136 protein-coding genes, 2 pseudogenes and 1 riboswitch are annotated in these 180,355 nt (G+C 69.1%); of the genes and pseudogenes, 72 read left to right on the top strand and 66 right to left on the bottom strand.

The features are described from left to right. Window positions 1–157 precede the first annotated feature (157 nt). Window positions 158–2,044 (bottom strand): GMC family oxidoreductase, encoded by a 1,887-nt coding sequence (locus ACH4S7_RS34285; RefSeq protein ID WP_398525305.1) that lies wholly within the window; start codon window positions 2,042–2,044, stop codon window positions 158–160. A 315-nt stretch (window positions 2,045–2,359) separates the two neighbouring features. Here ACH4S7_RS34285 and ACH4S7_RS34280 point away from each other — a divergent pair, with 315 nt between their 5' ends. The 3 genes from ACH4S7_RS34280 (at window position 2,360) to ACH4S7_RS34270 (ending at window position 5,218) form a co-directional block, all read left to right on the top strand. Next, window positions 2,360–3,397, top strand: a complete 1,038-nt coding sequence (locus ACH4S7_RS34280) for a methyltransferase (RefSeq protein ID WP_398525304.1) — start codon at window positions 2,360–2,362, stop codon at window positions 3,395–3,397. Between the two features lie 350 nt (window positions 3,398–3,747). Continuing rightward, entirely contained in the window at window positions 3,748–4,200 is a 453-nt protein-coding gene (locus tag ACH4S7_RS34275) for a VOC family protein (protein WP_398525303.1), read from the top strand. Window positions 4,201–4,333: 133 nt separating this feature from the next. After that, complete coding sequence (locus ACH4S7_RS34270) at window positions 4,334–5,218, top strand: hypothetical protein (protein ID WP_398525302.1); 885 nt, start codon at window positions 4,334–4,336, stop codon at window positions 5,216–5,218. Between the two features lie 238 nt (window positions 5,219–5,456). On the opposite strand, the gene ACH4S7_RS34265 is transcribed toward ACH4S7_RS34270, so the two are convergent. Next, entirely contained in the window at window positions 5,457–6,191 is a 735-nt protein-coding gene (locus ACH4S7_RS34265) for a S1 family peptidase (RefSeq protein ID WP_398525301.1), read from the bottom strand. A gap of 313 nt (window positions 6,192–6,504) precedes the next feature. Beyond that, on the bottom strand, window positions 6,505–7,725 hold the full coding sequence (locus tag ACH4S7_RS34260; protein WP_398525300.1) for a phosphatidylserine/phosphatidylglycerophosphate/cardiolipin synthase family protein: 1,221 nt from the start codon (window positions 7,723–7,725) through the stop codon (window positions 6,505–6,507). Window positions 7,726–8,087: 362 nt separating this feature from the next. On the opposite strand from ACH4S7_RS34260, the gene ACH4S7_RS34255 reads away from it, so the two are divergent. After that, window positions 8,088–8,588: a hypothetical protein gene (locus tag ACH4S7_RS34255; RefSeq protein WP_398525299.1), complete on the top strand. Its 501-nt coding sequence runs from the start codon at window positions 8,088–8,090 to the stop codon at window positions 8,586–8,588. A gap of 241 nt (window positions 8,589–8,829) precedes the next feature. Here ACH4S7_RS34255 and ACH4S7_RS34250 read toward each other — a convergent pair whose 3' ends face one another. Next, window positions 8,830–9,306, bottom strand: coding sequence for a VOC family protein (locus ACH4S7_RS34250; protein ID WP_398525298.1), 477 nt, complete (start codon window positions 9,304–9,306; stop codon window positions 8,830–8,832). A 548-nt stretch (window positions 9,307–9,854) separates the two neighbouring features. On the opposite strand from ACH4S7_RS34250, the gene ACH4S7_RS34245 reads away from it, so the two are divergent. The 5 genes from ACH4S7_RS34245 (at window position 9,855) to ACH4S7_RS34225 (ending at window position 19,634) form a co-directional block, all read left to right on the top strand. After that, a complete protein-coding gene (locus tag ACH4S7_RS34245; protein WP_398525297.1) occupies window positions 9,855–11,186 on the top strand; it encodes a hemolysin family protein in 1,332 nt (443 codons plus the stop codon). Next, window positions 11,183–12,202: a hemolysin family protein gene (locus tag ACH4S7_RS34240; RefSeq protein WP_398525296.1), complete on the top strand. Its 1,020-nt coding sequence runs from the start codon at window positions 11,183–11,185 to the stop codon at window positions 12,200–12,202. The genes ACH4S7_RS34245 and ACH4S7_RS34240 overlap by 4 nt, the downstream gene beginning before the upstream one ends. Window positions 12,203–12,336: 134 nt before the next feature. Beyond that, the gene (locus ACH4S7_RS34235) at window positions 12,337–12,642 is read left to right on the top strand and encodes a hypothetical protein (protein WP_398525295.1); all 306 of its coding nucleotides are present in this window, start codon (window positions 12,337–12,339) and stop codon (window positions 12,640–12,642) included. Between the two features lie 431 nt (window positions 12,643–13,073). Further along, a complete protein-coding gene (locus ACH4S7_RS34230; protein ID WP_398525294.1) occupies window positions 13,074–19,193 on the top strand; it encodes a DNRLRE domain-containing protein in 6,120 nt (2,039 codons plus the stop codon). A 111-nt stretch (window positions 19,194–19,304) separates the two neighbouring features. Next, a complete protein-coding gene (locus ACH4S7_RS34225; RefSeq protein WP_398525293.1) occupies window positions 19,305–19,634 on the top strand; it encodes a hypothetical protein in 330 nt (109 codons plus the stop codon). A gap of 99 nt (window positions 19,635–19,733) precedes the next feature. Here ACH4S7_RS34225 and ACH4S7_RS34220 read toward each other — a convergent pair whose 3' ends face one another. Further along, the gene (locus ACH4S7_RS34220) at window positions 19,734–20,438 is read right to left on the bottom strand and encodes a TetR/AcrR family transcriptional regulator (RefSeq protein ID WP_398525292.1); all 705 of its coding nucleotides are present in this window, start codon (window positions 20,436–20,438) and stop codon (window positions 19,734–19,736) included. A gap of 162 nt (window positions 20,439–20,600) precedes the next feature. On the opposite strand from ACH4S7_RS34220, the gene ACH4S7_RS34215 reads away from it, so the two are divergent. Continuing rightward, window positions 20,601–21,824 (top strand): saccharopine dehydrogenase family protein, encoded by a 1,224-nt coding sequence (locus tag ACH4S7_RS34215; RefSeq protein ID WP_398525291.1) that lies wholly within the window; start codon window positions 20,601–20,603, stop codon window positions 21,822–21,824. A gap of 88 nt (window positions 21,825–21,912) precedes the next feature. On the opposite strand, the gene ACH4S7_RS34210 is transcribed toward ACH4S7_RS34215, so the two are convergent. Next, window positions 21,913–22,620, bottom strand: coding sequence for a TetR/AcrR family transcriptional regulator (locus ACH4S7_RS34210; RefSeq protein ID WP_398525290.1), 708 nt, complete (start codon window positions 22,618–22,620; stop codon window positions 21,913–21,915). Window positions 22,621–22,714: 94 nt separating this feature from the next. On the opposite strand from ACH4S7_RS34210, the gene ACH4S7_RS34205 reads away from it, so the two are divergent. From ACH4S7_RS34205 to ACH4S7_RS34165, 9 genes are all read left to right on the top strand, one after another. After that, window positions 22,715–24,553, top strand: coding sequence for an amidohydrolase (locus tag ACH4S7_RS34205; protein WP_398525289.1), 1,839 nt, complete (start codon window positions 22,715–22,717; stop codon window positions 24,551–24,553). Then, window positions 24,550–25,533 carry a PDR/VanB family oxidoreductase gene (locus tag ACH4S7_RS34200; protein WP_398525288.1) on the top strand — a complete coding sequence of 328 codons (984 nt, stop codon included), beginning with the start codon at window positions 24,550–24,552 and terminating at the stop codon, window positions 25,531–25,533. Before ACH4S7_RS34205 ends, ACH4S7_RS34200 begins: the two co-directional genes overlap by 4 nt. Continuing rightward, entirely contained in the window at window positions 25,530–26,168 is a 639-nt protein-coding gene (locus ACH4S7_RS34195; RefSeq protein ID WP_398525287.1) for an MSMEG_1061 family FMN-dependent PPOX-type flavoprotein, read from the top strand. The genes ACH4S7_RS34200 and ACH4S7_RS34195 overlap by 4 nt, the downstream gene beginning before the upstream one ends. Window positions 26,169–26,287: 119 nt before the next feature. Next, window positions 26,288–27,985, top strand: a complete 1,698-nt coding sequence (locus ACH4S7_RS34190) for a CocE/NonD family hydrolase (RefSeq protein ID WP_398525286.1) — start codon at window positions 26,288–26,290, stop codon at window positions 27,983–27,985. Beyond that, window positions 27,982–29,628 (top strand): ABC transporter substrate-binding protein, encoded by a 1,647-nt coding sequence (locus tag ACH4S7_RS34185; RefSeq protein ID WP_398525285.1) that lies wholly within the window; start codon window positions 27,982–27,984, stop codon window positions 29,626–29,628. Before ACH4S7_RS34190 ends, ACH4S7_RS34185 begins: the two co-directional genes overlap by 4 nt. A 17-nt stretch (window positions 29,629–29,645) precedes the next feature. Continuing rightward, window positions 29,646–30,593, top strand: a complete 948-nt coding sequence (locus tag ACH4S7_RS34180) for an ABC transporter permease (protein ID WP_398525284.1) — start codon at window positions 29,646–29,648, stop codon at window positions 30,591–30,593. Beyond that, complete coding sequence (locus tag ACH4S7_RS34175; protein ID WP_398525283.1) at window positions 30,590–31,495, top strand: ABC transporter permease; 906 nt, start codon at window positions 30,590–30,592, stop codon at window positions 31,493–31,495. The genes ACH4S7_RS34180 and ACH4S7_RS34175 overlap by 4 nt, the downstream gene beginning before the upstream one ends. After that, window positions 31,492–32,583 (top strand): ABC transporter ATP-binding protein, encoded by a 1,092-nt coding sequence (locus ACH4S7_RS34170; protein ID WP_398525282.1) that lies wholly within the window; start codon window positions 31,492–31,494, stop codon window positions 32,581–32,583. Before ACH4S7_RS34175 ends, ACH4S7_RS34170 begins: the two co-directional genes overlap by 4 nt. After that, window positions 32,580–33,434 carry an ABC transporter ATP-binding protein gene (locus tag ACH4S7_RS34165; protein ID WP_398525281.1) on the top strand — a complete coding sequence of 285 codons (855 nt, stop codon included), beginning with the start codon at window positions 32,580–32,582 and terminating at the stop codon, window positions 33,432–33,434. Before ACH4S7_RS34170 ends, ACH4S7_RS34165 begins: the two co-directional genes overlap by 4 nt. Before the next feature lie 44 nt (window positions 33,435–33,478). Here the strand turns inward: ACH4S7_RS34165 and ACH4S7_RS34160 are convergent, their stop codons facing one another. After that, on the bottom strand, window positions 33,479–34,156 hold the full coding sequence (locus ACH4S7_RS34160; RefSeq protein ID WP_398525280.1) for an adenosylcobinamide amidohydrolase: 678 nt from the start codon (window positions 34,154–34,156) through the stop codon (window positions 33,479–33,481). 257 nt (window positions 34,157–34,413) lie between these two features. Between ACH4S7_RS34160 and ACH4S7_RS34155 the strand changes: the two genes are divergently transcribed. Further along, window positions 34,414–34,971, top strand: coding sequence for a tellurite resistance TerB family protein (locus ACH4S7_RS34155; RefSeq protein ID WP_398525309.1), 558 nt, complete (start codon window positions 34,414–34,416; stop codon window positions 34,969–34,971). Window positions 34,972–35,435: 464 nt separating this feature from the next. Here the strand turns inward: ACH4S7_RS34155 and ACH4S7_RS34150 are convergent, their stop codons facing one another. From ACH4S7_RS34150 to ACH4S7_RS34125, 6 genes are read right to left on the bottom strand one after another with little or no spacing between them, the layout of a single operon-like run. Then, a complete protein-coding gene (locus ACH4S7_RS34150; protein WP_398525279.1) occupies window positions 35,436–37,040 on the bottom strand; it encodes a SpoIIE family protein phosphatase in 1,605 nt (534 codons plus the stop codon). Further along, window positions 37,037–38,533: a sensor histidine kinase gene (locus ACH4S7_RS34145; RefSeq protein ID WP_398525278.1), complete on the bottom strand. Its 1,497-nt coding sequence runs from the start codon at window positions 38,531–38,533 to the stop codon at window positions 37,037–37,039. The genes ACH4S7_RS34150 and ACH4S7_RS34145 overlap by 4 nt, the downstream gene beginning before the upstream one ends. Beyond that, window positions 38,527–39,588 carry an ATP-binding SpoIIE family protein phosphatase gene (locus ACH4S7_RS34140; RefSeq protein WP_398525277.1) on the bottom strand — a complete coding sequence of 354 codons (1,062 nt, stop codon included), beginning with the start codon at window positions 39,586–39,588 and terminating at the stop codon, window positions 38,527–38,529. Before ACH4S7_RS34140 ends, ACH4S7_RS34145 begins: the two co-directional genes overlap by 7 nt. Then, window positions 39,576–39,998: an anti-sigma regulatory factor gene (locus tag ACH4S7_RS34135; protein ID WP_398525276.1), complete on the bottom strand. Its 423-nt coding sequence runs from the start codon at window positions 39,996–39,998 to the stop codon at window positions 39,576–39,578. The genes ACH4S7_RS34140 and ACH4S7_RS34135 overlap by 13 nt, the downstream gene beginning before the upstream one ends. Then, window positions 39,995–40,363, bottom strand: a complete 369-nt coding sequence (locus ACH4S7_RS34130; RefSeq protein ID WP_398525275.1) for an STAS domain-containing protein — start codon at window positions 40,361–40,363, stop codon at window positions 39,995–39,997. The genes ACH4S7_RS34135 and ACH4S7_RS34130 overlap by 4 nt, the downstream gene beginning before the upstream one ends. Beyond that, complete coding sequence (locus tag ACH4S7_RS34125) at window positions 40,360–41,211, bottom strand: STAS domain-containing protein (protein WP_398525274.1); 852 nt, start codon at window positions 41,209–41,211, stop codon at window positions 40,360–40,362. The genes ACH4S7_RS34130 and ACH4S7_RS34125 overlap by 4 nt, the downstream gene beginning before the upstream one ends. Before the next feature lie 1,151 nt (window positions 41,212–42,362). Between ACH4S7_RS34125 and ACH4S7_RS34120 the strand changes: the two genes are divergently transcribed. The 5 genes from ACH4S7_RS34120 (at window position 42,363) to ACH4S7_RS34100 (ending at window position 46,986) form a co-directional block, all read left to right on the top strand. Beyond that, complete coding sequence (locus tag ACH4S7_RS34120; protein ID WP_398525273.1) at window positions 42,363–43,316, top strand: ABC transporter substrate-binding protein; 954 nt, start codon at window positions 42,363–42,365, stop codon at window positions 43,314–43,316. A gap of 116 nt (window positions 43,317–43,432) precedes the next feature. After that, on the top strand, window positions 43,433–44,395 hold the full coding sequence (locus ACH4S7_RS34115; RefSeq protein WP_398525272.1) for an iron chelate uptake ABC transporter family permease subunit: 963 nt from the start codon (window positions 43,433–43,435) through the stop codon (window positions 44,393–44,395). Next, entirely contained in the window at window positions 44,388–45,425 is a 1,038-nt protein-coding gene (locus ACH4S7_RS34110) for an iron chelate uptake ABC transporter family permease subunit (RefSeq protein WP_398525271.1), read from the top strand. The genes ACH4S7_RS34115 and ACH4S7_RS34110 overlap by 8 nt, the downstream gene beginning before the upstream one ends. Continuing rightward, the gene (locus ACH4S7_RS34105) at window positions 45,422–46,180 is read left to right on the top strand and encodes an ABC transporter ATP-binding protein (RefSeq protein ID WP_398525270.1); all 759 of its coding nucleotides are present in this window, start codon (window positions 45,422–45,424) and stop codon (window positions 46,178–46,180) included. Before ACH4S7_RS34110 ends, ACH4S7_RS34105 begins: the two co-directional genes overlap by 4 nt. A gap of 260 nt (window positions 46,181–46,440) precedes the next feature. Next, the gene (locus ACH4S7_RS34100; RefSeq protein WP_398525269.1) at window positions 46,441–46,986 is read left to right on the top strand and encodes a hypothetical protein; all 546 of its coding nucleotides are present in this window, start codon (window positions 46,441–46,443) and stop codon (window positions 46,984–46,986) included. Window positions 46,987–47,087: 101 nt separating this feature from the next. On the opposite strand, the gene ACH4S7_RS34095 is transcribed toward ACH4S7_RS34100, so the two are convergent. Beyond that, on the bottom strand, window positions 47,088–48,182 hold the full coding sequence (locus tag ACH4S7_RS34095) for an endonuclease/exonuclease/phosphatase family protein (protein ID WP_398525268.1): 1,095 nt from the start codon (window positions 48,180–48,182) through the stop codon (window positions 47,088–47,090). 286 nt (window positions 48,183–48,468) lie between these two features. After that, a complete protein-coding gene (locus ACH4S7_RS34090) occupies window positions 48,469–49,329 on the bottom strand; it encodes a hypothetical protein (protein ID WP_398525267.1) in 861 nt (286 codons plus the stop codon). A 313-nt stretch (window positions 49,330–49,642) separates the two neighbouring features. Between ACH4S7_RS34090 and ACH4S7_RS34085 the strand changes: the two genes are divergently transcribed. Continuing rightward, window positions 49,643–51,520 (top strand): hypothetical protein, encoded by a 1,878-nt coding sequence (locus ACH4S7_RS34085; protein WP_398525266.1) that lies wholly within the window; start codon window positions 49,643–49,645, stop codon window positions 51,518–51,520. Window positions 51,521–51,587: 67 nt separating this feature from the next. Here the strand turns inward: ACH4S7_RS34085 and ACH4S7_RS34080 are convergent, their stop codons facing one another. Beyond that, a complete protein-coding gene (locus ACH4S7_RS34080) occupies window positions 51,588–52,040 on the bottom strand; it encodes a hypothetical protein (RefSeq protein ID WP_398525265.1) in 453 nt (150 codons plus the stop codon). A gap of 222 nt (window positions 52,041–52,262) precedes the next feature. Between ACH4S7_RS34080 and ACH4S7_RS34075 the strand changes: the two genes are divergently transcribed. The 12 genes from ACH4S7_RS34075 (at window position 52,263) to ACH4S7_RS34020 (ending at window position 64,745) form a co-directional block, all read left to right on the top strand. Further along, entirely contained in the window at window positions 52,263–53,447 is a 1,185-nt protein-coding gene (locus ACH4S7_RS34075) for a PucR family transcriptional regulator (RefSeq protein ID WP_398525264.1), read from the top strand. 181 nt (window positions 53,448–53,628) lie between these two features. Next, entirely contained in the window at window positions 53,629–54,705 is a 1,077-nt protein-coding gene (locus tag ACH4S7_RS34070; protein ID WP_398525263.1) for an esterase/lipase family protein, read from the top strand. A gap of 223 nt (window positions 54,706–54,928) precedes the next feature. Then, complete coding sequence (locus tag ACH4S7_RS34065) at window positions 54,929–55,327, top strand: Zn-ribbon domain-containing OB-fold protein (protein ID WP_398525262.1); 399 nt, start codon at window positions 54,929–54,931, stop codon at window positions 55,325–55,327. Window positions 55,328–55,546: 219 nt separating this feature from the next. Beyond that, entirely contained in the window at window positions 55,547–56,869 is a 1,323-nt protein-coding gene (locus ACH4S7_RS34060) for an MFS transporter (RefSeq protein ID WP_398525261.1), read from the top strand. Window positions 56,870–57,174: 305 nt separating this feature from the next. Continuing rightward, window positions 57,175–58,362 (top strand): lipid-transfer protein, encoded by a 1,188-nt coding sequence (locus ACH4S7_RS34055; RefSeq protein ID WP_398525260.1) that lies wholly within the window; start codon window positions 57,175–57,177, stop codon window positions 58,360–58,362. 2 nt (window positions 58,363–58,364) lie between these two features. Further along, window positions 58,365–58,820 carry a MaoC family dehydratase N-terminal domain-containing protein gene (locus ACH4S7_RS34050; protein ID WP_398525259.1) on the top strand — a complete coding sequence of 152 codons (456 nt, stop codon included), beginning with the start codon at window positions 58,365–58,367 and terminating at the stop codon, window positions 58,818–58,820. Further along, window positions 58,820–59,209: a MaoC/PaaZ C-terminal domain-containing protein gene (locus tag ACH4S7_RS34045; protein WP_398525258.1), complete on the top strand. Its 390-nt coding sequence runs from the start codon at window positions 58,820–58,822 to the stop codon at window positions 59,207–59,209. The genes ACH4S7_RS34050 and ACH4S7_RS34045 overlap by 1 nt, the downstream gene beginning before the upstream one ends. 35 nt (window positions 59,210–59,244) lie before the next feature. After that, entirely contained in the window at window positions 59,245–60,048 is an 804-nt protein-coding gene (locus ACH4S7_RS34040; protein ID WP_398525257.1) for an SDR family NAD(P)-dependent oxidoreductase, read from the top strand. A gap of 96 nt (window positions 60,049–60,144) precedes the next feature. Next, window positions 60,145–61,302 (top strand): acyl-CoA dehydrogenase family protein, encoded by a 1,158-nt coding sequence (locus ACH4S7_RS34035; RefSeq protein ID WP_398525256.1) that lies wholly within the window; start codon window positions 60,145–60,147, stop codon window positions 61,300–61,302. Window positions 61,303–61,396: 94 nt separating this feature from the next. Then, window positions 61,397–62,545, top strand: a complete 1,149-nt coding sequence (locus ACH4S7_RS34030) for a CaiB/BaiF CoA transferase family protein (protein ID WP_398525255.1) — start codon at window positions 61,397–61,399, stop codon at window positions 62,543–62,545. A 192-nt stretch (window positions 62,546–62,737) separates the two neighbouring features. Then, entirely contained in the window at window positions 62,738–63,541 is an 804-nt protein-coding gene (locus ACH4S7_RS34025; protein WP_398525254.1) for an SDR family NAD(P)-dependent oxidoreductase, read from the top strand. Window positions 63,542–63,587: 46 nt separating this feature from the next. Beyond that, the gene (locus ACH4S7_RS34020) at window positions 63,588–64,745 is read left to right on the top strand and encodes an acyl-CoA dehydrogenase family protein (RefSeq protein WP_398525253.1); all 1,158 of its coding nucleotides are present in this window, start codon (window positions 63,588–63,590) and stop codon (window positions 64,743–64,745) included. A 192-nt stretch (window positions 64,746–64,937) separates the two neighbouring features. On the opposite strand, the gene ACH4S7_RS34015 is transcribed toward ACH4S7_RS34020, so the two are convergent. The 13 genes from ACH4S7_RS34015 to ACH4S7_RS33955 form a co-directional block, all read right to left on the bottom strand. Beyond that, the gene (locus ACH4S7_RS34015) at window positions 64,938–65,834 is read right to left on the bottom strand and encodes an acyl-CoA thioesterase (protein WP_398525252.1); all 897 of its coding nucleotides are present in this window, start codon (window positions 65,832–65,834) and stop codon (window positions 64,938–64,940) included. A gap of 15 nt (window positions 65,835–65,849) precedes the next feature. After that, window positions 65,850–67,016 (bottom strand): thiolase family protein, encoded by a 1,167-nt coding sequence (locus ACH4S7_RS34010; protein ID WP_398525251.1) that lies wholly within the window; start codon window positions 67,014–67,016, stop codon window positions 65,850–65,852. Window positions 67,017–67,149: 133 nt separating this feature from the next. Then, the gene (locus ACH4S7_RS34005) at window positions 67,150–68,226 is read right to left on the bottom strand and encodes an alcohol dehydrogenase catalytic domain-containing protein (protein ID WP_398525250.1); all 1,077 of its coding nucleotides are present in this window, start codon (window positions 68,224–68,226) and stop codon (window positions 67,150–67,152) included. Window positions 68,227–68,271: 45 nt separating this feature from the next. Next, window positions 68,272–69,732: an aldehyde dehydrogenase gene (locus tag ACH4S7_RS34000; protein WP_398525249.1), complete on the bottom strand. Its 1,461-nt coding sequence runs from the start codon at window positions 69,730–69,732 to the stop codon at window positions 68,272–68,274. 126 nt (window positions 69,733–69,858) lie between these two features. Beyond that, window positions 69,859–71,724, bottom strand: a complete 1,866-nt coding sequence (locus tag ACH4S7_RS33995; protein ID WP_398525248.1) for an alkyl/aryl-sulfatase — start codon at window positions 71,722–71,724, stop codon at window positions 69,859–69,861. 37 nt (window positions 71,725–71,761) lie between these two features. Beyond that, entirely contained in the window at window positions 71,762–72,901 is a 1,140-nt protein-coding gene (locus ACH4S7_RS33990; protein WP_398525247.1) for an acyl-CoA dehydrogenase family protein, read from the bottom strand. A 90-nt stretch (window positions 72,902–72,991) separates the two neighbouring features. After that, window positions 72,992–74,683 (bottom strand): class I adenylate-forming enzyme family protein, encoded by a 1,692-nt coding sequence (locus ACH4S7_RS33985; protein ID WP_398525246.1) that lies wholly within the window; start codon window positions 74,681–74,683, stop codon window positions 72,992–72,994. 153 nt (window positions 74,684–74,836) lie between these two features. Next, window positions 74,837–76,087, bottom strand: a complete 1,251-nt coding sequence (locus tag ACH4S7_RS33980) for an MmgE/PrpD family protein (protein ID WP_398525245.1) — start codon at window positions 76,085–76,087, stop codon at window positions 74,837–74,839. An 11-nt stretch (window positions 76,088–76,098) separates the two neighbouring features. After that, a complete protein-coding gene (locus ACH4S7_RS33975) occupies window positions 76,099–76,872 on the bottom strand; it encodes a citryl-CoA lyase (RefSeq protein ID WP_398525244.1) in 774 nt (257 codons plus the stop codon). 27 nt (window positions 76,873–76,899) lie between these two features. Continuing rightward, window positions 76,900–77,799 (bottom strand): SDR family oxidoreductase, encoded by a 900-nt coding sequence (locus ACH4S7_RS33970; protein ID WP_398525243.1) that lies wholly within the window; start codon window positions 77,797–77,799, stop codon window positions 76,900–76,902. Window positions 77,800–77,810: 11 nt separating this feature from the next. Continuing rightward, window positions 77,811–79,067 carry a CaiB/BaiF CoA transferase family protein gene (locus ACH4S7_RS33965; protein ID WP_398525242.1) on the bottom strand — a complete coding sequence of 419 codons (1,257 nt, stop codon included), beginning with the start codon at window positions 79,065–79,067 and terminating at the stop codon, window positions 77,811–77,813. 2 nt (window positions 79,068–79,069) lie between these two features. Next, window positions 79,070–80,245: an acyl-CoA dehydrogenase family protein gene (locus tag ACH4S7_RS33960; protein ID WP_398525241.1), complete on the bottom strand. Its 1,176-nt coding sequence runs from the start codon at window positions 80,243–80,245 to the stop codon at window positions 79,070–79,072. Window positions 80,246–80,338: 93 nt separating this feature from the next. Next, a complete protein-coding gene (locus tag ACH4S7_RS33955) occupies window positions 80,339–81,082 on the bottom strand; it encodes an IclR family transcriptional regulator (protein WP_398525240.1) in 744 nt (247 codons plus the stop codon). A 105-nt stretch (window positions 81,083–81,187) separates the two neighbouring features. On the opposite strand from ACH4S7_RS33955, the gene ACH4S7_RS33950 reads away from it, so the two are divergent. Together ACH4S7_RS33950 and ACH4S7_RS33945 are read left to right on the top strand one after the other, a co-directional pair. Further along, window positions 81,188–82,072 (top strand): LysR family transcriptional regulator, encoded by an 885-nt coding sequence (locus ACH4S7_RS33950; RefSeq protein WP_398525239.1) that lies wholly within the window; start codon window positions 81,188–81,190, stop codon window positions 82,070–82,072. A gap of 119 nt (window positions 82,073–82,191) precedes the next feature. Continuing rightward, complete coding sequence (locus ACH4S7_RS33945) at window positions 82,192–83,388, top strand: TetR/AcrR family transcriptional regulator (RefSeq protein WP_398525238.1); 1,197 nt, start codon at window positions 82,192–82,194, stop codon at window positions 83,386–83,388. A 442-nt stretch (window positions 83,389–83,830) separates the two neighbouring features. On the opposite strand, the gene ACH4S7_RS33940 is transcribed toward ACH4S7_RS33945, so the two are convergent. Next, entirely contained in the window at window positions 83,831–84,961 is a 1,131-nt protein-coding gene (locus tag ACH4S7_RS33940) for an agmatinase family protein (RefSeq protein WP_398525237.1), read from the bottom strand. A 164-nt stretch (window positions 84,962–85,125) separates the two neighbouring features. Next, window positions 85,126–85,192: riboswitch (guanidine-III (ykkC-III) riboswitch) on the bottom strand. 345 nt (window positions 85,193–85,537) lie between these two features. Between ACH4S7_RS33940 and ACH4S7_RS33935 the strand changes: the two genes are divergently transcribed. After that, window positions 85,538–85,864: a plasmid stabilization protein gene (locus ACH4S7_RS33935; protein ID WP_398525236.1), complete on the top strand. Its 327-nt coding sequence runs from the start codon at window positions 85,538–85,540 to the stop codon at window positions 85,862–85,864. A 439-nt stretch (window positions 85,865–86,303) separates the two neighbouring features. Continuing rightward, on the top strand, window positions 86,304–86,984 hold the full coding sequence (locus ACH4S7_RS33930; RefSeq protein WP_398525308.1) for a response regulator: 681 nt from the start codon (window positions 86,304–86,306) through the stop codon (window positions 86,982–86,984). Window positions 86,985–86,996: 12 nt separating this feature from the next. Here ACH4S7_RS33930 and ACH4S7_RS33925 read toward each other — a convergent pair whose 3' ends face one another. Beyond that, entirely contained in the window at window positions 86,997–88,226 is a 1,230-nt protein-coding gene (locus ACH4S7_RS33925) for a sensor histidine kinase (RefSeq protein ID WP_398525235.1), read from the bottom strand. Between the two features lie 417 nt (window positions 88,227–88,643). On the opposite strand from ACH4S7_RS33925, the gene ACH4S7_RS33920 reads away from it, so the two are divergent. Then, window positions 88,644–90,869, top strand: a complete 2,226-nt coding sequence (locus ACH4S7_RS33920; RefSeq protein WP_398525234.1) for an MMPL family transporter — start codon at window positions 88,644–88,646, stop codon at window positions 90,867–90,869. A 374-nt stretch (window positions 90,870–91,243) separates the two neighbouring features. Here the strand turns inward: ACH4S7_RS33920 and ACH4S7_RS33915 are convergent, their stop codons facing one another. Further along, window positions 91,244–91,795: a hypothetical protein gene (locus ACH4S7_RS33915; RefSeq protein ID WP_398525233.1), complete on the bottom strand. Its 552-nt coding sequence runs from the start codon at window positions 91,793–91,795 to the stop codon at window positions 91,244–91,246. 62 nt (window positions 91,796–91,857) lie between these two features. Further along, complete coding sequence (locus ACH4S7_RS33910; protein ID WP_398525232.1) at window positions 91,858–98,001, bottom strand: DNRLRE domain-containing protein; 6,144 nt, start codon at window positions 97,999–98,001, stop codon at window positions 91,858–91,860. A gap of 516 nt (window positions 98,002–98,517) precedes the next feature. On the opposite strand from ACH4S7_RS33910, the gene ACH4S7_RS33905 reads away from it, so the two are divergent. Next, window positions 98,518–99,123 (top strand): GPP34 family phosphoprotein, encoded by a 606-nt coding sequence (locus tag ACH4S7_RS33905; RefSeq protein ID WP_398525231.1) that lies wholly within the window; start codon window positions 98,518–98,520, stop codon window positions 99,121–99,123. Between the two features lie 546 nt (window positions 99,124–99,669). Continuing rightward, window positions 99,670–100,299: a class I SAM-dependent methyltransferase gene (locus tag ACH4S7_RS33900; RefSeq protein ID WP_398525230.1), complete on the top strand. Its 630-nt coding sequence runs from the start codon at window positions 99,670–99,672 to the stop codon at window positions 100,297–100,299. Between the two features lie 60 nt (window positions 100,300–100,359). Here ACH4S7_RS33900 and ACH4S7_RS33895 read toward each other — a convergent pair whose 3' ends face one another. Both ACH4S7_RS33895 and ACH4S7_RS33890 read right to left on the bottom strand, forming a co-directional pair. Continuing rightward, window positions 100,360–100,839: an OsmC family protein gene (locus tag ACH4S7_RS33895; protein WP_398525229.1), complete on the bottom strand. Its 480-nt coding sequence runs from the start codon at window positions 100,837–100,839 to the stop codon at window positions 100,360–100,362. Window positions 100,840–101,065: 226 nt separating this feature from the next. Then, complete coding sequence (locus tag ACH4S7_RS33890) at window positions 101,066–103,456, bottom strand: SpoIIE family protein phosphatase (RefSeq protein ID WP_398525228.1); 2,391 nt, start codon at window positions 103,454–103,456, stop codon at window positions 101,066–101,068. A gap of 714 nt (window positions 103,457–104,170) precedes the next feature. Here ACH4S7_RS33890 and ACH4S7_RS33885 point away from each other — a divergent pair. Together ACH4S7_RS33885 and ACH4S7_RS33880 are read left to right on the top strand one after the other, a co-directional pair. Further along, window positions 104,171–104,476 (top strand): annotated as a pseudogene (locus tag ACH4S7_RS33885) (alpha/beta hydrolase); the annotation flags it as partial. A 73-nt stretch (window positions 104,477–104,549) separates the two neighbouring features. After that, window positions 104,550–104,730 (top strand): annotated as a pseudogene (locus ACH4S7_RS33880) (alpha/beta fold hydrolase); the annotation flags it as partial. A 201-nt stretch (window positions 104,731–104,931) separates the two neighbouring features. On the opposite strand, the gene ACH4S7_RS33875 reads toward ACH4S7_RS33880, so the two are convergent. Next, on the bottom strand, window positions 104,932–105,639 hold the full coding sequence (locus ACH4S7_RS33875; protein ID WP_398525227.1) for a MerR family transcriptional regulator: 708 nt from the start codon (window positions 105,637–105,639) through the stop codon (window positions 104,932–104,934). A 59-nt stretch (window positions 105,640–105,698) separates the two neighbouring features. On the opposite strand from ACH4S7_RS33875, the gene ACH4S7_RS33870 reads away from it, so the two are divergent. Beyond that, a complete protein-coding gene (locus ACH4S7_RS33870; protein ID WP_398525226.1) occupies window positions 105,699–107,006 on the top strand; it encodes a flavin-containing monooxygenase in 1,308 nt (435 codons plus the stop codon). A gap of 191 nt (window positions 107,007–107,197) precedes the next feature. On the opposite strand, the gene ACH4S7_RS33865 is transcribed toward ACH4S7_RS33870, so the two are convergent. The 3 genes from ACH4S7_RS33865 to ACH4S7_RS33855 form a co-directional block, all read right to left on the bottom strand. Next, on the bottom strand, window positions 107,198–109,084 hold the full coding sequence (locus tag ACH4S7_RS33865; RefSeq protein WP_398525225.1) for an NACHT domain-containing protein: 1,887 nt from the start codon (window positions 109,082–109,084) through the stop codon (window positions 107,198–107,200). 1,045 nt (window positions 109,085–110,129) lie between these two features. Continuing rightward, a complete protein-coding gene (locus ACH4S7_RS33860) occupies window positions 110,130–114,458 on the bottom strand; it encodes a DNRLRE domain-containing protein (protein WP_398525224.1) in 4,329 nt (1,442 codons plus the stop codon). A 625-nt stretch (window positions 114,459–115,083) separates the two neighbouring features. After that, entirely contained in the window at window positions 115,084–115,845 is a 762-nt protein-coding gene (locus tag ACH4S7_RS33855) for a DeoR/GlpR family DNA-binding transcription regulator (RefSeq protein WP_398525307.1), read from the bottom strand. 435 nt (window positions 115,846–116,280) lie between these two features. Here ACH4S7_RS33855 and ACH4S7_RS33850 point away from each other — a divergent pair, with 435 nt between their 5' ends. The 4 genes from ACH4S7_RS33850 to ACH4S7_RS33835 are packed head-to-tail and all read left to right on the top strand — an operon-like array spanning window position 116,281 to window position 120,437. After that, window positions 116,281–117,588 carry an ABC transporter substrate-binding protein gene (locus ACH4S7_RS33850; RefSeq protein ID WP_398525306.1) on the top strand — a complete coding sequence of 436 codons (1,308 nt, stop codon included), beginning with the start codon at window positions 116,281–116,283 and terminating at the stop codon, window positions 117,586–117,588. Continuing rightward, window positions 117,585–118,550, top strand: a complete 966-nt coding sequence (locus ACH4S7_RS33845; RefSeq protein WP_398525223.1) for a carbohydrate ABC transporter permease — start codon at window positions 117,585–117,587, stop codon at window positions 118,548–118,550. Before ACH4S7_RS33850 ends, ACH4S7_RS33845 begins: the two co-directional genes overlap by 4 nt. A 7-nt stretch (window positions 118,551–118,557) precedes the next feature. Continuing rightward, window positions 118,558–119,451: a carbohydrate ABC transporter permease gene (locus ACH4S7_RS33840; protein ID WP_398525222.1), complete on the top strand. Its 894-nt coding sequence runs from the start codon at window positions 118,558–118,560 to the stop codon at window positions 119,449–119,451. Continuing rightward, window positions 119,448–120,437 (top strand): zinc-dependent alcohol dehydrogenase family protein, encoded by a 990-nt coding sequence (locus ACH4S7_RS33835; RefSeq protein ID WP_398525221.1) that lies wholly within the window; start codon window positions 119,448–119,450, stop codon window positions 120,435–120,437. The genes ACH4S7_RS33840 and ACH4S7_RS33835 overlap by 4 nt, the downstream gene beginning before the upstream one ends. A gap of 208 nt (window positions 120,438–120,645) precedes the next feature. On the opposite strand, the gene ACH4S7_RS33830 is transcribed toward ACH4S7_RS33835, so the two are convergent. Further along, window positions 120,646–121,557, bottom strand: a complete 912-nt coding sequence (locus ACH4S7_RS33830; protein ID WP_398525220.1) for a LysR family transcriptional regulator — start codon at window positions 121,555–121,557, stop codon at window positions 120,646–120,648. A 71-nt stretch (window positions 121,558–121,628) separates the two neighbouring features. Between ACH4S7_RS33830 and ACH4S7_RS33825 the strand changes: the two genes are divergently transcribed. Then, entirely contained in the window at window positions 121,629–122,582 is a 954-nt protein-coding gene (locus ACH4S7_RS33825) for an NAD-dependent epimerase/dehydratase family protein (protein ID WP_398525219.1), read from the top strand. Window positions 122,583–122,649: 67 nt separating this feature from the next. On the opposite strand, the gene ACH4S7_RS33820 is transcribed toward ACH4S7_RS33825, so the two are convergent. Next, window positions 122,650–123,519: an MBL fold metallo-hydrolase gene (locus ACH4S7_RS33820; RefSeq protein ID WP_398525218.1), complete on the bottom strand. Its 870-nt coding sequence runs from the start codon at window positions 123,517–123,519 to the stop codon at window positions 122,650–122,652. 134 nt (window positions 123,520–123,653) lie between these two features. Between ACH4S7_RS33820 and ACH4S7_RS33815 the strand changes: the two genes are divergently transcribed. The 4 genes from ACH4S7_RS33815 to ACH4S7_RS33800 all read left to right on the top strand — a co-directional run bounded on the left by ACH4S7_RS33815 (window position 123,654) and on the right by ACH4S7_RS33800 (window position 127,968). Continuing rightward, on the top strand, window positions 123,654–124,082 hold the full coding sequence (locus ACH4S7_RS33815) for a MarR family winged helix-turn-helix transcriptional regulator (protein ID WP_398525217.1): 429 nt from the start codon (window positions 123,654–123,656) through the stop codon (window positions 124,080–124,082). Between the two features lie 153 nt (window positions 124,083–124,235). Further along, window positions 124,236–125,306: an iron ABC transporter substrate-binding protein gene (locus tag ACH4S7_RS33810; protein ID WP_398525216.1), complete on the top strand. Its 1,071-nt coding sequence runs from the start codon at window positions 124,236–124,238 to the stop codon at window positions 125,304–125,306. Between the two features lie 29 nt (window positions 125,307–125,335). Beyond that, the gene (locus tag ACH4S7_RS33805; RefSeq protein ID WP_398525215.1) at window positions 125,336–126,898 is read left to right on the top strand and encodes an ABC transporter permease; all 1,563 of its coding nucleotides are present in this window, start codon (window positions 125,336–125,338) and stop codon (window positions 126,896–126,898) included. Then, window positions 126,895–127,968: an ABC transporter ATP-binding protein gene (locus ACH4S7_RS33800; protein WP_398525214.1), complete on the top strand. Its 1,074-nt coding sequence runs from the start codon at window positions 126,895–126,897 to the stop codon at window positions 127,966–127,968. The genes ACH4S7_RS33805 and ACH4S7_RS33800 overlap by 4 nt, the downstream gene beginning before the upstream one ends. A 534-nt stretch (window positions 127,969–128,502) precedes the next feature. Here the strand turns inward: ACH4S7_RS33800 and ACH4S7_RS33795 are convergent. Beyond that, entirely contained in the window at window positions 128,503–130,197 is a 1,695-nt protein-coding gene (locus tag ACH4S7_RS33795; RefSeq protein ID WP_398525213.1) for a purine-cytosine permease family protein, read from the bottom strand. A 200-nt stretch (window positions 130,198–130,397) separates the two neighbouring features. Beyond that, the gene (locus ACH4S7_RS33790) at window positions 130,398–131,192 is read right to left on the bottom strand and encodes a YoaK family protein (RefSeq protein WP_398525212.1); all 795 of its coding nucleotides are present in this window, start codon (window positions 131,190–131,192) and stop codon (window positions 130,398–130,400) included. A gap of 164 nt (window positions 131,193–131,356) precedes the next feature. On the opposite strand from ACH4S7_RS33790, the gene ACH4S7_RS33785 reads away from it, so the two are divergent. The 3 genes from ACH4S7_RS33785 (at window position 131,357) to ACH4S7_RS33775 (ending at window position 134,382) form a co-directional block, all read left to right on the top strand. After that, window positions 131,357–131,851, top strand: coding sequence for a RidA family protein (locus ACH4S7_RS33785; protein ID WP_398525211.1), 495 nt, complete (start codon window positions 131,357–131,359; stop codon window positions 131,849–131,851). 104 nt (window positions 131,852–131,955) lie between these two features. Beyond that, a complete protein-coding gene (locus tag ACH4S7_RS33780) occupies window positions 131,956–132,699 on the top strand; it encodes a FadR/GntR family transcriptional regulator (protein ID WP_398525210.1) in 744 nt (247 codons plus the stop codon). Between the two features lie 75 nt (window positions 132,700–132,774). Beyond that, a complete protein-coding gene (locus tag ACH4S7_RS33775; RefSeq protein ID WP_398525209.1) occupies window positions 132,775–134,382 on the top strand; it encodes a gamma-glutamyltransferase family protein in 1,608 nt (535 codons plus the stop codon). 554 nt (window positions 134,383–134,936) lie between these two features. Here ACH4S7_RS33775 and ACH4S7_RS33770 read toward each other — a convergent pair. Continuing rightward, window positions 134,937–135,323 (bottom strand): VOC family protein, encoded by a 387-nt coding sequence (locus tag ACH4S7_RS33770; protein WP_398525208.1) that lies wholly within the window; start codon window positions 135,321–135,323, stop codon window positions 134,937–134,939. Between the two features lie 63 nt (window positions 135,324–135,386). On the opposite strand from ACH4S7_RS33770, the gene ACH4S7_RS33765 reads away from it, so the two are divergent. Further along, window positions 135,387–136,352, top strand: a complete 966-nt coding sequence (locus tag ACH4S7_RS33765) for a helix-turn-helix transcriptional regulator (RefSeq protein ID WP_398525207.1) — start codon at window positions 135,387–135,389, stop codon at window positions 136,350–136,352. A 404-nt stretch (window positions 136,353–136,756) separates the two neighbouring features. On the opposite strand, the gene ACH4S7_RS33760 is transcribed toward ACH4S7_RS33765, so the two are convergent. Beyond that, entirely contained in the window at window positions 136,757–137,953 is a 1,197-nt protein-coding gene (locus ACH4S7_RS33760) for an FAD-dependent oxidoreductase (protein ID WP_398525206.1), read from the bottom strand. Beyond that, window positions 137,950–139,347 carry an MFS transporter gene (locus ACH4S7_RS33755; RefSeq protein WP_398525205.1) on the bottom strand — a complete coding sequence of 466 codons (1,398 nt, stop codon included), beginning with the start codon at window positions 139,345–139,347 and terminating at the stop codon, window positions 137,950–137,952. Before ACH4S7_RS33755 ends, ACH4S7_RS33760 begins: the two co-directional genes overlap by 4 nt. Before the next feature lie 361 nt (window positions 139,348–139,708). Here ACH4S7_RS33755 and ACH4S7_RS33750 point away from each other — a divergent pair, with 361 nt between their 5' ends. Beyond that, on the top strand, window positions 139,709–140,197 hold the full coding sequence (locus ACH4S7_RS33750) for a GFA family protein (protein ID WP_398525204.1): 489 nt from the start codon (window positions 139,709–139,711) through the stop codon (window positions 140,195–140,197). A 241-nt stretch (window positions 140,198–140,438) separates the two neighbouring features. Here the strand turns inward: ACH4S7_RS33750 and ACH4S7_RS33745 are convergent, their stop codons facing one another. Further along, window positions 140,439–141,404 carry an alpha/beta fold hydrolase gene (locus ACH4S7_RS33745; RefSeq protein WP_398525203.1) on the bottom strand — a complete coding sequence of 322 codons (966 nt, stop codon included), beginning with the start codon at window positions 141,402–141,404 and terminating at the stop codon, window positions 140,439–140,441. 163 nt (window positions 141,405–141,567) lie between these two features. Here ACH4S7_RS33745 and ACH4S7_RS33740 point away from each other — a divergent pair, with 163 nt between their 5' ends. Together ACH4S7_RS33740 and ACH4S7_RS33735 are read left to right on the top strand one after the other, a co-directional pair. Then, window positions 141,568–141,882: an ArsR/SmtB family transcription factor gene (locus ACH4S7_RS33740; protein WP_398525202.1), complete on the top strand. Its 315-nt coding sequence runs from the start codon at window positions 141,568–141,570 to the stop codon at window positions 141,880–141,882. A 274-nt stretch (window positions 141,883–142,156) separates the two neighbouring features. After that, window positions 142,157–142,315 (top strand): hypothetical protein, encoded by a 159-nt coding sequence (locus ACH4S7_RS33735; protein ID WP_398525201.1) that lies wholly within the window; start codon window positions 142,157–142,159, stop codon window positions 142,313–142,315. A gap of 42 nt (window positions 142,316–142,357) precedes the next feature. Here the strand turns inward: ACH4S7_RS33735 and ACH4S7_RS33730 are convergent, their stop codons facing one another. From ACH4S7_RS33730 to ACH4S7_RS33700, 7 genes are all read right to left on the bottom strand, one after another. Then, complete coding sequence (locus ACH4S7_RS33730; protein WP_398525200.1) at window positions 142,358–143,647, bottom strand: MFS transporter; 1,290 nt, start codon at window positions 143,645–143,647, stop codon at window positions 142,358–142,360. Between the two features lie 104 nt (window positions 143,648–143,751). Next, on the bottom strand, window positions 143,752–144,462 hold the full coding sequence (locus ACH4S7_RS33725; RefSeq protein WP_398525199.1) for an aKG-HExxH-type peptide beta-hydroxylase: 711 nt from the start codon (window positions 144,460–144,462) through the stop codon (window positions 143,752–143,754). A gap of 36 nt (window positions 144,463–144,498) precedes the next feature. Further along, a complete protein-coding gene (locus tag ACH4S7_RS33720; protein ID WP_398525198.1) occupies window positions 144,499–145,053 on the bottom strand; it encodes an aKG-HExxH-type peptide beta-hydroxylase in 555 nt (184 codons plus the stop codon). Window positions 145,054–145,319: 266 nt separating this feature from the next. Then, a complete protein-coding gene (locus ACH4S7_RS33715; protein WP_398525197.1) occupies window positions 145,320–146,204 on the bottom strand; it encodes an aKG-HExxH-type peptide beta-hydroxylase in 885 nt (294 codons plus the stop codon). A gap of 63 nt (window positions 146,205–146,267) precedes the next feature. Continuing rightward, a complete protein-coding gene (locus ACH4S7_RS33710) occupies window positions 146,268–146,426 on the bottom strand; it encodes a hypothetical protein (RefSeq protein WP_398525196.1) in 159 nt (52 codons plus the stop codon). A gap of 357 nt (window positions 146,427–146,783) precedes the next feature. Continuing rightward, window positions 146,784–147,188 (bottom strand): type II toxin-antitoxin system PemK/MazF family toxin, encoded by a 405-nt coding sequence (locus ACH4S7_RS33705; protein ID WP_398525195.1) that lies wholly within the window; start codon window positions 147,186–147,188, stop codon window positions 146,784–146,786. 252 nt (window positions 147,189–147,440) lie between these two features. After that, a complete protein-coding gene (locus tag ACH4S7_RS33700; protein ID WP_398525194.1) occupies window positions 147,441–147,698 on the bottom strand; it encodes a hypothetical protein in 258 nt (85 codons plus the stop codon). Window positions 147,699–149,247: 1,549 nt separating this feature from the next. Between ACH4S7_RS33700 and ACH4S7_RS33695 the strand changes: the two genes are divergently transcribed. Genes ACH4S7_RS33695 through ACH4S7_RS33670 form a run of 6 tightly spaced genes read left to right on the top strand, consistent with a single transcriptional unit; the run spans window position 149,248 to window position 153,512 of the window. Then, window positions 149,248–149,520 carry an acyl carrier protein gene (locus ACH4S7_RS33695; RefSeq protein ID WP_398525193.1) on the top strand — a complete coding sequence of 91 codons (273 nt, stop codon included), beginning with the start codon at window positions 149,248–149,250 and terminating at the stop codon, window positions 149,518–149,520. Further along, complete coding sequence (locus ACH4S7_RS33690) at window positions 149,517–150,497, top strand: LnmK family bifunctional acyltransferase/decarboxylase (protein WP_398525192.1); 981 nt, start codon at window positions 149,517–149,519, stop codon at window positions 150,495–150,497. Before ACH4S7_RS33695 ends, ACH4S7_RS33690 begins: the two co-directional genes overlap by 4 nt. Beyond that, complete coding sequence (locus ACH4S7_RS33685; RefSeq protein WP_398525191.1) at window positions 150,497–150,733, top strand: phosphopantetheine-binding protein; 237 nt, start codon at window positions 150,497–150,499, stop codon at window positions 150,731–150,733. Before ACH4S7_RS33690 ends, ACH4S7_RS33685 begins: the two co-directional genes overlap by 1 nt. Further along, window positions 150,730–151,983 carry a hydroxymethylglutaryl-CoA synthase family protein gene (locus tag ACH4S7_RS33680; RefSeq protein ID WP_398525190.1) on the top strand — a complete coding sequence of 418 codons (1,254 nt, stop codon included), beginning with the start codon at window positions 150,730–150,732 and terminating at the stop codon, window positions 151,981–151,983. The genes ACH4S7_RS33685 and ACH4S7_RS33680 overlap by 4 nt, the downstream gene beginning before the upstream one ends. A 51-nt stretch (window positions 151,984–152,034) precedes the next feature. After that, on the top strand, window positions 152,035–152,772 hold the full coding sequence (locus ACH4S7_RS33675; protein ID WP_398525189.1) for an enoyl-CoA hydratase-related protein: 738 nt from the start codon (window positions 152,035–152,037) through the stop codon (window positions 152,770–152,772). Then, window positions 152,769–153,512 carry an enoyl-CoA hydratase-related protein gene (locus ACH4S7_RS33670; protein ID WP_398525188.1) on the top strand — a complete coding sequence of 248 codons (744 nt, stop codon included), beginning with the start codon at window positions 152,769–152,771 and terminating at the stop codon, window positions 153,510–153,512. Before ACH4S7_RS33675 ends, ACH4S7_RS33670 begins: the two co-directional genes overlap by 4 nt. Before the next feature lie 307 nt (window positions 153,513–153,819). Here the strand turns inward: ACH4S7_RS33670 and ACH4S7_RS33665 are convergent, their stop codons facing one another. The 12 genes from ACH4S7_RS33665 to ACH4S7_RS33610 form a co-directional block, all read right to left on the bottom strand. Beyond that, window positions 153,820–154,821 (bottom strand): beta-ketoacyl-ACP synthase 3, encoded by a 1,002-nt coding sequence (locus ACH4S7_RS33665; protein WP_398525187.1) that lies wholly within the window; start codon window positions 154,819–154,821, stop codon window positions 153,820–153,822. A 131-nt stretch (window positions 154,822–154,952) separates the two neighbouring features. Continuing rightward, window positions 154,953–155,315 (bottom strand): nuclear transport factor 2 family protein, encoded by a 363-nt coding sequence (locus ACH4S7_RS33660; RefSeq protein ID WP_398525186.1) that lies wholly within the window; start codon window positions 155,313–155,315, stop codon window positions 154,953–154,955. Between the two features lie 42 nt (window positions 155,316–155,357). After that, window positions 155,358–156,572 carry an MFS transporter gene (locus ACH4S7_RS33655; protein ID WP_398525185.1) on the bottom strand — a complete coding sequence of 405 codons (1,215 nt, stop codon included), beginning with the start codon at window positions 156,570–156,572 and terminating at the stop codon, window positions 155,358–155,360. A gap of 83 nt (window positions 156,573–156,655) precedes the next feature. After that, window positions 156,656–157,486, bottom strand: a complete 831-nt coding sequence (locus ACH4S7_RS33650) for a phytanoyl-CoA dioxygenase family protein (protein ID WP_398525184.1) — start codon at window positions 157,484–157,486, stop codon at window positions 156,656–156,658. Continuing rightward, window positions 157,476–158,549 (bottom strand): threonine aldolase family protein, encoded by a 1,074-nt coding sequence (locus ACH4S7_RS33645; protein WP_398525183.1) that lies wholly within the window; start codon window positions 158,547–158,549, stop codon window positions 157,476–157,478. Before ACH4S7_RS33645 ends, ACH4S7_RS33650 begins: the two co-directional genes overlap by 11 nt. Window positions 158,550–158,600: 51 nt before the next feature. Then, window positions 158,601–159,401, bottom strand: coding sequence for an enoyl-CoA hydratase/isomerase family protein (locus ACH4S7_RS33640; RefSeq protein WP_398525182.1), 801 nt, complete (start codon window positions 159,399–159,401; stop codon window positions 158,601–158,603). 15 nt (window positions 159,402–159,416) lie between these two features. Continuing rightward, window positions 159,417–160,160 (bottom strand): thioesterase II family protein, encoded by a 744-nt coding sequence (locus ACH4S7_RS33635; protein WP_398525181.1) that lies wholly within the window; start codon window positions 160,158–160,160, stop codon window positions 159,417–159,419. Window positions 160,161–160,299: 139 nt separating this feature from the next. Further along, entirely contained in the window at window positions 160,300–160,572 is a 273-nt protein-coding gene (locus tag ACH4S7_RS33630; RefSeq protein WP_398525180.1) for an acyl carrier protein, read from the bottom strand. 72 nt (window positions 160,573–160,644) lie between these two features. Then, window positions 160,645–160,860 (bottom strand): MbtH family protein, encoded by a 216-nt coding sequence (locus ACH4S7_RS33625; protein ID WP_398525179.1) that lies wholly within the window; start codon window positions 160,858–160,860, stop codon window positions 160,645–160,647. Window positions 160,861–160,883: 23 nt separating this feature from the next. Beyond that, entirely contained in the window at window positions 160,884–167,192 is a 6,309-nt protein-coding gene (locus ACH4S7_RS33620) for an amino acid adenylation domain-containing protein (protein ID WP_398525178.1), read from the bottom strand. Window positions 167,193–167,439: 247 nt separating this feature from the next. Then, window positions 167,440–168,891: an aminotransferase class III-fold pyridoxal phosphate-dependent enzyme gene (locus ACH4S7_RS33615; RefSeq protein ID WP_398525177.1), complete on the bottom strand. Its 1,452-nt coding sequence runs from the start codon at window positions 168,889–168,891 to the stop codon at window positions 167,440–167,442. Next, window positions 168,891–173,189: an amino acid adenylation domain-containing protein gene (locus ACH4S7_RS33610; RefSeq protein ID WP_398525176.1), complete on the bottom strand. Its 4,299-nt coding sequence runs from the start codon at window positions 173,187–173,189 to the stop codon at window positions 168,891–168,893. The genes ACH4S7_RS33615 and ACH4S7_RS33610 overlap by 1 nt, the downstream gene beginning before the upstream one ends. Before the next feature lie 334 nt (window positions 173,190–173,523). Here ACH4S7_RS33610 and ACH4S7_RS33605 point away from each other — a divergent pair, with 334 nt between their 5' ends. Beyond that, on the top strand, window positions 173,524–174,714 hold the full coding sequence (locus ACH4S7_RS33605; RefSeq protein ID WP_398525175.1) for a PLP-dependent aminotransferase family protein: 1,191 nt from the start codon (window positions 173,524–173,526) through the stop codon (window positions 174,712–174,714). Between the two features lie 133 nt (window positions 174,715–174,847). Continuing rightward, window positions 174,848–180,355 (top strand): type I polyketide synthase (locus ACH4S7_RS33600; protein WP_398525174.1); only part of this gene is annotated, 5,508 nt, incomplete at its 3' end.

Here is a 180,355-nt window from a genome sequence, read left to right as displayed (position 1 = left end):
TTGGTTTATTTTTTTTCACTCCGGTTTTGTCGTTGGGGGTTTTTTATCTCATTATTTTTGGTGTGGTTCTTTGCCCCCCCCCCCCCCCCCCCACCCCCCCGGGGGGGGGGGGGGGGGGGGCCCCCCCCCCCCCCCCCGCGGCTCCTCGATCAGGGCCTCAAACGGCGTCCCGCAGGATGTCCTGACTGGCCTTCTCCGCGAGCACCAGGGTGGGGGCCATGATGAACAGGCCGGGGATGCGGGGGAACGCGGAGGCGTCCACCACGCGGACGTTGGCCGTGCCGTGCACGCGCAGCCGGCCGTCGAGTACGGAGGCACGGCTCCCGGCCGGTCCGATCGCCATCGTGCAGGACGCGTGATGCCCCCACGCCTCGCGGCGGATCCAGGCGGCCAGCGCCGCGTCGGTGGACACCCGGGCGCCGGGCAGTCGCTCCTGGACGGAGTCGAGGAGGCCGACCCGCCGGTTCATCCCGCGGATCGAGCGGACCGCCTCGACGATGGCGGAGACATCCGCGTCGCCGCCCCTTCCGTCGTCCATGAAGCGGAAGTTGATGGCGGGTTGCCGGGTCGGATCGGCTGAGGCGAGACGCACGGTCCCGGCCCGGTCGGTCGTGTATCCCTTGAGGACGAGCCAGGTGAAGTGCCGCTTATCGCGTACGGCCAGCTCGTCGAAGCGCGGCACGTATCCGAAGAAGTTCCCCGGCGCGCAGAAGACGAACAGCTCCGGATGGGCCGCGCCCTTCGAGGCGCGCCGCTTGATGCCGGCGACCACTCCGTTCGACCCGTAGGGCGTGGCGGCGGGTAGCGGTGCGGTGCGCCACTCGGTGAGACACGGATCGTCGCGGTCGCGGAAGGTGCACGACCGGATGGCGGCCAGCTCGCCGCCGATCTCGGAGACGACCGAGACCTCGTAGCGGTCCTGCAGATTGCTCCCCACGCCGGGGAGGTCGAGCAGCGGGGTGATGCCGTGCTCCGCCAGATGGTCCCGGGGGCCGACACCGGAGAGCATCAGCAGTTGGGGGCTGTTGAACGCGCCGCCCGCGACAATGACTTCGCGGGTCACCCGTACGGTGCGCCGCAGCGCGGCCCGTTCGGCGTCGGCGAGGGTGTGCGCGTCGGCGAACGCCCCGTACAGATGCCGTCCCGAGAGGAACTCCACGGCCGTGGCGCGGAGTTCGCCGTGGCGCTCCTCGAAGACGATGCGTTCGGCGAGCGCGTCCGTGGCGATGGATAGGTTCGCGGCGTACCGGGAGCGCACGTCGAGCAGGCGCTCGCGCACGGTGTGACGGCGTCCCGAGTGGGCCGTCATCGGTGTCATGAAGACGCCTTGGGCGCTACGGTCCACATGGGAGCGGGAGTTGACGTCGCCGTCGAGGAGGGAGGCCACGGCCCCCGGGGGCAGCGGCTCGGTCGTGGCGGCCAGGAAGAGTTCGTCGAGGAACAGGTCCCGCAGGGCCAGGAGGGGGCTGGGCCGTTCCACCGGCTGCCAGGAGAGGACCTTCTTCCAGTGGGTGTCCCACATGACGTCGGGGTCCCAGCCGGTGTCCCCGGTGAGATCGCGGATGGCGGACCAGTCCTTGTGCTCCGGATACATCATGATCATGGCGTTGTGCGCCGCGCAGCCCCCGACGGTGGCGGCCCGCGGGTACAGGAGGCCCTTGCCGTCGACCCATTGGCTGCCGTGCGCCGCGTCTTCGGTGTAGCGGCGCACCCACATGTCCCAGCTCACCTCGGGGTCGCGGGCGGCCTTGAGGTGGAGCGCGGGGACGTCGTAGTACGTCTCGTTGCCGTCGGCCGGGCCGGCCTCCAGGACCAGTACCGAATGGCCGGCCTCGGCCAGGTTGGCGGCGACACTGCCTCCTCCGGGGCCGGACCCGATCACGACGTACTCGACTTTGTCGGGCGGCTGTTGTGCCCTCTCCGCGGTGGCGTGCGAGGCGGGTGCCGCGCCGCCGCCGAGTGCGGCCGCGGCGAGACCGGCGGCGGATGCGAGGAGTGTTCTGCGCCCGTGGTGCGGGCCGGTGAAGGGGGAGGGTGACGTCATGCCGACGGTCTACGGCCGCTCGGCCCCGGTGATGGGGGCGCCCCACGGGATCTGATCCGTACGGAGTACAGCGTGTTCACTCCGGCGGGGAGGGGGAAGGCGGCCCTGTGGGGTCCATGGTTGACGAACAGGACTGTGTGCCAGGGGATATGGAGCGCTGGGCATCCGCGTGAAGACCCCATGGCCGGCTCCGTACGGGAGTTGGCCGAGCCGATCCACGCGGCTCCCGGTGACGGCACATGGATCAGGCCATGGTCGGCTGTCCCTCGTGTAGACGCCATACCGCATTAGTCGTATGCCTGCTATAAACGCACCATGCCTTCGTCTACTGATGAATTCGAGGACAAGTTCGAATCCGAGACTCTGGTATTAGGCGGCATGGTCGACGCGGTGGCGCCGTGGGCGGCGCGGGTGGCGGCCACGCTACGGCTGGCGGACCGGCTGCGGGAGCAGCCCAAATCCGTGGCCGCGCTGGCCGCCGAGGCCGATGCCGACGAGGACGCGCTGGGCAGACTCTTGCGGTTCCTCGCCTGCCGTGGGGTGTTCACCGAAAGTTCCCCGGGCGAGTACGGGCTGAACGACGCGGCCGCGCCCCTGCTGGACGACCATCCGATGGGCCTGCGGATCTGGCTGGATCTGGATGGGCTGGGCGGACGGTTCGACGCCGTGTACTCCAGCGGTCTCCTCGAGTCGGTGCGGACCGGCGGGGCCGGCTACGCGAGCACCTACGGCCGGCCGTTCTGGGAGGACATCAACGCGCTCGGCCAGGCGGAGCTGTTCGACCGGATGATGAGCAGCGACGCGGCCACCTGGGTGTCCGAGACGGCCGCGCGGTACGACTGGACCCCGGTGCGGCGGGTGACCGACGTCGGCGGCGGGAACGGCACCCTGCTGAAGGGGTTGCTCGACGCCCACGGCCATCTGCGTGGGACGCTGGTCGACCTGCCCGCCACCGTCGAGGGTGCGCGGGCCGGGCTGGCGGGGCCGGAGGACCGGGTGTCGTTCGCGCCGGGCAGCTTCTTCGACCCCCTCCCCGAGGGATCGGACGTCTATCTGCTGGCGCACGTCCTGCACGACTGGAACGACTCCGATGCCGGCCGGATCCTGACCCGGTGCGCCGAGGCGGCCGGGCCGCGAGGTCGGGTTCTGGTCATCGACCGGGCCGGGGCCGAGGAGGACGACCTCCTGGAGTTCACCGAGATGGACCTGAAGATGATGGTGCTGTTCGGCGCGAAGGAACGCACCGAGGCCGAGTTCACCCGGCTCGGCGCGGACGCGGGGCTGGCCCTGCGCTCGTCGGTCGCGCTCGACGCGGGACTGACGATGCTGGAGTTCGCTCCGCGGGGTGTCTGAAGCCGTCGGAAGGAGTCGGAAGGAGAACGCCTCCGGGGCCGGGAATCCCGGCCCCGGAGGCGTCTCCGCGCGGCCCCGGTCCGGTGGAAGCCGAGTGTCGGTGGGTCCTGCCGACCGTCCGCGGGTGTTTCGCTGACCTGTGTCACTCGCAGGCCCCCCCGGCGGTGAGCCTCCCGTCCCCTCCGCTCGCCGGGGGTGCCGCTTCGGGCGTCCCCCGCTTTCGTCCCGACGGGCGCGGGGCGATGATGAGAGGAGGGGGTGGATACGGGTTCCAGCGGCTCTGGAGGCTGCCCCATGCACAGCACTCACCTCACTCCCGCGGCGAGCCCCAGGACGGCGGGGTGACTGGGATGCGCCACGAAGACCTCCCGGCCCCTGACGCCGGACTGCTGCTCACCCACTTCATGACCGTGGCGGATGTGGCCCGGTCCCGGGCGTTCTACACCGAGGTGCTCGGTGGACAGGTGGTCCTCGCCGAGAACCCGTGCATCGTCAAGCTCGCCAACAGCTGGCTCATCATGAACCCCGGCGGCGGCCCCACACCGGACAAGCCCGGCATCACCCTCCGGCCGCCCACGGATCCGGCCACCGCCACCAGCTTCCTCAACATCCGGGTCGCCGACATCGACGCCTGTCACCGGCTGTGGAGTGAGCGGGGCGCCGAATTCCTCACCCCGCCGATCGACCGCAAGGCCGAACTGCGCTGCTATCTGCGGGACCCGGACGGGTACCTCATCGAGGTCGGCCAGGCCACCGGCCTGCTCCGGGGCGTACTGGCCGACCCGCCGGCCGGGACCGGGTAGCGGAGACGGCCCGCGGCTCGGCCGTCGTCCGTGCAGGGGCCGGCGCCGGCCCGCATCAGTGGCTTGTTAGTCGTCATGCCCATGAAGGGCGCCGTTACGGTGTGCGGACCGATTTCTGGAGGGGAACCCAGCGATGACGCACAACCAGCCGGGACCGTACGGCGGACCGCCTCAACCCCCAGTGCAGGGGTATGGGCCGGGGCCCTACGGGCAGCCGCAGCAGCCCGTGGGGGACGGCTACGGCTATCCGACGCAGCCCGGCGCGTACGGCGGCCCGCCCGTGTACCCCGGCTCCCCACTCCCGCCGCCACCGCCGAAGAAGCGGCGGACCGCGCTGATCGTGTCCGTGTCCGTGGTCACCGGTCTCGCGGTGATCGGCGCGGGCCTCGCGTGGCTCGGCGGCACCGTTGACGACGGCGACGGGAAGAGCGGTGACAGCGGCGGCGAGAACAGCCTGGTGGCCGACGACACCAAGGGTTACCGGCTGGCCGCCCCGGCCACTGTCGGGGAGTACAAGAAGCAGCGGGACGCCGAGGACAAGTTGTCCTCGGCGGACCTGAGGGAGGTCGAGGCGCTGGGGATCGGCAATCCGACCGAGGTCGGCGCCGAGTACCTGTCCGGAGCGAAGACGGATCAGGCGAACCAGAAGTCCCTCACGTTCATCGGACTGTGGGGTGAGGTCTCCGATCCCGCGCGGACGCTCGACCGGTACTTCGCGGTGATGAAGAGCTCGGGCAAGGGGGAAGGGATGGAGATGCTCGGCAGCCCGGTCGCGGTGCAGCCGGCCGGTTTCCGTGGCGCGCTGATGAAGTGTCAGATGGTGCGGGCCGCGACCGGGGAGAAGGGGGACGGGCCCAAGTCCGTCCGGATGCCGATGTGCGTCTGGGTGGACCACAGCATGCTCGGCCAGGTCACCGGCGCCCATGTGGCCCTGGCCAGTGCCGGTGAGCCCACGCCGGAGCGCGATATCGCCGCCGCCGCGGCCCAGTTGTACAAGACGGGCCGCGCCAAGGTCTGACGGGCCGGGGGAGATGGCCGTCGACCCCCCGCCGGCCGGGTGGTGGCGCCCTCTCGTCCGCGTACGGCGCCATGCTGTGGGCCTCAAGCGGGCGGTCGGCAGCGGCGGTGCGGAGTTGCTGGAGCGGCGGGCGGTGGGTTCCGGGGACGCCGAAGGGGTGGAGACCCGCACTTCGGCGGCCGGTCCCCACCCCTCGTACGTCCTCCCCGCGATCATCCACCGGGGGGAGGGGTGCCGGTCAGACGCCGGCGATGCTCTGGATCCAGGAGCGGTACGCGGTCAGGTTCGTGTACGCGGTGGTGGTCTGCCGGTCGCTGGTGGATGCCACGCCGACCTGGATGCCGTTGGCCATCATCGGGCCGCCGGAGTCACCGCCCGCGGTGATGCCGTCTCCGCGCCGGGCGCAGATCGCCGCCCCGCTGTAGGCGTCACGGCACTGGCCGGTCACGATGACGTTGGCCACCTTCAGGTAGCGGGACTGGCAGTTGGCCTCCGAGCCGCACTGGGAGGTGGCTCCCCAGCCGTAGACCTGCACGGTCTGGTTGACCGAGACGGAGCCCGGCTGGCCGAGCCGTGAGTAGGTCGCGGAGACCGAGCGGTCGAGCCTGACCAGGGACAGGTCCGAGGAGGAGTGGTTGTAGACGCCGGTCGCGTTGGCGACGGTGCCCCCGCTGCTCTGATCGAGGCTGCCGATGCGGAACGACAGTCCGCCGCCGCTGACGCAGTGCCTCGCGGTGAGGATCCAGGTGGGCGCGATGATCGAGGCGCTACAGGTCTGCCGTCCGTTGGAGAACAGGCGGGCCGCCCACGGGGCGTTGCTGGCGAGGCCGCCACCGATGATCGGCAGGGCCGCGGTGCCCGCCGCGACGCGGGGCGCGCTCTCCGCCGGCGTCTGCGCCGAGGCGGTGGGGGCGAGGGTGAGCACCGAGAGCGCGGCGGCCACGAGCGCGGGAACGAGTCTGGTGATGCGCACAGTCTTCTCCGTCGTGTGGGGGATGGGGAGCCTGCGGGGATGTGCAGGTATACGGGGACGCACGGCTGGGTGGGCTTGTTGCGTCCATGTCATGTCTGGCTGCGGAGAATCTGGCAGACAACTCGGCGCCCGCGCAAGAGGTTGAGCGAGACTCGTGCGAAGGAACGATGATGCGACTGCGACTGCGACCGTGCGTGCCGGAGGCCGGCGTCCCCGGAGTCACGGTGCAAGGGACGCCCCCGCCGCCCTGGGGCACCCGTACGGAAGGCGTGCTGCCCGGGGAGCGCGGTCTTCCGGTACGGGAGCCGGCGGGCTACAGGAAGCGACGGATGGGGGCGACCGCCGCCTCCCGCATCCGCTGCGCGGCGGACCGTCTCTTCCAGCGCCCCTCTTCGATCCGCTCGGTGGCCAGCAGATCCTCGTCGAAATGACGGTCCAGGGTGGCGGTGAAGGCTTCGTCGAGGACGGTGAGCATCACCTCCTCGTCGTGGTCGAGCGAGCGCCGGTTGAAGTTCGTGGAGCCGATCAGGGCGGCGATCCGGTCGACGGTGATCACCTTGGCGTGCATCATCGTGGGCTGGTAGTGGAAGATCTTCACGCCACAGGCGAGGAGTTCCTCGTAGTGGTTCTGGCCGGCGAGCTGGCAGACCCGCTTGTCGGTGTGGGGTCCCGGCAGCAGGATCTCCACCTCGACGCCGCGCCGGGCGGTCGCGCACAGCAGATCGATGAAGTAGGCGTCGGGCGCGAAGTAGGCGGTGGCGAGCCGGAAGCGTTCCTGGGCCGATTCGAGCATGACCCGGATCAGGGTCTGCATGTCCTGCCAGCCGAAACTCGCCGAGCCCCGGACGACCTGCACCACGGCGTCGCCCTGCGGCGGGTGGTCGATGAAGCGATCACGCGTGTCGAAGAGGGTGTCATGGCACTCGGCCCAGTTCTGCGCGAAGGCAGCGGCGACGCCGTCCACGGCGGGACCCCGCACCTGTACGTGGGTGTCGCGCCACTCCTTCTCGTCGCGGGCGTTCCCGCACCACTCCTCGGCGATGCCCACCCCTCCGGTGTAGGCCACCGACTCGTCGACGACCAGCACCTTGCGGTGGCAGCGGTGGTTCTGCTTGAGCGGGGAGAGGTACAGGGGCTTGCGGAACCACGCCACCTCGGCCCCGGCCCGGTCCATCAGATCGAGCAGGTCCTGCTCGATGAGCCGGCTACCGAAGCCGTCCAGCAGCAGCCGCACCCGCACCCCGCTGCGGGCCCGGTCGGCGAGGGCCTCGGCGAACTGGCGGGCTATCTCCCCGCGCCAGTACACGAAGGTCATCATGTCCACGGTGTACTCGGCGGCGCGGATGCTCTCCAGCATCGCCGCGAAGATCTCGTCCCCGTTACGCAGGGGGAGCAGGGCGTTGCCTTCCGTGGCGGCGATGCCGATCAGGCGCTCCAGCCGTCGCCGCATCCGCTGCTTGCGCTCATCCAGGGGTAGCTGGTGCGGCGCGGTGCGTTCGGGGGGCAGCTCTGGTTCGTTGTCTGTGCTCGTCATGACTCCACCTGGCCGGTTGGGGAAGGCCGCCCCGGGAGTCCGGGCGACCCGCCGGAGGCGTGCCGACTGTACACATGCGGCAGCGCTCGCGCTGCTCGCGCTGCTCGCGCTGCTCGCGCTGACCGGTGCCTCCGCCGCCTTCTCGTGCCCCGACCGGTGCGACGCCCCCGGGTGGGGGCCGGAGTTTCTCAGCCGCGGGACCGTGCGGGGACCGGGCGCGGGCGGTGTTCCGCGATGGTCCGGGAATCCGGACGCCGCCACCGGAAGCGGAAGCTCTGGTGCCGTGCCCGGGCCTCAGGGGCACCGTCCGAACCGGCCAAAGTGGTCGCGCGGCCCGTCGACGCCCTGCAGGATGAGGAAGCATGCGGCGCATCGAGTTCCTGACCTATCCCAGCGGTGAAGGGCCGTCCGATCTCCGGTGGGGCTTCCGTATCGACGGCGTCGATCTGCGGGTGTATGCCGCTCGGGCCACCCGCGCTCTCTGGCGCCGGGAACACGAGGAGGATTCCCCGGCCGAACAGGACCGCTTCCTGCTCAGCCAGCACGACGGTCTCGCCCTCGACATGATCGGCGACCCCGGGCGCCACTTCCTCGGTGACCCCGGTCCTGAGTTCGCCTATCCCTCCGCCAACACCACCCCGGTGCTCGGCTGCTCCTGCGGTGTCTGGGGCTGCTGGCCCCTGCTGGCGGTGATCACCGCCACCCCGGCGACCGTCGTCTGGTCGGGCTTCCGGCAGCCCTTCCGCGAGGAGTGGGGCGAGCTGGCCATCGGCCCGTACCTCTTCGCCCGCCCCGCCTATGAGGCCGCACTCGCGGAGCCGGTTCGCCTCACCGCGAACCCTCTGGTGCTGCCCCCGGCGTGACCGAGCGAGCCAGGGTCCCTGGACCGCGCGGTGCTCGGCGCGTTCGCCTCGACGACCTCGCCGAGCCGGCCCGCGCGGCAGGGTTCGTCGAAGTGGGCCGCATGCTGCGCGAGCCCGGTGAGGATGAGCGGTTCCCCCAGCCGGGGGGCAGCTGCTGATGCGGGCGCGGTAGGCGCGGCGGCGCCTCGGTCGCGGACGCAGAGTCGCCCCCGGGCGGAGCGCCCGCGGGGCGGACGCGCTGCTACGCCTCGGCGTCGGCCGCCCGGTAGAGCGCGGCCACGTCGATCTTCTTCATGCCGAGCATCGCCCGCATCGCACGCTGGGCACGGCGTTCGTCCGGGTCGGCGAGCAGTTCGCCGAGTGCGACGGGGGCGACCTGCCAGGACAGTCCGTACCTGTCCTTCAGCCAGCCGCAAGGGCCGTCTTCGCCGCCTTCGGACAGCTTGGTCCAGTAGTAATCGACTTCTTCCTGATCGGCGCAGTTGATCAGGAGGGAGATCGCCTCGGTGAAGGTGAACTCGGGGCCACCGTTGATCGCGGTGTACGGCTGGCCGTCGAGAACGAAGTCGACCGTCAGCACGGTGCCGGCCGGGCGCGGTCCGGCCTCCCCGTAGTGCGAGACATTCGTGATCTTGGAGTTGGGGAAGACCGAGACGTAGAACCGCGCGGCTTCCTCCCCCTGGGTGTCGAACCAGAGATTGGGCGTGACCGTGGGCATGGAATCCTCCTCGTCGCCGATGCTGCGGTTCGCTCCGCTGCCTCTGTTGTTCGGACCGTAAGACCGCCGGGAACTCATCGCCACCGGGCCACCCGGTTCCGTGGACAGGGAACCCGGCCCCCGCCCGCCGGCCCGAAGGCCGCCACTGCGGCGATCGGGGACGCCGTATGCTCTCCGGGTCTGAGTGCCGAGCGCCGCGGGCGCACCCCGGCCCGGACGGTAGGGGCCGCGGCGACGGTACGGCTGCCGCCACCTCAGGGCGAGGCGGCTCTCGGCCGGCGGAGGGGCCCAGTCGGGGTGCGGTGGCCACGTCTCATGGCTGGCCCCGGGACGCATCCCGGCTGGTCGGGAACTTTCGGGCCACCCCTTGTGTTTTCTACATGTCTGTAGAACGCGAGGCCGTGCGGCCCGTGGGGTATGCACCGATACTCGATCCTGATGTCCATTCCATGAAGGAGCACCGACTTGTCCGCCAGTCCGACGGACCCCCGCGCCCCGGGGCGCGGTCCCCGGCCGCCCCGCTGTCATCCGGTCGAATCGAGCCGCCGGTGAGCGCCGTGCTCGGCCTGCTGGCCGTTTTCGTCCTGACCGTCGGCACCGGTTACTTCGTCGCCCAGGAGTTCGCGTACGTCGCCGCCGACCGGCTCGCCCTCGCGCGCGAGGCCGAGGCGGGCGACCAGCGCGCCGCCCGTGCGGTGAAGGTGCTCGAACGGCTCTCCTTCATGCTCTCCGGTGCCCAGCTCGGTATCACCGTCACCGGACTGGTCGTCGGCTTCCTCGCCGAGCCCTCCGTGTCCACCCTGCTCAAACCCGCGCTGGACGGCCTCGGCCTGTCGGACGGCGCGGTGTCGGCGATCTCCGTCGTCCTCGCCTTCGTGCTGGCCACCGTGTTGCAGATGGTGCTGGGCGAGCTGGCCCCGAAGAACCTGGCCCTGGCCGTCCCCGAGCGGCTCGCGAAGGCCCTCGCCTCCTCCACCCTCCTCTATCTGAAGGTCGTGGGTCCGGTGGTGCGCGTGTTCGACGGCGCGGCGAACAGACTGCTGCGCGGAATCGGCATCGAGCCGGTCGAGGAACTGCACCACGGGGCGACGCTGGAGGAGCTGAGTCACCTGGTCGGTGAGTCGCACGAACAGGGGCGGCTGCCCGTCGAGACCGCCGAACTCCTCGATCACGCGATCGAGTTCTCCGACCGTACGCTGGACAAGGTCATGGTGCCGCGCGTCGACGCGGTGTTCCTGCGGGAAGGCGCCACCGCCGCCGAGGCCGTCGAACTGATCGCCCGGTACGGCCACTCCAACTACCCCGTTCTCGGCGACCACCCGGATGACGTCACGGGCGTCCTCGGCGTACGCGAACTCATGCGGCTCCCCGCGGCCCAATTCGACGACGCCACCGCCGGCGACACGGCCCGCCGGCCCCTGCTGCTGCCCGACACGCTCCCGCTGCCCCGGGCGGTGGCGCGGATGCGGGAGCGGGACGACGACTTCGCGGTCGTGCTGGACGAACACGGCGGCCTCGCCGGGATCGTCACCTACGAGGACATCGCCGAAGAACTCGTCGGCGATATCGCCGACGAGACCGACACCGTCGTCGAGCTCGCCGTCGCCGACGGGAACGGCTGGCTGGTGGACGCCGGCCGCCGCATCGACGAGGTCGAGGACGCCATCGGCGTCGATCTGCCCGAAGAGGAGGACTACGACACGGTGGCCGGATTGATCGTGGACCGGCTCGGCCGCTTCCCGACGATCGGGGACCGCCTCACCGTCGACCTGCCGGACGGCGACCGCGCGGACATCGAGGTGTTGAGCCTCGACCGCCATGTTCCCGAGCGCGTGCGCGTCGAGCGCGTCGGACGCTCGGCCGGGGAGGCCCGGACATGAGTTTCCCGATCGCACTCCTCGTCACTGTCCTGCTGCTGGTCGGCAGTGGGTTCTTCGTCGCCGCCGAATTCGCGCTGGTCGCGGCCAAACGGCACCGCATGGAGAAGGCGGCCGCCGAAGGGCGACGCGGCGCCAAGTCCGCGCTCGCCGGTATGCGCGAGCTGTCCCTGATGCTCGCCGGCGCCCAGCTCGGCATCACCATCTGCACCCTGGGGCTGGGCTCCATCTCCAAGCCCGCCATCTCCCACCAGATCGATCCGCTTCTGGTCGACCTCGGCCTGCCGCCGGGACTCAGTTACGGCATCGCCTTCGCCTTCGCCATGATCGTCGTGGTCTTCCTGCATATGGTGCTCGGCGAAATGGCGCCCAAGTCCTGGGCGATCGCCCATCCCGAGCACTCGGCGATGCTCCTCACCCCGCCCTTCCGGGCCATGGTCAAGATCGTGCACCCGCTGATCCGGGTGCTCGACAAGGTCAGCAACGTGCTCGTACGGATGTGCCGGGTCCAGCCGCGCGACGAGCTGGCCGCCGTGCACAACCGCGAACAGCTCACCCACCTCGTCGCGGAGTCCGAGCGCCTCGGGCTGATCAACAAGGCCGACTCCGAACTCATCACGCGGTCGCTGACCGAGCCCCAGACCCCGGTCGCGGACCTGCAGGTGCCGGCTGACGAGATCGTGACGGTGCCGGCCGGCGCCGACCTCGACGCGATCCTCGTCCGCGCCACCGAGACCGGCCATTCCCGCCTCATCGTCTGTGCCGGCGAGCGGGTGCTCGGCTCGGTCCACGCGCGTGACGCCCTGGTGGCCCGTGCCCGGGGCCGGGCGATCACCGCCCAGGACCTCGCCCGCCCGGTACCGGAACTCGCCACGACCGACACCGTCGCCCACGCCGTCGAACAGCTCCGCCGGCGCCGTGCCTCCCTCGCCGTCGTGCGTGACGCGGAGGGCGGACTCACCGGACTGGTCGGCCTCGACGACCTGCTCGTCCGGCTCATGGGGCCGCAGACGGTCTGACGGCCTGCCCCCGGAGGGCAGACGGCGCGAGGGGCGACCGCCACCGGGACCCGAGACGGTCTCGCGCGTGGTGGTCGCCCTCCGACGTCGGATGGCGGCTCGCCCGCGACCGGATCCGGGCGACACCCGTCCCGGTGCGGCGGGCCGGGACGGTCGGCCGGTCGTTGCCGTTCCAGGACGACGTCTTCTACGACGGGATCGCGCCGAAGCCCCGGGGCACCGCCTCGCTGGGCCACGCCCTGTCCCCGTGGCCTCCGAGCACCCCGTCCGAGCTGCCAGCCGCGGGGGAGCGCGATCCGGCCTCGGGCGGTGTGGCCCGCGATGTGACGTACCGACTTCAGGTGCCGAGCCGGACGGGGTGCACGGCGTGGCCCCTCCTCCCGCACCGGGCGGTTCTGACGGACAGCACGTCGGACGACGCCACGGACCGGGATCCCTGAGCGGGCCGCGCGTACCTCTTCGGCAACGCGTACCTCCTCGGCAACGCGCACTCCGTTCCGATCCGGTCGCGGCGACATCTGACGGGGTGTCAATAGGTCCCGAATTTTCAGCCAAGTTTCGGCGTGAAGAATCCTTGCTCTCGCTGGATCGGCCTCGCGGATCCGGATCGCGACAGTCTGATCACGGCCGATCACTGCGTGATACACCCATCACCTGGACTTCGACGCCGTAAACCCGTGAATTTCGTTGACTCGGGGTAAATCCCCGTCCCCCCGGGCGACTTCACAACGGTAGTGACGAAACGGTGAAGATCAGGGATTGTGTCTGCCGATACAGAAGTGACATGGCACAGACAAAGATGTGGGAGGGGACAGTGTCCAACAGATCCCAACCGTCGGGCAGACGCAGACCGGCCCGGCAACGATTGCGCATGATCGCCTGTGCGGTCGCCGCCGTACTGGCCGCCGAGACGGCCGTGATGGTCGCCGTCACCGGCCAGGCCGTCGCGCTCACCCCGCAGCAGCCCAGTGCTCGTGCCGCCGCCGAGAAGGCCGCGGCCAAGGGTCCCGCCGTGGCGCAGGACGAGGCGTCCGCCCGGCTGATGGCCCGACTGCAGAAGCGCAAGATCGAGGTCTTGTCGGCGCGTACCGACACCTCGTCCACTTATGTGCTGCCCGACGGACAGATGCAGGCCGGTGTGTACGCGGCGCCTGTCCGGGTCAAGCGCGGCGGTACCTGGCAGGACATCGACACCACACTCGCGGACGCGGGCGCCGACCTAAAGCCCCGGACCACGACGGCGGACATTGCGGTCTCGGACGGTGGTGACGCGAAGCTCGCCTCCGTCGGCCGCAGCGGGCGCAGCTTCGCGATGGGCTGGGAGAAGAAGCTCCCCGCGCCGAAGCTGACGGGTGACACCGCCGCGTACGCACTCGGCGGCGGTGAGACGCTCACCGTCACCGCGCTGCCGCAGGGCTTCTCACAGAACGTGCACCTGGCCACGGCACCCACGGCACCGGTCGAGTACCGCATCCCGGTCGAGACCAAGGGGCTGAAGCTGTCCGAGGCGCCCAGCGGGCGCCTGCTGCTCAAGGACTCCGCGGGCAAGCTGGTCGCCGAGGCACCCGCGCCGATGATGTGGGACTCCTCCAAGGACCCGCGCTCGGGTGAGTCCAAGCACCTGGCCCGGGTCCCCGCGAAGATCGAGACGGCGAAGGACGGCAAGCAGACCCTCGTCCTGACGCCCGATCCGAAGTACTTCACCAAGGACCTGACCTACCCGGTCACGGTCGACCCGACCTCCACGCTCGCGGCCTCCACCGACACCTGGGTGGCGACCAACTTCCCCGACTCGCAGGTGTCGTCGGACGAGCTGAAGTCCGGTACCTACGACGGCGGCACGACCAAGGCCCGCGCGTATGTGAAGTTCGATGTGTCGGCCTTCAAGGGCAAGCGCATCAACGACACCAACCTGGGCCTCTGGTCGTACTACTCGTCGACCTGCCAGACCACCGGTTCCGGCACCCAGGTGCGGCGCATCACCGGTGACTGGAACTCCTCCACGATCACCTGGGGCGCGCAGCCGGCGACCACCGACGTCGGTGCGATCACCAACACCGCCGCCAAGGGCTGGAACTCCAGTTGCCCGGCCGGCCCCGTCGACTTCGACATCGACGCGATCGTGCAGGCGTGGACCGACGGCCAGCCCAACCACGGTCTGCAGATCCGGGGCACCAGCGAGACCGACTCGCTGACCTGGCGGCGTTTCCGCTCGGCGAACTACGTCAGCGGCGACCACGCGCAGGAGCCGCACCTGACGGTCACCTACGACTCGTACCCGGGCGCCCCGACCGCATCCGCGATCTCGCCGTCCGCCGTCAACGCCTACAACGGCATCCGGTACGTGACCTCGCTGACGCCGACGCTGTCCGCGAAGGTCACCGACCCCGACGGCGCCACGGTCAGGGCCCAGTTCGAGATATCCCCGGACCCGGCGTACAACGACACCACGTACACCTACACGGGTACCAGTGGTGCCGTGGCCTCCGGGTCGAACGCGACCTTCACCATCCCCACGGCCAACAAGCTGCCGTCGGGGCCGAAGCTGCGCTACCGCGTGCGTGGGTATGACGGGACCTTCTACGGCCCGTGGACCGGGTACATGCCGTTCGGCGTGAACACCGGTAAGCCGGCCGCGCCCGCGATCACCTGTGAGACCTACGCCAAGGACACCTGGACGGCCCGTGCCAGCGGCCCGGTGACCTGCACCCTGGACACCCCCACCACGGACGGTCAGGGCTATCTCTGGGGTCTGGACGACGCCAACCTGCCCAACCGGGTGGACAACACCGTCCACGGGACCGGCGGTCACCCGCTGACCATCTCCATCAACCCGGCCGACGGCTGGCACACCCTGCGCGCCAAGACCGTCGACTCCGGCGGAAACCTCTCTCCCGACATCACGAGCTACAGCTTCGGGGTCGGCGCCGACGGCGCTGCCGTCATCGCGCCGTCCGACGGCGACGACACGGCGCGGCGCGTGGCCCTGCAGGCCAAGGGCAAGGCCGAGTACACCGGCGTGACGTACGAGTACCGGCGCGGCGAGACCGACTCCTGGAAGGTCGTGCCGACCGCCCAGGTCACCACCGCGTCCGGCGGGGCCGTCAGTTGGCCCGCCACGGTCACCTCCGGCACCGCCCCTCCGCTGGTCTGGGACGCCGCCGCCTCGCTGGCCGAGGACGGCGTGCTCGAACTGCGGGCCGTCTTCGACGCCGGTACGGCGACCAAGTACAACTCGCAGGTCGTCGAGGTCACGTTGGACCGGCAGGCGGGCAACGCGCCGAGCCTTGAGGTGGGTCCCGGCGCGGTCAACGCCCAGACCGGAAACTTCACCTTCAGTGACACCGACGCGGACGACTTCGGTCTCTCCGCCGACCGTTCGCACTCCTCGCGCCAGCCGGTCGCGCAGGAGGTCCAGGAGGGCCAGGCCGCGATCTTCGGCCCCAACTGGTCCTCCGGCGTGAGCGCCGAGGACGCGGGCACCGACTGGACCGTGGTGCGCAGGACATCGGCCACCTCGGTCGAGATCCTGGACGCCGAGGGCGTCGCCACCGCCTTCACCGCGACCAGCGGTGGCGGCTGGAAGTCCGAGACGGGCTCCGAGGACCTGACCCTGACGGGCTCGCTGACCGGCGCCTTCACCCTGAAGGACACCGGCGGCACCGTGAACGTCTTCCGCAAGGTCGACGCGGCGGCGGCCTCCTGGACGCTGGCCACCACCGCCCTCTCGGTGAACGACTCCACCACGACAGTCGTCTCCGAGAAGGTCACCGTGGGCGGCGCGGTCCAGTTCCGTCCCAAGTATCTGATCGGTGCCTCGTCGGCCGTCGACGTGGCCACCTGCCAGGCCACGCCCACCACCAACGGCTGCCGTGTCCTGGAGTACGTGTACGCCCCCGCCACCACGGCGACGGCGACCGCGTTCGGCAGCTACACCGGACAGGTCGCCCAGCTCAGGCTGTGGGCGACCTCCCCCGGCGCGACCGCTGCCACGGGTGAGATCGTCTCCCAGTACGCGTACGACGCCTCCGGGCGGCTGCGCGAGGTGTGGGACCCGCGGATCAGCCCCGCGCTGAAGACCACGTACGCCTATGACGCCGCGGGCCGGCTCACCTCGCTCGGCGAGCCCGGCGAGCTGCCGTGGACCCTGCGGTACGGCAAGGCGGGCACCGAGGTCACCGCCGGCGAGGGGATGCTCCTGTCCGCCTCGCGGCCGACCCTCACCCAGGGCAGCGCCACCGGGACCGACGGCGGCAACGCCGTCACCACGGTCGTCTACCAGGTACCGGTGTCGGGCGCCAACGCCCCGTACCAGATGAACGCGGCCTCGGTCGCGGCCTGGGGCCAGGGCGACGCCCCGGTCGAGGCCACCGCCGTCTTCCCGGCGGACGAGGTCCCCGCATCCAACGTCGGCACCTCGCTGGCCGCGGACGCGTACAAGCGGGCGACGATCGTGTACGCCGACGCGTCGGGCCGTGAGGTCAACACCGCGCAGCCGGGCGGTCACATCGACTCCGTCGACTACAACCACTACGGCTCCGAAGAGCGTTCCCTGACCGCGGGCAACCGCGCCCTCGCCGTCGGTGCCACCGACGCCGCCAAGGCGAAGCTGACCCGGCTCGGCATCATCGACGCGACCGTCGCCGAGCGCGCCGAGCAGCTCTCCACCCGCACCGTGTACAGCGCGGACGGGCGCCGCGAGACCGAGGAGTTCGGCCCGCTGCACCTGGTCACCCTGGAGCGCGCGCTGACCGGCGGTACCGCCGCCGGAACACTGCCCGCGGGCAGTGAGGTCCCGGCCCGTACGCACACCGTCAACACCTATGACGAGGGCCGTCCCGCCAACGCGGCGGTGCAGGACCTGGTGACCACCACGGTCACCGGAGCCGCCGTACAGGGGTTCGCCACCGACGCCGACCGGCGGACCACGGCGACCGGCTACGACTGGACCTCGGGCCAGGCGACGCGCAGCGTCGTCGACCCCGGCGGCCTGGCGGTCACCACCACCACCTCCTACGACGCGTCGGGCCGCAAGACCCGGGAGACCTCCGGGCGCTCCGCCGGCAATGACGCGCTGACCACCGTGACCGACTACTGGTCGGCGACCGGTACCGGTGCCTGTGAGGGCAAGCCCGCCTGGGTCGGCCTGGTGTGCCGCACCAGTCCGGCCGGAGCGGTCACCGGCGGCGGTTCCCACCCGGCCGAACTGGTCACCAAGACCTTCGGCTACGACCGTTGGGGCAATGTCGCCACGCTGACCGAGACCGCCAACGGCACCACCCGCACCACCACGATCACCACCGACACGGCCGGTCGGCAGACCACGGCCGCTGTCACCGGCGGCGTGGGCACCCCGGTACCGGCGACCACGACGATCTACAACCCGCAGAACGGCGAGGTCGCCTCGGAGACCTCGGCCGGTGCCACCGTGGCGTTCGGCTATGACGCGCTCGGCCGCCGGATCAGCACCACCGACGGCAGTGGCAACACCGTCACCACGGCCTACGACAGCCTGGACCGGCCGGTCCAGGTCACCGACTCGGCGCCGTCCACCACGACGTACGCCTACGACGCGAACGTCGAGCCGCGCGGTCTGACCACCAAGGTCACCGACTCGGTCGCGGGCGCCTTCACCGGCACCTACGACGCGGACGGCGAACTCGCCACCGAGTCCCTGCCCGGGGCCATCACCCTGGCCGTGGAGCGGGACCCGGCGGGCAACACCACCGCCCGCAGGTACGCCGCCGCCGATGGCACGGCCCTGCTGGCCGACTCCACCGGCTTCACCGCGCACGCGCAGCAGGCCGGGCACAACCAGTCCGACGGCACCGCCACCAGCACGGCGTACGGCTACGACGCCGCTGGCCGGCTCGTGACCGCCAAGGACACCGCGGACGCCCTGTGCACCAGCAGGTCCTACGCGTTCGACGCCAACAGCAACCGCACCGGGCTGACGACCGCCGACTGCTCCGAGGGAGGAACCGGCTCCACCACCACCCCGTACACCTACGACAGCGCCGACCGGATCGTCGACAGCGGCTACGCCTACGACGCCTTCGGCCGCACCACCGCGACGCCGGCCGGTGCGCAGCTGACGTACCACGCCAACGACCTGGTCCGCAGCGAGACCGTCGGCGACCGTCGCCAGACCTGGAACCTCGACGCCGCCGGCCGTCTCGCCGCGTGGACCGTGGAGGCCAAGGGCACGGACGGCACCTGGACACAGACCGAGTCCAAGGTGAACCACTACAACGCCGGCGACAACCCGACCTGGACCGCCGAGAACGCCCAGGGCACCGTCACCCGCTACGTCAACGGGCTCAGCGGCCGGCTGACCGCGACGACGGACAACACCGGCGGCCTCGTCCTGCAGTTGCTCAACCTGCACGGCGATGTCTCGGTGCAGCTCCCGGCGGCCGTCGGCGCGGCGCCCGTGGTGCTGCGCACCGACGAGTACGGCAACCGGACCGAGGGCTCCACCGCCGCGCGGTACGGCTGGGCCGGCGGTCACCAGCGCTCCTCGGAGACGCAGAGCGGCTCCACGCTGATGGGCGTCCGCCTCTACTCGCCGTCCACCGGTCGCTTCCTGCAGACCGACCCGGTCCCCGGCGGCTCGCTCAGCCGCTACGCGTACCCGGGTGACCCGGTCAACTCGCAGGACCTGGACGGCCAGCGCTGGAAGAAGAAGAAGGTCTGGCACGTCAAGAAGAAGACGGCCAAGAAGCTGGCCAAGGCCCTGAACGCGGGCGCGCGCGTGGCGTCGGCCTTCGGCCGGGTCGGCCTGATCATGCCGTCCATGTGGGCCAAGATCGCGGGCCTGGCACTGGAGGCCATCGGAGGTGCGACCCGGTGGTTCGCCGCCGAGATCAAACTGAAGAACGCGATGCCCAAGAGCAAGGGCGTCAAGATCACGATCGGAATCTGGCAGAAAAAGGGATTCTGGTCATGGGTGATGTACCCGAAGATCAAGGTCAACCGCTGGAAGAAGTAGCGGGCTGAGGGGAGGGGGCCGGTCCTGCCGGCCCCCTCTCCGCGCCTCGTCTTGTCCGTATCCTTGAACTCCCCGGGATCGCACCGGACTTCCGTAAGTGAGGACGCATCAGTGATCGTGTTCCAAACCGCATTCATCCTGCTCCTGGTCGCCCAGGCCGTGCTGGTCGTACGGAACGGCCGTAGTTGGAAGCTGGAGTCGGCCGTCACCGCCGGATTCGTGCTGGCCTTCCTGCTGCTGCCCACCGACGACGACCGGTCCCTGATGGAGACGGTGATCAGGGTGTACGTGGCGGTGGGCGTCGCCCCGCTCGTGGAGATGGGCCTCCGCAAGGCCGGCACGCCGCCCGAGGCCGTCGACGACGCACGCTCCCCGCGCTTCTGGGCCGGGGCCGCCGCCTGCGCGCTGCTGGCCGCCCTGATCGCGCGCGTTCCGCTGTAGCGGCAGACGGCAGACGGCAGACGGCAGACGGCAGACGGCAGACGGCAGACGGCACCGGGTACCGGTGCCGGACCGCCCCGGCCCCCCCGCAGGTCCCGGTCAGCCGGTCCGGGACAGCCGGCCGGCAGCGCTGTCGAGGAGCATGTCCAGCGTGGTCGGATAGGCACTGCCGTTCATACACGCCACCAACGGCGCGGCGGTGGCCGCGATATGGGGATGGGTTGCCGCCGGCAGCCGCCCGCAGGTGTCCCGCCACATCTCCCGGTCGGCATCGCGCACCGTCTCCGGCAGCGCCAGGGCCGCACTGTCCAGCGCCGCGAAGGCCAGGCTCAGATCGACCAGACTGCGGTAGACGCGCACCGCTTCCCCATCCGCGAACCCGGCCGTGCGCAGCAGCCCCAGAATCGCCTCGACCGTGGCCGTCTCATTGGCCCGTCCGGTGATGCGGCTCGCCGCGAGCACCGCGGCCTGCGGATGGGCGAGGTACGCCGAGTGCAGGCGCAGCCCCAGTTCGCGCAGGTCCGCCCGCCACTCGCCGCGCACCCGCCAGCCCCGTACGGCCCGCCCGATCAGTTCATCGGCGATGGCCAGCGTCAGATCGTCCATGCCCCGGAAGTAGCGGTACACCGTGCTCGGATCGGCGCCCAGCGCCGCGCCCAGCCGCCGCGCGGTCAGGCCCGCGCCGCCGTGGTGCCCGAGTAGCCGCAGCGCCGTCTCCACGATGAGCCGCTCCGAGAGCACGGTGCCCGTACGGGTGGGTCGCCGTCGCTTCCGCGCCGTCTCCGGTACGACCTTCTTGGCCATGACCCGTCCCTCTCGCCGGGGGAGTGCCCCCGGGCGGCCCCGCCACGCCGGGAACTCTTATGCCAACACCGTTGACCTTAGCCGACCCGCCCGCGTTGTATCTGGCCTCAGGCACGACGACCCCGACCGGCCCACCGGCCGATTGATGGAGTGGATGACGCGATGCGAGTTCTGCTTGTCGGCGCGGGAGGAGTGGGCACCGCGATCACCAGGATCGCCGCCCGGCGCCCGTTCTTCGATCACATGGTGGTGGCGGACTACGACCCGGGCCGCGCGCACGCCGCCGTCGCCGCCCTCGGGGCGGCGACGGACCGCTTCAGCGCGGCGCGCGTCGACGCGTCCGACCGGGACGCGGTCGCGGCGCTGCTCACCGAGCACCGCTGCGACGTGGTGCTCAACGCCACCGACCCGCGGTTCGTGATGCCGCTCTTCGAGGCGGCGTTGGCGTCCGGTGCGCACTACCTGGACATGGCCATGTCGCTCTCCCGGCCGCATCCCGAACGCCCGCACAAGGAGTGCGGGGTCAAACTCGGTGACGAACAGTTCGCGCGGGTGCGGGAGTGGGAGGCGAGCGGACGGACCGCGTTGGTCGGATGCGGGGTCGAGCCGGGCCTCTCCGATGTCTTCGCGCGGTACGCGGCCGATGAACTGTTCGATGAGATCGAGGAGATCGGCATCCGTGACGGGGCCGATCTGACCGTCGACGGGTATGACTTCGCCCCCTCCTTCAGCATCTGGACCACGATCGAGGAGTGTCTCAATCCTCCGGTGGTCTACGAGACCGGGCGGGGCTGGTTCACCACCGAACCGTTCAGCGAGCCCGAGGTCTTCGACTTCCCCGAGGGGATCGGACCCGTCGAGTGCGTCAATGTCGAGCACGAGGAGGTGCTGCTGATCCCGCGCTGGGTCAAGGCGGACCGGGTCACCTTCAAGTACGGTCTCGGGAGCGAGTTCATTGAGGTCCTGAAGACCCTGCGCACACTGGGCCTGGACAGCACTGAACCGGTCACGGTCAACGCCGGTGCCGTCGGGCCGGTGCGGGTCTCCCCGCGGGACGTGGTCGCGGCCTGTCTGCCCGACCCCGCGACGCTCGGTGAGCGGATGCGCGGCAAGACCTGTGCGGGTACGTGGGTGAAGGGGACCCGGGACGGACGCCCGCGTGAGGTCTACCTCTACCACGTGGTCGACAACGAGTGGTCGATGCGCGAGTACGGCTCCCAGGCGGTGGTCTGGCAGACCGCGGTCAACCCGGTGGTGGCCCTGGAACTGCTCGCGACCGGGGTGTGGAGCGGTGCCGGGGTGCTCGGCCCCGAGGCGTTCGCGCCGCGGCCCTTCCTCGATCTGCTGACCGAGTACGGCTCGCCCTGGGGCCTGCGCGAGCAGTAGGCCCGATCCCCGGCGCGGGAGTGACCCCCGTGTGAGTCAGGAGGTCCGCCCCGGGCGCGGGAGTGACCCCCGCCCGAGGTGGACCGGGTCACCCCCGGGCGGCCCCCGGCGCGTCCGGGGCCCGGCGCTCCATCGAGTCCAGCAGCAGCCGCAGCGCCGTCTCGAAGACGTCCCCGGAGTCGACCTCGAACAGCCGGTCGCGGACGCGGTGGATATGGGGGTACTCCGCCGGGTCCGCGGCCCGGTAGGCGCGGTTCCAGCCGTCCGCCTCATGCGCCTTCGTCTCGGCGTCCAGGCTGTGGAAGGCGGCCTCCCCGCCGGACCACAACAGGGCGAAGTCCGCGACGACCCGGTAGAGCAGCGCGGCCTCCGCCGGGCTGAAGCCGGCGTCGCCGAGGGCCCCGATCACCGCGTCCGCCGCCCGCATCTCGGCGCTCCGCCGGGTGGTGCGCGGACCGGAGAGGGCCGCCGCCGCGGGATGGGCCAGATAGGCGCCGCGCACCCGGCGGCACACATCCGCCAGCGTGTCCGACCAGTGCGGCTGTGCCGAGAATCCGTCGAACGCCTCTTCGAGGAGGCGATCGGCGACGGCCAGCAGGATCTCGTCCTTGCCCGCGAAGTGCCGGTAGACCGCGGTCTGGTCGGCACCGAGGGCCTTGCCCAGGCGCGGCATCGTGAAGCCGTCGGCGCCCTGCTCGTCCAGCAGGCGCAGGCTGGCGTCCACGATGCGCTCCGGGGTGAGCGCGCCCCGGGGGAGCCGGGGTCGCCGGGTGGTGCGGCCGGGGGATGTGGTCACCGGTTCCTCATCTCACTTCGCCCAATCCTCGTGACGTCTGGTGAGCGCCAGCTTACCGGACGCTGTTGACAAAGGCTTAGTCCAAGGCATTGACATGGTGTTCGTCGGAGGTGTTTCCTCGGAGCCACCAGCCCTGCCGCAACCCCCTCGCACGGAACGGGCCGATCCCTTGACCGATATCCGCATCCAGCCGCAGCGGCCCGCCGCGCACGCCACCGCCCCGGCCGATCTGGTGCTCACCGGCGGTCCGGTCTTCACCGGCGACGCGGCCCGCTCCTGGACCGACGCGGTGGCCGTGCGCGACGGACGGATAGCGGCCGTGGGCACCGCCGCGGCACGCGCCCTGATCGGCCCCCGCACCGAGACGATCGATCTGGCCGGACGGCTGCTCGTACCGGGCTTCGTGGACGCCCACGCCCACCCGGTCTTCGGCGGCCTCGAACGCGCCCGCTGCGATCTGCTCGACGCGACAGGACCCGCCGAATGCGCCCGGCTGGTCGCCGCGTACGCCGCCCGCCACCCCGACCTGGCCTGGATCGTCGGCGGCGGCTGGTCGATGGACCACTTCCCGTCAGGCACCCCCGACCGGGCCACGCTGGACGCCGCCGTACCCGATCGCCCGGTCTTCCTGCTCAACCGCGACCGGCACGGAGCCTGGGTCAACAGCCGTGCCCTCGCGCTCGCCGGGATCGACCGGCACACCCCGGACCCCCCGGACGGCCGCGTCGAACGCGACCGCACCGGCACGCCCACCGGAACCCTGCACGAGGGCGCGGCGGACCTCGTCGCCCGGCGACTGCCCGCGATCACCGCGTACGAGTACGAAGAGGCCCTCCTCGAAGGCCAGCGGCATCTGCACTCCCTCGGCGTCACCGGCTGGCAGGACGCCCTCATCGGCGCGTATCTGAGCTACCCGGACCCGCTGACGGCCTATCTGAGCCTGGCTGGCTCCGGGCGGCTCACCGGCCGGGTCACCGGAGCCCTCTGGTGGGATCGCGAACGAGGCGTCGAGCAACTCCCCGAACTCGTCGAACGCCGTGAGCGGAGCCATCTCGGCCGCTTCCGCGCCACCACCGTGAAGGTGATGCAGGACGGCGTCTGCGAGAACTTCACCGCCGCCCTCCTCACCCCCTATCTGCGCGGAGCCGGCCGGGACGGGACACCCGGCCACACCAGCGGGCACAGCTACCTCACCCCCGCCGACCTCAACCGCGCGGTCACCGCGCTCGACGGCGCCGGCTTCCAGGTGCACTTCCACACCATCGGCGACCGGGCCGTGCGCGAGGCACTCGACGCCGTCGAGGCGGCCGGGACCGTCCGCCGCCGTACCGGCGCACCATCCGCCCCCGGCCCGTACCACCCGCCCGGCCCCGGCCCTGGCCACCAGGGAGACAACCGCCACCATTTGGCACACATCCAGCTCGTCCACCCCGACGACGTCCCGCGCTTCCGCCGACTCCGCGCCGCCGCCAACATGCAGCCCCTGTGGGCCGTCCACGACGAGCAGATGGCCGAACTGACCATCCCCTTCCTCGGTACCGAACGCGCCGCACGCCAGTACGTGTTCGGGGCCCTGCGCGCCGCGGGCGCCACCCTGGTCGCGGGCAGCGACTGGCCAGTCTCCAGCGCCGACCCGCTCGCGGGCATCCATGTCGCGGTCAATCGCACCGCCCCCGGCGACACCGCCGGATCCCCCTTCCTCCCCGGTCAGCGGCTGCTGCTCGCCGACGCCCTCTGCGCGTACACGGCGGGCGGAGCCTGGATCAACCACCTCGACCGGGTCACCGGCAGCATCACCCCCGGCAAGTACGCCGACCTGGTCGTGCTCGACCGTGACCCCTTCGACGAGCCCGTCGCGTCGATCGCCGACACCCGCGTCGATCTCACCCTCGTCGAGGGCGTTCCCGTCCACGAACGGAAGGGCGCCCGGTGAGCGCCGCGCCCGCGGTCGCCGGGGACGACCTACGGCTGCGCGTCACCCAGTTGCGCTGGGAGGCCGAGGGCGTCCTGTCGGTCACCCTGGCCGACCCCGGCGGCGCGCCCCTGCCCGGCTGGCGGCCCGGGGCCCATCTGCGGCTCACCCTGCCCACCGGCACGGAACGCCACTACTCGCTCTGCGGCGACCCGACCGACCACGACACCTACCGTGTCGCCGTGCTCCACGAACCGCGCGGACGTGGGGGCTCCGAGTACCTCCACCGATTCCTGCGCCCCGGCACGGTCATCGCGGCCGGCCGCCCCCGCAACAACTTCCCCCTGCTGCCCGCCCCGCGCTATCTCTTCGTCGCCGGAGGCATCGGCATCACGCCCATCCTGCCGATGCTGTACGAGGCGGAGCGACGGGGCGTCCCCTGGAACCTGCTGTACGGCGGACGCGGCCGGGCGTCCATGGCGTTCCTCGCCGAACTCGCCCCGTACGGCGACCGGGTACGCGTCTGGGCCCACGACGAGCGGGGCAGGCTCCCGCTGGCCGACGCCCTCGCCGAGGCCCGGCCGGCCCCGGGCGACGCCCCCGTCGCCGTCTACTGCTGCGGACCCGGCGGCCTGCTCGACGCGCTGACCGGACTCTGCGCCGAGGCGGACGGCCTGCACGCCCACGTCGAACGCTTCAAGGCCCCCGACACCACCGCGGCCACCGAGAACAACAGCCCCGTCGAGGTGCGCTGCGTCAAGTCCGGCGCCACCGTCGCCGTACCCGCCGACGAGAGCGTGCTCGACGCGCTCCTCGCCGCCGGCCTGAAGGTCCACGGCTCCTGCCGTGAGGGCATCTGCGGGAGCTGCGAGGTCGGCGTCCGCGCCGGCACCCCCGACCACCGCGACCACATCCTCGACCCGGCCGAGCGGGCCAGGAGCGAGGTGATGTACCCGTGCGTGTCCCGCGCCCTGACCCCCGTACTGGAGCTGGAGCTGTGACCACGACACCCGCGCCCACCCGCCCCCGGCGGATCGACCTGGCCCGTATCAGGGAGATCATCGGCACCCCTGAGCCGGTCATGCGGCAGAAGGTCCTCGACCGGCTCGACGACCACTGCCGGCTCTTCATCGCCCACTCGCCGTTCTGCTGCGTCGCCTCCGCCGATCTCGCCGGCGGGACCGACTGCTCCCCGCGCGGCGACCACCCCGGATTCGTACGCGTCCTGGACGACCGCACCCTGCTGATCCCGGACCGCCCCGGCAACCAGCTCGCCGACACCTTCACCAACATCACCGAGAACCCCGGCGTGGGGCTGCTCTTCCTGGTGCCCGGCTACGCGGAGACCCTGCGGGTCAACGGCCGCGCCTACCCCACCGACGACCCCGACCTCCTGCCCATGCTGGAATCCCGCGGCCGGCCCGCCCGGCTGGCCACCGTGGTCGAGGTCGAACAGGCATATCTGCACTGCGCCAAAGCGGTCATCCGCGCCGGCCTGTGGGAGGACGAACCCCGCGAACTGGCCGGTCTGCTCCCCTCCGGGGGCACCATCGCCGCCGCCCACTTCGGCATCGCCGGACTCACCGCCGCCCTGCTGGACGACGACCTCGCCGATGACTACCGCCGCAACCTCTGACCCGGCGTCGGTCGACGACCTCGCCGATGACCACGGCCGCGATCCTGACCCGGCGTCGGACAACGATCAACACCGCGACCCCTGACCTTCCGATCCAGCCGCCCCGAGAGGAATCACCCATGACCGTCCAGTTCCTGAGGGTGGGACCGTCCCCGCTCCACGAGACGGCCGAACAACACATGGTCCCGATGCGCGACGGCACCCGCCTCGCCACCGATGTGCACCTCCCGCCCGCACCGCGCAAGCACGCCGCCGTCGTCAGCCGGGTGCCCTACGACAAGTCCAGCCCCTACATGGCGATCCACAAGATCGCCGAGCACTATCTGGCACGCGGCTACGTCTTCGTCTCCCAGGACGTCCGCGGGAAGTTCCGCTCCGAGGGCGACACCGTCCCCTTCGTCCACGAGATCGAGGACACCCACGACACCCTCGACTGGATCACCCGCCAGCCGTGGTCGAACGGAGCGGTCGCCATGGTCGGCGACTCCTACCACGGCTGGACCCAGTGGGCCGGAGCCGCCAGCGGTCACCCGGCACTGCGCGCCATCGTCCCGCGCGTCACCAGCCTGGAGATCTCCGACCTGAGCGTTCTCGCCGGGAGCGGCACCGACCACGCGCTCAGCCTCTACCACGCCAAGTACTTCGCCCATATGTGGGTCGACCAGGGACTCTACGCCTACGAAGTGGACTGGTCCGTGCGCCCCCTGCGCGACCTCTTCGAGGACGCCTTCGCCTCCATCGGACACCGCTCCGCCGCCGTCGACAGCGTCATCGCCGGCCGCCCCCTCACCGACCCGTTCCACACCCGGCACCCCTTCGCCGCCCGGCCCGTACCCGTACTCCACCGCGTCGGCTGGTTCGACAACCTCATCGACGCCTCCCTGCGCGACCACACCGCGCAGCTCGCCGACCCCCGCTGGCGCGACCACGCCTATCTCGACGCCGACGCCTGCGACCACCACACGTACCACCTGAGCCAGGCCCCCGTACCGGACGAACAGGACCAGGCCCTCAGCGAATCCGTGCTCGACGCGATGCTGCCGCGCTACCTCGGCCGCACCCTCGACTTCCTGGACGCCTTCGTCCTCGGTCGGGGCGAGCCCGGCGCCTTCCCGCGCGCCGTCTGGTTCCAGGGACACGACGGTGAACACACCGCCGCATCCTGGCCCCCGCCGGCCGCCCGCGAACTGCGGCTCCACCCGGCGCGGGGCGCGCAGGCCACCACGAGCGCGGACGGCGGAACCCTGACCGAATCCGCGGAGACCACCACCACCGCCGTCCGCTGGACCCACGACCCGCTGAACCCGGTCCCCTCGCCGGTCCGCGACCCGTGGGTGCACCTCAAGGAGTACCCGCAGGAGCAGCACACGCACGACCGGCCCGACGTGGCCACCTTCACCGGCGACCCGGTCGTCGCCCCGCTCGACCTCGTGGGCCCGGTCACCGCGACCGTCTCCATCGAGACCAGCGCCGCCGCGGGCCACCTCTTCGTCAAGCTCCACGACGTCGCACCCGACGGCACCGCCCACATGATCGTGCGCGGACAACGCCGGATCGAGGGCGGCGGACCCCGGCGCGCCCGGGTCGACCTCGGCCACACCGGCTACCGGCTGCGCACCGGACACCGCCTGCGCCTCCAGATCTGCGGCAGCGACTTCCCGCTCTACGCGCCCCACCCCGGCAGCGACGGCGACCTCTGGCAGGCCACCGCATTCAGCCCGGCCGAACAGACCCTGCGCATCGGCGGCGACCACACCCGACTGACCCTCACCGTGGCGGACGGCCCCGCGCAGACACCGAGGAGACAGCCGTCATGAACCACCACACCCTCAGACCCGCCCTGATCGCCCCCCTCGTCGCGGTCGCCCTCACCACGGCGGCCTGCGGCGGGGGTGGGGGCGGCACCACCGCCCCCACCCCTTTCGCCACCGGTCGGGCCGACACCCCCGCCGCCAAGGGCCCTCTCGACTCGTACACCTGGTACGGCGACTACCGGGCGCCCTCCAGCCTCGACCCGGTGAAGAACGCCGACTATCCCGAACAGACCGTCCTGCCCAACATCTGCGAATCCCTGCTGCGCGTACGCGGCGACTACACGCCCGAACCCGCCCTCGCGACCGGGTGGCAGCAGCCCGACCCCAAGACGCTCGTCCTCACCGTCCGCCAGGGTGTCCGGTTCTCCGACGGCACCCCCATGACCACCGACGACGTCGTGTACAGCCTCAAACGCAATATGGACCCGAAGACCACCTCGTCCTACGCCTTGCTGTACGCCAACGTCACCTCGATCAGCGCGGGTTCCGGCAACCGCGTCACCCTCGCCTTCCGCACCCCCGACGCGGTCTTCGTCAACGTCCTCGCCACGCTCGGCGGATCCGTCGTCAGCCGCGCCCACGCCGAGGCCAGCGGCACCGCCCTCGGCACTCCCGCGGCCGGTGTCCTGTGCACCGGCCCCTACCGGGTCACCGCCTTCGACGGCGCCAACGACCTCGTGATGGAACGCAACGAGCACTACTGGGACACCACCCGCCCGGTGCGCTCGAAGAAGGTCACCTTCGTCTTCCCGGCCGGGGCCAAGGCCCTCTCCAACGCCATCGCGGGCAAAGCCGTCGACGGCGGTTTCAACATCCCCTCCCAGCTCGTCCCCACCCTCGCCAAGGCGGGCGGCGGCAGACTCTGGACCGGCGCCGCGGGCAGCTCCCCGCAGAACCTCGACCTCGTCGTCACCGATCTGCGGAACGGCCCCCTGGCCGACCCGCGGCTCCGCCGCGCGCTCTCCCGATCCATCGACCGCGAAGGCATCGCCCGCTCCCTCTTCTCCGCCGCCGCCGACCCCCTTTACGCCGTGGCCGGACCCGGCACCTGGGGGTACGCCCGGGCGGAGTTCAAGAAGGCGTATGACGCCCTCAGAACCGAACCCGACCCGGCCGGGAGCAGGGAACTCGTCACCGCGGCGGGCGCCGACGGACGCAAGGTCAGACTCGCCTACCCCACCGGGATCGACATGTACGCCGGTGTCGCCACCGCCCTCCAGCAGGGGGCGAAGGAGATCGGGCTCGATATGGAGATCGTCGGCCTTCCGCTCGCCCAGTACGGCGAGATGTTCATGGACCCCGCCGCCCGCAAGCCGTACGACGCCTTCCTCACCATGAACTACATCCAGATCACCGAGCCGGCGTTCCTGTACGCCTTCATCGCCACCCCGGACGGTCCGCAGAACTACGGCGGCTACCGCAACACCCTGGTCACCGACCGGATCACCCGTGCCTTCGGGACCGCGGACGACCGGGCCAGGGCGGGGCTCCTCATCGAGGCCCAGCGACAGCTCGCCGAAGACCTCCCTTGGATCCCGATCGTCGCGCCCCGGGCCACTGTCTATCTGAGCGACCGGGTCGCGGGCGTACCCCTGACCTTCGCCTACATGGGACGGCCCTGGGCCGCCTCGGTCGGCGCTCCCTGAGAACCGGAGCCCGCACCATGATCCGATTCCTCGCCGGACGCCTCGCCGGGCTGTTCGTCACCCTCCCGGTAGCCGGGTTCATCGTCTTCGCCGGGCTCTACCTCGCCCCCGGCAGCCCCGAGTCGGTGCTCTTCGGCAACACCACCCCGACCGCGGAACGCCGCGCCGCGGTCCGTGAGCAGTACGGACTCGACGAGCCGTTCCTGACGCGCTACCTCTACTGGATCGGCGACATCCTCCAGGGCGACCTGGGCACCTCGTTCGTGGGGAACCAGCCCGTCGCCACCCGGATCGGCGCGGTCTTCGAGACCACGCTCCACCTCGTCGCCGTCACCGCCGTCCTCGTCGCCGTCATCGGACTCGGCCTCGGACTGCTCGCGGCACTGTGGCCGGGACCGGTCGACTCGGCCGTCTCCGCCCTGACCGCGACCGCCGCCGGCGTCCCGGGATTCGTCGCCGCCTCGGTGGGCATCTCGGTCTTCGCCGTCCGGCTCGACTGGTTCCCCGCGTACGGCGCCGGCGGCGAGGGATTCGCCGGCCGGCTCCACGCACTCATCCTGCCCGCCCTCTCCCTCGCCCTGATCTCGTCCGCACTGCTGGCCCGGGTCACCCGGGCGGCGATCCGCGACGAACTCGGCAAGGAGTACGTACAGACCGCGCGCGCCCGCGGCATCCCGGTCCGGCGCATCGTCCGCCGCCATGTCCTGCCCAACGCCGCGCCACCCATCGTCACCGCAGGCGGCCTCGTCGTCGCCGCGCTCTTCGCGGGCACCGTCGTGGTCGAGAACGCGTTCGGGCTGCCCGGAATGGGCTCGCTGCTCATCGGCTCCGTCAACCAGAAGGACTTCCCGACCGTGCAGGCGGTGACCCTCCTCATGGTGACGGCCTTCGTCGTCGTCAACCTCGCCGTGGACACGGTCCAGCGTCTACTCGAACCCGACCGGAGCCAGAGAGGCACTCCATGACGACGACCCACCCCACCGTCTCTCCCGTGCCGCCACGGGCCCGGACGGGACGGCGAATCGGCGACCGGCTCGGCACCGCGGGAGTGATCGCCCTCGGCTGGATCCTGCTCATGGCGGCGGGTGCCGCCCTCGCGCCCGCCCTCGCACCCCACGACCCCGCCGCACAGAACCTGCTCAACATCCACGCCCCGCCGGGCGGCGCACACCTCCTCGGCACCGACGGCTCCGGCCGCGACATCCTCTCCCGGCTGCTGTGGGGCGCCCGCACCAGCCTCGCCGGACCGGCCCTGGTCGTGCTGCTCAGCCTGGTCGCCGGACTGCCGCTCGCCCTCGCCGCGGCCTGGCGCGGTGGATGGGCCGACGCGGTCGTCGGACGCGTCCTCGACCTCGTGTTCTCGCTGCCGGCGATCCTGCTCGCCGTCCTCGCCGTCGCCGTCTTCAGGCCCGGCCCCGCCCCCGCGATCCTCGCCCTGGCCATCGCCTATCTGCCCTATGTGGCCAGGGTCGCGCGCAGCGCCGCCCTGCGCCAGCGCACCATGCCCTACGTCGCCGCGCTGACCGTGCAGGGCCACGGGGCGGTGGCGATCTGCGCCCGCCACATCCTGCCCAACATCGCCCCCGTGGTCGGCGCGCAGATCCCCATCGCCTTCGCGGGCGCCCTCATGGACCTGGCCGCACTCTCCTACCTCGGCCTCGCCGTGCAGGCGCCCCAGGCCGACTGGGGCGTCCTCGTCAACGACGCACAGGCCGTGCTCCAGGGCCACTCCTCCCAGGTCGTCTACGCCGGGGTGCTGATCACCACGACCGTCGTCGCCCTCATGCTCCTCGGCGACCGTCTCGCCGGGGACGGCCGCCCCCGGCGCGTGCACCGCACGGCCCGAACCCTCCGGAGAACGAAATGACCCCTCTGCTGCGGCTCGACGAGGTGTCGGTGACCATCCCGGCCGACGGCACCCGACGCCGTGTCGTCACCGACATCACGCTGGACGTCGCGCCGGGAGAAGCCCTGGGTGTCGTCGGCGAATCCGGCTCGGGGAAGTCCATGACGGCACGCACCGTCATGGGCCTGCTGCCGCGCGGCAGCACCGTGGCCGGCACCGTCCGCTTCGACGGCCATGACCTGCCCCCGGCCGGATCCGGCAACCGTGCCCAACGCGCCCGTACCGTCACCGCCCGGCGCGATATCGGCATGATCTTCCAGGACGCCCGCGCCCATCTGGACCCCCGGCAGCGCGTCGGCGACTTCATGACGGAGACGGGCGCCTCCGCCCGCGCCGCCGCCGAACTCCTCGACCGGGTCGGTATCGACGATCCGCTCCGCCGGATGCGCGACCGCCCCCACCAACTGTCGGGCGGGATGCTCCAGCGGGTCATGATCGCTTCCGTGCTGCTCGCCCGCCCCCGTCTCATCCTGGCCGACGAGCCGACCACCGCCCTCGACGTCACCACCCAGGCCGATGTCGTCTCCCTCCTCGACGAACTGCGCCGCGAGGACGGCACCGCGCTCGTCTTCATCACCCACGACCTCGACCTCGCGGCGGCCTTCTGCGACCGCGTCGCCGTCATGTACGCCGGCTGCCTCCAGGAGGTGCGCGGGGCGGACCTCCTGCTCACCGCCCCGCTCCACCCGTACACCCGCGGGCTGCTCGCCTCCCGGCCGGGCGGGCGGACCAGGGCCGCCCGGCTGCCGGTGATCCCCGGCCGGCCGCTCTCGGCCTTCGAGGCGCCACCGGGCTGCGCCTTCGCCACCCGCTGTGCGCATGTGGTGGACCGCTGCCGGGAGACCCGCCCGTCCCTGACGGCCCGACACGGCGGGCTGGTCCGCTGTGACCGCGTCGCCGAACTCGACACCGGACCGGGAGCCGGAGCCGGATACGACACCGGACCGGGAGCCGGACCGGGACGTGAAACCGGAACCGCATCCGGAGTCGTCGCCGGCAGTGGCAGTGGCAGTGGCACCGGCACCGGATCGGCGGAGGCGACGCGGTGACCGCGCATCCGGAGACCGTGGTCGACGTCCGGGACCTGCGCAAGGTCTACCGCGGCGGATCCCGGCTGTCCCGCGCCCCCATCCAGAGCGACTTCGTAGCGGTGGCCGGCGCCGACTTCCAGGTGGTGGCCGGGGAGTGCCTGGGCATCGTGGGGGAGTCCGGTTCGGGCAAGAGCACCATCGCCAGGATGCTCACCGGACTCGAACGACCCACCTCCGGCGCCATCTCGGTGCTCGGGGTCGATCGCACCCGGCCCGCCCGCCGCGCCCGCGCACGCCGGCTGCGCGGCGCCCAGCTCCAGATGGTCTTCCAGGACCCCTACACCTCCCTCGATCCGCGCCAGAACGCTCGGGACGCGATCGTGGAGACCCTCCGCCTCCACACCCGGCTCGACCGCGCCGAACGCGTCCGCCGGGCCATCGGCATCGCGGACTCGGTCGGGCTGGACGAACGCCAGTGCACGGCCCTCCCCGCCGATCTGTCGGGTGGCCAGCGCCAGCGCGTCGCCATCGCGCGGGCACTGGCCGCCGACCCCCGGGTCATCGTTCTGGACGAGGCGGTCTCCGCACTCGACGTCTCCATCCAGGCCCAGATCCTCAATCTGCTCGCCGACATCCGGGACAGCACAGGAGTGGCGTACCTCTTCATCACCCACGACCTCGCCGTCGTCCGGCAGATGGCCGACCGGGTCCTCGTCCTGAAGCGGGGTCACATCGTGGAACAGGGCCCCACCGAACGGGTACTGGACCACCCCGCGCACGACTACACGCGACGACTGCTCGCGAGCGCCCCGGGCTCGCGGCCGTCCGGCGCGGCCCCGGAGGAATCGAGGCGGTCGAAAGGACCATGACCGTGGTCACTTCGACCGGCGGCGTGCCCGCCCCTGATCGCCCGTCATGGCGCAGCCGCTGCGCGTACGGCGGAGTGGACGGTCCGGGCCAGCCGGGCGCCCCACAGCGAACGGGGCCCGGCGAAGAGATGGCGCTCCTCGCCGGGGCGCCCGACGCGCGCGGCGACGCACACCGCGTCGGTGGGCGTGCCCGAGCAGTCGTGGCCGGCGTCGAGCAGTGCCTGAACCTTCGCCTCGGTCGCGGTCGCCACCGCATTGACCAGCGCGGCGTCGGTCAGCACCACCGGCAGCATCACGATGATGTTGATCGTGCCCGGCCGGGCCCCGGCGGTCGCACCCTCGGCCGGGGAGGCGGCCCACCCGCGCACCCCGAGCCCCGCGGTGACGATCGCTTCGACGCCGTTCTCGCGGGCATGACCGTACGCGGTGACGTCGGCGGCCGTCATCAGGCCCACTCCCGGTCCGCGCACCCCGGCGTCACCGGCCAGCTCCGCGAGGTGCCGGTCGGGATCGGTGCGCCGGTAGCCGTGGGAGACCTGGGCGTTGAGTACCCAGGCCCGCTCCCCGATGCCACCGCCCAGCACGGCACTACTGACCATCCGCCAGCCGGGGCCCGCGCGCCAGAGCAGGGCGTGCAGCCGCTGGCCGTCCTCGGTACGGGTCAGGTGCTGTACGGGCGGGGGAGCGGTGGCGGGACGCGATGGCGGGACGACGAAGGTCACCGGGCAGGACTCCTTGCGGGCGAGCGACCGGGTGATCGTACGCGCCAGGGGTGACGGGCCCTCTCGCCGCCTCGCCCGCGGCGGTCGGTCCGGCGCAGCTCCGTCCGACGGACCCCTGCGGCCCGGTGGGCGTGGGTGGTCGGTCACGTTCGGGTCGGCCCGGAACTCCATGGACATGCCGAGCGTTTCCCCGACGGGCGTGACGAAGCGCGTTTGCCCGAAGAACGACAGACGAAGTCGAGGTGGTACCAGTGGCGATGTGGGACCGGATCAAGGATCAGGCCAAATCCCTCCAGCAGCAGCAGTCCCAGAGGTCGGGAAGCTCCGCGGGGCAGGGACATTCCGCGGGGCACGGAAGCTCTGGGTCAGGAAAGTCCAAGGCCCAGATGGTCGGGATGCTGAAGAGTCAGCTCGACTCGCTCAAGACCGAGCTGAAGAGCGGTGCCTACCGCGACGCCAGTATGGCCGTCTGCGCCCTGGTCGCCGCGGCTGATGGGCATGTCGACCCGGCCGAGCGGCAGAATGTCGAATCCCTGATCCTCTCCAACAACGTGCTGCAGAACTTCCCGGCCGAACAGCTCCGGACCCGGTTCAACAAGCATGTCGACGTGCTCATGGCCGACTTCGCCCGGGGCAAGGCCGAGGCGCTCCAGGAGGTGGCCAAGGCGGCGAAGAAGCCCGCCGAGGCCCGTGCCGTGGTCCAGACGGGCATTGTCGTGGCCGGTGCCGACGGCTACATCCAGCCTGCCGAGGAGCAGATGCTGCGCGAGGTGTGTGCCGCGCTGGGGCTGTCCCCCGCAGAGTTTGGCATCTAGAGCCCCCGCACCCCGCAGCACCGGACGCCCTCCGTCTGAAGCCGCTGAGCCCCTGACCGGCTACAGCGCCTGAGGCATCGGATGCTCGCGTCCTGCGGTCCGCCCCTGCGCTGCCTCCCGGCCTGTTGCAAGCCGTGCCGGGAGGCCGCACAGGAGGCCGTACGGTCGGGATCGGCTCCGCGCCCCAGCCGCGGTGTTGGGCCCCACCGCGCCGGTCACCGCGCCCGGGCCAGAAAGAGGCCGCTCATCCGGTGCCCTGCGACGCCACCGCCACCGCCGCGGGCGTCGAGCGCGCGAGCGGCTCGTTCGCGGTGGTCCTCGGACAGGTCGCGACAGACGGCCACCGTACGAGAGGCACCCGCCGCGGACCATCGATGGGCAGCCTGGGGGCACGGCCCCCTCCACGCGGGACGACAGCGCGGCTGGCGCGCCCCGGGCAGACTGAAGCAGGCCGTCGTCGGTGGTCAGCTCAGATGCAGGGCGAGCAGGGCGATGTCGTCGTCCTTGTCCTTGCCGAAGGTCTGGAGCAGTAGGTCGCTCAGCTCCTCCAGATCGGCCGGTCCCGAGACCACCACGGCGCGGAAGTCGTCGAGGCTCTCCCCCAGATGTCTGCTGCGCTCCTCGACCAGGCCGTCGGTCATCAGCACCAGCCGGGTCTCCGGCGCGGTCTCGTGCACGGTCGCCGGAGGGTGCGGCAGGCCGAGCCCCAGGAGTGGGCCGTGCTCCACCAGGAATTCGGCCCGGCCGTCCGGCTGGACGAGCAAGGGGGGTATATGGCCCGCGTTGGAGACCTGGACCCGGCGTCCGCCCGGCTCGATCAGCACGATGCAGAGGGTGACGGTGACCCCGGGCCGCGAATGGGCCAGCAGGGTCTCGATGCGGTCGTGGATGCGGTGCGGCGGATGGCCCTCCAGGGCGTAGGCCCTGAGCGCATGCCGTATCTCGCCCATCACCACGGCGGCGGCGAGCGAGTGCCCCGCCACATCGCCGATGGCCACCAGCAGACCGTCGTCGGTCTCCAGCGCCTCGTAGAAGTCGCCGCCGATCTCGGCCTGCGCGCCGGCGGGCACATAGCGGAAGGCCATCTCGACACCGGCCACCGTCGGCAGCCCCTCGGGCAGGAACGTCTTCTGCAAGGTGAGGGCCAGCGAGTGTTCCTCGGTGTAGCTGCGCAACGATTCCAGCGACAGCGCGCAGGCGTTGGCGAGTTGCTGGAACAGCTCACGGTCATCCGTACCGCGCAGGGATTCGGCGGGTACGGCGAAGCAGAGGGGCGGCCGGCCCCGCTTCGTCCGGGCGACGATCAGCGCGATGTCACCGCGCAGGTGGTCGGAGGGCATCAACGACCGCCAGAGCGCCTGCGGAACGAGAGCGGTCTCGGCTCCCGTCCCGGGGCCCAGTGCCTGCGTGGCGAGCCGGTTCAAGGTACTGGCGTGCGCGGGCGTCAACCGGGGTGCCGTGCCCGGCCCCTCGGACATGCTGTGCACCACCTGGTTCTGTGGAGTCAGGAAGACCAGCGTGGCCGGACAGGAGAACAGCGCCGCGGCGCCGGTGGTGGCCGCGGCGGCGAAGGAGTGGAAGCCCACCGCCTTGTAGACGTCCAGCGTGGTGTGGTTCAGCGTCCGGAGCCGGTTGGCCAGCCGCTCGGCCCGCTGCCTCGCCCGGGTGTAGCGGAGCGTCGCGGTGAGTGTGGCCAGCAGTTCATCACGGTCGATGGGCTGGTTGAGATAGGCGTCCGCGCCGCCCTGGAGCCCCCGGGTGTGATCCTCGGGGGTCATCACGGTGGCCGAAACATGGATCACCGGGATGCCACAGGTGCGGGGGTTCGCCTTGATCCGCTCGCAGACCTCGAAGCCGCTGATGTCCGGCAGATTGACATCGATGATGGCGGCTTCCGGGAGCGGGGTGCCGGGCGCGTCCAGCAATTCCAGCCCGCTGGTGCCGTCCGGCGCCTCGATCACGGTGTGACCCGTGCGTCTGAGCCAGCTCCCCAGGATGTAGCGGGTGGTCGCGTTGTCGTCGACGACCAGCACGGTCGCCGGCGCGCCGTCCAGGCTCATGTCGTTCATGGGTCGTGCCGCTCCCGGTCTGAGCCGCCGGACGGGACGCGGTGCGAGCCGCCGGACGGAATGAGGTCGGCGTCCTTGCCGGTGTGAGGTTCGGGCAGGGACTGATCGGCGGTGGTCGGCCGGTCACCGATCCCGCGCGGGTCGAGGTCCGGCAGCCGGAACTCGACCCGGGTACCGCACCCGGGTGAACTGGTCAGCTCCAGCGATCCACCGAGCAGTTCGGTCAGCGTACGGGCGTAGGGCAACCCGAGGCCGGTACCGGGCCGGCCCCGCTGATGAGGGCCCGGCACCTGGTAGAACTCCTCGAACACCCGCTGCTGCTCCGCCGCCGGAATGCCGATGCCGCTGTCGGTGACGGTGAATGCGAGCCAGGGTCCCGACTCCGCCTTCACCGCGTGGACCTCCAGGCTGACCTCGCCCTCCTCGGTGAACTTCAACGCGTTGGACAGCAGATTGCGCAGAATCCGGGTGAGCAGCACCTCATCCGTCACCAGTACGGGAAGCTCGGCCAGTGGGGGCAGCCTCAGCACCACCGCGTCCGTGCGCACCGTGGAGCCGAGCGCGCCGCCGAGCTGCCCGACGACCGCGTGCAGATCGACTGGACCGAGCTGGGGTTCCAACTGGCCCGACTCCGCCTTGGCCACATCCAGCAGGTCGTTGACGAGTGAGAGGAGTGTCTGCCCCGACGAGGCGATCAGGGAGAGCTGTCGGTGCTGGTCGTCGTCGAGACGGGCCGATTCGGGATCCAGCAGCAGTCGGGAGAGCGCGACCACCGCATTGACCGGGGTGCGCAGCTCGTGACTGACATGGGCCCAGAAACGGGTCTTCGCCTCGCTGGCCGCACGGAGCAGCCGGGACTTGTCCTCCAGCTCGGTGTGGAGCGCGACCACGCCGCTGTTGGTCGTCTCCAGCTCCTGGGACAGCTCGGTGTAGAGGGCCAGCACCCCCCGGTTGGTCTCCTCCAGCTCGTCGTTGAGCCGCCGTAGCTCCTCGCGCTGCGCGCGGGTCTCCTCCAGGGTGGTGATCAGATCCCGGGTCTGGGCCCGCAGCTCCTCCTCCATGGTGGCCGGAGCCGTGCGCCGCAGGGCCTTCTGGAGCTGTTCCCGGCGTACGCGGAGGGTGTCCCCCGGCGGCACCGGCTGCTCCAGGACGATCCGGTGGGGGGTGCCCGGCAGGTGCCGGACCCGGTGGAGCAGCCGGGACGCGAGCTGGAGGGCCTGCCCGGCGGGCTCGGCGCCGCGGGCCCACTGGAGCGTCACCACCAGCACGATCGGCCCGTCCTCGCGCAGGTCGAAGGAGGCGGTCAGCTCACTGCTGCCGAGCCGTTCCCGGCCCAGCTCGCTGAGGGCAGTCGCCAGGCGGACCTGGTCCTGCCGCTCCATCCGGAGCGTCTCGGCGGCTTCCTGGCCACTGCGCCGGAGGGAGAAGACGTCCTGCGCGGAGCCGATGCCGAGGGTCACCAGGGGTTCGGGACCGTGGGCCGTCGTCACCATGCTCCCTTGACCACCACGATTCCCGCGTCATCCCGGCGTACGGCCGCTTCGCGCAGCAGTTGACCCGCGATCACCGGGGGAGTGTGCTGGAGGAGACCGGGGAGAGTGTCCGCGCTCCAGCGCTCGGTCAGCCCGTCGGAGTGCAGGACCAGCGCACCGTCGGGGGGCAGCGGCGCCTCGAAGGTGCGCAGCGTACGCATCTGGTGTCCCACGATGCCGGGAGCGGACAGCAGGCTCTTGCGGGTACCCGGGGCGATGAGGAAGCCGCTGACATTGCCGACGCCGCAGAGCAGGACCCGCTGTCGTTCCGGTTCGACGCGGGCGACGGCGACCGCGCCGCCACGGGTGCCGCGCAGCGCACCGTGGAGGTCTCGCATGATGCTCTCGGGATCGGTGGCCTTCGTCCGGCGGAAGGCCCCCACGGCGGCCTCGCTGGCGCGGGCCGCCAGGGGACCGTGTCCGAGCCCGTCGCAGACCATGACCAGCAGGGCGGGTCCGGTCTCCGCCCGGGTGTCGTCCACCCGGGCCGACCAGGCGTCGCCACAGACGGTCTCGCCGCTGATGGGCCGGGTGAGCCCGGTCACGACCGGGCCGGTGGGCGCCGGGTGTACGGGCGCGGGCCGGGTGCGGGGCCAGAACTGAGCCGCCATCACCGTGCCCCGGCCCGGCAGGGAGTGGATGTCGAAGGTGTCGGCGAGCCGGGCGACCGCGCCCAGCCCGATGCCGAGCGTGCCCGCCGTGGACGCCCCGTCCGCCAGCGCGGCGGATACATCGGCCATTCCCGGGCCGGTGTCCACGGTGACGAATTCGACACCGGCGCGGTCCGGGGTGCGCAGGACCCGCAGCAGCAGGGCCCCGTCCTCCGCATGGCGCTGGAGATTGGTTGACGCCTCGCTGACCGCCAACGCCACCTCGGACGCCCGGTGGGTGTCGAGGCCGATCCGACGGGCGAGTGCGGCGGCGGCTCCTCGGGCGGCGGCGGGGAAGGCGGGATCGCTCCGGAACCAGGCGACGTCCTCGCACTCCAGCACCGTCAGCCCGGTCACCGGGCCCACTTGATCAGCGACACGGTGGTTCCGCGGCCTACTTCCGTATCGAGGGAGAATTCGTCGACCAGGCGCCGCGCGCCGCTCAGCCCCAGGCCGAGGCCGCCGCCCGAGGTCCAGCCGTCGGTCAGGGCCAGGTCGACATCGGGGATTCCCGGCCCCGAGTCCTCGAAGACCGCGAGGGCCCCGGCCCGGCCGTTCCGCCGGACCAGACCGATGCGGGCCTCGCCACCGCCCCCGTACACCAGGGTGTTCCGGGCCAGTTCGCTGGCGGCCGTGATGAACTTCGTCTGGTCCACCAGCGAGAGCTTGCACCGCTGTGCCAGTTCACGGGCGAGTCGTCGCACCCGGACCACATCGTCGTTGGCCACGATGGGCAGCGACTGCGGCTCTCCGTCGTGTGTCCAGGGCGTGGTCATGCCCGGCCCGCGTCGCCCCGGTCCAGCAGGGCGAGCCCCTTCTCCAGATCGAGCGCGGTGCGTACGCCCCCCAGGGACAGACCGAGTTCCACCAGGGTGATGGCCACCGCGGGGCGCATGCCCACGACGACCGTCTCGGCGTCCAACATGCGGGAGATGGCGGCGATGGTGGCGAGCATCCGGCCCACGAACGAATCCACGATCTCGACCGCGGTGATGTCGATGACCACACCGCGCGCGGAACGGGCGACGATCTGATGGGCCAGGTCCTCCTGGAGGTTCATCACGGTGTCGTCCTCCAGGTCCACCTGGATCGACACCAGCAGAACATCCCCGATCCGCAGGACCGGTACCCGATCGGTCACGGCTGCCCGCCCTTGCGGGACACCATCTCGACGCCCGACCGGCGCAGGGCGAGCTGGAGCGCGTCCGCGAGGCTGGCCTTGGTCACGATGTCGCCGAACTCGATGCCCAGCGCGACGATGGTCTGGGCGATCTGCGGACGAATCCCGGAGACCGTGCACTCGGCGCCCATGAGGCGCGCCGCCACGATCGTCTTGAGCAGATGCTGGGCGACCTGGGTGTCGACGGCCGGGACGCCGGTGATGTCGATGATCGCCTGCTCCGAGCCGGTGTCCACCAGCGCCTGGAGCAGCTTCTCCATCACGACCTGGGTCCGCGCCGAGTCGAGAGTGCCCACCAGCGGAACGGCGATCACTCCGTCCCACAACTTGACCACGGGGGTGGAGAGTTCCAGCAACTGGTCGGCCTGGGCCGAGATGATCTCCTCGCGGGCCCGGGTGTAGGTCTCGATGGTGAACAGCCCCAGATCGTCCAGGAGCCGGCTCAGCCGGAGGTACGACTGGATCTCGTCGGGGGACCCGCCTTCCAGCACCGGCTCCAGGACCCGCTTGAGGGCGAGCACGCTCAGCGCGGTCTCGCTCGGGGTGAACCCCTGCCGGGCCCGGTTCCGTGACAGCTCGGTGAGCAGGGCCCGCAGCTCCGACAGGGCTTCGTCGTGCACACCCTGAGCGCCTGCGCGGAGGGCGTCCACCAGCGCTGCGTACAACTCGCGCAGCTCCCGGTCCAGCTCGGCCCGGCTCACCCGGCCGGCCAGTCCCTCGGAGACCTTGCTGACCCACTGGTCGGCGAAATCATGGTCATCCGCCGACAACAGTTTCACCAGCCTGGCCGAACCATCCTGCTTCGCCACCACGGCCACTCCTTGAAGATCAGCTGATGAGATCACGTAATGCTCGGGGAAGCGTACGGCATGTCCGGGCAGGTGCGGGCACGGGAAGTCGCTGTCCGGCCCGCACGGAACGCGCCTTCCGGCACAAGCCCTGTCGATTACCCGCCGACGTCACCACGGACCGGGTGAACGGGGTAATGCTCGGGGCGGCTTCCCGTTCCTTTACCCGGTACACGCCACGCGATATGTGACGGTCCTCACGGCGGATTTCCGATGGTGCCCGGCAGTGCTGGGAGGAGGCGCGCCCGGGACGGATGCCACCGGGAGACGCGCCCATGAGTGCGCTGTCCTTCGGGCCCGTTGCCCAGCCGGGGGGTGCGCCGACTGGCAGGCATCCGGGCCGCAACCCTGGTAGGTGTCGACAGGGGCCGGGCGGATGAGGTGAGCTTGAGCCGGGGGTAGGTGTTCCGCTGGCGGTTGACCGGCTTTCGGTTGCCTCGGAAGTCGTCTTCCCGCAGGTCGAGTCGGCGGTTCGGCGGACGGAGCGGGATTTTCGCCGGCCGGCGCGAGAGGGAAGGCGCGGGATTCCCCACCGGTCGCCACCGGTGGGGAATCCCGCGCCTTGCGTTGCCGACGGGACCGGTCTCTGGTGGAGCCGGTATCGCGGAAACCGCGCTATCGCCTCTTCTTCGCCTGAATCCAGAGGACGACCGCGATCAGCAGGACGACCACCACTATCCATTTCATTGCGTCGGCAACCCCATCCGGTGTCGTATCGGTTCTCGTGGCGAGGGGCGGGAGTCCCGCGGTCGGCTCGGTGAGGAGCCGACCGGGACCGCCCCGCACTGTGTGCGGGCGTGGCGACCGATGCCCCGAGTGGTAGTTCGGGACCGCCGGTCACCACGGAAGTGCTGATGCCCCCGGGGCGCCGGTTGAACCTCCGCCGTTCTCCGGCCGGTGGTTGGTGAGGGGTGTCGGGGGGGCCGGTAGGTGGGTTCCGGACACCCGATGAGAAGGTTCTGGACAGGCGGTGAGAGGTGCAGATCGCGGTTAGGTTAGGCTAAGCAAAGTCGAGTTCTTCGCAGCCTCACCGCATCCGCGCGGTGTCGGCTGCCCTTCGGTCCTGGGAGTCATCCGCCGTGCGATCCGTCCGTTTTCGCAAGTCCATAGTCGTGACCAGTACGGTCCTGTGCGCGGGAATGGTGCTGAGCGCCTGCGGGGGATCTGGTGAGTCCTCGGACTCGGGTAAGAGCGAGGGCAACGTCACCGTTGCGACCGCCAAGGGGAACCTCGAAGTTCCCCGGAAGCCCGACCGGGTCGCGGCGCTCGACAACACGTCGTTCGCGACCCTCAAGGCGTTCGGTGTGAAGCCCGTCGCGGTGCCGAAGGCGCTGCTGCCGAAGGAGGGCTTCGATGACTGGCGAAACGATTCTTCCATCAAGGACGTGGGCACCCACCGCGAGCCCAAGTTCGAGGCGCTCAATGCCGCCGAGCCGAACCTGATCATCGGCGGCTACCGCTTCACCGACCACCACGCCAAGCTGGCCAAGATCGCCAAGACGGTCGATGTCGCCCCGTCCGACGAGGCCAAGGGCGGGTACGTCAACTCGCTGCGGACGCAGACCGAGGCGCTCGGCAAGATCTTCGGCAAGGAGAACAAGGCCAAGGAGATCGTCGCCGCCCTGGACAAGGCCCGGACGTCCGCGGTCGACGCCACCAAGGGCGAGAGCGTGTTCCTCGCCGTCGCCAGCGCCGGCAAGGTCGACAACGGCGCCAGCCGCATCGGGCGCCTCACCGAGCCGCTGAAGCTGAAGAACGTGCTCAGCTCCGAGGGCGAGGACAGCACCTCGGTGCACGACAACTCGGGGCTCGCCCCCGAGACGATCGCCCAGCGCAACCCCGACTGGATGATCATGCTGGACCGGGATGCGGCCACCGGCGGCGAGGGCACCGAGCTGGTCGCCGCGAAGAAGATCGTGGAGGGCATGGAGGCGTGGGACAAGACCACCTTCCGCCAGAAGAACCAGGTCATCTACCTGGCGAGTGACTTCTACCTGACCGAGGGCGTGCAGGCGTACACGGACGCCTTCGACCAGGTGGCGACCGCGTTCACCGCGGCCGGCTGACACTTCCCCATCGGTACGGCCCCCCGGCCGTTCAGGATCCAGGGCCGGTCCGACAAGATCGCTCGGACCGGCCCTGGCCGGGGGGCCGCCGCCGACCCATCCGCCCCGGAAGCCATATGCGCCGACTCTCCCTCCCGCTGGCCACCCTCGGTGTGCTCGCCCTCGTCACCGCCTCACTCTTCGTCGGCGGCTACGACATCGATCTGAACGCCCTGTTCAGCGACCCCGACGCCCGGAACATGTTCCTCATCTCCCGGGTGCCACGCACGCTCGCCCTGGTCCTCGCCGCCGCCGCGATGGCCGTCTCCGGCGTGATCATGCAGATGCTCGTACAGAATCGATTCGTCGAGCCGACCACCACCGGCACCAGCGAGTGGGCGGCCCTGGGCGTGCTGCTGCTCACCCTTCTCGCACCGGCCGCGCCGCCGCTGGTGAAGATGGGCGCCGCCAGCGCCTTCGCCTTCGTCGGCGTGCTCGTCTTCCTGCTCGTCCTCGGCCGGATCGCGCTCAAGTCGCAGGTCATCGTGCCGATCGTGGGCATCATGCTGGGCGCCCTGGTGGGCGCTGTGACGCTGTACATCGCGTCGTCCGCGAATCTGCTGCAGATGCTCGCCACCTGGCGCTCGGGCGGGTTCAGCTCGGTGGTACGCGGCAACTACGAGCCGCTGTGGCTGGTGGGGGCCATCGTCGTCGGTCTCTATCTGGCGGCCGACCGCTTCACCATCGCCGGGCTCGGGCGGTCCACCGCCACCAGCCTGGGGCTGCCCTACCGGCGCATCATGTTCACCGGGCTCACCATGGTCGCCCTGGCCACCGGAGTGACCACCGTCGTCGTCGGGTTCATTCCGTTCCTGGGCCTGATCGTGCCGAACCTCGTCTCGATGGCCCGCGGCGACGACGTCCGCAGCAATCTGCCGTGGGTGGTGCTCAGCAGCGTGGCCCTGATGATCGCCTGCGATCTCGTCGGGCGGCTCGTCGTCTTCCCGCTGGAGATTCCGGCGACGGTGGTGCTCGGCGCCGTCGGGGCGGTCGTGTTCGTCGCGATGATCCTGCGTCAGCGAGGGAAGGCCCATGTCTGAGACTCATCCGCCGGCCCCGTCCCCCGTCGATGCGGTACGGGTCGGCAAGGGCGACGCCCCGGCCGCGCCCCCCGGCCGGGGGCTCCCGGCGGCCGCCCGGCTCGCCGTGGCGGGCGGGCTCGCCGCCGTCGCCGTCGTCTGCTTCCTCTTCCTGTTCATCGAGGGGTCCTTCGAGTTCGCCTTCGAGCGACGCCTGACCGTGCTCGGGACGATGGTGATCGTCGCGTTCACCCAGGCCGTGGGAACGGTGGTGTTCCAGACCATCACCCACAACCGGATCCTCACCCCGTCGATCATGGGGTTCGACTCCGTCTACATCCTGACGCAGACCCTCCTGGTCGCGGTGTTCGGCGGCAGCGTGCTCGCCGCGACGGACGGGATGCCGAAGCTCATCACCCAGACGCTGCTGATGGTCTGCTTCACGATGCTGCTCTTCGGCTGGCTGTTCTCCGGGCGCGCCGGCAGCCTCCATGTGCTGCTGCTGGTCGGTGTGGTGCTCGGCCTCGCCTTCCGCAGCCTGTCGGACTTCCTACAGCGGCTGCTCTCACCCGCCGAGTACGACGTGCTGTCGGCACGGCTGTTCGGACGGCTCACCAGCGCCGAGGTGGCGTACCTGCCGCTGGCGGGCGCCGTGTGTCTGATCGCCGGCGTCATCGTCTGGCGGCGCCGCTACCGGCTCGACGCCCTCCTGCTCGGCCGGGACGCCGCGACCAACCTGGGCATCGCCTTCAAGCGCGAGCTGGCGGTGCTGCTGCTGCTGATCTCGCTGCTGATCGCGATGTCGACCGCGCTCGCGGGCCCCATGACGTTCTTCGGGTTCGTCACCGCGATGCTCGCCTACCAGATGTCGGGCACCCACCGGCATGTCATCGTGCTGCCGATGGCGTTCCTCATCGGGCTGCTCACCCTGGTGGGCGGACAGTTCATCTTGGAGCACGTCTTCTACGCCTCCGGAATGCTCACCGTCGTCATCGAATTCCTCGGCGGGGCGATTTTCCTCGTCCATCTCCTCCGGAAGGGCACCCTGTGATCGAGTTCACCGACATCCGTAAGGCGTACGGCGACGACACCGTGCTCGGCCCGGTGTCCGGGCAGATCCCGGCGGGCGGCGTCACCTCGCTCGTCGGCCCCAACGGAGCCGGGAAGTCCACGCTGCTGACCATCATGGGCCGGCTCACCGAGCCGACCTCGGGAACCGTGACCGTCGACGGTCTCGACGTGCACCGGGCCAAGTCGCAGGACGTGGCGCGGACCCTGTCCATACTCCGCCAGGAGAACCACTTCACCGCCCGTGTGTCGGTGCGGGATCTGGTCTCCTTCGGGCGCTACCCGCACAGCCGCGGCCGGCTGACCCGGCAGGACATCGCCCATGTCGACGACGCGCTCGACTTCTTCCACCTCGGCGACCTCCAGCACCGCTTCCTCGACCAGCTCTCCGGTGGCCAGCGCCAGCGCGCGTACGTGGCGATGGTGCTGGCCCAGGACACCCAGTACGTCCTGCTGGACGAGCCCCTCAACAACCTCGACATGAAGCACTCCGTGCGGATGATGGGCCAGTTGCGCCGCGCCGCGGACGAACTCGGCAAGACCATCGTCCTGATCGTGCACGAGATCAACTTCGCCGCCACCTACTCGGACCGGATCATCGCCCTCAGGGACGGCCGTATCGCGGCCTCAGGCGGTGTCGACGAGATGATCCAGGCCGAGGTGCTCAGCGAGGTGTTCGACACCCCCGTCCGGATTCACGAGGTCGACGGGAAAAGGACCGCCGTGTACTACCGGTGAGACCGGCCTCCGCGCCGCACGGTCCTCGCCCCCGGCGTCCGTCGGGAGCGAGGACCCCTGGCGGACGTGCAGGACCTTCCGGCGCAGCACCGATGCGCCGCCCCCTCCCGTGGCTCCGGCCGGCCTCCGCGCCGTACGGGCCACGGGCACGGCCCCCCGCCTCCGGCTGCTTCCCACGTAGACGATGCGACCGGTATCGCTACTACGCTCACGGCCAGGAATCCCGGGCGGTCCTGGCCCGGCGAATCCGCGAGGCAGGGATGCCACTCGCTGATGCCTCCGTGGTGCTCGATGGGACCCGCGAGGATGCCCGCGCCGTGCTGGAAGGACACGCCAGAAACGCGCGCGAGACCGCGACGTCGGCCCGATCGGCAGTCGAGGAGATCCTCCGCGAACTCCCGGGTGCGCACCGGGCCACGGCGCGGCTCGGTGGAGCAGAACTGGCCAGCGCCGTACGCCAGGTCGCCTCTGCAGTGGCGTCCGCTCCGGTGCGGGAGGAGTACCCGGTACTCGGCTGCGTCCTGATCGAACTCGAACGCCAGGAAGTGCGACTCGTGGCCACGGACCGCTACCGCTTGGCGGTTCGCGCGCTGCAACCCTCCTCCTTCGAGGGCGACCCGTGTCGCGTCCTGGTCGGTGTTGCGGAACTGAAGGGCATCACGTCCTGGGCCATGCGCCTGCCGGATATCACCCGTGAGGTGCAGCGGCAGAGCGTGCGGCTGCACGGAGACGGTGCGGAACGTGACCTCCCGACCGTCTCCGCGACACGTCGACTGACGCATGACGCTTCACTTGATCGACAGTGAGCGCGAGATCATGGACCCTCATAACCCCGTTGTCAGGCTGTGAGCGAGGCCGGTGCGGCCGCGACCCGGGGTCGACGGCCGCTCACGGGAGACGAGCCTGCTCAGCGGGTGGCCACCCGGAAGGTGCTGAGTACGGCCTTGTGGTCGGTCGGCCAGGTCCAGGTGGGCTCCCAGAACCTTTCCCTGCCCGACTCCTCCACCCGCTCGTTGCGCACGATGCTGCTGGACGGCCCGACGATCACGCTGTCGAGCAGTCGGATCCGCCGGTCCGGGTGGTAGAAGACGAAGTCGATCCGGTCCCGCTCGTCGGCCTTCGGCGCCCAGGTGAGCTGGCCGACGTCGGCGCCGGGATTGTCGCTCGGCCAGGTGAAACCCGGCCTGCGGACGGGGTCCGGGTGGATCACGCGATAGCTGTCGCGGAAGCCGGCGTCCTCGATCGCCTTCGTCGTCGACCACGGGACGACGGTGCCGTGGTGGTCGAACAAGTTCCGGGTCCGGCGGTTCCAGTCCCGGTGAGAGGGTTCGTTGAAGTCACCGGCCAGCAGCGTCAGCCGCCCCTTGGCCCGCTCCTTCGCGGCGTCCGCGAGCACCGTCCTCGTCACCTTCGTGCGTCCCGAGGCCGCGTTGAGCCGCGTGATCAGGTCGACATCGGTGATCGGACCGGTCGGGATCTCGCCCCAGCCGTACTCGGAGGTCTCCAGGGGCGACGGCGTGCCGCCGCCGTAGCCGCGCGGCAGGTAGTTGACGTAGTAGCGGTACTCCAGATGCCCGGAGTACGCCGCGACCTCGGTGCCGTCGACCGAGACGACCGCCTTCGACCAGGAGGGGAATGACGCGTGCTCGATGATCGGGTAGCGCGAGATCACCGCCGGATCGACCGGGTTCTCGTTGTCGAAGTAGGTCAGCCCGCGGTCGGCGAGATCGGCCAGGAGATGGGCCACCCGCTCCGGGTTCGACTCGCTGAGCATCACCACGTCCGGTTTGACCGCGGCGACGGTGTCGGCGATCCCCGCCCGGCCGCCGGGCACCCGGCTGCCGCCGAGCCAGATGTTGAACTGCATGACCTTGAGCGTTCGGTGCGAGGGCCTGCGGTGCTTCCACTGATCCCGCGGGGCGGCCTCGGCCGTGCCCGCTGCCAGCACTCCCGCGCCGACGGTCGCGCCGACCATCCCGAGCACTTCGCGACGCTTGACCATCAATGACCTCCAGTTAGTGCCATGCATCCATGGCCCGGTCACTGTTCGACCCGGGCCGGGGACAAGTGTCGAGGCCCCCCGTGTATGACACATGAACCCAGCCGCAACGTCAGATGCCGAAAGATCAATAGCGTCTCCGCGGCGTGGCGGGTGACCTGTCATCGGCATCCGCATGAGGCTGCGGACATGCACCGGTAGGCCCACCGCGGTCCGCCGCAGCGTGCAGAGGCGCCGGGAAACCCACCTGAGTCGTTGAGCGGTGGCCCACGAGAGGCAGCGGGGAGGCTCAGTCGCCGCCTCCGCAGCCGCCCCCGCCTCCGCGGGAGTCCGTACCGGTGCCGTCCGCCCAGCCGTCTCCACCGGGGTTCGGCGCGTCACGTTGCGACCGGGTCGGCCTCCGCTCGCGCCGCGGACGAGGCGGGGTCGGCCGGGACGCCCCCTTGCTCATCGCGGTGCGGATCCGGCCGGGGAGCCCCTCCAGCGCGGCATCGGCCACGCGCCGGCAGTACCGGTTGAAGCCCCGCCAACGCCGGGTGTGCTCGTCCGGCCACGCCGCCGCGCAGAGGGCGAGCAGACCCCAGACGGGCCACCACACCAGGACCCACAGCGCGGGGTCCCCGCCCAGGAAGGGGAGGCGCACCCCGGCGCCCAGGCCGTGTGCGGTCATACCGAAGCTGATGCCGCACGCGGCGAAGGCCGCGACGATCCGGCCGGGCTCGGCGTACCGGCGCACATCCGGGACGCGCCGGCTGAGCCGGCTCCGGTACGCCTCGAAGTCATCCGCGTCCAGGATCTCGTACAGCCGGGTCCTTCTGGTGCCCCGGCGTCGGATGGCTTCGAAGAGCGCGGACAACACGGGGTCGGCCGGTTCGGGTACGTCGGCCACGGCCGTGACCACGCCCGCGTCCGAGACCTCAACGGCCCCCCGCAGGGCGAGGATGCCCACGGCCGTCCGCGCGGCATTCCGCCCCTCACCCGCCTGCCACGCCGCCTCCACCGGACCGATCCCCTCCCGCTTGACGCGCCGAATGGTCGCGCGGTCGGCCCACCCCCGGATCAAGCACCAGCACCCCAACGCCCCATTGACCGCTGCAAAGCCCAGCAGCCACCAGACCACCAAGCGTCCCTCATCGGTCACCCACTCCATCGCTGCCCCCTGGTATGCAATCGCGCGGTTCAGTGACCAGCGAGTCTCGCGAACCGCCACGTGGAACACGACTGTTGGACGCACAGGAGAGTACCGAGGGTCGGATCGCCCACGCTCGGATACCGGAAGGTGGAGGGAGTCGGCTCCCCCCGGCTGGTCGTCCCGGGCGTTGCGGGCCGTGCTGCGCGACGCGAGGGCCGCCAGGCCGTTTACGCGGCATCGGGCGATGGGCGTTGACGCACCCCGGGCGTGCGCCGTGATGCTCTGTCACGTCCCCATAGGGAGTGGACGATGACACAGAGGTGCACCTGATATGAAGCTGTCCAGAATCGGACGACCGCCCCGCAGCCGCCGTATCGCGCTGCTGGCCACGAGCGCGACCGCGCTCGCGGCGTTCACCATCCCGTACACCACCGCCACGGCCGCGCCCACCGCGCCGCAAGAGCGCGAACGCTCGTCGACGCCCGCCCACCGTGGGCCGGTCCTCGACGCGCAGCAGACGGCCCGTGCCCAGGTGGACGAGTGCTTCAAGTCCATCGGGGGTCCGCGCCCGCAACCACAGGGCGGTGCCTGTCCGTCCGGGTTCCAGCCGAAGATCAACGGCGCCTATGTGTGGAGCGCGGCGCGGTCCGGTGACTACGCGTACTTCGGCACGCTCTCCAACATCACGTGCAACGCGTCCTCCACCTACTCCGGCAACACGACTCCGTACGTGGTGAAGAACGCGGACGTGTGCGAGTTCGGCAAGGGCGCCAACGCCGGGGCGCTGGGCGAGATCTACGGTGACGCCCGCACCCCCCAGGTGCTGCGCGTCAACGCCGACACCCAGCAGGTCGAGGACCTGACGCCGACCTCGGACCCGCTGATCAAGCGCACGGTGGGTCTTCGCGGCGCCGCTTCCCACAACGATGTGGTCTTCCTCTTCGGGCAGACGGTGAACGAGGGGCAGACCCTGGGCCAGGGGCTGTCGATGTTCGCCTTCGAGGGCAGCACCGGCAGGTTCCTCGGCTCCAAGGCGTACACCGACCTGGTCAGCGCGCGCGGAGGCGTGGTGGCCGCGGACGGCAATCTGTATCTGGCGGGCCGCGCGCCCGGGGTCAACGGCGGCCGGGTGCTGCGCTGGACCGGTGACAAGGAGAACCCGTTCGCCTTCGACGTCGTCGCCCAGTTGGAGAACGACCCCGGCTACCTCACCACCTTCAAGGACCGTCTCGTCGCCTCCGGTTGGGGTACCCAGGTGCCCGGCGAGAGAGGTGCCGTCAGCGGCGGCACATCGAAGGTGTGGATGAGCCCGCCGATCCCGTCGGCGGGGCTCACCTTCGACGGTGCGGCGGCCTGGGAGCCCATCTTCTCCTGGGACGAGTACGACCCCGATCCGATGCTCAGCAAGGGCATCGCCTGGGGCGCGCTGACCGAGTGGCGGGGCGAGTTGTACGTGGGCAGTTACAACCAGGCCGCGGTGGGCGCGGTGCAGACCATGTGGAAGGCGTACGGGCAGCCCAAGGGGGACGTGCTGCGCAAGCGGGACATGCTCTCGGCCGCCCGTCCGACCACGGTCTTCCGGATCAGTGATCCGGGCTCGGCGAAGCAGCGGACCACCCTGCTGTACGGGGAGGAGAAGCTGCCGGTGTACAACCCGAACACCAAGCGGTGGAGCTCCAAGCCCAACCTGCTGGGGCAGAAGCCCATGTTCGGCCCGTCGGGCTTCAACGGCAACGTCGGCAACGCGTACTCCTGGACCTTCACGGTCTTCCAGGACCGGTTGTACATGGCCACGTTCGACAGCAGCGGGCTGATCACCCCCGGCTCACACTTCACCGCGGTCAACAACGGCCTGTCGCAGGCGGCGAAGAAGAGTCTGGAGTTGGTGGTCGGGCCGTCGTTGAAGGCCACTCTGGGCGGTGGTGACGTCTGGCGGATGGACGACCCGGACAAGCCGGCCGTGGCCGAGACGCTGAACGGCTTCGGCAACCGTTCGCAGCAGGGCGTGCGTGTCTTCCTCCCCTTCGAGGACAAGGGGTTCCTGTACGCGGGCATGGCTTCTTCCTGGAACCTCCGGGCGACCGCCAGGGACCGCGGTGGCTGGGAGCTCAACCGACTGACTCCGGGCGCGAAGCGGGCACCGCTGGACACTCGGCTGCCCAAGGACGCGCGGGAGGCCGCGGCCGGCGCCGGGATCACCGGCTTCTGACCCCTGCGGTGACACATGCACCCCGGCCCCGCCCGCCGACTGTCGGCGAGCGGGGCCGGGGTGCATGTCACCGGGGTGTGGGGTGCGGCGCCTTGGAGGAGCCACGGCCCCTGTTGACCAGTCGGGTGACCTGCTGACGGGAGCGGCCGGCGACGCGCGCCAGTTCGGTGAGGCTGAGACCTCCGTCGTCGACCGCGGCGCGGTAGCCCTCCGCCCGAGCGAGAGTCACGGCGCCGTTCAGGGCCCGGAGCGCGGCGGAGAAGTCCGCCCACGCGGCTTGCCCGGCATCGCCGCCGAGCACCACCGGCGGTGGACCCGGGCGGCGGCTGGCGCGCAGCTCCACCAGGGATTCCTCCACGCTCCCCAGGGCGTTCTGGAAGTCACGGCAGCGGGCCAGAACGGTGTCGATCAATCGATAGAACTCGGCGAGTTCACCGTAGGGCACATCCGACTGGCAGGGGGTGGTGTCCCCGGCCCCCCTCGCGTCCGTGGCTCTCTCGGTCGGTCCCTGCGCCGGCATCGCGGCCTCCTCCTTGGTGTGTCAGCCCATCATAGGTGAGTCACAGATACCCACTTGTGAGAATCGTAGAGCTTTATTCGCAAGACTCGTGAAGCTTGATGTGAATATGTGCTAACTCTTGTAGAGTCCGGGATGGTGGAGGTGACCTTGCGCGAGCCACGCGCTCCCGAACCGTGTCCGGACGGGCCTCCCGGCATACCGTCCGAGGCGGATATCGCGTCGGTGCTACGGCACTCGGCCGAGTTGCTCCAGCCGGATCTGCCGGCGTTCACCGAGGGTGTGGTGGCCCGGGTGCGCGCGGTCAGCGCGCACTACGGCGATCCGTCGCTGCCCCCACTCGATCTGACGCGGTCCGCGCTGACGGCCTTCGACGCTTTTGTCGCCGGGCTCATCGCGCCGGACAGGGTGGCGGAGTCGGGCGACCACGCGTGGGCCGTCGGCGACCGGCGCGGGCGAGATGGCGTCCCGCTCCCGGCGCTGTTGGACGCCTACCGCATCGGTACGACCGGCCTGTGGGACGCGCTGGTCGCACGGGTGGTGCGCGAGTCACCGGGGCGGGTCACGGCCATGGCGTACGCCGCCGGTGAGGTGTGGCGGCGGGCGGACGGGGATGTCGCCGTGATGGTCGAGGCGCACCGGAGGGCCCTGGCCCGACCGCTGCCCGCTACCGGTCACTGCCGACACCTACCGATGCTTCAGGCGCTGTTGCGTGGACACGCTGACCCCGCGCACCTGGCGGCGCTGACCGCGTCCCTGGGCCTGCCCCGGTACGGCCGGTACGCGGTCGTCCTGCTGCGCGGCCCCGGAGTGCGGCCACGCGAAACGGAGTCGGGGTACGAGGTCCGCAACGGCGTCGAGTTGTACTGGTGCCCGCAGGACGACGGGGTGGCGATCGTGGCACTGCTCGGTGACCGGCCGCTGACCGCTCTGGGTGCGCTCGTTCCGGTGGGGACGCACGCCCGAGGCGGTGTCAGCGCGGTGGTGACCGGGCTGGCTGCATTGGGCCGCGCCCGTCACCTCGCGGAGTTGGCGCTCGGTGCCTGCCGGGCGGACGGGGAGCTGACCCAGCTGGGGGACCGGCTCTCCCGGGTGTTCGTACTGACCCGGCCGGATCTGGCCGGAGACCTCGCGGACCAGGTGCTCGGTCCCGTACTGGAGCTACGAGCGGCCGACCGCGATGAGTTGCTGACCACGCTGGCCGCCTGGCTGGACTGCGACGGCTCCACCCGGCGGGCGGGCGAGCGGCTGTACTGCCACCGGAACACCGTGCTCAACCGACTGCGCCGCATCGAAGCGCTCACCTGCCGCCGGCTGGCGCACCCACGTGACGTGGTGGACCTGGCCATGGCCCTGGAGGCGCAGCGGGTGAGCGCGCCGCCTGACGCCCGGATCCGTGGCGACTCCTGATGCGGAGCGGCCCACCTGTGCCGGGGACACGGGGAACGGCCCCGGTGGTGTGCGTGGGCACAGGATGGCTCGCGCGGTGGAGCAACGTCCTCCCCTCATCTACCCGCCGTACCGGGCCCGTGTGACATTCGGCGGTGCAGCCACGGCCCAGCAGCCGGAACACCGGATGGAAGGAGCCCCCATGCGCCCCCACCGATCCCGAGGTGACCATGTACACGACGCCTTCACCGCCCACGGCGGACCCGGCGTACTCCGTGTACCTGGCGTACTCCGCGTACTTCTCGTCATGCTCGTCGCGACCACCGTGTTCGCGCTCGTCGTGCCCGTCGCACCCGCAGCGGCGCAGGCCGCACGGTGGGTCGGTGTCGGCCCCGTCGACGGCCCACTGCTGAGTACACCACCCGACAGACTGGCCGCGGCCTTGAACTGCCCGGCCGGCTTCCCGCGCTCGGAGCGCGAGCCGGTGCTCCTCGTCCACGGCACCGGGGTGAACGCCGATCTCAACTGGAGCTGGAACCAGGGCCCCGCACTGCGTGAGCGGGGGTACGACGTGTGCACGGTCGACCTGCCCGGCCGGTCGACCGGGGACATCCAGGAGTCCGCCGAGTATGTCGTCCACGCCGTCGCCGCGCTGCACTCCGCCACCGGGCGCAAGGCCGACGTCATCGCCCACAGCCAGGGCGGCCTCCAGATCCGGTGGGGCCTGACCTGGTGGCCGGGGCTGCGGAACATGGTCGACGACGTCGTCAGTCTCGGTACGCCCGAGCACGGCACCGTGGCAGGTGATCTGTTGTGTGCGCTTCCCTGTGCGGCGGCGGCACACCAGATGACGCCGGGTTCGGCATTCCTCGGCGCGCTGAACTCCGGCGACCAGACGCCCGGCGCCGTCTCGTACACCTCGATCTACACCCGTGACGACCTGGTGGCCGTCCCGTACCGAACGGCCGTCAGGGACGGGGCGCGCACCATCGGTATCCAAGAGGTCTGCGGCATACGGCTGGTGACCCACGTCGGACTGGTCTACGACTCGGTGGCGTTCCGGCTGGTGCTCGACGCGCTGAGCCGACCCGGCCCCGCTGATCCCCAGCGGCTGCCGGCCGGCGCATGTCTCGGTTACCCGTACGCCCCTGGGGTCAGCGCCCTCGACGTCGTTCACGCGAGCGCCGTGGTGGTGCCCGCTGCGGTCACGGCGCTCGCCACGGCCCCGCGCAGCAACCACGAACCGCCGCTGCGCCCGTACGCCTTGCCGCAGCAGTGAGGTGCCCCGGATGACCCCCGCCAGGGGGATGTCCGGCTGGTAGACCTCTCCTCGCCGGTCGCCGAACTCCCGCACCCCGAGCCGCGTGCGGGAGTTCGGGCGCCGTAGTGGTCGCGGGGCGGTGGGCCCGGTTCACTTCTCTGTCGCGCTGTGCGATCGCCGGAGAGGGGGTGAGGATGGCAGAGTGGCACTCAGTTCCTTATTGAAGGGTACTGAGTGCCATATGGTTCATCATCTGTCCCCGTCGAAGGCCGGCGATGCCCCCGTGTGTCGGAGCGGCGACTCCGGACTCACCTATCAGCGCTGCCGCTGGTGCGGCACCGCGTCCTTCCGGCGGCTCCTGTGTCCCGTCTGCTCATCGAGCGAGTTCCGCTTCGAGTGCGGGCCGGGGCGCGGTGTCGTCGTTGAATCGACCGTCGTGCACCGCTACTCGGGTGCGGCGCGCAATGAGTCACTCGTCCGGTTCCCCGAGGGATTCGTGTTCCGCTGCCGGATCGTCGGCGCACCCCCGTGTGACATCCGGGCCGGGATGCGGGTGCGCCCCGCCGCGGGCCAGGATCCGGGCGCCGGGGAGATCGTCCTTGAGGTGTGCGACACCGGTGGACTCATCGACTGGCGCTGAGAGCCGGCCGGTTCCTGTGTCGGCCCGCGGGAGACCCCCCGGCCGGTGGTCGGGTCGGGGCCGCTGTGGTCATGTCGGGGGAGCCATGTCAGCAAGTTAATTGTCAGTAACTAATGCCATGGATTCCACTTTCCGCGGGAGCTCGTCCCCAGCTCTTGTTCAGTCAGGTTACGGATGGTTCACTTCAGGCCAATTAGGTCGTGTTCCGAGGAGGCTCGTATGCCTGTTGATCAGGACGCACAATCCGGCTCGACCCCTGTGGATGTGGGGCGTGGCCAGAGCCCTTCCGTCGGGCGCCGGGCCTGGGGCGTCCTCGCCCTGTTGGTCTGTCTGATGCTCGTCAACTACGCCGACAAGGTCGTCGTGGGTCTGGCCGGCGTCGACATGAAGAAGGACCTCGGGCTGGACGACGCCCAATTCGGCGTGATCCAGAGCAGCTTCTTCTGGCTCTTCGCCGTCGGGTCCATCCTCGGTGGTTGGCTGGGTGGCAAGATCCGCGCCCGCTGGCTGCTGGCGGGGATCGCGGTCATCTGGGCGCTGAGCCTGGCGCCCATGGCCGCGCAGGCCGGCTTCACCACGATCATCGCCTGCCGTGTCCTCCTCGGTTTCGCGGAGGGGCCGACCACGGCTCTCGCCATGCAGGTGGCCCATTCCTGGTTCCCCGCCCACAAGCGAGCCATCCCCAGTTCGATCGTCGTGGCGGGTGCGGGCATCGGGCCGCTCATCGCGGCCCCGGTGCTGACCTGGGTGATCGCGGAGTACTCCTGGCATATGGCCTTCGGCACCCTGGCCGTGTTCGGGGCGGTCGTGGCCCTGCTGTGGTTGCTGGCCGGCGACTCGGGTCCGGAGGGCACCTCCACCGGTCACGGCGGCACGGCGGCGACGGTCCTGCCGGATCGGGTGCCGCTGGCCAGGCTGTTCGGCACCGGCACCCTCATCGGCATGATGCTGCTGTTCTTCGTGGCGTACGCCAACACCTCGGTGAAAGTGAGCTGGCTTCCGCTCTACTTGCGGGAGGGCCTGGGATATGACGCCGGGACGGCCGGGAACCTCGTCGCTCTCCCCTATCTGGGAAGTGCCATCGCGGTGATCCTCGCCGGCGTGGTGTCCCGCGCGCTGACCCGGCGCGGGATCGGGAACCGCATCACCCGCGCTGTCCTGCCGGCCGGCCTGGTCCTGGCCTCCGGGCTGTGCACCATAGGGTTCTCCTCGCTCGACCGGGGCGCGCCGCAGATGGCGCTGCTCATCCTCGGCTCATGTCTGAACTCGGCCGGGTACGGCGTCGCCTTCGCCGGGCTCGCCGACGTGGTCCCGGCCGGTCAGCGCGGCATCGCGTTCGGCATCGTCACCGGCGTCTACAGCCTGGGCGGGGTCATCGCCCCCATGGTGATCGGCGAACTCGTCGCTTCGGGCGAATCCGTCGCGGCCGGTTATGGCGACGGGTTCATGCTCCTCGGCGTCACGATGATCATCGGAGCGGTGATCGCGCTGATGCTCGCCCATCCGGACCGAGACGCCGCGAAGCTCGCCGCCAAGACCTGATCGAGCGCGCCTCCGCCGCTCGCCTTGCTGCCGTCCGCCGTACGGACCCGTCCGTACGGCGGTCTGGCATGAGGTTAACCGATATTCACCTCCGAATCGGATCGTCATCCCTTGAGCGGCTGGAAGTGAATGCGGGGCGCGGATGTGTTCCCCGTCCGTCCGGGTGGCCGAGAGGGCGGGCGGGGTGCGGGAGCTCTCGGGGTCAAATTTTCGACAGAAACCACTCGACAGCGATGAACATCCCTTGACAGCAGGCAACTTTACGAGAAAAGTGAAGGCGCGCTAACCCGAAACTGGAGGACTGCATGAGTCGCAGAGTGCTGGTGGCCGGAGTGGGCATGGTCCCGTTCGCCAAACCCAGTGCCGCCAAGCCGTATGACGAGATGGGCGCGGGTGCTGTCCGGGCCGTGCTGACGGACGCGGGACTGCCCTACGACAGAATCCAGCAGGTGTACGCCGGGTATGTCTACGGCGACTCCACCTGTGGTCAGCGCGTGGTCTACCAGTTCGGCATGACCCAGGTTCCCGTGGTCAACGTCAACAACAACTGCGCGTCAGGCTCCTCCGCGCTGTGGCTGGCCCGCCAGGCCGTTGAGAGCGGTGCCGTCGACTGCGCTCTCGCCGTCGGCTTCGAGCAGATGCCGCCGGGCGCCCTCAGCGCCAAGTGGACCGATCGGCCCTTGCCGCTGACCGACTTCATGGGGGCGCTGAAGGACATCTATGACGTCGACCCGAACCTGCCGATGACGCCCCAGTACTTCGCGGCGGCCGGTGTCGAGTACATGGAGAAGTACGGAATGAGGGCGGACACGTTCGCCAGGGTCTCGGTCAAGGCGCGCACCCACGCGGCCGGCAACCCCTACGCCGTCTTCCGTGACCCGATCACCCTGGACGATGTCCTCGGCGGGCCGCGCATCGCCGGACCGCTGACCCGCCTCCAGTGCTGCCCGCCCACCTGCGGTGCCGCCGCGGCGATCGTCTGCTCCGAGGAGTTCGCCCGCCGCAACGGCCTCACCCCCAAGGTCGCCATCGCGGCGCAGACCCTCCGGTCCGACGCAGCCGGCCTCTTCGACCGGAAGAGTGCGATGTCGTTGGTCGGCACCGAGGTGACGCGGGCCGCGGCCAACGAGGTCTACGAGCAGGCCGGCGTCGATCCACGTGACATCAAGGTCGTCGAGCTGCACGATTGCTTCACCGTCAACGAGGTCCTCACCTATGAGGGCCTGGGCCTGTGTGAGGAGGGCGGCGCCGAGAGGTTCATCCTCGACGGCGACAACACTTACGGCGGCCGAGTCGTGACCAACCCGTCCGGCGGCCTGCTCTCCAAGGGGCATCCGCTGGGCGCGACGGGGCTCGCCCAGACGGCCGAGATCACCTGGCAGTTGCGCGGCGAGGCCGGGGCCCGGCAGGTCGATGGTGTGACCCTCGGCCTCCAGCACAACCTCGGCCTCGGCACCGCCGGAGTCGTCACCCTCTTCGAGAAGGTGTCCTGATCATGCCCATCGATCCCGCCGTCATCGGCACCCGCACCGAAGCGTTCCACACCACGGCCGAGCGTGGCCGTCTCCGCTTCTTCGCGCGCGCGACGGGCCAGACCGACGATGTGTACACGGACCTGACCGCCGCCAGGACGGCCGGCCACCCGGACCTGCCCCTGCCGCCGACCTTTCTGTTCTGCCTGGAGATGGACAACCCCGACCGGGGCAGCTTCCTCGCTGACCTCGGGATCGACATCCGCACGATCCTGCACGGCGGCCAGGAATTCACCTACCACGCCCAGGCGTACGCCGGTGACCGGCTGACCTTCTGGACCGAGGTCAGGGACGTGTACACGAAGAAGGGCGGCGCGCTGGAGTTCATCGTGCGCGCCACCCACATCACCCGCGACGGCGCGCCGATCGCCACGCTGACCAGCACCACCGTCGTGCGCGACCCGAAGGCGGCCGAGTGATGACCACCCTGAACACCGGCGACAGCCTCAGCCTCGAAGCCCCGAAGATCACGCGTACCACCCTCGCGCTGTACGCGGGAGCCTCGGGCGACCACAACCCGGTGCACATCGACACCGACGCCTGCGCGGCCGTCGGCATTCCTGACGTCTTCGCCCACGGAATGCTCTCCATGGCGTACCTGGGCCGACTGCTCACCGACTGGGTTCCCCAGGAGCGGATCGTCTCCTACGGGGTGCGCTTCTCCGCGATCACCCCGGTCAACGCCACCTCGGTCTGCACGGGCACCGTCACCGCGGTGACGGACGGGGTCGCCCACCTCGACCTCACGGTCTTCCTCCCCGATGGCACCGTGTCCCTCCGGGGTTCCGCCGCCATCACCGTCAACTGACCCATCCAGCAACGAGGACAAGGGCGTAACACATCATGGGAACCCTGGACGGCAAGGTCGCCATCGTCTCCGGCTCGGGCCGGGGCATCGGCCGTGAGGTCGCGCTCAAGCTGGCCTCCGAGGGGGCGAGCGTCGTGATCAACGACCTCGACAAGGTGCCGGCCGACGAGACCGTCGCCGCCATCACGTCGGCCGGCGGCCGGGCCGTCGCCTGTGTCGGCTCCGTCACCGAAGAGGGCTTCGCGGACCGCTTCGTCGCCACCGCGATCGACTCCTTCGGCGGTCTGGACATCATCGTCAACAACGCCGGCTACACCTGGGACACGGTCATCCAGAAGATGACCGACGAGCAGTGGGACGCCATTCTCGACGTACACCTCAAGGCGCCGTTCCGGATCCTGCGGGCCGCCCAGCCCTACATTAAGGCGAACCCGACCGAGTACCACCGCAAGGTCGTCAACGTCTCCTCGGTCTCCGGCCAGTACGGCAATCCGGGCCAGGCCAACTACTCGTCCGCCAAGGCCGGTGTCATCGGCCTCACCAAGACCATGGCGAAGGAGTGGGGCCGGTACAAGGTCAACGTCAACGCCGTCGCCTACGGCTTCATCCTGACCCGGATGACCGAGGCCACCGCCGCCGACGACGCCACCGTCGAGATCGAGGGCCGTCAGATCAAGGTCGGCGTCAGCCCGCAGATCGCCGAGGCCGTCAAGCGGACCAATCCCTTCGGCCGCCCGGGTACCCCGTCCGAGGCCGCCGGCGCGATCTACCTGCTCTGTACGCAGGAGGCCAACTACATCAGCGCCCAGGTCCTGACCGTCGACGGCGGTTCCCGCTGACCCGGGTCACCGCACCGACCTCGGCGCGGACCCCGCCCGCCGACCGCGGGCGGGTCGCGCCCCGCACAGACACCACGACGAACACAGGGACCCGTCATGAAGCGCAGCATCTACACCCAGGAGCACGAGGCATTCCGGGCGATGATCCGGGAGTTCATCGCCAAGGAGGTGGTGCCCCATTTCGAGCGGTGGGAGAAGGACAACCTCGTCGACCGCGACATCTTCCGCAAGCTCGGGGCGCTGGGCGTCATGGGCTTCGACATCCCGGAGGAGTTCGGCGGCTCCGGTGACATCAGCTACAAGTTCCAGGTCGTCATCACCGAGGAGTGCGCACGTGCCGCGGTCTCCCTCGGCCACTACGGCGTGTCCACCGGCATCGTCCTTCCCTATCTGCTGGACCTCGCCGACGACGAGCAGAGGAAGCGCTGGCTGCCCGGCATCGCCTCCGGCGACACCCTGCTGTGCATCGCCATGACCGAGCCCGGCACCGGCTCCGACCTGGCCGGCATCCGCACCACCGCCACGCTCTCCGACGACGGCACCCACTACCTCCTCAACGGCGCCAAGACCTTCATCACCGGCGCCCGCAACTCCGAGCTGTGCGTGGTCGCCGCCCGCACCGCGCCCGCCACCGCCGAGGACCGCCGCCACGGCCTGAGCCTGCTGGTCGTCCCCACCGACAGCGAGGGCTTCGCCTACGGTCGCAAGCTCGACAAGATCGGCCTGCGCTCCTCCGACACCTCCGAACTGTCCTTCACCGACGTCCGGGTGCCGGTGGAGAACGTCCTCGGCGAGCCGGACAAGGGCTTCTCCTACCTCGGCCGGAACCTGGCCCGCGAACGCCTCCAGATCGGCGTCGGAGCCGTCTCCTCCGCCGTGGCCGCCATCGCCTTCGCCCGTGCATACGTGCTGGAGCGCCGGGTCTTCGGCAAGCCGGTGGCCGCCTTCCAGAACACCAAGTTCGTCCTCGCCGAATGCGCCGCCGAGGTCGAGGCGCTCCAGGCCATGGTGGACAAGGGCATCGAACTGGACGACGCGGGCGAACTGACCGGCGCCGACGCCGCCAAGATCAAGCTGTTCGGTACCGAGGTCGCCGCGCGCGTCATCGACAAGTGCCTCCAACTGCACGGTGGCTACGGCTACATGCTGGAGTACCCGATCGCCCGGCTGTACGCGGACACCCGCGTCTCCCGCATCTACGGCGGCACCAGCGAGGTCATGAAGACCATCATCGCCAAGGACCTCGGTCTGTAGACCCGTGCGCGGCGCCCCCGGCTGTGGGGGCGGCCGGACCCGAACGCCCCCCGCCGCCGGGGGGACCTCCCGGAATCGAAGGAAGCCGAGTCCCTTGAACACCGCCGCACCCACCACCACCGGCGCCCTGGCCGGTATCCGCGTCGTCGAGCTGGGCGGCATCGGGCCCGGCCCCTTCGCCGGAATGCTGCTGGCCGACCAGGGCGCCGAGGTCATCCGCATCGACCGCCCCGCCGAAGCGGGCACCGCCTCCAAACACCCGATCCTGCACCGGGGCCGCCGCTCGGTCACCCTCGACCTGAAGGACCCGGCGGGCGTCGAGGCGGCCCTCGCGATCATCGACACCGCCGACGCCCTCGTGGAGGGCTTCCGCCCGGGTGTCGCCGAGCGCCTCGGCCTCGGTCCCGAGACCTGTCTCGCCCGCAACCCCAGGCTCGTCTACGGCCGGATGACCGGCTGGGGTCAGGACGGTCCACTGGCACAGGCTCCCGGACATGACATCAACTACATCGCGGTCGCGGGCGCGCTCGGTGCCCTCGGCGGCCCCGATGAGAACCCGCCCGTCCCGCTCAACCTCTTCGGCGACATGGGCGGCGGCGGCATGTTGCTCGCCCTGGGCATCACCACCGCCTTGGTGAGCGCGGGACGCACCGGCGAGGGCCAGGTCGTCGACGCCGCCATGACCGACGGCACCGCCGTGCAACTCGCACTGATCCACGGCCTGCTGGCGGTCGGCCGCTGGGAGGACGCGCGGGGGGTGAACCTCTTCGACGGCGGCGCCCCCTTCTACCGCACGTACCGCACCTCCGACGGTGGCCATATGGCGGTCGGCAGCGTCGAGCCGCAGTTCTACGCGGTCCTGCTGCGGGTCCTCGGCCTGGTCGGCGACCCGCTCTTCGCCCGGCAGCACGACCGCGACGCCTGGCCCGCGATGGGCGCACACCTCGACGAGGTCTTCCGCGGCCGGACCCGCGCGGAGTGGACCGCCGCCTTCGACGGGACCCCGTCCTGCGTCACCCCGGTGTACGGCCTGACCGAGGCAGCGAGCCATCCGCACAACGTGGCCCGCGGCACCTACTACACCGAGGACGGTCTGCTCCAGCCGGCCCCCGCGCCCCGCTTCCAGGGCACCCCGGCCGCCACTCCACGGCCCGCCCCGGTGGTCGGGGCGCACACCCGCGAGGTGCTCACCGAGGTCGGTCTCGGCGCGGACGCCGTCGACGCCCTCGTACCGAAGGCGTGACCCCCTCGGCGGGGGAACCGTATCCGCCCAGGAGACCCCCGCGGCTCGGCCCACCACGCTCCCTGGCCCGGCGTGGGGTTCACGCCGGCCGTACCCGGCGCCGCGACGGGCCAGCTACTCAGGCCGGAGCCGCGCGGCCCCCGGCCCCCCGAAGCGTCGCATTCCCCTCCTCACTCAAGCGAAGGAACCACCATGGGAACCCTGGACGGCAAGGTCGCCATCGTCTCCGGCTCGGGCCGCGGCATCGGCCGCGAGATAGCACGCAAACTGGCCGCCGAGGGCGCGCGGGTGGTCGTCAACGACCTCGACGCGCAGCCCGCCGACGAGACCGTCGCCGATATCAGGGCGGCCGGCGGCACTGCCGTGACCTGCGTCGGTTCGGTCACCGCCGAAGGATTCGCCGAGCATTTCGTCGCCACCGCGATCGACTCCTTCGGTGGCCTCGACATCGTGGTGAACAACGCCGGCTACACCTGGGACACGGTCATCCAGAAGATGACGGACGAGCAGTGGGACGCCGTTCTCGACGTACACCTCAAGGCGCCGTTCCGGATCCTGCGGGCCGCCCAGCCGTACTTCAGGAACAACCCGGTCGACCACCACCGCAAGGTCGTCAACATCTCCTCGACCTCGGGCTTCTACGGGAACCTCGGCCAGGTCAACTACGCCGCCGCCAAGGCCGGACTGATCGGTGTGACCAAGACCCTCGCCAAGGAGTGGGGCCGGTACAGGGTCAATGTCAACGCGGTCGCCTTCGGCTACATCCTGACCCGGATGACCGAGGCCACCGCCGACGACGGCGCCACCGTGGAGATCGAGGGCCGCCAGATCAAGGTCGGCATCAACCCGGAGCGGGCCGCCATGGCATCGAAGATCATCCCACTGGGTCGTCCCGGCACACCGCAGGAGGCCGCCGGGGCGGTCTATGTGATGTGCCTCCAGGAGACCAACTACGTGAACGGCCAGTGTCTGGTCGTCGACGGCGCCCGCGTCTGATCCGCCCCGGAGCATCCGGACGAATCCGGAAGAAGGCAGCACGACCATGAAGCGCACCCTCTACGACGACGACCACGAATCGTTCCGGCAGGCCGTCCGGGCCTTCATCGAGCAGGAGGCCGCCCCGTACGTCCATGAATGGGAGCGGGCCGGCCAGGTCCCCCGCCGTGTGTTCAAGCGGCTGGGCGAGCTGGGCGCGCTCGGCTTCGACATCCCCGAGGAGTACGGCGGCCTCGGGCGGACCAGCTACAGATTCCAGGCGATCATCCACGAGGAAGTGGCCAGGGCGGGCGCGTCCATCGGCCATCACCATGTCAACACCGGTGTGGTGCTGCCGTATCTGTTGCGCCTGGCCGACGAGGAACAGCGCCGGCGCTGGCTGCCCGGCTGCGCGCGCGGCGACATCCTCCTGGCGATCGCCATGACCGAGCCCGGCACCGGCTCCGACCTGGCCGGCATCCGCACCACGGCCAGGCTCTCCGCGGACGGCACCCACTACGTCCTCAACGGCGCCAAGACCTTCATCACCGGCGGTGCCGTCTCCGACCTGGTCCTGGTGGTGTGCCGTACCTCGCCGTACGACCCGGCGAACCGGCGCGCGGGACTGTCGATCCTGGTGGTCCCGGCCGCTAGTGAGGGCTTCGCGGTCGGCCGTAAGCTCGACAAGATCGGCCGACACAGCATGGACACCGCCGAACTGTCCTTCGCCGACCTGGAGGTCCCGGTCCAGAATCTGCTGGGGGAGGAGGGTGGCGCGTTCGCCCACCTCTCGCAGAATCTGCCGCGCGAACGGTTGTCGATCGGTGTGGCCGGTGTCGCCCAGGCGCGCGCCGCCCTCCGGTTCACCACCGCGTACGTCCGCGAGCGCGAGGTCTTCGGCAAGCCGGTGGCCGCCTTCCAGAACACCAAGTTCGTGCTCGCCGAGTGTGCCGCCGAGTTCGAGGCCGCGCAGGCGATGGCCGACCGCGGTATCGAGCTGGACGACGCGGGCGGGCTGACGGCCGTGGACGCGGCGAAGATCAAGCTGTTCTGCACCGAGTCGGCCGGCCGGATCGTCGACAAGTGCCTGCAACTGCACGGTGGGTACGGCTACCTGCTGGAGTATCCGATCGCCCGGCTGTACGCGGACACCCGGGTCTCCCGCATCTACGGTGGCACCAGCGAGGTCATGAAGACCATCATCGCCAAGGACCTCGGCCTGTAGGTCGGCGCTCTGGTGAAGGCCCCCTGCCCCCGGGGCCGGGACGCCGCTGGTCGAAGCGGGGGTTGGAGGACGGAGTCGGCCTCAGGACCCGGTGGTGGTCCTGAGGCCGACTCCGTCATGACGGCCTCGGCGCGGGGGGTGATCCGGACACCCCTCCGGCGGGGGGAGCCGTCGCCCCGCTGCCCAGCGACTTCAGCGACGGGTCTCGCGCAACGGGCGGAGCACCGCCTCCTGGACCACATGGGCGATCAGCCGGCCGTCGTGGCTCCAGACATCGGCGAACGTCAGCGCGCGGCCGTCCACGGACGAAGGGCTGCGCTGCGCGAACAGCATCCATTCATCCGCCCGGAACGGACGGTGGAACCAGAGCGCGTGATCGAGCGAGGTCAGATAGACCTTGGACGGCTCGCCGCGCAGCGGCCGGGGACGTTCGAGCGCGAGCGCGGCGGTCGGCGCCAGGAAGAGGTCTGAGGCGTACGCGAGCGAACAGGCGTGCAGCAGTGGGTCGTCGGGCAGGGGACCACCCGCGGCCCGGATCCACAACTTCTGCTCCGTCATACCGGGGGAGCCGGGCTCGGGTGGATCGGGCACCCGGCGTATTTCCAGTGCCTGCCGGTAGGCTTGCTGCCCGAAGTCCTCGGGATCCGAGGCCGCCCACAGTTCGAACAGGTCGGGCAGCGTGTCCGGGTCCGGTGTGGCGGGCATCCGCGACTGGCGGTCGTAGGCGTGCTCCGTGTGCTTGAAGGAGGCGGAGAGGGTGAAGACCACGTCCCCGTCCTGCTCCGCCGATACCTGCCGGGTGGCGAAGGATCCGCCTTCGCGCAGCCGCTCCACCCGGTAGACGACCGGGCGGGCGGTGTTCCCGCCGCGTAGGAAGTAGCCGTGCAAGGAGTGCACGATTCGCCCCTCGGGGACGGTCCGGCCCGCGGCGGTGAGGGCCTGGGCCGCGACCTGCCCGCCGAAGGCGCGCAGCGGAAGGCCCTCGTGACACCAGCCGTGGAAGACGTCCGGTGCCACCTGTTCCAGGCGCAGGAAGTCAACCAGCCCGAGCCCGAGGCCGGGAGTGTCGGAGGGAAGTGTGTTCGGCATCGGTGGCCCTCGCGATCAGAGGAGTTCGAGGATGGTGGCGTTGGCCATGCCGCCGCCCTCACACATGGACTGGAGCCCGTAGCGGATGCCCTGGTCGCGCATGTGGTGGACGAGGGTGGTCATGATGCGCGCGCCGGAGCCGCCGATGGGATGGCCGAGGGCCATCGCGCCGCCGAGCGGGTTCATCCGCTCGTAGTCGGCGCCCGTCTCCTTCAGCCAGGCGAGCGTGACCGACGCGAAGGCTTCGTTGATCTCGTACACGCCGATGTCGTCGAGGGAGAGCCCCGCCTTCTTCAGCGCCTTGGCGGTGGCGGGGATGGGGCCCTTGAGCATGGTGACCGGGTCGGTGCCCACCACCACGGCGGTGTGGACCCGGGCCAGCGGTGTCCAGCCCTGGGAGCGGGCGTGGTCGCTCGTGGTCACCAGGAGTGCGCCGGTTCCGTCGGAGACCTGTGAGGCGTTGCCCGCGGTGATCGAACCACCCTCGCCGAACGCGGGCCTGAGGCCGGCCAGTGTCTCCAGGGTGGAGCCGCGGCGCACGCCCTCGTCGGTGTCGAAGGCACGGGTGGCGCCGTCCTGGTCGATGACCGGGACGGGAGCGATCTGGCCCGTGAAGCGGCCCTCGTCGATGGCGCGGGCGGCGCGGGCGTGGGAGTCCAGGCCGTGCTGGTCCATCTCGGTGCGGGTGATGCCGTACTCGTCGGCGATCAGTTGGGCGCCCAGGCCCTGGTGGAAGCGGTCGACGTCGTACCGTGCGAAGACATCGGGCCCGAAGGGTTCGCCGAAGCGTCCGTCGAGCCTGGTGGTGCCGAGCGGGATGGCGCTCATGACTTCGACGCCGCCGGCCACGGCGACGTCGTACTGCCCGGAGATGACGCCGGCCGCGGCCTGGTGCACGGCCTGCTGCGAGGAGCCGCACTGCCGGTCGATCGTCAGGCCGGGCACGGTCTCGGGCCAGCCCGCGGCCAGCACGGCGGCGCGGCCGATGCAACCGGTCTGCATCCCGACCGTACCGGTGCAGCCCCAGATGACATCGTCGACGAGCGACGGATCGAGGCCGGTGCGCTCGGTGAGGGCGTTCAGCACATGGGCCGAGAGCGAGGCCGAGTGCAGACGTGAGAGCGAGCCGTCGCGCCTGCCGACGGCCGTGCGCACCGCGTCGACGATCACTGCGTCGCGCATGAGGTATCTCCTTGGTGAGGGGGTGACGGACGGGGCCGGATCGCCCGTCGCGTGCGGTGCTCCGTGGCCCCTTGCCTGCCTGCCTGCCCGCCCGTCGGTCGACCGGGCGGGCAGGCAGGAGAATCGCTCGGGATCAGGCGATGTCGATGATGGTGCGCAGCGCCTCGCCCGTGTGCATCTGGCGGATCGCCTCGTTGATGTCCGTGAGCGGTACCCGATGCGTGATCATCGACTCCAGGTCGATGCGGCCCGCCCGCCAGAGGTCGAAGATCGTCGCGTAGGTGCGGCGGATGTCGTCCCCGCCGTAGAACGAGGGGAGCACCTTCTTCTCGTTGAGGACCAGTTCCGCCATGCTCAGGTCGGTCATATCGGTGCGCGAGCCCGCGCCGACCAGACAGACCGTGCCGCCGAGACGGGTCGCGTCGTAAGCGGCCCGCAGGGTGCCGGCCTTCCCGACGGCCTCGAAGGCGTAGTCGAAGCCGAAGCCGCCGGTGACCCGCTTGGTCACCTCGGCCAGCTCCTCGGGGGCGATCGCCTCGGTGGCGCCGAACTCCAGCGCCAGCTCCCGTCGGTTCGCCGTCGGGTCCACCGCGATGATCTGGGCGGCTCCGGCGACCCTGGCACCCTGCAGGATGCTGACGCCGACGCCGCCGAGACCGATGACGACGACCGACGAACCGGGTCGCACCCTGGCGGTGTTGAGCGCCGCACCGATACCGGTGGTGACACCACAGCCGACCAGGGCGGCGATGTCGTAGGGAATGTCATCCGGAATCGGGATGGCCGCGTACGCCGCGACCACGGTCTCCTCGGCGAAGGTACCGGCGCCCAACATGCCGGGGAGCACCGTCTCGCCGTTCTTGAAGTTCGGGTTCGCGAGATTGCGGTAGCCGCTGCGGCACAGGTGGCCGTCGCCCGCCTCGCAGGAGCGGCAGGCGTCGCACGGCGGCATCCAGCAGACGATGACGCGGTCACCGGGCTTGACATGGGTCACGCCCTCGCCGACCTCGACGACCTCTCCGGCACCTTCATGGCCGGGGACGAACGGCGCCGGGTGCATCAGCACGCCGTTCATGGCGGACAGGTCCGAGTGGCACAGCCCGGCCTTGTGCATCTTCACGCGGACCCGGCCCGGTCCGAAGGACACGGACTCGACGTCCGTGACGTCCAGTGTGTCGTCGCCGGTCGTGTGCAGTATCGCTGCGTGCATGGCGGGAACTCCTTGGTGGGACGAGTATCAGGCTTTGGAGAAGGATCAGGACCCGGCCGGCGCGGGAAGGTTGACGGTCTTGTACTCGAAGTAGGCCGCCAGGCCCTCGGGGCCGAACTCCCGGCCGATGCCGGAGTTCTTGTAGCCGCCGAAGGGGGCGGCCAGGTCGAGCCGGAAACCGTTGACGGTGATCGTTCCGGTGCGCACCCGGCGGGCGACGGCGGTGGCGCGTTCGCCGTCGGCGCCGAACACCGCCCCGGAGAGGCCGAACTCCGAGTCGTTGGCGATCGCGACGGCCTCGTCCTCGTCCTCGTAACGGATGAGGCAGACGACGGGGCCGAAGATCTCCTCGCGGGCGATCCGCATGTCGTTGGTGACGTCTCCGAACAGGGTGGGCTCGACGTACCAGCCGGTGGACAGGCCATCGGGGACCCCGCCACCGGTCAGGACCTTGGCGCCCTCCTCCTGGCCGATACGGATGTAGTCGAGGTTCCGCTCCTGCTGCTGCTGCGTCACCATCGGGCCGACCACGGTCGTGGGGTCGGCCGGATCGCCGACCTTGAGATTCGCGAACGCGCTGGTCAGCACGGCGGCGATCTCGTCGTAGCGGGAGCTGGGCACGAGGACGCGGGTGAGGGCCACGCATGCCTGGCCGCTGTTGGCGGCACAGGTACCGCCGACGATGGCGGGGACGGCGACGGCCAGATCCGCGTCGTCGAGGAGGATGGCGGCGGACTTGCCCCCCAGTTCCAGGGAGACCCGGGTGAGGTTCTGCGCGGCCGCCGCCATGATCGACTTACCCGCACCGACGGAGCCGGTGAAGGCGACCTTGTCGATGCCGGGGTGGGACACCAGATACCCGCCGGTCTCCCGGCCGGCGGGCAGCACGCTGAGTACGCCTTCGGGCAGTCCGGCTCCGGCACACAGCTCGGCGAGCCAGAGCGCGTCGAGCGGGGTCTCCGGGGACGGTTTCAGGATGACGGTGCAGCCCGCGAGGAGTGCCGGCGCCAGCTTGCCGGCGATGGTCAACTGGGGAACGTTCCATGGAGTGATGGCCGCGACCACGCCGACCGGTTCACGACGAACCAGCACCGGTCCGCCGGTGCCCTGACGCTCGTCCTCCTCGATGAACCCCGCCGCGGCGGCGAGCGCCACCCCGAACACACCGACGGCGGAGAGTGCCTGCCCGCGGACGGAGAACAGCATGGGGGAGCCGTTCTGGAGGGTGACCAGCTCGGCCAGTTCCTGGTGGCGGGCGGCGAGCGCGTCCTTGATGCGGGTCACGACCTCGATCCGCTCGGCGCGTGTCATCCGGGGCCACGGACCGTGGTCGAACGCCTCCCGGGCGACGGCGACGGCCCTGTCCACGTCGGCGGGCGTGGCGTGCGGCACGCGTCCGACGATCTGTTCGGTGACCGGAGAGACGATGTCGATGGTGTCGGAGCCCGTGGGTTCGACCCAGGTGCCCCCGATGAAGAGCCGGTGGTGTTCCACGATGTCGGTCATGGCGTCAGTTCTCGCTTCGTTGCGATGGAGCGGATGGTGAGGTGGTGGTGGGTGTGCTGTCGACGGCGATCGATCACGGGGGCGGGACGGGTTACGGGCTTCCCGCCGGGGGGAGTCCTGGACGGGTTACGGGAGCGCGACCGGGAAGTGCAGCGGGGGCTCTTCCAGCAGCCCGTAGAGGGTGCTGAGGACGACGGCGTTGCCCTCCGCGACCACCGCGCCGGAGCCGATTCCGTCGGCGAACGTCGTCCGCTTGGCGAGGATGCGGTCGAACGTGGTGCGGTCCAGGCGCAGGGTGAGCTGCGGGGCCTCCCCGCCGGGTGCGTCGCCACGCATCGGCGTGAGCACGCCGTTGCCGACCAGGACTGTCCAGACCTCGCCGATGTCGGCGAACTCCCAGCGCAGCAGCAGTCGGTGAACTGCCGCGCGTGGTCCGTCCAGCCGGACGGCCATCGACTGGAAGATCTGCTCCGTCGTCAGGCCGGCGAGCATGTCCGGGCTCTGGTGGTGCGGTTCGCTGCCGGCCGGGCCGTCGGAACCGGACCGCAGCTCCTGGGCGCCGGTGAGGTAGAAGTTGCGCCAGACGCCGTTCTCCTGCGCGTGGCCCAGCTTCTCGAAGGTCAGCGCCTGGAGTTCGCGGGCCTCGGAGTGCCCCGGTTCGGCGAAGAGCACATGGTTCAGGACCTCGGCGACCCAGCGCAGGTCACCCTCGTCGTACGACTGGCGGGCGCGGACGACCACGGCGTCCGCGCCGCCCATGAAGTCCACGTACCGCTTGGCCTGTTCGACCGGCGGGTGCTGCCACAGATGGGAGGGGTTGCCGTCGAACCAGCCCATGTAGCGCTGGTAGACGGCCTTGATGTTGTGGCTGAGCGAACCGTAGTAGCCGCGGATGCTCCAGGCCGCGTTCAGCTCGCCGGGGAACGCGGTGATCTCCTCGGCGATCTCCGGACCGGTCAGCCCCCGGTTCATCAGCCGCACCGTCTGATCGTGTAGGTAGGCGTACGCGTCCCGCTGCTCCGTCAGGATGCGGCGCACCTCGGCATGGCCCCAGGTCGGCCAGTTGTGCGAGCCCATCAGCACCTCGGCGTCGCTGAAGAGCTGGATGCATTCGGTGATGTACGTGGCCCAGGCGCGGGCGTCCCGGACGAGTGCGCCGCGCAGCGTCAGGACGTTGTGCAGCGTGTGGTTGACCATCTCGGCGATGAGCAGGAGCTTGTGGTCCGGGAAGTAGAAATTCATCTCCGAGGGGGCCTCGGCGTCGGGCGCGAGCTGGAAGACGAACCGCACTCCGTCGAGGACCAGTTCCTCGCCGGTGCGGGTGATGGTGTGGGTCGGCGGGAGGAGGCCGATGGTGCCGGTCGACAGGGCCTGGGCGATACCGAAGCCGACCATGCCCCCGGCGCCCGGGGCCAGGGACTTGCCGTACATATAGACGGCGCGGCGGCGCATGGCGGGACCGGCGAAGACGTTCTCGCTGACCGCGTGCTCCATGAACCCATCGGGGGCGACGATCTCCACCCGCCCCGCGGCCACGTCATCAGCCGTGGTCACGCCGAGCGCGCCGCCGAAGTGGTCGCCGTGGCTGTGTGTGTAGACCACGGCCCGGACGGGTCGGTCGCCCCGGTTGCGGCGGTAGAGCTCCATACCGGCGGCCGCGCACTCCTTGGAGACCAGCGGGTCGATGACCACCACACCGGTGGCGCCCTCGACGATGGTCATATTGGAGACGTCCAGGCCGCGCACCTGGTAGAAGCCGGGGGCGACCTCGAACAGACCCTGTGCGGTGTTGTGGCCCGCCTGCCGCCACAGACCGGGGTGCACGGTCTCGGGGCACTCCTCCTCGGTGAGAAAGTCCCAGCGGTCGTTGTCCCAGATGACCCGGCCCGTGTCATCGCGGATGACGCAGGGCTCCAGCTTCTCGACCAGGCCGCGGTTCGCGTTGTGCCGGTCGCTGTCGTCGTTCCAGTCGAGGTCCTGCGGGGTGGTCATGCGGCGTTCCCGTCTCTCGGATGGGGTGGCGGTGGGGTCAGCCGCGAAGGAGTGCGCGACCGATGATGAGCTTCTGGACCTCGCTGGTGCCTTCGTAGATGCGCATCACGCGGACGTCGCGGGAGATGCGCTCGACCGTGGTCTCGCGCATATAGCCCATGCCGCCGTGGATCTGCACGGCACGGTCCGCGACCCGGTCGGCCATCTCCGTGGCGAACAGCTTCGCGGTCGACGGGCCGATCTTGGTGTCCTCTCCGGAGTCGTACCGGCGGGCGACGTCGAGGACCAGCGCACGGGCGGCGTCCAGTTCGGCACGGCTCTCGGCGAGCATGGCCTGCACGAGCTGGAAGCGCCCGATGGGCTCGCCGCCCTGTTTGCTGTGCCGGGCGTAGTCCACCGATTCCTCCAGCGCCCGGGTGGCCTGCCCGACGCAGAGCGCGGCCACATGGACCCGGCCCTTGGCGAGCGAGCGCATGGCGGCGTTGAAGCCCTGGCCCGCCAGGCCGCCGACGAGGGCGGTGTGCGGGACCCGGACGCGGTCGAAGAAGACCTCGGAGGTCCATGCGCCGGCCTGGCCGGTCTTGGCGTCCTTGGGGCCGACCACGAGACCCGGTGCGTCCTTCTCCACCAGGAAGCAGGAGATGCCGTCGGTCGTCCGCCGTCCCTCGCCGGAGCGGGCGAAGACCATGAAGATGTCGGCGACCGCGGCGTTGGTGATGAACCGTTTGGCGCCGCTGATCTCGTAGTGGCCGTCACCGGTGTCCACCGCCCGGGTCGTCATGCCGGACGGATCGGAACCGGCCTCGGCCTCGGTCAGCGCGAAGGAGGCCACCGCGCCGCCGGCGAGTCTCGGCAGCCAGGTCTCCCGCTGTTCCGGGGAGCCGTAGTTCACCAGCACCTGACCGGCGATGCCGATGTTGGTGCCGAACATCGAACGGAAGGCGAGGCTGGTGTAGCCGAACTCGAAGCACAGCCGGACGTCCTCCTCGACGGAGGCGCCCATGCCGCCGTACTGCTCGGGGAGCGTGTAGCCGAAGAGCCCCATGTCCACGGCCTTGCGCCGGATCTCGGCGGGGACCTCGTCGGCGAGCTCGATCTCGCGCTCGCGCGGCACGACGTCCTTGCGGATGAAGCGGCGGACCGCTCCCAGTACTTCTTCGAACGCTGCGCTGTCCACGGCGGTCCTCATCTCGTACAACTGAACGTCTCGTGCAACTGGACTTCTCGTACGACTGGCTGTTGCGTACGACTGGACGGGTGCGGAAGATCAGCGCCGGTCGTCCAGCAGACGCTGCCTGAGCTGCGTCTTGAGGATCTTTCCGGTCGGTGTCAGCGGCAGCGCGTCCACCACCTGGAGCTCACGGATCTTCTGATAGGGCGCGACCTGCGCGGCGACATGCGCCATCACCTCATCGAGAAACTCCTGGCCCCCCGCCTCGAAGCGCGGACGCAGGACCACGAATCCGACCGGGACCTCACCGAACTCCGGGTGCCGACGCCCGACGACCGATGCCTGGGCGATCGCGGGGTGGGAGCAGAGAAGCTCCTCCAGCGGCTGCGGATAGACGTTGTAGCCCTTGTAGATGAGCATGTCCTTGGCCCGGCCCACCAGGAACAGGAAGCTGTTCCCGTCGAGATAGCCCATGTCGCCGGTGCGCAGCCAACCGTCCCTGAACTGCACCGCGGTCAGCTCCGGTTCGTCCTGGTAGCCGTCGGTGATCTGCGGACCGCGCGCCCAGATCTCCCCGGTCTCACCCCGCTGCCGCACGGTGACGCCGTCCTCGGCCCGGATCTCGACCTCGGTGTCGGTGATCGGGACGCCCACACTGCCGATCGGGGTCTCGACCTCCGCTCCTGGGGGCGACATGGTCAGGCCCATGGTCGCCTCACTCAGCCCGTACCCCTCGGTGACACTGGCGCCGGGGAAGGCGTCGCGCAGCTTGCGCAGGGCGGTGGTGTCGATCGGCGCGGTGCCCGAGGTGATCATGCGTACGGAGGACAGGTCCCGCTCGCCCAGTTCGGCGCTGCGCAGCATCCCGTAGTACATGGCGGGGGACCCGGACATGTGGGTGACGCCGTAGTGCTCGATGTCGCGGATGAACTGGTCGGCGTCGAACCGGCCCCCGGTGATGACCGCGGTGGCGCCGAGCACGGTGTTTGCGTTCTGGCCGACCAGGCCGAGCCCGTGGAAGAAGGGTGCGATGGCGATGTTGCAGCCCTCGCCGGGCACGACGGTCTGTGGTGCCGGGTCGTCGACGCGGGTGACCCGGATGCCGCCCCGCTCGTCCAGGCTCGGCAGGGACGCGGAGCGCCAGCAACTGGTCTGGAGCACGTTGGCGACGAGATTGCGGTGCAGGACCCGTACGGCCTTGGAGCGGCCGGTGGTGCCACCGGTGAGCTGGAGGTGAGCGACCAGGTCCGGATCGACGGTGTAGCCCTCCAGCGGCTCGCCGGCCAGTAGCTCGGTGAGCGGGACGGAGCCCGCGGGAAGGACCGCGTCCTCGGGAGCCGGACTGGCCGCCGTGCCGGGAACGTATACGAAGAAACGATTCGTCTCCGTGGTGACCTCAGCGAGCACAGCGGCGTTGGCCGGGTGGGTGAAGACGGCCTTCGCACCGCAGTCGGCGAGTTGGGTGCGCAGTGCGCCGGCCGGCTGAGCCGGATTGAGCGGGGCGACCGCGAGGCCGGCGCACAGGGCGCCGTAGTAGGCGACGACGTACCAGTACGTATTGGGCATGTGCAGGGCCACGGCGTCGCCGGGCTCCAGGCCCCGCGCCCGCAGCCCGCCGGCCACCCGGCGTGCCGCCGTCCACAGTTCGGCGAAGGTGAGCGATTCCTCGCCGTCCAGGAGAGCGACGCGATCCGGGTACGCACGGGCCGCGCCCGCGAGCAGAGCGTCGGCGCCCGCCTCCGGGATGTCGAGGGACGACGGCATGTTCTTCGGCCAAACGTGAGGCACGAGATCTCCTGGCGACTTCAAAGTGAATGAGCGCTGAATTGTCTTCCGTGGCGTCCAGCCTGGATGGCGGCGATCAAAACATCATCCGTCCAGTGCAGGCCGTATCGATTGGCTACTCGCGAGGTGGCGAGATTGCACTGGGTGAGAGATAAGTTAATTGGCGCTAACGGAAGTGTCTAGTGTTTGGGGCGGGTTACGGAGCGCGGAGGCAAGGAGACTGGGCGCCGAGGACCAGGTGACATCACGCAGAAGTCCCGGCACATCGGCACCGCAGGCCGCGAACTTGCCCGTGAGCTCCGCCGAAGTCGGCGGACGCAGGGGTGAGCCTGGCGGCTGCGCCAGACTCGTACGCAACACACCGCCGTCGGCCAGCCCCAGACGGATGTCCACCGCACCGGAGAGAAGGCCGTCGCCACCCGGCGTGCGCACGACCTCGGTGGCCGCCACCAGGCGCCGCGCCTCGGGTCTGCCGATCGCGGCGTCGGTGAAGGACGTGAAGTCCGGGAAGTCGTCGAGGAGGGCGGTCGCGACGGCGTACTCCATGCTGAACTTGCCCTCCAGTCCGGTTCGCGGCCGACCGTGGATCAACGGCCGCATACTCGCGTCGGGCGTGGTGACCAGGATGCTGACGACGTCAGCCGGGGCGATGTGGCCGTGCCGCTTCCGCAGCTCGCGAACGGCGGCGATCGGGCGCTGCATCGCGTAGCAGCAGGGATGGAGCTTGATGGCCAGCCCATCGGGTACGGCGGGGCGGCCGCCGGGGACCGCTCCGGTCTCGGCGCGGATACCGCCGACCAACTCCAGCCATGCGTCCAGGGCACGCGGGTCCGCCGTCGCCCCGGCACGGGCGAGACGCGCCGCCCGCACCCCCGCTTCGGCGGCGAAGCCGACCTGGAGGGCCTTGCCGTGCGTGCCGAACGCGGTCTGCACACCACCCGCCGCGGGGACGGCGAGCGCCATCGCGGTGGCCAGTCGCTCGGGTGACAGCCCCAGCGCGACACCGGCCGCTACGGCAGCCGCGGGTGCCCCCAGTGTGCAGGTGGCATGCCAGCCGGCCGCGTAGTGCGGCCAGCCGAGCAGCGTACCGAGCCTGGTCATGACCCCGGCCCCGGCGAGATAGGCACGGGCGCCGCCGCCCGCCGCCAGGGTTGCGGCGACGGTGACCACACTGACATGGCTCGTCGACCCCACATGGACGTCGTCGAAGTCCAGCACATGGCCGACCGCGGCCCAGTGGGCGGCCTCGGGCAGTTGGGCGGCGAGCGCCGCCACTTCGTGCCGTCTCGCCGCGAGCGTCACGGCGAGCGTGTCCCGCAGGGAGCGTCCGGCCAGCGCGAGATCGTGCGCGTCCGGCTCGTACGACCAGGCCCAGCGGGCGAGGGCCTCGGCGGTCCGCGTTCCCATCGCGACGGTCCTCAGCGCTGCGGCTGGTAGTCGGTGTGGTGCTCGACGTGCCGGAAGAGCGCCTGGGCGGTGCTGTCGGCCGTGCCACGCGCCGCCTCCTCGGCGATGTGGCCGACCAGGCCCACGGCCCGGGCGGCCACCACGACGGTGCGCACCTGCCGCCAGTGGAATCCCAGATCCGACATGACCGCGCCGAAGGTGCCCGCGCCGTTGAGCGTGATGAGCTGGGAACGGCGTAGCTCCATCTCGGAGTGGACCGCCTGGAGCAGCAGACTGTGCGGCCCGAGGAAGCCCCACTCCTCGGCGAGCTCGAAGTAGCGGGCGGTCCGCGGGTCACGTGGCCGGTGGGTCGGATGTCCGAACCCGGGCACCTTCTCGCCGGAGGTCTCGAAGCGGTCCAGGATCTCGCCCGCGGTCTGCTGGGTGCTCTGTTCGCCGGGCGCGGCCTCCAACGCTTCCTGGAGTGTGCGGGCCGTCAGCTCCATGGCGCCGAGGTAGACGCTGCCCGCGCCGAGCAGCCCCGCAGCGACGGCGGCCTGCGTCGCCTCGGGCGCACCGAGCCAGGTGAGCCGGGCGGCCAGGGAGCTGGGCGTGAAACCGTGCTCCGCGATGCCCACCATCAGGGCGTTGAGCATCTTCGACTCCTTGCCGGTGGGCAGTCGTCCCTGCGCCCCGAGGAAGACGATGTCGGCCAGACCGGCGTGCCCGATGACCTCGGAGCACAGGTCGTAGCCGTAGATGTTGATGGAGTCCGGCGTCGAGGTGCCGATACGGGTGGTGTACATGGCTGCCTTTCGGATGGTGGGGCGCGTTCAGAGGGAGGGGACCAGTGGGGGAGGGGAGGAGGGCAGCCCGGCGAGGGCGGCGTCGAGGCCGGCCTGGGTCCAGCGGCCCTCGTGCTCATGGGTCTCGCGGACGGTCCAGCCCTCGTAGACATCGATCCGGCCGCCGCGGATCATCAGTAGCTGGCCGTTGGCCCGACACTTCTCGGTTGCCAGCCAGGCGACGAGGGGCGAGACGTTCGCCGGGTCCCAGGTGTCGAACTCGCCCGCGCGGGCGACGAGTTTTGCGGCGAGGCCGGGGGTTTCGAGCGTCATCCGGGTCCGGGCCACGGGAGCGATCGAGTTGACCCGTACGCCGTAGCGCTCCAGCTCGCGGGCGGTGACCACGGTCATCACGGCGATACCGGCCTTGGCGGCGGCGTAGTTCACCTGCCCGGGGTTGCCGCGTAGACCCGAGCCGGACGATGTGTTGATGACGGACGCCCTGACCGGTTGCCCGGCCTTGGCCCGCTTCCGCCAGTGGGCGGCGGCGTGGTGCAGGGTGGCGTAGTGGCCTTTGAGGTGGACCGAGATCACCGAGTCCCACTCCTGCTCGGTCATTCTCGCCACGGTCGCGTCGCGGGTGATGCCCGCGTTGTTGACCAGGACGTGCAGTTCGCCGAAGGCCGTGACGGCACGCTCGACCAGCGCTCCCGCGGCGGCGAAGTCGTCGACCCGACCGGTGTCGGCGACCGCCTCCCCGCCGGCCGCTCGGATCTCCGCGACGACCTGGTGGGCCGGGCTCTCGTCCGCGCCGTCGCCGTCGCCGGCCACGCCCGGATCGTTGACGACGACCTTGGCACCCTCGGCGGCGAGGCATAGGGCGTGCTCGCGGCCGAGACCGCGGCCGGCGCCGGTGACGATCGCCACGCGACCGGTGAGGCTTCCCATGGTGATTCCCTTCAGAGAGTGGTGTCGCGCACGCCGCCCACCGCACCCGATGTGCGCAGCCGTGCGATGTCCTCGTCCGTGTAGCCGCAGCCTCGCAGGGCGGCATCGGTGTGCTCACCGAGCAACGGCGCGCGCCGGACGACGGGCTCGGCCCCGCCCGCGAAGCGGATCGGGGTGGCCGCGATCGTGACGGGTCGGTCCAGACCGGGGTGGTCGACCTGCTGGAGCATGGAGCGGGCGCTGAGATGCGGATCGTCGAAGAGCGAGTCCGCGGTGTTGACGGGACCGAAGGGAACCTTTCCGCCGAGGAGTCCGGCGAGTTCCGCGCGGGTGTGGCGCCCGGTCCACTCGCCGACGAGGTCGAGCACCTCGGTCTGGCGGGCCACCCGGTCGGTGTTGCGCGCGTAGCGCGGGTCCGCGCCGAGTTCCGGGCGTTCCATCACCTCGCAGAGCAGCACCCAGTGGTGGTCGGCGGGCGCCGCGGCCAGCGCGACGAAACCGTCCCGTGCGGGGAAGAGCCCGAAGGGACAGAGCAAAGGGTGGGCGTTCCCCTCCGGTCCGGGCACGACACCCTGGTACGAGTGCTGGTAGACGATCCGCTCGCAGGCGGCGACGACCGCGTCGTACATCCCGACGTCCACGAACCGGCCACGCCCCGTGATCTCGCGCTCCCGTACGGCGGCGAGCGTGCCGACCGCGGCGAACAGCGCGGGCAGGGTGTCGCCGAGACCCGGACCGGCCTTCACCGGCGGTCCGCCGGCCGGCCCGGTGATCCCGAGCAGTCCGCCCATCGCCTGGGACACGATGTCGTAGCTCGGCCAGTCCTGGATCGGGCTGACACCGGTGCGCGGGTCGCCGAAGCCGCGTACCGCCGTGTAGACCAGGCGCGGATTGATCGCGGCGAGCCGCTCGTAGCCGAGGCCGTGCCGTTCCATCACGCCCGGCCGGTAGTTCTCCACCAGGATGTCGGCCGTGGCGGTGAGCCGGCGGATCACCTCGGCGCCCTCGGGCTTCGTCAGGTCGACGACCAGACCCCGCTTGTTGCGGTTAACGGACTGGAAGTAGCCGCCGTACGCCTTGAGTTCGTCGCCCTCGGCGTAGGGGCCCTGGGCGCGGGTCATATCGCCGAACGGCGGCTCCACCTTGAGGACGGTGGCTCCGAGGTCGGCGAGGACCATCGTGCAGAAGGGCCCGGCGAGCATCCGGCTCAGATCGAGCACCGTCAGTCCGTGCAGCGGACCGGCGGCGGACGGCGGGACGGCGGCCATCGTCAGCGTCCCAGCAGCGTGTCGGAGATGATCTTCATCTGGATCTCCGAGGTACCCTCGAAGATCTTGGTGAGGCGGGCGTCACGCCAGTGGCGTTCGACCGCGAAGTCGGTGGTGAATCCGGCGCCACCATGGATCTGGATGCCTTCGCTGGTGACCCGCTCGGCCATCTCGCTCGCGTGCAGCTTCACCATCGACGCCGGTAGGTTGGACGGCCGGCCGGCGTCGTAGTCCGCGCAGATCTGGTGCAGCAGCGCTCGTGACGCCTCGATCCGGGTGGCCATGTCGGCGATCTTGAACCGGATGGCCTGCTTGTCCGCGATCGGCTTGCCGAACTGCACGCGCTCCTTCGCATAGGCGATCGAGTCCTCCAGCGCGGCGCGAGCCAGGCCGATGGCGCGGGCGGCCGTGTGAATGCGGGCGATGACCAGGTCGCCCATGGCGACCTCGAAACCGCGGCCCGCCACCCCGACGATCATGCCGGGCTCGACCCGCGCACGGTCGAACGACAGCTCCCAGGTCCGCCAGCCGTGGTACCCGATCTTGCGTACGGGGGTGCCGGTGACTCCCTCGGGCAGGGTGCCGCGCTCCTTCGGCATGAGGAAACACGTGATGCCGCGCGAACGCCGCGCCGGGTCGACCGGTTCGGTCCGCGCGAACACCTGGAGGTAGTCGGAGCCGTCGGCGAAGGTGCACCACATCTTCTGACCGGTGATCCGCCAGCCGCCGTCCGCTTCTCGCTCGGCGCGGCAGCGCAGGTTCGCCACGTCCGACCCGGCATCGGCCTCCGACAGGGCGAACGCACTGAGGAACTCGCCCCGCGCCATGCGCGGCAGATATGCGGCCCGCTGCTCGGCGCTGAATCCGTGCGCGAACTGCTGACCACGGGCGATCAGACTCGCCACGCTCATCCAGCCGCGCGCGAGTTCCTCCACGACGAGCGCGTACTCGCAGACGCCGAGGCCCAGGCCGCCGTACTCCTCGGGGATGAGAATGCCGAAGAATCCCAGGTCGGCCATCTTCCGGCGCAGTTCCATCGGGATCTGCCCGGCGACCGGGTCGAGTGCGTCGGCCACCGGCAGCACCTCCCTGGCGACGAACTCGCGCGCCAGGGCTTGGATCGCCAACCGGTCCTCGGTGAGGAAGACCCCCGTCGGGGCTTCGATGCGCGGGCTCATGCCTACAACTCCCTCGTGGTTTCGCGCGCCGTGCATCGGCGCACGCGTTCTGGGCGGTGGTGATCTCTCCGGTGCGGTCCGCCCGGCCCGATCTCAGTCGGCGAGCGCCGCGGACACGGCCGCGGCGGTGATCCGTACCTGTTGGGCCCACCACGGCACGCGGCCGGCGTCGAAGCGGCTGTCGGGCAGCGACAGGCCGATCCCACCGACCGGAGCGCCGCTCGGTCCGACCACCGCGGCGCCCACGGCACAGACCCCGTCCCGGTTCTGGCCGCGATTCACCGCGAAGCCCTTGGTGCGGACCTCCCTCAGCTGCGCCCTGATCAGGCGCGGCTCGGTGATGGTGTTCGCCGTCAGTTGCCGCACCGGTTGGGTGAGCACCCGCTCCGCTTCCTCGTCCGGCATCAGTGCGAGGACGGCGAGCCCGGTGGAGGTGGCGGTGATGGGGGAAGTGGCGCCCAACCGGTTGACGGTCCGTACGGGATGGCGGCAGTCGATCCGCTCGATCAGCACCATGCGGAAGGGGCTCTCCGGGACCTGGAGCGTGACCGTCTCACCCGTCAGCTCGCCCAGTTCACGCATGGGACCGAGCGCGGTCTCACGGATCCCTCGCTCCCCGGAGGCGGTCCCGGCGAGGACGAGCATCCGGGAGGTCAGCATCCAGCGGGTGTGCTCCTCGCCGGCCGCCCGGATCCACCCCGACTCGGCGAGCGCGCGCAGAACGCGCTGGACCGAGGACTTGGGCAGCTCCGAGATCCGGGCGATCTCGCCGACTCCGACGGGTTGATGTGCGGCGACCACTTCGAGAATGCGCAGACCGCGCTGGATGCCCTGCATGAGGTCCTTTCCACGACGACCCGATGGGCCGTTGACCGGCACGCTATGCCGACCAGTGGTACCGGTAAAGCCTTGAGTTTCCTGGAGATGTGATAGGCAGTACCTATGGAACGCCGCCATCTCAGCTACTTCGTCGCGGCCATCGAGGCCGGCAGCATCTCCGCGGCGGCCCGCCGACTGCACCTGAGTCAGCCCTCCGTCTCCCAGGCGATCCAGGAGCTCGAACGCGAGCTGCGCACCCCGCTGGTCGTACGGGGGCGGACCTTGACCCTCACCCCCGCGGGGCGGGCCCTGCTCGGTCCCGCCCGGCGGACGCTACGAGCCTTCGACAGCGTCCGGGCGGCGGTCGAGGGGGTGGGAATGCTGGCGACCGGGCAGCTCGATCTCGCTGTCGTCCCCGCCCTCGCGGTGGACCCGGCGGTCCGTCTCGTCACGGAGTTCCGTGCGCGCTATCCGGGCGTCCGCATCCAGGTGCGCGACGCGGCCAACGGGGTGGAGGGGTTCTCGTCGCTCAGACGGGCCGAGGCGGAACTCCTGCTCCACGACCATCCGGCTCCCTACCCCAAACACCGCGCGGTCCCGGTCGCGCTCAGCGAGCTGATGGTGGCCTTCCCGCCCGGCACGTCCCTGCCGGAGGGGCCGGTCGGCCTCTCGGAGCTGGCCCGTCACGACGTGGTCATGGGCGCCGCCGCCGAATCCGCGGTCGGTTCCTGGATCATCGTCGAACTGGCCGCTCTCCAGCTCCCGTCCCTCACGGTCGCCGTGGACACGGCCCATCGCGACGCCGTCATCCCGCTCGTGCTCGCCGGCGCAGGGGCGACGGTGCTGCCCGAGACCACCGCGCGTGCGGCGGGACTGCTCGGCGCGGTGATCCGTCCGGCCGGATTCAGCGTTCCGCGCCTGGCGTACCTGTATCACCGGATCGGTGAGCTCTCGCCGACCGCACGGGCATTCGTCGACCTCGTGGAGGAACTGGGCCCCCATAAGTAAATTCGCGCTCGCGCTCCAGGTAGGACCCTCTGCGGGACTGCTGGCGTACTGTGAGCCATAAGTGAGCTGCTCGTATCTTCAGAACCTTCAGAACCAGCAGAACAGCGGAGGCCACGTCCATGCGGACAGCAGAGCCGGGTCGGGCCACGACGCGCAGACCTCCCGACCGCAAGGCTCGGATCGTCGCCGCGGCCGGCGACCTCTTCTGTGAACGCGGCTATCACAATGTCTCCGTCGCCGATGTGGCGGCATCCGTCGGCGTCACTGCCCCCGCGCTCTACCGTCACTTCCAGGGCAAGCCCGATCTGCTGCTCCAGGTGGTCACGGGGGTGATCGAGAGGATCGCCGCCACCGCGCAGGCGGCGCCGGACCTGGACTCCTACCTCCGTACCTCGGCGACGCGGAGCGTGGACCGCCGCGGGGCCGCGATCCTGTGGCAGCGCGAGGCCCGCCATCTGCCCGAGGCCAGCCGCGAGGAACTCCGGCGCGCGCTCGGCGACATCGCCGGCCGGGTCGGCGCACTGCTCAAGGACGCCCGACCAGAGCTCTCCCCCGCGGACCGGGAGTTGACCGCCTGGTCCGTGGTGTCGGTCTTAGGCAGCATCTCGGGCCACCGGACCTCGCTCCCGCGGCGCCGTTTCGAACAACTCCTCTACGAACTGGGCAGTGTCGTCGCCCATCAGCCGCTCGGCTCGCCGGCGACCGCCGTTGACGACGAGCCCGGCCCGCCCCAGTCCTACGCCGACCTCGCCGGCTCCCGAAGGGAAGAGGTGCTCAACGCCGCGATCCGGCTCTTCGACGAGCGCGGCTTCCAGTCGGTCAGCACGGACGATATCGGGGAGGCCACCGGGACCACCGGACCCAGCATCTACAAGCATTTCCCGAGCAAGACCGACCTCCTGGTCGCCGCGGTGCTGCGCGGCGGAGAACAGCGCAGGTCAGCTACGGAACGGGCACTCACCCGAGCGAGTACCCCGCAGGAGAGCCTGTACGGGCTGCTGCGCTCCTACATCGAGTTCGCCCAGCGGCACAGCCATCTGATCGGTCTGCTGATCGGTGAGCTCGATCAACTCCCGGAGAAAGAACGCAAATCGGCCCGCCAGGTGCAGCGCGACTACCTCGCCCTGTGGGTCCGTGTCCTCGACGAGGTCGGACCCGGTCTCGACACGGCCGAGGCCAGGATCACCGTCAGCGCGGTCCTGACCGTCGTGGACAACGCGGTGCGCACCGGCAGGCTGGGGGAGCGACCGGACCTCGCGGACCGCCTCTTCGAGATCGGCACGGCACTGCTGCTCCGAAGCGGCTCAAGCTCATGACCCACCGGCCCGTCAGCACCTCCGCGTACGGGAGCCGGACGGCGGCGGAGTAGGCCGCGGAAGACGAGCGTCCCCGGGCTGTCGCGACGACGACCGGCTCTGTGTGCCGGGCCCCGGGCATCGAGGCGGAAAGGATCCCCGGTCAGAGGACGAGGCGAGGTGCGCCGGTTCCCCGACCGAGACGGCCTTCGTACCGCTCCCTTGTCGCTGTGAGGAGCACGGGATCGGACGAAGGCCGCCTGCACGGTCCGGACCGGAAAAGCCCCGACCAGGTTCGAGCCGCGTTCGACGCCGGACCATGGATGACGGGTTCAGCGTCCAAGAGCGGCACGGCACAACGGAGTTCGATCTCAACCGTGTCGGTCGACCGGCGCGGCACCGGCGTCAGGCACGGTCCGTCCGCCGGTCAGGTGCCGGCGCGGCGCTGGCGGGGTACCGCGCCTCAGGACACGGCCCTCGGGCCCCAGGCGCGCCGGTCCGTCAGGGCCGGCTTCCTGCCGAGGTGGCCTTCCCGGACCAGGACCGCGAGGGAGTCCAGGATCACGCGCGAGCTGAGCAGTGCCGTCTGTTCCGCCCAGTCGTACGGGGGAGCGCATTCGACGACTTCCAGTCCGGCGAGGCCGGGGGCCGAGATCATCCTGATGAGGTTCAGGGCTTCCCTCGGCAGCAGACCCCCTGGCTCCGGCCAGCCGGTGCCAGGCACGAAGCCCGCGTCGATGACGTCGATGTCGAAGGAGAGATACACCGCCTTGGCGCCCTTCCACGCCGTTTCCAGCGCGATTTCCGCGACCTTCTCGATACCGACCCGTTCGACGTCCCCCACCGTGATGATGGTGGTGCCCCGCTCACGTCCGACCTTGACTCCGGCTCGTGGTGACTGCCAGCCGCCGATGCCGATCTGGACCAGGTTTGTCGCCGGAGCGTTCTTGATGTTCGTCGCGTGGAACCACGGCGTGGTGTGCATGCGTTCATCCAGGTCGGTCTCCTGGGTGTCCACGTGCCGGTCGAAGTGAATGATGCCGATGTTCCCGTCGACGTACGGCGCCATTCCGCGGATCGTCGGGTAGCCGATGGAGTGGTCACCGCCCAGGATGACCGGGAAGACGCCGCGCTGGTATACATGCGCCATCGCCTGGCTGATCTGGTCGAACGACTTCTCCAGATTGCCCGGGATGGTGAACACGTCTCCGATGTCGACGATGTTCAGTTGTTCGCGCAGGTCGACACCCAGTTCAAAGCAGTAGGTGCCGAACAGGTTCGTTGACCGTCGAATTCCCTGTGGTCCGAATCGGGCGCCGGGCCGGTATGTGGCACCGGAGTCGAGAGGTGCCCCGAACACGGCGACCTCGGCGTCCTCAACCTGGTTGACGTCCTCCAGGAAGGGAGACTTGAGGAAGGTTCCCCGTTCGCCGGCGAAGTGCGGCAATTCACCGCGCGAGAAGGTGGGAATCGTCTTGTCGACGAGCGTCGGCGATCCGGGCAACCCGAAGGCGAGTCCCCGCTCGATCTCCTCGTCGTGACGGAACAGCGAAATCCGCTCTTCAGCATCCTGCGCCCACTTGCCTTCCTTCATGGCGAAGGCGTCGCTGTGTGAGTGGCTGTGCTGGTGCGCGTGTGAATGGCCGGATCCAGAAGTGGGCGAGGTTTCCTGGCCGCCATGGGGAGAGTCGCTCCCCGATGGTGCCGTGTTGTTTTCCTGCTCATGGGGCTTGGGCGTTTTCGGCATTTCAGCCTCCAACGAGGCCGTCTTTACGCGGAACCGGTACGGCCACCCTCGTCGGCGGGCGCTCTGTTAGCACCTCATCGGCACCCTAGCACCGAAGCATGAGTAGTTCAGCAGTTGCCTGTCCTCGGCACCGAAGCCGCCGCGGAACAGCTTGACCGGCACCTCACCGGCCGGCAGTTGCCGCCCAACGGGGAAATCCCCGAACATCCCGCAGACGGAAAAGGCGGCCCCCGCGCCGGGCATGCAGCACAGCAGCGGCACCCGACCGGGCGTACAGCCCCCTCCGGGGTGCGCCCCCTGTCGCGCCACCGCGGGCTCCGGTGTGAACTGGGTTCCCACCGGTTACCCGGGTGGCAGAGGTCCCGGTGCCGCGGACGGTCCGGCCGGGCCGCGGCTAGCGGTGGCGGACGAAGGAGACATGCGATGCCGGCAGGATCGAGCCCCAAGCGGGAACGCCAGTACGAGCACATCAGGGACGGCGCTCAGAAGCGCGGAGCCTCCACCGGCCGGGCGAAGGAGATCGCGGCCCGGACGGTGAACAAGGAACGCGCGCGGGCCGGGGAGTCGAAGACCGCGAGCAGGACCTCCACCCATGACCCGAAGTCCGCCTCTCAGCGTGGCGGGCAGCGCTCCCACAGCGGAGCCCAGGGCCCCACCAGGGACCAGCTCTACGCGGAGGCGAGGAAGAAGAACATCGACGGCCGCTCCACCATGAACAAGGACCAGCTCAAACGCGCACTCGGTCGATGACCACGGGTGACTCCGGCCAGGACGGAATGGCCGGTCACTGAGCCAGGATTCCCCCGCTGCGGCTGCGGCTGCGGCTGCGGCTGCGGCTGGGGGAGGGGTCTGCTTCGCCGGTTCTGCGGTGCTCCGCGCACGGTGTCGGCCCTGAGCTGACCGGGTCGGCCCTGAGCTGTCCGGGCCGGGTCCCGGCGACGCGGTGGATGGCGGTGGCTCCACCGCGGTCCACGAGGCAGTGCGGACGTTTCCATCAGGGAGACCTCTCAGGCTCAGGGCAGGCGACCTGGCCGGCCGCGCAGCCCATATCCTGAGGGGCGGCAACACGGGATATCTCCCCGCAGGGGGATGCAGGCGGGTGGGCGGTACCTCCCGCGCCCGTTCTTCTCGCTGTCTCAGGTCCAGTCCAGGTGCAAGCTGTAGGCGCCAGAATTGCGGTGAAATGAACATGCCTGCGGGCGGTACCCGGATCAGCGTTGTGATCGCCGACGATCAGGATCTGGTGCGAGCCGGATTTCGCATGATCCTGGACGCCCAGCCGGGCATCGAGGTGGTCGGCGAAGCAGCGGATGGTGTGGAGTGCGTGGAGCTGGCGCGGCGTCTCCGTCCTCATGTGGTGCTGGCCGACATTCGGATGCCGCGGCTGGACGGCTTGGCAGTGACTCGGCGGCTGGCGGGACCGGGGGTGGCCGATCCGTTGAACGTGGTGGTGATCACGACGTTCGATCAGGACGACTACGTGCGCACCGCCCTGCGCAACGGCGCATGTGGGTTCTTGTTGAAGGACGCCACACCGGCTTTGCTGGTGGAGGCGGTGCACGCGGCCGCACGGGGGGACGCGCTGGTATCGCCCGCCGTGACCGTGCGCCTGTTGAAGAGGCTGGAGCAGGCCGAGCTCGCCGCGGTGCCGGCCGACGCGGAGACGTTCGGGTTGAGCGTGCGAGAGCTGGACATCGTGCGGCTGATCGCGGTGGGCCGTACCAACCAGGAGATCTGCGACGAGCTGTTTCTGTCGTTGTCGACGGTCAAGACGTACCTGGGGCGGATCCAGACCAAGGTCGGCGCCCGCAACCGGGTGGAGATCGCGGCGTGGGCGTGGGAGCACGGGGCGGTGCACCCGGGCCGGTGAGCGTGGCCCGGGTCAGGCCGGGGGCGGCCGGCCGTGGTCGTACGGGGGGACCGGTGGGTGCAGGGGAAAGGCGGCACTCACTAGCCACCCCCCGTCGGGCGTGGGGCCGGTGCGGAGTCTTCCATCGAGGGCTTCCACTCTTTCCAGCAGGCCGACCAGGCCGAAGCCGCTCTGGCCACCGGTGGGGGACGCCGTCCGTTTGGGGGGTGGGGTGTTGGTGACGCTGATCCGGAGCCAGGTGTTGTCGGCGTCGAGGCGGACGTCGGCCTGAGCCCCGGGGGCGTGACGGCGCACATTGGTGAGTGCTTCCTGGGCCACGCGGAAGGCGGAGATCTCCACTTCCGGACTGACGTGGGCGGCGCGTGCGGCGGCGGTGGCTTCCAGCCTCACGGTGGCGCGCGGGGCGCCGGCCGCCCCGGGCTCCGCGTGGCCGGCGGTCAGTTCGGCGAGCTCACTGAGCAGATCTCCCGGGCGCACCGCGGTGTGGTTCTCCTCTCTCAGCACGCGGACCAGGCGGCGCATGGATTCCAGGGTCTCGGTGCCGGCCTGGGCGATGTTCCGCAGGATCGGTTCGACCTTGTCGGGTGCGGTGGGGTAGATGGCGGTGGCGGCATGTGCCTGGACGATGATTCCCGTCATGTGGTGGGCGATCAGGTCATGCAGGTCGCGGGCGAGCGCGAGGCGTTCCGCCTGGCGGACGTCGACGATGGCCCGTCGGCGCCGGGCTTCCATGGCGCGGAGGGCGCAGCCGAGGGTGATGACGACGGCGAGGGCCACGGTGAGGACGTAGTCACCTGCCACCAGGGCGGACGTTGAGCCGGTGCGTGCGGGGAGGACCAGGACGGTGAGGCTGAGGGCGCCGGCGGATGCGGCCGCGGTCATGGTCTGTGGGGTCTGCGCGATGGTGCGGATGACGAGGACGAGCAGTCCGGCTGTTTCCAGCGCGCCCCAGGACGAGCCGTCCTGCGGCCAGACGATGCAGAGGCCGCTCAGCGTGAGCGACATGGCGACCATCGCCCAGATGCGGTTCACCAACGGCGGCGAGAAGCGCGTGTCGCTGACGGCGACCATCGTGACCGGGCCGGTCACCAGGACGGGCAGCCAGTTCGTGGCGGGGTGCCACGGGTCCGGTGCCCTGGTCAGCAGGGCGAGGTCCGCGAACCACGTCAGAGCGAGCGCGAGCAGCGCGAAGACGGTGATGAGGCGTTTGACCACGGGAGTAAACGGAAGGTGCCAGTCCACGCTGCCAGCGTAGGTGCGCACAGAGATCGCGGTGTCGGCCGAATGGCCGACAGCCCCGCGCTGGAACGGTACCTGCGGCTGACACGACAGACTCCCTGACCAGGCCACCATGGAGATCACCGGTGACCGACCCCCCGAGGTCGGGCGCCGGATGTCCGGGCCTGTCGTACACGGTGCACAGAGCCGGACGGCGTACCACGACCGTGGGGCGGGGGCCGGTACGCCGCGTCCTCTGCGGCCCCCTGTCCCCGTCAAAGATCCGGGGACGGACGCGTCACCGCACGTGACCACGGAACCCCCGGATCGTGGACGAACCGTAGCCCCACCCACCCGATAGACGCCCCGAGCCTTCCCGGCCCACTCCTGTGCCCCGCGCGATCCCCGCCCAAGCATCTCCCGTACGGAGTCTCACCCCTCATGGCAACCTTCCTGCACCGGATCGGTCAGTTCGCTTTCCGGCGACGCTGGCTGATCGTCCTCCTGTGGGCCGTCGTTCTCGGCGCTGTCGGCGCCGCCGCGGCCACCACCACGAGCTCGGCCAGTTCGAGCTTCACCCTGCCCGGTACGGAGTCCCAGCGGGCCTTCGACCTCCTCGGCGAGAAATTCCCGGCCGCCAACGCGGAAGGCGCGACCGCCCGTGTGGTGCTGCGGGCGCCCGACGGAGAGAAGATCGGCAGCGCCGACAACAAGGCCGCGGCCGAAGCGACCCTGGCGGGCCTGAAGGACTCCTCTTCCCGCATCGGACAGGTCAGCGACCCCTTCGTCACCAAGGCGGTCAGCGCGGCCGGCACCACCGCCTACGCGCAGGTCAACTACACAGTCGCCGCCGCGGATCTGACCGACGCCGACCGTACCGGACTCGACCACGCGCTGGACGTGGGCCGCGACGACGGACTGACGGTCGAGGCATCGGGTGACGCGCTCGCCGCCCCGGAAGTGGGCCACGCCGCGGAGGCCATCGGCTTCGCCCTGGCGGCCGTCATCATGGTCATCACCTTCGGGTCCCTGATCGCCGCAGGTCTGCCTCTGCTCACCGCGATCGTTGGTGTGGGCGTCAGCACCACCGCCATTACCGGGTTGAGCGCCGCTTTCGACCTCAACAGCAATACCTCCGCGCTCGCCGCGATGCTCGGCATAGCGGTGGGGATCGACTACGCCTTGTTCATCGTCTCCCGCTACCGCTCGGAGCGGGCGGACGGGTACGACGCGAAGGAAGCCGCGGCACGGGCCAACGGCACCGCCGGCTCAGCCGTCGTGTTCGCCGGCGTAACCGTCGTCATCGCACTCGCCGGCCTGGCCGTGGTCAACCTCCCCATGCTCACCGCCATGGGCCTGGCAGCAGCCGGAGCCGTCGTCATCTCCGTGCTCGTGGCCGTCACACTGGTGCCGGCTCTGCTCGGATTCACCGGCGAGCGGGTCCTGGGCAAGGCACCGAAGACGGCCGCCCGCACGTCGACACCGGCCGTGACCACCAAGGCGACGATCGGGAGCCGCTGGGTCGCCTACGTGCTGCGCAAGCCGGTGCAGGTCCTCGTCCTCGCGGTCATCGCTCTCGGCATCGTCGCCCTGCCCGCCGCCCAGTTGAAACTCGGGCTGCCGGACGACGGCTCCAAGCCCGCCTCCTCCACGCAGCGCAAGGCGTACGACATCCTGTCCGAGTCCTTCGGCCCCGGCTTCAACGGCCCGCTGACCGTCACTGTCGACGACCCGGCCCCCGAGACGGCCCGCGCCGCTGCCACCGACATGAGCAAGGCCATCACCGTCCTCCCCGGTGTGGCGTCCGTGTCACCCGCCGCCTTCAACCAGGTCGGCGACACCGCCATCCTCACCGTGATTCCCCAGAGCGGACCCGGCAGCGACGCCACCAAGGAGCTCGTCGGCGCCATCCGCTCACTGGCCACCGAATCCGCGTCCGCCACCGGCGCCCGGTCCATGGTGACGGGCACCACCGCACTGAACATCGACATCTCCGATAAGTTCAGCGCGGCGATCATGCCGTACCTCGCCCTCGTCGTCGGCCTGGCCGTCCTGGTCCTGATTCTGGTCTTCCGCTCCATCATGGTCCCGGTCAAGGCCGCGCTCGGCTTCCTCCTCTCCGTCCTCGCCTCCCTCGGGGCCCTCGTCGCCGTCTTCCAGTGGGGCTGGCTCAAGGACCTGGTCGGCCTCGACCAGACCGGCCCGATCATGAGCCTCATGCCGATCCTCATGGTGGGCATCGTGTTCGGCCTCGCCATGGACTACCAGGTATTTCTCGTCACCCGCATGCGCGAGGCATACGTCCACGGGGCCGACGCCCGCACCGCCATCGAGTCGGGCTTCCAGCACAGCGCGAAAGTCGTTACAGCCGCGGCGCTCATCATGATCTCTGTGTTCGCCGGCTTCGTCGGAGGCGACGACGCCATGATCAAGTCCCTCGGCTTCGGTCTCGCGATCGCCGTGGCCTTCGACGCCTTCATCGTCCGTATGGCCATCGTGCCCGCCGCCCTGGCCCTCCTCGGCAAACGTGCCTGGACACTGCCCGCCTGGATCGACCGCATCCTGCCCAACGTCGACATCGAAGGCGAAAAACTCGCACGACACCAACCCGAAGAACCCCGCCAGGGCATGGAGGCAACCACACAGTCCGGCAGTCACCACCACTGACGCAGCCGTGGGCGGGGGGGGGGGGGGGGGGCCCCCCCGGCCGGGGCCCCCCCCCCCCCCCCCGACTGCTGACGCCTCCCACGCCCCCGACAACCCCGCGTTGATCCGCGCCGCCCACCGACTCACCCGGTCCGCGCGGAACATGGGCGTCACGAACCGGCGCCGGCCTGGAACGGGACTTCCAGGCCGGCGCGGGAGTCGGTGGACATCGACGGGCACCGCACCGCGCTGCCGTAGCCCTCCACCACCGGTGAGCAGACGATTCCGGCCCGGGCCCCGGGACGCGGATCGCCTGAACGACCGCTGGGCGGGGCGCGAAGCGCCCCGCCCAGCGGGTGGAAGGGTGTCCCGCGGCGGTGCCGTGGGACCGTGGGTCAGCGTGCCGAGGTGGACAGCTCCTGGCGGCGCCGGTCGATCAGTGCCCGGTACTCCCCGTACCAGGGAGCGTCGCGCGCTGTGCGGCAGACCTCCCGCGCACGCCGGTAGGCGCCCAGGGAGCGGCGCAGGACTTCTGCGACCGCCCATAGGGCCAGGACCGGCAGGGCCCAGCGGAGCCAGCCGGCGGGCACGAGGGCGACCGCCGCGGCACCCACGACCGCGATGACCGCGAAGGTGGCGCGCAGCGCGCGGACATGGGCCCGCGGGCTGGGCACGAACGCCTCGTCGTCATCGACGTCGCCGGAGCCGGAATCGCCCGCGGGCTTCTCCGGCACCGTGTAGAGCCAGGCCAGCCGACCGAGCCGGGAGGCGGCCACGACACCCCACAGCGGCATGAGCAGCACCGAGGCGTAGGCCACCGGCCGGGTCCAGGAACCGGGCAGGATCCACACCAGGACCGCACACACCACCGCGACGGAGGCGTGCAGCCACGGCATGATCACGTCCCGTGCGGCCAGTTCGCCTTCCGCGGCGGCCAGTTCCTGCATCGGGGATGGGATCGGGGCGGGGCGGGGAGGCCCCACCTCCTCGGAGGGGCCGTTGTCGCGCGTCATCGGTTGGCGTTCTCGACTCTCATCTTGGGGTAGTACCAGTTGATGCCCAGTTTTCTCTTCTTCCATATTCCCATGGTGATTCTGACGCCACGGCCCTTGGCCTTCGCCGCGATCTTGATCATGTTGCCGAGGCCCTTGGTGCTGCCCGCGAGGACCTCCATGGCCACCCGGGCGACCTTGGCGAGCCAGTGCGGGATCAGCCCCACGTAGTTGGCCAGGGCGTCGATCAGCCCGGCACCGCCGATGAGCCGCTGGCCGAGGGCCTTGGCCTGCTTGTCCTTGAGGAACCAGGACTTCTTCTTCCACCAGTCCCGGCCGCCCAGGTCGTATCCGTTGACCGGGTCGACGACATAGCCGTACCGGTTGGGCGAACCGTCGACGACGGGGTCGGTCTGGAGGAAGCGGCCGGTCGTCGGGTCGTAGACCCGCGCCCCCATCAGGGTGGCTCCGCTGAGGGTGGCGCTGGAGCGGGCGAACGCGCCCAGCCAGTCGTAGGCCGTCGTGGCGGTGGCGCCGTCCTGGGGGACGCCGTACTCGTCGTGCCGGGTGACCGTGGTCGTCCCGGCCGGGTCGAGCGGCTGCTGGACGGTGATGTTGCCGTGGATGTCGGCGAGCTGGAGGACGGTGTGCCCGGTCGCGGAGGTGAGCGCGCTCAACCGTCCGGTCAGGTCCTGCACATGACGGCTGACGCTGTCGCCGGTCCGGGTCCAGGCGGGACTGTCACCGCCGTCGCGGTAGTGGCTGACCGTGCTGCCCGTGGTCGTCCAGCTTCCATCGGCGGCCCGGGTCTGGGCACTCTGGACGGCGAGCCGTCCGGCGGCGTCCAGGTCCCAGGTGTTGCGGTCCGTGCCGAGCGTCTCGGACGCGACCAGATCGTTGGTGTGGTAGGTGAAGGCGGTGTCGCCGCGGGTGGTGGTGCGGCCGAAGGCGTCGTAGCCGTAACCGCTGTTCACCAGCCGGTCGGCGGTGTCGTAGCTGTACGCCGTGGTGGCCGTGACCGCGTCGGCGGTGGCCGGGTCGCAGTCGTCGGCGGTGGTCGTCAGCTTGGTGCGGTTGCTGCTCGCGTCGAAGGCGTAGGCACGACCGGCGCAGCCGCCGGCGGTGGTGTCGGTGGCCTGGACGAGTCGTCCGGCCCGGTCGTAGACGTAGTCGGACTGGATGGTCTCACCGGCGGTACGGGTATGGCTCGCCCGCTGGCCCCGCACGGTGTAGTCGGCGGAGTCGGCGGCGACGGTGGTGCCGTTCGCGGCCGTGTAGGTGCGGGCGGTCTCCTGGCCCGTGGTGTCGGTGGCGACGTTCAGGGTGTAGCCGCCGGGCAGCTTCTGCGTGGTGAGCGTGCCGTCCGCATCGTAGGTGCCGGTGAAGACGCCCGCGACGGAGTCGGTCAGGGTGGCGATGTTGCCCGCCGTGTCGTAGGTGTACGACACCGTTGAGGGAGCCGAATCGGTGGTCTTCACCGGCCGGTCCAGGAGGTCGTACGCCGTGCTGGCGGTGTTGCCCGCGCCGTCGGCGTAGCCGCTCTGGCGGCCCAGCGCGTCATAGGTGTGGGTGATGGTGCGCCCACCCGCGCTCTGGGTGGCGATCTCTCCGGTCGCCTGGTCGTAGGTGATCGTGGTGGCCGGCGTCGGTTCACCGGTGCCGCCGGACACCGTGGTTCCGGTCAGCCGGCCGGCGGCGTCACGGGTGCTGGTGGTGGTGCGGGTGACGCCGTTCGCGGTCTCCTGACGGGTGGCCACGCGGCCCTGGCTGTCGTAGGTGTGGACGGTGGTGACGGCCTGGTCCGGGTGGGACCCGCCGCCGGTGATGGGCGCCGCCGGAGCGGTGCGGCACAGCAGTCCGGCCCACTCGGGACGCGCGCCGCACACTCCACTGCCGTCGGCGGTGTAGTAGCTGTACGTCAGCGTCCCCGCATCGGAGCCCGATGAGCCGGGCGTGCGGGAGGAGGAGACCCGGCCGGTCGCGTCGTAGGTGGTCACCCGCTCCGCGGCGTCCCCGCCGTCGGTGGACTTCTCCTGTCCGGTGGCCCAGTCGTAGGTGGTGGTCACCGTGGTGGTGTCGGCGGCGCTGGCGTAGCCGGGGACGGCCGCGCCAGTGACGGTGGAGGTGACCAGGTCGGAGACCGCGGCGCCGGCCGGACGGTTCTCGTCGTAGCGGTACGCGGTGTGTGCTCGTGCCGCGACGACCGAACCGGGCGGCAGGGTGGACTCCCCGGTGGTCCCGGTGAGTTCCTTGGTCAGGGTCGCCTGGTGGAGCGGGCCGTACTCGTTGGTGAGCCGGCGGCCGTCCGCGGAGTACTCCCGGACGGTGGCGAGCTGGCGGGCGCGTTCGGCCGTGGACAGATCGCCCAGCCCCAGGGCGGCCAGCACGCCGTCCGCGCCGTCGGCGGTGCCCAGGGCCAGGGCCCGGTTGGCGGCGGTCAGTTCGGAGACGGTGTTGCCGTAGGCGTCGTACCCGCTCGTGGTGAGCGAGCCGCCCGGCGTGGCGATGTTGGTGTCCTTGCCGTTGGCGTTGATGTAGGTGATCGTCGCGCGCTCATAGTCGGCGGCGGTCAACTGCTCTCCGGTGGCGGACGGCGGTGTGGAGCCGGCCGGGAAGACCGCGGTGGCGTCGGTCGGCGCCTCCTCCTGTGCCCAGGTGCCCACGGCGGCCGCGTCCATCCGGTGCGGTGCCTTGGTCCCCGTCAGCGGTACGTCGTAGACGACGGAGGTGGTGGCCGGGCCGGTGGCGCCGCCGTCGGCCGACGGGCGCGTGGCGCTGAGCAGCATGCCCGCGCCCGCGGTCAGCGCGGAGCCCGCGGTGCCGTAGGCGAAGGTCCAGGGCAGCTCACCGGGCGGGGTAAGGGTCCGCACCCGGCCGCCGGCGTCATAGGTGTAGCGGGTCTTGAGCGCGGGGCTGATCCGCGGGTCCCAGACCTCGCTCAGCCGGCCGGCCTCGTCGTAGGCGTACTGGGCGATGGTCGTGGCGGTGGCGCGGGTGGCACCGGGTTCGGTGGCCCACGCCTTGATGGCCTTGACCTGGCCCGTGACATCGCCCAGGGTGCCGGCCGCTGCGGTGGTGGTGCCCGCGTAGACGAACTCCAGGCTCCGGCAGCCCCGGGTCGAGGCGTCGGCGCGGCAGGCGGCGGCGGTGGCCGCGGGTGCCGGGGAGATCACGTACTTCGGGCGGGCCAGTTCCTTGCCGCCGGCCGTGACGGTCTCCGAGACGGTGGTCACCGTCGCCTCGCCCTGCGGCTGGGCGCTGGAGGACAGCGTCCAGGTCGGCGCGGTGCCGGAGAGCTTGGTGAACACCGTGACCTGGGCGTCGGTGTCGGTCAGGGTGAAGGACGTGCCACCGATCGAGCCCGACAGGCTCAGGAACTCGGCGCCCGTCTGCGGCCGCCAGCCGCCCGCGGCGGACGCGGTGAACGCGATCGCGCTGCCGTCGCTGGAGATCACCTCGACGGAGGTGGCGGAGGTCTTGCGGATCTGGGTGTAGCTGTTGCTGTCCGCGGTCGCGGACGACTGCCAGCCGGGGCCGAAGATCTCGGCCTGACCCTCGGCGTCCTTGTCGTTGGCGCGCGACGCGTGGGTGCGCTCGACGACAGCGTCGAAGGTGGCGGCGTCGGTCGCCGACAGGGTGTGGTTACCGGTGAGCTGGTTGACGGTGCCCGGCCCGACAGAGGCCGCCGGAGCGCTGCCCGCGTCCCGGTCGAGGGTGACCTCCACGGTCTGGGAGTGCCCGCTGGTGGCCGCGTCCGTGAACAGGGCCCGCAGCTCGATCACGCCGTCCTCGGCGAGGGTGCTGACGGTGTTCCAGACCAGCGGCGTGGCGGTACCGCCGGTCACGGGCACCGGCCAGGAGGCGACGGCGCCGCCCGCAGCGGTGACGTGGCCGGCCGGGACGGTGCGCCAGGTGTCGGTGTCACCGCGCCGGTACTGCCAGGTCACTCCGGTGTAGCTGGTCTTGCCGGTCGCCGCGAGGGTGAGGCGCCGGGCGGTGGTGTCTCCGCCGCGCGGGGAGAGGACCGCCGCGCCGTCCGTGCCGACACCGAAGGAGTAGGCGGTGTGCGTGGGGGAGAGGTTGCCGCCGGAGTCCACGGTGCGCACATACAGGGTGTGCCAGCCGTCCGCCGGGGCGATGCTGATGGGCAGTGCGTCGCCGCCGCTGCCGTTGGTGGTGTCCAGCTTCCGCTGCGGCATCGACACGTCGTCCAGGCCCCAGTGGTAGCCCGCGCCGTCACCGGAGTCGGTGTCCAGGGTGCAGGTCACCGGCCCGCCCGCCTTCGGCGTCCAGCCGTCCCGCGCGTAGGTGTCGCAGGTGACGGCCGGGGCGTTCGGCTTGACGGTGTTGAGGACGAAGGTGGTCCAGCCGGTCCAGGGCCCGTAGTCGGTGCCGTCGTGCGCCCGGACCCGGTAGCGCAGGTGCGCGCCCGCCGGTATGGCCGAGGTTTGCGGGATCGCGTACGTCCCCGTCGCCCCTGAGGCCACCGCGGCGCTGCTGCCGGTGTGGGTGTACGTGGTGTCCGCGTACGCCGGATCGGGCGCGATCTCGAAGTGGGCGCGGGTCTTGGCGCCGTCCGGGTCGCTCACCTTGGCCGACAGCGTCGGTGTCAGCGAGGTCACGTACCGGTTGCCGTTGTAGGTGTTCACCTGCGACGGGGAGATCGCCGTACCGGTCGGCAGAGCGGGATAGGAGTTGTACGTCACCGTCAGGTGCGGCTCCTGCGAGCCGTCGCCCGAGACGTAGTTTGCCGAGCGGAAGCGCCGCCAGGTGGTCGAGTCAGTCTCCGACGCGCCCGCGACCCGCAGGCCGTGGTTGGGCTGGCCGTCGGCCCACGCCTGCACGATCGCGTCGACATCGAAGTCGATCGTGCCCGCCGGGCAACTGGCGTTGTAGCCCTTGGCGGCCGTGCTGGTGACGGCGCCCGCGGTGGTCGTGGCGGGCTGCGCCGCCCAGGTGATGTTGGAGGAGTTCCACGCCCCCGTCACCCGGCGGACCTGGGTGCCCGCCCCGGTGGCGCAGGTGGAGGAGTAGTAGGAGTACAGCGCCAGATTGGTGTCGGTGATGCGCTTGCCCTTGAAGCGCGCCACGTCGAAATGCAGGTAGGAGCGGGCCTTGGTCGTTCCCGCGTCGTAGGTGCCCGACTTCAGTTCGGCGGACGAGACCTGGGAGTCGTTGTAGTTGGTGGCCACCCAGGTGTCGGTGGTGGCCGCGAGAGTGGAGGTGGGGTCGACGGTGACCGGGTAGGTCAGGTCCCGGTCGAAGTAGGCCGCGTCGGGGGTCAGGACCAGGGTCTGTGTCCCGTCGGCCGCGGTCTCGATCTGGGTGTCCACCGGTGCCTGGTGCCGGGACTCGCCCGAAGCGGGGTCCTTGGAGGAGTCCCACATCATCGGCGCCGGCGCCTCGGCGACCAGCCGGCCGGTGCTGTCCTTGAGCAGCAGCCGGCCGGTGTCCGCCTCCGAAAGCTTCAGCCCGTTCAGCTTCACGGGTATTCGGTACGACGGGGGGCTCACCGGGGCCTTGGCCAGCAGCACGTTCTGGGAGAAGCCCTGTGCCAGGGCGGTCACCGTCAGCCGCTGGCCGGCGCCGAGGTCGTAGGAGGCTGTGTCGCCGGTGACCTTGGGGGTGGGCAGGGTGGTGTTCCAGCCCATCGCGAAGGACTTGCCGTCCTGGGCGACCGATGCCAGCGCGCGGTCCCCGCCATCGGAGACCGTGATGTCCGCGGCAGCCACCTTCGGTTCCAGCGAGGCACCCGTGTCAGAGAGCGCGGTGTCCACATCACGCCACACCCCGCCGACCTTCTGACGGATCGGTCCGGCGTACGCCGAGGTCTGGAGCTCGCCCGACGGCAGGGCCCAGGTCGTGGAGTCCTCGGTGCGCTCGGGCAGTACTTCGATTCTGCGCTGATGCAGACGCGCCATCAGCTGCGCCGCCGCCACGGAACCTGCCGTGGAGACAGCCGCCTTCGCCGCGGGGGCCGCGGGCGCGGTCACCGCCGTGCCGGGGCCGGCGGCGAAGGCCGTCCCGCTGGCGAACGACACCAGGGCCGCTTCGGCCGCGAGGACCGCCGCGACGGCCAGCGCCGTCTGTCTGAGCGGGCGGCGCGATGTTCTCGCCCCGTCCTGGGAACGGGTGACGACCCGTCTCCCCGTGCGTCTCATACGTACTCCTGCGATCAAGCGGTGACGCACAGCGCGCCACCAGAGCAAGATCCAAGAGCAAGATCATTCAAATGACCATGCCCCTCATAGGCGGCAACTCGCTTAAACGCGCATAAGAGATGGGCGAGAATCAGCCATCGCCGTCCAAAAATCAAGGAAGATGCATGCCGCAACCATGGACTTTCCTATCGAATACGTACCGCTCGGACGGCGCGATGACCCCCGGTGACTGCGGGTTGCATGTCCGGAGGATCGTGATTCAAGCGTTATCGGCGTACATCGGACGCCCTGCGCCGGTGACGGCCCACGCCCCGCGCCGGGGGCGGCCCGGGCTCCGGCACCCGGCCAGCGCACACTCGCCACAACAGCCGGTCCTTCCGCTGCCCGGTGATGGGGCTTCTGTTGCGGGGGAGGGCGATACTGATCGTGACACCCGCTCCGCAGCCGCGCAGGCCCCAGGGTGTGGGCCGGGCGGCGAGGAAGCGCCTTTGCCGATGTCTATGAGGGGAGCCGTTCATGACCACGGCGAAAGACTTGTTCATCATCGCCATGGACCCGGGGGCGGAGTGTTCCGTGGGACAGGGCGACCTGTCGCTCGCACTCGCGGGAGCCGAACTGATCGATCTCATCGGTGCGGGGACGGTCGCCGTGGACGACGACCGCATCGTGCCGGATGCGCCGCCGGCACTGGACGATCGGCTCGCGACCGAGGCCGCGGCAGGACTCATCCGGCAGACGCCCTACGAGCGGATCGAGGACTGGCTGTGGCGTCGGGGCCGGGACCTGTCGGCCGCGTACCAGGCCGCACTGGAGGAGGACGGCGAACTGACCCGCAGGAGAAGCGGCGGATCGCCCTTCGGTCCGCGACGTGTGGAACCGGTCGACACGCCCGCACGCCGCCTGGCGGTCTCCCGCTGGGAGGAGAGGGAACCCGTCCTGAGCGCCCTCGCCGCGGCCGTGGGCATCGGCGCCGAACGATCCGACGACGAGCCCGGCCTCGCTGACGAGGCGGTGACTGCCGTGGTGGCCGCTGTCCATGATGCCGTGATGGAGCTGGAGGCCGTACGCCAGAGGCGCTCCATCGAGAGCGCCGCCTTCGCCAATCTCTGGCGCGGAGTGTGAGCCGGCTGCGGAGGGCGCGGCCGAGGCCGCCAGATCTCGATGCGTAGTCACGATGGTCTGGTGCACATAGCAATCCCCGGAAGGCGTCGTCCGTCCCCCGGCCCCCGGGAACCCGGTTTTTCGGACAGGTCGGGTCCGGGCTGCGGAGATCCCCGTGACAGGGCGCGCGTTGGGCCGGCCGTATGACACAACTCGACCTGCCACGGCCACGGGTGGTTGTAGACCGGGCACCGGTTCGCGTTCGCGGTCGACGGCAGGCAGTGGAGCGGTCCGTACCCGAATGATGTGCCTCACTCGGTCTTCGACTGGTGCCCCGATGTTGCGAGTGACCCTTCGATGAACATCGGCATGCGCGAACTGGACGTCAACGGTGCATCCGACAAGGCGCTCCGCCTCGTCCTGTAGCGTTGCTCCAGGCCCTGCTGGTCCCGTCGCGGAGCCGGGTGGTGGTCTTGTCATCGCAGTGGGGCGAGCCTGCTACGACGAGTGCGGGATTCGACACGGGGTCGGAGAGCAACTGCCAACCGGGGGTGTTAACTTCGTCCCGTGACGGAGCACCAGCATGAGACCAGGGTGGCCTACGACGGGATCGTCGAGGTGTATGCATCGATGTTCGCTGATCGGCTGGAGACGCAGCCGATCGCGCGGAACATGATCAGGACTTTTGCCGAGCTGGTGCGCGGAACGGGAAACCCGCGGGTGGCCGACGTCGGCTGCGGGCCTGGACATCTGACAGCCATGCTGCACGACCTGGGGCTGGAAGCCTTCGGGGTTGACCTCTCCCCGGCCATGGTCGACCACGCCCGGCGAACCCAGCCGGCGCTGCGGTTCGACGAGGCGCGCATGGAGGCCCTCCCCGTCGAGGACGGCACGCTCGGCGGAGTGCTGGCCCACTACTCGATGATCCACACCCCGCCTGAGGAACTCCCCGCGCTCCTCGCCGAGCAGGTGCGTGTCCTGGCACCGGGTGGCCTGCTCCTGGTCTCGTTCTACGGGACCGAGGGGACCGAGCCGGTCCGCTTCGACCACAAGGTGACGCCCGCCTACAGTTGGCCGGCGGACCGGTTCGCCGAGCTGCTGGCCGGGGCCGGGCTCGTCACCTTCGCCCGACTGCTCCATGACCCGGCCTCCGAGCGGGGCTTCCTCGACGCCCACTTGCTGGCCCGCCTCCCCTAGGAAGTGCGTGGTGGGGCGTTGGTCGGCCTGCCCTGTGAGCCGGGTGGTGCCGAACGCCGCTCAGTTCTCCTGGACCCGGATCACGGGTGCGTGGGTGATGGGGAAGTTCACCGAGCGGGCGATGAAGCACACGGCGGGCACGTCACCGTGGAGCGAGCGGGCGTTCTTCACCATCGACGCGTCGGCCACCGTCACCTCGGGGCGCAGGACGACCTCGGTGATGCGGCCGCCTTCGCCGCCCTTGTCCATGGTCATGACTCCATGGGCGTGGTCCTCGTAGTCGGTGACGGTGACCCCGCCGACAGCACAGAGGTGGAGATACCAGAGCATGTGGCACTGGGCGACGGAGGCCACGAGCAACTCCTCAGGATTCCAGCGCGCCGGATCGCCGCGGAACGCGGGATCTGAGGAGGCGGCGATCCCGGCCTTGCCCTCGGCCAGCACCTCATGATCCCGGCTGAAGGAACGGTAACTGTCCGTGCCCGATCCGAGGTTGCCCGTCCACTCGACCGTGACGTCGTAGGTATGTGTTGTCGTCATGGGCCAGAGCTTAGAAGGCGCCGGTGAACCAGGTGCATCCGCCTCAGGACACCTTTCGCCGTCCGCCGGGGGGAACAGCGGGGCCGAGGGAGATGGGCCCGTGCTGCTGGGGGAGAACGATGACGTCGACGTTCAGACCCCGGACCACAGCCCAGACCAAGGTCGCAGCGGCCGGACGGTATGTCGTCCGCCCGGCCGCGGTGCTCCGGTGGGCGCTCATCGATCGCTACGGCTGGAGTGCGCGGCGGATCAGCAGGATCGCCACATCGTCGTATCCGGGGTGGGTGAATGTGCCTGAGATGAGGAGGTCGGCGAGTTCCTCCAGATCGGCGGAGCCGTCGGAGTCGGCGGCGCGGGTGTCGCTGGCATGGCGCATCCACTGGCCGAAGGCGGTGGACACTGCGGCCACGGCCTGGTCGTACGGTCGGTCGGGGCGGTCCACCAGCCCGTCCGTGTAGAGCAGCAGGGCCTCGCCGGGCCGGAGCTGTCCGTGGAAGACCGGGTAGCCGTCGTCAGGGGCGTAGCCGAGGGGGAGTGCGCCGGGTACGTCCAGTTCGTGCACGGTTCCGTCGGGCCCGGACTGGAGTGGGCTGGGGTGACCGGCCCGTACGATCCGGAGCTGCCCGGCGGGCGGGGCCACGTCGACGATGCAACAGGTGGCGAATCGCTCGGTGTCCAGGCCCCACAGCGTCTGATTTCCGCGTGCCATCAGGTGCTCGGCCCGGTAGCCGTCCGATGAGTGTGCCCGCAGAGCGGTGCGGAGCTGTCCCATGACCCCGGCGGCCTGTGCGCTGTGGCCCTGGACGTCGCCGATGACGAACGAGGCGCCGCCGTCCTGGCGCGGCATCATGTCGAACCAGTCGCCCCCGACCTGCATCCCCTCGGCGGCGGGGAGGTAGCGGGCGGCGATCTCGAAGCCGGGTAGCCGGCCCAGCGCGCGCGGCATCATCAGCTCCTGAAGTTCGGTCATCCGGTGCCGGTAGACGTCGGAGAGCCGGGCGCGGGCCAGCGACTGGGCGAGGAGGCCGCCGACGGCGGCGATGATGATCTGGTCGTCGGGGCCGAAGGCGTGCGCCCCCTCGTACGAGATCAGGCAGGTGCCGATCGTGCCGTCGGCTGAGGTCAGCGGCAGGATCACCAGGGCCATGTGCTTCTGGGCGGGCCGCACCGCAGGATCGGGGAAGCGCCGGAGGTACTCCTCACGGGTGCGGAAGAAGAGGGGCTCTCCTGTGCGCAGGGCGGTGGCCATCGGGCCGTCGTCCTCCACGCCGAAGAGTCGGAGCCGTTCCATGGTCTCCTCGGGGTAGCCAGCCGCGCCCGTGAGCAGGAGGCGTCCCTCGTGCTCGATGTGGATGGCGATGGCCTGTGCGCCCAGTTCGGGCAGGACGGTGCCCGTCATGGCGTCAAGGACGTCCTCGGTCGTCAGTGCCGCGGCGAAGGCGCTGGTCACACTGAGGACGAACTCCCTGCGGGTCTCGCGGCGGGCCGCACGTTCCCGTTGCTCAGTGATGTCCCAGACCACGCCGATCATGGTCCGGGACTCATCAGCCGCTGAGAGTTCGACGGTGCCCTTCGCCTCCAGCCAGTGATGACTGCCGTCGGGCCAGACGGCCCGGCAGACGACGTGGTACTCGCCGGTCTCCAGGCTCTCCTCCATGGCCTGGGCCACGGTAGCCCGGTCGTCCGGGTGGATGGCCTTCTGGAAGGTCGAGATGCGTGAGTCGAACTCTTCGGACCGGATGCCGAACAGTTTGACCGTGCGTTCGTCCCAGGCGACCGTGTCCGTGTCGATGTCCCACTCGAAGGCGCCGATGTTCCCGCTCGACATGGCGAGTTCCAGCCGGGTGCGGCGGCTCAACCGGCCCGCGGCGGAATCGGCCGCCGTCTCGGCGGGCTGCTCCGACTGCTCCAGTACGAGGAGGTGCTCCAGCCGGTGCGCGAACACGTCGGCCACCATGGCAAGCAGTTGATCGTCATCGGGGCTGAGCCTGCTGGACCGGTGGAACCGTACGACGAGCCCGCCGAGGCACCGGTCGTCGACGAGCAGGGGCAGCACCACGTACTCCATGGCGACGTTCAGCATGTCGCCGAGGTCGGGGTACCGCACCATGAGTTCCTCGGCCGTGCCGTAGACGGTCCGCCGTTCCCGTACAGCGATGGCCAGTGGCAGCGTGGAGTCCGGGGCGACCACGGGGAACCGCTCGATGATCTCCGTGTGCACGCCCCGGTGCCCGGCGAGGCGGAGCCAGCCGTCCTCGTCGGCGATGAAGACCGCCCCCGCGTCCGGGGCGATGCCCACGAGCGCCACATCGATTGCGGTGGCCAGCAGGGTATCCGCGTCGGGGCAGCTCAGGAGCCGGATGACGCTCTCGCGGAGGGTGGGCTGCGCGGACCGGATCCCGGCTGGGTAGCCCGCCGTGGCGGGTGCCCCGCCCGTGCCCGGAGCTTCGCCCGTCTCCTGCGCCTTCGCGGTCCCGGCCCGGGTGGGGGCATCGCCGGTGGCGGCCTCATGGCCACGCGGCGAGGGGGTGGCGGCCTCCGTCGGCGCGGGGTGCCGGGCTGCGGGGGACCGCGGCATCGGCTCGTCCCCGATGCCGGAGCTGCCCTGCGCTGCCACTGCCCACCTCCTCACCCGCACGGGAGCGGAAGACGCGAGACGGCCCGGTCGACGCCTCACGCCCGTACAGCCGGACGAACCCGTCGGACCACCGCCTCAACCGGCCCGCCGCCATCGACGTAGAGCTATATCGCCTATTTTGCACCCCGACCGTCGGGTTTGTGATGTGAGAATCGGGTAGCGGGTCTCTCTGGGCTGGTGGCCGGAGACCCAGGACACCAGGCGGGGCCCCCGGGGACAGGGATGGTGGAGTCGCGCCGATGAGGTGAAGGGCGGCGGTGCCGTCGACCCGTCCGGCCGTTCCGGACAGGACCGGGAGCGAGGCGGAGGGGTCCTCCGTTCGTCGTAGGCCGCTCGGAGACGGTCGGCGGGTCGTGGCTGACGGCGGCCCCGCAGCGATGGGGGCCGCCCGGTCGGCGACTGGTGCCGAAGAGGACGTCGAGGAGTGGGTCACTGGCGGCGCATCACCGGCCACCCCCTGAGTTCATGGGGCCCAGGGCCCCCAGCCCGTCGTAGGCCATCGGACCCGCTGTGGTGGCGCGCCTACGCTGGCGGACCACGGCGCCCACTGCTACTTTGCCGGAGGCCGTGCGAGACGAGGAGGAGGTGGTGCCCGTGAACGCAGTGTCGACATGGCTGCTCCCCTCCGGGGTCACGGTCGGGCGATAGGTCGTCCGGGAGCGCCGTTCGCGAGCACCCCCGAAAGGCGCAGCCATGCAATTCACGTCTCAACAGCGCCTCCAGGGCGGTGTCATCGAGCGCGAGTTCACCCTCGGCGAGATCCCCGGCACCTTGTGGACGCCTCAGCGCGCACCGGCTCCGCTGATCCTGATGGCCCACAACAACGGTCTGCCCAAGGGGGCGTCCCGGCTGGTGGCCCGAGCCCGGCACGCCGCGGCGGGCGGCTACGCGGTGGCCACCATCGACGCAGCGGGGTGTGGTGACCGGCCCCGTTCCGCCGCCGACGAGCGGGCCCGCGCCGACCTCGGCCGCACGATCCGGGCCGGCGAGCCGGTTGACGCTCGAAGCCCTCGGCCGCCTGGTCGACCAGGGCGGACTCCGGCCGGTGATCGGCGCCGTGCTCCCGCTGGCCATGCTCTCGGTCTGGGGCCGTAACGATGAAATCTTCGGCCCGGCGGGGGGCGCGGGCCTTCGCCCGCGACGCCAAGGACGCGGAAGTGCACCTGATCAACGGCGGTCACTTCCTGCTGGAGAGCCACCTGGACGTCGTCGCGGGTTACCTGCGCGGCTTCCTCGGACGAGTGCTGGCATGAAGCAGGGCCGGGGGCTGGAGACAGGGCCTTCGCAGGCCACCACGCCAGCCCCGACCCAGCCAGGAGCTGTTTCAGGTGTGGAGCATGTGGCTGACGTGATGTGCTTCAGCCGCATGAGCGACCCTCGGAGGTGGAGTCCTGCCTCGTGGCTTGCGGAGTCGTCGTCACGGCGGTGGTGAGCAGCGCGAGCACGACGAGAGGTCATGAACGGTCGGACCCTTCGGGAGTCGGAACGGACGTGCCACCACGCCGTGACCGGTACGCGCGTTGGCGGCAGGCGGCCGAACAGTAGGTACGGGGCCGGCCACGGGAGGACGGCACGACCGACCCCCGGCAACCGGGGCAGCACGCCGGCACTTTGACACCCGGCCTTTCGTCACCCGGCGGATGCTTCACCAGGGTTTCGTCACGGGCCGCCGTCCCCTCCCACCGCGCCCCACCGTCCCGGGCGGCGCGAGCCGCGGTGATGAGATCGGCACCGGGGACACGCCCGCGCGGGGTGTGCGCGGACAGTTCGGACTCCAGGACGGGACAGTGCCGCACGATGTCGTCGTCCTCACAGAGCCGGAGATGGCGGAGGTACTCCAGGGCGGCCTCCGATTGCCTGATCCGCTGCTCCAGCAGCTCCATCTGCTCGTCGATGGTGTGCTGCCAGGTATTGAGCGGGACCTTTCCCGAGGTGACGACGGCTGCCTGGTCCAGCGGCATCCGCCCCACCACACAGCACAGATAGGCGAGACCGATCCTGCGGAGTCCGGCCTCGTCGTACAGCCGCTTGCCGCCGACGCGGGCGGGTGGGTCGAGCACGCCCTGCTGCTCCCACCACCGCACCGTGGACACCGCGAGGCCGTACAGCGCCGCAGCTTCGCCGATGGAGACACCTCGTCGCATCACGCGTCCAGTTGACATCAAGTCAACTTCACTATGCAAGCTCCGAGTACTCATCCATTCGGCAGGGAGGATCGATCGTGTCAGAGGTCGAATACGCGGAGACCGTCATCATCGGCGCCGGCCAGCAGGGGTGCGGGGTGGCCGCGTCGCTGCAGGAGTTGGGCCGTGAATCCGTTGTTCTGGAACGGGGGGAGATCGGCCAGGCATGGGGGCGTGAGCGGTGGGACAGCCTGCTGGTGGGGAGCGGAAATCGCTCGGTCCGGTTTCCCGGTTGGGAGTACGACGGCGACGATCCCGACGGTTTCATGCCGGGCCGTGAACTCGCCCGCCATCTGCGCTGCTATGCGGAGAAGCGGGATCTTCAGGTAAGGCAGCACACGGCCGTCCGGGAGGTCGAATGCCCGCCGGACGCCTCCGACCGCGATGAGGTGCGATTCAGGGCCCATCTGTCCGACGGCGGTTCCATCGAATCCCGCAACCTCGTCGTGGCGGTGGGGGGATACGCCGCACCGCGCGTCCCCGCCCTCGCGGCCGATATCGACCCGTCCGTCACACAGATGCATTCGCACCACTACCGCAATTCCGAGTCCTTGCCGGACGGCGCCGTCCTGGTGGTGGGCGCGGGAATCAGCGGACAGCAGATCGCCGACGAACTGGCGGACGCCGGGCGCGGTGTATTCCTGTCGGTCGGCCGGCACGGCGCGTGGCCACGCCATTATCGGGGCCGCAGCCTCCATGAATGGATGTTCGTCTTCGCCCTGGACGAGGAGTACGTCAGGGCGGGCATCGGCGCGGGCACCTCGACGGAGGTGCTGCCCGGCCTGCCGGTGGCGGCCGTCAAGGACGGCAGCGGCGATCTCAACCTCGGCACACTCGCCGGGAAGGGAGTCGTTCTCGTCGGTTCCGCACGCGCGGCGAACGGCCAGACCCTGCTCCTTGAGGACAACGTCGTCGCCATCGCCGAGGCGTCCGCCCGTTCGTTCCGGCAGGTGATCGACACCATTGACACCGGTATACGGGAGCGGGGTTACCCGGTGCCGGAACAGCGCCCGGCACCCGGCGTCGACATGGACCGCATCTCCCCTTACGGAGACAGCCTCGACCTGGCCCGCCAGGGCATCACCTCGATCATCTGGTGCACCGGATTCGGGCCGGACTACCGGATCCTTCCAGCGCGCCTACTCGATGACCATGGCGCGCCCCTTCAGCGAAAGGGCATCCTCGGGGCGATCCCCGGCCTGTACTACGCCGGACTCCCGGACGGGAACTCACTCGCCCCGGTGGCCATCGGCGCCAATGTCGAGAACGGGCGCTTCATCGCGCGCGGCATACACGTCGACCACGTCATGCGATCCGGATCCCCGGCCTCGGTGATCACACCGTAGGCCCCCATCGCTCCAGCCGTCCTGGCCGGCGATGGCGACGGTGTCCTTCCCCTTCAACCGGCCCGCGGAGGCGAGGCCGAAGCGCAGGGAACGCCCGGTCCAGGCGACCGGGACCCCGACCGGGGCGGAGGTGCGGCTGATCGCCCGGGTGGCGGATTCGGGGGACACCGCCACCGACGCGACCGCCCCGGTCAACTTCGGTCGGAGGCGCGACCGGGCGCGCCGACCGATCCGTGGTGGACGGCCTTCTCGTGGTCCGATGCCAGCTTGTCCTGGAGCCGGGCGTGACGGAACTGGTAGCTGTTCCCTTCCGAACGCAGGATGCCGCGACGGTGGGCGTCGCCGAGGAATCGCATGCCCCGCACCGGGAAGAGGCCGCGGCCGCGGAGTTGGAGGAAGACCAAGGCGGTCCGCAGGCTGTCGGACACGGCGGCGGTGGCGGCGAGGCCGATGGGGAGGGCATGGCCGAGGCCGGTGATCAGTCCGGCGCCCCAGCCGGCCACCCGGGCGTTGCCGTAGCCGAAGGCCAGCCCGAGGCAGAGGCCGGTCGCCACGCCGAAGGTGACGGCGCTTCGCAGGTCTCGGCTCCACGCGGTATCGGGGTCGGTGGGCGTGTCCGTGTCGCAGGAGAACCGGGCCGCTCCGGCCATCGCGCCGAAGGCCAGGGTGCCGACGATCCCCGCGCTGAGTCCGTAGCCGAGGTTCTTGGTGAACCCGTAGGCGAGGCCGATAGCCGTTCCCGCCGCACATCCCGTGCCCAGTGCCACGCGTGAGACCAGGGCCTTCAGCCGGGACCACACTGTCCGTCCCCGGTCGGGGTGGACGCGTGCCGCGTCGAGCGCGGCCATGAGGCCGACGGTGAGCCCGGCTGCCAGACCCCAGACGTAGTGCGTCTGATTGCCGACCGTGAGCATCACCGCGACACCGACGAGCAGTCCGACCGCAGGGTTGGATCTGCGGTGTGGCGCCCCGCGGGTGAGAAACCGCCGGAGCCGGGAGGAACAGGGGTCACGGAATTCGGAGACGATTCCCACCAGCAGCCCGAACAACAGCCCCTGAAAGCCGACGTGCTGGGCGCCGAACCACGGGCCCGTGTTGCCCATGGCCCGGTATGCGCCCGGACCGAAAATCAGGGCACCGCAGAGTGAGCCGATAACGGCTCCGCAGGCCGCGATGGCCGCGATGCGCGGAAACGGCGACGCCCAGTAGTGCAGACGGCGCCAATCCAATCCGTAGTCGCCTCGACGCCCCATTCCGGCCGCGAGGAAACCGAGCCAGCGCCGGGAGTCCGCCGACTCGTACCGGACGAGAGAAGGGCCTGGATCCGGCCGGTAAGCACGCTCCACGAGCCGCTTCAGCAGATCGACCAGAATGTCCTCGCTCCGGGTGAACCTGCCGACGGCGAGGAGCTCACGCACGGTGGGGTCGACAAAGGCATCGTGGACCAGCGATAGCGTCAGCGGTGAGCCAAGAGCGCGGGACAGCTCACTGTGCGGCTGTTCGGCCAGATGTGCGATCAACTGATCCCACGGCTCGGGTACGGACGTGCCGTGACAGCGCCGTACGTAGGCCAGCGCGTCTTCCGGGCGCACGGGCAACAGGGAGATTTCGGCTGCCCCCATGAGATGTCCGGCCCGGGCGAGGTCGAATTTCTCGGGCCGCGAGAGAATCACCACCCGGTAGGTCGCGCTGTGGTCGATCGCTTCGAGGGCGGCCTTGCCCAGCGGTGGCGCCATTTCATCAAAACCGTCCAGGAATAACGCGATCCTGCCGTCCTCGACCAGGCGCCGGGCCGCGTCGCGCCCGAAGGCACGTCGGCGAAGGAATGCGTACCGCGTCTCCAACTGGTCCACCAGCCAGTCCTTGAGATGCTGACGGTCGTGCTCCCAGCCCGTGATGGTCAGCAGCACGGGCACGGGGAAATGGGCGCGCTCGTCTTCGTGGGCTAATGCACACCGGCGCTTGAGGGCATTGAGCACGGTGAGGATCGCGGCCGCGGACTTTCCGCTTCCGGCGGAGCCGAGGACGATGAGTCGACCGGAGCGCGATCCCGCGTACACATCGAGGAGGTCGGCCATTTCGCCCCCCTCGGCCGTGGCGGGAGAGTCCGGGCAGACAGTGCCGGGCAAGGGTTCGAAGGGGTATCCGGCGGCGGGCGATCGCGGTGGGCGACGACGCCAGACCCAGCGCACCTCGACCGCGGGAAAGAGCCTTCTGTCACGCGCCGCCTGAGCCCATTCCTTCTCCACGGCATCGGCCAGGGCATCAGCCGCGGAGACCAACGCGGCCCATCGCCGGGACCGTTCACGAGCGACACCGCGAGGAGGCCGGTCATAGAGGTGGATGTTCCCGTGGACCTGGCCGGTCTGCATGACGGTGCCCGCCCGGCCCGAGAACCGATTGCGCACAGACGGCACTTCCACGCCGTTCCCCTTTTCCGCCCCCACGGGCAGTCTCGTCCACGCCCCGTGTATGTCGCGTCAGCAGCACACGAAGAGCGCCAAGAATGCCATGCCGCCGCCCATGGCCAAGGAGAAACGGACGGTCGTCGACCGGCGGTGGCGGGAGACGGTGTCGCGCACCGGATCCGCTGACGTCGACGGCGGCCCATCCCTCGCCATCGGCCCGCGAGTGCACCCGGTCAGTGCGGTGCCCGAGGGGCGCCGCACTGGCGCGATCCCCTGCTGCTCAGCACGCCTCGCCCCACCCTCGGGGGGCCGCCACCCCATCCGGAGAGTCCGCCGTTGGGGCGGTGAACCTCTGCTGAACGGTCTCCACGGCTACCTCAACGGACGAGCCCCCTGTGGAAGATGAGCGTGCAGCCACCCGTCGACTCAGCCCGCCCGCGCGTGCGGGAACCCAGCGTCACCGTCTCCGGCGCGGGGCGAACAAGGGGGCGTCCCCGTGATGTGGGGACCACAGTTCCTGACCCGTAACGCTCTCCACGTCGCCCGGGAACGTCGCACCCTCGGCCCGGCCGGGTCAGGGCGAAGGGGGCCAACCGGCCTCTGCCGGTTGGCCCCACGACAAGATTTCAGCAGGCTTCTCGGGGCTCCTCCGGGCCGTCACACGACCCATGCCACCGTATCGCTGCGGAGAGCTCCGGATGTAACAGCCGCTTGCTCAACTGCGTTTTCCGGGACGGACGATGCTCACCTTGCTGATGTTCCCAGTCCTCAGCCACTTGCTGAGCGTGGTGGAGTTGCTGCTGCCGTGCTGAAGGATGTTGATCTGACCTGTGTGCACCGTCCAGACGATACCCGCGTGGTTCCACCGCCTGAGGTTCTTGTAGTAGGCGAAGATGACATCGCCTTGGCGGGCGCTGCGCTGGGAGATCTCCTTGCCCGCCCGGTGCTTCTTGAGGTGGTCGCGGTGATTCTGGGTTACGGACCAGGTGAGGCTGTCTCGACGGGTCGTACCGATGTTGTTGCGGAACCAGCGGGAGGGGTTTTGCCGGCCGCCCCGGCGGATCTTCATCTTGCCGCCCCTGTTGAGTGCCTTGGAGACGAAGTTCGTGCAGTCCTGGTCGTAGTCCTCGTCGATGTAAAGGTTTTGCAGGGCCCAGCGCACGGTGCCGCGGCGGTCGGGGGCGGCGCGGGCGGGTGGCTCGGCGATCGGTTCGGCGTTGACGGGGATCATGCCGTCGCTGTCCAACTCGACCAGCGGGGGGTCCTCCTCGACCGGGGGGACGTCGTCGATGCTCACCGTCTCGGGCTCCGCCAGGTGCGCGGCCCGCACCGCGGCCTCGTCCTGGGGCATGGTGGTCTCGACGGCGTCGTCGTCGGCCTCGACGCGCAGGATGCCCTGGTCGAAGACGAAACGGCCGGGCAGTTCGCCCTCTTCCGGTTCCTCGCTGCCGTTGGTGTGGGTGAGGACCGACCGTTCGGTGATCCGGCCGCGGACGACGACGGTGCCGTTCGGGCCGGGTCCGACGAGCAGGTCATTGAAGGTGGTGGTGACGGAGGAGTAGTGGCGGTTGTGCCGGGCGAACGCCTCGCGTTGGCGGTTCAGCTCCGGGGCCTGCTCGGCGAGGAGCGCGCGGAACTTCGCGCCGTGCGGGGAGGACGCCGTGGCCTGGTCCAGCGTGGTGTAGGTGCCCTTGAGGAGGCCGGCCCGGGCGGCGGCGTAGTCCCGTACGGCCTGGGTGTAGGTGTCGCGGTCGGCCAGGGCCTGCGGCTTCACCGGGGCGGTGACCACTGCCGGCGAGGTGCCGTAGGGGGAGGCGGCGGTGATCGTGATGGTGTGGTCGGCGCCGTTGGTGAGACCGGGCACGGTGACCCGGTTCTTCGGCGTGGTGGTGCGGAAGACCTCGGTGGCACCCTGGTGGGCGACCACGGTGTAGGTCAGGGCGCCGTCGGACGAACCGGTGTCGGCCGGGGTGTTCCAGGTGGCCAGAAGGCCGCCGTCGGCTGCCACGGTCTTGATGTCCTCGGCGGCGCCCGGGGCGACCGCCGCGATGTAGTCGATGACCAGCTGGGGACGCTTGGCCGGCTCCGTGGTGCGTGAGGAGTGGTAGACCACGCCGGGGGCGGGGGTCGTCTCGTCACCGGAGCGGAGGCTCAGCCCGTGGTTCTCGTCCCCGGAGCGCCAGGCGTCGATCAGTGAGCCGAGATTGAGTCCGGGGAGGGGCGTGGGCAGCTCGTCGTCTGCCTCGTAGGCGGCCTCGCTGGTGGCGGCGGCCAGGTCCTGGCCGCTCTGCTGCGGGCCCCACGGGTCCGCGAGATCGTGCAGCGTGGCGGCGGGCTCCTCGCATGTCTCGCCATCCGCGCAGTCCACGCGGTGGAGCTTCAGTCGGGCGTTGGTGATCCTGGCGCCGGGCGGTATGGCCGTCAGGTCCGGCTTGAACCAGGTGCGCCAGGAGATCCCGTCCGGGGTGCCGACCAGAAGGTGGTCGTCCTGGACGGCGGCGCACGGCGTGCCTCCGCAGTCCTGGGCGCCGACCGGGGCAGTGGCGTCCACGAGCGCGGCGCCGGAGAGGGTGACCGATTGGGTCTGCGGGACCGGCGCGGTCACCGGGGTTTTGGCGACGAAGGTCCGCTTGGTGGTCCACGGGGAGCACGCCGTGTCGGTGCAGGCACGCATGGCCCATTGGTACGAGGTGCCCGCGGTGAGTGTGCCCGCGGGGACCGTCGTGGCGACCCGGTTGCCACTCTCGGCACCGGCCGGCGGCAGCGTCAGACCGGGCAGTGCGCTGCCCGCGGCGTCGAAGAGCGCGAACTCCGCGTTCAGCACATCCCGGCTGCCGGCCGTGACCACGCCGGAGAGCAGTGGTGCCGCGGTGTCCGTGCCGCCTTCCTGGAGCGATCCGGGGGTGTCGGGCACCAACAGGACGGGGGGCCTGGTGCCCACGCCGAACTGGTACGCGACCACACCGGAGAGCAGTCCGCCGGAGTCCACCGTGCGGATGTACAGGGTGTGCCAGCCGTTGGTGACGGTGACCCTTACCGTCTGCGGCCTGCCGCTGCTGCCGGTCGGGTCGTTCACCGCCTGGGCGGTCGTGGGGTCGTTCAGACCCCAGAGGAAGCCGCGCCCATCAGTGGAGGTGGTGGTGAAGGTGCAGGTGACCTCGCCCGGTGGGACATTGTTCCACTGGTCCTGGGCGAGACCGGGGCAGCTCACCGACGGGCTCGCGGGACGTACGACGTTGACCCCGAACGTGGTGTACGCGCTCCACGGCCCGTACACCAGGCCGTCATGGGCGCGCACCCGCACCCGGTGCGGTCCGGCGCGGAGCTTGTTCGCGGTCGGCAGGGTCAGCTTGGCCGTGGCGCCGGAGGCGACCGCCCCGCTGGTGCCGATCCAGTTGTAGACGGTCCCGTCCGCGGCTGGCTCTCCCACGACCTCGAACTGCGCCTTCACGGGAGCGCCCTCAGGATCGGTGACCTTGGCGGAGAACGTGGGCGTCACCGAGGTGGCGTAGGTCCACTGGTTGAACGGGTTGTACGAGGACGGACTCAACGCGACGCCGGTCGCCGTGGCCGGGAGCGTGTTGTACGTGACGGAGAGCACCGGGACGTTACTCGCGGCGTTGCGTGAGTGGAACTTCTTCCAGCCGAGCGGGTTCGCCTCGTGCGTCGCCCGGATGCCCATGATGTTCTCGGCGTGCGGGTTGGTGGCCCACGCCTGCACAAGAGTCTTCACATTGGCGGTGACCCAGCCGGCTGCGCAGCCGGTGACGGAGCCCTTGGTCTGGGTGGAGGTCGCCCACTTGCGGTTCCAGTTCGGCTGGGCGGTCCAGCGGGTGGCAGTGCTGACGTTGTTGGTGTCCCAGACCTCCCAGGGGGACGCCCCGCAGAACATCGTGGTCGAGGAGCTGTTCCACAGCTTCAGCGTGGCCGCCGTGATCTGCTGGTTCTTCACCGGCTGGGTGTCGAAGCGCAGGAAGGAGCGGGCCACCTGGGAACCGTTGTAGCCGATTCTCAGGTCCTGCGCCGTGGACTGGTCGGTGGTGTAGCCCTCCTGGACGAAGGTGGTGAAGGTGGTCGCCAGGTTCACCGAGGGGTCGACGGTGACCGGGAAGGCCGTCGCCGGGTCGGCCAGGAACGCCGCGCTGGGCCGCAGGGTCAGATCGACCTGGTCGCCGTGCTGGACGAAGGTCATGGCCACGGGGGCGCGGTGGGTGTGCTCGCCGGTCCGTCGGTTCTTACGGGTGTCCCACATGACGGGGGCGGGCATGGTGCCCGCGGCCCTGCCCGTCTTCTTGTCGGTGAAGGTCACCCCGCCACCCTTGGCGGGCTTCGCGGTCAGCCCCTCGGCGCTGAGGGTCATCCGCAGGGTGCCCGCCTGGCTCACGGCCTTACGGGAGCGGAGCTTCAGGAACTGCTCGAAGCCGGTCCGGGTGGCGTCCACCACGAGGTCGGCGTGCGGCAGGGCATCGCGGTAGGTCGCCTGGTTGCCGTCGACACGCGGCGCGGGCAGTGCGCCCCGCCAACCGAGCTCCACCTGCCGGCCCTTACCGCTGGTCAGCGAGACCAGCGGAACCGAGGCGGCGACCGGCGAGGCGGCCTTCAAACGACGGGTGGCCGCCGCGTCGGTCCGCCCAGGAGTGGCGCCGGCAAGCGTGAGCCCGAGCGGATGGGCCTTGGACCCGACTCGCCCGTCCGCCCGCTTGACCAGCCCGACATCGACCGAGGACCAGGAACCGCCCTTCGTACGGAAGCGGATGGGCCCGGCCGCCCGGTCCTCGGTGAGCGTTCCGTCGGGGTTCGCCCACACCGTGCGGGTCTCGGTGCGTTCACCGATGGCCTCGACACGCTTGCCCCGGAGCCGGGCCTGCAGGATCGCGGCCGTGGTGTCGTCTCCGGCCACCGGCTTCCCGGTGGGCCGTGGCGGGGTCGGTCTCTCGGCCGCGATGGCACCGTCCGGTGTTCCTGCCTCAAGCAGCAGCGCGCCGGCGAGTGTGAGGCAGGTACCGATGACCCAGTAACGTCTCAGTATGTGACTATATGTCACAGACTTCCCTTCTCTTGTGTGTGAGGGCGCGCTCGGGTTCGGGGCGGCTGGGCGCCTCGGAGAGCTGCCGACCCCATGGGTGCGGATGGTCACTGGGGGGCGATGGCCCGTGCGGCCTGCGTTCAGCGGATCGCCTCAGGTCTTCGGCCCGCCGCAGGAGGAACCCGTGGCGGTCGTCACGGCGGTCGTCACGAGCCGCGGATCGCGTGGCCGCTTCCTCCCCTCCCCTTCGAGGGCGGCCTTGCCCGGTGTGACGTGTCCCCCCAGGCGGCGCACCGGAGTCCGCCGTCATGGCCTCCGGGCTCTCCGCACGACCTCACCCAGGACCGAGCGGCCTGGAGCGATTTCATGATGCGTGGTGGACCCGGTCCACCGCGTTAGCGCTGAGCGCCATGTTCACTCGTCATGGAGTCACCTGCCCGATGGCGGCAATCGCGGGGCAGCAGACCGAAGGCGGCACGGAAACTACGGGTGAAGCTGGTATGGGAGGCGAATCCCCACCGGGGCGCGATGTCACTGATCAACGTACTCGGAAGTGGGGACGGATCCAGCGGGAGTTGACTGCGGCGTACCACCGATCGCGCCGGTGGCAACGGCTGGGGTCCGCGGGCCCTGGAACACCCCTTCACACCCGGATGACCTGGGGCCCCAGCAACGCGTAACGCTGGGCCTCGGCCGCGGGCAGCGCGGTGTCCGTGACGATGCTGTCGAACTGGGAGGGTTCGGCGAAACGGTAGAAGCTCACGGCCCCGAACTTCGTATGGATCCCGATGAGGACATGGCGCCGTGCCGACCGGATCGCCCGCGCCTTCACGGCGCCGACCGCGGGGTCAGGCGTGGTGAGCCCGTACTCACGCGAGATGCCGTTGGCGCCGATGTATGCGAGGTCGATCACGAGACCGGCGAGCATCTCCGTAGCCCAGTGATCGACGGTCGCCATCGTGCCACCGCGTACCCGTCCGCCGAGGAGGATCACCTGCGCCGTCTCCCGGCGGGCCAGGCCGTTCGCGGTGGTAAGTGAGGCGGTGATGACGGTCAGTGGGCGATCCTCGGGCAGCGCCTCGGCAACCAGTTGAGGAGTGAAGCCCTCGTCGATGAAGACCGTCTCGGCCTCCCCGAGCAGATCGGCCGCCGCCGCCGCGATCCGCGCCTTCTGCGGTACGTACTGACGGGTGCGGGTCGCGAGATTGGTCTCGAACCCGGCGCTCTCCACCGGATAGGCGCCGCCCTGCACCCGCCGAACCAACCCGAGTGCCTCCAGGGCCCGCAGGTCCCGCCGTACTGTCTCCGGGGACACCGCCAACCCCTGTGCGATGACGGTGACGGAGACCATCCCGTCGCGCCGGGCGACGGTGAGAATCTCATGCCTGCGGCGGTCCGCGTCCACGGTCCACACCTCTCTCTTCTCGGAGGAACGCTCGGTCGGATCCATGTAACGGACATATTCTCCGCGTCCCCCCGGGCGGGAGGCATGCGACCACGACGGATACGACGGTCGTGCGCCAGTGCGGCCGAGAACCGTCACAAGGTCCGTGTGACCGCGGTCATCGGCCGAACGGGCGGGGAACGGGCTTCCCCCACATCCCCCGTGGGCAACCGGACGGGCCAGCTCCGCTCCCGCCGGCCCACTGACCAGCAGTTACGGCTGGTACGAAGCGGGCGCGATCGGACAGCATTCCCGCCATGAGGTGTCTGGCCACAGCAGGTCGGCGAGTTGTACAAACAACTCATGGGCCCGAACAGCCGCCGAAATCCCACCCATTCCGGGAGCGATGCAGTGGACGCGGACGAACGGTGTACCCGTATCGGACTGGTGCTCGTCATGCTGACGCTGGTCGTGGGATGCGGATACACCGGGGCGGGCGGTGGCTCCTCCGGCCCCAACACCCTCGATGTCCTCATGGTGAACAACCCGCAGATGATCGAGTTACGGAGGCTCACCGCAGACCACTTCACCCGGGAGACCGGCATCGAGGTCAACTTCACGGTCCTCCCGGAGAACGACGTACGGGACAGGATCAGCCAGGACTTCGCCAACCAGGCCGGTCAGTACGACATCGCCACCATCAGCAACTACGAAGTCCCCATCTACGCGAAGAACCAGTGGCTCCGTCCGCTGGACGACTACGTCGCCAACGACTCGCCCTTCGACCAGAAGGACATCCTTCCGCCGCTGACCACCTCCCTCACCGCCGAGGACGGCAAGCTCTACGCCCAACCCTTCTACGGCGAGTCGTCCTTCCTGATGTACCGCAAGGACGTCTTCGCCGCGCGGGGGCTGACGATGCCCAGGAAGCCGACCTGGCGACAGGTCGCCGACCTCGCAGCGAAGGCCGACAGCGTTCGTGACGGTAGGCGAGGCATATGCCTGCGCGGTCTGCCCGGCTGGGGTGAGCTCGTCGCCCCGCTCACCACCGTCGTCAACACCATGGGCGGCACCTGGTTCGACCAGGACTGGAAACCCCAGCTCACCTCACCGGAGTTCACCAGGGCCACCACGTTCTACGTCGATCTGGTGCGCGCGCACGGACAGGCCGGCGCCGCACAGTCCGGCTACGCGGAGTGCCTCAACAACCTCATGCAGGGCAAGACCGCCATCTGGTACGACGCCACGGCCGCCGCAGGATCCCTGGAGGCCGAGAACTCCCCGGTGAAGGGGAAGATCGGCTACGCCCCGGCACCCGTCGACCGCACCAAGAGCTCCGGCTGGCTCTACACCTGGGCCTGGGGTATGCAGAAGGCTTCCCAGAACCCCGGCAACGCCTGGAAGTTCATTTCCTGGGCCTCCAGCAAGAAGTACGAGGAGCTGGTCGGCACGGAGATCGGCTGGGCCAACGTACCTGCCGGCAAACGAGCCTCCACCTATCGCAATCCCGCCTACCTCCGCGACGCGGCAGCCTTCGCGGCCGTCACCCAGAGCGCCATCGAGGGTGCGGACCCGAAGAATCCGGGCACCCAACCGCGCCCCGCGCCCGGTATCCAGTTCGTCGGAATCCCGGAGTTCACCGACCTCGGCACCAAGGTCTCGCAGGAGATCAGTGCCGCCATCGCGGGCCGTCAGTCCGTCGGTGCAGCCCTGCGGAGCTCCCAGAAGTTGGCGGAGAACGTCGCCGAGGAGTACCGGAAATGACCGCCGAGCCGAGCGCGCCCCTACGGGCGGTCCCCGAGCCGCCCGGCGCTCCCAGAGCCAGGGCGGGCGGCCCGCGTGCCTGGGCCACCCGGGCACCACTGCTACCCGCCCTGGTCTTTCTGGTCGCGGTCACCCAACTTCCCTTCGTGGCGACTCTGGTGATCTCACTCCTCGACTGGAACTCCCTGGCCCCCGACGACCGGAACTTCGCCTGGTTCGCCAACTACACCACCGTCGCCCGCGACCCCGCGCTGCGGGAATCGGTCCTCACCACGGCCCTGCTCACCACGACGGTGGTGGTGGTCAGCCTGGTGCTGGGACTCCTGCTCGCCCTGCTGCTGGACCGCGCCTTCTTCGGCCGCGGTCTGGTGCGCACACTCCTCATCACCCCGTTCCTCATCGTCCCCGTCTCCGCCGCACTGCTGTGGAAGCACGCCCTCTACAACCCGGAGTACGGACTGTTCAACGGAGCCTGGACCTGGTTCAGCGGACTCTTCGGCGACGACACTCCGACCCGGACCGACTGGATCTCCTCGATGCCGCTGATCGCGGTGGAGGCGTCACTGGTCTGGCAGTGGACCCCGTTCATGATGCTGATCCTGCTCGCCGGATTGCAGAGCCGGCCCGCTGAGATGATGGAGGCGGCCCGGCTGGACGGAGCGAGCGCATGGCAGACGTTCCGCTATCTGACCCTGCCGCATCTCCGGCGCTACCTCGAACTCGGTGTCCTGCTGGGCTCGATCCACATCGTGCAGAACTTCGACGCGGTCTTCACCCTCACCTCCGGCGGGCTGGGCACCGCCAACCTCCCCTACACCGTCTACCAGACCTTCTACCAGGCCCACGAGTACGGACTGGCCTCGGCAGCCGGAGTCCTGGTCGTGATCGGCACGATCGTGATCGCGACCTTCGCCCTGCGGGTTGCTTCGTCCCTCTTTCAAGAAGCCGCCACGAAGGGATGAAGCACCCATGACCACCCCGACGGCACCCCCGAGGCGTCCGCTGCTCCGCACCCCGCCCCGATCTGGTACCGCCCGTGGCAAGAATCGGCGCGCCACCGCGCTCGCCCTGCTGGCCTGGGGGGTCGGAGTCGTTTTCTGCCTGCCGGCCCTGTGGATGGTGCTCACCTCGCTGCGCGCCGAGTCCGACGCCGCGACCAGCCCGCCCGACATCGGAGCGCCCCTGACCCTGGACGGCTACCGTGCGTTCTTCGACGGCGGGGACGGCGCGACCCCCTGGCCACCACTGATCAACTCGGCCACGGCGAGTCTCGTCGCCACGCTGTGCGTCCTGGTGTTGGCGCTCCCCGCCGCGTACGCACTCTCGGTACGGCCGGTCCGCCGGTGGAGAGATGTCATGTTCTTCTTCCTGTCCACCAAGATGCTGCCCGTGGTGGCGGGGCTGCTGCCGGTCTACCTGTTCGCCAAGAACGCCGGGATGCTGGACAACATCTGGCTCCTGGTCATCCTCTACACCTCGATGAACCTGCCGATCGCGGTCTGGATGCTCCAGTCCTTCCTCGCGGACGTACCGGTCTCCATCATCGAAGCGGCCCGGGTGGACGGGGCCGGACTACCGACCGTCCTCACCCGTGTCGTGGCGCCCATCGCTGCGCCCGGCATCGCGGCCACCGCGCTGATCTGCTTCATCTTCAGTTGGAACGAATTGCTTTTCGCGCGGGTGCTCACCTCGGTGACCGCCCAGACGGCCCCTGTCTACCTGACCGGCTTCGTCACCAGCCAGGGCCTCTTCCTCGCCCAACTGTGCGCCGCCTCGGTCGTCGTGTCCCTGCCGGTGCTCGCCGCCGGTTTCGCCGCCCAGGACCGACTCGTCCAGGGCCTTTCCCTGGGAGCGGTCAAATGAGGGCAGCGGTCATCGAGGCACCGGGCAGCGTCGTCCTCAGCACCGTCCCCGACCCGGTCCCGGGGCCACGCGAGGTGGTCGTGGAGGTCGCCGCCTGCGGACTGTGCGGGACCGATCTGCACATCCTCCAGGGCGAGTTCGCCCCGACCTTGCCCATCGTCCCCGGGCATGAGTTCGCCGGCGAGGTAGTGGGACTCGGTACGGAGGTGACTGAGCTGGCCCTGGGCGACCGGGTCGCGGTCGACCCCTCCCTCTCCTGCCACGAATGCCGGTACTGCCGGGCGGGACGCGGCAACCTGTGCGACCGCTGGGCGGCGATCGGGGTGACCGTGGCCGGGGGCGCCGCCGACTACGCCCTCGCACCGGTGGCCAACTGCGTCCTCCTGCCCGATCATGTCGATCCACACGACGCCCCGCTCATCGAACCCCTCTCCTGCGCGATCCGCGGATACGACGTGCTGAAGGGCTCCCTCGGCGCGGATGTGCTGGTCTACGGCTCGGGAACGATGGGTCTGATGATGCTGGAGCTGGGCAAACGCACCGGAGCGGCCCGCGTCGACGTTCTCGACATCAATCCGGCGCGGCTCGCCACCGCCCGCCTGCTGGGCGTCTCCGGTGCCGCGGCCCACGCGGACGAACTGGACCGGCCGGGTGGCTGGGACATCGTCATCGACGCCACCGGGAACGCGTCCGCCATCCAGGACGGTCTGGGCCGCGTCGCCAAGGGCGGCACCTTCCTCCAGTTCGGGGTCGCCGACTCCGCCACGACCGCGGTCATCGAGCCCTACCGGATCTACCACCAGGAGATCACCATCACCGGTTCCATGGCCGTGCTCCACAGCTACGAGCGGGCCGCCGCACTCTTCGCTGACGGCATCCTGGACCCGGCCGTCTTCATCAGCGACCGGCTCCCTCTCGATCAGTATCCCCAGGCCATCGAGCACTTCAAGGCCGGTCGTGGCCGCAAGATCGTGGTGGAGCCATGACGGGCGGCGGGCCGCGCGATCGGCGCACTCACGCCGCCGACGCACGGATGTCCTGCCGCGGGGGCGACCCACTCGGCGGCCTCCCTCCTCACCTGAGCGGCAGGCAGGCAGGCAGGCAGGCGGTGGGCAGGGCAGGGCAGGGCAGGCAGTTCCGGGGCGCGGGGCGTCGGGCCCCGGAAGCGGATCCGGGATCACACCAGGACCGGGGTCATCCTTCGTCGCGTGCCGCCGCCTGCTCTTGAAGAGCCTGGACCAGGGTCCCCAGTGACGGGTGGTCGTGGCGGCGGCCGATCGTCGCGACGCCGATGTGCCGAACCGGCCCCGGCGCCTCGATCGGGACGATGCGCACACCCGGCGCATCCGGGACCAGCGCGATGGAGGGGATCAGGGAGATGCCCATACCCGCGGCGACGAGCGAGCGCGCGAAGAAGTAGTCGGTGGTCGTGCCGCGTATCTCCGGGGTGAAGCCGGCCCGCTCGGCGTAACGGCGCAGATACGCCTCCGTCCTGAGGCAGCCGAGCACCCAGGGCTCGGTCGCCAGTTCGGCGAGGTCGAGCGTGGCGCGGCCCGCCAGCCGGTGCCCGTCGGGCAGGACGACGCGCAGAGGGTCGTCCAGGAGGGCGGTCCACTCGATCGTGGGGTGCCTGCCCGGCCGGCCGGGCAGCGGTCCGTCGAAGTGGTAGGCGAGTGCGAGGTCGACGGCCCCCCGGCGGACCAGCGGCAGACTCTCCTCGGGCTCGCCCTCCCGTACATGGAGCACGGTGTCGGGGTGGGCGGCCGTCAGCCGGGCGAGGGCGCCGGGCAGCAGGAACCTGCCGCCGCTGGTGAACGTCGCGACGGTGAGCCGGGTGTGGCCGGTCCCGAGCCGGTCGACCTCCCGCTTCGCGTGCTCCAGCTCCGCGGCGACCGATTCCGCCGCGCCGACCATGATCCGGCCGGCCCGAGTGAGGGTGACTCCGCGCGTGCTCCGGGTCACGACCTGGGCGCCGAGGGCCCGCTCCAACGCGGCCACGTGTTGGGAGACGGCCGAAGGGGTGAGGCGCAGGGCCACCGCCGCCCGACTGAGGCTGCCGTGTTCCGCCACGGCCCGCAGGACGCGAAGTCGCTGCACATCGATCAACAGTATTCCTTAACGCGTCTTCAGTGAAAGGGCACTTCTGCTGATGACAGTAGATCTTTCAGGATGGGCACATGCAGAGAATCTGTGTCATCGGCGGCAGTCGTTACATCGGCATCCTCCTGGTCCAGCGCCTGTTGGCGACCGGACACCAGGTCACCCTGGTCAACCGTGGCTCCTCCGCACCACCCCCGGGTGTCGAGCACCTGATCGTGGACCGCAACGACGAGAGCGCCCTCACCGCCGCCCTCGGCTCCCGCACGTTCGACGCCGTCATCGATCAGTTCTGCTACACCCCGGTGCAGGCGGCGGCCGCCGTCCGGGTCTTCCACGGCCGTACCCGACGGTTCGTCATGACGTCCACGATCGAGGTCTATAACCCGGCGACCGCAGCGCTGCCCTCCGTCCCGTACGGCACAGCCGTGCCCGAGGAGAACGTGGACCTGGGCGGCTGGCCGGTACGGATGGACCTGCCCTGGCATGACGCGGAGTACCGTGACGCGCACTACGCCGAGGGCAAGCGCCAGGCCGAGGCCGTCCTCACCCGGGACGCGGGCTTCCCCTTCGCCTCCGTACGGGCCGCGCATGTGCTCGGGGGCGGTGTACGGGATTTCACCGGCCGCCTGGCGCACTACATCGAGCACATCACCAGCGGCACGGAGATCGCCGTCCACGAGGAGCCGCGCCCCTCCGTCTTCATCCACTGCGGGGAGCTCGCGGACCTGCTGCTGTGGGCGGCCACGGCCACCGGCTTCACCGGCCCGGTGAACGCCTGCTCCGACGGTCTGCTCGACGTGTACGACCTGACCGCCGCCATCGTTGCGCAGATCGGCCGGCAGCCCTCGTACCGTACGGTCGCCCCCGGGGAGGCGGCCTCTCCCTACTCCTTCGACCGCCATTACGCCATGGGCAACGCCCGCGCGAGGGAACTGGGCTTCCCCGTCTCCCGTACCACCGACTGGCTGCCGGGCGCGGTCGCTGAGGCCCTCGACGGGTCTACCGCCGCGGTCTCCCCGGTTGGGGGCTAGCGTCGCCCCAGCGAAGCCGTACGCACGACGGATCATGGCCGAACCGGGGTTTCGGTACCGAACCCGGCTAGGGGAGGGGACGCCAGGCGAGGTCGTCGCCGTCCCTTTGGACACGGCCGAACACCACGTCGGCGAAGTGGACGCCGAAGCCGATCGTGTCGGGTTCTGTCAGCTCTGCGACGAGTTGGTGGCGGTGGTCGGCGGCGCGGACGGGATCGTGGTCGAAGGTGGTGGACCATTCGGGGTGGGCGACCTGGATCGGGGAGTGCAGGGCGTCGCCGAAGGCGATCAGCCGCTGCCCGCCCGAGGCGATGACGTACTCGGCGTGTCCGGGTGAGTGACCGGCGGTGATCCGCATCCGTACGCCCGGGAAGATCTCCTGTCCGTCCGCCACGGTACGGACGTGCGGTGTCAGAGCCGCGACCTGCTGTGCCTCAAGGAGGTCGCGCCTGGCCCATTCCGGTTTGGACACCAGATAGTCGGCATGGGCGAACGCGGGCCGGTCGGCGCCGGGTGCGGGATGCCAGGCCCAACCGGTGTGATCGGGGTGCAAGTGAGTGATGGCCACCGCCTCGATCTGCTCGGGCCTGCGCCCGAGTTCGGCCAGGTTATCCAGGAGTGCGCCGCCGTGGATCGCGCCGCGCGGGCCGTCCGGAGCGGCCGGCCATGACTGCGGTCCGAACCCCGCGTCGATCAACAGCGCGCGGTCGCCGTTCTCCACCAGTAGGCCGCCGATACTCGCCACCAGGTTGCCGGACTCGTCCAGGTACTCGGGATGGGCGGCCCACACCTCGCTCGTCGCGGCAGGGATTAAATCGCGCGGCCGCAACTGAACCGCTCCGTCCGGCACGTAGGACACTCTCGTGCCGCCCAGCTGTATCGAATGGATGCCGGCCGGCCGAGAGGGCCGCTCCCGGTCCATCGCGGAATACGTCATGGTCGTCTCCCCTGAGTTCTGGTGGGTCGCCGCCGTACCCCTCGGAGGCGGCGACGGTAACGACCATAAGTATCAAGTTAGAACTATGCAAGCTAGAAATATTCTTGCTTGATGAACTTGCTAAAGTGGGAGGCATGACGACGCCTTTCGACCCGCACGCCATCGCCGAGCGAGAGCTCTGCTGCTTGGTGAACGGACTGGCCCGGCAGATCGCCGACCATGTACGCGAACACGCCGTCACCCTCGGCCTCACCACGGCCCAGGCGACCGCACTCCGGGAGATGGCCGGGCCGATCACCATGCGGGAACTCGCCGAACGCATGAGCTGTGAGCCGTCCAACGCCACCTTCGTCATCGACAAGCTCGAAAAGCAGGGCCTGGTCGAGCGCCGCGCCCACCCCACCGACCGCCGCGCCAAGCGCCTCGTCCTCACCGTGGCGGGCAGCGCCTCCCGCGAAAGGCTCCTTGAACTCCTGGTCCAGGACTCGCCGCTGGCCGGACTCGGCCCGGAGCAACAGCGCGCCTTGCGGGGTCTTCTTGAGCAGGCGCTCACGCGCTCGTAGCCGGCGTCGGCCGGACAGAAGCCACGTTGTTTTCTGGTCGTCCGTTGGCTGAAAATTGACAGTTAGGTAAGCCTGGTCATATCTATAGGGCTCCAGATTCGTTCTCGCGCTCGGCCGCCCATGGCCTCCCGGCGTGCTGTACAGGAGGCCCTCATGCGTCGCCCGCTCTCTCGCCGTGGCACGGCTGCTTTCGCCCTATCCGCGCTGCTCCTTCCCGTGCTCGCCGCCTGCGGTGGCTCGGACGAGAAGAGCGACAAGAGCGGGAAGGACGGCAAGGACGTCGCGAAGAAGACCGCCGACGAGCTGGTCATCTACTCCGGCCGCAACGAAGAGCTGATCTCCCCGATCCTGGCGAAGCTGGAGAAGGCCACCGGCACCAAGGTGCAGGTCCGCTACGGCGACAGTGCCGAGCTCGCCGCGCAGATTTTGGAGGAGGGCGACAGGACCAAGGCCGGCCTGTTCTTCTCCCAGGACGCGGGCGCTCTCGGCGCGCTCTCCCAGGCCAAGATGCTGGCCAAGCTCCCCGAGAAGTCGCTGAACAAGGTCGACGCCGCGTTCCGGGGCGGCGAGGACGACTGGGTCGGCGTCTCCGGTCGGTCACGCGTCATCGCGTACAACCCGAAGCAGACCCCGAAGGCCCCGGACAGCGTCCACGACCTGGTGAAGCCCGAGTGGAAGGGCAAGGTCGGCTATGCGCCCACCAACGCCTCCTTCCAGGCGTTCGTCACCGGTATGCGCGTCCTGGAGGGCGACGAGTCCACCCTGAAGTGGCTGAAGGGCCTCAAGGCCAACGCCGCCAAGCAGTACCCGAAGAACGGTGCCGTTCTGGACGCGGTCGACAAGGGTGAGATCTCCCTCGGCCTGATCAATCACTACTACTGGTACGAGAAGGTCGCCGAGCTCGGCGCCGACAAGGTCAACGCCAAGATCCACTTCCTGCCGGGCGGCGACCCGGGCGCGCTGATCAACGCGGCCGGCGTCGGTGTCCTGAAGAACGGCGGACAGGTTGCGGCCGCCGAGAAGGCGGTCGACTTCCTCCTCTCCGACGAGGCGCAGACCTACTTCGCCACGGAGACCTCCGAGTACCCGCTGGCCTCCGGCGTCACCGGCACCGTGAAGGACCTGCCCGCGCTCGCCTCCCTGAAGGCCCCCAAGATCGACCTCGGAAAGCTGGACTCCCTCCAGAAGACCCTGGAGATGCTCAAGGAAGCCGGGCTGGTCTGACCCGCCTCACGGTCACCCGCCCCACCACCATGAGCACGCACCCGAAGCCGTCCGTGCGCACCCCGGCCGCCGCGTTCCGCGCGGCGGCCGGCCGCCGTCGGCCCCCGCTCGTCCTGCTCCTCCCCGCGACGGCGGCGGCGCTCCTCGCGCTGCTGCCGCTCGGCTATCTCGGCGTGCGAGCCATGGAGCACGGCTGGGGCTACGCCTGGGACATCGTCGCCGATCGGCGCACCCTGGAACTCCTCGGCCACAGCCTCGGACTGACCGCGATCGTCGTGGGCGCCTCGCTACTCCTGGGCATATCCCTGGCCTGGCTGACGGTCCGCACGACGCTGCCCGGCCGCCGGGTCTGGGCCGTGCTCGCCACCCTGCCGCTCGCCGTCCCCAGCTATGTGGCCGCCTTCACCTGGATGTCCGCCGCGCCCTCCCTCGCCGGTCTGCCGGGCGCGGCGATCACCCTCACCTTCGCCTGCTTCCCCTATGTCTTCCTGCCCGTCGCCGCCGCACTGCGCGGCATCGACCCGGCGCAGGAGGAGGCGGCCCGCTCCCTGGGCAGCGGCCCATGGGGGACCTTCCTCCGGGTGACACTGCCCCAACTGCGACCCGCCGCGGCCGGTGGCGCGATCCTGGTCGCGCTGTACGTGCTCTCCGACTTCGGCTCGGTGTCGATCACCCGGTACGACACGTTCACCCGGGCGATCCACTCCTCGTACCAGGCCAGTTTCGACCGGACCCCGGCGGCTGTCCTCGGCTGCGTCCTGGTCACGATGACCGTCCTCTTGGTCCTGGCGGAGAACCGTACCCGGGGGCGAGCCGGACACTCCCGTACCGGACGCGGCAGCGCGCGACCGCCGGTCGCGCTCGCCCTGGGGCGCTGGACGGCGCCCGCGCTCGGTTGGTGCACCGCCGTCGCAGCGGCGGCGGTGGCGTTCCCCCTGGGGACCCTCGGCTACTGGCTGACCATCGGCAACTCCGGCTGGGACCCCGGGCGCTGGTGGTCCGCGGTCGTGGCCACGGTCACCGTCGCCGCCGCCGGAGCCGCCGTCACCACCCTGCTGGCGCTGCCCGTAGGCGTGCTCTCCGCCCGCCACCGCGGACGCGTCGCGCGCCTGCTCGAACAGTCCGTGTACGCCGGTCACGCGGTTCCCGGCATCACCGTGGGACTCGCCCTGGTGTTCTTCTCGGTCCGCTACGCCTATCCGCTGTACCAGGAACTCCCACTCCTGATCGCCGCCTACGTCGTCCTCTTCCTCCCGGTCGCCGTGGCCTCCGCACGCGCGGCCGTCCTCCAGTCCCCGCCCGTGCTGGAGGACGTGGCCCGCTCCCTCGGCCGCTCACCGCTCCAGGTGCTGCGCGAGATCACGGTGCCGCTCGCGGCGCCCGGGATCGGTGCCGGAGCCGCGCTGACCTTCGTCGTCATCATGAAAGAACTCCCGGCGACCCTGCTGCTCCGCCCCACCGGCACCGACACCCTCGCCACCCGGCTGTGGACCGAGACCGGAGCCGGCGCCTTCGCCGGCGCCGCCCCCTACGCGGCCTCCATCGTGCTGCTCGCCGCCATCCCCTCCTACCTTCTCGGAAGGCGCTCATGACCGGACTGCGCGTGATGTCGGTGACCACGTCGTACGGGTCGGGCGGCCGGGTCCTGGACGGACTCGATCTCACCGTCCCCGACGGTGAGCTGACCGCCGTCCTCGGCCCGTCCGGCTGCGGGAAGACCGCACTCCTGCGCGTCATAGCGGGGTTCCTCACGCCCGACGCGGGCGAGATAGTCCTCGGTGGGCGCACGGTCAGCGGCCCCGGGGTCCATGTCTCGCCCGAACGCCGCGGCGTCGGCATCGTCGCTCAGGAGGGCGCGCTCTTCCCTCATATGGACGTCGCGCGGAATGTGGCATTCGGCCTCCGAGGTGTCGACCGTACCGAACGCCGTGCGCGGACCGTCGAGATGCTGGAACTCGTCGGTCTCGGCAGCTACGGGGGCCGGATGCCGCACGAGCTGTCCGGCGGCCAGCAACAGCGTGTGGCCCTCGCCCGCGCTCTCGCACCCCGCCCCGCGCTGGTGCTGCTCGACGAGCCCTTCAACGCCCTCGACAGTGCCCTGCGCGCAGGGCTGCGCTCCGATATCCGCAGCGCGCTGCGGGCGGCCGGCACCACCGCCCTCCTCGTCACTCACGACCAGGAGGAGGCCCTGTCCTCCGCCGACCGGATCGCCGTGATCCGCGACGGCAGGGTCGTACAGACCGGCACCCCCCAAGAGCTGTACGCGCACCCCGCGGACACCTGGGTGGCCTCCTTCGTCGGAGAGGCCGTTCTGCTGCCCGCCACCGTCGCAGCAGGCCACGCGGTCACCGCCCTCGGCCGGATACCTCTGACCGGAACCACGGCCGACGAAGGTCGGACAGGCACCGTCGTCGTGCGCCCGGAGCAGCTTCGGCTCGTCCCCGCAGCCCGAGCCCCGGTCACCCGCGCCCGCGTGACCGAGGTGCGCTACCACGGCCACGACGGCCTGATCCTCCTCGACGCCGACGGACTGAGCACACCGGTCACGGTTCGAGCATCGGGGCCGCTGACCATCCGCGCGGGCGACGAGACCGGAGTACACGTCGCAGGGGCCGCAACCTTCTACCCGCACGAGCAGCCACTCCCCGGCGGAGCCGGCTGAGCACGCATCTCCCCGGGGAGTCCCTGGCCGGACCGAGCCCTGCGCCGCCCTTACTGAATCAACTGCCCTCCAGACGCGCCGTGTTGTCAGCAGGCCACCGAATCCACCCCGTACACCGCATCGGACTGCTACGCCTACCTCGCGGGACTCGACTACGGCGGTATCTACTTCCGTCTCGGCTGCGTCGCGGGGGGCCACCGGCCTCCCGCTCGCCTACTCCACCTGTCTCGAACTCCTCGTCGTGCAGGCCTACCGGCGGGGGGCCATCACCGACGAGGCGTGCCGCCGCGCCGGACAGGTCTGGCCTCCAGGGGCATCCCGGCGTGAGCACCGGTTGGTGCACCGGACCGGTCCGGTGCACCAACCAGCCTGCTGACTCCCGCATCACTGCCCGGAGCCGTCTCGCCCACCGGCCCGCCATTCGCCCGGGCGCGGGCTGCCCCGGGGCCCCGGGCGGCGATTCGTCAGGGTCGGCCGCCGTGCCCGGAGCCGGCCGGCCGATGTGGTGCTACCAGGACGCTGTTTCGACACTGCCTACGGTGCGAACGAGGTGCCCGCGGCGGCAGGTTCGGTGGCGTCGGGTGCGCCCGTGCCGCCCCCGTTCCCGGTGTCCCCGCCGCGGGTGGATGTGTCGCGGGAGGCCCTCGCCTCGGCGAGGACCGCGCGGCGGAAGGTGCGGCTGCGGCCCCCGCAGTCCGCGCAGATCGCCGGGCTGCCCTCGGCTGAGGGGTCGCGGTCCATCTCCGCGGCGATGTAGGAGTGGTCACAGCGGTGGCAGCGCACCCGTGCCTCCCAGATGTCGTCGACCTCGTCCCGGGGGTCGTGTCCCCGGCGCAGCACCGGGGAGTCGGCGACGCGCAGCGCCAGCAGGTAGAGCACGATGCTGAGGACGAAGGTCAGCGGCGAGGACCAAGTGGTGCCGAAGGTGCCGGTGAACTCGAGGACCATGATGCCGGTGAGCGAGGAGACCAGCCACACCACGGCTCCCGGGGCGATGGTGGCAACGCGTCCTGGGCGGAACTCGGGCAGGCCGTCACGGTCGCCCTGGCGGTGCAGGACGATGTGGGTGAGCATGATGCCGACCCATCCCACGACGAACGCGCCCTGCCACGCGAGTGCGGTGAGCACGTAGCTGAGCACATCGGTGAGCATGATCAGGTAGGTGACGAGGCTGGCGAGCGCGAGGGCGGCGACGCGCGGTATCCGGATGTGGAAGAGTCGGGCGACCGTGGCCTCCAGGTTGGTGGAGGCGACGTAGTAGTTGGCGGTGTTGATCCGGGACTGGGTCAGCCAGACCACACCCAATCCCCAGACACCCATCAGGCCCACGACGGTGTCGCCGATCGCCGTCTCGGTCGGTGCGCCGGCCTTGTTGGCGACCAGGACCAGGAAGATGCCGATCATTCCGTTGACGAAGTAACAGAACAGGTAGAAGACGGGACCGAAGGTGACGACGCCGTGGTAGCGGCTGTCCTTCGGCTTGCCGAAGCGGCCGAAGTCGATCGTGTACATCATGAACACGAACACGCCCATGTAGACGAAGAACGCGTACATCCAGCCCGGCGCGCCGAGATCCGGGGTGGTGTCGGGGGTGTGGGTCAGCCAGCCGGAGGGCGGGTACTCCCGTACGGCCAGGATGATCACGATCATCAGGCCGGTCCAGTACAGCGGGAGCAGTGCCCCGTTGAACTTGTCGAGCCAGCGCCGTACACCCCCGATGGCCATGGGGACGTTGCTGAGGATCGAGATCGCGTACCAGACCTTGATGTCGAGGACACCGGTGTAGGCGTGCAGGGCGTGGGCGATGACGGAGCCCTCGAAGACGGCGTAGTAGATGGCCGTCGCCGCCAGGACGAGTGGAGCGAGTACGGAGCCGACGTACCCGAAGACCCGCTGGGAGATCAGGGCCACGGTCAGCCCGGTGCGGGCCGCGTAGGCGGAGAGGAAGTAGTTGACCGCCCCGAAGACGGCGACGGCGAGCAGGATGCCGATCAGCGTGTTGACGGTGCCGACCGTCACGGCCAGCGTGGCGGCCGTGACCAGATAGAACATGCCGCTGACCAGTGCGTACCAGGTCATGGTCAGCGACAGGCGGCCACTGCGCCAGGTGAGTGGAACGATATGGGTTGAATAGTCCTCGTTCGTCGCCCCCTTCACGACCCGGGGGTCGTCGGTGTAGGAGACGTCGAGGGGGACGGGGGCAGAGACGTCCGCACGTGATGAAGTCACGGGAAGTCCTTGGGGGAAGGCCGCCGGGCAGCGGGGCAGGGGCGTCATATGAGATCGACGCGGGGCGGCTTGGTCGGCCTTGAGGCTCTCCGGCATGGGCGGCCTCGTGTGGCCAAGCTCAGGGTCGTTGAGCCCATTTGTCAACGGTCTCGGGTGAATTTTCCGCAGATTCAATGGAAAGCGTCATCGACTCGACCTTTCTACTGCGCATTTCGTTGCACGCGATGAAGTCGGGTCGCCAGCAGCAGCGTGATCGCGACGAGCACCGGGGCGATCACCGCCGCGAAGATCGGCTGTCGGCTCAGCGCGAAGGCGCCCCCGAGGGCACCGACGACCAGCGCGAGCAGGACGCAGAGGCGGCGTACGAGGTGCCGGGCGGAGCCGCCCGCGGCCGATTCGGCCATCGCGGTCAGTGTGCCGGTGACGAATGTCGTGGTGATCCCGGCGACGGCGACCCGCCGCGCGCACGCGGTCTGGATGCCCATCGCCAGCGCCGAGATCGCGACGAGCGCCACGTCCCACACCTTGCCCGGCCGGGCGTCGACGGCGATCCAGCCGACGAGGAAGGCCACCTGGCACAACAGGCTGACGGCGAGGGTGCCCGTGATGCGGCGCGGCCACAGGCTGCCGGCGGGCAGGTCGCGGGTGAGTCGGAAGGTCAGGACCAGGCCGGCCGTGAACGCGAGTGTGGCGGCCGACGCGCGGGCGACGGAAAGATCGATGCCGTGCGCCCCGGCGATGCCGAACAGGACGAGGTTGCCGGTCATGTTGGCGGTGAAGACGCCCCCGAGGCCCAGGTAGGCCAGGGCGTCCGTGGCGCCCGCCGCGACGGTCAGCAGGAGGGGGAGGAGATCGGCGAGCAGCCTGTCCCCCCGGCCTGCGGGACGGGCGGGAACGGGTGCGGCGGGCGGCGGGGCCCCCGCCGCCCGCCGCGTCTGCGCGGCTTCGCCGGGGACGGCAGGACCGGACGGGAGATCGCCGGGGTGAGTGAACACGCTGGATGGTCCTTCATGTCGGTGGCCGTCGCCGTACATGGCGACCGGGCGGCGGAAGGGGTTGACAGGGGGGAATACGTGTACGAACAATAAACCCACTTGGTCGGACCATCTGACTATCTAGGCTCACCGGCAGGGCCGCTCGATCACCGAAGGCACAGCACATGGCGTACACAGACCCCGAGAGCCGCGTTCGTGAACTCGGTCTCGTCATCCCCGACTTCTCCACCCGGCCCTACTACGGCGGCGACTACGGGTCGATGAAGCCCCACCACATCAGCGGCAATCTCCTGTTCCTGGGCGGGCACACCGCGGACGACGCGGACGGCAACGTCCGCCACCCCGGGCGCCTGGGCGCGGACGTCACCATCGAGGAGGGCTACGAGGCCGCTCGGCTGACCGCACTGAACTGCCTGGGCGGGATACGGCTGGCCCTCGGTTCCCTCAACCGTGTGACTTCCCTTGTACGCTCTCTGTGTTTCGTGGTCACCACCCCGGAGTTCGAGGATGTGCACAAGGTGTCGTCGGGGTCCACCGACCTCTTCCTCGACGTCTTCGGCCCCGAGGCGGGACTCGGCGGACGCGCCACCATCGGCGTGATGAGCCTGGCCCGACGCAGTTGCTTCGAGAACTGGCTCACCGTCGAAATCGACGACTGACACCGCAGCGCCCGGGTCGCCGCGGTGCGCCAAGGCGCCGTCCGGCGACGCGGCGACCCCGAGGCGCTGGCCCCCACCCACCCGACCCGACGAAAGGCCACCCGGTGCCCATCGACTGGACCCTGATCGCTCCCGAGGCCAGTCTCGGGCCGCACCGGCTCGCCGGACGGCTCCAAGGACTGATCGAGGAGGGGCGGCTGGCTCCCGGCGACCGCATCCCGGCCGAACGGGAACTGGCCGAGGAACTCCGTATCTCCCGTACCTCCGTACGTGAGGCGCTGCGGGAGCTGGAACTGCGTGGGCTCGTGGACCGCAAACCCGGCCGGGGCACCATCGTCACCGGTGTGAACCGGCCCGACCTGCACCCCCGCCAGCTCGGTGACATGACCAACGCCGCGCGTCTGGTGCACGAGGTGATGGATCTGCGCTCGGCCGTCGAACCACCCGTCGCGGCGCGGGCGGCGGTGCGCGCCACCGAAAGCGATCTCCAGCAGCTCGCCGAACTGCTCTCCCGGGCCGACCGCGAACGCGACCGGGAGAATCTGGCCGCGCTCATCGAGTTGGACGGCGCGTTCCATGTAGCCGTCGCCCGGGCGGCCCACAACCCCATGCTCACCCGGCTCCTCGAAGCCACCAATGAATGGGTGGGACCGTCACGCGACCCCGCGTACCAGAGCACCGAACGCCTGACCGCCTCCCTGCGCGGACACCGCCGTATCCTCACGGCCCTCATCAGCCACGACAGCGACGCCGCCGCGCAGGCCATGACCGACCACCTCAGTGAGGTCCAGGGCATGATCATCGGCGCGCTCGGCCGCGGGCTCGACGACCCTCTGACGCCGTCCTGATCTGGGATCCGGCCCCGCCCGTCCGTTCCCCGTGCCGTACCAGGCGTCCGCCGCCGCACTCAGGAAGCCCTCACCATGTCCCAGCCCCCGCCCCCGCCCGCCCGGACCCGTTCGTACGGCCTGGCCACGCCCCATGCCCTGGCCACCGCCGCGGGCGACGCCATCCGGCGTGATGGCGGCAACGCCGTCGACGCGGCACTCGCCGCGGCGATCACCCTCACCGTCGTCTATCCGCACCAGTGCGGTGTGGGAGGCGATCTCATCGCGCTCGTCGCCCTGCCCGACGGGCAGGTGATCGCCGTCAACGGCAGCGGCGCCGCCCCGCTCGCCGCCGATCCGGACGCCCTGCCGGGTCCGCTGATGCCGGTGACCGGTCCGCACTCCGTGACCGTTCCCGGCGTCGTGGCCGGCTGGGCCACCCTGTCCGAACTCGCCGGCCGGCTGCCCTGGCGGCAGCTCTTCACCCAGGCCATCGCCTATGCCCGCGACGGTGTGCCCACCGCTCCCGGTGTGGCCACCGCGCTGCGCGAGGAAGCCGGTGAACTGCTCTCCGACGACGGTATGCACGCCGTCTTCTTCCCCGGCGGCGAGCCGCTCACCACCGGGGCGACCCTGCGCCAGAGCGCGCTCGCGGAATCGCTGGCACAACTGGCCTCGGACGGCCCGAAGGCGTTCTACGAAGGGGCGCTCGGCGCCGGTGTGGTCGCCCGGCTGCGTGAACTCGGCTCCCCGATCACCACGGACGACCTCGCCCGCCACGCCACCGAGACGACCCCGCCCCTGTCCGCCGTCTTCCGCGGTGAGGAGTACCTGACGGCCCCGCCGAACTCCCAGGGCCTCCACCTGCTCCAGGCCCTCGGGCTCATCGAGCGCCTGCCGTCAGACGCCGATCTCCTCGGTGCCGACGCCCATCTGACGGCCCAGGTCTTCGACGCGATCACGCACGACCGCGAAACCCACCTCGCCGACCCCCGACAGGTACCGGTGCCGGTCGGCGAACTCCTCGGCACGGCGCATCTGGACGCGCTCGCCGCCGCGCTCCTCGCCCGGCCGCGTCCCCGCCCGCAGGCCGGGCCGGCTCCCCGGGCGGCTGCGGCACGACCCAGTGGTGACACGGTCGCCGTGGTCGCCGCCGACGACGAGGGTTACGCGGTCTCCCTGATCCAGAGCCTGTTCCACAGCTTCGGCTCCGGCATCCTCGACCCCGCGAGCGGCATCGTCCTGCACAACCGGGGTTCGTTCTTCGACCTCGCCCCCCACTCGCCCAACCGCCTGGCTGGCGGCCGCAGGCCCGCGCACACCCTGATGCCGGTCCTCACCCGCCGGGACGGCACCGTAACCGGCGCGCACGGCACCATGGGCGGAAAGGCCCAGCCCCAGATCCACACCCATCTCGCCCTGCGCCTCCACGCGGGCGACGACCCGGCGACTGCGCTCGCGCGCCCCCGCTGGGTGATCGGCGGTCTGGGAGTCGACGAGCCCGCCGGGGTGGCCTCCGTGGAGAGCACCGTGCCCGACGCCGCCGTGGCAGCCCTGCGTGGCGCCGGCTGTCGCACCGAGATCCTGGGCGGCCTGGACGAACAGGTCGGCCACGGACAGCTCGTACGCCGTACTCCCGAGGGGTGCTTCCAGGCAGCGACCGACCCCCGCAGCGACGGCTCCGCCACGGCGACGAACACCTGAGCCCTCTTTCCGCACGGCAGCGGCCTTGGGCAGCTCGGGAATCCTCCGTACCCGGGCCGTCCGCGACCGACACCGCTCCCGGCCCGGACGCGGGTGTGGGTGCGGCCCCCGGCACTCTCCCCGTGTTCGCCGCCCACCAGCGAACCATCGGTGGGCGGGGGCGCCCCCCCGCCCACCCGACAGTGACGACGAGGACTTCGTCGTCCGGATGGCCACGACCCGCCCGGCCGGGCTCGGCACGTCCTTCACCCGCTGGGTTCGAGTCGAGCGCGGGCGGGCGTACGCCGGTGCTCTACGCGCTGGCGTTCGTGAAGTTCCCCAAGGGCCGCTGCCTCCGCACGGGACTCCCCAAAGAGAGCGGCGGCGCGGACGTCAGCGGTGCTGCTGGGCAGGAGGACGGTCTCGCCGTGGCCATGGGTCGACCAGGTCTCAGCAGGTGGCGTGTTGCTCATCGCTCGGCCTCTTCCTCCCTTGCGTGCCGTCCGACCACGGTATGCCGAGGGGCGACGCGTGGGCAGGGTGCGCGGGCGTGGTCATCGGCCGGTCGGTGGCGGTCAGTCCTGCGTGGAGATGCAGAAGGGGTGGCCTGCGGGGTCCAGCAGGACCTTCCGTTGATCGGGGTGTGGTTGGACGGGGGGCTCCGTGGCGCCCAGGGCCAGCATCCGTGCGTGGGCGGCGTCCAGATCGTCGACACCCAGTTCGATGTGAGCCTGCTTGCCCTGGGACGGGTCCGGCCAGGTCGGACGCCGGTAGTCGGCCACCCGGATGAAGCCCAACCCGGGTGCCCCCGCCCGGCCGAGCAGGATGAAGTCGTCACTGGAATAGACGACGGGCCATCCGAGCGCATCGCCGTAGAAACGGGCCAGCTCAGCGGGGTCCGGGCAGTCGAAGTCGACGGACAGCAAGCGGATCGCGGGTCCTGATGTGGATTCGGTACTCATGGAGAGGACGCTATGACGGGACCAGGACAGTTCCGGTCCTGGTCATCGGGGACACTTCGGGATGTGATCAGCACCTCCGCCCGCCTGCTGCGACTGGTCTCGCTGCTGTCCACGCGACCGATGTGGACCTGCCGCGAGTTGGCCGAGCGGATGGCGGTCACCGACCGCACGGTCCGGCGGGACATCGCCCGGCTGCGGGACCTCGGCTACGGCATCGAGTCCGACCCCGGGCCCTGGGGTGGTTACCGCCTTGGCGGTGGCACCCGGGTGCCACCGCTGATCCTCGACGACGAGGAAGCACTTGCCGTGGCCGTCGCACTGCGCGAGGCCGCACTCAGCGGCGTCCTGGGCAGCGACCAGGCCGCGCTGTCGGCACTGTTGAAACTACGTCAGGTCCTACCGCCCCGGATCGCGGACCGACTGGGCGAGATGGACGCCACCTTCGTACACACCCCCAGGCCCGAGGGACGCCAGATCTCGCCCGGTGTGCTGCTGGAACTGGCCGCCGCCTGCCGCCGTGGCGAGCGCATGCGTCTCTCGTACTGCGACCACGCGGGGAAGGCCACGGTCCGGGACATCGACCCCTACCGCCTGGTGCACACAGGCCACCGCTGGTACTTCGTCGCCCGGGACGTGGCCCGGGACCAATGGCGGACGTTCCGGGCCGACCGGGTGGTGCAGGTACAGCCGACCGGGCGTACCGTCGAGCTCGTCGACCCACCTGACCCGGCACTCCTCGTCTCCCGAGCCATCGCGGGCGTCGTGTACCCGCTCTATGTGAGAGTCCGACTACCGCACCCCATGGACCAGGCGCTACGGCTTGTCCCGCCCACGATCGGCACCCACCACCCGGACGGCCCCCACGCCACCATCGTCGAAATCGGCGGCAACGACGCCGACCAACTCATCACCTACCTCCTCAGCCTGGGCACCACACTGCGGATCCTGTCACCCGACCACCTACGGGAGGCGCTGTTGCACCGCACCCGAGACCTGTTCGAGGACAACGAGGGTGACCGGCCCCGCTAGCGGGCATTGCGCCGGGTACGAAGTCTCAGCCGCAACTGGTGTCAGGGGGTTGAACAGCGCCTTCGCGCCGATGGCGAACCGGTTCGCCTCCTCAGCCCGCAACCCGTGACCGGGGTGGGGGCCAAGGGGGGAGGAGGCTCGGGTCGGCGGCGCCGGCGATCGTTCGGCACCCGCGTGACCACTGGGCGCCTACATCAGCGGAGGAGCTGAAGAGGTTCGACGCAGCCGAGACCGCTCACCGCGGCAACTCGTCACCCTGACCTCGCCCGCACCAGCAGAGGCGACCCCGACACCGACTGCTCCGCAGCCGTCGCCGGTTGCTTCCGCGGGCGGTTCACCCCGCATGAGGCCGCTGCCTGAGGGCAAGTCGTCGGTGACGCTGTCGTCAGGGCCGGGGCCGGGGCTCACGTCCTGGGCATGAATTCGGGCAGGGTGAGGGCCGAGTGAGCCGGGCGGCCTTCCGCGGTGGGGATGGTGCGGAGCTTGCGGAGCCTTTCGTTGCGCTGCTCCAGGCCCTCGGCGGTGGTGGGGAAGAGGGTGGTACCGCCCTCGCCGACCAGCCCCTGGTTCAGGGTCACGAACTCACGGGTGTCGTGTTCGTAGGCGGCGAAGCCCGCGGTGTGGTCCCGGTCGGCCAGGGACGCGGCGAGCATGTACGCACCGACGAGCGCGAGGCTGGTGCCTTGACCGGTGAGGAACGAGGGCGCGTACGCCGCGTCGCCCACCAGTGCGACCCTGCCGCTGGACCAGCGGGGCATGCGGATCTGGCTGACGGCGTCGAAGAACACGTCGTCCGCGTCGTCCATGGCGGCCAGCATGCCGGGGACCTCCCATCCCGCGTCTGCGAAGACCTCGACGACCAGGTCCCGTTGGGCTGTGAGGTCCGGGAACGCCCCGAACGGCGACTTCGGTCGGGCGAAGTTCAGGAAGGCGTGCACTTCGTCGTGATCCTCCACGGCGTAGAGCGCCGCGGCCCTGCCCGGGGCGTTCCACATCACGGTCTCGTGGGAGAGCCCGAAGGTGTTACGCATGGTGAACACGGCGAAGCAGTAGCCGAGATACCGGTGGAACCGCTCCTCGGGGCCGAACACCATCTCCCGGGTACGCGAGTGCATGCCGTCCGCAGCGAACACCATGTCGAACGGACGGCTGCCACCCCCGTGGAAAGTGACGTCCACCCCGTGGTCGGACGGGACGACGGTGTCGATGGAGTCGTTGAACAGGAACTCCACGTCGTCACGGACCGTCGCATAGAGGGTGTCGGTCAGGTCCCCGCGCCGCACCTCCAGGTCGTGTCCCTCGACACCGCCGGTGATGCTGTACGGGTGGACCGAGGCCACCTGACCGCCGTCCCCGCTGAGGAAGGTGAGCCGGCGCAGGTCGATGTGCGCCTCCCGCAGTCGCGGCAGGACCTCCATCCTCCGGACGACCTCCAGTGCGGTGCCACGCACGTCGACGGGGTAACCACCGGCACGGAGCGCGCCCGCTTTCTCGACCACCGTGACCTCGTACCCGTAACGGTTCAGCCAGTACGCGAGGGTGGGACCCGCGATGCCGGCCCCGGAGATCAGGACGTTGCGCCTCGGCGTGGTACGGGTCATTCCTTGGCTCCTCTGTTCATGGTGCGAACGACAAGCAGGGACAGCGCCGTGAGGGCGCCGGCGATGACGAAGCCGGTGACAAAAGCCGATTCGGCTGGGGTGTCCGACCCGGAGGGGGTCGAGGCAGTGAGGAGCGCACCACTGAGCTGCACACCTACGGCGAAGCCGAGCACGCGAGTCACCAGGACCAGGCTGGTGGCGATGCCGGTGTCACTCTGGTCGACCGATGTGGCGGTTCTGGTCACCAGTGCCGTCACGCACAGACCATTGGCGAGCGCGACCAGCGCCTTGCCGATGACGAGGTGCCAGGCATCGGTGTGTACCGCCGCCAGGGCGATCAGGCCGGCGGCCATCATGATGGTTCCGGCGGCGACCACGGCGCGCGAGCCGAAACGCCGCGCCCCGAACCCGCCGATCGGCCCGGCCAGCGAGGCAGCGAGGGCGCCGGGCAGCAGGAAGAAGCCGATCTCGGTGGCACTGGCCCCGAACCCGTACTCGTCGGAAGGCACCGCGAATAACTGTGGTACGAGATAGACCGCCGCCGAGGTTCCGACGCAGATCAGGAACGTCAGCACGCACGACTGCCACACCGCGGGCCGTGCCAGCATGCGCAGATCGACCATCGGTGACGCCGCCCGGCGCTCAACGGCTATCCATCCGGTGACGAAGGCGGCCAGGACCAGGATGAGGGCGCCGAGCAGGAGGGGCTGCGCGAGGAGGTCGGGTGCCAGCGCGAGGACGAGCATGAGCGTGACCAGCGTCCCGCTGAGGAGGACCAGGCCGCGCCAGTCGACGCCGGAGTCGTCCGAGCGGCCGGGCGGATCGTAGGGCATCAGCCGCTTCACCAGCAGGGTGGACCCGATGACCGCGAGCGTCGGCAGCGCGAACATCCAGTGCCGGGAGAGACCTTCTGCCACAGGCCCGGCCGACAGCGTTCCCGCCATCCCGCCCCCGACGAACAACCCGCTCACCACCCCGATGGCCACTTTCGACTCACCTTCGGGAAGGTGTTTGCGCACCAGGATGAACGACAGGGGCAGCGCACCCACCATCGCCCCCTGGAGTACCTGCCCGACCAGCAGCACCGGCAGGTTCGGCGCCACGGCGGACACCAGACCACCGGCACAGACCACCGCCATCAGCCGGATCAGGACCCGTTTCCCGCCGTAGCGGTCACCGAACTTGCCCGCGACCGGCGTGATGAGCGCGCCGGTGGTGAGCAGCACGATGCTGAGCAGCGCCCCTTCAGCCGGGCTCATATCCAGCTCGCGTTGCAGGAGCGGGAGCGTCGGCGTCACCACGGACTCCAAGGCACCGGTGGCGAGTGCCAGCGCGCCGAGGGCCCAGACAGCCGTCTTCCCTCTGCGGACTGGGGGGTCTAAGACTGCGGTCATATGCGTCCTTCCGTCATCGCCGGACGAGTAAGAGGTTGGTCATGCGTTTGTCGCTGCCGCCTTGTGTGGGGGTACGGGCTCTGCCGCCCGCGCGGGCCTTCGACGACGCGAGCGTGGAACTGCTCATCGCGCGAATCGGTGGGGCGCGTACGGTCCCTCGCCCGTCCTGCCGCGCATCATGGGGATTCAGCGTGCTTACGGCGATCGCGGTGCCGACCAAGCCCACCGCGGATCGCTCTTGCGTAGCCTCACCATCTGCCCCTTCGCGCGCTTCTCCTGCTGACGGAAGACAGGGTGCTGGGCCGGCTGCCGCTGGGCGTCATACCCGGGAGCCCATGTGGATGTGCTACCGCGGTAGGGGATGGAGGAGGAGATCCGGGCTCGGACGCCGTCGCCACCAGGAGGTCAAGACGCTTTCCGATGGTGGCGGGCGTGCCCCGGCGGTTGTCACTGCGGGAGGATTCGGTTCACTGCCGCAGGCGTGTCGGACTACCCCCGTACCTGTAGCTGCCCCGACTGTCAGAAGCGCGGTGGTTGTCCGATGATGTCGTGGGTCGCGTTCCCACTCGACGGCTTCACCTGGACCGGCGAGGGCGAGCCCACGTGGTACGACACCTTCCCGGGCGAGACCCGGCGCGGCTTCTGCCCCGACTGCGGCAGCCACATCGCCGCCTTCGACCACGGCGACACCTGGATGGGCGTCAACCTCCCCGCCCTCGACAACCCCCGACGGCCCCGGGCTCGTCCCGGTCAACCAGTCCTTCCGCGACACCGCGGTGACCCGGCTGCCCCAAGTCCCCGACACGCAGCACACCTCCGCCGGCTGACCCCCCGACGACGTGGGCCATGAGCGCTCCGGGCGAGCCGCGGTGTCACGTCGATCGCCTCGGCGACAGAGTCGTCGGGCACCGTCAAGAGGCTCTTACCGGCCACGAGGTCCGGCCGGAACTCCCGGACCTCGGCCGCGAGCCGGGCGACCACGTCGGCGGGCGGTGCGATGACCAGCCGCATCCGCCCAGGGGCGCCGACCCGGTTCATCGGCGCCCCGACACCGCCGAAACGGCCGGAGTCCGCCCCCCGGCAGGGGGCAGTCAGCCCAGGAAGGCGGTCAGGGCGTCGATGACCACCCGGGGCTGCTCCTCGGGGATGTAGTGGCCACAGTCGGCGACTTCCTGCACCGTCACCTCGGTGCCCTTGGCGGGCAACAAGTCGCGGAGGTAAGCGTAGTTGCTGCGGTCACCGCCGAGAGCGAGCAGGGGCACGGTCACCGGCTCGTAGGTGCGCTCGTCGGCGATGTCACGGTTGAACGCCTGGTACCAGCCGTTCCCAGCCCGGACGGCGTCGGCGGTGGAGTAGGCGTGCGCGTAGACCTGCCGGGAGAATTCATCCAGAGTGTCCGGGTCGTGCGCCATATGCGCGAAGAGCCAGTCCACCAGGCTCCGGAAACGGCCTTCCAGCAACTGTTCGGGGAGACCCCCGATCTGGTTGAAGGCGAACCACCACAGATAGGTCCGGATGACATTCTCGTCGGCCGAATCGGCGTGATGGTCCGGCCGGGGGAGCAGGGTGAGCCGGGAGAGGCTTGCGTCCGGATGCGGGACATCCAGCAGGACGGCGCGGGTGGTCGCCTCGGGGTGGTTGGCCGCGTGGGCGTAGGCCACCATGGCGCCGATATCGTGCCCGACGATGCTCGCCTCGGTCAGACCGAGGTGACGGATGAGTTCGCGGATGTCGTGGGCCATCGTCTTCTTGTCGTAGCCGCCGTCAGGCTTGCCAGAAGCGCCCATGCCGCGCAAGTCGACAGCGATCACCCGGTACCGGAGCGCGAGTTCGGGCATGACCTTGTTCCACTGCCACCAGGTCTGCGGCCAGCCGCCCAGTAGGATCAGCGGCTCTCCCGTACCGCCCTCGACGTAGTGCAGCCGGATTCCATTGACGTCGGCGTGGCGGCTGGCGAACCCGGGGCCGAGTCGGCGGGCGAGGGCGTCGTCGTCCAACGGCCCGCCCGGAGGGGCGTTCAGCGAGTCGTTCGACGGGGTGGCCTGAGGCGCGGGCATGGGAATCCTCCAGGGATGAGCCGCCGGTGGCGGCAGGGGTGCGCGGACACACAGCGGACCGTACGAATATCTCGTACGATCAACTGTACGAGATATTCGTACAGTTGGGGGTGGCTGTCAATGGGCCCACGTCGTCCGCAGGAGGTTCACGTACAGTGAAGTCATGGAGGATCTGCACCACCCCGAGACCTCGGATATCCGCCTGGTCGACGTCCTCGCGGCACTGGGGCACCCTGTTCGCCTGGAGGCCGCGCGGGCGCTGGCGAGCGGCGAGGAGCGGTTCTGCGGCGAAGTCCTGCGCGGGGTACCGAAGTCGAGCATGACCCACCACTGGCGCATCCTTCGGGAGAGCGGAGTGATCCGGCAGCGGCGAGACGGCCGGAAGTTCTTCCTCACCCTGCGCCGCGACGACCTCGACGCCCGCTTCCCCGGCCTGCTGGACCTCGTCCTCACCGACCCGGCAGCAGCCCCCGCGTAGGCACGGGTCGAGGATGGAACACCCTCACCACACTCGATGGGGCCGTGCCATGACCCAGTCCGTTTCATCCCACGCGACCAGCACCGACCTGCTGGTGCTGCACGCCCTCCGCTGCATCGGCTTCGCCAGCCTCTCAGGGGCGGGGCGACGGGACTGCCCCACTCGGCCGTCGAATCGGAACTGATCGACCTCGCTGTGGCCGGACTCGTCACCCATACCGCGGGTGATTTCGGCGGGTGGGGCCTCACGGACGACGGCCGATCGGGAACCCGCGGTGTGGACCCGTCTGCTGTCCGCCCTGAACCAGTTTGAGGAGCACTACCGCGACGCGTGCTATGTCGAGCTCACCAGCGCGGCGCGGCTGGCCGGGGGAGGGCCGGTCGTCCTGCTGCGCCCTGAGACCTCCCCGCTCGGCACCTCCGCATCCGTGTGAGCCCTGGTGGACGGAGGTCAGGCCCGCGGTGGGTCGTGGAGGTCATGAAGGCTTGATGGCGCCGTCCGCAGGCGCGGCCCTGTGCATCAGGAAGGTGGCGGTCAATCCGGCGAGAACGGCCACGGTCGGAAGCATGAAGACCGCCGTCAACGGGATTCGAGTGACCAGAAGGCCGCTGAGAGCGGATCCGAAGGCCACGCCGGAATTGTTGGCGGTGCTCACCCAGGCCGCTGCTTCCGTCTTGCCGCCGTCCGGGCTCGCCCTGTCCACCAGGAGGTAGCCGTTGACCATGATGGGCGCAATTGCCAGCCCGGCGATCAGGAGCAGTGGCCAGAGCGGTACCCACGCGGCGATCAGCGGCAGCGGAGCGAAGCCAACGGCGAGTGCGAGACAGAGCCATCGATACTGGATGATCGGCGGGGACGACCAGACCCGGCGACCGTACACGAGTCCGCCAAGGGCGCTGCCGGCCGGCAGAAGCGCCAGCATCCACCCCGCGGAGGCTGCGCCGCCGTGGCCCAGCGCGAGGGCTGGGACCGCCACATCGATAATGCCGAAGCCGATTCCAGCCGCGAACAACGGGATCAAAACGGGCGGTAGACGGAGCTGTACGGAGAATACGTGCCAGGGCAGCGCCCGTACCCGCGCGGGTGCAGCGGACCGGGTGCCCTGCGTAGCCGGGGCTACGCGCGTGAACGAGTGGACCGCGATCACCTGCGTACCGATCGCAGCGGCAAGGGCCACGATCGGCATGGTCGTTGCGGCGAGAAGCCCCGCGAGCACGGGTCCGGCCAGGGAGAGCAGTTCGTCGGTGACGGTGTCGAGGGACAGCGCCGTGGACAGGCGTGGCCCACGACCGACAACGTCGGTCCACGCGGTTCTGGCAGCGGCCGAGATGGGAGGAGCCGAGGCGCCAAGTGCGGCCGCCACAAGGATCAGGGGAGCCGGCTCCCGCACGGTGGCAATGAGCAGGAGCAGGATGCTGCCGACCAGGCAGAAGCTTCCGCCGAGCAGTCGGATTCCGCTACCGCGTCCGACACGGTCCACCAGGCGCCCGCGTACCGGCGCGAACACACCGGCGGTGAGGGCGAACGCGCCAAGGGTCAGGCCAGCCGTACCGAACGACCCCGTCGCGTCGTGCACGGAGAGCACCAGGGCCAGCCCCAGCATTCCCATCGACAGCCGTGCGAGGCCCGCCGTCGCCAGCAACGGCCATGCGCTCGGCGCGCTCAGCACAACGCGATAGGAAGAACGAGATGAGGCGGACATACGGATCAGGCCCTCCCCGCGCTGCGTTACCGGAACGCCCGAATGCGTCAAATATACGGACACGCCTTCGTCTTACGAAGCGTCCCCTCTGTCCTGTGGACCTGGGGCCCCTGCATCTGACGGCTGCGCGCTGTTCCACCACGAACTACGGAACAGCCCTTAGGCGATCACGAATTCTGATCCTCGCGCGTGAGGAAGAAGCCGGCGAGTGAGCTGGATGAGGATGTCGTGTTGTGGAGTTCCTCCCGTAGACCGATGACCTCGGCCGCGACGATCAGACTGTGGAAGACGATCGCAGGCGAACGCACGGCGCGGGTAACCGCGGTTGGGCTGAACATCTGCTCCCGTGAGGCTTCTTCGGGGTCTGGGTAATGACCGTAGCGGTACTCGTCGCACCGCAGCAGTATGTGTGTCATCTCGTGGATGACACACTCGGCTATGTCCGACGGTTTCCATGATGGTGCCGGGGCGATGCAGATGGTCCCCAATTGACCTCCCAGCGCTGCGCTTCCAGAATCAACGACAGTTCCATCGTAGAAGGCCACTTCGCTCACCAGGAGGGAGAGTAGGCGTTGTGCCTGCTGGGGGAGTAGCCGCAGCCCGTCCCAGAACAACTTCGCCGATTCGGGCGGCGCACCCAAAGAACCGTTGAGTCCGGTCGGCTCGCGGTGATAGTAAGGGGCAAGTGTCCGCAGCCGGTCCTCGTCGGTGACAAGATGGAGCTCACCATCGGGGAAAGGGATCACATTTGTCGATGCCGCGAAACCCCGGAGGCCGTGTGCGAGATCCTTTTCGCTGCGTACGGGCGCCTCTGAATGGGCGCTCGCCAGCACAACCAGGTTTCCCAGACAGTCATGGAATCCAGTCGAGTAATACACGAATGCCTCCTTTCGGTCGCGAGAAGCCCGTATGTGCTAACGGGCGCTACCGGCGTAAATGCGCTCTCCGGCCTGTTCGATGAGCTCGCGCATTCGAGGAGTGAGGAGATTCTTGTGCTGATCTTCGTTCATGACCTGGGAATGGGCGTGCTGCGCTCGCGCGGTCAGCTCCGGGGTTGGGCCGTGCAGCCTGCTGCAGGAGCTGTCGGGGGTGCGACGGCGGTCCCGCCAGTCCAGCAGCTCCGCGGCGACAAGAGCGCTGTGCACAACAGCCGGATACTCCCGGACGTCCTGTCGTATAGCGGAGCGCACACGGACTTCGGAAGCGGCGGGCAAGAAGTGACCGTAGCGGCGTTCATCCAGAAACAGCAATGTGTGTGTCAGTTCGTGGAGATACGCTTCCACCACCTCTTCGGGCTGCCAATTTCGGCCCGGCATAATCCACAAGGTTCCCACGTGCGCGGCCTCCGACATGGAGCCCAGCCAGTCCGCGCCGGTCACGAAGACGGTGTCGACGACGGTCGCCGCGATGGCGCCGAGTCCCTCGTCCTGTTCCTGTAGCCGCTGCCATCCGTCCCGGACCATTGCCATGCGCTACTTGGGTGCCGGGGATACAGCATCCCCGCTGCACCGCGGAAGAGGAAAGGCATGCACCAATTCGGCCAACGCGGTGCCACCGCCGATGAATCGCGGCTCACCCGAGCTCCCGCCGCGGTCGGGCGGCGCGGACGAGAAGCGCTCCCTATATGCGGTGCGGAGATCTCTGAGACTCTGTGGAGGTGCACCGTCAGCAGAGGTCAGAACGACGATGTTCTCCATGATCGCGCGAGTGCCGACCAGGCTGTACACGGATCCTCCTAAGCATGGAGAGGGTTCTCCTGTAGGACCACGGCACATTTTTCGAGAATCTCGATCGGTCGCGGCAGGAGGAGTCCATCCAAGTTTTGATCCCGTACTGCTCGCAGGCTTTTTAACGCGCCTGAGCGGAGCGTTTCGGAGTCGGGGTGAATCTTGGTGAGCAGCTCGGGGCCGGTCCCTTCCCGTGTTCTCGACAGCAGGATCTCGGTCGCCACCACGATACTGTGGAGCACCTTGTCCAGCGTGCGACGGTCCTGCCGTATGGCACTTGGTGCGAGATTCCCTTCCTCGGGGAGCAGGCGGATATCGCGATAGAACCCGTGCCGGTACTCTTCCATATACAGCGTCGTGTGTACGAGTTCATGCAGCAGGAACTCGCGCGCGTCAACTTCTGTCCACGTCGGTTTGATCGACGCCCAAAGCACCCCGGGCACGCTACTCCCCGTGCCGCCCGCCAGGTAGTGCGACGGTGCCACCAGTACGATGGGGAGAAGGACTCCGTACAGAGTCCGTACCTGCGGCCAGTCGGCGGCGAGTCCGGCGAGTGCACCGGATATGAGCTCGGACGATTCGGAAAGCCGCTCATCCTCGTCCGGTGCGTACCGAGGCAATTCATAGTCGACGTTATCGAGGAGACAACCCCGGTAGAACGCGTCGAGGAGAGCTCGCCCTTGCACCGCATCGTCGATGTACACGGGAAGTTCGCTGTGGCCGACATCCACCGGAGGGATCGCCGGCTCGCGTCGACGAATGTACTGCTGCCATGACCAGGCCAATCGCCCGGCTGCGGTGTCCTCCGGCGCCGTGTCGGGGTCGATTCCGTCCGACGCGACGAGCACAGAGAGCGTCTCAAGGATGGTCGGCAGACCGTATGTGCCAATCACCTGTCCTCCAGGGTCGGCATGAAGCCGTCCACCCCGAGTGGGGCGGACGGCTTGCGGATGTGATCAAGCCTGGTCGAGCGCGAACATCTGGACCGGACCGAACGCCGACGGTGACTCCGCCAGTTCCCGTGAGACCCGCTTCGCGTCCTCCACCTGCTCGGCGGTAGCCTGCGAAGAGACACTGGCGACGATGTCGTCGAAGTCTTCTTGCTGCTCACTCATTGAGAACTTCCTTGACCGATATACGGATTTCGGCGGATGAGTCGACTTTCATCCGATGCATCTTTGGTGCCAGGAGTAGCCACTCGCGATGAATGCCGCAAGGCAGACGATTCGATGATGCTTGCTTGATCTCGTTGCCGCATTGGTTTTGGCTGGTTCGAGCAGGGGCGTTGCGCGGATGCTGGTGTGGCAGGCACGGCCGGTCCCGGTGGGCCGAGACGAACGAACTCGGTTCGTTCCGGCGAACCTGCGGACGTCAGCGTCACCTGTCCGGCAGCCACCGGCGGGGGCTGGGGCCGGACCCGGTTCTCTCGCACTGGACGGCACCCTTCGCCCGGGACACCGATCCAGCTCGACCTACCCGAGTTCACCGAGACGGAGGGCATCCCTTATCTCGCTGAGCCTCGCGGTCGTGGCCGGGTTCCGCTCCTGCGCTTGTTCAGCGAGCCGGAGGGCGTCGTCAATCTCGCTGAGCTTCACGGAGGACAGGACGGCCGCCCGCTCGATCAGGTCGTCCCGGGACACAGCGGTCAGCCACGTGCACGGCGTGAAGCCTGGACGCGGAAACGCGAGCCGCAAGACGCCTTCGAACGGCAGTCCTTCACCGGCGCCGACCGTCACTTCGATGCCCAGACCGCTGATGTCCACGCCCGCAGGAGCGACGACCTGCATCACCCGGATCCCGGACGTGTCCTCTCCCGACAGCAGTACGACCAACTTCCGCTCGTCGAACTGGACCCACCAGACTTCGCCACGTTGCACAAGTCCTCCAGACACATGATGGCAGGCGGAGTCCGCCGGGCTCGCTGGCGGACCGGACGGACACCGAACGACCGGTACTGGGCCCTCGACCATCGCCAAGGGTGAGTGCGGCGACGGCTCCGATTCCAACGACGGACCGGCCCCCTCGAACAGGCCCCGTCCCCGTGCCTGGCCCACGACGCGCTCCGCTGCTTCGGGGATCCCAGTAGCCGCGGAACCGCAGTCCTGTGCACCCGCCGGCTGCCCACGCCGCTACGCGCCGCCCTCACTGACCACGTCACCCCCGCCGCGCTCGCCGCTCATCACCTCGCGGGTGCCGGTGGTGATGACGCCGGAGAGCATCGGTGCAGCGGTGTCGATACCGCCAAGCTGGAGCGATCCGGGGACGTCGGGGACGGTGGGCATGGGGCCCACGCTGCATGGGAACACCAGCCTGCCCGACGGCAGGCCCGTGGAGTTGACCGTGCGGATGCACAGGGTGTGCCAGCCGCTGGTGACCTTGACCTTCACGGTCTGCCGCCGGTGGCGGCCTGGTCGTTCGTCGACTGGGCGGTCGCCGGGAATGGGTACGTGAGCGGATCTGCTTCATCCGCGCAGCACTACGGGCGATCCGACCTTGGATGAACCCGTCCAACGATGCAGGTGGGGAGGGGATTCTGGACCGCCGAGAGCACACCGGAACTGATCTCCTCATGAGTCAGCCACCGCGTTCCAGCGACACCGTCCGTGAAGCCCAGGATCACTCGTCGGTACGACAAGCGCAGCGAACGAAACGGCTCTGGCCGTTCACCGGTCCCTCCAGAGCGGTCCTGATCAGCGGCTCCGCTCCCCAGAACATCGATGACAGTTGCGTTCTCGGACAAGAATCCGTTGAGTGCTTCGTGCACCGAGCAACGGTGGGGCGAATGGACCCAGCACACCGCCAGGCCAAATGGTCCCCATTTCCTGCCCACCTGGCGCAGAGCCGCCCGCAATCCGCGGGCATCTGCGTAGTCGCAGGTCACGGGCTCCACGAGGGCGGCATCAACAGAGCTCCGTCCAAGCTCCATGATTCCCTGTCGATGTCGCGCGACAACAGCAACAGGGTGCCCATCACGCACGAACTCGCGGACCACTCCCGCAAGCATGCCGGTCCCACCAACTATCAGGACCGGGTGCTTGGGATACTCCACCGAACTCGTTGTCGCCGTCATCGAACTGAGCATGCCCGAGGGGGTACGCGCACGCAAAGCACCTGCGCTCGCTTTGTCGGATCCGGGTGGGTCTGGCCCCCACACTGTCCGGTGCGGCGATCCTCACGCCGGTGCCGCCGCGTACGTCCCGCCACAGCGAAGGACGCCGACCTGGGCAACGCACCTGTCGAGCGTGATCGTAAACACTGCGTCCGGCCAGATGCGCTTGACCAGTCTGAGCGCCTACGTCGTCTTCGGCCGTGTCGAACGCTTTGGTGTCGCACCGGACAGTCGTCTCGTCCGCAACGCCAAAGGGAGACTCCATCGACGCCTCCGCCTACGGCATCACCTGGAACCGGGTCCGCGAAGCCCCCCCTCACCCTGGATGAACCCGCCCTTGAACTCGCCAAGCGACCCTACGACCTCCGGGCTGACCGTCGTGCGTATCCGAGTGGACTGTCCGCAGTTGATCGCGGTGGCCAACGAACGGGTGCCGAACACGAACGCCCGCGCCCCCGTACGGCCTGGCACCCGCGCCCCTGAAGGCCAGCCCTGGCACAGCGGTCGCCGACCCGGCCTTGCAACCGGCCGCGCCCGCCGCGCCAGGGGGAGTGCCGCCAGGCCGCCCAGCAGTCCCGGGTCGATCCGGGGACCGCGGAAGCGGTGGAGCGGCAGACGAAGGCGATGCGGGACCGGACTGGGGCCGGCGAGGCGTGGAAACCCCCGGTCAACCGTCGCAGTTGAGCTCATCGGCGACCGGAATCGGCCCCTACCCAATCAAGATCAAGCTAGGTAGCCTGTGATCGTCTTCGGCGGTTCCAACAATGTTCTGCCGAGCGGTGAACGGTCCGGGCATTCCGGACGAGCCATTGTTCTACGGAGGAATCATGAGCGACCGTGTCACAAACGAAGCACTGCGCCAGCAACTGTTAGACGATCTTGTTGCGACCCTCTACTGCGACCCCGCCGAAGTGGAAGACGACATAACCTTTCACGACCTTGGCCTCGATTCCATCCTCGGGCTTGAATTCTTGGTGCTTGTCAATGGCCGGTATCAACTGAGTGAGGAGATTGACACCCTGCACGAGCACCCCACGTTGGCTCAACTGGTGCAATATCTGAGTGGGCGACTGGAGCGACTGCAGGCGGAGCACGCGTGACCCTCATCAGGTCCGAAGATGTCATACAGTTCGACGGTAAAGACACGCTGACTCGGCGAGTAAACGTTTCGCTCTCGATGTGCAGTGCCGGTTCCCTGATCTACGCGAAAATGGGCGACTGGACATGGGAAGCGGTCAATTTCGCCAGCGGGATGAACGTCTACACCGCGCGTAGGGCCGACGGACTGCCTGCCTATCTCTCCTTCTACTACTTCCGAGTCAGTAGTAGTGAAGTGCTCCATCCGAACGGCATTACTTTCGGGGACGAAATCGATGTGACATCTCGTGTGTTCGACTTAGGAAGTCAATCGGTGCTCACTCTGCACCGCGTATCCCGGGCAGGGAAACTGACGGATCACCAGACGCTGGATCCGATCGAAGCATACGAACGTCCACGCCCGGATTGCATGTACGTCGAAACCTTTAACCGCTGGATATCACGAGGCGACCAGACGTCGAACAAGGGACTGGTAGACGCATCGCCAGCTGACTTCCGGCACAAGCACCTCTCACCATTACCTGAAGCCTACACACCCCGTTCGACCGCACGAAATGCCAGGAAGGCAGGGAGCTTCTTCCCTGCAGGCATGCCGGGCTTCTTTCCGAAGGGTCCTCCCTTCCACACGAAATACGCCTTGGACGTCGCCAGGGATCTCAACGGCGTCAGATTGGTCTACTTCGCCTCCTACTTCTCGATCGCCGACATCGCACTGTCCCGCGCCTGGCGGGCGCGGGGACGAGAAGACCGTCACTTTATCGACCGGGTCGCGCTCGACTACCGACTCGGCTTCTTTGGGAACGCCGACCCCGACGCGGTCTTCGACATCGCCGTACAGATCTGGCAGGACGAACAGGATCCCCGGCACGAGTTCGCAGACATCGTCATCTCCGAGCAAGGCGGCGAGCGGATTCTTGCCGTCGCCGGGATACGCACGCTACTGGGTGCGTCGGAGCCTCTGACGAGAGGAGCGACCTGATGGCCGTGCGAACGGAGGTTGTCAGCATGATCCTTGAGGTGTTGCCCGGGGTGTCGGCCGCCCAGGTCACCGATGATCTGAGCCTGAGTGACTTGGGAGCGGACTCGGTGGACCGAGTGGAGATCATCCTCTCGATCAAGGAACGACTCAACTGCGACAGACCGCTTTCCGAGTTCGCCGAGATCCCGAACATCGGCGCATTGGTCACCTTCCTGAGTGCGGTCGACGCATCATGAGCGAACAGACGGTTGGCATCGAGGCGATAGGCGCCTACTGCGGAGTCGCTAGTATCACGGTCCGCGAGTTGTTCCAGGGACGGGGGCTCGACGAGACCCGGCGCGGCAACCTCATGATGCGCCAGCGCTCGGTCCAGATGCCCTGGGAAGACCCGGTGACGAACGCGGTCAACGCCGCACGTCCTGTTCTCGACCGGCTCTCCCCCGCCGAGCGGGACTCCATCGGACTGCTGATCACAGCGACCGAATCCGGACTCGACTACAGCAAGTCCATCGCCTCCTACGTGCACAAGTACCTCGGCCTCTCACGGCACTGCCGGACCCTGGAGGTTAAGCAGGCGTGCTACGGCGCGACCGGCGCGTTGCAACTCGCCACGGGTTATCTGGCTGCCGGCCAGGATCCGGGAGCGAAGGCGCTTATCATCGCCACGGACGTGAATCCCATGGACGAGCACGCCAAATACGCAGAACCGACCACCGGCCACGGGGCGGTCGCGGTACTGGTCGGGGAGCAGCCGGACATACTCGTCATGGATCGCGGAGCCTATGGCGCGTACGCATTCGAAGTTATGGACACTGCCCGGCCGACCCCTGATTTCGACCTCTACAACGCGGACCTCTCGCTGCTGAGCTACCTCGAATGTCTCGACGAGGCGTTCGATGCCTATGCGCGTCGCGTGGGACCGGGCGTCAGCTTCGTCGATTCCTTCGACTACCTCGCGATGCACACTCCTTTCGCTGGCCTGGTGCGCGGGGCACATCGGAAGATGATGCGTCAGTTCACCAAGTACTCGCCGGAAGAGATCGGCGCGGACTTCGAGCGGCGGGTCGCTGGTTCCCTCGTGTACATGCAGGACACGGGCAACTTGTGCTCCGGATCGCTCTATCTGGCCCTCGCGGGTCTGGCCGCTGCCGCCGACCCGGGCGACACAGAGCGGACCAGGGTCGGACTATTCTCCTACGGATCGGGATGCTGCTCGGAATTCTACAGCGGCGTCCTGGGACCGCGGGCCCACGCGCGGATCACGGAAATGGATATTTCCGGTGCCCTGGAGCGGCGGCGACAGCTGCCCTTCGCGGAGTACGCGGACCTGGTGCCCATCAGTCGGGATAGTCTCGTCCCTCGGCGGAAACATCATGTTGATTTCTCGGCGTGGGAACGGACCATCGCGTCGACAAGCAGCAGCCGACCGCCCCTGCTGGTCCTGGAGAGAGTTGAGGAATACCATCGTGCTTACGCATGGCGATAATCCCCCGGCGGTGTGCGACGCGTTCCCTCCACGCCACACGGGGCGGCCCGGATGGTGAAGATCGATGACAGTCGCTCGCCCGTCATTCGTCTGACACTGGGCCGGCCTGAGACGCGTAACTGCCTCGATACGGACACCGTCCGGGAACTCCTGTCGGCTCTGGACACCGCCGAACGCGCCCCGGGCGCCTCCGTGCTCGTCATCGATGCGGACGGTGACGACTTCTGCTCGGGAATGGACCTCAGTAACCCCTCGCCGGCTCAGTGGCGTCCGCTGCTCGAAGACATCGAGGTCCTTCTTTCCCGGCTGCGCGGCTCGGCCCTGGTCACCGTGGCACTGGTACAGGGTGCTGCGACCGGCGGCGGTGTGGGCCTGGCGGCGGTGTGTGACCTGGTGGTGGCCGGGCCCTTGGCCGAGTTCCGGATGACGGAGGTGCTGATCGGCATGGTCCCGGCACTCATCCTGCCGCTGGTGGGTGCCCGGGTGGGACTGCGCCGGGCCTACGGCCTGGCGCTGCTGGCGCAACCGGTGACGGGCCCCGAAGCCGTCCGGATCGGCCTAGCCGATGTGTGCGGTGATGAGCCGGAGCGCGAACTCGCGCTCGTCCTGCGGCGCCTTCGAGCCGCGGACGATTCCGCGATGCGCTCCCTCAAGCGGTACGTACTCGCACTGACAGATCAGAACAAGGCGTCTCCGGAATTGGTGTGGACGGTTCTCGACGAGCGCATCGCGGATCCGCGGATGGGTGAGCGGCTGAAGTGGCTCCAGACAGGAAGGACGACCTCATGACGGGCGCTGCCGTGGACCCTCGTATCGAAGTCGCTCGGGAAGGGGCACTGGTCCGCATCAGCATGCAAGGCGGGGGCCAGCACAACCAGCTGGACTCGTCCAGTTGTGCCGCGCTTGCTGATGCCTTCGCGACGGCTGTCGATGACCCGGCGACACGGGTGGTTCTCCTCAAAGGCACGCCGACCTTCTTCTGCTCCGGCGCGGCACCAGAACTGATGCAGGGGGACGGGAGAGACCGCGCGGACCAGTGGGGAAGGCTTCTCCTGGCCGTCCTGGACTGCCCGCTTCCGACAGTGGCGGCCGCCCAAGGATGCGCGCTCGGCGGGGGGCTGCTGCTCGCGCTGAGCTGCGATGTGAAGGTCCTGAGTCAGAGTTCTCGCTACGCCGCCAACTTCCTCGTGCATGGCTTCACGCCGATCGGCGGTTCGTTGGTCCCTGCGGCGATGGGCTCGACCCTCGGCTCGGAGATGCTGTACACCGGACGTACCTTTCGGGGCCGAGAGCTGGCGGAGCGCGGCGCCGGTGTCCAGGTCGTCCCACACGAGGACGTCGATCGAGAGGCGAACCGGAATGCGGCGCGTATCGCTCAGGCACCCCGTAGAAGCCTGGAGCTGATGAAGCAGCAGCTATCGTCCGGGACACGGGACAAGGTGAAGTCAGCGCTCGCGGGCGAGATAGCGGCCCATCTGGAATCCAGCCTGAGCGCGGAATCGCTACGCAGGGTCGGCATGCTGCATTGAACCCTTCATGAGGGGAGAGCGTTGCTGGCCGAGGGCAACGCTCTGAGCTCCCCGGTTGTCTTTCCAGCCGTATGCCCGGGCTGCTTTGCGAACCGTCGCTGACGATCTGCTTAGGAGCGCAGTGCACGGAGGGAGGCCACTGGGTGGAACGCCAGTCAGGAGCAGTCCACCCAGTAGATCTCGGCGTACGCGGACTGCCAGGGTAGGAAGAAGGATCGGCACGGTAAGGGGGCCCCGAGATTGTCGTCGGAAAGCATTAAGAGGGTGACGTGCTTGATCCCGGTGGGGGTGTGGTGAGTGCCTGTGGTCACGGCCTGTGCGGTGCGGCGGGCTCGGGCCCAGACACCTCCCGCTGATGGGCGCATCCCTTCCAGTCGACCAGCCCCGAGCCCCAGGTGACACCCGCTCCTACGGCGGTCATGGCGACCCGGGCTCCCGGTACGAGACGGCCGTCCTGTTGGGCTCGGCTGAGTGCCAACGGAATCGACGAGGACGAGGTGTTGCCGACCTGGCCGACGGTCAGCACCACTCGGTCGGACGGCAACTCCAACTCACGCACCACGGCGCGGATGATCCGGGCGTTCGCCTGGTGTGGGACGAACAGATCTATGTCGGCGAGATCGAGACCGCGTGCCGTGCAGACGTCACGTGTTCCCTTGACCATCGACTCGATCGCGTTGACGTAGACCTCGGTCCCGTCCATCCGGATCACGCGGTCCGCCTGATCGACGTACAGGATGTCTCCGAGGGTGCCGTCCGAACCGAGCTGTATCACGGGAGCGCACTTCCTGCGGTGACAAGCCGAGGAGCCGGTCACCACAACGGCTCCTGCGGCATCGCCGAACAGCGGCGCCGTCGTGCGGTCCGTCATGTCCGCGATCCGTGAGACCGCCTCGGCGGCACAGACCAGCACACAGCCATGGCGGCCCGACTCCACCGCGGCGAAGGCATAATCCAAGGCATAGACGAAGCCGGCACACGCCGCGTTGAGATCGACCGCGCCGACGCGTTTGGTCCCCAGGCTCATCGCCAACTGAGAGGCCAGCGAAGGCGACGGTCGGTCGGCCGTGATCGTCGCGGCGACGATGAGATCGACGTCTAAACCACTCCTCCCGGCGTCGTCCAGCGCGGTCGTGCACGCCTCGGCGGCCAGGTCGGACAACTGCTCACCCTCCGACAACCAGCGCCGCTCAGTGATACCGGTCAGCTGGCGTATCCAGTCGGCCCGCATTCCTACTTCCTCGAAGTGGGTGTTGTCGACTGTTCGTTCGGGAAGAGCTGCCCCGACTCCGCTAATAACTGCTCGCATTGACCCCTCACATGATCTGGATGAACAGAACGATAGATACGGCTGATGCGATCGCTATATGTGTGCGAAAACCGGCCGCGGTGGTCTTTCGACCTCGGAGCGGCCGGTGTCACACTCAAGCCGAACGCTGGCTACACCAAGGGAGCGTAGAAAAAGGTCTCTCGACGAGAGAAGAGTCCGTCCGCTCCCACGGTGAAGAAGTCCGCGAAGTCGAGATACACCTGACTCCCGTCCTTTAACTGTCCGGAGAATGAACCGGTGACCGCGATTCGGGGCGACTGAGCCACCACGGAAACAACCTCGTGCCGGCCACGCTCGATGACCCGTTCCCCTCGGTAGAAGGACTCCAGCGATTTTTTCCCCTGCATCGGCTCATAGCCGGGACGCCGATAGATGGCATCTGCGGCAAAGAGGTCCAGGAGCCCTTGGAAATCACCAGCGTCCACCCTGGAGTAGTACTCGTGTACGAGGTTTGACAAATTGATCTCGGTCACCTTTTCACTCTTTTCAGTTCGACAGCGATAAGGGTTCGATAACTAGGCGAACGAGCTTTTATCACCCTTCGCCTGTTCCCGCAGCGGTGACCTCCAGAGAATCAGCAGACAGAGCGGGAAGAGGCAGGCGCACGCCAAAAGGGTCGGCTTGATGCCTACCCACGATGCGATACCGCCGGCGGACAGCGCCGCGAACGGCCGGACTCCCCACTGGAGCCAACTCGCCGATGCGTTGATTCGGCCGATCATTCCCTGGGGGCAGTGAATCATTCGATACGAGTGCTGGCCAATGTTGTATACCAGTAGCGACAACATTCCGGAGAACAGGCCGAAAGTGATGAATATCTGCCCTGTCGTGCCCGAGGGGCCGAGCGCTGCGATGAAATATCCAGGCGCCAGGAGAACCTGACCGAAGATAATCACCGACTCAAGCCCATATTTGTTGATCAAGGGCTTGGCCGCAAGGCTCCCCACGACGGAACCGATCGAGCTCAGACCCATTACCAAGCCGAGGCCGGTAACGGACCAGCCCAAGTCACGCACCGCGTAGAGCAGCCAGATGGAGGTGAATGCCGCGAAGAGGAAATTACCCAGAACATTAGACAGGGTGATAGGCCGAAGAACGGGGTCAGCGATAAGAAGCCGAAGGCCCGCCATGATGTCACGTAGAAAAGTGGGCTTAGCTTCGTCGAGGCGGCGTGGCTTCCTTGGCTCTCGGTGCCGTATAAAAAGCAAGCTCGCTGCGCTGACCAGGTAGGCGACGCCATCGAGGGCTATGGCTCCTGCCGCCCCCAAACCACCGATCAGGAATCCAGACAGACTGGGGCCTGCGACCATGGCTGCGGTGGATGCCATGCTCGTCTTCGCATTGGCATCTACCAGTTGGTCTTTTCGGAGGAGCGTTGCTGGAAAGCTCAGATATGCATTATGGAAGAAGACGGCGAGAGTGCCGCACAGGAGCGCCACGCCATAGAGATAGAATATCGAGAGCTTTTCGGCCGCTACCGCAAGGGGAACGGAACAGAGTACCGCCCCCCTTGCGATATCGGTCCATAGCATGATGCTCCGCTTGGGATACCGGTCGACCACGACACCAGCGGGAAGTGAGAACAACAGCCACGGCAGGGTGGTGAACGTGGTCAGCAGTGCGACCTCGAACGTGGAGGAGTCCATAGTATGCACTGCGATCAACGGAAGCGCGATGATGGTGACTTCCGCGCCGAACAGACTTAACGACTGGCCTCCCCAGAGCAACATGAAGTCACGGTTTTTCCAGAGAGAGGAGGCGCGAGTCGGAGGCACACTATTCACTTCCCAAAAATCTTTGCGGCAAGGGCGATCTAGTCAGTCTTGGCTGACTCGTTGAAAATCTCGGCGACGCTCTCGCGGTTGACGAAGTACGCGGGGCGGAAGATTGCGCGCTGGAGCGGAGTGAGTCGTGGCTCAAGCTTCTCGTAACCCGCGGGCAGCATGTTCATCCGGAAGTTGACGGCACCAGGTGCATAGCGCACGAAGATCGTACGGCGGTCGTTCGGGCTCACCCAGGGCAGCGTGCCATGGATCAGAGCCTCCGTGAACACCACGGCCGATCCGGCCTTGATGGGGATTTGTCGCAGATACTCGCCGCCTGCTTCCAGGTTCATCACGTCGTCCGGAAGCGGGTAGTTGGCTTTGTGACTGCCGGGCAGGCAGGCGAAACCGCCGTCGCCGGGCTCCACATCGGTCAGAGCATAGGCGATGGTGATCAGACCGTTCCGGATCGTGTCCCCTAATGTGCGGTAGTAGCACATGCTGGCCGGATCGCCGGCGCCCCCATGGAGGACGAATCCCTCGGTGCCAGGGGTCATCACCATGCCCTTCAGGCTGTCATACCGGAATCCGTCACCGATCAGCTCCAGCATGAGCGACACCGCTCGCGGATGTGACACCAGATCACTGAAGACCAGCGGCCAGGAATCCGGCCAGTCGAATGGGTCGTCGAACTCTGTGCGACGATTTTCCGCGCCGAATTTATCTGCCCCCATCGCCAGTGACCTATCGAGTTCCCTGAGGTGCTCTCCGCTAGCCTCGAAGGAGTCGTTCAGCCTTCCCAGCAACACGGGGTCCAGCACATCTTTTATGACGAGATAGCCGTTCACATCGAAGAGGTACTTCTGGCTCTCATCCCACACAGCTTAGCTTTCCTTTCCGAGTCACGTCTAGTTCACATACTGCCGTTCGGAAACTCTCGGCCACGACTCCAGAACTCTCCGGTTGAACCCCTAGGTGAGTCACGAACCGCACCCGGTGCCTGGAGATGGCCATGCCCAGAACGCCGTCCTCACTCATGCGACTGACCACGGCCTCCGCCGATATGGCGAGGGCGGATAGGTCGATGATGACAATATTGCTCTGCACTTCGTCGATGGCGATTCCATCGATATCAGCCTGCTGCACGAGATCGAAGATCCGCCGAGCCAGCGCATGGTCCTCGTCGAGACGGGAGACATTGTTCTCCAACGCATACAGAGCTGCGGCTGCAAGATGCCCGCTCTGATGCATGGCACCGCCATAGGATTTTCGATAATAGCGAGCCTCTTCGATTTCATCGCGAGATCCAGCTAGAATGCTCCCGAAAGGAGCGCCGAGACCCTTTGCGAAACACACCGATAAAGTGTCGCTAATGCCTCCGTACTCATGCGCCGGAGTGCCGGAGGCGATCATTGCATTGAATAGCCTAGCGCCGTCCAGATGAACTCTCATGTTTTTCTTCCGGGAAAATCTCCACACATCCTGGAGCGCAACGAGCGGCACCACTCGACCAGCGCGGTAATTGATAGTGTTCTCTAGGGCTATCATGGTCGTCTGCGAATAGCGCGGATCTCTGCTCTTCGCATCTACCGCGTCCGTGATGTTCTCGGCGGTGAGTACACCGTCCACCGTACGCACGGTATTGAGCGAGACACCCGCGAGATCGGCACTCGGCGCGCTCTCATAGGTATTGAAATGCGAAGCCTCGTCCAGTACCACTTCATCGCCGGGCCGAGTATGGACACGCAGGGCTAGCTGATTACTCATGGTGCCCGTGGGCGTGAAGAGGCTCGCTTCCTTGCCGAAAAGAAACGCGCAGTGTTCTTCCAGCTCGTTGGTAGCAGTGTCCTCCCTGAAATTGTCGTCTCCGACCGCTGCCCTTCCCATGGCTCGCAGCATGCCGGAGGAGGGAACGGTGAGCGTGTCACTTCTCAGATCGATCATGCACTCTCCGCTTCGCATGGCATGCGCTTCCGCGCGCCGTAGAAGTCCATGTCAGTTCCCTTCGAACTCAGCCCACTCACCCCGACTGCGAGCCACTAGCCCGCGCCGCATGTCCATGGTCTGCAAGCCTGCCAGGAATTCTTCGTGTTCTTCTTTCAAGTGTTCTGCAAGGGAGTTGGAGAAGCTCGCATCCAGCGCCCGTTTGGCCGCGCCCACAGCGTGCGGTGACAGGCCGGTGAGTTCCCTGGCCCGGGCCAGTGCGGCGTCCATGAGTCCGTCCCGGTCGACCACAGCCGTAACCAGGCCGAGTTCCAGGGCTCGCTGTGCTCTGATGACGGACTGCTCCAGCAGAATGTCCAGAGCACGGTGGTGACCGACGATGCGTGGCAGGTACCAACTCGCACCGCCGTCCGTCGAGGCCCCGATACGCCCGTAAGCCAGGTTCATCGCCACACGATTGCTGGCGATTCGGTAGTCGCAGGCCAGGGCCAGCGCGAGCCCGGCGCCGGCGACCTGGCCGTCGAGCACAGCGATCACTGGGCAGCGCAGCCTTCGTACACCCAGCACCAGGGCGGCGAGTGCGTCGAGCCTGCTCTCCCAGTCTGCGGCGGGTGTCCCGTCCAGGATCTGCTCCAGCTCCGCGACATCCGCGCCGAGGCAGAACGCCCGCCCGCGGCCGGCGATGACCACCGCCCGGACCGTGGGGGTGCGGCTGATGTCACCGATGGCCGAGTTCAGAGCGTGCAACATCGACGGGCTCAGTGCGTTGCCCTTTGCTGGATCGTTGAGTGTCAGGATGACGACCGCGCCGTCGACGACCCGTTCGACGAGCTCTGCCGAACGCTCTTTCATACCGTGTCCCTCCCCTCAGAACCGTGCCAGATTTCGTATCTCGGCTAAGAATTCATCTATCTGGTCATACAGAAAGAAGTGGCCACCCTCGAAGATCCGGACAGGCGACTGCCCTATGGTCAGGTCGGCCCAGTGGACGAGTTCTCCAGCCGCTACCCGGGGGTCTTCCGCCCCTCCAAGTGCGACGATCGGGACGTCGAGAGGGCCGATCTCACGCCATTCGTACGACTCGACGGCCGCGAAGTCGGCTCGCAGTACGGTGAGTACGAGGTCGAGCAATCCCGATTTCTCCAGCACTTCGACCGGTGTGCCACCCAGCGAGGCGATGTAGGACAGGAACTCCGCGTCCGGCCGGTTGGAGTAGCCCTCACCGTGGACGAGTCTGTGCGGAGCCGGCGAACCCGAGACGATCAACGCCCGAGGTGGCTGCCCTTCTGCCACGAGACAGCGTGTCACTTCGTAGGCGACCAGGGCACCCATGCTGTGCCCGAAGACCAGGCGATCCGTGGTTCCGGACCGTTGCAGCACAGCATGGGTGATACCTCGGGCGAGGTCCGGGATGGAGGTACAGAGCCGCTCCGCCCGGCGCGCGCCGTGCCCCGGCAGGGTGACCGGGACCACCGTGGCAGCGGTGCCCAGTCTCCGTTGCCACCCTCGATAGGCGGCAGGACCCGACCCGGCGTGTGGCAGACAGATGAGGTCAGGGCCCGAACAGCGAAGCGAGGACGTCTTCGCTAGCCACCGCTCAGCCGTCGTCACAGCACACCGGACCTTTTTGAGCGGACCGCCCGCGGGGCGAGGGAGAAGGGCAAGGAGAGTAAAAGGAGAGGTGATGAGCGATACGGTGGGTGGTGAAGCCGAGTGGCTTCACCACCCACCATCTCTCTGTCGATCCCACTCATGGGTTATGCACGATGGAGTGGTGCTGAGCTGTCGCTTTGAGGATCATTTCCGCGACCTCATCCACTGTCGCGTACGGATTGATCTCGGACGGTTTGATTTCTACCTGGAAGGACTTGCGAACCGCCACACTCAGATCGGCAATGCTCAGCGAGTCTAGACCGAGCTCCTCCAGACCTCGGTCGAGCTCAACGGGGCCCTCCAATGTATCCAGATGGAGCAGCCACTCGCGGAGGAATTCGACAATGGTGTTCTTGTTTGGGCTTTCCATGGTGGTCCGTTCCTTCGCCCGCCCGAGCGAATAGGGTTGATGTGGTCACACAGGGGCCGGTGCCGGCCACAGTCAGCTCGGCTGTTCTGCCATAGACCTGATCAGGCTGGCCGGCCGCAGGTCGGTCCAGTGCTCCTCGACGTAGTCCAGGCAGCTCCGCCGATCGGCCTCGCCGTGCACCACGTCCCAGCCGACCGGAACGTCGGCGAAGGACGGCCAGATCGAGTGCTGGTTCTCATGGTTGACCAGGACGAGAAAAGTACTGTGGGGGTCATCGAAAGGGTTCATGACGAGAAAACGCTCCGATTCTGTCAACTGGCTTCAGGGGGCGTGGCGGACAGGTCTTCGAGAGCCTGCGCCAGAGTTTCCACCGTGGGGGACTGGAAGATGATCGCTACCGACAGTTCGACATCCAGTCGACTGCTCAGCCTGTTGACGACCTTCGAAGCGAGCAGGGAATGCCCGCCGAGCACGAAGAAGTTGTCCGTTGGCTCGACCTCGGGGACACCCAGGACCTCGCACCACAGCTCACCGACCAGAGCCAGCATTCCGGTGCCGGCGACCTGAACGGCGATCGCACCGAAATCCGGTTCGGGAAGTGCGGCCCGATCGAGCTTCCCATTGGGGTTCATCGGCAGGGCGTCCAGGCTGATGACGACTGCCGGGACCATGTAGGACGGAAGCGTCCGGGCGGTGAACTCACGCAGCGCGGCCGTCGACGGCCGAGTGTCTCCGGTCGGCACGACGTAGGACACCAGCCGGTCCATCTCCTCGGCGTCGGAATGGATCACCACGGCGGCCTGTGCCACGTCGGGGTGGGCGGCGACCGTGGCCTCGACCTCACCCAGTTCGACGCGGAAGCCCCGGATCTTCACCTGGTGATCAGAACGGCCAGCGAACTCCAGACTGCCATCGGCCCGCCAGCGTGCCAGGTCGCCGGTCCGGTACATCCGCTCGCCGGGCGTGCCGTAGGGATGGGCCACGAAACGCTCGCTGGTCAGCCCGGGGCGGCCGATGTACCCCCGCCCCAGGCCATCGCCGGACAGGTACACATCGCCTGCGACGCCGACCGGCACGGGTTGGAAGGTCGCGTCGAGGACGAGGACCCAGGTATTGACCCTCGGTTTCCCGATCGGAGGGGCCGATTCTCCTTCGAGCGGGCCGGCCCATGTCGCGATGACGGTGCATTCGGCAGGACCGTAGATGTTGAGCATCCGTCGGCCGGGTGCCCAGTCCCGTACCAGCGAGACGGGGACCGTCTCGCCAGCGGCGGTGAGGGTCAGCTCGGTCGGCAGCCCGTTCTCCGGGAGAACGGCGAGTGCCGACGGAGGAATCGTCAGGTGGGTGACACCGTGTTCTTGGATGGTTGTGCAGAGCGGGTCGCCGAGCAACAGCTTCTCGGTCGGTTCGACGACCAGGCACGCCCCGGAGAGGAGTGACATGCACAGCTCCAGCAGGTACGCGTCGAAGCTGGGTGATCCGAACTGCAGGACTCGGCTGTCGGTCCGCAGGTGGAAGATCTCCGGCAGGCTGGTCAGGAAGCTGCTGATGCCAGCATGGGTGAGTGCGGTTCCCTTCGGCCGTCCGGTCGAGCCGGACGTGAAGATTGCACATGCCGTTGACTGCAGATGAAGTGTCGCCGTGCGTTCGTGATCCGCGATATTCATGTCCGGCGTGCTGGTGAGCTCCTCGGCGATCTCCGGCGAGTCCAGCTCGACGACCGATATTTCCCCATCCTCCCGCCGGTACCACCCGCGCTGCGCCACCACGGCCCGTGGGTGGGCGTCGGCGAACATGGCGTCGATCCGTTGTGCCGGGTAGTCGATGTCCACGGGAATGTAGGCGGCACCGGACTTCACCACCGCCAGTGTGGCGATCACGAGGTCGATCGAGCGGGGCAGTGCGATCGCCACGAGGTCCTCCGGACCGATTCCGCGACGGATCAGCGCCCGCGCGAGCCGGTTGACCCTGCAGTTCAGCTCGGCGTAGGTGAGGCTGCCGCTTGTACCCACGAGCGCGGGCGCGTCCGGGCGGCTGTGGACCTGCGCTTCGAAGATCTGGGGGATGGTACGGCGCGTTACGTCGACCTCGTTCTTACCCCAGGTGCTGAGAACGGTCGAGCGCTCGTCGGCAGCGACGATGTCGAACTGACTGAGACGCCGGTCCGGATCGTCGACGGCGGCTTGGAGTACCGCGACGAAGCGCTGTACCAGATGCAGGACGGTCGAACGGTCGTAGATGTCCGTCGAGTACTCGACGAAGCCCTCAATGCCGGCCGGCTGCTCCGTGTCGCTTTCCCGGAGGCTGAACACGAGGTCGAACTTGGCGAAGCCGATGGGGATCTCCTCACCGTCCGCCTCGATGCCACCGAGATTGAGTCCCAGGTCGGACCGGGGGGTGTTGCGCAGTAGCAACAGCGTCTGGAAGAGGGGGTGGCGGGCGAGGGAGCGCGACGGGTTGATCGTCTCGACAATGCGGTCGAAGGGCACGTCCTGGTGGGCGAACGCCTCCAGGTCCGTGGCTCGGACGCGGCCGAGGAGTTCGGTGAAGGAGGGATCGGACGACGCGTCGACGCGCAGGACGAGCGTATTGATGAAGAAGCCGACGAGGTCGTCCCAGTCGTCGTTGGTGCGGCCCGCGACTCCGGTCCCCAGAGGGATGTCGTTGCCCGCGCCGAGTCGGGTGAAGAGGGTCACCAGGGCCGCGTGGAGGACCATGTACAGCGTGGCGCCGTTCCGAGAGGCCAGCGTGCGTAGCTGCGCGTGCAGCGGCGCCGTGATGGCTACCGGGATGGTGTCGCCCTCGTACGAGGCGAGAGCCCTGCGGGGGCGGTCGGTGGGGAGCCGGAGCTCCTCCGGAAGGCTGGCCAACTGATCGGCCCAGTAAGCCGTCTGCCGCGCCATCTCGGCGGCGAACTCGCCGTGCCCTTCGAGGCTGAGGGTCTGCCACACCGCGTAGTCCGCGTACTGGAGAGGAAGCGGGGACCAAGCCGGAGGGTTCCCTGCCTTTCGGGCGGCGTAGGCGAGTTCGAGATCGCGGCCGAACGGAGCGAAGGACCATCCGTCACCGGCGATGTGGTGAATGATCACGAGGAGCACATGGTGCTGATCGGTCACCCGGAACAGGTGCGAGCGTAGGGGAATGTCCTTGACGATGTCGAAGGGACGGCGTGACAGCTCCTTGAGGGTCTCCTCGAGAGCGTCGTCTGCGATGTCCGTCACCGGCAGGCCGTGCCACACGTCCGGGCGTTCGAGAATGACCTGGCGCGCGCCCGTCGCGGTCTCGGGGAAGATGGTGCGCAGCACTTCGTGCCGGTCCAACACATCGGCGATGGCCTCGCCCAGGGCGGCTGTGTCCAGGGCGCCCCGTATGTCGACCACGAGGGGGATGTTGTAGACGGAGGGCGGCACATCGGACTGGTTGAGGAACCAGAGTCGGCGTTGGGGAAGCGACAATGGGATGGCCTCGGGGCGTTCCAGCGTGCGTGGGCGGGGAGTGTTCCCTGTCGAGTTCTCCACCAGCGCGGCCAACTGTTCGGCAGTGGGTTGCTCGAAGACGTCCTTGACGGAGAGGGCAGTGTGGTAAGCCGCGCGGATCCTTGTCATCAGCTTGATGGCGAGGAGCGAGTTGCCACCCCGCTCGAAGAAGTCGTCGGTGGCTGCCAGGTCCGAAGTCCCCAGGAGTTCGGACATGAAGGTGGCGATGGCCCGCTCGTGGGCAGTGACGGGTGGCCGGCCGGAGCCGAGGGGTGTTTGCCGGGTCGCCGGCAGGGCGGCCCGGTCCACTTTTCCGTTCGGCGTCTTCGGTAGAGCGCTCAGCACGCTGAACGAGGCCGGAACCATGAAGGAGGGGAGGAGGCGGGCGACGTAGGACCGGAGGTCGCTGAGGTCGATGTCGCCGTTGGGAGCCGGTACCACGTATGCGGCCAGCAGTCGCTCACCGGTGGGGGAGTCGCTCAGGAGTACGTAGGACTCCGCTACCGCTGGGTGTCCCGCGATGGCGGCCTGTACCTCCCCCATCTCCACACGGTAGCCCCGGAGCTTGACCTGGTGATCCGATCGGCCGACGAACTCCACATAGCCGGCGGGCGTCCACTTCACCAGGTCGCCGGTGCGGTACATCCGTGCCCCGGACTCTCCGAACGGGTTGGCGACGAAACGCTCCGAGGTGAGTTCGGGCCGCCCCAGATAGCCACGTGCCTGGCAGCCGCCACCTATGTACAGCTCGCCCACGACCCCGACGGGAACGGGTCGCAATCCGAAGTCCAGGACGTACAGCTGGGCGTCGCCGAACGGTCTGCCGATCGGTACGGGGCCGGACGGAATCTCCTGCTGTGCCGGCATACGGTAGTCCACACAGCCGCAGGTGCACTCGGACGGCCCGTAGTGGTTGATGATCGTGACGTCCTCGTGGCTCTTGCGCCAGGTGTTGAGGACCTCGCCGACGATCGGTTCTCCCGCGACGATGAATTCGTCGTCTGGCGAGCACAGGTCGGGGAGTGTGTCGAGCAGCGCCAGGTGTGTCGGGGTTGCCTTGAGGAAGGCGTATCCGTCCCGTTGCCGGTCGCTCTCCGCGAACTCCTCCACACTGGACACAATGAGGTGCCCGCCGGCGGCCAGCGCGCCGAAGAGCGCGGTCAGTGTGATGTCGAAGGAGATGGAGGAGTAGAGCAACACTCCACCGGAGAGGCTCGGATAGGCGCCGACGGCCCGAGACACGTAGTTCAGTGTGGAGCTGTGCTGGACCGCCACGCCTTTGGGGCGTCCGGTGGAACCCGAGGTGTATATGACGTAGGCGAGATTGCTCGCGGAGAGCGGGCCCGACCGGTCCGCGGTCCCGAGGTCGCGGTCGTCCATGGCCCGCGCCTGTCGGACGGTCTCGGGCGAGTCGACGGTCAGGAGCCGGGCGCCGGTGTCGGCGGGGAGCCCCCACTGCCCGGCCTCGGAGGTCACGATGCAGGTGACGCCCGAGTCGTCCACGATGTGCGCGATACGGGCGGGCGGGTAGTCGAGATCGATGGGCAGATAGGCGGCACCCGCCTTGAGGATCGCAAGGATGGCCACGATCATGTCGACGGAACGGGGCACCGCGATGCCCACCACGTCGTCGACCCGCACCCCGGAGGCGACCAGAACGCGCGCGTATCGGTTCGCTTCGGTGTTGAGCTGCTCGTACGTCAGCTCGGTGGCACCGGCGAGGACGGCGGGAGCATGTGGGGTGCGCGCCACCTGTTCCTCGATCAGGTCGAGCACCGTCTCCGGGCGAGCTGAGAGGAAGGACGAGTTCCATTCGGATTCCAGTACTTGCGCGCGTTCCGCGGCGTCGGTGACCTGGATCTGCGACAGGGCGATATCGCCGGACTCCGCCTCGGCCAGTTGGGTCAGGACCTGGAGGAATCGTCGGTGGTGAGCGGCGACCTCGGCGGCACCGTACCGCGCGGGGTTGGCCTCGAACTCGACCCGTAGGCCGGACCCGCCCGCATTGCTGTAGACGTAGACGCCGAGGTCGTTGACGGCACCTAAGGAAAGGGTCCGCAACATCGCGTGGTGATTGCCGATCGGCAGCGCGTAGTCGAACGGAATGATGTTGAGGTGCCAGCCGAACTGGCCGTCGGTGCCGCGCACCCCCAGGTCCCGCAAGATGTCCTCGCCCCGATAGCGCTGTGCGCCCAGCGCGTTCAGCATCTTCTCCGCGCTGGAGCGGGCCAGTTCGGCGAGGGTCGTCCAGGAGGACAGCTCCAGCCTCAGCGGAACGACGTTGGACGTGTGGATGGGCGTGGACCGCATCTCGCGCCCGGTCCGTCCGGTGACGGTCAGGCCCATGGAGACATCGGAGGTGGCCATGGTCTTGGACAGGTACAGGCCGAGCGCCGTGGCTATCAGTGCTGGCCAGCGCACCCCTTCGGCGGTGGCCAGCTCTGACAGTCGGTCGAAGGTCGAAGCGGAGATCTCACCGGAGACGCGAAGCGCTTGGCCGTCCGCCCTGGCGTTGCTCAGCGAAGGGGTGACGATGTCCGGCTGGTTCGAGCATTCATCCAGCCAGTATTTGCGGTCGTGGCGATAATCGGCCGAATTTCGGTACTCTATATCCTCGGTAATGAAATCTGAAAGTGAGCCGAATGTAGTGGGTTTCGGTTCGCTGCCTGATGCTATGGCTGAATATATTTCGGTGACGCGCTGGCCGAGCAGGAAGACGCCATACCCGTCCATGATCAAATGGTGAACTCGCAGGTACCAGAAATACCGCTCGCCAGTCAGGCCAAGGAGAGCCTGCCGGAAGAGTGGTCCGATCTCCAGATCCACCGGACTCGACAGGTCCTTCTTCATCCACTGCTGGGCATCGCCCTCTGAGTCTGGAGAGTCGTGTAAGTCAACGAAACCGAGGGGATGCGTCTGTCCGGACTCGAAGACCTGGCGCGGGCCGCCCTCATCGCTTTCCATGAAGCGGATATGAAGCGCGTCTGCCTCTGCTATCGCCGATTCGACTGCCTGCTGGAACAGCGGTATGTCAAGGCTTCCGGCGATCTCGAAATAGCACCCAACATTCAGCGTTGAGGTGTCCTCGGTGAGCTTATGTGCGAGCCAGATCTCACGTTGCGCGACCGTCAGCGGAAGGATCATGGCAGGGAGCCTAACCCAGTGACATGGATCAAGGGAAGATCGCACCCGACTCGAGCAACACCCCCTGGGCCTGCGGACATGACGAAACGACTCCTCCAGCTCAGTGCCTTGGGTGTATTGCCCGATTTCTACGGTTCATTGGGGCCCGCCTCGAAAATGCGCCTTATTCTGACGCATTTTCGATGCGCTCTACGCATTCGCGAAGAGCGGCATGCGGGAAGGCTCAGGAATCAGGAACTACATCCGGTCAAGAAGCCGAACCCATGTCGGAAAATACTCGGTCGAATCGGGCGATGACATCTTCAATGGTGTGCTCACCCATCGCGGCACTGGTAAACATTCGACCCGTCACCGGAACGACGAGCCCCTCTGCGGCCAACGCCGCGGCGAGGCAGGGAAGCAGAACTCGCCGCCGTGCCATCTGGGTGGTGAAGTCAGGATCATTGAGCTTCAGATGAAAGGCCCCCGTCGTGTGGAGGTGCACGATCGAACCGAAGTTGTACGTCACAAACGGGAGCCCGTGTTTCTTAATGAGACCGGCCAAACCGGACCGCAAGCGATCTCCCATGCGGGCTGCGGCGGCGGGAGCACCCGTGCGCTCCATCTCGCGGAGTGTGTGGTAACCCGCCACCGCGCTGAGTGGCCCTGCCGACAAGGTGCCGGCGACAAATGCCTGGGCCTTGTTTGGGCCCGCGCCGGGGCCGAGGGCCGCCATCACCTCCTTGCTGCCGCCGACCCCTCCGGCTCCCGGATATCCCCCGGAAACACACTTCCCGAAGACCGTGAGATCGGGCCGGACACCGAGTTGCTTCTGAACCCCGCCCAGCCCCAGCCGGAAGGCGGTGACCACCTCGTCGAAGATGAGCAGGGTGCCGAACTCCGTGCACAGATCACGAACGTGCTGGTTGAAGTCCCGTTCCACGGCGTAGGTTCCGCTCTGCGGCCCGAGCGGCTCCACGAGGACCGCTGCCGTGCCACCGTTGCTGGCGTTCGCCATCAGCAAGGCCCGGAGCGCGGCCAAGTCGTCGGGGGGTGTCTCGTGTGTGCTCGCGTGTACCGCTTGCGGAATACCCGCGGCTCCCTGCCGTCCACTACCGGGCAGGCGCAGGCCGTAGGTCAACTGGTCCGACCATCCGTGATAGGCCGAGCCAACCTTGATGATGTGCGCGGCTCCGGTGAACGCACGCGCGGCGCGAACGGCAGCCATGGCAGCCTCCGTGCCGCTACCGACCATCCGAAAGCGCTCCACCCCCGGCACCGCGTCACAGATGAAGCGGGCGAGCTCGATCTCGTGGGGGTGCGCCAGACTGATGGCGGGAGCGCAGTCGGCGAGGAGTTCCATCACCCTCTCCCGCACCACCGGGTCGTTGGCACCCAACACCGAGGCGCCACCGGCCTGGACGAAGTCGATGTACGTGTTCCCATCGACATCGCGGAGTTCACAACCGACGGCCCGGTCGAACTGGAGGGGGTACGGAACCGAGGCCGCCAGCGAGTGCTGCACGCCTCCCGGTATGACAGAGCGGGCTTGCTCGGCCAGTGCTCGGGAGCGCTGGCAGTGGGTGTCGAACCACGACGTGTACTTCGCCACCGCCGCGGGCGACAGCTCGCGCACGGGAGCGTCGAGGAGATCACGCAGTTGGCTGCGGATTACCCTCACGTCGGGCCACTCGAAAACCGTCTCGCTGCCCTCGATCATCATGCTTCCCTTTCCAACTCATCCGGTGCTGCTGCTGTTCTCTGCTCTTCCCGCGACGTCTGCTCGATCCGTCGGAGCCAGGCTCTGAGGGCTGCTTCCCCCGGCCCTTCGACGCGATGAAGCGCAAAGCCTTCCTCTGCTGCGATGTCATTGCGGTCCCGGCCGCCCGCAGCCGCGCTGGCCCGCTTCGCACCCAGCGTCGCGGCCGCGATCTCACCATCGAGACTGGGGTGGCTCATGACGTACTGCTGCCAGGCATCGAAGGGGAGCGTGCGCAGCTCATGGCCGAGCTCTCGCGCAAGATCCAGACACTCGGCCAGCGAGACGCGCTGATGGGGGACGAACGCGATCAGTTGCCCGGGGCCTTCAGCACCATGGACCGCACGGACGAAGTCCTCGGCCGCACGGTCTACCGGAATCCAGTCCTCGGTCACTTCGATGTTCGGAGCCGCGCCGATCCGCAGGACCGCCTCGATCGCATGGTGCATGATGTCCTGCGGGTTGTAGCAACCGCTGGCCACCGCACCCGACAGCCGAGGCAGTCGGGAGATGGTGGTGTACATCCCCTTGGCGGACTCCGCCCGCACCAGTTCTTCGGCGAGCAGCTTGCTCTCCGCGTATCCGCCCAATGTCCCATCATGGGCGACGGACATGGTGGACACCAGGTGGAACACTGCTCGCTCACTCAATCGGGCCAGGGCCAGCAGTTCCCGGGTGCCGACCACATTGCTTGAGTGCAGTTGCTCGGTGGTGAGATACGAATTCACTTCGGCGGCCACGTGGTAGATGCTGCCGACAACGGTCCCCAGACGTTCGAACGCCGCCGGCTCAAGTCCGAGGTGGGGCAGACCGAGATCGCCGGCCACGGGCACCACACGGTAGTCCAGGATTTTCTCCGGGAGCTCCAGTCTGCGCAGGTTGCTCAGCAGGCGCTCGCGGGCGTGCGCCGTACTGTCCGCACGCACCAGACAGTAGATCTGCCCCGGATGTTCCTCGACCAGGCGTTCGAGCACGTATGCGCCGAAGAATCCGGTCGCGCCCGTGAGTAGAACGCTACCGCTGTGCAGCGGGAACTCCTCGGTGGCCATCCTCGGGGTGGGTTCGGTCGACGAATGCTGCTCGGTCCGTCCGCTCTCCCGCGAGAGCTCCCTGGCCTGAGCGGATGTGCCGTTCGGATCAAGCTGGACTGCCAGTTCATGAGGGCTGGAGAACTTGAAGACCAGCCGGAGCGGAAGGTCGGGGCGGACCCACTCGCGCAGGAGCCGCACCAACCGGACGGCTGTGAGGGAGGTGCCGCCCCGGTCAAAGAAGTTGTCCTCCGCCCCAAACTCTCTTAGGCCGAGAGTCTCCGCGCATGCCTGCCGGATTCGATCGACCAATCCGGGCGCCAGTTGCGGCGGCCCCTGCCGGGAGAAGGTCTCCGGTTGAGGCAGTGCCGCCCGATCGAGCTTGCCGTTGACGGTCACCGGAATGTCATCCAGGTGAATGACCTGACTGGGGACCAGATAGTCCGGCAGATCGCGGGCTACGGCGGCACGGGCCGCTGCGGCTGCCGGTCCGCTGCCAGTCACATAGGCCAGCAGTCTGGATTCCCCTTGCGCCGAGTCCGCCACGACCACAACGGCCTCGGTGATGTCCGGCAGCCGGAGCAGGGCCGCCTGAATCTCAGCCGGTTCGATGCGATGCCCGCGGATCTTGATCTGGTCATCGACCCGGCCCAAGTACTCCATCTGCCCATCGGATCGCCGCCGCACCCGGTCACCGGTGCGGTACATACGGCTTCCTGGGGCGCCGAGCGGATCGGCAACGAATCGGGCCGAGGACAGTCCCGGCCTGTTGAGATAGGCGCGGGCGAGGCACTCGCCCGCGATGTACAGCTCACCGGGAAAGCCGTCGGGGAGGAGCGTCAGATCGTCATCCAGTACATAGGTCGAGACATTGGACATGGGTCGACCTATGGGTACCGGCCCGTCGGGCAGCGGTGCTCCCGCCCGGAGACGGAAGTCCATGCAGCCGATCGTGGCTTCCGTCGGCCCGAAGTGATTGATGACATCAACCGTTGGATGCCGTTCGCGCCAACGGTCGAGAGGCCGGGCCATCAGCGCCTCCCCACCGAAGAGCAGTTCATGGCGCGGTGCTTGTTCGGCAGGGAGTAGTTCTAGGAGGCCGAGATGGCTCGGGGTCACTTTCAGGAAGCTCGGGGCGGGTCGGTGCGCGGCGGCCAGTTCGTCGCCGTCCAGAAAGGCGACGGTGACGGTACCGCCGCAGGACAGAGTGCCGTAGAGAGACGTTCCGGTGAAGTCGAAGGCGAACGACGAGTGCAGTACGGTGTCGCCGGTGAGGCCGGCGTACTCCTTTCCGATGTGCAGGACGTAGTTGACCAGCGACCTATGGGATACGACGACACCTTTGGGACGTCCGGTGGATCCCGAGGTGTAGATCACATAGGCGGCGCACTCCTGATGAAGTGCTGATGTCCGATGCTCGTTCGTAAGGGGCTCAGACTCCCTTGCAGCGTCGGAGCGCGCATCCAGTTCCCATTCGTCCAGAACGACGGCCGAAGAGGCATGACCTGCCAGGGTTCCAATGCTCTCCGACGTGGTGATGATCATACTCGGAAGGGCATCTTCCAGTATTGTGTTTACCCGTGCAGCCGGATATCTGGGGTCCATCGGTATATAAGCGGCTCCGGACTTCAGAACCGCCAGCATAGCGACGATCATGTCCGGGGAGTGCGGCAGCAGAAGGGCGACGAGTTTCTCGGGTCCGATTCCCCGTGCGATGAGCTGGCGAGCCAGTCGATTGGCCCGTCCGTGCATTTCCGCGTAGGTGATCGGCTCATTGGCGGAAGCTGCCACTGCGTATAGGTCTGGCGTGCTTGCGGCCTGCAGCTCCAGTAGATCGACCAGGGTTCGGCGGTCAAGTGTCTCAACCGGCCCCTTGGAAGTGTCACGTACATATTCGATCTCATCTGCCGCCATGAGGCTCAGAGTCCGCAGCCGTATGGCGGGAGAATGTGCTATCTGAGCAGAGATATTGATGAATCCCTGGCCGATGCGCTCTACTGTCGCGGCGTCGAAGAGCTCTTTCGCATAGTTTACGGTGCACCGTACACCGGCCGGCCTGCCTTCTTCGTCCCGTAGTTCCCGTAGATAGAAGGTCAGGTCGAACCGCGCGCTCTCTGTTGCTGAGGGGAGTTGTTCGATGTCAGCACCAGGCACGCTCAGGTTCAAGTCCAAGGAATTCTGGAAGGCCAGCATGACTTTGAGCGGGTTCGCCAGGTCATCGCGTTCTGGGAACGCCTCACGGACAACATGTTCAAAGGGCACGTCGCTGTGCGGGATGCTGGCAAGCAGGTTCTTCTTAACCCGGCCGACGACCTCGGTGAAAGTGGGGTTCCCTGACATATCGGCACGCACGGTCAAGGTGTTCGTCAGAAGTCCAACGATGCTCTCGAACTCCTCCTTGGCGCGTCCACTCATCACAGTCGCCATGGCAAATTCCGAGCCGCACCCCAGCCTGTAGAGCAGCGCTGACGTAACAGATGTCATCATAATGAAAGGTGTGACAGACAGGGATTTTGCGACATCGGCAAGGCGCTGGTGGACGTCTGGTGGAACGTCGAAGGATATTCGGTGACCTGTGCGGACGGTAGTTCCGTGCGGCGAGCGATCATAAGGAAGAGCCATGTTCACGGACAGCCCTTGGAGTTCCGTACGCCAGAATTCCAGCCCGCGCGAAATCCTGCTCGCAGGATCTTTTATGCTGCCTAGGTGGGCGATCTGCCAGGAGGCGAAATCGCTCTGCTGCCAGGTCGACTTCCACTCTGGTGGTTTTCCCTTGATCCGCCATGAAGCGTAGGCATCGGCCAGTTCACGGAGCAGCAGCCCGAGGGACCACTCATCCACGGCAATGTGGTGGACGGCGAGGAACAGAACATGGTCCTCGGGACCAATGTTGAGTATGCGCGCTCGGAGCGGGGGTTCACGGCGAAGGTTAAATCCCTGTTGGGAGAGGGTGACCAGATGGGATTCGAGTCGCTCTTCCGTCATCTGCGCGATGGTTAAATCGACGGGTGGCTGATCGAGTATCGTTTGGGCGGGCAATCCATCGATATCGGTATAAATGGTCCGCAGGGAGTCATGGCGCCTGGTGACGTCCGCGAGAGCGGAGGCGAAATCACTCGACACAAAGGGTCCTTTGATGCGGAAAGCCGAGGAGACTACATATGTGGCGTCCTCCTCGTGTAGCTCGTTGAGGAACCACATTCTTTGCTGTGCGGCGGACAGAGGTAACAATTGATGACCCCTTCGATAAGCAATAGCGAGATCCAGACGTGTAGTGACCCTGCGGCCTCATGCGCCGCTCTTCCGATGTGTCGTGCCTGCCCCCCATACACAACTCGAATGAATCAGGACAATCGATGGCTTGAAAACTATGGATGGATCGGTTCCGCGTCTCACCCTACCCATAGGAATGCGGCCCAACACTGAGTCGCTCGACCAAGGATTCGCCGGGACTGAGGCTCGCGGAGCCCGCAAGCCACCTTCTTTACGCTCATTGTCCCTTTCTTTCCTTCTTGCCCCTATGTGGCCTCGTGCATAATACACTTTGGTCGTCTACGCTGACGGTATGGTGATCCAAGTCGATTCCCCCACCCTCGCTTCTCGCGTTGCGGATGTCGCCTCGTCCCCCGTGCGCGATATTCTCGCGTTAACGGAGAAGCCTGACATCATTTCTTTCGCGGGAGGTCTGCCGGCCCCGGAGCTCTTCGATGCAGTCGGAATAGAGAAGGCTTATTGCTGCGTTCTCTCTGAATCGGCAAGGCGAGTTCTTCAGTATTCGACCACTGAAGGAGATCCGCAGTTGAGGGAAGCAGTCGCGGAACGTCTCGGACGCCGAGGCTTCCCGACCCGGCCGAGTGATCTGTTGATCACCACGGGATCACAGCAAGCGCTGTCACTGGTTGCGAATTCGGTGCTGGATCCCGGCGATACAGTGCTCGTCGAGGACCCGACGTACTTAGCGGCCCTGCAATGCTTCCGATCTGTAGGAGCTCGAGTGCTCCCCGTTCCCTGTGACGCGGAGGGAGTCGACCCCGATGCGCTGGATGAACTCATCACCCGCACACGGTCGAAATTGCTGTACTTGATTCCCAATTTCCAGAACCCGACCGGTCGCACCCTGTCTTTGGGTCGCCGCGAAGCCATTGCACAGGTGATTGCCCGCAGCAGTGCCTGGCTCGTCGAAGACGACCCGTACGGGGAGTTGCGCTTCGAGGGCAGTCACATTCCCTGGATCTCTTCCCTCGCACCCGTCGCGGATCGGGCCGTCCTGCTCGGCAGCTTCTCCAAGATCATGGCCCCGGGGCTGCGGTTGGGCTGGCTCCGGGCCCCCGAGCCCGTGCGGCGTGCCTGTGTCGTCGCCAAGCAGGCCGCAGACCTGCACACGTCGACCCTTGATCAGGCGGCGGCCGCTCGCTACCTCAAGGACGCGGACCTCGATGCCCACCTCGACCGTACGCGCGGTGCCTACCGTCGTCGCCGCGACGCCCTGCTCGATGGACTCCCTCAGGTGCTGCCTACGGGCAGCACCTGGAGCAATCCCCTCGGTGGCATGTTCATCTGGGTCCGGCTGCCCGACGGATACGACGCGACCACGGCTCTGCGCAATGCCGTTGCGAACCGTGTGGCCTTCGTTCCCGGCGCGCCGTTCTTCGCGGGGACGCCGGACCAGGCCACCCTCCGACTGTCATTCACGCTCCATGCCGTGGAGGAGATCACGACGGGGCTCGGCCGGCTGGGTGCCGCCTTCACTCGTTGACGATCACGTTTGAGGACACTCATGCCGTGCAGCGAAGTGCCGCCCCTGGGCTCGTGCGATTCCCAGGGCTGTACGCAGATCAAGTCGGGAGGCGATCTTGACCGGTAATCGTATCTTCACCAGTTCTGCCGCAATGTCACACGAGCAGCCCCAGGGGACACTCATCGGGACAGAGATAGCCGTGGTCGGCATGTCCTGCAGATTCCCCATGGCTGATGACACCCAGTCCTTCTGGAATCTGCTGGAATCCAAGACGGTCGCGTTCGGTCAGGTCCCCGAACATCGCTGGGACGCCCGTTTCCTGGGTTCACTGACCAGGGCCGAGAGGTCCGCAGTCGAGCGGGGCGCCTTCCTCTCGGATGTATCCGGCTTCGATGCGGCATTCTTCGGTATATCACCGGCCGAAGCAGCCATGATGGACCCCCAGCAGCGGATGCTACTGGAACTCTGCTGGGAAGCCCTTGAGGACGCGGGTATCCCCGATCGGGTGGTGGCCGGCACGCGCACCGGTGTCTTCGTCGGAGTGGGAAACGACGACTACACGACTCTCGTTCGTGAGAGCGGGCCGGGTGGCATCACACCGCACACGTTCACCGGGTCACAGCGAAGCGCCATCGCTAACCGGGTGTCGTACTTCCTCGGCATGCGGGGGCCCAGCCTGGTCGTGGACGCTGGTCAGGCGTCCTCTCTGGTAGCGGTGCACCTGGCGGCGGAGAGCCTGTTGTCAGGGAGATCCGACCTCGCGCTCGCCGGCGGCATCACCGTACGGCTGACGCCGCACCACTCCCTGGCCGCCTATCGATTCGGGGCTCTCTCCCCCGATGGTCACAGCCATGTGTTTGACGCACGTGCCAATGGTTTCGCCCAAGGAGAGGGCGGCGGCACCATCGTCCTCAAGCGGCTTCGGGACGCGCTGGCCGACGGAGACGACATCTACTGCGTGATCCGTGGCAGCGCGGTCAACAACGACGGTGGCGGCAGCCAGTTCGGCACTCCGACGACCGAGGCCCAAGCTGCGGTGATCCGAGCTGCGCAGGAGCGCGCCGGGATCAGCCCCGCGAGCATCGGTTACGTCGAGCTCCATGGCACTGGCACACGGGTCGGGGACCCTGTGGAGGCGCTGGCACTCGGCTCGGTAATCGGTGCCGCACGACGGGAGAGCGGACCCCTGCCGGTGGGGTCGGTGAAGTCCAGCATCGGCCATCTGGAGGCCGCAGCCGGGATCGCCGGTTTCATCAAGACCGCTCTGTGCGTTCGACGCGGCATGCTGGTGCCGACCGCCGGATTCCGTCAGCCGAATCCGGAGATCGACTTCACCGTTCTCAACCTGGCAGTACAGACCTCGGCCGAACACATCCCGCTCTCCACCGTTGAGGGGATGGGGTTCGGTGTCAGTTCGTTCGGGCTCGGCGGTACCAACTGCCATGTGGTGCTGACAGCCGCCCCGGTCCGCGAGGCCCGGCCGGCGCAGCACATGGACGACCAGCCCGACACGTCCGTGCCGCTGGTCCTCTCTGCGGCGCATCCGGCTGCGCTGAGGGAACAGGCAGCCCTGCTCTCCACCGCCCTGCGCGGAGATGGACCGTCCGCATCGGGCCGCAATGCCCGAGCGGAGGGGCCGGCCAGCGCTGTGGATGTTAGCTCAGCCCTGCTCTCGCGTCGATCAGCGTTGCCATACCGTGCCGTGGTCTTCGGTGCGACCCGTTCCGATGTGTCGGGGGCGCTGGAGGGGCTGGACGCGCTGGCGGCAGGTGATCCGTCGTCGATGGTGGTGACTGGGCAGGCGAGCGTTTCTCCGACCAGTCCGGTCTTCGTCTTCCCGGGGCAGGGGGCTCAGTGGCCGGGGATGGGCGCACAACTGCTGGACACCTCACCCGTCTTCCACCAAGCGGTCCAAGACTGTGCCGATGCCCTCGCCCCCCACATCGATTGGAACCTCGAACACGCCCTACGCGACACCAACCCCGAATCCCTCCAACGCGTCGACATCGTCCAACCCGCCCTCTGGGCCATGATGATCGCCCTCACCCGCTGCTGGGAACACCTCGGCATCACGCCCACCGCCGTCATCGGCCACTCCCAAGGCGAAATCGCCGCCGCCCACATAGCCGGAATCCTCACCCTCGAAGACTCCGCCCGCATCATCGCCCTCCGCTCCCAACTCATCCACCACCACCTCGTCGGCCACGGAACGATGGCCATCGTCAACCTCCCCGCCCAGATCCTCACCACACAACACCTCTCCCGCCACCCCGACATCCACATTGCCGCCCACAACAGCCCCCAACACACCGTCCTCGCCGGAGACCACCACCAACTCCAGACGCTCGTCACTCACCTCCACACCCGCGGCATAAAGACCCGCCATATCCCCGTCGACTACCCCTCACACACCCATCACACTGAAGCCCTCCACTACGACCTCATCGACGCGCTCGCTCCCATCACCCCCCATCCCGGCCACATCCCCTTCCACTCCACCCTCACCACCCACACCCACGACGGCACCCATCTCACCCCCACCTACTGGTACAACAACCTCCGCAACCCAGTCCAATTCGATCAAACCATCACGAACCTAAGTAGCCAGGGACACCACACCTACCTCGAACCCAGCCCCCACCCCACCCTCACCACAGCCATCCACCACACCAACCCCAAAGCCACCACCATCCCCACCCTCACCCGCCACCATCACACCCCGCACCCCCTCCACACCGCCCACGCCACCGCCTGGACCCACGGCCAACCCACCACCTGGCCCCACCCCCACACCACCACCCACACCCCCCTCCCCACCTACCCCTTCCAACACAAACACCACTGGTACGACCAACCCAACGGAGCGGACGCCGAGGTGGTGGACGACGCCTCGGTGCTGGGCGTCAGGCTCCGCGAGGCGGGTGCCCAGGAACTGTCGAACATCCTGCTGGACATGGTGTGCCGACACACGGCGGTCGCCCTCGGCGGTGGCGAGGATCCGCCCGATGTGGAGGCCCGTGCGAGTTTCCGCTCCCAGGGCATGACCTCGGCAAGCGGAGTGACTCTCAGTCTGCGGCTCGCCGAGGCGACGGGCATTTCGATCCCGCCCACCGCGATCTTCGACCACCCCACCCCCCAGGACCTGGCCGACCATCTCGAACAGCAGGTCCAGGGGACGGACGCCGACACCGCTTCCGTCAGCGCGCAGACCGCCGCGCCACACCCTCACCGCGTCGCTCCCACCCTCGACAATGACGCGGCCACCGCCGAGGCAACTGCGGATCCCGTCGTGATCGTCGCGATGGCCTGCCGTTTTCCCGGCGGCATCACCACGCCCGAGGCCCTGTGGGACTTCGTCGCCGACGAGCGGGACGCCATCGGCGAATTCCCCATCAACCGCGGCTGGGATGTCAAGCGGCTCTTCGCCGACGACGGCGGCCCTGGTACTTCCACAACGCGCCACGGCAGTTTCCTCCATGACATGGCCGATTTCGATGCCTCGTTCTTCGGCATATCCTCGCGCGAAGCCCTCGCCATGGACCCTCAGCAACGCCTCCTGCTGGAAACCTCCTACGAAGCCATCGAGCGGGCGGGCATCAACCCCGACACCCTGCGGAATTCATCCACGGGCGTGTTCACGGGAGTCATGGCGCAGGAGTATGGCCCCCGTCTGCACGAGCCGTCGCAGCGGACCGACGGTCATCTCCTGACCGGTAGTTCGGCAAGCGTCGCGTCGGGCCGGATCGCCTACGCGATGGGACTTGAGGGGCCCGCCCTCAGCATCGACACCGCCTGTTCGTCGTCGCTGGTAGCACTGCATTTGGCGGCCGATTCGCTGCGCAAGGGCGAGTGCACATTGGCCCTGGCGGGAGGAGCCACGGTGATGTCGTCCCCGGGCATCTTTGTGGAGTTCAGCCGCCAGCGTGGCCTGTCCGCGGACGGTCGCTGCAAGGCGTTCGCCGCCGCCGCCGACGGCACCGGCTGGGGTGAGGGCGTCGGTGTCGTACTGCTGGAACGGCTCTCCGACGCGCGACGCAACGGGCATCCCGTGCTCGCCGTGCTGCGGGGCTCCGCCGTCAACCAGGACGGCGCCAGCAATGGTCTCACCGCACCGCACGGCCCCTCCCAGCAACGCCTGATCCGTCAAGCCCTTGCTAACGCCGGTCTCGCTCCCCACGACATCGACATCGTGGAAGCCCATGGCACCGGTACCCGCCTCGGCGACCCCATCGAGGCCCAAGCCCTCATCGCCACCTACGGCCAGGACCGCGACGCGCCCCTGTGGCTGGGCTCCGTCAAGTCCAACCTCGGACACACACAGGCCGCCGCCGGGGTCGCCGGTGTCATCAAGATGGTGATGGCCATGCGGCACGGCGTCCTCCCTCGTACCCTCCATATCGACCAACCCACCGAGGGTGTCGACTGGAGCACGGGCCAGGTCCGGCTACTCACCGAGAGACAGCCCTGGCCCAGTGTCGGCGCACCGCGCCGGGCTGCCGTCTCGTCGTTCGGCATCAGCGGCACGAATGCCCACGCCATCCTGGAGCAAGCGCCGACCGAATCCGCCAGACCTGTGGCGGACTACGACACCCCCGCCCAGGACGTGCCGTGGTTCCTCTCCGCGCGAACCGAAGCCGCCCTGCGTGCTCAGGCGTCCCGACTGCATGAGTTCGCACTCGCCCATCCGGACACGGCGATAGCGGACATCGGCCGCGCCCTCGCCACCCAACGAGCGGCGTTCTCCCATCGTGCCGCCGTCGTACGAGGCGACCTCACCGAGCGGGCAGCCCTGCTGGCCGGCCTTGCCGCGGGGGAGAGTCCGGAAGGCGTTGTTCGGGCCAAGGCTCCGAGGTCGGTCGAGAAGCCCGTCTTCGTCTTCCCGGGGCAGGGGGCTCAGTGGCCGGGGATGGGCGCACAACTGCTGGACACCTCACCCGTCTTCCACCAAGCGGTCCAAGACTGTGCCGATGCCCTCGCCCCCCACATCGATTGGAACCTCGAACACGCCCTACGCGACACCAACCCCGAATCCCTCCAACGCGTCGACATCGTCCAACCCGCCCTCTGGGCCATGATGATCGCCCTCACCCGCTGCTGGGAACACCTCGGCATCACGCCCACCGCCGTCATCGGCCACTCCCAAGGCGAAATCGCCGCCGCCCACATAGCCGGAATCCTCACCCTCGAAGACTCCGCCCGCATCATCGCCCTCCGCTCCCAACTCATCCACCACCCCGAAACCCTCCACAACGACCTCATCGACGCGCTCGCTCCCATCACCCCCCATCCCGGCCACATCCCCTTCCACTCCACCCTCACCACCCACACCCACGACGGCACCCATCTCACCCCCACCTACTGGTACAACAACCTCCGCAACCCAGTCCAATTCGATCAAACCATCACGAACCTAAGTAGCCAGGGACACCACACCTACCTCGAACCCAGCCCCCACCCCACCCTCACCACAGCCATCCACCACACCAACCCCAAAGCCACCACCATCCCCACCCTCACCCGCCACCATCACACCCCGCACCCCCTCCACACCGCCCACGCCACCGCCTGGACCCACGGCCAACCCACCACCTGGCCCCACCCCCACACCACCACCCACACCCCCCTCCCCACCTACCCCTTACAACACAAACTCCACTGG

It is taken from the genome of Streptomyces sp. NPDC020965 (genome assembly GCF_044333555.1).
Taxonomy (GTDB): Bacteria; Actinomycetota; Actinomycetes; order Streptomycetales; family Streptomycetaceae; genus Streptomyces.
The sequence above is the reverse complement of the archived record's forward strand: the minus strand, read 5'-3'. Positions and strand labels throughout refer to the sequence as shown.

What these genes read in the sequence shown, in the direction of transcription:
- ACH4S7_RS33970 (WP_398525243.1), bottom strand. Translation starts at nt 77,799, where the DNA reads ATGGGAAGCCTCACCGGTCGCGTGGCGATCGTCACCGGCGCCGGCCGC.
- ACH4S7_RS34100 (WP_398525269.1), top strand. Translation starts at nt 46,441, where the DNA reads ATGCCACTCGCTGATGCCTCCGTGGTGCTCGATGGGACCCGCGAGGAT.
- ACH4S7_RS34280 (WP_398525304.1), top strand. Translation starts at nt 2,360, where the DNA reads ATGCCTTCGTCTACTGATGAATTCGAGGACAAGTTCGAATCCGAGACT.
- ACH4S7_RS33760 (WP_398525206.1), bottom strand. Translation starts at nt 137,953, where the DNA reads ATGACCCGTACCACGCCGAGGCGCAACGTCCTGATCTCCGGGGCCGGC.
- ACH4S7_RS34255 (WP_398525299.1), top strand. Translation starts at nt 8,088, where the DNA reads ATGCGGCGCATCGAGTTCCTGACCTATCCCAGCGGTGAAGGGCCGTCC.
- ACH4S7_RS33905 (WP_398525231.1), top strand. Translation starts at nt 98,518, where the DNA reads ATGACCACGGCGAAAGACTTGTTCATCATCGCCATGGACCCGGGGGCG.
- ACH4S7_RS33930 (WP_398525308.1), top strand. Translation starts at nt 86,304, where the DNA reads ATGCCTGCGGGCGGTACCCGGATCAGCGTTGTGATCGCCGACGATCAG.
- ACH4S7_RS33915 (WP_398525233.1), bottom strand. Translation starts at nt 91,795, where the DNA reads ATGCAGGAACTGGCCGCCGCGGAAGGCGAACTGGCCGCACGGGACGTG.
- ACH4S7_RS33805 (WP_398525215.1), top strand. Translation starts at nt 125,336, where the DNA reads ATGAGCACGCACCCGAAGCCGTCCGTGCGCACCCCGGCCGCCGCGTTC.
- ACH4S7_RS34250 (WP_398525298.1), bottom strand. Translation starts at nt 9,306, where the DNA reads ATGCCCACGGTCACGCCCAATCTCTGGTTCGACACCCAGGGGGAGGAA.
- ACH4S7_RS33875 (WP_398525227.1), bottom strand. Translation starts at nt 105,639, where the DNA reads ATGTCAACTGGACGCGTGATGCGACGAGGTGTCTCCATCGGCGAAGCT.
- ACH4S7_RS34270 (WP_398525302.1), top strand. Translation starts at nt 4,334, where the DNA reads ATGACGCACAACCAGCCGGGACCGTACGGCGGACCGCCTCAACCCCCA.
- ACH4S7_RS33740 (WP_398525202.1), top strand. Translation starts at nt 141,568, where the DNA reads ATGGAGGATCTGCACCACCCCGAGACCTCGGATATCCGCCTGGTCGAC.
- ACH4S7_RS33720 (WP_398525198.1), bottom strand. Translation starts at nt 145,053, where the DNA reads ATGGCAATGGTCCGGGACGGATGGCAGCGGCTACAGGAACAGGACGAG.
- ACH4S7_RS33840 (WP_398525222.1), top strand. Translation starts at nt 118,558, where the DNA reads ATGACCACCCCGACGGCACCCCCGAGGCGTCCGCTGCTCCGCACCCCG.
- ACH4S7_RS34000 (WP_398525249.1), bottom strand. Translation starts at nt 69,732, where the DNA reads ATGACCGACATCGTGGAACACCACCGGCTCTTCATCGGGGGCACCTGG.
- ACH4S7_RS33820 (WP_398525218.1), bottom strand. Translation starts at nt 123,519, where the DNA reads ATGACGTATTCCGCGATGGACCGGGAGCGGCCCTCTCGGCCGGCCGGC.
- ACH4S7_RS33845 (WP_398525223.1), top strand. Translation starts at nt 117,585, where the DNA reads ATGACCGCCGAGCCGAGCGCGCCCCTACGGGCGGTCCCCGAGCCGCCC.
- ACH4S7_RS33640 (WP_398525182.1), bottom strand. Translation starts at nt 159,401, where the DNA reads ATGAAAGAGCGTTCGGCAGAGCTCGTCGAACGGGTCGTCGACGGCGCG.
- ACH4S7_RS34025 (WP_398525254.1), top strand. Translation starts at nt 62,738, where the DNA reads ATGGGAACCCTGGACGGCAAGGTCGCCATCGTCTCCGGCTCGGGCCGC.
- ACH4S7_RS33865 (WP_398525225.1), bottom strand. Translation starts at nt 109,084, where the DNA reads ATGGCCGACCTCCTCGATGTGTACGCGGGATCGCGCTCCGGTCGACTC.
- ACH4S7_RS34145 (WP_398525278.1), bottom strand. Translation starts at nt 38,533, where the DNA reads ATGGTGACGACGGCCCACGGTCCCGAACCCCTGGTGACCCTCGGCATC.
- ACH4S7_RS33605 (WP_398525175.1), top strand. Translation starts at nt 173,524, where the DNA reads ATGGTGATCCAAGTCGATTCCCCCACCCTCGCTTCTCGCGTTGCGGAT.
- ACH4S7_RS33755 (WP_398525205.1), bottom strand. Translation starts at nt 139,347, where the DNA reads ATGACCGCAGTCTTAGACCCCCCAGTCCGCAGAGGGAAGACGGCTGTC.
- ACH4S7_RS33785 (WP_398525211.1), top strand. Translation starts at nt 131,357, where the DNA reads ATGGCGTACACAGACCCCGAGAGCCGCGTTCGTGAACTCGGTCTCGTC.
- ACH4S7_RS34240 (WP_398525296.1), top strand. Translation starts at nt 11,183, where the DNA reads ATGAGTTTCCCGATCGCACTCCTCGTCACTGTCCTGCTGCTGGTCGGC.
- ACH4S7_RS33895 (WP_398525229.1), bottom strand. Translation starts at nt 100,839, where the DNA reads ATGACGACAACACATACCTACGACGTCACGGTCGAGTGGACGGGCAAC.
- ACH4S7_RS34135 (WP_398525276.1), bottom strand. Translation starts at nt 39,998, where the DNA reads ATGACCACGCCCTGGACACACGACGGAGAGCCGCAGTCGCTGCCCATC.
- ACH4S7_RS33935 (WP_398525236.1), top strand. Translation starts at nt 85,538, where the DNA reads ATGCCGGCAGGATCGAGCCCCAAGCGGGAACGCCAGTACGAGCACATC.
- ACH4S7_RS33920 (WP_398525234.1), top strand. Translation starts at nt 88,644, where the DNA reads ATGGCAACCTTCCTGCACCGGATCGGTCAGTTCGCTTTCCGGCGACGC.
- ACH4S7_RS34285 (WP_398525305.1), bottom strand. Translation starts at nt 2,044, where the DNA reads ATGACGTCACCCTCCCCCTTCACCGGCCCGCACCACGGGCGCAGAACA.
- ACH4S7_RS33615 (WP_398525177.1), bottom strand. Translation starts at nt 168,891, where the DNA reads ATGATCGAGGGCAGCGAGACGGTTTTCGAGTGGCCCGACGTGAGGGTA.
- ACH4S7_RS34150 (WP_398525279.1), bottom strand. Translation starts at nt 37,040, where the DNA reads ATGAACGACATGAGCCTGGACGGCGCGCCGGCGACCGTGCTGGTCGTC.
- ACH4S7_RS34180 (WP_398525284.1), top strand. Translation starts at nt 29,646, where the DNA reads ATGATCCGATTCCTCGCCGGACGCCTCGCCGGGCTGTTCGTCACCCTC.
- ACH4S7_RS33655 (WP_398525185.1), bottom strand. Translation starts at nt 156,572, where the DNA reads ATGTTGCTCTGGGGAGGCCAGTCGTTAAGTCTGTTCGGCGCGGAAGTC.
- ACH4S7_RS34110 (WP_398525271.1), top strand. Translation starts at nt 44,388, where the DNA reads ATGTCTGAGACTCATCCGCCGGCCCCGTCCCCCGTCGATGCGGTACGG.
- ACH4S7_RS34275 (WP_398525303.1), top strand. Translation starts at nt 3,748, where the DNA reads ATGCGCCACGAAGACCTCCCGGCCCCTGACGCCGGACTGCTGCTCACC.
- ACH4S7_RS33645 (WP_398525183.1), bottom strand. Translation starts at nt 158,549, where the DNA reads ATGATCGATCTGAGAAGTGACACGCTCACCGTTCCCTCCTCCGGCATG.
- ACH4S7_RS33630 (WP_398525180.1), bottom strand. Translation starts at nt 160,572, where the DNA reads ATGGAAAGCCCAAACAAGAACACCATTGTCGAATTCCTCCGCGAGTGG.
- ACH4S7_RS34040 (WP_398525257.1), top strand. Translation starts at nt 59,245, where the DNA reads ATGGGAACCCTGGACGGCAAGGTCGCCATCGTCTCCGGCTCGGGCCGG.
- ACH4S7_RS34170 (WP_398525282.1), top strand. Translation starts at nt 31,492, where the DNA reads ATGACCCCTCTGCTGCGGCTCGACGAGGTGTCGGTGACCATCCCGGCC.
- ACH4S7_RS33800 (WP_398525214.1), top strand. Translation starts at nt 126,895, where the DNA reads ATGACCGGACTGCGCGTGATGTCGGTGACCACGTCGTACGGGTCGGGC.
- ACH4S7_RS33695 (WP_398525193.1), top strand. Translation starts at nt 149,248, where the DNA reads ATGAGCGACCGTGTCACAAACGAAGCACTGCGCCAGCAACTGTTAGAC.
- ACH4S7_RS33620 (WP_398525178.1), bottom strand. Translation starts at nt 167,192, where the DNA reads ATGATCCTTCCGCTGACGGTCGCGCAACGTGAGATCTGGCTCGCACAT.
- ACH4S7_RS34095 (WP_398525268.1), bottom strand. Translation starts at nt 48,182, where the DNA reads ATGGTCAAGCGTCGCGAAGTGCTCGGGATGGTCGGCGCGACCGTCGGC.
- ACH4S7_RS34190 (WP_398525286.1), top strand. Translation starts at nt 26,288, where the DNA reads ATGACCGTCCAGTTCCTGAGGGTGGGACCGTCCCCGCTCCACGAGACG.
- ACH4S7_RS33910 (WP_398525232.1), bottom strand. Translation starts at nt 98,001, where the DNA reads ATGAGACGCACGGGGAGACGGGTCGTCACCCGTTCCCAGGACGGGGCG.
- ACH4S7_RS34020 (WP_398525253.1), top strand. Translation starts at nt 63,588, where the DNA reads ATGAAGCGCACCCTCTACGACGACGACCACGAATCGTTCCGGCAGGCC.
- ACH4S7_RS34015 (WP_398525252.1), bottom strand. Translation starts at nt 65,834, where the DNA reads ATGCCGAACACACTTCCCTCCGACACTCCCGGCCTCGGGCTCGGGCTG.
- ACH4S7_RS34230 (WP_398525294.1), top strand. Translation starts at nt 13,074, where the DNA reads ATGATCGCCTGTGCGGTCGCCGCCGTACTGGCCGCCGAGACGGCCGTG.
- ACH4S7_RS33685 (WP_398525191.1), top strand. Translation starts at nt 150,497, where the DNA reads ATGGCCGTGCGAACGGAGGTTGTCAGCATGATCCTTGAGGTGTTGCCC.
- ACH4S7_RS33960 (WP_398525241.1), bottom strand. Translation starts at nt 80,245, where the DNA reads ATGAGCCCGCGCATCGAAGCCCCGACGGGGGTCTTCCTCACCGAGGAC.
- ACH4S7_RS33665 (WP_398525187.1), bottom strand. Translation starts at nt 154,821, where the DNA reads ATGCGAGCAGTTATTAGCGGAGTCGGGGCAGCTCTTCCCGAACGAACA.
- ACH4S7_RS33775 (WP_398525209.1), top strand. Translation starts at nt 132,775, where the DNA reads ATGTCCCAGCCCCCGCCCCCGCCCGCCCGGACCCGTTCGTACGGCCTG.
- ACH4S7_RS33850 (WP_398525306.1), top strand. Translation starts at nt 116,281, where the DNA reads ATGCTGACGCTGGTCGTGGGATGCGGATACACCGGGGCGGGCGGTGGC.
- ACH4S7_RS33980 (WP_398525245.1), bottom strand. Translation starts at nt 76,087, where the DNA reads ATGGGAACGCGGACCGCCGAGGCCCTCGCCCGCTGGGCCTGGTCGTAC.
- ACH4S7_RS33835 (WP_398525221.1), top strand. Translation starts at nt 119,448, where the DNA reads ATGAGGGCAGCGGTCATCGAGGCACCGGGCAGCGTCGTCCTCAGCACC.
- ACH4S7_RS33975 (WP_398525244.1), bottom strand. Translation starts at nt 76,872, where the DNA reads ATGTACACCACCCGTATCGGCACCTCGACGCCGGACTCCATCAACATC.
- ACH4S7_RS34175 (WP_398525283.1), top strand. Translation starts at nt 30,590, where the DNA reads ATGACGACGACCCACCCCACCGTCTCTCCCGTGCCGCCACGGGCCCGG.
- ACH4S7_RS34050 (WP_398525259.1), top strand. Translation starts at nt 58,365, where the DNA reads ATGCCCATCGATCCCGCCGTCATCGGCACCCGCACCGAAGCGTTCCAC.
- ACH4S7_RS34055 (WP_398525260.1), top strand. Translation starts at nt 57,175, where the DNA reads ATGAGTCGCAGAGTGCTGGTGGCCGGAGTGGGCATGGTCCCGTTCGCC.
- ACH4S7_RS34005 (WP_398525250.1), bottom strand. Translation starts at nt 68,226, where the DNA reads ATGCACGCAGCGATACTGCACACGACCGGCGACGACACACTGGACGTC.
- ACH4S7_RS34220 (WP_398525292.1), bottom strand. Translation starts at nt 20,438, where the DNA reads ATGGCCAAGAAGGTCGTACCGGAGACGGCGCGGAAGCGACGGCGACCC.
- ACH4S7_RS34090 (WP_398525267.1), bottom strand. Translation starts at nt 49,329, where the DNA reads ATGGAGTGGGTGACCGATGAGGGACGCTTGGTGGTCTGGTGGCTGCTG.
- ACH4S7_RS34215 (WP_398525291.1), top strand. Translation starts at nt 20,601, where the DNA reads ATGCGAGTTCTGCTTGTCGGCGCGGGAGGAGTGGGCACCGCGATCACC.
- ACH4S7_RS33675 (WP_398525189.1), top strand. Translation starts at nt 152,035, where the DNA reads ATGGTGAAGATCGATGACAGTCGCTCGCCCGTCATTCGTCTGACACTG.
- ACH4S7_RS33770 (WP_398525208.1), bottom strand. Translation starts at nt 135,323, where the DNA reads ATGAGTACCGAATCCACATCAGGACCCGCGATCCGCTTGCTGTCCGTC.
- ACH4S7_RS34010 (WP_398525251.1), bottom strand. Translation starts at nt 67,016, where the DNA reads ATGCGCGACGCAGTGATCGTCGACGCGGTGCGCACGGCCGTCGGCAGG.
- ACH4S7_RS33825 (WP_398525219.1), top strand. Translation starts at nt 121,629, where the DNA reads ATGCAGAGAATCTGTGTCATCGGCGGCAGTCGTTACATCGGCATCCTC.
- ACH4S7_RS33710 (WP_398525196.1), bottom strand. Translation starts at nt 146,426, where the DNA reads ATGAGTGAGCAGCAAGAAGACTTCGACGACATCGTCGCCAGTGTCTCT.
- ACH4S7_RS33940 (WP_398525237.1), bottom strand. Translation starts at nt 84,961, where the DNA reads ATGAAGGAAGGCAAGTGGGCGCAGGATGCTGAAGAGCGGATTTCGCTG.
- ACH4S7_RS33810 (WP_398525216.1), top strand. Translation starts at nt 124,236, where the DNA reads ATGCGTCGCCCGCTCTCTCGCCGTGGCACGGCTGCTTTCGCCCTATCC.
- ACH4S7_RS34205 (WP_398525289.1), top strand. Translation starts at nt 22,715, where the DNA reads ATGGTGTTCGTCGGAGGTGTTTCCTCGGAGCCACCAGCCCTGCCGCAA.
- ACH4S7_RS33670 (WP_398525188.1), top strand. Translation starts at nt 152,769, where the DNA reads ATGACGGGCGCTGCCGTGGACCCTCGTATCGAAGTCGCTCGGGAAGGG.
- ACH4S7_RS33965 (WP_398525242.1), bottom strand. Translation starts at nt 79,067, where the DNA reads ATGGCCGCCGTCCCGCCGTCCGCCGCCGGTCCGCTGCACGGACTGACG.
- ACH4S7_RS33995 (WP_398525248.1), bottom strand. Translation starts at nt 71,724, where the DNA reads ATGACCACCCCGCAGGACCTCGACTGGAACGACGACAGCGACCGGCAC.
- ACH4S7_RS33745 (WP_398525203.1), bottom strand. Translation starts at nt 141,404, where the DNA reads ATGCCCGCGCCTCAGGCCACCCCGTCGAACGACTCGCTGAACGCCCCT.
- ACH4S7_RS34085 (WP_398525266.1), top strand. Translation starts at nt 49,643, where the DNA reads ATGAAGCTGTCCAGAATCGGACGACCGCCCCGCAGCCGCCGTATCGCG.
- ACH4S7_RS34035 (WP_398525256.1), top strand. Translation starts at nt 60,145, where the DNA reads ATGAAGCGCAGCATCTACACCCAGGAGCACGAGGCATTCCGGGCGATG.
- ACH4S7_RS34155 (WP_398525309.1), top strand. Translation starts at nt 34,414, where the DNA reads ATGTGGGACCGGATCAAGGATCAGGCCAAATCCCTCCAGCAGCAGCAG.
- ACH4S7_RS34260 (WP_398525300.1), bottom strand. Translation starts at nt 7,725, where the DNA reads ATGACGAGCACAGACAACGAACCAGAGCTGCCCCCCGAACGCACCGCG.
- ACH4S7_RS33945 (WP_398525238.1), top strand. Translation starts at nt 82,192, where the DNA reads ATGCGGACAGCAGAGCCGGGTCGGGCCACGACGCGCAGACCTCCCGAC.
- ACH4S7_RS34185 (WP_398525285.1), top strand. Translation starts at nt 27,982, where the DNA reads ATGAACCACCACACCCTCAGACCCGCCCTGATCGCCCCCCTCGTCGCG.
- ACH4S7_RS33680 (WP_398525190.1), top strand. Translation starts at nt 150,730, where the DNA reads ATGAGCGAACAGACGGTTGGCATCGAGGCGATAGGCGCCTACTGCGGA.
- ACH4S7_RS33750 (WP_398525204.1), top strand. Translation starts at nt 139,709, where the DNA reads ATGGAGGAGGAGATCCGGGCTCGGACGCCGTCGCCACCAGGAGGTCAA.
- ACH4S7_RS34115 (WP_398525272.1), top strand. Translation starts at nt 43,433, where the DNA reads ATGCGCCGACTCTCCCTCCCGCTGGCCACCCTCGGTGTGCTCGCCCTC.
- ACH4S7_RS34065 (WP_398525262.1), top strand. Translation starts at nt 54,929, where the DNA reads ATGGTTCATCATCTGTCCCCGTCGAAGGCCGGCGATGCCCCCGTGTGT.
- ACH4S7_RS34045 (WP_398525258.1), top strand. Translation starts at nt 58,820, where the DNA reads ATGACCACCCTGAACACCGGCGACAGCCTCAGCCTCGAAGCCCCGAAG.
- ACH4S7_RS34080 (WP_398525265.1), bottom strand. Translation starts at nt 52,040, where the DNA reads ATGCCGGCGCAGGGACCGACCGAGAGAGCCACGGACGCGAGGGGGGCC.
- ACH4S7_RS33625 (WP_398525179.1), bottom strand. Translation starts at nt 160,860, where the DNA reads ATGAACCCTTTCGATGACCCCCACAGTACTTTTCTCGTCCTGGTCAAC.
- ACH4S7_RS34070 (WP_398525263.1), top strand. Translation starts at nt 53,629, where the DNA reads ATGCGCCCCCACCGATCCCGAGGTGACCATGTACACGACGCCTTCACC.
- ACH4S7_RS34060 (WP_398525261.1), top strand. Translation starts at nt 55,547, where the DNA reads ATGCCTGTTGATCAGGACGCACAATCCGGCTCGACCCCTGTGGATGTG.
- ACH4S7_RS33955 (WP_398525240.1), bottom strand. Translation starts at nt 81,082, where the DNA reads ATGCAGGGCATCCAGCGCGGTCTGCGCATTCTCGAAGTGGTCGCCGCA.
- ACH4S7_RS33815 (WP_398525217.1), top strand. Translation starts at nt 123,654, where the DNA reads ATGACGACGCCTTTCGACCCGCACGCCATCGCCGAGCGAGAGCTCTGC.
- ACH4S7_RS33950 (WP_398525239.1), top strand. Translation starts at nt 81,188, where the DNA reads ATGGAACGCCGCCATCTCAGCTACTTCGTCGCGGCCATCGAGGCCGGC.